This is a genomic window from Enterobacter cloacae complex sp. S3 (genome assembly GCF_014930495.1).
GTDB lineage: Bacteria > Pseudomonadota > Gammaproteobacteria > Enterobacterales > Enterobacteriaceae > Enterobacter > Enterobacter asburiae_B.
This window is the reverse complement of the sequence record NZ_JADBRD010000009.1, coordinates 95,839-285,573: the sequence shown is the minus strand read 5'-3', so window position 1 is coordinate 285,573 and position 189,735 is coordinate 95,839. Positions and strand designations below refer to the sequence as shown.

The following is a 189,735-nucleotide window of genomic DNA, read 5'->3' as shown; positions in this document are numbered from 1 at the left end:
TGGTATTCCTTATACTTAAAAAGTACCCGGCCACTAAGTCCTCGTGAAACTCAGTGGCCAGGAGGTCAAAGACCTACGAAACACCAGGGATATATCCATTCATGATTATCTAATATTTATAGTTTCGGGTACAGAGCGTAAGAAGCACTTAGCCGATAAAATATTAAAAAACGATAATCATAAAATAATTACAATTAAAGTATTGCCCCTTAAGTATTTAAGGGGTAATATTTCCTTTTTCTATTTTTTCTCCTATTATCTCTGTTCTTAATGCTGTGCTACTCTTGCAGAAGCATGCTAAACGGAGAACCAAAATGGCCGACTGGAATCCCTCTCTTTATCTGCAGTACGGCGCGGAAAGAACGCGTCCTGCCGCTGAACTGCTCGCCAGAATTCCTCTGGATGAGGTCTCCACCATCGCTGATTTAGGCTGCGGGCCGGGAAACAGCACCGCGCTGTTGAAGCATCGCTGGCCTTCGGCACGCGTTACCGGGGTCGACAACTCCCCTGCAATGCTCGAGGAAGCAAGAGCCGCATTGCCTGACTGCCATTTTGTTGAGGCCGATATCCGCCAGTACAAGCCTGGCCAACCGCTGAACCTGATTTATGCCAATGCTTCGCTGCAATGGGTTCCTGACCATTACGATCTCCTACCTCATCTCGTTTCTTTACTCACGCTTAACGGCGTATTAGCAATCCAGATGCCTGACAACTGGCTTGAACCTACTCATGTGGCGATGCGCGAAGTGGCGCTGGAACAAGACTACCCTGACCGCGGCCGCGAACCTCTCCCGGGTGTGCATGCCTACTACGATATCTTGTCCGAGGCGGGCTGTGACGTGGATATCTGGCGGACAACCTATTTCCACAAAATGAGCTCACACCAGGCCATAATTGACTGGGTAAGCGCCACCGGCTTGCGCCCGTGGCTCCAGGAACTTAACGAGAGCGAGCAGAAACGTTTCCTGAAACGCTACCATGAACTGCTGGAAGAGCAGTATCCGCTCCAGGAAAATGGGCAGATACTGCTCGCTTTTCCGCGGCTGTTTATCGTGGCGCAACGCCAGCCCTGACGGGTTATGACCGGGCTTCTTTCAGCAGCTGCTGAATGACCTTTTCCTGCTGCGCATAATCTCCTTCGCCAAAGGCGGTATAGCGTAGCTGGCCTTTGGCATCGAAATAGTAATGCGCTGGCCAGTACTGGTTCCCGAAAGCGTTCCAGATTTGATAGTTATTATCCGTCACCACCCGGTACGGCAGCTGCCATTTATTTACCGCGTTTTTCACCGAGGCGAGCGGTTTTTCCCAGGGATATTCCGGCGTGTGAACCCCAATCACGACCAGCCCCTGCGACTGATACTTCGTGGCCCAGTCCCGCACGTGCGGGAGCGTATGCTGGCAGTTAATGCAATCCCAGGTCCAGAAATCAATCAACACCACCTTCCCTCGCAGGGATTCAGACGTGACAGGGTCACCGTTTATCCACCCTGTTCCCCCGCTTAATGAAGGCAGCTGGCTGCTGGGCTCTGTCATCACGACCGGCTGGAGCTTCACCGGCGCGGCTGTGGGTTTCGCCAGCGTCAGGAGTGTTGTCTCCAGACGGTCCGCAACGCCGTTTGCTCCTGTCAGAAGCGAAGTCATTCCCGTCGCGTTGAATACGACAGCCGCCAGCATCGCTACGCCCGCCCCCTGCCGCAGCCTTTCCATCAGCGCCGATTTTGCTCTTAGCGGCGCCATCAGCGTGCGCCCGCCGAAAACGAGCAGGCTTAACATCAGCGCGCATCCGCTGCCATAGGCCGCCAGCAGCGCGCCCGTCGCTATGGCCGAGTGGCCCGCGATATTAATGCTGAAAATGGCGCCCAGTATGGGACCGGCGCAGGGAGACCAGAGCAGCCCCACCGCAAGCCCGGCCAGAAAAGCCGATGCCATACCGCGCGTTTGCCCGCTTCGGGTGTTCAGGACATTTCCCGCGCTGACGGCCGGACCCGCAATACGCTGGGCGAATGACGGAAAAATTAAGGCCAGCGCGGCCGTGGCCAGAATAACGAGAGCGATCCAGCGCCCGACGATGGTTGCCTCTGCGATCCACTCGCTGGCGACGGTGACGGCCATCGCCACCAGGGTGAACATCACGATCATCCCCGCCAGCAGGGCCAGAATATGTCGTCGCTGTCCCTGAAAACCGGCGAAAAGGAGTGGAATAACCGGGAGCGTACATGGACTGAGCAGGCTTATCATCCCGCCCAGAAAAGCGATTACCAGAAACATAGACACCTCACAATACAAGTCCTGCGACGCTGCAGTGAGGCTATTTCATCGTGCGGATGTGTTCAGGATATGTGTAAAAACGCAGGTTTTGTCTGGCTCTGTATCACCCGGGCCGGGAGATACAAAGCCGTACAATTAACGGCGCGGTAGCGTAATGGAGACATCCAGTCCGCCTCCGGCCCGGTTCGTCAGGTTGAGCTTTCCGTCCAGCTGAGCGGTGAGCTGCGCGGCAATCGCCAGTCCGAGTCCTGTTCCGCCGGTATCGCGGTTGCGCGATGTTTCCACCCGGTAAAACGGCTGTAATACCGCCTCAAGCTCGTCATCGGGTATTCCCGGTCCGCCGTCAGTGATATGAATCACCACCTCTTCGGAAGACGAATTATCAATGGCAATAACGGCATACCCACCGAACTTAAGGGCGTTATCCAGCAGGTTGGTCATCACCCGACGAAGCGCCTGCGGACGCGTAACGATCGGCAAGCGGGTATCGTTTGCCTGAAGCTGCACGTTTTTACCGATGTCCTGATAATCGCAGGCGATGCTGTTGACCCAGGCGTTCAGCTCCAGCTTCAGCGGGGTCTCTTCCAGGGATTCTGATGACCGGGCATACGCTATACCCTCGCGAACAAGACGCGTCATGCTATCGAGATCGTTCAGGAGCTTGTCGCGAAGTTCAGGTTCCCCTGCCATCTCAACGCGCAGCTTCATGCGGGTAATCGGCGTCTGAAGATCGTGAGAAATGGACGCCAGGATCTGCGCGCGCTCCCGGAGATAAGACTGAATGCGCGCCTGCATCGCGTTGAAGGCATGCGCTGCACGCTTCACCTCAAGCGGCCCTTTCTCCGTCATCGGCGTGCTGGCCGCCGGATCCAGCGAATCCACCGCGCGGGTAAATTGTGAAAAAGGCCGCACCACCTGCCGCACGGCAATCCAGCCGCACGCAGCCAGCAACAGCAGCTGCAGGATCAGCACTACGGGCAGCCAGCTGGCGACCGGCGGCATGCGTGGGATCAGGTCAATGGTCAGCGGCGCGCCGTCGCGTAACGTCAGATGCGCCTGGATGTGTGAAACGGCACCGGGAACGGCGGTGAAGCTGAGCGGGTACTGTGACGCAAGCGTCGCTTTTAAGGTTCGGATGGCGTCCTGCGAACGCTTATCCGTCGGCGCGTTGCCGGGCTCTCCCGGTCCCAGTATATAGCGGTAGTTGCCCCGTTCAAGCCTCGGCAGCCAGGCCGCGCGTTCGCTGGCCGGTAAGCGGTCTAAAATGGCGACGCTGGTTGCGACGTCGTTTTCCAGATTACCGAGCATCACCGTTCTGGCGCTGTGCATTCGTTCAATCATGACCAGCGTCAGGCTCAGGGCGTTGGCCAGCAGCAGGCCGGACAGCACGACGAGCAGCAAGCGGGCCAGCAGCGAGCGTGGCCAGAGCGTCATTCGTTAGCCTCTTTGATGGTCACCGGCATGGTAAAAACGTAGCCCTCGCTGCGCACGGTCTTGATATAGGCGGGCGTGCGGGCGTCTTCGTTCAGGCGCTGACGAACCCGGCTAACCAGCAGGTCGATAGAACGTTCAAACAGCTCGGCGTCTCGCCCCTGCGTCAGGTTGAGCAGCTGATCGCGGGTCAGCACACGCTGAGGATGGTCAAGGAAAACGCGCAGCAGGCGATACTCCGCCCCGCTGAGCGCGACGATCACCCCTTCCGGATCGATTAAGTGACGGGCAACGGTATCGAGCTGCCATTCACCGAACATCACCAGCCGCCCGGCTTCTGTCACCTGCAAATTGGGCGGCATCGTGCGAAAACGCCGTAAAATCGCTTTGATACGCGCCAGCAGTTCGCGGGCGACAAACGGCTTCACCACGTAGTCATCCGCGCCCATCTCCAGACCCAGGATCCTGTCCGTCTCCTCGTTGCGGGCCGTCAGCATCAGGATGGGCAGATCTTTATATTTCCCGACGCGTAGCTCTCGACATAACGTAAGCCCGTCGTCGCCGGGCATCATGACATCCAGCACAACCAGGTCGATATGCTGTTTATCCAGCACGACGCGCATCTCTTTGCCGTTGGCCGCGCCCGTCGCGCGATAGCCAGACTTAACGAGATAATCGACAATCAGTTCACGAATATCCCTGTCGTCATCGACGACAAGGATATGATCAATATGCTCCACCGAAATCTCCAGACCGAAGGGTAACGTACTGAAAATAGCACATTTCAGAGCTTGTCCGCGTCAACGACGGCCTTGACGAAATCCTGCGGATCTTCCTGAGGCGGATTGTGCCCCACGGTTGCCCCGAAGGTGCGGTGCTCATATTTACCGGTAAATTTACCCGCGTAGGCCTGCGGTGCTGGATGCGGCGCACCGTTGTTCCCACCTTCGATGGTGATCGTTGGAACGGTGATATTCGGCAGCGTAGCGAGTTTTTGCTCGTAGCTATCGTATTTGCGCTCGCCTTTTTCCAGCCCTAAACGCCAGCGATAGTTGCTGAGCGTCACCGCGACGTGATCCGGGTTATCGAGGGATTTGGCGCTGGCGTTGAAGACAGCATCGCTAAATTTCCAGTCAGGCGAGGCCTGAGACCAGATCAAACGGGCGAAGTCATGCGTGTTTTTGGCATAGCCTTCAGCACCGCGCGCGGTAGCGAAATAGAACTGATACCACCACTGCTGTTCCGCTTTTGGCGGCAGCGGCTGTTTGCCAATCTGCTGGCTGCTGATGAGATACCCGCTCACCGACACCAGTGACTTAACGCGCTCTGGCCACAGCGCCGCAACGATATCCGCCGTACGAGCGCCCCAGTCATATCCTGCAAATACCGCCTGCTTAATATTCAGGGCATCCATCAGGTTCACAATATCTTTCGCCATGGCTGAAGGCTGGCCGTTGCGCGGCGTTTTGGGTGACAGGAAGCGCGTGGTGCCGTAGCCGCGCAGAGAAGGCACAATCACCCGATAGCCTTTTGCCGCCAGCGCGGGGGCGACGTCGGCGTAGCTGTGAATATCGTAAGGCCAGCCGTGCAGTAAAATAACCGGCTGGCCGTTTTTCGGGCCGATGTCGACATAACCGACATTCAGATCGCCGGCGTTAATTTGCTGTGGATGATCAAAGGCTGCCGCGAAATTTGTGCCGGTGACTTCAGCCTGACAGGACATCACGGTGCCAAGAGAAACGGTCAGTGCGAGAGTTGAGTACGCGAGTTTGCTAAACATGTTGGTATCTCCGGTTGAGTACAGTTCACGGGGATATAACAACACGGCAATGTATAGCGGATATGTGCGAAAGCGGGTTTATTGCAAGCCTGTGTATGTACCAGCGATGCAGATACAGTGTGATACAAACCCAGGCCTTGTCGCCTTAAAGGGTGATGCGATAGCGGACGTAATCGTCGGCTTGACCGTATTTGTCATAAAGTTTTCGCGCCGGGTTATTCTCCCGGGTGACCCAGTACAGTTTTGACCACCCTTCGCGCTTGCCTTCCTCAATCAGAGCATCAATGAGCGCCTTACCGGCTCCCGCCCCGCGTTCGTCGGCATCAACAAACAGATCTTCCAGGTAGCAAACGGGGGCCGTTGACCAGGTTCCTTCGTGCAGAATGCACATCGCGAAACCGATGACCTTTTCATCCGTTTCTACCACGCGGCAAAACATCGAGGAATGCGCTGAGAGCGCCCTTTCCCATGTCGATGCGGTGACGGATTCCTCGAGGTAACAGTCATAAAAATGGGTATAGCCATCCCACAGCGGTCGCCATTGGGAATAATCGTCTTCACGTAGAGGTCTTACCGTGACAGCCATGTGTTCCTCACATTACAAGTCGATCGCCATTTCAAAACAGCGTAAATCAGCCCCTGCCATACGCGAGTGATGATAGTTTTCGCGCAGCGTGACAAACCCCAGCTTCTGATAAAACGACTGGGCATTAGGGGTTGCATCCAGCCTCAGGCGGGTTATCCCCCGGCTACGGGCTTCATTTTTGAGCGCCTCGATAATTCGGGTCGCCATGCCTTTACCGAAGGCCGCGGGCAAGGTGAATATCGCCTCCAGACAGTGGGTATCCAGATCCAGATAGCCGGTCGCCGCAACGTCGCCCGTTTCATCTTCCACCACGTAAAAAGGGTATTCAATGACCATCTGCCGATAGTGTTCGGGCATGAGATCCGGCGTCCAGCGCGCAATGACGTCGGCGTCGTAACTGGTTTTACAGCCGTGACGAATCGCCTGATTGCGAATATTCCAGAGTATTTCGGCTTCCTGTGGCTTAGCTTTTCGTAAAGTCATAACCCCTCTTTAACGGCTTTTTAGTCGCATTTCCCGTGCCAGTCTGGCAAGACGCTGAGTACGACAATAGAGCGTAAACAGCACAAAGCCGCTGCTGTTCATCACCACCCGACAAAATAACAGTGCGAAGGATGCGATGACCAGCGGCCAAAGGCCTCCGTCATGCGAAAGCAGGATATGTAAAACCTGAACGAGGGTCGTTATCAGCAGAATGATGAACAACGCCCTAAACCCCAACAATCCCGACGTCTTCCCACGAGCCAGGAGTACGCTTATCACAATGAGCGCGCCTGTCATCGTCAATGATGGTACGAAAAAGCTCAATGCATGATGTAAAGGTGATAACCCCTGCAACGCGCTGAGAAAAGGCAGAAGGTTTAACGCAAACGCCACTAAAAACAGAGGTAACAGCACCGCTACCGGATAAGGATTTTGACGCGGAAGCTCGCTGAGAGGACGCGAAAAATACCGTTCCAGCTCTGGCGTGGAATAATTCAAGAGACGGGTATCACGCTGACCAATAGCCTCCTCTATCTCTTTACCATGCTGCAGGAGATCCTGGAAAACCCGTCCGGTTAAAAAACTCAAAAACTTCATCAGAATACCGCCAGTGACTGAATGGTACCGATAATGTATTTACCGGTCTGTGGTAAATTACTGGGCGCTGCAATAACGCCACTCACAGCACTCCCGGCCAATGCTGCGGCACTTGTAACCACTTGCCCAAGTTGTCGAGTGAGCTCTACCTGAACAGGCCCGGTTGGAAATCGTTTCGGATAAAGACCAGCGCGTATAAGTGCCTTAATTTCCTTGTTGCTTATACCGGGGTTTTGCGCGCGAATTATCAATTCGGTCAAACGAGCGCGATCCTGACGAGGATAACTTTTTAACCACTCAGTGGCTTTCAAGGAAGATATAGATTTCATTGCACGCCAGGTGGTAACTGCTTCTTTTAGCGCCCCTCCTGCACTTGCTAACGAAATTACATCCAGTGAAGTTGAGGTGGCGACGTACCATTCTTGCGTATCGAGCCAGGCAACATTACCGCCACCGTTTTCAACCAAATCATAGATACGATAAAGGCCGTTAACGCATTGCAACCCGGTCGCAAGGGTTCCTGCGTAGCCAATCGCTACCAAAACACCACTTCCTCCTGCAGTAAGGGGGGTTGCCGCCGTGCCGGCAAGCATCACACCTCCAGTGATGATCATCGCCCCACATGATAGTACCGTCGATGCAAGTTCAGTTCCCATAGATGTAGATGCCACAGCATCAGTCAAGGATTTACCTACGCTAGAGGCGGATGGTTGTGAGTTCGCTTTAGTTACAATTACGTGAGTTACGATACCACTTTGACCATTGGGATGACGCTGACCAGAGCGAACCAGATAGCGTTGAGCACCATCAGAATAAATGATCCCGGCCTGAGCGAATTCGCGATTACAGTCCATTGCGGAACCCAGTGCTTTGAAATCGAAATCTGCAGCTCCAAAGCCTGCTATGCGCGCATAATCATATCCCGGTAGATTTTTCTCAGGATTCATTCCAGGCAAAACCATACATTACTCCTTATGTGGATGGGTAAGTTAACCCAACTAATCTGACGGTAATCGAGCGCTATGCAGAGCAAAATTTTGGTAGTAAATAAGTTTCAACGCAACTAAATAGAATGTGGTAGAAGTGAAAATACCAGAACACAAACAAAAGAATAACGCTTAAATATGGAGATCCGCGGATGACGATACCGACGCTCACGACAGAACGCTTATTGCTAAAACCGCTGGTTGCCGAAGATGCGGCCCAGATACAAAAGCGTTATCCGCGCTGGGAGATCGTCCGCTATATGGTCTCTTCCGTGCCCTGGCCCTACCCGGATAACGGCGCGGAAAACTATGTCAACAACGTGGCGCTGCCGGATATGGCAAAAGGGATCGCCTGGTTCTGGAGCATCCGTCGTCGCGAGGTGCCGGATGAGTTGATGGGTATTATCTGTTTGTATGACGTCGAAGATAACAACCGTGGATTCTGGTTGGCCCCGGAGTTTCAGGGCCAGGGATACATGCGCGAGGCCAGCATTGCCGCGACGGATTACTGGTTCAATACGCTAAACAAACCCGTATTACGCGCCCCGAAAGCCACCGCCAACAGCCGCTCCCGGCGTATTTCAGACAGTAGCGGCATGCGGCTTATCAGGACGGAAAAGAAAGCCTACGTCAGCGGCATGCTGGATTCCGAACTGTGGGAGATCACCCGCGACGAGTGGAACGCCCGTCAGGTCAGCTGATAATACTTATCCGGCATCAGCCTTTCAGGAATGTTCTCTTCATCGTTCATCTGCAGCAGATCGCGTTCCATCATGTTGCAGATGGCGTCCAGCGGCAGATCGTTATCTTCTGTGCCGAACGGGTCTTCCAGCTCTTCCGCCAGGGTGTCCAGCGAGATAAAGGTGTAGGAGATCAGCGCCGAGACAAACGGCGTCATGTAGTGCAGATCTACAACCAGCGCGAACGGCAGCATGATGCAGAACAGATAGACCGTGCGGTGCAAAATCAGCGTATAGGCAAACGGCACCGGCGTAGTCGCAATGCGCTCGCAGCCGGAGAGGACGATGGACATATCGTTCAGACGGTTGTTCAGGCTGTGGAACAGGATGTCTGAAAGCTGCCCGTTACGCCGCCGCACGGCCAGCCACTCCCCCATAATCAGTAAAATGCGGTTCGCCGGCGAGTTGGCGCTCATCACGTGACGTAAATCGTCCGGAGCAAGATAGCGAGAGAGCTGTTCGGCGTTCAGGTCCCGGCGGAGGGTCATGCGCAGGCAGTTGGCAAAAGCTATCTGCAGGCGGACAAATTCCCCCAGGTGCTTATCGTCAGGCAAGGTGTTTTTCACCTCGCGAAACAGCGAGCGTGCCGCTATCATCAACTGCCCCCAAAGCAGGCGAGCCTCAACGTAGCGCGAATAACAGGCGTTGTTTCTGAAACCGAGAAAGATAGCGATCGCCACGCCGAGAATGCTAAATGGCGCCACGGTAAATTTGATGCCCAGCGAGGTATACCACGGCAGCATCAGGATAACGGCGATTGAAAGCAGGAAGTTCAGCAGCAGTCGGGTGTAAATTTTGGGAAGTACCGAGCCGTGCCAGACAAAAATCAGTTGTAGCCAGTGCTGTTTAGGACGAACAATCATAGTGAGTTTCAGGAAGGAAAAGAGCGTGGCTATTAAACGTGATCTCCCTCACGGTTGCAAGCATGTTAACGGGACATTGAATTTTATGACCTGCTTAGCGATAACCGCACGGTGCTGCATGCGGTTTTAAAAAAAGAGCATATAGTATGTTGTGACTAAAATAAGGTGTAATTAAACCCGGCCGAAGCCGGGTAACGTCATTAGCAAAGGGGGTTCACCGCTGCGCGCATTCCCTTCAGGAGAATGGCGTCAAGATCCAGGGTCACCTGGTCGACAAGCCCGGTGATCTGCGTGAGATCCTGTTCCCAGTGCTCGCTCACGCTCAGTACGGACTGCACCAGCTCACGGGTGCTCAACTGCTGGTCGCGATGCTGTGCCCACAGCTGCTGATAACGTTCCAGCCAGAATGCATCATCCTGCACCGGATAGTTCTCCCCGTTACGTTCCCCGCGATAAAACGCTATCAGTGCAGCCAGCGCGAACGTCAGACGTGCAGGCAATTGTCCGCTTGCGTTCTGCCCTGCCAGCAGCTGCGGCAGGATGCGGGTGCGGTATTTGGTCATACCGTTAAGCGCGATGGAAAGCAGCTGGTGTCTGATGTAAGGGTTGCGAAAACGCCCTGTTACCGCGCTGGCAAAAGATTCCAGCTCGTCACGCGGCAGATCGAGAACCGGAATGATCTCCTGATAAATCGCTTTTTCGACAAACGCGCAGATCTCGGCATCATTCATCGCCTCGCCTACCGTCTCTAACCCAGCCTGGAATGCCACCGGCACCAGCGCCGTATGCGCGCCGTTCAGGATAGCGACTTTGCGCTCTTTGTAGGGCCTGATGTCGTCGACAATCAGCACATTCAACGGGTATTTATCCAGACGAAGTTCCTGCGCAAGAGATGCCGGCCCCTGGATAACAAACAGATAGAAATGTTCAGCCGTATCCAGGAAACCATCGTGATAACCCAGCTCAGCCTCCAGCGTGGCCGCTTCGTCGCGCGGGTAACCGGTCACGATACGGTCAACCAGCGTCGAGCAGAAGCTGTTTGCCTCGTTAAGCCACTGGGTAAAGGCGGCAGGCAGCGCCCACTCCCGGGCATAGCGCAGGACAAGTTCACGCAGCGCATCACCATTGTAGTCAATTAGCTCGCACGGAATGATGATCCAGCCTTTATCCGCTGCACCGTTGAAGTGGCTATAACGCTCAAACAGCAGTCGCGTCAGCTTCGCCGGGTAGCTCACCGCAGGGGCATCGGCGAATCGGTCACCCGCGTTGTAGCTGATACCCGCTTCGGTGGTGTTCGAGAAAACAAAGCGCATGTCCGGATTGTGCGCCAGTTTCAGGAACGCATCATACTGGCCGTAGACGTCGATCTCCCGGTTAACCGAGCGGATAAGACGGCTCTCACTCACCGCTTTACCCTGCCCGTTCAGGCCGCGAATGATCGTGGTATAGAGACCATCCTGAGTGTTCAGCGACGGCGGGAAGTCGCTCTGAATAGGACGGACGATAACCACACCGGCGTTAAGATCGGTATGTTCATTTAGCAGGTCAATTTGCCAGTCGACAAACGCACGCAGGAAGTTGCCTTCGCCAAACTGAATAATGCGTTCCGGGTATTGAGCTCCGGGAAAATCACGACGGTTGAGCGTGTTCACAAGAGGGTTCCTTTTATGATTAGTCATACAACCTGATAAGATTGGTACGATAACTTATCAAAACTTAACGACCAGAAACCCTGTTTTGATCAATCCACGGCGTAGTTGTACAAAATAATCATAAGAACTTATAGAACACGGACGTGGCCGTCATGGCGCCGTCCGGCATCAGGGCATAGCGCGGGATCTCCCCCACCTTTTGCCAGCCGGCACGCTGGTAGAACGTCTCGGCGCCGCTGCCGGTGGAGGTATCGAGCACCAGAACCGAAATATCTCTGGCCCGGGCCTCCGCTTCAAGCGCTTCCATCAAGGCCATCGCGGCACCTTTGCGGCGCGCTTTCTCGTGAACCAGCAGCTTCGCCACATCGGCGCGATGTGGCTGGTTTTCCGGCTGGTCGACGATCAGCTGCACCGTACCGATGACGCCGTCCTGCGGGTCGACACAGGCCAGCACCAGACGCTCGTTGCGCCCTACGCTTTCAGCGATGCCGCGCCAGAACGAACGAGCCTTATCCAGACTAAAGGGAAGCATAAAGCTGACGGATGCCCCGCCGTTCACACAGTTTTCGAGGATCCCGGCCAGCGCATCAAGATGGGTGAGAATGTCGTCTCGGGTGAGGTTTTTGATTTGCAGTGAGGTATTCATTGTTTTTCCTTACGTTGAATACCGTCACTGTGCATTTAACATCTTCTTAACGCAAACGGATCGGACATACGCTTTTGTTATGTTACCGGGAGCGCTGTCGCTGCTCTTTCATGGCATACATCTTTTCATCGGCCTCTTTTAACCACTGCTGCAGGTTGTTGCCGTTATGATCGAATTCACTGAGCCCCCACGAGAAATGGAGAGACCAGGGATGTAGCTTGCGGGCGTTATAGTTTTCTACCTGCTCGGCAAGATACTGCATGGCAATCCATGCGCCCTGCTCATCCGTATCCGCGAACAGCACGGCGAACTCGTCCCCGCCAAAACGCACCAGCAGATCCGCTTCGCGGAAAGAGGCGCGCATCAGCTGCGCCATCGCTTTCAGCGCCTTATCCCCCTCTTCATGCCCGAAGCGATCGTTAATTTCCTTAAAGCGATCCAAATCCAGCCAGCCGAGCGTGAGCGGCTCAGCGCGACGCCGGGCAACGGAAAGCGTGAACCGCACGAGCTGATTAAAGCCCCGACGGTTGAATAACCCGGTTAATTCATCCGTGGTCGCCGCGCTGATGGCAGCAAATTCGTCTTCCGCCAGCGCGCCAAGGTCCCCCAGCACGGCGAGGTCGGCGGCAGAAAACTCGCGGGGAGCGTAATCAATCAGGCACAGCGAGCCAACGCTTGCGCCGTCGCGCAGGCGCAGCGGGAAGCCCGCGTAAAACCGCACGCGAGGCTCACCGGCCACCAGCGGGTTATCCGCAAAGCGATCGTCCTGAAGCATATCCCCCACCACCAGCGGCGCTTCGGTGAGGATCGTATGCCCGCAAAATGAGATATTGCGCGGAACGCTGCCCGGCGCCTGACCGTCGGCCGACTTCACGATCAGCGAATGCTCATCAATGAGATTGACCATCGCCAGCGGCACCTGGAAGAAGCGTTTTGCCAGACGCGTTAAGCGGTCAAACGCCGGGGAACTGTCGATCTCAAGCAGACCTGATTCTCGTAGCGAGTTGAGTCTGTCTGTTTCATTTTCAGGGGTTGCAGGTGCTTTCATAATGTCTCCTGACGTAAAGCGTTACTAAAAGCGTAGCTTAAACAGAGACATTGTCAGTGTTCTGACATCCTGTTAAGCCGCTTACTATTCACGTCAATGCCTTATGACGATTAACGCAGCTATGTTTCACTCCCGGAGGGCGCGGCAATCTGCTCGTCCGCCACCCGGGCGCTGGTACGGTTTCGACCCGCTTTTTTGGAACGATAGAGATGATCGTCCGCTTCGGCCATGAGCTTGTTGAAGACCTCGGTCAACTGCCAGGACTCAGCCTTTCCGCTGCCGAGGCCAATGCTGACCGTCAGATAGAGCGTCTGGTGACGCCATGTAAAAGGATGGCCGGCAACGGTGGATCGGATACGTTCAGCCAGTTCAAAACCGTGCTGCGCGTCGCCTGAATTGACCACCACGGCGAACTCCTCTCCGCCCATGCGCGCCACCATGCCGTCTTCGCCGACGACCTGCTGAACCTGTCGGGCAAACGACGCCAGCACGCGGTCTCCGCACTCGTGGCCGTAGTTATCATTAATGCTTTTGAAATAATCAATATCCAGCAGCATGACGGTCAGAAAACGCGTGTGCCGGTACGTCTCTTCATGCTTTAACGCCTCATAAAGCCCGGAACGCGAGTAGACGTGCGTTAAAAAGTCATAATCCGCCCTCAGTGAAACCTGGCGGATCAGGGAATTAATCGCCGCCATGCTGACGGATACCATCACCGGGCAGATCGCCATCGTGGCGATCCCCAGCCGGGCTGAAAACATCATTGGCGTCGTAAACGGCGTCGCCACGGCGATATTAATAATCGAGTTGGCGACCAGAATGATTTCAGTGGCACCCGTGATAAACGTCAGCAGACAGGTGGCGGGCAGCGAGTAGCGAACCGCACACCAGATAAGCGCAGGCAGAGGAAACGAGAGGCTCCCCGCTCCGCCAATCACCACCGACGCGATCACCGAGACGATCAGCGCAATTACCGGCAGCAGCTGCTCCAGACGGAGCCTGAGTTTACGCCCGGGCATACGCAACGTGAGCATACAGGGCACAACAAGCACGCCGGTTGAGAACTGCTCGCTAAACCAGTCGGCAAATAGCGGCCAGAAGGTATGACTGTCAATCCCGACCGACCCTACCGCGCCGAGCAAGGCGCAAAGCAGCGCGGCAATCAGACAGTAGTTAAACAGGCGTAGCGCGTTAAGCGGATCGGGGGGTTTCTTCATCAGCCGCTTGTCGCGCTGAACCAGCACGGCGACGACGACGATAAAGATCATGTTTGACAGGTTGATCAACACGGAGGCCATACCCCAGTTGGTCGTAACCGCGTCGTACAACAGCATCGCGACATAACATACCGCGTAATAATGCAGGCAATTCAGGTAAACATAGCGGGCGAATATCCCTGCCATGACGCCATTCAGCGGCCAGAACAGCGACAGGGCCTCAACGAGCCGTAATTCCGCGCCCACAAAATAGAATAAGGTGGTGAGGATGAAGATCGTCGCTGCATTTCGCAGCGGCGTATCAACCTGGAACGGCCTGAAAGCGGTAAGAGCAGAACGCATTAAATATCATTCCATATGAAAGCTTATGGCAATTATTGCGGTCGTCAGCATGATCGGGACTAACTTGGGATGCATCTATAACACAAATACCACGGGAGCATAACTCGTCAAATTTAGGCGTTCATCTGCAGCACCAGCCAGTGGTGGATGACGCTGACGATATAATTTTGTTGCGGCGCCGTGAGCGTTACGCCCTGCGGAATATTATGCCATTTTGCCAGACAGCCCCGACAACAGGTAGCGGTGGCATGCTGGGCGATAAACACCGGGTGACCGCGCATGGGCGTCTGCTTACCGTCGTTTGCGGGGTGCGCGGGCACAAGGCGCTTTTCGACAAAATCCGCGGCGTGCCGATCAATGGTTTCGGGGCCTTTGTCCCAGCAGTACTGTCGTTCCTTATCGCCTAAGCGAAAGCGCGAACGAAATGTCGATCGCGCCAGGCGGGAAAAGAGAGGATCCAGATCGGACATCAGTATACGGAACGTCCCAGGCGCTGGGTCAGTTTCTCCAGAACCGCCACGCCGGCAAGGGAATTTCCCGTTTCATCCAGTTCCGGGCTCCAGACGGCTATCGCCATTTCATGCGGCACAATCGCCACGACCCCGCCGCCAACGCCCGATTTAGCCGGAAGCCCAACGCGCCAGGCAAACTCGCCGGCGTTTTGATACATCCCGCTGGTGGCCATCAGCGCGTTAACCTGCCGGGCCTGAAGCGGAGAAACCACCTCCTGATCGAGATGCGGCGCGTGCCCCTGGTGCGCAAGGAACAGGAACGTCTGGGCCAGCTCAACGCAGCTCATTTTCAGGGCGCAGTAATGGAAGTAGTTTTGCAGCACGGTCGCCACGTCGTTGTGGAAATTACCGAAGGATTTCATCAGCCACGCGATAGCCGCGTTACGGGCGGAGTGTTCAAACTCCGAGCGTGCCACCACCGCATCATAGGCAATATCGTCAACGCCCGAGAGCTGGCGAACAATCTCCAGCATTCGCTGGCGCGGTGCGCTGAGGCGACTTTGCAGCATATCGCAGACCACCAGCGCCCCGGCATTGATAAAGGGATTTCGCGGTTTACCCTGTTCAATCTCGAGCTGAAGCAGCGAGTTAAAAGGCTGGCCGGAAGGATCTTTACCGACACGCTGCCAGATCTCTTCTTCTTCATACTGGCGCATCGCCGCAACCAGACTCAGCACTTTCGAAATGGACTGAATGGAAAAACGCTCAGCCGCATCGCCTGCCTGGTATCGCTGTCCGTCAATGGTACAGATAGCAATCCCCAGCTTATTCCCGCTCACCGAGGCAAGGGCCGGAATATAGTCGGCAACCTTCCCCTTTCCAATTAACGGACGAACCTGCGCCAGAATCTCGTCCAACATCTCATTATGGATGACCGCAGCCACACTTTGCTCCTTGCCCTCAGGCTAAAACGGGCTGCGAGTATAACAGAGGCTTATGTATTGCGTCAGGCGCTAAGACGAAAACGCGAAACGGCCTGCAATAAAAGATCGGATTGCTTTTGCAGCCGCTCAGAGGCATCCGAGGCGTCAGAGACCAGCAGGTCCGTCTGCCGGGAGACCTGATTCAGCGCCTGAAGCTGGCGCGTCATCTGGTGAATACTGTCTCCCTGGCTGAGCGTGGCGGTTGAGATCTCATTAAGCAAACTGCTCAAATTGCCCACCAGACCGGTGACCTGCTGCAGATTTTCTTCCATCAGGTTAACGGCGCGGGAACCGTCTTCAATGCCCTGCAGCGAGCGGTTGATCAGCTCCTGAATGGTCTGCGTCGAGTGGCTGCTTTTTCTGGCCAAAAGCCCGACTTCCCGGGCGACGACGGCAAAGCCGCGCCCCTGGTTTCCGGCATGGGCCGCCTCGATGGCGGCATTCAGCGCCAGGATGTTGGTCTGAAACGCCACGCTGTCGATCATCGCCACGATCCCGCGCATCTCAGAAGATCGGTCGACGATCGCCTGCATGGACGCATTCACGGTAGACATCATCCGGTCGCCGCCCACGGCGGCCTGACGCGCTTCATCGGCCCGCGAGCTGGCGAGCCTGGCATAGCCGGTATTCCCTTCCACATGGCTTTCCAGCGCCGCGATATGCGCCGTCACATCCTCAAGCTCTTTCGCCTGGCGCGCTGACTGCTGATACAGCTTCTGGTTACCCTGCGCAAGGGAGTCAATGTTCTCCACCATCGTCGCGGTGGCATGGCTGACCTGCGTCACCAGCTGCTGCAGACCGTGCTGCATCGTCGCAATACTGTCGCTAAGCTGACCTATCTCCCGGTTGAAGCGCATGACGTTCGGCGGCGTGCCGGAGAGATCCCCTGCCGCCAGCCGGTTAATATGCGCAATCAACCGACGCAGCGGCGTAATCACCCATCTGGACATGCCGAACCAGACGACAACCGCGATGGCGAGCAGCAGCACCGGCGCAAACAGGAACAACGTTTGCAGGCCGGAGAGCTGCGCCATTAAGCTCTGACGCCCCTGCATGGCCTGCTTCTCGCTTGCCTGCTGATAGCGCGCATAGTTGTCGTTAAAATCAGACTGAAACGCCTGAGCCGGTACGGCAAAAAACGCGTCGATGGTGTTGGTCTTAATCAGACCTTCAGCCTGCTCGTTGATCGCCCCGTAGAAAAGCTGATAGCTGTTCACCAGGGCATCGTCTTTCGGCGGATTCAGCGCCAGCCAGGCCTTCCACGCCTGCTGAGAAACCGCCAGCGCCTTTTGCGCATCATCCATCAGGCTGTGCCAGCTCCCGTCGGAGCCGGTCTCTTTATCCTGCATAAACCAGACGCCGGAGCGGTTAAGCAGGTCGCTTGCCGCCAGCAGGGAAACGCGGGCCAGATCCAGCTTGCTCTGCTGCTGCCAGGCCAGAAGGTTTTGCTGCTCGTTGCGCTGGGCGTCGTTCAGGGAGGCGTTAAGCAGGAATGAGGAGGAGAGCTGCAGCGCGGAGAAAAGGCCAATAATGCAAAAGATACCCGTCAGCAGGCCAAAGTGACGAGGGGTGAGACGCTGCGCAATACGGCGAAAAATTTGCGTTAGGTTCATAATTATCTTCATTAACAATGCGTTAGACGCGAGCGAGTCTACGAAATGAAAATGACAGAACCATTGCAGATAAATGACAACGGCCCTCGTGATGAGGGCCGTAATCACAGGCGGGAGATAAATTACACCCGATCCTTCCACACCGTCTGCACGTTGCAGAACTCGTGCAAACCAAAGTGGGAAAGCTCCCGGCCAAAGCCGCTTTTCTTCACGCCGCCGAAGGCCACGCGCGCGTCGCTGGCGCTAAAGCCGTTGATAAACACCCCGCCGCACTCCAGTTCGCGGGAGAATTTATCCGCAAGCGCTGCGTCAGCGGTAAAGACGGTGGCGGACAGGCCAAAGTCGCTGTCGTTGGCAAGCGTCAGGGCGTGCTCCGCGTCTTTTGCTACCGTAACGGCCGCGACCGGACCAAACAGTTCCTGGCGGAACGCCGTCATCGAAGGGGTGACGTTGGTCAGCACGGTTGGCGCGTAGTAATTGCCCTCTCCGCTGATTTTCTCTCCGCCCAGCAGCAGCGTTGCCCCTTCGGCCAGGGTGGCCTGCACCTGCTGATGCAGCTCATCGCGCAGGTCAAAACGCGCCATCGGGCCAATAAAGTTCTCTTCCCGATCCGGTGCGCCCAGCTTCAGCGCAGAAACGGCCTCGACAAAACGCCGGGTAAAGGTCTCTGCGATACCCTCCTCGACGATAAAACGTTTGGCCGCCGCGCACACCTGTCCGGTATTCTGGTAGCGACCCGCCACCGCCGCCTTCACGGCTAGATCCAGATCGGCATCGTTAAGGACGATAAACGGGTCGGAGCCACCCAGCTCAAGAACGCATTTTTTCAGCGCGGCTCCTGCCTGCGCGCCAATGGCCGCACCGGCACGCACGCTGCCGGTGACGGTCACCGCCGCAATACGGCGATCGTTAATCGCCTGGCTTACGCCGTCATTGGTGGCGTTCACCCAGCCGAATACGCCTTCAGGGAAACCGGCATCCGCAAAGATCTGCCCAATAAGATCCGCAGAACCTAGCACGTTTGGCGCATGTTTCAGCAGATAGCTGTTACCTGCCAGCAGGATCGGCACCGCGCCGCGCAGCACCTGCCAGAGCGGGAAATTCCAGGGCATTACCGCGAGAATCGGGCCCAGAGGACGGTATTCAATAACCGCGTTGTGGTTTTCCACCAGCGTAGGCTCCGCACGCAGCATCGCCGGGCCGTGCCCGGCATACCAGTCGCACAGAGCTGCGGATTTTGCCACTTCCGCCCGCGCCTGCAGGATGGGTTTCCCCATTTCACGGGAGATCGTCTGCGCCATCTCTTCCGCGCGGTTTCGCAGCGCGGCGCCGAGATCCAGGAGCTTCTGCGCCCGTTGGGACACGCTTTCGCGTCGCCACTGGCGATACCCCGCGTCAGACTGAGCAATCGCGCGGTCAACCTCTTCCGGTGTCGCCCAGGGATACGCAGCGAGGGTTTCTCCCGTTGCCGGGTTAACGGACAGGGCATGTGTAGCAGATGAATATTTCATGATGTTCTCCACGCATTTCGGTTGATTCATTGTGGCTCACTCTGCTATTTCTTAAAAATGAATAATACTAACCACCTTATTCACGAAACGAGAATGCCATGGACTTAACCCAGCTTGAAATGTTTAACGCCGTCGCGCTGACGGGCAGCATCACCCAGGCGGCGCAGAAGGTGCATCGCGTGCCGTCTAACCTGACGACCCGCATCCGCCAGCTGGAAGCCGATCTTGGCGTCGAGCTGTTTATTCGTGAGAACCAGCGTTTGCGCTTATCCCCCGCCGGACATAACTTCCTGCGCTACAGCAGGCAGATCCTCGCCCTGGTGGATGAGGCGCGCATGGTCGTCGCGGGTGATGAGCCGCAGGGGCTATTTGCCCTCGGCGCGCTGGAAAGCACCGCCGCGGTGCGCATTCCCGAAACGCTGGCGCAGTTTAACCAGCGCTATCCGCGCATCCAGTTTGCCCTTTCTACCGGGCCATCCGGGACGATGATTGATGGCGTACTGGAGGGAACCCTCAGCGCCGCCTTTGTCGACGGGCCGCTGTCGCACCCGGAGCTGGAGGGCATGCCGGTCTACCGGGAAGAGATGATGCTGGTCACGCCTGCCGGGCACGCGGAGGTCGCCCGCGCCACGCAGGTCAGCGGCAGCGACGTTTACGCCTTTCGCGCGAACTGCTCGTACCGTCGACATCTGGAAAGCTGGTTTCATGCGGACAGAGCCACCCCCGGCCGCATTCATGAGATGGAGTCCTATCACGGCATGCTTGCCTGCGTCATTGCGGGCGCGGGCATCGCGCTGATGCCGCGCTCGATGCTGGAGAGTATGCCGGGACATCATCAGGTTGAAGCCTGGCCGCTGGCGGAAAACTGGCGCTGGCTTACAACCTGGCTGGTGTGGCGGCGCGGAGCGATGACCCGCCAGCTGGAAGCCTTTATAGCGCTGCTAAACGAACGTCTTCAACCAGCGCCTTCTCCATAAACAGGCTGAGCGGATCGTCAGCGTACGGGGCAAACGCCGGACGCAAATCGTACCCGCACTGCTCGTACAGGCGAACCGCGGCGCGCTGTTTGATGCCCGTCTCCAGCCTTACCGTGTGGCAATGGCGGCTCAGGGCCTCATCTTCCAGGGCGGCCAGCAGCGTCTCGCCGAGATGCTGCCCGCGATGGGCCGGATCGATATAGACCCGCTTCATCTCCCCCGTTCCGTCGCCGTTGAGCACGATGGCTCCGCAGCCTACGGCGTGCAGCTGCTGGTCACGAATGACCATCAGGATCAGCGAGGCTTCAGGCAGCGCAGCGAGGTCGAGCAGATGGTTGCTTTCGGCGGGATAGAGTTCGCTCTGGTAGCGGTCAAGCGCCGCGATCAGCGTGAGAATGTCCGGATGACGTGCAGATTCAGAGGTAATGGAATACATGGCAGGCTCCTTGCTGTTTTTATATCAACATAGCTCAGGCCTGCCGGGGTGGTTCATAGTATTAACTTATAGCGCGTCACTCAGCTAGCGCAGGAAGATTCGCCCTTTCAGGTACAGCGTAGCCTGGCCGCCAATCAGCACGCGGTCGCCCTTCAGCTCGCAGCGCAGATCCCCGCCACGGTATGACACCTGGCGGGCATTGAGTGACATTTTGCCCAGCTTTTCGCTCCAGTAAGGGATCAGCATGCTGTGGGCGGATCCGGTGACCGGATCTTCCGGCACCCCTTCGCCAGGGCAGAAGAAGCGGCTGACGAAGTCATATTCTTCTCCCGGCGCCGTCACGCAGACCATTTTATCCAGCGGAAGCATGGCCCCAATATCCGGCGTTAACGCTTCCACCTGCTGCTGGCTCTCCAGCACCACCATGTAATCGCGTCCGACGCGCACCTCTTTCGCCTCCGTGATGCCCAGCGCGCTAAACAGCACCTCAGGTGGGTTTTCGACGACTTCCGTCGTCCACGCGGGGAAGTTCAGCGTCAGCCAGTCGCCGCTGCGCTTGACGGTCAGCTCGCCCACGAAGCGCGTGGTGAAGGTGATTTCGGTATGCGGATAATCAAGGTATTCGAAAATGACGTGCGATGCGGCAAGCGTAGCGTGACCGCACAGGTTAATTTCATCCAGCGTGGTGAACCAGCGCAGCTCAAACCCGCCGTCGGTGCGCACGAAAAAGGCGGTCTCAGACTGGTTATGCTGTTGCGCCATTTTGAGCAGCGTTTCGTCCGGCAGCCACTCTTCCAGAGGACATACCGCTGCGGCGTTGCCGCCAAAGGTTTTATCGCTGAAGGCATCCACCAGATAAAAATCAATTTCCTGCATTGTCTCTTCCTCTCTTGTTATGGGTTTTTAGCGCAGAAAAACTGTGCCTTTCAGATAAAGCGTGGCCTGCCCGCTCATCAGCACGCGCGAACCTTTCAGCTCACAGCGCACATCGCCGCCGCGCGCTGAAACCTGACGGGCAAACATCGTGGTTTTGCCCAGCTTTTCGCTCCAGTATGGGATCAACATGGTGTGCGCGGAGCCGGTGACCGGGTCTTCCGGGACGGAAACGCCCGGTGAGAAAAAGCGGCTGACAAAATCATATTCCCCCTCACCGCGCGCCGTAACGCTCACCTTATGCTCGCCCGGCGTCATCGCCGAGAAGCGTGGCGCAAGCGCTTCAACCTGCTGGCGATTTTCCAGAACGATCAGCCATGCGCGCCCTTTACGGGCTTCAACGTAGCGGTTAATACCCAGCGCCGAGAGCATCTCCGGCGGGGGTGTCTCTTCATGGGTTGGACATGCCGGGAAGTCCAGCGTCATCCACTCCCCCTCCCGGCTGACGGTGAGGCGGCCAGAGGCGGTTTCAAAGTGGATCCGCGAATCCGGGTAATCCAGCTCGGTAAACAGCACGTGCGCGGCCGCAAGCGTAGCGTGGCCGCAGAGATTGACTTCGGTGAGCGTGGTAAACCAGCGTAGCTCAATGCCCCCTTTACTGCAGACGAAAAAAGCCGTTTCCGACTGATTATGCTGCTGCGCCATTTTCAGCAAGGTCTCATCGGGTAACCATTCCTTGAGCGGGCAAACGGCGGCCGGATTGCCGCCAAACGAGGTGTCGCTGAACGCATCTACCAGATAAAAATCAATCTCCTGCATTGTCTTACCGCCTGTTTTTATTGTGTTGTTCTTTTATATTCAATGAAAACGGCGTTCCCGGCTACCGCTTTCATAAGGTAAATATTGAGATCTGCGTCACATAATGGTTGAGTTTTCGCCGTTCGACGTTTTAAGATCGTCTCCTCTTCTTTTCAGCAACGAATCTCCGACATCCCTATGACAACGAACACAGTTTCCCGCAGGGTTGCGTGGCTACGCGTGGTCACGCTGGCCATCGCCGCGTTTATTTTTAACACCACAGAATTTGTTCCGGTTGGGCTGTTGTCTGACATCGCTGAAAGTTTCCAGATGGAAACGGCGCAGGTGGGCATTATGTTGACCATCTACGCCTGGGTTGTGGCGCTGATGTCCTTGCCGTTTATGCTGCTGACCAGCCAGATGGAGCGGCGCAGGCTGCTGATCGGCCTGTTTGTGCTGTTCATCGCCAGCCATGTTCTGTCGTTTATGGCGTGGAATTTTACGGTGCTGGTCATTAGCCGAATCGGCATTGCCTTTGCCCATGCGGTGTTCTGGTCGATCACCGCGTCGCTGGCTATTCGACTCGCGCCAGCGGGTAAACGCGCCCAGGCGCTGAGCCTGATTGCCACCGGTACCGCACTGGCGATGGTGCTGGGTCTGCCGATTGGCCGCATCGTAGGGCAATACTTCGGCTGGCGTACGACGTTCTTCGCCATTGGTATGGGCGCGCTGGTTACGCTGGTATGCCTGATTAAGCTGCTCCCCGCGCTGCCGAGCGAGCATTCCGGCTCGCTGAAAAGCCTGCCGCTGCTGATGCGTCGCCCGGCGCTGCTGGGTATCTACCTGCTTACCGTCATTGTGGTGACGGCCCATTACACGGCGTACAGCTACATTGAACCCTTTGTGCAGGTGGTGGCGGGCTTTAGCGCCAACTTTGCCACCGTCCTGCTGTTGATCCTCGGCGGAGCGGGCATTATTGGCAGCGTGCTGTTCGGTAAGCTGGGTAACCGGCATGCGTCAACGCTGGTGAGCTGCGCTATCGGTCTGCTGCTGGCCTGCCTGCTGCTGCTGATGCCTGCCGCAGGCAGTGAAAGCCATCTGGCGATCCTCAGCCTGTTCTGGGGCGTGGCGATCATGATTATTGGTCTGGGCATGCAGGTGAAGGTCCTGGCCCTGGCGCCGGATGCAACGGACGTCGCCATGTCGCTGTTCTCAGGGATTTTCAATCTGGGGATTGGCGCGGGCGCGCTGGTGGGAAATCAGGTAATACTGCACGTATCGATGTCGGCGATTGGCTATCTGGGCGCCATTCCGGCCCTGGTGGCGCTGGTCTGGTCAGTGCTCATCTTCCGTAAATGGCCGGTGGCGCTGGAGGAACAGGGTCAGCACGGGTAAGCCTTCTTGCCGGGTGGCGGCTTCGCCTTACCCGGCAATCACATCAATGATAGGTCTTAATAATTTCCAGCACGCCGTTAATAATAAACTGCACGCCCATACAGACCAGCAGGAAGCCCATCAGACGGGAAATCGCCTCGATACCGCCCTTGCCTACCCAGCGCATAATGGCCCCAGAACTGCGCAGCGACGCCCACACGATAACCCCGATAATCGCAAAAATCAGCGGTGGCGCAACCGTCAGCACCCAGTCCGGGAAGGTTGCGCTGTCACGCACCGTTGATGCGGAGCTGATGATCATCGCGATGGTACCCGGCCCCGCCGTGCTCGGCATGGCAATCGGCACAAAGGCGATATTCGCACTCGGCTCGGTTTCCAGCTCTTCCGATTTACTGGTCGCTTCCGGCGACTCATGCGCTTTTTGCGCCGGGAACAGCATGCGGAAACCGATAAAGGCCACAATCAGCCCCCCGGCGATACGCAGGCCGGGGATGGAAATCCCGAAGGTGTTCATCACCACCTGTCCGGCATAGTAAGCCACCATCATGATGGCAAACACATACACCGAGGCCATCATCGACTGATGGTTGCGCTCGGCGCTGTTCATATTCCCTGCCAGACCGAGGAACAGCGCCACCGTCGTTAACGGGTTAGCCAACGGCAGCAAGACCACCAGCCCAAGGCTGATTGCTTTTATTAAATCCAACATAGTGCGTTGTTGTCCTTATCCATATTTAACACAGCAATTATAGGGTGAAAGTGTGACATTGAGCCATGGGTGCAACGCAACGATTATTTCCGTCCTGGAAAGATAACTGACAGTTATCTATATGATTTGAAAGACCTCAAAAAAAGTTCATGAAACGTTTTAGCAATTCGTGGCATCGGCTGACTCATTCAGTTGACTTATACTTGCCTGAGCAATAATATCTGCCGTGACTAACTACTTGCCAGGGCAACCATTGTGAAAAGCACCAGTGATATCTTTAACGACGTTGTTCCGCTGGGTCGTCTTATTCATATGGTAAATCAGAAAAAAGATCGCCTGCTCAACGACTATCTGTCACCGCTGGATATCACCGCAACACAGTTCAAAGTGCTGTGTTCCATTCGCTGCGAAGTGTGTATTACACCGGTTGAGCTTAAAAAGGTGCTCTCTGTCGATCTGGGCGCGTTAACCCGCATGCTGGATCGTCTCGTCTGCAAAGGATGGATAGAACGAAGCCCTAACCCGAATGACAAACGCGGCGTACTGGTGAAGCTGACCAGCGATGGCGCGGCCATGTGCGAGCAATGTCATCAATTAGTAGGACAAACACTGCATCAGGAACTAACAAAAAACTTAACGGCAGATGAAGTGGCAACCCTTGAGCTTCTGCTCAAAAAAATACTGCCGTAAACAGAAAAAGAGGTATGACGATGTCCAGACGCAATACTGACGCTATCACCATTCATAGCATTTTGGACTGGATCGAAGATAACCTGGAATCGCCGCTCTCCCTTGAAAAAGTGTCAGAGCGTTCAGGTTACTCCAAATGGCACCTGCAACGGATGTTCAAAAAAGAGACCGGTCATTCATTAGGCCAATACATTCGCAGCCGCAAGCTGACGGAAATTGCCCAGAAACTGAAAGAAAGCAATGAGCCGATCCTTTATCTGGCGGAGCGTTACGGATTTGAATCGCAACAAACCCTGACGCGTACGTTCAAGAACTATTTTGACGTGCCGCCTCATAAGTACCGAATCACCAGCGTGCCGGGCGAATCCCGATACCTGTATCCGTTAAAACACTGTAGTTAATCATCGCCTGTAAAGACGTAACCGAGGAAATCATGAAAGTTACCGCCTCCGCCGCCCTCGCCTTGCTGGTGCTGTTCTCCAGCCAGACCTTCGCGGAGCAAACCCCTCGTGCAACGCAGCAAAATAATCCTGATACGATGATTTTGCCGTCAGCACATGACCAGTCGCCTTATGATTTTAACCATATGGGTGCTGGTAGCGACAAATCCGACGAATTAGGCGTGCCTTATTATAATCAGCACGGCCTCTGATTCGTTTTTGCCCCGCAGACGCGGGGCTTTTTTTATGCCTTTTCGCTTACCCGCGTCGCCCGACGAACCCGCAGACCAAACACGTTAATGTACAGCCCGGCCATGATCAGCACGGCGCCAAACAGCTGCAGCGCGCTCAGCGTTTCATCCAGCAAGAGTGCCGCACTGGCAAGCCCCACCACCGGCACCAGCAGGGATAACGGCGCCACGCGCCAGGTTTCATAACGCCCCAGCAGCGATCCCCAAATCCCGTAGCCCACAATGGTGGCGACAAAGGCCAGATAGACAAGAGACAGGATTGTGGTCAGATCGATTTCGACCAGACTGTTCAGCATTACATCCGGACCATCCAGAATAAACGACGCCGCCAGAAACGGGATTATCGGGATCAGCGCGCTCCAGACAACCAGGGACATCACCGCCGGGCGCGCCTCGTGCTGCATAATCAGCTTGTTGAAGATATTCCCGCAGGCCCAGCTCAGCCCCGCCGCCAGCGTCAGCATAAAGCCGAGCAGCGCCACATCCTGGCCGTTCAGGCTGGCTTCAATAAGCACCAGCACGCCAAATACCGCCAGCGTAATGCCCGCCAGCTGTTTTCCCTGTAAACGTTCGCCAAACACGAAGGCGCCGAGAATGATGGTAAAGAACGCCTGCGCCTGCAGCACCAGCGAGGCCAGACCGGCCGGCATCCCGAACTTGATGGCGCAGAAGAGAAACGCGAACTGGCCAAAGCTGATGGTCAGGCCATAGCCCAGCAGCAGCTTTAACGGGATCTTCGGACGGGCGACGAAAAAGAGCGCCGGGAACGCGACCAGCAAAAAACGTAAACCGGCCAGCATCAGCGGCGGCATGTTGTGCAACCCCAGCTTGATGACCACAAAATTGAGCCCCCATACTACGACCACCAGCAACGCCAGCAGCCCGTCTTTACGCGTCATACCCTGCCCCTGAATTATTAATTATTTGTTAACAGTTCAAGGTAACAGAAAAAAGCGCGCGGCGAGAAGATCATTAATTATGGCAGTCAGGCGAAGCACTTACGGATAAATTAGGTGCTATACAAGCCCCTTATGTCATGGTAATCCTGTTAACACACGTCTAAAAAAAGCATAAGCAACTGTCGGGCAGGAATATGAAACCATCTCTCAGGCGCTCAACCGCAGCGCTGCTGGCGTCGTCATTGTTATTAACCATCGGTCGGGGAGCAACGCTGCCGTTCATGACCATTTATCTCACGCGCGTCTACAGCATGAGCGTCGAGAATATTGGTTATGCCCTGACGATTGCGCTGACAATCGGCGTGGTGTTCAGCCTGGGATTTGGCATTCTGGCCGATAAGTTTGATAAAAAGCGCTACATGCTGATTGCGATCGTGGCTTTTATCGCGGGGTTTGTCGCGATCCCGCTGGTCGATAACGTCACGCTGGTGGTGCTGTTCTTTGCGCTGATCAACTGCGCCTATTCCGTCTTTTCAACGGTGCTGAAGGCCTGGTTCTCCGACGTGCTCACCGCAAGCCAGAAAGCGCGCGTCTTCTCGCTTAACTACAGCTTTCTGAACATTGGCTGGACGATCGGGCCGCCGATTGGCACCCTGCTGGTGATGTACAGCCTGCAGCTGCCGTTCTGGCTGGCGGCCTTCTGCGCGGCGCTGCCGCTCGGATTCATCCATTTCTTCGTGCAGAGAAGCGTTGCGCTGGATACCGCCGAGGAGAAAATGCCCTGGCAGCCGTCGGTACTGCTGAAAGACCGCGCGCTGTTCTGGTATACGCTCTCTGGCCTGCTGGCGTCATACGTCGGCGGATCGTTCGCGACCTGCATTTCGCAATACGTTCTGGCCGCGCATGCAGACAGTAATTTCGCCGAAAAGGTGGTCGCCGTGGTATTGCCCGTCAACGCCGCCGTGGTGGTGACGCTGCAATATGCGCTGGGCCGCAAGATCTCTGCCAGCAATATTCGTCCGCTGATGACCCTCGCCACCCTGTTTTTTATCGTGGGGCTGGGGGGATTTATGGTCTCTGGAGAAAACCTGGTCTACTGGGGCATCGCTGCCGCCATCTTTACCCTGGGTGAGATTATCTATGCACCGGGCGAATACATGCTGATCGACAACATTGCCCCGCCGGGAATGAAGGCAAGCTATTTCTCCGCTCAGGCGCTGGGCTGGCTCGGCGCGGCGGCAAACCCGATGATCACCGGTATTATCCTGACCAACCTGCCGCACTGGTCGCTATTTGTCATCATGATGGTCGCCATCGTCATGGCGTGGCTGATGATTTTGCGTGGGATGAGCGTGAAGGCGTGGTGTGAAACGCCCAACGTGGCGTAGCGCTTCCAGGCCGGATGAGGCGTAGCCGCCACCCGGCAATAAAGCATCAGTGGTGCAGCATTTCCTCTACCACCTGCTCTTTGTACATCTCATTCGGATAATAGGTCGGCCAGTTATCCATCTCTTTCAGCAGCGCCTCGTGGGAGGTGTTGCCCATGAAAATATGGAAATGGGAAGAGGCCTTCGGGGCGATGGTGTGGTCGCTGAACTGAACAAACTTCGGAGCCTTGCTGCCGGCATCCTTACACTCAAACAGGTAGCGAACGCCTTTTTTGCCCGATGCGTAGGTCAGTATTTTGTAGCCGCTGTAATCATACTGACAGCGGCTGACCGCTTTGCCCTTATGAAATTCCATCACGTTATTTTCGATGCCGATAGCATCCACGTCCGTCGCATAGCCCTTGCGGTAGTACGCTTTCACCTCGTCAAAGGTTTTGCTTTTGTCTTTCTGCGCTTTCTGTTTAAACACCGGATCCAGCGAACCGTCCAGCAGGAACGGATAGACCGACTGCCAGGTCCCGTCCCAGTCAGACAGCGCTCTGTCCTTCACGTCCTTATCCTCAAACACGCCGTTCGCCGCCCTCTGTTCCGCTTCGGACATCTGATGGCCGTGCGAGTGAGCAAACAGCTGGCCGCTGACCAGCAGCGCCCCCAGAGTCATGGCAAATTTCCCAAAATGTGCAGCCAACATAACACCCTCATTCCGTTTTATAAGAATGCGGATGTTATATTATAACATTTTAAATCGCAACCAATCCGCGAACGCCCTCCTGCTCCATGTTTTCACCCCGGCCGCGCTGGATAATGGTGCCGCGCGACATCAGCAGATAGCTGTCGGCCAGCTCGGCGGCAAAGTCGTAAAACTGTTCGACCAGCAGGATCGCCATGTCGCCTCGGTTCGCCAGGGTGCGGATCACCTGTCCAATCTCTTTAATCACCGATGGCTGTATGCCTTCGGTCGGCTCATCGAGAATCAACAGCTGCGGACGGCTCGCCAGCGCGCGACCAATCGCCAGCTGCTGCTGCTGTCCACCGGAGAGATCGCCCCCGCGACGATGCCTCATCTCTTTAAGCACCGGAAACAGCTGCCAGATCTCATCCGGAATCTGCTTCGCCTCGCGGGCGGAAAAACGCGACAGCCCGAGCAGAAGATTCTCTTCCACGGTCAGGCGCGGGAAAATCTCGCGGCCCTGCGGGACGTACGCCACGCCAGAGTGCACCCGCTGGTGCGGCCTGCTGTGGGTGATCTTTTTACCCTGCCAGATGACCTCCCCGGTTTTCGCCGGGATCAGCCCCATCAGACACTTCAGCAGCGTGGTTTTCCCGACGCCGTTGCGCCCCAGCAGGCAGGTGACTTCTCCGGTGACGGCCTCAAAACTCACGCCGCGCAGGATATGGCTGCCGCCGTAATACTGATTCAGTTCGTTAACCTGTAACATCATCGCTCCTTAGCGCCCCAGATAGACCTCAATCACCTGCTCGTTAGCCTGCACCTCGCGAAGCGAGCCTTCCGCCAGCACGCGTCCCTGATGCAGCACCGTGACGTGGTCGGCGATGGTCTCAACAAAGCCCATATCGTGCTCCACCACCATCAGGGAGTGCTTACCCGCCAGCGTTTTGAACAGCTCGGCGGTGTATTCGGTTTCCGCGTCGGTCATCCCGGCGGCCGGTTCATCCAGCAGCAGCAGGTGCGGGTCCTGTACCAGAAGCATACCGATTTCCAGAAACTGTTTTTGCCCGTGCGAAAGCAGCCCGGCGCGGCGGTCGCGCTCGCTGCTAAGGCGCAGCAAAACCAGCATCTCATCGATGCGGTCGCGCTGTTCACCGTTGAGTTTTGCCCGCAGGCTCGCCCAGACGGATTTATCGGTTTTCATGGCGATCTCCAGGTTTTCCCACACCGTCAGCGCTTCAAAAACCGTGGGCTTCTGGAATTTACGCCCGATCCCCTGGCGGGCAATGGCCGCAGGCTCCAGCGTGGTCAGGTCGATGGACTGATCGTAAATCGCCCTCCCGCTCTTTGGCCGAGTTTTACCTGTGATAACGTCCATCAGCGTCGTTTTACCGGCGCCGTTAGGGCCAATCACGCAGCGCAGCTCGCCCACGCCGATATTCAGCGACAGATCGGTCAGGGCCTGAAAGCCGTCAAAATTGACGTTAATGGCCTCAAGCTGCAGCACCGGGTCGGTCTGTTCACGGTAACGATCGCCGGGCAACTGGCGGGTGAATAACCTTTCGGCTGGCTGCATTATTTCTCTCCCTTTCGAAACAGACCGTAGACGCCGCGCGGTAAAAACAGCGTGACGGCGATGAAAATCAGCCCCAGAAACAGCTGCCAGTATTCCGGCATCGCGACGGTGAAGAAGCTCTTCGCCCCGTTCACCAGCGCCGCGCCAATCACCGGACCGACCAGCGTGCCGCGCCCGCCCAGCGCCACCCAGATTGCCGCTTCTATTGAGTTCGTCGGCGACATTTCACCGGGGTTGATAATGCCCACCTGCGGGACGTACAGCGCCCCCGCCAGGCCGCACAGCACGGCGGAGAGCGTCCATACCAGCAGCTTGAACCCGCGCGGATCGTAGCCGCAAAACGTCAGGCGGTTTTCGGCGTCGCGAACGGCGGTCAGGATGCGGCCAAACTTGCTCTTCGCCAGCGCAAATCCGGTGCCTAACGCCAGAAGCAGCAACAGCACGGTCGCCAGAAACAGCGCGATGCGGGTGGTCGTTTCAGTTACCGAAAACCCGAGCAGCGTGGTGAAGCCGGTAAAGCCGTTATTGCCGCCAAAACCGGTTTCGTTGCGAAAGAACAGCAGCATCCCGGCATAGGTCAGCGCCTGGGTCATAATCGAGAAATAGACCCCTTTGATCTTTGAGCGGAAGGCGAACCACCCGAACACCAGCGCCAGCAGGCCCGGCACCATCACAATCAGCACCAGCGCCCAGGCAAAATGCTGGGTTCCCCACCAGAACCACGGCAGTTCGCTCCAGGAGAGAAACGACATAAACGCGGGAAGACCGTCACCCGCAGCCTGACGCATCAGGTACATGCCCATCCCGTAGCCGCCCAGGGCGAAGAAGATGCCGTGCCCAAGAGAGAGCATCCCGGCGTAGCCCCACACCAGATCCAGCGCCACCGCAACGATGGCATAGCAGAGGATCTTGCCAATCAGCGTCAGCATCCAGGTCGACAGTGCCAGCGGATGCGTCGCAGGCAGTAAGGCGAAAAACGGTAATATCAGCAGACACACCACCAGCAGGCTGCCTGCAAGTTGCGTTGTGCGCGGCGCTTTGCGCGCCAGCGTTAAGGTCAGCGGCTGGCTCATCAGTCAATCACCCTCCCTTTCAGCGCAAACAGCCCCTGAGGGCGTTTTTGAATAAACAGCACGATCGCCACCAGAATCACGATCTTGCCCAGCACCGCCCCCATCTGCGGTTCAAGAATTTTATTGAAAATACCCAGACCAAACGCCGCGGCCACGCTGCCTGCCAGCTGGCCTACGCCACCGAGCACGACCACGAGGAAAGAGTCGATGATGTAGCCCTGACCCAGCTCCGGCCCGACGTTACCGAGCTGCGATAGCGCCACGCCGCCTAACCCGGCAATTCCTGAGCCAAGCCCAAACGCCAGCATATCGACGCGGCCTGTCGGTACCCCGCAGCAGGCGGCCATGCTGCGGTTCTGCGTCACCGCACGCACGTTGAGCCCCAGACGGGTTTTATTCAGAATGAGCCAGGTAAAGAACAGCACCAGCAGCACGAAGCCCAGCACCACGATGCGGTTCCACGGCAGCGTCAGGTTGGCAAAAACCTGCACTCCGCCGGACAGCCATGCCGGGTTGGCCACCTCCAGGTTCTGGGCGCCAAAGGTCATGCGCACTAGCTGGATGAGCATCAGGCTGATCCCCCACGTTGCCAGCAGCGTTTCCAGCGGACGACCGTACAGATGGCGGATCACGGTGCGCTCCAGCACCATCCCGATGCCCGCCGTCAGGCAGAACGCGACCGGAAGCGCGATAACGGGATAGAGCGCCAGCCACTGTGGCGCAAGCCCGGCCATCGCCTGCTGCACAATCCAGGTGGCATACGCCCCCAGCATCAGCATCTCACCGTGCGCCATATTGATGACGCCCAGCAGGCCGTAGGTGATGGCAAGCCCCAGCGCCGCCAGCAGCAGCACCGACCCCAGAGAGAGCCCCATGAACGCCTGGCCCAGCAGATCGCCCCACATCAGTCGATGCTGGATCTGGCTCAGACTCTCCTGCGCGGCGGCGCGCACCCCGGCATCCGGCTCTGTCTGTGCCTGGGTAAACGGGGTAAGTCTGGACTCCACGTCCGGATCGTCGGACTGCCCTAATAACTCGACGGCCTTGCGGCGCACCTCTGCCTGCGGGCTGGCTAGCTGGAGGTTCGCCACCCCCAGTAAAAGCGCCTGACGTGCCACCGCGTCCGTTTCATCGTTTACCCGTTTTTCCAGAAAAGCGAGCATTCCGGGCTGGGCATCCCGCTGAAGCTGACGAGCCGCCGCCCGCCTTTCTGTGACACTGTCACTCACCAGCTGATGCGTAGCGATAGCCGTGGCGGCCAGCACGCGCAGCCGGTTGGTCAGACGAACGGCTTTGGCTGCCCCTTCGGTCGACTTAGCGTCACCGAGCGAAACCATTTGACCGTTGCGCTGCGCAAAGGCGTGCTTTTGACTGTCGGTATACAGGTTTTCTTTTTGCAGTGCCTGCAGCAGCGGCAGCCTCGCGGCGTCCGGCGCGGCGGCCCACTGCGTCAACAGTTCCGCCTGCTGGCTGCGGCTGGCGGCAACAAAACGATCGGCATCCGATGCCTGCGCCATCCCTGGCAGCAGTCCGGAAAGCCATACAAGAGCGATGAACATGCGCATGGCGTTCATGACGTTTCTCCCTGGTGATGGCTTAGTTGCTGGCGGTTTTCATCGGCTGGTCGGGCTTTTTATCGTTACCGGCGATGAACGGGCTCCACGGCTGGGCGCGTACCGGCTGTTCCGTCTGCCACACCACGTTGAACTGACCGTTGCCTTCGATTTCGCCGATCATGACCGGCTTATGCAGATGGTGGTTGGTGGCATCCATGGTGAGCGTAAAGCCTGACGGCGCCTTAAAGGACTGGCCGGCCATCGCCGCACGCACTTTATCCACGTCGGTTGTGCCTGCTTTTTCCACCGCCTGCGCCCACATATGGATCCCCACGTAGGTCGCTTCCATCGGGTCGTTGGTCACCACGGTATCGGCGTTCGGCAGCTTGTGCGCCTTCGCATAGGCTTTGTAATCCGCCACGAAGGCCTGGTTGGTCGGGTTATCCACGGATTCAAAGTAGTTCCACGCCGCGAGGTTGCCGACCAGCGGTTTGGTGTCGATCCCGCGCAGCTCTTCTTCTCCCACGGAGAACGCCACCACCGGCACGTCGGTCGCCTTCAGCCCCTGGTTAGCCAGCTCTTTGTAGAACGGTACGTTGGAATCGCCGTTGATGGTCGACACCACGGCGGTTTTGCCGCCCGCGGAGAATTTCTTGATGTTAGCGACAATGGTCTGGTAGTCGCTATGGCCGAACGGGGTGTAAACCTCCTCAATGTCCTTATCCTCCACCCCTTTCGAATGCAGGAACGCGCGCAGGATCTTGTTGGTGGTGCGCGGGTAAACATAGTCCGTACCCAGCAGGAAGAAGCGCTTCGCCGCGCCGCCGTCTTCGCTCATCAGGTATTCCACCGCCGGAATGGCCTGCTGGTTCGGCGCCGCGCCGGTATAGAAGACGTTTGGCGACATCTCTTCGCCTTCATACTGCACCGGATAAAACAGCAGACCGTTCAGCTCCTCGAAGACCGGCAGCACGGATTTGCGCGATACCGACGTCCAGCAGCCGAATACCACCGCCACTTTATCCTGACTTAACAGCTGGCGCGCCTTCTCGGCAAACAGCGGCCAGTTTGAGGCGGGATCCACCACCACCGGCTCCAGTTTTTTACCCAGCACGCCGCCTTTGGCGTTGATCTCGTCGATGGTCATCAGCGCGACGTCTTTCAGCGGCGTTTCGGAGATGGCCATGGTGCCGGAAAGAGAATGCATGATCCCCACTTTGATGGTATCGGCCGCCTGCACGCCAAAACTCATTCCCATCGTCACGACGGACGCGGATAACGCAAAGGCTTTTAATAAGGTACGACGCTGCATATTTTCACTCCTGAAAAAGAACGCTGTGCGAAAACGTCCGTTACGGCGTGGACGCGGAAAAAAATGTGTCAGCGAAGCAGGAGCAAAAAGGATGCCAGAATGGAGGAAGCGCTATTTCAGGAAGGGGAACGCAGGATGTAAAGAGAACGTCTCAGAATGGCACAGCGCTGCACTTTTATAATGCAGCGCTGTGGATGAGGCTTTACCAGACTTCGCTGGCGATCTGCGTGACCAGACGGACTTTGTCCCACTGCTGGGATTCGCTCAGGCTGTTGCCCTCTTCGGTAGAGGCAAAGCCGCACTGCGGGCTGAGGCAAATTTGCTCTTTTGCCACGTATTTCGCCGCCTCTTCCAGACGAGCTTTAATCCCCTCCGGGTTCTCCAGCTCGCCGTTTTTCGTGGTGATCAGGCCCAGCACCACCTGCTGCTTGCCCGGGCGAATGAAGCGCAATGGCGCGAAATCCCCGCTGCGGTCGTTGTCGTATTCAAGGAAGAACGCGTCAACGTTGACCGTCCCGAACAGCACTTCCGCCACCGGCTCATAGCCGCCTTCGGAAATCCAGGTTGAACGGAAGTTACCGCGGCAGACGTGCAGGCCGATGGTCAGATCGTCCGGCTTGCCTTCCAGCGCCTTGTTCAGTACACGGGCATAGATGCGTGCCAGCTCATCGGCATCGTCACCACGCTCGCGGATCTGACGGCGCTGATCGTCCGAACAGAGATAGGCCCAGACGGTGTCGTCCAGCTGCAGGTAACGGCAGCCCGCGTCGTAAAATGCGCGGATGGCGTCGCGCCAGGTGGTCGCCAGATCGTCGAAATAGTCATTCAGATCCGGGTAGACCGTCGCATCGATGTCTTTACGCCCGCCGCGGAAATGGAGCACGCTTGGGCTGGGAATGGTCATCTTCGGCTGAGCATTGCCGCTGATGCTTTTCAGGTAGCGGAAATCTTCGAGCATCGGATGGTCGCCAAAGCCCAGCTTGCCGGTCACGCGCACGCCGTGGGCTTTGGTTTGTACCCCGTTGAACTGAATGCCCTGCTGCGAATCGTAACGCTCAACGCCCTGCAGACCGTCGAAGAAGTCGAAGTGCCACCAGGCACGGCGAAATTCACCGTCGGTGACCACATGCAGGCCGCACGCACACTGCTGCTCAACGACGTGGCGAATGGCATCATCCTCTACCGCGCGAAGCTGTCCGGCGTCAATTTCGCCGCTGGCGAACTTCAGGCGAGCCTCTTTGATGGCATCCGGGCGTAAAAAACTGCCGACTACATCGGCGCGGTACGGGGCGTGCTGTCGTTGCATGGAAATCTCCTCAGTCTGCTGGCGATAATTGCCAGCAGTGATAATTCATTATTTGAAGTTTTAGACTTCTGGATGTCTAAATGTCCAAAAAAGATGTCATACCTGTTCTGTTCCGGCAAACGAGAAAATTTCACGGCTGTTGAAAAAAATTCATCTTCACAGGGCGACGGCGGTTTCGCTGCTGGCAAAGGCGAACTTTTCATCCTCCCAGCCGGTGATCCCCCCGAGCATGATTTTGACCGGCAGCCCGAGGCGCGCCAGCTTCAGCGCGGCTCTGTCCGCGCCGTTACAGTGCGGCCCTGCGCAGTAAACGACGAACAGCGTGCCTTCAGGCCATTGGGCCATGCGCTCGGCGGTCATCTGGCTCCGCGGCAGGTGCAGTGCGCCAGGCACGTGACGGCGGGCAAACTGCTCCGGGCTGCCCACCACGTGCAGCAACACGAAGTCCTGCTCATTATTTGCGATGGCGTGGTGCACATCCGCACAGTCGGTTTCAACGCTCAGGCGGCGCAGAAAATGGGTAACGGATTCCTGCGGCTCGGCAGCCGGAAATTCAGTAACATAGCTCATGATTCTTCCTCATCTTTGGCGTTTGTGTTAACACTACTCTATCCACAAATTCAGCCCGTGAATGCGTTCGCTTATGCCAGAAAACAGCAAAAAGATGACAAACTTAAGACAAATTGCCCGCCCGCAGGTGGTCGTGCTGGCGTATGACGGTCTGTGTACCTTTGAGTTTGGCGTAGCGGTGGAGATCTTCGGCCTGCCGCGTCCCGAGCTTGGCGATGAATGGTATCGTTTTGCGGTGGCGAGCGTGGACAGCGGTGAACTTCGGGCAACTGGCGGGATCCGCATCGTTACCGATGGTGATTTAAGCCTGCTTGCGTCTGCGGACCTGATTGTGGTTCCCGGCTGGCGGGGGCTGGATTCGCCGGTTCCGGACGCGCTCTGCGAGGCACTACGCCAGGCCAGCGCGCGAGGATGCCGGCTGCTCTCCATCTGTTCGGGGGTATTTGTGCTGGCCGCTACGGGGCTGCTGAACGGCCGCGAAGCCACAACCCACTGGCGCTACATCGACGCGCTTAAAGCCCGTTATCCAGACATCGACGTGGTTGAGGATGTGCTCTACCAGGACGAAGGCGATATTCTGACGTCCGCGGGCAGCGCGGCGGGAATCGATCTCTGTCTGCACGTTGTGCGGCGGGATTATGGCATGGAAACCGCCAACAGCGTGGCGCGTCGGCTGGTCATTCCCCCTCACCGGGATGGTTCACAGCCACAACAGCTGAGCCGCCCGGTAGCCCAGCTGCGGGAAAGCCAGCGTCTCGGCCAGCTGTTTGACTTTCTGCACACGCATCTTATCGAGGCGCACAGCGTCGACTCCCTGGCGCGTCGGGTCGGAATGAGCCAGCGCACCTTCCTTCGTCGCTTCGAGGCGGCAACGGGGACGACGCCCGCACGCTGGTTAATCAATGAACGCCTGCTGAGAGCAAAAGATTATCTGGAAAGCAGCCGGTTGAGCATCGACAGCATCGCTGAACAGACCGGGTTTGGTCAGGCGTCGACACTGCGTCATCATTTTCGCCAGCAGTTCGCGCTTTCCCCGGCTCAGTATCGCAAACAATTTTCACGTCCGGGTACTGCCCGCTAACGGTTGAGGGTTCCCCACAAAATAATGCCTGCACGGACGCCCCCCTCTCCCTTGAGGGAGAGGGCTGGGGTGAGGGGAAACATACGGCTCTGGTGGTCATTCCGTTCACTTTATGTTCCTTGCTATTCTTTAACGACATAACCTGTGAACGTGCCAGGGTGGCTCNNCTCCCGGCGGTAAATCGCCGCTTCGCGGTGCCCTCAGCTTATTCCTTCAGGCTATCGGGTCGGGCATGAGCCTGCATCCCTGCAGGCCACGCCCTCTCGGCGCATCCCTGCGCCTCGCCCCGGCCTTATGGAAACGCTTCGGCGATTTACAGCCGGACCAGGGCATCGCTGTAAGTCTGTCATTATTCTGAAGACAGTCTTATTGCTTCAGAATACACGTTTACAAAGGGGCCCCTCTCCGCTAAGAGGAAGATTCATTTTTTAATTTTCGTAATACGGAGCACCTGATGGTCACTACACACGTTTTTATCGCGGTTAGTCTTGATGGCTACATCGCCCGACAGAATGACGATATCGACTGGCTGCTGCAGCGCGACGATCCCACAGAAGATCATGGCTATGAGGCGTTCATCGCGGACAAAGAGTGGATCGTGATGGGCCGGGGTAGCTATGAAAAGGTACTGACCTTTGACGCATGGCCTTACGATCGGCCCGTGCTGGTACTCTCCCGACAGCTGGCCGGTACGCCCGTGCCGGAGGCGCTGAAGGGAAAAGTGCAGTTCTCTTGCCGCACGCCAAAGGAGGTGCTGGACGATCTCGCTGCGCAGAACGTTCATCGGGTCTATCTCGATGGCGGACAGGTGATCCAGTCATTCCTGCGCGAAGGACTGGTGGCCGATATGGTGATCACGACCGTTCCTGTCCTGCTCGGAGCGGGAAAACCGCTGTTCGGAACCCTTCCTCAGGATATTGATTTAACGCTTGTATCAAGCCGCAGTTTCCCTTCGGGTCTGGTGCAGTCACATTATCGGCTGAGGCCATAAAACCATCGCGACGGCCTGCGCAAAAAAAAACCGCCAATAACTGGCGGTAAATGCTTGCATGGATAGATTTGTGTTTTGGTCTCTACGTCCCGACACTCCGTGGCCGGGCTGCGGATCCCTTACAACCTAACACCTGTTGTCTTAACGAACGCTAAACAACCTTATTAACCTGCATGAGTATTGATCTGCAAATAACGCATAAGCCCCTGCTCAGCGCTCTGTTTTGCGTCGTCATTAAGGGCTTCAAGATAAAAGGAACGGGCGACACCATAAGGTGCTTTTTCAGAGGGATACACCGCAAACTGGAATGTTTTTCCTCTTGCCTGATGAGTACAATCTAATTCCCAGCGCCGATCGTTTATTTTTTTGCTGGAGCAGGCAACGCCACCATAATCGCTGGTTAAATAGGAACCCACGCGAATTTCCGCAGAACGAATATATTCTGGTTCGTCATTACCTGCATAACGAATCCCTGCAGCGGCCACAACAGCAACCGCCAGAAGCGCAAGCGCTATTATTTTTTTCATTTAGAAATGACCTGTTCCTTAGCCAGAGACTAACTATTATATAAGGTTTATCCTTAATGCAAATATCTAATTGAGGTCCAGAAATGATACTTTACAAAGCGTCATGGTTTTTTTAGGAAATATCTTAGCCGTAATTCCGAACCCACATTATTTGACATTTTCTTTTCGCTAATTTTAATTTTTGAATAATAACCCTAAAAAATAATCGACATGATTATCCCGCATTCTTTTTCAGCGGTGAATCCATGATTAAAAAAGGGTTATCTTTCGTCATGCTTATCTGTGCGCTGTTTTCCGGCCAGCTTATGGCCGGGCACAAAGGACACGAATATTTATTGGTCAAGAATGTGGCGCATCAGCTTCGTCATGAAGCCGACAGCGATGAGTTGCGAAGCGCTGCGGAAGAGTCGGCGGAGGGTTTGCGCGAGCACCACCTGTGGCAGAAGTCGCGCAAACCGGACACGCACGTTCGGTAATTAGCTGCCCTTGCGTTTCGGCAGCGTTTTCATCAGATCGTCCGGACTGACGGACGCCACGATACTGCCGGGCTGCGGCATTTTGAAGATGTGGTTTTTCATCTTACCAATCACATGCATTTCGCAAGGACGGCAGTCGAACTTGAGGGTCAGAACCTCATCGCCGTTTACCAGCTGCATGGGGGTGGCCTTCCAGCTCTTAATGTTCCCTTTCGCCTGCTTAGGACACAGGTTAAACGCAAAGCGCAGGCAGTGCTTGGTGATCATCACCGGCACATCGCCCTTCTCTTCATGCGCTTCATAGGCTGCGTCGATCAGCTGCACGCCGTGGCGATGATAGAATTCACGCGCCTTATGGTTATAGACGTTGGCGAGGAAGGATAAATGGGTGTCCGGGTAGACTGGCGCAGGTACGGTTTCCGCTTTACGGCTTCCGCGCGGATACTGCGCCAGGCGCGCGGCATCCAGCATCTCTGCCGTTTCGCGGCGGAACTGGTTAAGCAGGCTGTTCGGCACGAACAGCGCGTCCGGCAGAGCCACGTCGATCGCACGCGCGTAGTAGATCGTCTGGCCCAGCTTCGCCACGCCATCCTTCAGGCTGTTAAGCGCTTTTTCGGCATTGTTTGCCACCTCGAAATGACCATCGAGCGTATGCGTCACGCTGATGCCATCTTCGCAGGTCATGGTCAGAATCAGCTGCTCTTCCCAGCCGCCCAGCTCAATATCCACGGCGATACGGCGTTCGCTGGAGGTTTTAAGCAGCGCCTGCTGCCAGTTATGATCGAGATTACGGTTAAGCGCCGCGTTCGGCCGCGCCTTGTAGAGATCGGCGGGCATTTCATTCGGCCAGACGCGGTAGCGGTTCTCGCCGGTTTTCTCGACCGTATTGGCACGGAAGCCTACGACCTCACGCTTAATCATCACGTTAAGGCCATCTCCGTTCGCCAGCGGTTCCGTCACTTCGACATCAAGGTGATCTTTCGCCACTTTCAGCACTTCGCCCACCGGTAAACCGATAAACTTCGGTGAGTCAAACGCGCCGATATCCCCTTTACGGGCATTCACAAAATAGTCCGTGCTGCCGCGGTGGAACGTTTTGTCCGTCGACGGAATAAAGAAATGTTCGGTGCGACCGGCCGACGCGCGCGCCAGGTCGCCGCGATCGTCGATGATGGCGTCCAGCATCTGGCGATAGTGCGCGGTGATGTTCTTCACGTAGCTCATATCTTTGTAGCGCCCTTCAATCTTGAAGGAACGCACGCCCGCGTCGATCAGCGCGCCCAGGTTGGCCGTCTGATCGTTATCCTTCATGGAGAGCAGGTGTTTTTCGAACGCCACGACGCGGCCCTGATCGTCTTTCAGGGTATACGGCAGGCGGCAGGCCTGAGAACAGTCGCCGCGGTTGGCGCTGCGGCCCGTCTGCGCGTGGGAAATATTGCACTGACCGGAGTAAGCCACGCACAGCGCGCCGTGGATAAAGAATTCGATCGTCGCGTCTGTCGCCTGGTGAATATCGCGGATCTGATTCAGGTTCAGCTCGCGCGCCAGAACGATCTGCGAAAAGCCGACGTCGGAGAGAAACTTGGCCTTCTCGACCGTGCGGATATCGCACTGGGTACTGGCATGCAGTTCAATGGGCGGAATATCCAGCTCCAGAACGCCCATATCCTGAACGATCAGGGCATCAATGCCGGCCTGGTAGAGATCGGTAATCAGACGTTGTGCAGGCTCCAGCTCATCATCATGAAGAATGGTGTTCAGGGTCACGAACACTTTCGCCCCGAAACGGTGGGCGAACGGCACCAGTTCAGCAATATCGCTCAGGCTGTTGCTGGCGTTATGGCGGGCACCGAAGCCCGGGCCGCCAATGTAGACGGCATCAGCGCCGTGAAGGATCGCTTCACGGGCAATGGCGGCGTCGCGGGCCGGGCTTAAAAGTTCAAGATGATGGGATTGCAGGCGCATACTTCGTCGTTATCCGTTATGGTCAAAATGGCGGCTATTGTAGTCAGAAGTATGCGTCAGCGAAACAGTTTTGCGTAGCGTCAGCGGGGATAATGAATCAGGGAGTGAAAATGCACCGTCCGGTCGCTGCTGTTGCGGTAGGCGTGCGGTTTATCGCCGGCGAAACGGACGCCCGAATCGGCAGAAATCGTCTGCCACGTGTCGTCAATCTTCATCTCCAGCTCGCCGCTGACCACCACCACATGTTCAATCACCCCGGCCTCATGCGGCGTGGATTCACTCAGCGCGCCGGGTGCCAGCGTGATGGAGAAATAATCAAACCCGAGCGTCTCGTCCCACGGAAAGAGCGGTTTGACCACCATCGCCTGCTGCTGCGGGTCAAACACCGCCTGCCGGTCCGCCGCTGGCGTGATGAACGCGGAAAACGGCACGTTCAGCCCGGTGGCAATTTTCCACAGCGTCGACACCGTCGGGCTGGATTCATTGCGCTCGATTTGCCCCAGCATCGCTTTTGACACGCCGGTCTCGTCCGCGAGCTTCGACAAACTCCAGCCGCGCGCCTGGCGCAGCGTTTTCAGCGTTGTTGCAAGGTGTAGTGTGATGTCCATAGTCCCTCCTGATGGCGATCAGCATACCACTTGTACGCTATAGCGCACAGTGTTACCTTATATCGGACGTTATAACGCACAACGGAGTTTTCATGCGCCCTTCCTCTCACTTTGTTCCAGTCGCCCTTGCTGGATTTGTCGCCGTGCTGGTCGGTTACGCCAGCTCGGCCGCCATCATCTGGCAGGCTGCCGCGGCGGCTGGTGCCAGCGCACAGCAGATCGCAGGCTGGATGACCGCGCTGGGGATCGGGATGGGGGTCAGCACGCTGGCGCTTTCCTGGTGGTACAAAGCGCCGGTGCTGACCGCCTGGTCAACGCCCGGCGCGGCGCTGCTCGCCACCAGCCTGCACGGCGTAACGCTGCCGGAAACGATCGGCGTGTTCATCTTTGCTAACGCGCTCATTTTACTTTGCGGCATCACCGGGCTCTTCGCCCGTCTGATGAGGCTGATCCCCCATTCGCTTGCTGCCGCCATGCTGGCAGGCGTGTTGCTGCAGTTTGGCCTGCACGCGTTTGCGCACCTTGAGGGGCACTTTCTGCTGTGCGGCAGCATGATTGCGGCGTGGCTGATAGCAAAAGCGCTGGCACCGCGCTACGCCATCGTGGTCACGCTGCTGGTCGGCGGTATCGTGGCATGGGCGGGCGGTGACGTTGTCACTGACAAGGTTACCCTATCTCTGGTAATGCCTGAATTTATTGCGCCTACGTTCACCTTCACCAGCCTGGTGAGTATTGGCGTGCCCTTCTTCCTGGTGACTATGGCCTCACAAAACGCGCCGGGGTTCGCCACGATGAAAGCCTCCGGTTATCCGCTGGCGGTCTCGCCGCTTATCATCTTTACGGGAGCGCTGGCGCTGCTGTTATCCCCTTTTGGCGTCTTTTCTATCTGTATCGCGGCCATTACTGCCGCCATTTGTCAAAGCCCGGATGCGCATCCGGATGCCGGTAAACGCTGGCTGGCGGCCATCGCAGCCGGAGGATTTTATCTGCTGGCGGGGATTTTCGGCGGCTCGATTACCGGGCTGATGGCCGCTCTGCCGCTCAGCTGGATCCAGACGCTCGCCGGTCTGGCACTGCTGGGCACCATTAGCGGGAGTTTATATCAGGCACTGAGCCACGAGGCGGAGCGCGACGCGGCCATCGTCACGTTCCTGATGACCGCGAGCGGCGTCACGATCCTCGGCATCGGTTCGGCATTCTGGGGGCTGGTGCTGGGCGGCGTGTGCTATGCCCTGTTTTCACGCGCTCGCCGCGCGTAGCTGCGAAGGCGTCATGCCCGTCGCGCTGCGAAAGCGGTTGCTGAAGTGGCTGGCGGAGTTAAACCCGCAGGCAAGCGCGATGTCCGTTAGCGGCGTCGCCGTGTTCTGCACCAGCGCCTTCGCTTTTTCCATTCGCCTCTGCATCACGTACTGATGCGGCGCCAGCCCCGTCGACTGGCGGAACATGCGGGCAAAATGGTATTCGCTGAGGGTGGCCTGCGCCGCCAGTTCAGCCAGCGTCAGGGGTTGCCCGAGGTTCTCTTCGATAAAGGCCAGCACGTTGCGCAGTACGAATGGCGATAGCCCGCCGGTGACGACCGGCAGCTTCCACTGAACGTTAGAGTAGTTTTGCAGCAGATGGGTCAGGAGCAGCGTAGAGGCCGTGCTCAGGGTGAGCTGGTTGGCGTGCTGCTGCCAGTCGCAGCCGAGCAAAAACTGGCGATACAGCGCGGTGATCTTCGGATCGCTACCAAAAATGCGCTCGTCCAGCGTCAGCGAAAGCGGGCGCTTGTCCCAGATCTTTTCCCCCACGTCGCGCAGGTGTTCATCGGTGCAGTAGAGATGCACAAACGACAGGTCATCACGGATATCCCACGTCGATTCGCTCTCTTTTGGCATCAAGCAGAAACGGTCCGGCCCCCCGCCGTTCTTCCAGCCGCCCGGCGTTTTTTGGTAGCTTTCGTAGCCGTCCGCCACGTACAGGCTCAGGGTATGGTGGTTACTTTTTACCGTTATCGTATCGTGCTTGTTGTACCACGCTGCCAGCTGAATGCCCGAATTCAGCGAGACGGTTTCCCGCAGGACCGCATTCTGTTGGCAAAGCGTTTCAAAGGTATCGTAAGCGTGAGACATGACCGTAAGCGCGTGATTGACTGGAATATCAGTCTAAGAAGAGTTGTCTCCCGTTGCCAGCCCCCGGGAAAGAAAAAAGCGCAAGATTTTGCAAGTCGACCGCAAGCCGGTGAAAGCCCCTGACCGATCTCAGCGGCATACTGCGGGCTTCCGTGGTTTGAGAAGAGAAAAATATGAACGCATTATTATACGGGCTGGTGGTGGTCATCTGGGGAACCACCTGGATTGCGATTTTCCTGCAGCAGGGTCCCGTAGCGGCGCCGGTCTCTATTTTCTGGCGTTTCGCCGTCGCCAGCCTCACGATGATGGTGGTATTAATCGCCCTGCGCCGCCTGCGCAAGCTGGCGCTGCGGGATCACCTTTTTTGTATGCTCCAGGGATGCTGCGTTTTCTGCTTTAACTTCTGGTGTTTTTACGCCGCAGCCTCGCACATCAACACCGGGCTGGAATCGGTGATCTTCTCCATGGCCGTACTCTATAACGCCATTAACAGCTTTATCTTCTTCGGGCAGCGCCCGCCCGCGCGTTTCTGGACGGCGGCGGCACTGGGCCTGACTGGGATCGTCACCCTCTTCTGGGACGATCTGCTGGCCAGCGGCTGGAGCGCGTCGCTCCTGACCGGAATTGGCCTCTCCGCGCTCGGCACCTACGGCTTCTCGCTGGGCAACATGATCAGCATGCGTCACCAGCGCAGAGGCCTTGAAACCATGACCACCAACGCCTGGGCGATGCTCTACGGTACGCTGGTAATGGGCTGCATTGCCCTGGTCAGAGGCGACAGCTTCGCGCCAGAGTGGACCATCAGCTACATTGGCGCGCTGCTCTATCTGGCCGTGTTTGGTTCGGTGATTGCCTTTGGCGCCTACTTCACGCTGGTGGGACGTATCGGTCCGGGCAAAGCGGCCTACAGTACGCTGCTCTTCCCGCTGGTGGCGCTGACGATCTCAACGGTGTATGAAGGCTACGTCTGGCATATCAACGGTATCGTGGGGTTATTGCTGATTCTGGGGGGAAATATGGTGATGTTTACCAAACCAGAAACCTGGTTCAGACGCTTACGAATGGCGTAAATAAAAAGGCCTGCATTAAGCAGGCCGTTTTATTTTATTTCGCGGTCTTTTTCACATCAAACATGGTGGCGTCCGTCGCCATGTCATCAACTACCTGCTTCAGCGTCGCAAAGGTCATCGGCGTACTTTCGTTGTTCAGATCTTTACCTTCGCCTTTACGCACCACCTTCATGACCGGTTTGTTGGTGGCCGCATCGATCAGTTCGCCTTCAAAGAAGAGATGCGTATCCATGGTGCGATGCCCGGTTGCCATCTGCGTACCGGCTACCACCAGCGCGACCGGCACCACTTCATAGAACTGCAGACCTTCTTTCTGCGAACTCACCCCGGTAATTGCACCGCGGAAAATCAGGCTGTGTTTACCCGGCGTGGTCACGACTGGCTTACGGGTACCAATAGCGGTTTTCATTTTGTTATTGGTGTAATTCAGCAGCTCATCAAGCGTTTTTTGACCAATTTGAGTGGTCGGTTTAGGCGCAGGATAATAAGTAATCGGCGTCCAGAGAATACTGTCGTAATTAGCTTCGTTATAAGAAGGATCAACCCAACGCAGCGTTGGTTTACCCGTCGCAGACGTCGTCTGCTGCAAGCCTGAATAGTCTTTCAAAAAGCCAGAATATTGTTCGGGAGCCGCGACTTTTGAAGAACAGCCCGCCAACGCCAACAGACCAGTAAGCACTGCAACTTTAAAAAAAGTTTGAGTACGCATGATAGTTTTCCATGTTATCTGCAAGTATGCATTTGAAGTTATAGCAAAAGACCGACGGGTTTGTTGTGACAAAAAATGATGCGGGGAGCACAAATTGCGAAAAGACTGCCCGCAAGCGTGCCGGGCAGTGAAAAATTACTGATTTATATCCATTTGCCAGAACAGATGTTTGCCAAACGGGTCAATTTCATAGCCCGTCACCTCCTTGCGCACCGGTTCGAAAATGGTTGAATGCGCAATCATCACCGCCGGCATTTGATCATGCATCATTTGCTGAGCCTCTTTATACAACGCCACGCGTTTATCGCGATCGGTGGTTGATTTTGCTTCCGCAATAATTTTATCGAAGGGCTTATAGCACCATTTCGCCGAATTTGAGCCACCGTTTGCCGAGGTACAGGTAAATAGCGGACCAAAGAAGTTGTCGGGATCGCCCGTTGCGGTCGTCCAGCCCATCAGCGCGGCCTGGTGTTCCCCGCCCTTCACGCGCTTAAGGTATTCGCCCCACTCATAGGTGACGATTTTGGTCTGTACGCCGATTTTCGCCCAGTCGGCCTGAATCATCTCCGCCATGCGTTTCGCATTCGGATTGTACGGACGCTGCACCGGCATCGCCCACAGGTCGACGCTCACGCCGTTGGCAAAACCGGCCTCTTTCAGCAGCGCTTTCGCCTTTTGAGGATCGTAATCGTAATCCTTAAGCTCGCTGTCTGCGCTCCAGACGCCCGGCGGCAGCAGGTTCTTTGCTGCAGTGCCGGTGCCGTGGAAAACCGCATCAATAATGGCCGGCTTATTGATGGCCATCGCCAGCGCCTGACGGACTTTTACGTTATCCAGCGGCGGCTTTTGGGTATTGAACGCCAGAAAGCCGGTATTCAGTCCGGCTTTGCTCATCAGGTTGATGTCTTTGTTCGCCTTCATGCGCGGCAGGTCCGCCGGGTTCGGGAACGGCATCACCTGACACTCGTTCTTCTCAATTTTGGCAAACCGCACGGAGGCATCCGGGGTGATGCTAAACACCAGCCGATCCAGCTTCGATTTCCCCTGCCAGTAGTCGTCGAACGCCGTAAACAGGATCCGCGAATCCTTCTGATACTGCGCCAGCTTAAACGGCCCGGTGCCTATAGGCTCCATATCCACCTTCTCCGGCGTGCCCGCTTTGAGCATCGCGTCGGCATATTCCGCGGACAGGATAGAGGCAAAATACCATGCCAGATCGGCGACAAACGGCGCTTCCGGGTGCGCCAGGGTAAAGCGCACGGTGTGGTCATCAACTTTATCAATGCCGGTAATCAGGCTGCCAAACTCCAGACTTTCGAAGTTGGAATAGCTGCCGTTAGAGACGTTGTGATACGGATGATTCACGTCTTTCTGGCGCATAAACGAGAAAATCACGTCGTCGGCGTTAAAGTCGCGGGTCGGCGTGAAGGATTTATTGCTCTGGAATTTGACGCCCTTACGCAGATGGAAGGTGTAAACCTTGCCGTCGTCGCTCACCTCCCAGCGCTCCGCCAGGCTTGGCACCAGCTCCGTGGTGCCGGGTTTGAAATCAACCAGCCGGTTATAGACCGGCACGGCGCTGGCGTCCACGCTGGTTCCCGAGGTGTATAGCTGAGGATTAAAGTTTTCCGGCGATCCTTCGGAGCAATACACCAGCGTTTTCGCGGCGACGGTGGAACTGACCGTGAGTACAGCAAGCGCCAGCGTTATAGTTGTGAGTTTGCTTTTCATCATTTATTCCTGTTTTTTTAATTCGACGGCTAATTAATTCTTTTGCCATTTCATAAATAACATTAAAGTGATGTGGCAAACACCTGAAAAATAAATAAGGAATAAATCACTATGGGCTCGCCGCTTTCCAGACAATTAACGCACCGTTTTTTCCGCTATCTCGCGATCACCAGCCAGAGCGACCCCAAAGTCAAAACCCTGCCCTCAACGCCGGGCCAGCACGACATGGCGCGGGAGCTGGCGCAGGAGCTGGCACAGCTGGGGTTAGACGATATTGTGATTGATGAATTCGCCACGGTAACGGCGGTCAAAAAAGGCAACGTGCCCGGCGCGCCGCGCATCGGCTTTATTACCCATATAGATACCGTGGACGTGGGATTATCACCGGATATTCATCCACAAATATTAACCTTTACCGGTGAAGATCTCTGCCTGAATAAAGAGAAAGACATCTGGCTGCGGGTTAACGAGCACCCTGAAATTCTGGCGTATCCGAATGAGGAGATTATTTTCAGTGACGGAACCAGCGTATTGGGCGCGGATAATAAATCGGCGGTCACGGTGGTCATGACGGTGCTGGAAAACCTGACGGCGGAACATCAGCACGGGGATATCGTCGTGGCGTTTGTGCCTGACGAAGAGATCGGCCTGAACGGTGCAAAAGCGCTGGACCTTAAGCGCTTTGACGTGGACTTCGCCTGGACCATCGACTGCTGCGAGCTGGGAGAAATTGTCTACGAGAACTTTAATGCGGCAGCCGCTGAAATCCGCTTTACCGGCGTAACGGCGCACCCGATGTCCGCCAAAGGCGTGCTGGTGAATCCCCTGCTGATGGCGACTGACTACATCAACCATTTTGACCGCCAGCAAACGCCGGAGTGCACCGAGGGGCGTGAGGGCTATATCTGGTTTAACGGCATTCAGGCCGGGCAAAACGAGGCCATTCTTAAGGCCAATATCCGCGACTTTGACAAGGACAACTTTGCCGCCCGCAAGCAGCAGATTGCCGACGTAGCCGCGCTGGTTGCCGCCCAGTATCCAACGGCCAGGGTGGACTATCGCATTGAAGATACCTACAGCAATATCAGCAATGCGATTGGTGAAGACAGGCGCGCCATCGATCTGATGTTCGAGGCAATGGAATCACTCGGCATCACGCCGAAGCCGACGCCCATGCGCGGCGGTACCGACGGCGCGGCGCTCTCGGCAAAAGGGCTGCTCACGCCGAACTTCTTCACCGGCGCGCATAACTTCCACTCGAAGTTTGAATTCCTGCCGCTGTCGTCGTTCGAGGCGTCTTACAACACCGCCCTGCAGATCTGCCTGCTTGCTGCCCGCTAAGCGGGCTTGCGCGCCAGCATCGTGGCAAAGCGCAGCTTGATGCGGTTGCCGTTTTCGTCGGTGCGGTGCAGTTCGCCAACGTCTTCGTTGTATTTGAGCAACTCCCAGCCTTCGTAGTAGTTGCTCAGCTCACCGCTTTTGAACGCAAACGGGAAGCCGACGGTGCACGGGTAATCCGCCGTATCCATCGCGGCAACAATCAGGTTGTAGCCGCCGGGCCTGGTGCAGCGCTGCATGTTGGCGATAAGTCCCGGGATGGTTTTTGACTCCAGGAACATCAGCACCACGGTGGAGAGAATGAAATCGTACTCGCCGTCAAAACTGAGGTTGTTGAGATCTTTAATCGCCGTGTGGAGGTTATCGATCCCTTCTTCCGCCTTAATGCGCTCGATATTCTCGATGCTCATCGGGTTCTTGTCCCATGCGGTCACCTCGTAACCGTTGGCCGCCAGATAAAGGCTGTTGCGGCCGTTGCCGCAGCCCAGATCCAGCGTTTTGCCCGGTTTAATCTGTGCCGCACTGAACAGCACCTCTGAATGGGTGCGGGTTAAGCCATATTTCTCTGTGAAGTAATTCTCATCAACGGTCATTATTTTTTCCTGAGCCTGCATAAGTTTAAAGTGCATCCTGAATGCCATTTTAAGGCGTTTACCGTCTGGTTTCCAGCCGCTCGAAAACCGAAAAATTTGCTACGTTTAGTTGAGACGCTTATCAGAGACCAAAAGATGAAAAAATATCGCCTTAGCGACGAAACCCGCCTCTGGCAATGGAAAAACGGCGAAACTACCCGCTCCGTCACGCTGCGGCAGATTATCGCGACAGTGGATTTTAACGACGTGACGGTCGGCACGAAAGGCGGCTGGGTTGACGATGAGCGCGCCCTCGCGCAGGACGGCGACTGTTGGATCTACGACGAAAACAGCGTGGTGTTCGCCGGTGCCGTCGTGTCCGGCAACGCGCGACTTACCCTGCCGTGCATCGTTAGCCACGATTCGCATATCAGCGGCAGCTGCTGGCTGGACGGCGCGGAGGTCAGCCACGGGGCGCGCATAAGTGACAACGTCACCATTCAGCACTCCTGCGTGCGGGGCGAATGCCATCTCTACGGCGATGCCCGCGTTCTGCACAACAGCGTTATCATCGCCGCCAAAGGTCTGACGCCGGACCATGACCAGATCCTGAAAATCTACGATAAGGCGACCGTCAGCCAGTCGCGCATTGTGCACCAGGCGCAAATCTACGGCGAGGCGATGGTGAATTTTGCCTTTGTTGAGCACCGCGCCGAAATATTCGACAACGCTATCCTCGAAGGTAACGACTTAAATAACGTCTGGGTCTGCGACTGCGCAAAGGTCTATGGCAACGCCCGCGTGATTGCCGGTTATGACGACGATGCTATTCCGACGGTGCGCTACAGCTCTCAGATTGCGGAGAATGCCGTGGTGGAAGGAAACTGCGTCATCAAGCACCACGTTCTGATTGGCGGTCAGGCATGGCTGCGCGGCGGGCCGATCATGCTGGACGATAAGGTGGTGATCCAGGGACGCGCGAGGATCAGCGGGGATGTGCTCATCGAGCACCGGGTTGAAATCACCGATGATGCGGTCATCGAAGCGTTTGCCGGGGAGAGCATTCACCTGCGCGGCGAAAAGGTGATTAACGGCGACCAGCGCATCACCCGCACCCCGCTGCTGGGAGCGTTATAGGGCGTAGATCTTCCCGTAGATATTCACATCGTCAAAGCGGCCATTCAGGTATTCCGCTTCCCGCAGGCATCCTTCCAGCGTAAAACCGTTACGCACGGCAACGCTGTTGCTGTGCTGATTCGCCACCCGACATTTGATCACAAAACGGCGGATCTCCCCGCGTTCGACGTAGTAGCGCATAAACGCCTGCAGTGACCGGGAGAGAATGCCCTGCCCCTGATGGCTTTCATCCAGCCAGTAGCCGATGTACCCGGCTTTGTTGGCTGGTTCAATCGTATTGAACGACAGCACGCCGACCAGTTCATCACTCTTGAATATCAAAAACATTTTGGCGTAGCCGCGCTGGTGCAGCATCTGGTTACTTTGCACGTTGCGGCGGGTATCGTCCTCGCTGCCCACGTGCTGCGCCCAGTCAAAGGCGGTTTGCAGAAAGGTTTTGTTTTTGACGACGAGATTATGCAGATCGGCGGCGTAGCGCTCTTCGACGGCGCGAAGCTCGAGAGCGTCAGATACCGGGATAATTTCGGATTTTGCTGCGGTCATTGCACCTCACCCTAACCCTCTCCCAAAGGGAGAGGGAATCGATCGTTAACGCATTATCCGGTCGTCAACGTAGTTACGTTTATCCGGCGCTGGCGGGAAATACTGGTACAGCCAGGTTTCACTGATGGCATCGCCCTGGCAGCGCAGGAACAGGCGCATATCCACCGGCTCCGTCGAATCCGAGGTTGGGTACCAGTCAAACAGGATGCGATAGCCGTCAAACGGCTCAACGTAGAGGATCTCAACCTGCTTCGCTTCACCGCTGGAGAGCGTAATCACCGGCTCGATGCCTTTTGGCGCAGCGGCCTTGAGGTCGCCACCGACGAAGTCGATAGCAAAGCGACGGGCCCACACTTTCGGGTAATTTTCGCCCGGTGCCCAGCCTTCCGGGAAGCCGCCCATGCCGGTACGGGTGGCGAAGACGTTGGCCAGCGGAGAACGCACCGGCGGCATTGCGCTCCAGTACAGACGATATTTAAAGTCCAGCTCGTCGCCCGCCTTCACCGCTTTTTCCGGCTGCCAGAAGCAGACCACGTTATCCAGCGTTTCGCCGGTGGTCGGGATCTCCATCAGGCCAACCGCGCCTTTACCCCAGTCGTTACGCGGTTCAACCCACAGGCTCGGGCGTTTGTTATACCAGCCCATCACGTCCTGATAGTGCGAGAAATCGCGGTCGAGCTGCAGCAGGCCGAACCCTTTCGGGTTTTTGTCCATATAGGCGTTAAACTGCAGCTTCTGCGGGTTGTTCAGCGGACGACAGATCCACTCCCCGTTGCCGCGCCACATTGCCAGGCGGTCGGAGTCATGAATTTGCGGGTGAATGGTGTCACACATGCGGCGTTCGTTATTGCCGCAGCTGAACATGCTGGTCATCGGCGCGATGCCGAGCTGCTTGATGTCCTTCCGCGCATAGAGATGGTTTTCCACCTCCATAATCACCTGGCTCTTCTCGCAGTGGATCACGAATTTATAGGCACCGGTGATGCTCGGGCTGTCCAGCAGCGTGTAGACGGTAAAAGTCGTGTCGCCGGGCTTGACGGTTTCAAACCAGAAGGCGGTAAAGTCCGGGAACTCTTCCGGCGTGTCGGTAAAGGTGTCTACCGCCAGACCGCGCGCGGAAAGGCCGTACTGGTAGGTGTCATCTACCGCGCGGAAATAGCTCGCGCCCAGGAAAGAGACAATATCGCGACGCGCCAGCTCAGGCGCCTTAAAGGCGCGGAAGCCCGCAAAGCCGAGATCGCTTTGCCCTTCCAGCTGTTTGGTATCCACACCCGTTTCACCGTAGCTGAACAGCTCCGGACGGAAGTGGATCTCGCGCGCCATAGAGGTTGACTGGTCCAGCGAGAACATCCGCACGCGGCGACGGAACCCCATCCCCATATGGAAGAACTGCACGTCCAGCTGACGCCCTTCAATGTTATTCCACAGTGACTGTTTTTCATCGTAGCGGATGGCGTTATACGCCTGCGGCGTCATGGTTGCCAGCGTGTCCGGCAGCGGACGCGGCGCGCCACCCCACGGGGTTTTCGCCAGGTCATGCGCCATGGATTGCAGTACGGAGAAGTCAAAACGACGGCTCTGGCCGTCAGCAATGTCAGAGTCGGCAGCGTATGCCGCTTTGGAAAACAGGGAAGCAAGGCCAGATGTGCCGCTCAGGGCTGCCACTGCCAGCGAGCCTTTTAGAAAACGTCTGCGATTCATGCCTGGAAAAACGTCCTTATGGTCGTGTGAATGTGTTTCGCGCTCGGCGAAATGACGGCAAGAAAGAACGCACAGCCTAAACAAAAATGGTTAAGAATCCAATTGTTGGCCGGTGATTATATGAACAAAGTGAGAAATATTTTCTGTCGACCAGAACGGCCCGAAAGTGGTGTAAAAAACAGTAAATACACAAAATCATTCATGCTGGATCAAGGCGGCAAGTCTGAGAATCCCCAGGAGCTTACTTAAGTAAGTGACTGGGGTGAACAGACGTAGCCAACGCAGAGGCAGCTTGAAGGATGAAGTGTATTAAAAATGCCCCGGCGCGACATCGTTCGCCGGGGCTAATGAGGCGGTTATTTTACGCTGACATCGATACCCGGGAAGTACTTATCAGCGAGTTTAGCGATCGTGCCGTCGGCACGTACTTTATCGATCGCGGCATCAAGCTGCTTTTTGGTGGCCTCGTCGCCCTTACGCAACCCAAAACCGATCCCACTGCCGAGGATAGTGTCGTCAGACACCGGTTTGCCGATGAAGCCAAACCCTTTCCCCTGCGGCTTGCTGAGGAAACCTGCCTGCCCGGCCGCGGACATGACCAGCGAGGCGTCGATACGGCCATTCAGCAGATCGCCCCAGGCCATATTCTGATCTTTATAAGACACCACGGTGACACCCTGCTTTTCCCAGTGCTCTTTGGCATAGGTTTCCTGGATGGATCCCTGCAGTACACCAATGGTTTTGCCCTTCAGCCCTTCTGGGGTAGCCTCAACCGCCGTGCCGGCCTTGCCGACCAGCTGCGACGGAATACGGTAGATCGGTTGGGTAAAATCAATGCTCTTGCGGCGCTGCTCGGTGATGTTCATCGCCGAGTTGATGGCGTCAAATTTCTTCGCCACCAGGCCCGGGATCAGCGCATCAAAGGAGGTTTCAACCCAGCTGCACTTCAGCGCTGCCGCTTTGCAGATGGCATTCCCCAGCTCAACGTCAAACCCTTCCAGTTCGCCCGCCGCATTGCGGCTCTCAAACGGCGGATATTCCGCTTCCAGACCGTAACGCAGCTCGGTGGCCGCGAAGGAAGAAAAAGTACACAGCAATCCCATGCCGACAACTAACGCGCGTAATTTCATCTACAACTCCTCAGCGTGGTTTAACCCGACACAGGGCCTGGGCACCTGCCCGTAACGTCGCCTCATCTTTCGCAAAAGAGAGACGAATCAATTTATTATCCGTACCGTCCGCATAAAACGCCGACAGCGGAATGGTGGCAACGCCGTACTCAACGATCAGCCGTTTCACCAGCTCGCTGTCGCGCTCGTCGCTGAACTGGCTGTAGTCCGCCAGCATGAAGAACGATCCGGCGCTCGGCAGCAGCGTAAACGGCGAATCGGCCAGCAGGCTGTGCAGCAGATCGCGCTTGCGCTGGTAAAACGCCGACAGCGACAGCCAGGTTTGCGGGTCGACCATATGCTCAGCAAACGCGTGCTGCATTGGCGTATCGGCAGAAAACATTAAAAATTGATGCACTTTACAAATCTCTTCCATCAGTACCGCCGGTGCAACACAGTAACCCACGCGCCACCCGGTGACGTGATAGGTTTTTCCGAAAGAGGAAATAATCACGCTGCGCTCCGCCAGCTGCGGGTGCGTGGCCATCCCGTGATGCGGCTCGCCGTCAAAAACGACGTGTTCGTACACTTCGTCAGACAAAATAATGATGTCGGTATTGCGCGTCAGCGCCGCCAGCTGCTGCAGGTCACTGGCGGAGAAGACCTGACCGCTCGGGTTGTGCGGCGTGTTGATGATGATCATGCGCGTGCGCGGGGTGATCGCAGCGCGAACCTCATCCCAGTTGACGGCAAAATCCGGCACGGTGAGCTTGATGGCAATCGGGGTTGCCCCCTGCAGACGGACAATCGGCGCATAGCTGTCAAAGGACGGCTCAAAGTAGATCACCTCATCGCCAGGGTGCACCAGCCCGCTAATCGCCGAATAGAGCCCTTCGCTGGCGCTGGCGGTCACCAGCACCTCGCTGGCAGGGTCGTACTGCGTGCCGTAGAGCGTGGCAATTTTATCGGCAATACGTTCCTTGAGCGGCTGCAGACCGGTCATCGATGCGTACTGGTTATGCCCTGCCTCCATTGCGCGGGTGACGCCCGCAATCAGCTTCGGGTCGCAGGAAAAATTCGGTGCGCCCTGAGAAAGGTTAATCGCGTTATGCTGCGCCGAGAGCTGGCCGATAACGGTAAAAATGGTGGTTCCCACATCCGGCAGTTTGGAGCGCGTTTGCACTGGCGTTCGTAAAGTCATCCTCTTTCCCTTCTCATGGACATTGCATAACTATTCAAACAACATCTGTGCTGTCGGGACAATCGAATTGTTGTCATAATAGCCATGAGAAAAATGCATAGCTGAGGTGTTTTCTATGTCACGCCGTTCGCTCCCCCTTAATGCCATCGACGCATTTTTAGTCACCGCGCGTCACCTCAATCTTACCCATGCCGCGGCGGAACTGTGTCTGACGCAGGGGGCCGTGAGCCGTAAGATTGCCTCCCTTGAGGCGTGGTTTGGCTTTCCGCTTTTTGAACGCCACGCGCGCGGGCTGCGCCTCTCACCGCAGGGCAGCGCCCTGCTTCCGGAGCTGCAGTCCGCTTTCGAGCAGCTGCTGTCCGTGGCCGACCAGGCCCGCAGCCAGCACACCGTGATCCGTCTGAAGGCCCCCACCTGCGCCATGCGCTGGCTGGTGCCGCGCCTGCTGGAGGTGGAGCGCGAGCATCCGGATCTGCAGATCGCGCTGACCACCACCACCGATCACAACGTCAATTTCAAAACCGAATCTTACGACGCGGCCATTGTGTTCGGCACGCACATGAGCGCAGGCGATTTGCTGTTCGAAGAGGCGCTCACGCCGGTGTTCAGCCCGGTGCGGGCGGGTGCTGCGCTGGGTTCGCTGACGTTTCTGCACCCGACAAGGGACAAGACAGACTGGTCGCTGTGGCTGACGAAACAGGAAGGTCCGGGCTTTGCCATGCATAAAAATCAACACTTCGATACGATGGATCTCGCCATTACGGCCGCCATTCAGGGGCTCGGCGTCGCCATCGCCGACGAAACGCTGGTGGCAGAAGATATTCATGCGGGAAGGCTGGTACGGCCCTATGAGACAAGCATAAAAACCGGCGCAAGCTACCGGCTGGTGCTGCGCGAAACGCCAGGTGAGGAAAATGGACTGGCGGCGTTTCGCGCCTGTTTGCTTAATCGAGGCTAACGTGGTGCTTCATCACCCGCTTGAAGAGGCTCATGCGGGCGCGCATAAAGCGGTTTTCAAGCCTGAAATCTGCATGTTTATTCACGCCAATGCGTAACAAAACGTCCCGCCCTTTACGGCACGCGGGCCAGTGCGTCGGCCCGGGCAGGATCTCGCGACGACCCGCGTCACGCGCAAAACTCACCCAGTAATCCGCCACCTGGGCAGCAAACTGCAGATCTCGCTCATTGACGTACTGACGTGAAGGCTCTACCTGACCGAGCGTATCGAAGACGTAGGGAACTTCGTTGCCGTGCCAGGCGCCGTTGATGTACGTGCCATGTTCCGCCTCTGCGACATAGTCAAACCAGTAACGCCAGCACAATCCGCCGACGCGCTGCTGGGCCTGCATCACCACGTAGCCCATCGTGGTAAACGCCATGTCGCGACACACCTGCCTGCCCAGCTCTTCATCGCCCTTCACGCCCGGGTAGAGCAGCTTAATCAGCCCCAGCCCGAAGCGGCGCTCCCGGCGAAGCTTCTGGATTTGTCCGGCGAGATCGATGCCAAACACCGCCATCACGCTGGCTTCATCGCTGTTGGAGCCAATCATCACCGGCACCGGATGCTGACGGGCGGCGAAAAAGACGTCAAGCATGGCTTCCGGCAGAACACAGTCTCCTGCGATAGGCGCCGGAGCGACGTTCAGCGGCGCGGTGAGCGGCCAGAACGCCTCGGGCGGAATGGCGCGCAGCTGCCCGGCGGTCGCATTTTCCAGCCCGAAATGGGCGGCCAGCGCTTCCCCTTTTTGCAGCGCCTGCTCGCGCGGCGTGTCCGGTAAGGTGTATCCGCTTTGCACAATCGCCTTGTGGAACAATCCTGCTGCCAGCGGAGAGGCCAGCAGCGAGAGCACGCTCCGCGCGCCAGCGGATTCGCCAAACAGGGTCACATTGGCGGGATCGCCGCCAAACCCGGCGATGTTATCCCGCACCCATTCGAGCGCGGCGATCTGATCCAGCAGGGCAAAATTATGCACCACGCGCCCTTCCTCACCTTCCAGCGCGGGATGGGCGAAAAAGCCGAGATGGCCGAGACGGTAGTTGATCGTGACCACAACCACGCCGCGCGTGGCCAGCGCTTTGCCGTTATACGGCGGCAGGCCTCCGGCACCAATCGTAAACCCGCCTCCGTGCAGCCAGACCATAACCGGAAGCGGCTCGGCCCGCTCTGCGGGAGACCAGACGTTAAGGTAGAGGCAATCTTCGGAAAACTGGCCCGGATCGCCGCCGCCGAGCTCCTGACAATACTCGCTGCTTTGCCAGCTTGAGGGCGAGAAGGCCGTGGCCTCGCGCAGCCCATCCCAGCGTTCAGGCGGCCGGGGCGAGCGCCAGCGCCACTCCCCCACGGGCGGCGCGGCGTAGGGAATACCGCACCAGACGTGGACGTTTTCATCGGTTAAACCAGACAGTGCGCCCTGGCGCGTTTCAACCACAGGGGCGGAAGGATTTTGCATAACGACCTTATTGTTTCCATCACACCCCTGCAGAGTAACGATTTCAGAGCAAACCGCAACGCTGTTTGCTGCGCGTTTCAGCCTCCTGATAGAGCGTAAACTCGTCATACACCGGGCATCCCAGCGCGTCTTCAAACGCATCGCGGCTGGCGTTACCGTGGCTGCGGGCCTGGGTTTCGTTCCCGAGATTGGACTGGAAAATCCCCGCGGCGCTGACCGGGAGGAAATCTTCGTAGGTGATCGGCTGGGCAACCACCCATCCGCGCTCGATCAGCGGCTGCGGATCGTCGCCCGGACGAAACGCATGCCGATGCGCTTCCCCGGCTGGCGTCAGGCGGTAGCGGAAATAAGCCAGCTCCTGACGGCGCATGAGCATTTCGCTGTCCGGGAAGGCGCTAAAGATCTCCCGCAGATGCAGCTGATGGGTCAGGTTATCTTTACCGGTACCGGCCTGGGCGAGAAGGCTATCGTACAGTTCACGGCCTTTCGGGGTCAGCGCCACGCCGCGCTGTTCAATCTCACCGAAGCGCGCGGTGTGGGTGCCTTTATGTTCACCGGCAAACAGCACCGGCTCTTCCAGCGCCTTGAAGCTGGTTTGACGCAATAAGACGGGCACCTCGCGACGCGGCGGCCCTTCGATCAGAATTTTTGGCTCGATACCGTACTTCGGCATCAGCTCCTGCACCCGGTCAATGTCCAGCGTGCGCGGCGTGAGGTGGTTAATGTGGCAGCCCGGGAAGCAGACCACGTCGGCAATCAGACGGTGCTCGTTGTGCAGCGCCAGATAGGTTTCCTGATCGACCGTCGCATGGCGGTGCCAGCGGAAGGTTTCTAACGCTTCCTGCACAAATTCGTGCGCCTGTGCGTCAGTAAACTGCCCTTCCGACTCGTGGAGGTCGATCAGTTCCAGGCAGCGCGGGGTGAAGATGTTGCGGTGAGACAGGATCTCCGCGGCCCGCTCGCGCAGCGCGACGTTTTCAATCAGCTCAAGACGCAGCAGCGAGGTAAAGATACGAAACGGATTACGGCACAGCGCCGCATCCTCTATCGGACGAAACGCCGTTGAGTGGACGGGCACCCCCGCCTGAGAGAGATCGTAATAGCTGACCGGGTACATACCCATAATGGCAAACATACGGCGCAGGGTTGAAAGCTCCTGTGCCGTGCCCACGCGGATCGCCCCGTGACGCTCCACGTTCAGGCGTGCAAGCTCATCGGCGTTAGCCAGTTGTTCATGTAATAGTGGATTATTTTCCAGAACCGCCAGGTTTACGTCCGCAACCAGTTCAAGCAAGGTGCCGTACTGCGGAACTTCCTGCTGGTACATCGCCGACATAGCCTGCGAAAAGTGTTCCCGAATGTCATCAGCCGTGATGGTGTTCGCCATGATGTCATGCCTCCAGTGAATATTACCTGGAGTGTAGAGAAACCCGTTCCTTCCGGGGGGAAGAATTTCTGAATTGTGATCTTAAGACGACAGTGGTCAAACCGTGTGCTATCAGGCCCCTGAACAGCGCCGAACGGAACCGCCCTTTCAGCCTGAACGCTTTTATCCAGGATTTTCCTTATAATTATTTAGGGTTCCGCTTTCTATCTATAAAGGAGTATTTTTTGGCTCTCTTCTGAATGCAAATTAACCAATTCGAGTACGCCATTATTTTTATCCTCTTCTTTCAAATTTTTAGCTCGAAGTTAGGATTAATCTGAATGGTTGTTTACAAGTCCTTCCTGTCTATCCATATTTCTCTTTTAAGCGAAGCGCAAATTTACAAATATTTAAAAATAACGCAACCGCAAATAGCAAAACGCATTTGACGGATGACGCACAGCGACTAGAGTTATTACTCGAACGACGAGTGATACGGAATATTTTCGTATCGTACTGACATAACCAATATATGACTATGAGGTTTAATATGGCAGAGCATCGTGGTGGTTCCGGTAATTTCGCTGAAGACCGTGAAAAAGCATCAGAAGCTGGACGTAAAGGTGGCCAGCATAGCGGTGGGAACTTTAAAAACGATCCGCAACGCGCTTCTGAAGCGGGTAAGAAAGGAGGACAGAACAGTCACGGCGGAGGCCGTAAATCTGATAACTCCTGATCTTATTTAATACTCTTTTAATAAAACCAGAGAGCATGCTGCGGGCTGAAAAGCTCGCAGTACCCTTTCTTTATTTTACCGGAGCGTAATTATTATGAATATGAAAAGCGTCGAGGATGTCTTTATTCATCTTCTCTCGGATACCTACAGCGCAGAAAAGCAGCTTACCCGTGCGTTAAGCAAACTTGCCCGCGCCGCCTCCAGCGAGAAGCTGAGCGCCGCTTTTACCGCACACCTTGAGGAGACGCAGGGTCAGATCGAACGTATCGACCAGATCGTCGAGCAGGAAGACGGTATCAAGCTTAAGCGCATGAAGTGCGTGGCAATGGAAGGCTTAATTGAAGAAGCCAACGAAGTCATCGAAAGCACGGAAAAAAATGAAGTACGTGATGCCGCACTTATTGCCGCCGCGCAAAAAGTCGAGCATTACGAAATTGCCAGCTACGGTACCCTTGCCACACTAGCTGAACAACTGGGCTATAAAAAAGCCGTTAAGCTTCTTGCCGAAACGCTGGAAGAAGAAAAAGAGACCGACCTTAAACTCACCGACCTGGCCGTAGGAAATATTAACCAAAAAGCGCAGAAATGACGCAATAATACAGGTTAAATAAAATGAGCATCAGTCCCATGACAATTAAACGGTGCCATTTAGCGGCAGCCATAATATGGTTCACTCTCGCCATCCCTTCCGTAATATGGTGGAAGAACAGCGTGCTATGGGTCATTATCATCAGCATTTACGCCAATATTGTCGGCCATTTATCTGGCTACAGTGCCGCGCGTGCCGATCAGGCTGCTGAAAGTGAGACCAAATAAGCGAACCCCTAATGAGGATACAATGATGAATCACGTAGAACACTACCATGACTGGCTACGCGATGCCCATGCGATGGAAAAGCAAGCCGAATCTATGCTGGAATCCATGGCCAGCCGTATCGATAATTATCCTGATGTTCGCGCCCGAATTGTGCAGCATATTAATGAGACAAAACGGCAAATTACATTGCTGGAAGAAATCCTCGACCGTAATGATATTTCTCGTTCGGTTTTAAAAGATTCGATGAGCAAAATGGCGGCGCTCGGCCAGTCCATCGGCGGCATGTTCCCGTCTGATGAGATCGTGAAGGGTTCGATCAGCGGCTATGTTTTCGAACAGTTTGAAATAGCCTGTTATACCTCCCTGCTCGCTGCGGCGAAGAAAGCAGGCGACACGGCCTCGGTACCTGCCATCGAGACGATTCTGGCGGAAGAACGCGAAATGGCCGACTGGCTGATTCGCCATATTCCGCAGACCACGGAACAGTTCCTGCTGCGTTCAGACGCATCGGGCGTCGAAGCAAAAAAATAATCAGGGAGAATCGCCATGTTCCGACACGTCAAACAGCTGCAATACACGGTTCGCGTTGCCGAACCGAACCCAGGCCTCGCCAACCTTTTACTGGAACAGTTCGGTGGGCCTCAGGGCGAACTGGCTGCCGCCTGCCGGTACTTTACGCAAGGATTGAGCGATGACGATCCGGGCCGTAAAGATATGCTGATGGATATCGCCACCGAGGAGCTAAGCCACCTCGAAATCATCGGTACCCTGGTCGGCATGCTGAATAAAGGTGCCAAAGGCGCGCTGGCTGAAGGGGTGGAAAACGAGGCCGAGCTGTATCGCTCCATGACCGAAAACGGCAATGACAGCCACATCACCTCCCTGCTCTACGGTGGCGGCACCCCGCTCACTAACTCGGCGGGCGTGCCCTGGACGGCGGCCTACGTCGACACCATCGGCGAACCGACGGCGGACCTGCGCTCAAACGTGGCAGCAGAGGCCAGAGCGAAAATCATCTATGAACGGCTGATCAACGTGACCGACGATCCCGGCGTAAAGGATGCCCTGGCGTTTCTGATGACGCGCGAGGCGGCGCATCAGCTCTCCTTTGAGAAGGCGCTGCAGTCCATCCGTAATAATTTCCCACCGGGAAAATTACCGCCAATCGAGGAATTCACCAACAAGTACTACAATATGTCTGAAGGTGGAGAGGTTCGCGGAAGCTGGAACAGCGATAAACATTTCGATTACGTTGAGTCCCCCCAGCCTGCGGTTGACGGCGGTGATGGCAGCGCAAGCGTCACGCTCACGACCGAACAGGCAACCCTGGTCAAGGCGATGTCTGCCCGCACGAAGTCCGATCCACATTCTGACCCGCTGACCGGTGCCGAGCTGGGTGCCGGTAAGACTAAACCGTAATCGGTTTTGCCGGGCAGCCATAAACTGCCCGGCAATTCTCGTGCCCCATCGTTTCAGAGGTACGGACCATGTTCGAACTCGACGCGTTCCATCTGGCCAGAATTCAGTTCGCTTTTACCGTCTCGTTTCATATCCTTTTTCCTGCGATCACCATCGGCCTCGCCAGCTATCTGGTGGTGCTGGAGGGCATGTGGCTGCGCACCAAAAACGACGTCTGGCGATCGTTGTACCATTTCTGGCTCAAGATATTTGCCGTTAACTTCGGGATGGGTGTCGTTTCCGGCCTGGTCATGGCGTACCAGTTTGGCACCAACTGGAGCGGGTTCTCACAGTTCGCGGGCAGTATTACCGGCCCTCTTCTGACCTATGAAGTCTTAACCGCCTTCTTCCTTGAAGCCGGTTTCCTTGGCGTCATGATGTTCGGCTGGAATAAGGTCGGCCCGGGCCTGCACTTCTTTTCAACCTGCATGGTGGCGCTCGGCACGCTGATGTCGACCTTCTGGATCCTCGCGTCCAACAGCTGGATGCATACGCCGCAGGGCTTCACTATCGAGAACGGACAGGTTATTCCGCAGGACTGGCTGGCGATCGTCTTTAATCCCTCCTTCCCTTATCGCCTGATTCATATGGCTATCGCCGCGTTTCTGAGCAGCGCGCTGTTTGTTGGCGCGTCGGGCGCATGGCACCTGCTGCGCGGTAACGATACCCCCGCCGTCCGCACCATGTTTTCCATGGCGATGTGGATGGCGCTGCTGGTCGCACCCATCCAGGCGGTCGTGGGCGATATGCACGGCCTGAACACGCTTGAGCACCAGCCGGCTAAAATTGCCGCCATTGAGGGGCACTGGGAAAATCCGCCGGGCGAGGCCACCCCACTGCTGCTGTTTGGCCTGCCGGATATGGAGGAGGAGCGCACCAAATACGGTCTGGAGATCCCCGCGCTTGGCAGCCTTATCCTGACCCACAGTCTGGATAAGCAGGTCCCGGCGCTGAAGGATTTTCCGAAAGAAGATCGCCCTAATTCGACCATCGTCTTCTGGTCGTTCCGCGTCATGGTCGGGATGGGGCTGCTGATGATTACCCTCGGGCTGATTAGCGTCTGGCTGCGCTATCGTCATCGACTTTTCCACTCTCGCCCGTTCCACTGGTTTGCCCTCTGCATGGGGCCTGCCGGGCTGCTGGCGCTGCTCGCCGGCTGGGTCACCACCGAGGTGGGCCGTCAGCCGTGGGTGGTCTACGGCTATCTGCGCACCATCGACGCGGTATCGCTGCACAGCACCCTGCAGATGAGCATCAGCCTGCTGGCGTTCTTCGTCGTCTACTCGTCGGTGTTTGGGGTGGGCTATGTTTACCTCATCCGGCTGATTAAGAAAGGACCGCAGCCTGTCGATACGCTGACGTCAAACACCTCGGGCACACCCGCCCGTCCGCTGTCTGCCGCTGAGTCTGTTCCTGAACAGGAGAGAAACTGATGGGCGTCGATATCTCAGTTATCTGGTTTGCCATCATCGTCTTTGCCACGCTGATGTACATCATCATGGATGGCTTTGATTTGGGCATCGGCCTGCTGTTTAACTTCGTGGGCGATGCGAAGGAGCGCGATGTGATGGTCAACAGCGTGGCGCCGGTCTGGGACGGCAACGAGACCTGGCTGGTGCTCGGCGGCGCGGGCCTGTTCGGCGCGTTTCCGCTGGCCTATGCGGTGATTATTGATGCGCTCACCATTCCTCTCACCGCGATGCTGATCGGCCTCATCTTCCGCGGCGTCGCCTTTGAGTTCCGCTTCAAAGCCACGCCGTCGCACCGCAAATTCTGGGATTACTCCTTTGCCGGCGGCTCTCTGCTCGCCACCTTCAGCCAGGGCGTGGTGGTGGGCGCCGTGATTAACGGCTTCGACGTTGAGGGGCGGCGTTTCGTCGGCTCCGCGCTTGACTGGCTCACCCCCTTTAACCTCTTCTGCGGTATCGGGCTGGTTGTGGCCTACACGCTGCTGGGCACCACCTGGCTCATCATGAAAAGTGAAGGCGCGCTGCAGGCCCGCATGCGCGAGCTGACCCGCCACGTGCTGCTGGCGCTGGTCGTGGTGATTGCGGTAGTGAGCATCTGGACGCCGCTCGGCTGGCAGTACGTAGCCGACCGCTGGTTTACCCTGCCCAACTTCTTCTGGTTCCTGCCGGTGCCTCTGCTGGTTGCGCTTTTCAGCGTGCTGATCTGGCGCCTGACCCGCAACCCGGCCAGCCACGCTCGCCCCTTCCTGCTGACGCTGGGGCTTATTTTCCTCGGGTTTAGCGGGCTCGGCATCAGCCTCTGGCCGAACATTATTCCGCCGCGCATCACCCTGTGGGAAGCCGCGGCCCCGCCTGCCAGCCAGCTGTTTATGCTGGTAGGCACGTTGCTGATTATCCCGGTGATCCTGGTGTACACCGCCTGGAGCTACTACGTCTTCCGGGGCAAAGTGTCTGATACTGAAGGCTATCACTGAGGAACGCTATGACCGACTGGCATACACGAGCCATTATTTATCAGATTGATACCGCGCTATTTTATGATTTGAACGGCGATGGCTGCGGGGACATCGCCGGGATCGCGGCCAAGCTGCGCTATATACGCCGCATGGGGGCGACGGTCATCTGGATCACCCCGTTTTACCTCACGCCCTTTCTCGATGAAGGCTACGACGTCAGCGACCACCTCCAGGTGGATCCCCGCTTCGGAAAGCTGGCCGATATCATCGCCTTTATCGAGCAGGCCCGCGAGCTGGGCATGCAGGTCATTATTGAGCTACTGATCCAGCACACGTCGGACGCGCATCCCTGGTTCCAGCAGGCCCGCCGCAACCCGGCGTCACCCTATCGTGATTATTACCTCTGGTCGGATAACGACGAGGACGATACGCCCCCCATGTTTCCAGGCGTGGAAGAGAGCATCTGGACCTGGGACGACGAGGCGGGACAATACTACCGGCACATGTTCTATCGCCACGAGCCGGATCTGAACCTCACCTCGCCCGCGGTGCTTAAAGAGATTGAAAACATCATCCTCTTCTGGCTCAAGCTGGGCGTGTCGGGATTTCGCCTCGATGCCGCGTCCCACCTCACCACCCAGGCGGGAAACGGTGATGAAAAAAAGGGTCTGTGGATCCTCGAACATATGCGGCGTCTTATCGAAGAGCGCAATCCGGACGCGATCCTGCTGGGCGAAGTTGACGTAGACGTTGAGGCCTATAAAGACTACTTCGGCAATAACGACCGTCTGAATCTGGTGCTCAATTTCTGGCTCAACAAGTATTTCTACGTCAGCCTGGCCCGCAAAAGCGCCCGCCCGCTGCGCAATGCGGTGAAGAAGATGATCGTCCCGCCTGACTCCTGCTGTTTTGCCAACTGGCTGCGCAATCACGACGAGCTGGATCTGGAAGGCATCAGTCAGAAAGACAAACAGTTTGTCCTCGATACCTTCGCCCCTGATGAGGAGATGAACGTCTATCAGCGCGGGATCCGCCGCCGCCTGGCGCCGATGCTCAACGGCGATCGGAAGCGGCTGGCGTTCTGCCACGCGGTGCTGTTTTCCCTGCCGGGTGTCCCGGTGATGCGCTACGGCGACGAGATAGGCATGGGTGACGACCTGGATCTGGAGGAGCGCTACGCCGTCCGCACCCCGATGCAGTGGGCAGGATCGCAAGGAGGTGGTTTCTCTGCAGCTGACCCGGAAAAGTTTATCGCGCCGATTATCGACCATGGCCCTTACCGCTATCAGAAAGTCAACGTCGCCGATTCGCTGCTTCACCACAACTCGCTCCTGCACCGGATCATCGATATTGCCACTACCCGCTCGGAGTTCCCCGAAATTGCCGTTGCGCCCTTTCGCATTATCACAATCGATGATGACGCGGTGCTGGGGCTTTATTACGAGACCGACGAGCGCAGCATCCTGACCTTCGTCAACTTCAGCGACCAGCCGGTGCAGTTCACCGCCAAAGGGATCCGCAACGCCACCTGGACCGCCTGTCTCGAGGACAAGCGCTACGATGACGCGCTGATTTGCGGTAAAACCGTTCAGCTCAGCCTTGGCGGCTACGGCTATCGCTGGTTCTGGACGCACCGTAGCGCGCTGCGCTGACTACGGTTTCCGGCGAGTTATCAGACGCGTCAGCACTATTCCCGCCACCGCGAGGGCGCCAAGGGCCACTTTCCCCGGCATGCCGGAGGTGACGGACGGCGCGCGGGTTTTCGCCTCGTCAGTAAAACGGCCATGGATTTTATGCAGATCGTTAACCGGCTGGTCGAGGTAGTCCCGGCGATCCGGCGCGTTGAGATCGTCGGTCATCTGGCCTTCCCACGCCTTTTTCACCATCAGCCGGTCAAGAAAACCGGGGAAGAAAAATTGCCCGACGATGGACTGGATGGTGCTGCTGCCAACCCACAGCTCGCGCACCGGCTTTTGCGCCACCCTGAAGATGGCGCTGGCGGCCACCTCAGGCTCAAAGACCGGCGGCACCGGGCGCATCGCCCAGGCGAACTTGTTCCTCGCCCATTCGAACTGCGGGGTATTGAGCCCCGGCATCTGGACCATCGAAAGCTGAACCCGGCTGTTCTCATGCATCAGCTCGGTACGCACCGCATCGGTGAACCCGCGGATCGCCGCTTTTGCCCCGCAGTAGGCTGACTGCAGCGGAATGGAACGGTAGGCCAGCGCGGAGCCCACCTGGATAATCACCCCCCTGTCGCGCGGAACCATAAGTTCGAGCGCGGCGCGAGTGCCGTTCACGTAGCCGAGGTAGGTCACGTCAGTCACGCGCCGAAATTCGTCCGGCGTAAGGGTTCGGAACGGTGCCAGAACGGCCCCCATGGCGTTGTTCACCCAGACATCAATCGCGCCGAGGCGATACTCAATTTCCTTAGCGGCATCCACCACCGCCTGGCTGTCGGCGACGTCCGCCTGCACGGCGTGGGCATTAACGCCAAAGCGCCGTAGCTCCTCCTGGGTAGAGTGCAGGCTGGCTTCATCGCGGGCGATGAGCCCCACGTCGTAACCCGCCTTTGCAAAATGCAGCGCCGTGGCTTTTCCCACGCCCGCCGTCCCGCCGGTAATCACTATGACAGCCATAGAACCTCCACCTGAGTTTATCCGTTATTCCCGTCCGACAAGGTTGTCACCAGTTCAGCCAGCGAGTAATGCACCGCTTTTTCGACCACATCCTGACAGTCACCGGAGAAAAGCACGGTGCGGGTCTTCGTCTCGCCGCGTATGTTCCACGCGAAGCAGACCGTCCCCGCCGCCGTGCCGTCGTCGCCCCCTTCCGGACCCGCGTAGCCGCTGATGGCGATGCTGATATCGGCCTGGGCGATGTCGCGGATACTGGCGGCCATTTCGGTTACCGTCTGCTCGCTCACGGCCGTAAACCGCTCAAGCGTCTCAGGACGCACGCCGAGGATCCGCGCTTTAGCTTCATCGCTGAACACGACCAGCCCAACATCATAAAATTCGGCGGTGTTTTCCTCTGCGCAAAGCGCCACCGAGAGTTTTCCGCCCGTGCAGGACTCCGCGGTGGTTAAGCGAAGCCCGAGATCGGTTAATTTGCTCGCCAGCTTTTTCGTCAGTTCACCCACGGTATTATTGCTGTCGTGAAAAAGATTGCTCATCTTGCCGCCTCTTATTTCTCGAAAGGAATGATTGAAATATGCCCATTGCGCTCAAGTATGGCATATTTAATGTCGCTTATTTCCGTAATGCCATTATTTTGGCGCGCTGACACCAGAATATCATCACAGGACACGTCAACTTTTTTCAGTTTATCGGCTAACGGCACGCCGTTCTCCACCAGAATAACAGGCGTGCCATCCAGAATATTCTCCACCGGAGAAAAATACTTCTTCATTAGTCCGAAAATAATATCTACTACCACCAGCGTGGTAATGGTAATCATCGCGCCGGTGACGGAAAAATCCTGTCCGAGAAGCGCCTGCTGCGTGGCTTCACTAATTATCAGGAGCAGAATGAGATCGAAGCTGGTCATCTGCAGCAGCGCGCGACGCCCGGCCACTTTAAATACCACCACCAGAAACAGATAAATAGCCAGCGCGCGAAAGACCATATCCATATCAGCCTCCTACGGATAAATAAATTGCCAGATGTTAATTTCCGGCTCGCTGTTGACGCGGATGACGGTTTTCCATTTACCGGCTCTGGAAGGTGTCGTGAAGAGTAACACGGAGAAGCTGTCTGTTTTTTTCAGGTTGTTATAGACAAAATAGAGAGTCTTCCCGCGGCTGAACATAGCGTCCGGCTGCGGCCAGACGCTGCCGGGCTCATACGCATCGCTGCTCTCGCTGGTCATGCTGAGGACATACTTCCCCTCGCTCTGCACCGGAAACGCGAGCGCCATCCGGGTCTCTGTCTCCCGTCGTCCAAAGCGTTCATAGTCTATGGTCAATGATTTAGCGGAATTCGTTTTAACCGTGTCGCTGACCATTCCGCTGGAAAACAGACCGGCAATCGCCGCGACGATAACACCCAGCAGAACAATAAATCCCACCTGACGAAACGCGTATTCAAACGTCAGCAAACGGTAACTCTCATCTATCCCGGGTAACTTTTCATTTTCACGCTTCATGGTCATCGTCACCGTTTCGCTTATTATCCGATAATTTTGATTTCTAACGCGAATGTTTTTAGGACTTATCACATTTGCCACATAAAGGAATAGCAACAATACTTAATAAGTCAAGACACGCAAAATGAAGGATATCGGATGAAATTATCACTTATTTCCGCTTTATTGATATTTCTGGTTCCGGCCGCATGGGCAGATAATAACGGGGGTTTACAAAAAGGCGAAGCACCACCGCCTCCCCACGCGCTTGATAGCGGATATCGCGGAACCGACGACGCGCGTATTATGACCATCAAGCAGGCAAAAGAATTGCACGATGGTGCGACAATTTCATTACGCGGTAATCTTATTGACGGTAGCGGCGATAAGTTTGTATTTCAGGATAAAACCGGAAAAATCGACGTTATTATTCCCCAGGCAGTCTTCGACGGCAGAACGGTAAAACCCGACCAGATGATCAGTATCAACGGTTCGCTTGATAAAAAATCATCTCCTGCCGTCGTCCGTGTAGATCGTTTGCAGAAATAATTCAGCGAAGCGTTAACGCTGCAGTTATCCATCAAATCTCACCCCTTGGCTTAAGGAGTCAGCTATGAGTGATACTAAACAACGTACGAACGCTTACCCGCAGCCCCCGTTCCCGGAACAGCCGCAAACGCCGCCGGGACTGGCATCCGAAATGCAGCCCGTACCCGACCACGGGGAACAAAGCTATAAAGGGCATGGCCGCCTTGCCGGCAAAAAAGCGCTGATTACCGGCGGAGACTCCGGCATTGGTCGCGCGGTCGCTATCGCCTATGCGCGTGAAGGCGCTGACGTTGCCATTAACTACCTGCCCGAAGAGGAAAAAGACGCCGCTGAGGTCATCGAGCTGATCGAAGCGGAAGGCCGCAAGGCCATCGCGTTGCCGGGTGACGTCCGGGACGAAACCTTCTGTCAGAATCTGGTCGAAGAAGCCGTGTCGAAACTGGGCGGGCTGGACATTCTGGTCAACAACGCCGGCCGTCAGCAGTTCCGTGAATCGCTTGAGGAACTGACCACGGAAGATTTTGACGCAACGTTTAAAACCAACGTTTACGCTCCGTTCTGGATCACCAAGGCGGCCCTGCGCCACCTGAAAGCGTCGTCCGTTATCATTAATACCTCCTCCGTTCAGGCGGTGAAGCCCAGCCCCGTGCTGCTGGACTATGCCCAGACGAAAGCCTGTCTGGCGGTGTTTACCAAATCCTTAGCCAAGCAGCTGGGTCCGAAAGGCATTCGCGTCAACGCGGTTGCTCCTGGCCCTTACTGGACGGTTCTTCAGTCCAGCGGCGGGCAGCCGATGGAAAAAGTGAAGGAGTTCGGTGGCGACACCCCGCTGGGACGTCCGGGCCAGCCCGTCGAGATTGCCCCGCTGTACGTCACGCTGGCCTCGGATGAATGTTCATTTACGTCCGGCCAGGTGTGGTGCTCCGATGGCGGCGACGGCGTGATCTAAACCGGTAGACGATACCCCTCCGCAGTGAGCAATAAACGAACAAGGATGTTCGCTTTTATTCCCCCGCCAAAAAACATGTTGTAACTCAAACAGATCAAATGTTAAAAATATTTTGCTATCAGGTTATCAAAATTAAACAACTTAACTTGTCACCCGCATCGCTCTGTTTTTAACATCGCCTATGGAAAAAAATGGTCTGTTCAGTCAGCGCATACGCTTGCGCCATTTGCATACATTTGTGGCCGTCGCTCAACAGGGAACGCTGGGGCGTGCGGCTGAAACTCTCAACCTGAGCCAGCCTGCGCTCTCAAAAACCCTCAACGAGCTGGAACAGCTGACCGGCGCCCGTCTTTTTGACCGCGGCCGGCTGGGGGCGCAGCTTACCATCGTGGGCGAACAGTTCCTCACGCACGCCGTTAAAGTGCTGGATGCGCTCAATACCGCAGGCCAGTCCCTGCACCGAAAAGAAGAGCAATCCAGTGAGGTGGTGCGCGTGGGCGCTCTGCCTACCGCGGCGCTGGGCATTCTTCCGCCCGTTATCGGCCATTTCCACAAGCAGCAGCGGCATACCACGATTCAGGTCGCCACCATGAATAACACCATGCTGCTCGCGGGGCTGAAATCCGGCGAACTGGATCTCGGGATCGGTCGCATGTCCGACCCTGAGCTGATGGGCGGCCTCAACTATGAACTGCTGTTCCTGGAGTCTCTGAAGCTGGTGGTTCGTCCCGATCACCCCCTGCTGCAGGACACGGTCACGTTAAGCCGCGTGATGGAGTGGCCGGTAGTGGTCTGCCCAAAAGGGACCGTTCCCCGCCAGACCGCCGAAACCTTGCTGCAAATGCAGGGGTGTACGCTGCCCTCAGGATGTATCGAAACGCTGTCGGCCTCGCTTTCGCGCCAGCTTACGCTGGATTATGACTACGTCTGGTTCGTCCCCTCCGGCGCGGTGAAAGATGATTTACGTCAGGGAACGCTGATCGCCCTGCCGATTACCTCCCCCGGCCCCGGTGAACCTATCGGCATTTTGACCCGCGTAGACACGCCGCTTTCAACGGGCGCGCAGACGCTGCTGAGCGCTATCCGTAAATCAATGCCGGTCTGACAACTTTCGCCCTCCTCATCCTAACCCTCTCCCCAACGGGGCGAGGGTTCACCAGCCATTTTTCCACCCGAAGCGATAAATATTGCCTCAGGAAAATGAAGAACTTACAGCGACGCTCTGGTCCGGCTGTAAATCGCCGAAGCGTTTCCGCAAGGCCGGGGCGAGGCGCAGGGATGCGCCGAGAGGGCGTGGCCTGCAGGGATGCAGGCTCATGCCCGACCCGATAGCCTGAAGGAATAAGCTGAGGACAAAATTGCCGGGAGCAATTTTGGACAGCGCCTGCGCTGGCCCTGAAAGGGTGAGCCCCAGGGATGGGGCGAGCAATCCGCGAAGCGGCGATTTACCGCCGGGAGCCCGGGTTGCCAGGGCGGTGGCGATTGAGCCGCCCAGGCACGTTCACAGGCCATGTCGTTACAGAGTAGCAAGAAACATAAAGTGAACGGAATGACCACCACAGCCGTATGTTCCCCCTCACCCCAGCCCTCTCCCTCAAGGGAGAGGGGCCGTCTGCGCCCTAATCAATTAATGCGAAATCATTCATTAACAATTGCGTAAAACAATTTAACAGTTTTATCATAGCGACGAATTCACCAAATGGTTCGTAAATAATTTTACAACTCCGAATTCACCCGTATTAATCATTCTTCCCTCCGCATTTATTACCCAACTGGTACACACCCAGCACGACGGGGGGATCTTAAGGAGACAGAAATGGCATTTGGCAGCGCGCCACGTGGGATACCGCGTATCCTGCAGTGGCTCCTTGCCGGACTGATGTTGCTCATCGGTCTGGCAGTCGGCGGGCTGGGCTTTAAGCTCGTCACCGTAGGCGGAAGTGGATACTTCCTGATAATGGGCGCGGTGATGGTGATTGCCGCGATCCTGATTTTCCTCAATCGCAGCAGCGGGATCGTGCTTTACGCCATCGCCTTTATTGCCTCGCTGTTCTGGGCGGTAGGCGATGCGGGCTGGGATTTCTGGCCGCTCTTCTCTCGCCTGTTTACCTTTGCCGTACTGGCCTTCCTCTGCGCCATCGTCTGGCCTTTCCTGCGCGCGGCAAACCACAGCGTTGCGAACAAGGCTCCCGCTTTTGGCGTCGCGGCCGTGCTCGCGGTGGCGATGCTGGTCAGCCTGGGCTGGATGTTTAAGCCGCAGACCCTCGTGGCAGCGAACGAGCCCGTTCCGGTGAAACCCGTCGCCCCCGGCGAGCAGCAAAAGAACTGGGCGCACTGGGGTAATACCACCCACGGCGACCGTTTCGCCGCGCTGGACCAGATTAACAAGCAAAACGTCCGCGATCTGAAAGTCGCGTGGGTTGCGCACACAGGCGATATTCCGCAGAGCAACGGCTCCGGCGCGGAAGATCAGAACACGCCATTGCAGATTGGCGACACGCTGTACGTCTGTACCCCGTACAGTAAAGTGCTGGCGCTGGACGTGGATTCCGGCAAAGAAAAATGGCGCTACGATTCCAAAGCCACGGCGCCTAACTGGCAGCGCTGCCGCGGTCTGGGCTATTTTGAAGACCATTCCAGCGTGACAACGTCACAGGCAGAGACACCGCCTGCGGCATGCCCTCGCCGCCTGTTCCTGCCGACCACCGACGCCCGCCTGATTGCCATCAACGCGGATACCGGCAAGGTCTGCGAAGACTTCGGTGACCATGGCACCGTGGATCTGAGCGTCGGCATGGGCGAGATCAAGCCCGGGTATTATCAGCAGACCTCCACGCCGCTGGTCGCCGGGAATGTCGTTGTCGTCGGCGGTCGCGTCGCGGATAACTACTCCACCGGCGAACCGCCGGGCGTGGTGCGCGCCTACGACGTTCACACCGGTAAACTGGCGTGGGCGTGGGATCCGGGTAATCCGAACCTGACCGGCCTGCCGCCGGAAGGCCAGACCTACACGCGCGGCACGCCGAACGTCTGGTCAGCAATGTCCTACGACGCTAAGCTGAACCTGATCTACCTGCCAACCGGCAACGCCACCCCGGACTTCTGGGCGGGCGAACGTACCGCGCTGGACGATAAATACAGTTCCTCCATCGTCGCCGTCGACGCGACCACCGGTCAGGTGCGCTGGCATTTCCAGACAACCCACCACGACCTGTGGGACTTTGACCTGCCTTCCCAGCCGCTGCTGTACGACCTGCCCGACGGTAAGGGCGGTACCACGCCCGTGCTGGTGCAGACCAGCAAGCAGGGCATGATCTTCATGCTTAACCGCGAAACCGGCAAGCCGGTGGCGAAGGTAGAAGAACGTCCTGTCCCTGCGGGTAACGTTGAAGGTGAACGCTACTCTCCGACCCAGCCGTATTCCGTTGGCATGCCGATGATTGGCAACCAGACGCTGACCGAATCCGACATGTGGGGGGCGACGCCTGTTGACCTGCTGCTGTGCCGCATTCAGTTTAAAGAGATGCGTCATCAGGGCGTCTTCACCCCGCCGGGTCTCGACCGTTCCCTGCAGTTCCCTGGCTCACTCGGCGGGATGAACTGGGGGAGCGTCTCCGTTGACCCGAACAACAGCCTGATGTTCGTCAACGATATGCGCCTGGGCCTGGCAAACTACATGGTGCCGCGCGCTAACGTGGCGAAAAACGCCAGCGGCATCGAGATGGGCATCGTACCGATGGACGGCACGCCGTTCGGCGCGATGCGCGAACGCTTCCTGTCGCCGCTGGGCATTCCGTGCCAGAAGCCGCCGTTTGGCACCATGTCGGCCGTTGACCTGAAAACCGGCAAGCTGGTGTGGCAGGTGCCTGTTGGCACGGTGGAAGATACCGGGCCGCTGGGCATTCGTATGCACATGCCAATCCCAATCGGCATGCCGACGCTGGGCGCGTCACTCTCTACCCAGTCCGGCCTGCTGTTCTTCGCCGGCACGCAGGATTTCTACCTGCGCGCGTTTGATACCGCCACCGGGAAAGAGATCTGGAAAGACCGTCTGCCGGTCGGCAGCCAGTCCGGCCCGATGACCTACGTGTCGCCGAAAACCGGTAAGCAGTACATCATCATCAACGCCGGGGGCGCCCGACAGTCGCCGGATCGCGGGGATTACGTTATCGCGTACGCGTTACCCGATAAGCAATAAGATGTGAAAAAGGGACCGAAAGGTCCCTTTTTTTTGCCCGGTGGCGACTCAGAACGTCTCCCAGTTATCCCCGGAAACCGTCGCCGCCGGACGCAACGGCGCGTTCTTCGATACTGGCGCAGACATCACCGCGCGGCCCGGCTTTGTACTGCTCAGACGAAACGCCCCAACCGCCTCGGTCAGACGCGCGCCCTGTTCTTCCAGAGACGCGGCGGCCGCAGAGGCTTCTTCCACCAGCGAGGCGTTCTGCTGGGTCACTTTATCCATCTCAGAAATCGCCTGGCTCACCTGCACGATACCGCGGCTCTGCTCATCGGACGCGGCGGCAATCTCCAGCATGATGTCGGTCACGCGTTTAACCGCTTCGACGATTTCATTCATGGTGTTACCGGCAGCCACAACCTCACCGGAGCCCTGGTCGATCAGCGAGACCGATTCGTTAATCAGGCTTTCGATCTCTTTTGCGGCATTCGCACTGCGGCTTGCAAGGGTTCGGACTTCGCTTGCCACCACGGCAAAACCGCGCCCCTGCTCGCCCGCCCGCGCCGCTTCTACCGCCGCGTTAAGCGCCAGGATATTGGTCTGGAACGCAATGCTGTTGATGACGGCGGTGATCTCGGAGATTTTTTTCGAACTGGTGGAGATATTGCCCATGGTTTTGACCACGCCTGAGACCATCTGGCCGCCGCGGCTGGCTTTCCCGGAGGCATCTTCCGCAAGCTTGCTGGCATGATGGGCGTTATCGGCGTTCTGTTTGACCGTCGCGGTCAGCTGTTCCATGCTTGCGGCGGTTTGCTCAATGGCCGCAGCCTGCTGTTCGGTACGCGAAGAGAGATCGGTGTTACCGGCGGAAATCTCGCTCGTGCCACGGTAGATCTCCTCCGCCCCCTGACGTACGGTGCCTACGGTGTTTTCAAGCGAGTGCTGCATGGTTTGCAGATCGCGCGTCAGGCGGCCAATTTCGCTGCGCCCGGCCACGTCGTCCGGCATCGTCAGGTCGCCTTTGGCGATATTCTCGATACGTTTCGCTGCACGCTGCAACGGATTAATGACCGTGCGGCGGAGCACGACAAAGGTCATCGCCGTCAGCACCAGCGCAAGCGCAAACGCGCCCACCATAAACATCAGGCCCAGCTGCGTACGGCTGTGCGCCTGCGCCGTCAGCGCATTGGCACGCTCGGTGCGGATCTTAATCGCCTTCAGCAGCACGGCGTTGTAAGCGTCATCCAGCGGACGCGCCGTTTCGTTTTCGTGGTTGATAATCGCTTCGAACATGCCGTTTTTGGCGAATTTCACCATCGGCTGCATGCCCGCAATATAGGCGTCGTACCGCGCCTTGAGATCCTCATCCAGCGCTGCACCCTCAGCGGTACGCACGGCACGATTCATATAGGCGGTAAAGCTCTCCTGGGACTGCTTAATGCGCGTTTCCGCCTCGCTGATGTTCTGCTTCATCGCATCCATCTCCGCGATACGGCTTGCCGCACCGGCGTGGATCAGATTAATACGCGCGGTACGCAGATGGTTTGAGCTGTTCGATAGCCCCATACGCACCTGAATTTCGGACGTGACATCCTGCTGATCGTTATCGGCCTGCAGCAGGAAATACCCCGCCAGACCCGAGCTCAAGGCGAACAGAAGAATAATGCCACCGAGAATGGAGGAAAACAGCGGAACCAGCCTGATGTGATGCAAGAAGCTCAGCTTGCGCTGCGCCTGCATCGAAGTAGTGTTGTCCATGACCGTCGACTCTCTTGTAGGTAAGATGCGTAAAAACATGCGTGTTAAATAGTCATCGGCACGGTGGGGATTTAGATTACGGCTAAAAACGCCGCACTGGTCACACTTTAGAGAAGATTATTAAAGAAACGCCAGCGGTGAAAAACCGCCGGCAGAAGAGTTACTTGTCGCCGAAATGAATGACGGTACGGATGGATTTTCCTTCGTGCATCAGATCGAACGCGTCGTTGATCTGCTCCAGCGGCAAGCGGTGGGTAATGAACGGATCGAGCTGAATCTTGCCGACCATAGCATCTTCAACCATACCCGGAAGCTGGGTACGGCCCTTCACGCCGCCAAACGCGGAACCGCGCCATACGCGACCGGTGACCAGCTGGAACGGACGGGTTTTAATCTCCTGGCCCGCGCCGGCCACGCCAATGATGATGCTCTCGCCCCAGCCTTTGTGGCAGCATTCGAGTGCGGAACGCATCACGTTCACGTTGCCGATACATTCGAAGCTGAAGTCAACGCCGCCGTCGGTCATCTCAACGATGACGTCCTGAATCGGTTTTTCGTGATCTTTCGGGTTCACGAAATCGGTCGCGCCCATTTCACCCGCCAGCCTGAATTTCTCCGGGTTGGTGTCGACCGCGATGATACGCCCGGCCTTCGCCTGCACCGCGCCCTGAATCACCGCCAGACCAATGCCGCCGAGACCGAACACCGCCACGGTGTCGCCCTCTTTGACTTTTGCCGTGTTATGCACCGCGCCAATACCGGTGGTCACGCCGCAGCCCAGCAGGCAGACTTTATCCAGCGGCGCCTGCGGGTTCACCTTCGCCAGGGAAATTTCCGCGCAAACGGTGTACTCGCTGAAGGTGCTGGTGCCCATGTAGTGGTAAACAGGCTCGCCGTTATAGGAGAAACGGGTGGTACCGTCCGGCATCAGCCCTTTCCCCTGAGTGGCGCGAACCGCCTGGCAGAGGTTGGTTTTACCGGATTTACAGAACTTACACTCGCCGCATTCCGCGGTGTACAGAGGGATAACGTGATCGCCAGGCTTCAGGCTGGTCACTCCCTCGCCCACTTCCACCACAATCCCGCCGCCTTCATGACCCAGCACCGCCGGGAAGACGCCTTCCGGATCGTCACCGGAGAGCGTAAACGCATCGGTATGGCACACGCCGGTATGGGTGATTTTGATCAGCACTTCGCCTTTCTTCGGCGGTGCCACGTCGATTTCAACGATTTTCAGCGGCTGGCCGGGACCAAATGCAACTGCAGCGCGAGATTTCATCATGTCTTCCCTTTTTGTCAGGTGTGTGGGTTTATTTTAGATAAGAGCGCAGCAAATGGCCGACTTCCGCCATGCGTACGGCTCGCTGATCCGGCGTGGTTTCCCCCGTCACCAGCTCATCTTTGAGGTGAATTTCAACCATTTCGCCCATCAGGCCATTGGCAGCCCCGCGCACGGCGGCGATTTGCTGCAGGATGGCCAGACAGGGGTCGCCCGACTCCAGCGCGCGTTCAAGGGCATCAACCTGACCCCGAATGCGGCGGACGCGAGTAAGAATACGTTTTTTATCTTCGGGTGAATGCGGCATACGCCCTCCTGATACTATAGGGGGGTATTGTACCTATTTTATCCTTAAGATGTAAACACTCTGTTTTTTATGGTTAATACGCACTTCGGTAACGTTACGTATTACTCCGGCAGCGCTATCCCTGAAATCTCGGTACAAATATCGATGAGACGATCCTGCAATACAACGTCGTGCGCCTGCGGATTAGCCGTCATGCGCTTCATGTGGTAGAAATATTTCCCCGTTACGTCAGCCGCAGAATCACGGCTGGCGGCAAGCCAGGCCTGGGTCAGGTGCGCCTGGTCCATATCGTCCGGGGCATGCGGCCCCCCCATATTTGTCGGCACCCAGCCAGGCTCGAGGCTGTTACTACGCACATCACGCCAGCGACGCGCCAGAGCAAAAGCCAGCATAGCGTCGTGCAATTTGCTCTCCGCATAGGCGTCTGAGCCATTCCAGCGACGTTTGCGCCAGAGAATATCATCCAGGTTTGCCCGGGCATGATGATGCATACCCGAACTCAGATAGACGAGGCGCTGTGGACGTTCAATCAACGCGGTGAGGATGTAAGCCGAGAGCGTGTTGATCGCGAAAACATGCGGCAGCCCGTCGCGGGTCAGGCGATACGCTTCATTGTAGCCAACGGCAGCATTGTGGATGACGGCATCGAAGCGTCCCAGGGCGTTGACACGTAATGCCGTTTGCCTGGCACCTTCCATTGTCTCCAGGTCACCGACAACGACGGCTTCAGCCTGCGGTAAGGCGCGTTGGGCATCTTCTGCACGGTTCGCATTACGCGCGTGCAACACAACCTGATGTACTTGTTGAACCAGCAGTTCGGCTGCCATCAGACCCAGGCCTGTGGACGAACCGGAGATGAAAATGCGTGACATATAATTTCTCCAGATTAGTAAACCGACAGCAAGCGCTGCCGGCTCGGATGTTAATTCAGGATTGCTGTATGCGAGACGCGCTCGCAATCAGCGCACCCAGCAGCGCACAGACCGCACCAGACAGATATACAGCGGCATAACTAAACTGACCGGCGATCAGGCCAGCTACCGGCCCGGCGATTCCATAAGCGACATCCAGAAATGCAACGAACGCGCCCATTGCGCTGCCGCGGTTGGCTTGTGGAACACGTCTTAAGGCTTCGACGCCCAATGCGGGGAAAACCAGCGCACAGCCCAGTCCGGTAACCAGCGCACCTGCAAGTGCCATCCATTCGTTTGAACCCAACCACAGCATTGCCTGGCCTAGCGCTTCAACCACCAGTGACCAAACTGCAACGCGATAGCCGCCCATTTGGTCTGGCAGATGCCCCAGGGCGAGGCGAACGAAAATAAAACCCAGACCAAACGCAGTCATCACCAGGCCGGCGTTCTGCCAGTGATGTGCCGCAAAGTACAGCGAGGCAAAAGCGGTTAGTCCTGACAACCCCACGCCCTGCAGCATTAATCCCAGCCCTTCGCGCCAGATGCGCCCTACTACGCGATGGAATGGCAGTCGCGGACCTCCAGGCGATATATATGATGGGGTACAAAATGCAACCAGAGCGGCCAACATCGGTGCAGCGATACAGGCAATCATCGCCATTGCGAGGCTGTAATGCTGATATAACGCCATGCCAGCAGGAGCACCAATCGACAGCGCCGCGAACATCGCGATGCCGGTCCAGGACATGGACATACCGGTGCGCTGAGGGCCAACTGAAGCAATTGCCCAGGAGACACATCCCGTCACGAACTGACTTTCGCCAAAACCGGCCATCAGACGACCTGCGATAACAATGCAAAGGGTTGCAGCAGGCGATAAATCCGTTACCGAAGCCACCAGATACAGCGCCCCTGCTATCGCTGAAAGGATTGCTCCTTGGAGAGCAGAACGTTTACCGCCCTGCTGGTCTGTAACCCGTCCGGCATAGCCGCGGGTCAGGACGGTGGCCAGAAACTGGATGCCGATCGCCAGTCCCACCACGAGGTTGCTGAAGCCGAGATGGCCATGGATGAACAATGGAATCACCGGCAGCGGCAGTCCGACTGCCAGATAGCCAAAGAAAAGTGCGGCAATAACGCCCGTTGCCGGGCGGGGAAGCAGGACGCGCGGGGTGTTATCCTCCGCGAACCGCTTAATGGCGAGGGCTCCCATGTCATTATCCTTTATGAAATATGATTAAGAGGGTTGAACGGCCCGGTGTATCAGGCCGCTCTGTCATCAGGATGCTTTAAAAAGATCGATGTGATAGCAGCTGGCGTTGAGCAGGTAATCACGAGAAACGGTTATCTCTGTACTGAGCGCCGCCAGATCGATATCCACCAACTTGCCCGCACGTTTACGAAGCTGGCCGGCCACCATCACGGTATCCACATCAGACCGCTCTATCGCCTGCACGACGGTACCAATGACGTTGGTTACCGGGAAAACAGCGGCTCCGCTGGTGCGAACCATGATAATGTCGGCCTGCTTGCCTGGCGTAAGGGTGCCAATCTGGTCCTCCAAACCGGCCGCACGCGCGCCATTAACCGTTGCCGCTTTCAGGACGTCCTCGGCCGTGATGGGAGACGGCACATTGTCCTCACCACGGAAGCGACGGTAGCGCATAGCCGATCGCTGTTGCCCGAACAGAGCATGCATTTCCCCGAACATATCGCTGCCAAAGGCAGTATCAAGGTCAATGCCCAGTGCCGGGGTCAAGCCGCGATCGACAGCCTGCTGGTAGGCAAAACTTTCATCGTCGAAGCCAAATAGCGCATCCGACCGTGGATTGACCGTGATGTTCACTCCTGAATCGGCCAGGAGCTTCCACGTATCCTGAGGAACCCTTGAACAGTGGTTGAAGATGTTATGTGTGCCCAGTACGCCCGGCGTGGCAAACTCAGGGCCGAGATTGGCGAGATCGCCGATGAATTCGGTCAGAATGCGCATGTCGAGTTTGCGCGCGACCTTCCACCAGTCAAGATTGAGCTGACCAAACAGACCAACGTGCACCAGGCTGTCATTTGTATTCCAGCTTCGCGACAGCCGCTCCAAATCCGCAGGCAAATGCGCCGACGAAGCTTCTTTATCCATTGCTGCACCGACCATATGTAACGCACGGATGCCGCTTTCCTTTAGAGCATCTAATGCTGCATCAGTATGCTCGGGGCTGCGCGAGTTGTGGCAGGCATCAATGATGGTAGTAATACCAGCGTCCAGTGAGGCAAGTGCCGTGAGCCTGGTACTCAGGTACATGTCCAGAGGACGATAATGTTTGCCCAGTTTCTCTGCGACCACATCAATGTAAGCAAAAAGATCGTCGACATTTGGCATCATGCGGCGCATCACGCCAAGCCACATATGGTGGTGAGCATCCACCAGGCCGGGCATTACAATATGGTCAGTTGCATCGATCACCTGGGCATCATCCGCCTGCAGATCCGGACCCACTGCTGCGATACGGTCGCCATGGACGAGAACATCGCCCACGGAGAGGTTGGGAATATCGGCATCCAGAGTAAGGATGATGCCGCCTTTAAAAAGAGTGCGCGTCGTTGTCATTTCGTATTCCTCAGGGTTAAGTGATGCCGTTCGTTGCGAGGTTTGCCCAGCCGGAGACAGGTAAAATAGCGCCCGGCAACGAATTGGCTGACACAATAGGTTGCGCACCATTTTTGATAAAGGTAGTTTTATGCAAATTATATTTGAATAAATTCAAAGGTGAGTCTCTATGAGTTTTGACGGAAGGCTTCTGTCAGGATTGAGCGTGTTGGCCGCAGTTGTCGAGGCGGGTAGTTTCAGTCGCGCTGGCGAGGTGCTGGGACTGTCCGCTTCTGGCGTGAGCAGATCGATAGATCGTCTTGAAGAGAGGCTCGGAGTGCGCTTGCTAAACCGTACGACGCGTACGATGAACCTGACGAACGAAGGCCGGGCTTTGTATGAGCGCGCCTCGCCACACCTTGAAGGTATTGAAGTTGCGGCAAGCTACGTATCCGGTGCCGCCATTGCTGTACGAGGATCATTACGGGTCAGCGTTAATCCAATCTTCGCTCGTTATATTTTGGCCCCGAAACTGCCTCTTTTGCGCGAACGTCACCCGGAACTGGAACTTACAGTAGTGCAGCAGCCTGACGTGGGGGATCTTGTGACGGAGGGTATAGATGTTGCGGTGCGTTTCGGGCCGCAACTCCCCTCAACTATTTCTTCGAAATTGCTCTTTCAAACGCGCGTACTCACTGTGGCATCACCGGCATATCTGAAACGGCATGGTAGACCTGCGCATCCTGAAGAACTAGTCACGCATGAGTGTATTCAGTATATCGATCCTCGCCGCGGGAAACCGTTTGAGTGGGAATTCCGTCGCGATCGCGAAGTACTGGCTATTGATACTCACGGTCATTTGACGACAACCGATGTAGATCTGATGGTGCAATCCTGCGTAAGTGGTGTTGGTATTGCCCAGGTACTTTCACTCAGCGTCACGCAATTGATCGCTGACGGAATGCTGGTCGAACTTTTTCCGGAATGGCCAGGCGAAACCTATCCGCTGTATATCACGCGGCCATCTCGTCGACTGCCCCCCGCTGCTGTCGAAGCCTTTATGGAATTTTGCGCTGAAATTTGCGCAAATCATGAAGCGAACTGAAAAAAACTATCAGCTGTTGGACGTACTTTAGCGACGAGCAGCTGATAGCCTCAGCGATACTCACGAAATTTGTCTGTTCACAAACATGACCCCATTCATTTATTCCTTATTCGATATTATTTACTCTGCCTCAACATGTACGCTGATATTCAGCCGTTTTGCTTCCATGGATATCATTTTTTGGGCAAGAACCATATTGCCGCCATGTACTTGATCTATTAAGTGTTGAACAAGAGTCATCATCAAATAATCCTTATTAGCCGGATAAAATTCGGTCATATCAATCCCGCTATCCTGCAGCTGCTGGTGCGTAGATCTCTCTGTTTCAGCAACTATTTCGGCTACTCTGGCCTGCATCTTGTCGATTTGCTCAAATACAATACGGTTTATGATTTCGATTTGTTCTGGCTTTAAGTCCTTTTCCATCATTACCTCTCATAAAATTTTGTAGCTTAGAAAATTTGGATTATGACAAACCTAATATAAGTATAGGAAGTGAGTCTTCATTCATCATTCAGCAGTATCATAGGTACGACGGAACGATTAATGCCGCACAATGATATACCGCCAGTCTACCCTCTCCATAATCAGCAAGATCGGTCAGGATTTTGGCCGTTCGGTGAGGCAAAGTAGGTCATCAGGAGGATGCAATGAACGATGCAATCAAAACGGCTTACCGCGAGCGCTTCACGACGGTGTGCGACTATATCGCCCAACATCTCGATGAACCGCTTACGCTGGAGTTGCTCAGCGCGTTAGCCTGCTGTTCGCCTTATCATTTTCACCGGCAGTTCCTGGCGTTTAGCGGCCAGCCTTTGTATCGCTATATTCAGTGGTTGCGCCTGCGTCATGCGTCCTGGCGACTGGCGTTTAATCCTCAGGATAAGGTGATTGATATTGCGCTCGATGCCGGGTTCCAGAGCCCTGAATCGTTCAGTCGCGCCTTCAGAAACGCGTTTGGAAAAAGCCCGCGTCAGTTTCGGCAGCAGCCGGACTGGCTGAACTGGCACCAGCGCGTACCGAAAATGACCTTCCAGGAGCAAAAAACGATGGAAATTAAAATTGTTGATTTCCCACAGATCCAAGTGGCAATGCTGCAGCACCGTGGTAGCCCGGATCGGGTTAATGACAGCGCGGCGAAATTTATTGCATGGCGTAAAACCACGGGCTTATCGCCAGTACACGAAAGCAGCACGTTTGGCATTGCCTGGGATGACCCGGCAACCACACCCGCAGACGCCTTTCGTTTCGATATCTGCGGCAGTATCTCTGAAGCGATACCAGAAAATGAATTCGGGGTTTGCAGTGGCGAAATCGACGGCGGACGTTACGCTGTTGGCCGTCACACGGGGTCTCTGGATACCATTTCCGCCACGGTGTGGGCGATGTTTCGCGACTGGCTACCGGCCAGCGGCGAAACGCTGCGCGATGCCCCGGTATTTTTCCACTACCTCAACTTTATTCACGAAGTGCCGGAACATGCGCTGCAAACCGATATCTACCTGCCGTTAAAGTGACTATCTCTTATTGACCGCCATTTCTGCCGGGCGGCACAGCGCTTGCCCGGCCTACGGTTCCCTGTCAGCCTGCGCCAGCGTTTGCAGCTCATCCTTAAGCCAGCGCGTTGCGCCCCGCTGGCCGCTGCGTTTATGCGAGTAAATTTTCACTTCAAACGTGCGTATCGAAAACGGTAAAGGAAAAATCCTCAGGTCCGCTGCCGCAGCCAGCTTCTCAGCGGCAAAACGGGGGATTGCCATCAGCAGGTCGCTTTCGGCAACGATAAACGGCGCGCTCAGCATCGACGGCGTTTTGATCGCGATTTGTCGGGTATAGCCCAGTTGTTCCAGCCGCACGTCCAGAACGCCCTGCTTCTCATTCCATGGCGTCACCACCAGATGACGGGCCGCGAGATAATCCTCCAGCGTCAGACGCGTCCGGCGCGCGTTGCCGATGACCACATACTCATCTTCAAACCAGTCGATCTCTTCCAGCTCCGGGTGCCGGATATCATCCTGAGTGCTGAAACCCAGCGCGAGATCCACTTCGCCCGCCAGCAGTTCCGTCAGCGCCGGGCTGTGCGGCAGATAGCGCAATTCGAAACGCAAACCCGGGGCAGCAAGCTGCAGTTTGTGCATCAGCGCCGGGAAAATGCACAGCGCGGTAAAGTCCGTAATCCCAATTTGTAAGCTTTCGGTACTGCTGGCCGGGTCAAACTCCGGCTGCGGGGTCAGCTCATGATTGAGGAACGACAATGCGGAAGCAATGGAAGGCGCAAGCTGAGAGGCATACACGCTGGGGGACATGCGATGCCCTTCCCGAAAAAAGAGCGGGTCATTAAGGGTGATGCGCAAACGCGACAGCGCATGGCTCAGTGCCGATGTGCTCATCGCCAGCTCATCAGCGGCCAGCCGAACGGAACGATGGCGGTAAATCGCGTCGAAAACGGGCAGCAGGTTTAAATCAAGACGCCTCAGTACCGGATGCATAATATTCATCTTTTGTTGATTTCATTGCACTTAATTCTTCGGACAATACTCCGTATGCTTAACGCCATCAATCGAAACACAGGCTAAAACACAGGGAAAATAATGAGCATCACCATTCGTCAGGCCCGCCCCGAAGATGCGGCGGCGATATACGCCATGATCTACGAGCTGGCGGTGTATGAAAAAGCGCCGGAAGAAGTGGTTACCACGCCGGAGGAGATCCGCGAAACGCTCTTTGGCGCAGGCACAAAAACCGAAGCGTTGATCGCGGAGTGTGAAGGCAAGACTGCCGGCTATGCCGTGTTCTTCACCAGCTATTCGACCTGGCTCGGACGCAACGGGATTTACATGGAAGACCTGTACGTATCCCCGGAGTATCGCGGTAAAGGCGCGGGAAGAGCGCTGCTGAAACATATCGCGCAGCTCGCGGTAAAACGGCAGTGCGGCCGCCTTGAATGGAGCGTGCTGGACTGGAACCAGCCCGCGATTGATTTTTACCTGAGCATAGGCGCGCTGCCGCAGTCCGAATGGGTTCGCTATCGTCTTGATGGCGACGCGCTGCTGAAATTTGCCGAATAACGACACGTGGTACCCGAGATGATCCCGCCCCGCGGGGTCGCTCTGTCCTGCCTTGATCCCGTCTCAACAGATGATGAATTTATGCTACCCTTCCATAAATTTCATAAACATATTGCAGAACGCCATGACGACAGCCCCTTTTATCCGACCACAACTTTCCCTGCCAGACGGTGCCGACAGGCTGCTGTTGCACTCCTGCTGCGCCCCCTGCTCGGGTGAAGTGATGGAGGCTATCCAGGCTTCGGGGATTGACTACACGATTTTCTTCTACAACCCCAATATCCATCCACAAAAGGAATACCTCATTCGGAAGGAGGAGAATATTCGCTTTGCGGAAAAACACGGCGTGCCGTTTGTTGATGCCGATTACGACACCGATAACTGGTTTGAGCGTGCAAAAGGCATGGAATGGGAACCCGAGCGCGGCGTCCGCTGCACCATGTGCTTCGATATGCGTTTCGAGCGTACGGCGCTCTATGCGGCAGAAAATGGATTCCGCGTCATCAGCAGCTCGCTGGGGATCTCCCGCTGGAAAAACATGCAGCAGATAAATGACTGCGGCCAGCGTGCTGCCGCGCGCTATCCGGGTATGGTTTACTGGGACTATAACTGGCGTAAACAGGGCGGCTCCTCTCGCATGATTGAGATCAGCAAGCGGGAGCAGTTTTACCAGCAGGAATACTGCGGGTGCGTTTATTCGCTCAGGGACAGTAACCTGCATCGTAAGTCTCAGGGCCGCCCGCTGATTCGCATAGGGAAACTGTATTACGGTCAGGATGACAATGAAAAATAACGGGCTCCCGGTATAGAGATATATCCGAAAACAGCCCTGACGTGTACCGAATTTAGCCTAACGTCTCCCACATCCACAAAGAGCGGCTATCCTTTAATAATCAACAAAAGGAGGCAAAAATGTCTGATTTCGGTACTGATAAAAACACCCAGTTTGCTGAAGATAAAGCTAAAAATAAATTTGACGAGCTTACAGGTTCAGCGCAGCAGCAGTTTGGTGAATTCGTTGATTCACCAAAGCATCAGGTAAAAGGTGCGGCCAGAAAATATGCCGCGCAGGCCAGCGATGCCGTTTCCGACGTCACTGAAGCTGTCAGAAATAACCCCCTCACCGGCCTCGTCGCAGCGGGTGCGGTCGGTATTGTTCTCGGCCTTCTGCTGGGTCGAAAATAATAAAAGGCCCTTCGGGGCTTTATTTTTCTTAGCTAAACATTCTGACCATGCGGTCTAACTCCTCCTCTTTCACGGCACGCGATAAATAATACCCCTGAAAGTTTTTGACGCCCAGCGCGACTAATTTTTCAAACTTTTCTTCACTATCAACCCCCTCGGCAATACAGTCCGTTCCGGTCATGTCGCTATAAATCTGTAGCGCTTTAATCAGGTTATAGTCATTGTCGTTTGCCACAAAATGCTCAACGATGTCGCGATCCAGCTTGAGTCCATCAAAATGCACCTGCCGCACCGGGAACATGGTTTGATGGTTAGAGAAGCAGTCATCCAGAAACAATCGACACCCCGTATTACGCAAGTGCCGCATGGTTTCAGGGATCCTTTTGTCCTTCGTCACGTCAATATCTTCAGCAAATTCAAATACCAGCTTTTCGGCCCACTGCGGCTTGAGCAGCATGTCGATAGCTTTCTTTGCCATATCAGGCAATGCATTTCCGGAAGCCAGACGAGGCGGAATATTCACAGAAAAATAGTATTTTCCATTATACTTATTAATCCCTGACACGGCGGCATGGATGACTAACGCCGTTATTTTCAACCATATTTCATGATTTGAAATATCCGTGAGAAAACTGGCCGGCTTGACAATTTTACCGTTTTTATTCCAGCGGATCAGTATCTCAAAGCCTACGCCCTTTTTGTCACGATCGGTAATGATCTGATAAGCGGGGAAGATCTCTTTTTTATATAATGCATTAAAAATTTCTGATTCTTCATCCGTAAAATCCGTATTTTGGTTCCGCCGCTTGATACGTCTTTCCGCGCTGAAATTGTGCGAATCGTTTAGCCACCGCTTAATTAAGCGTAATTTCAGCACGCCTTCCTTACGGTGGGTATAAACCGTTTTATTAGAAAGCCCCATTTCGTCGCACATTTCTTTTACGGACATGCCGCGGTAGAAATTTAATAAAACGTCAATTTCTCTTTTTGTTAGCCACTTTACGGTTTCTTGCGAAGAATTATCCTTGTAGCGATCGCGTAATACGTACGAACGATCTTTAAAAACATGATGGTGTGTATGAATACAGGTTATGACATCTGAAACGCGGGCCAGTCGAATCAATGATAATTGATAGCTATTATTTAAAAGCGTGCCCAGGGTGCGATATAGCCAGCCATCCGGCAGGTCGCCATACAGGGTGACGCGTCGAATAACGGGAAGTGCATTGAGTACGGACGCCAGTCTCTTCAGGCTCTCCAGGAGACTGACGATACCTTTTCCGAGAAACACCACAATATGAGCATTCTGATTTATAAGGATATTTTCAAGATCCTGTTGGGATACCTCATCCCCGTCAAAGTGAATATGCGAAGCCTGTATTCCGTACTGGTTAAGGATCAGACGATATCCCTGGAACGTAAAACCGCAGGCGGAGATGACAAATTTATGTTCATCGCACGCCTCATTTCTGAGAGAAATTGTGTGGGTCATAAACTGCTCCTGGGCACTGAGGCACCATTTCCATTTGTGAATACGTAAAATTTAACGCACCTGTTATAAACATTAATTTTACAGTACAGCCTCAGGGTAAGAAACAGTTATCCGCTGAACTCACAGGAACATCTTTGCGTTAATCACCGTCGTTTAAATATACTTTTCTTTGCAAATAACAACGGCAAATATCTTATTCTCAGGGTATAATGAAAATTCCGAAAAAGAAGAGTGGACACTTCATCTATCGGCTCATTCAAATACGAGAAAAATGCTATGGATAATCACATCTCATCCAGGGCCTTGCTACATCGAAGGGATGTTATAAAGAACAATCCGCGATTCGGTGAGGCAATATTAGAGCACTACACAATTAATGACACCATCTACAAAAAACAACCTTTGTTCTACAAGACAATGCTGCAGGAATCACGGTTTAACATTATCCTCTCCATGTGTTGTTTTATTTTTGGAAATCAGGCCGAGTCAGTTTCAGAGATTAAAGAGTTATGCTCTCGCTATAAAATAGCCAGCCCCAACAGCGTGATTGCGATCATTACGATACTGAGAACCACCGGGCGCATCAGGACCTGGCGCTGCACGGATGACCGACGCAAAACGAGAATCGCGCCAACCGAAAAAGGCTTGAATGAACTTAAGCGTTATATGTCCGGCGCTTTTTTGCCCGTCAGCATTCTTTATCCGGCATTTAATATTAATGTTAACCTGCTGGATAATGATATTTTGAGAAACAACTTTTTCCGCCGCGCGGCTGAATATCTTTTTCGGGGATTAACGTTCAGAAAGGTGTTGCCTGAGGTGGGATTATTTATCGATAAAGATGGCGGCCGTATGATTATGCTTTATATCTATCTGCAGGCCATGAAAAATAAATCCGCTCACGGTGCGGTCATTGACTATTCAGCCAGCACGCTCGCAAAGGAATTTTTTGTTTCGCGCATCCACGTCAACCGAATTGTCAAGTCGGCACAAGAGGCGGGTTATCTTAAAGATCGTGGTGATGGTCGGATGTCGATATACCCGGCGTTTATCGACCTTGTCGAAAATTATGCCGGTTTATATTTTGCGTATGTTACGCATTACATCAACGTTGTGCCTAAAGAGCGACGCCACGCTCACAACGTGACGTCAACCGTATAATCCAGCAGGCGTTCGGAGTTCCGAACGCCATTTCCCTATCGTTCCCGCAGCGCCTCTTTTGCCTTGTTCAGCGGTTTCAACAGATAATCCAGAATGGTTTTGCTGCCGGTTTTAATATCAACGGTGGCAATCATGCCCGGAAAGACCGGAAATTCCTGACCCTGCTTATTGGTCAGATGGTTACTGTCGGTACGGATATAGACGCGATAGTAATAGACATCCCTTTTCACCTCATCCTGCAGGGTGTCCGGCGAAATCATCGTCACTTCCCCTTCCAGCCCGCCGTAAATGGAGTAGTCATAGGCCGTAATTTTCACCAGCGCTTTCTGGCCGGGATGAATAAACGCCACATCGCGCGGCGAGATTTTCGCTTCGACCACCATCTGATCGTCAAGCGGGACAAGGCTCATTAGCTTGCCGTTCGGCGGGATAACGCCTCCCACGGTCGTGACGTCAATATCCTTCACGATCCCGCGAACCGGGGCATTGAAGGTCAGTCGGGTCAGGGAGTCCTCACGCCCTTTCATCACCGAACGCTGGGCCTCAATCTCCGCATTGGCTTTCGCCAGCTCCTCACGGGCGCGAACGTAATACTGGTTTTTCATCTCGGTGATTTTATTCTCAAGCTCATTTTTTTGACGCTCAAGACGTAACACCTCAACCTTGCTGGCCGCCCCCTGGGTCACCAGTGGACGAGTTAACGACAGCTCGCGCTGCACCAGCTCGGCGCCCTGACGCAAGCCGGCCAGCCCTTTTTCGAGACTTTCACGACGGGACTGGTAGAGCGCCGTTTCCTGTTTGACCAGCTCAACGTCGTCATCCAGCTCCTCCGGAAACGCGAGCCCCGTGTCGTTCACCTCGGCCTTCAGGCGCGCAGCGGTTGCCAGCGCCGCATTCAGGCGAGACTCGCTCTCCAGCACGCTCGACTCGGTTTTTGTCCGGTCAAGCTGCGCGAGCTTCTGCCCGCGTTCCACGATATCGCCTTCGCGCACCATCAGGCTGTGGATGATGCCGCCTTCCAGAGACTGGATGACCTGCTCATGCGAAGACGGTATGACCTTGCCACTGCCGGTCGTCACTTCATCCAGATGGAACAGGCTTGCCCAGGCGATAAACACCGCCAGCAGCGCGAACAGGGACCATGCCACCAGCGACGAGCGCGGCAGGCGCGGCTCCTTCAGTCGGCTATTGAAACGAGAGAAATCATTCATGCCGCGCCCTCCTCGACAACCGCCGCTGGCTTCATGGTCACGGTGCGCTGCGCGGCTTTCTGCGGCGCCATACCGTGCTGGTGCAGGATCGCATCGCGCGGGCCGTCCATCACCACCTTGCCGTTTTCCAGCACGATGATGCGGTCGACCAGGTCCAGGATCGGCAGGCGATGCGTCGCCACGACCAGCGTCCGGCGTTTACCCAGCCATTTGTGAAGATGCTGAATAAACTGCTTCTCGCTCATTTCGTCCAGCCAGGCCGTAGGCTCATCCAGCAGCAGGATAGTCGGCGAGGTAATCAGGGCTCGCGCCAGCAGCAGCGCCTGACGCTGTCCGCCGGAGAGGCCAGCCCCGCCCTCGTTGATGATGTAGTTCAGCCCCATTTTCTGCTTGCGCACAAACTCCAGCGCGCCGCTGTTGACCAGCGCCTGATGAATCTCATCGTCGGTGGCTAACGGGTTCCCCATCAGGATGTTGTCCCGCACGGAGCCAAAGAACAGCCGGGCCTGCTGGCTGAGCAGCTGCATGTCGCGGCGCAGGTCGGCCGGGTCCAGATGATTGAGGGCGATATCGTCGAGCAGGATGCTGCCCTGCTGCGGCTCCTGCATGCCCGCCAGCAGCTGCAGCAGCGTGCTTTTACCGGAGCCGTTGCGCCCAAGCACCGCCACGCGCTCTCCGGCGCGGATCTGCAGCTTGCCGATATTGAGCACGGTGAGTTTTTCTTCCTCGTCGTAATAAAACCCGACGTCCTCAAGCGCATAGTCGCCGCGCAGGTGGGCTTTATGCACCTTCTTGCCGTGCTGCGGATCGTCAATCGGGCGCTGCATCAGGTCGTCCAGCCCCTTGCGGGCCACTTTTGCCGACTGCCAGCGCGACAGCACGCCTGAGATCTGCGACAGCGGCGCGATGGTGCGCGACGCCAGAATCGAGGTTCCCACCAGCGCACCGGTAGTCATGTCGCCGCTGATGACCAGGTAACAGCCCACCAGCAGCACCACCGCGTAGACGATGGACTGCACCTCCTGAGTCCAGGTCAGCAGTAACCCCGTCAGCCAGCGCTGCTTCATGCCGACGCTGGCGGCAACGTCGTTGGTGTTATTCCACTGGTTCTGGAAACGCTGCTCGGCGCGCATCAGCTTGATGTCTTCAATGCCCTGCACCGCTTCCACCAGCGTGGCGTTACGGATGGCGGATTCACGCATCCCTTCGCTGGAGAGTTTCCCCAGCGGGCGCTGCACCAGCAGGCCGGGGATGAGCAGCAGCGGCACGGCGAGCAGGACCACCAGCACCAGCGGCCCGCCAATCATCCACAGAATAAAGACGAACAGCAGGAAGAACGGCAGGTCGGAAATCGCCGCAATGGTGGTCGAGGTAATGAGCTCGCGCACCGACTCCAGCTCGCGGATCTGGGCGATAAAGGATCCGGTTGATTTGGAGCGCGCGCCGTTTTTAATCCGCAGCGCGTGGGCAAACACGCGTTCAGAGATGCGCAGGTCGGCGCGTTTCCCCACCACGTCAGAAATATGCACGCGCAGCATGCGCATGATGAATTCGAACACGATGGCGATCATCACGCCGCCAAACAGCACCCACAGCGTGGCTTCCGACTGCGATGGCACCACCCTGTCGTACACCTGCATGGAGAAGACCATGCCGGAGAGCGCCAGCACGTTGGCCACCAGCGCCACCAGCATAATGTCGCTATAGCGTCGCCAGTCCTTCAGCGCCAGCTGCCAGAACCAGTTTTTCTCATAGGGTTTGATGTAGTCGTCCACGCGGGCATCCGGCGTGGATTCGAGCGGGCGCAACACCATCAGCCCCTTTAACCGCGCCCCGAGTTCGTCACGCGTCAGCGTCGTCTCCAGCCCCGCGTCGCCGCTAAACTGCAGGCTGACGTTGCCTTCGCTGTCCATGCGGTTAATGACCGCGATTTGTCCGCCGGTGAATTCCGCCAGCAGCGGCAGGCGCCACGGATCGAGGGATACCGCTTCAGCCGCCACCATACGCATCCCCAGCCCAAGCTGGCGCGCCATCTCCTCCAGCACCAGCTGGCGCGGAGACTGGCTTTCATGGTTAATCGTGACCCGAACATGCTCCGCCGAAAAGTCCAGCCGGTAGTGTTTCGCGATGATGAGCATGCCCTGCAGCCAGGGTTCGTACTGTGGATGTGTCTTCATAATGCTACGTCCTGTCCAGAGCGGTAATTTCGCACTGAAATGATACCTTTACGGAATGATTAAAAATCGAACGCTTTCTAAACGAGCCCGCAAAATAATCATGTGAAATATAGGGTTATGGCTATTCATGTAAAGAAACGCAAAAGGCCGCGGGGATCGCTCCCCGCGGCGTTGTTTTACGCAATTAACAGCTGATGGTTCGCCAGCAGCGTCGCCAGATCCGTCTGCACGCCGTTCAGGGTCACCAGCGTGGTTGGCGAGAACTGACCGCCGGTACCGTCCAGGTCAACCTGGATCTCGGTATTGCTGCCGTTCTGCACCACGCGGATATAATCGCTGATATTGCCCGCGCTGCTGTCCAGGGTGGCGACGCCGTTCACGTAGCTCGCCGAGCCCGTGCCGGTATAGCCGCTGCCGGAGAGCAGATCGCGCAGATCAATGCGATCCGTGTCCGCGGTCCCTTCCCAGGTGCCGATCGTAAAGCCGTTCACCACGTCGTGGCCGTTACCGCCCGTTGCATCCGAGGCGTTGATCAGCTTGTAGAGCAACGTATCGTGACCGCCGCTGCCGATGTTGAAGGTGTCGTTCCCGCCGCGGCCTTCGAACTGGTTATCACCGCTGTTGCCGGTAATGACATCGTCGAAGTCCGAGCCGTTGATCCCCTCAATGTTGAGCAGTCGTGACGTTCCGAACCCGGTGTCCTGCGCGGTAGAAAGGCGCAAATCAACGGTCACGCCGGAGGTCGCATTGCGGTAATCCACCACGTCCATCCCGCCGGTGTTGCTCCAGGTGTCGTAGTCGGAATGGGTATTCCAGCCGCCGGAGCCGTTGTAGGTATAGGTGCCGTTCTCTGCGATAAAGGTGTCGTTATACCCGGTCCCGGTGATGGTCCCGCTGTGTCCGCCGGTGGCGGCTTCGGCCGTCAGGACGTAGCCCTCTTTGCCGTTGCCCGCCTCCAGACCGCTCCAGGTGACGTTATCCGACACGCCGTTGGTGATCTTCAGGATTTCGGCCGAATAGGTTTCATTCGGATCCAGACCGTAGAAGCTCACCAGCGCAGAGGTATCGTTCGACCCGATACCTGACTGGGCGTTGATGATCTGCGAGGCCACCAGCACGCCCGCGGCGTTGTACAGATTAACCGTGTTGCCGTAGTAGGCGTTGATGCCCTCGCTGTCGACAATGTGCAGGTGCATCGCGGTGCCGTCAGCAATGGTTTTGCTGTTTTGCACCAGCACCACCTTGCCGTTCTGCTGAGAGACCAGCAGATCCTGCGCACCGTCCCAGTTGTAGTCCACCGCCGCCACGCCGGTCGCGTAGGCAATTCCGGACGCCAGCTGGCTGGAGGTCCAGGTGGAACCGTAACCGTTGTTGGTGAACAGGGTCGCCGTCTGCGAGCCGCCGTAGGTGCTGAGCTTGATGATGTCCATCTGCCCGTCACCGTTCCAGTCCACCGCCACCGACAGATACCCCGCCGTGGCGTTAGAGGCTTCCACCGCGCTCTTGGTGGCAGAGAGCTTCCCGGTACCGTCGTTGTAGTAGATCACCCCGCCGTTGTTGTTGTAGCTGCTGCCCAGGTACAGATCCATGTAGCCATCGCCGTTGAAGTCCGCCCACGTCATGGACGCCGCCGTGGTGGTATTCGAGGCGTTTGCCACAAACACGTTGGTCAGGTTCTGACCGATAGAGAGCGTGCCGTTACCGTTGTTGTTGATCACGGTTAACGAGTACGCGCCGCTGCGGTTGGTGTGCTGAACGATATCCACCGTGCCGTCGTTGTTCAGGTCGACGCCGGAGATTTCACGCCCGGAATCGAACTGGCCGTAGAAACCGCCTTCGCCACCGGTGCCGTCCGGCGACAGAACGCCGTTGTTGTTCACCAGGTAGGTCAGTGAGTCCATGCCGGCATCACCGTACGCCAGATCCAGATAGCCATCGCCGGTTTTGTCGTAGGCAATCACGCCGCCGTACCAGATGGTGGTGCCCATCGCCAGCTGGCTGGCGTTATAGGTGCTGCCATCGTAGGTCCACATCACCTGCGTTGACCCGGCGTAGGTATTTTCCGTCGCGAAGATATCCTGCGTGCCGTTACGGTCAAAGTCGGCGGCGGTCTGGCTCACCACGTAATAGCCGCGGGTGTTGGTCAGCGCATTTCCGGCATAGGTCGAGCTATCGCTGCTGGAGTATGACTGGCCGTTAGCAATGATATTCCACAGACCGCTGCTGTTCATGCCGAGGGTCATGGTGGAGTTGTTGCTGTTCCCCGCCGTGGTTGCCCAGTCGGTATTCACCGAGGTGGTATCAATCACCAGGCTGCCGGTCGCCGTACCGGTGGTATTACCGTTCCCCGCGCTGCTCTTCACCTGCGCCGTCACGCTGTAGCTCGACACGCTCAGCGCATCGCCGTCCGGGATCTGCAGATACCAGGTGTTGTGATCCGGATCGACCACCACCGCACCGCCGGTCTGGGAGGTGTAGGTTTTTCCGTTTACCGTTACCACCAGGTATTCACCGTTCACCAGGTCAGCGGAGACGGTACCGCTGACGATCGGCGTGGTGTCCGACGTGGTCTGCGCGGTAATCGCCGCCGTGGTGGTCGGGATGCTGGTATCAACGTTCAGCACAAAGCCGTCGGATTCCGTGTAGTTACCGGCCCTGTCGGTGACGCGCACAATGTAGGTGTGGTTGCCGTCGCTGAGGCCGTTGTCCTGGAAGGACCAGCTTGCGCTGCCGTTCATGGTCACCTGGCCGAGCAGGACTCCGTCACGATAGAGCTGCACAATTTCACCGTCGTCCGGGGCGCGGTTAAGCGTGCCGTTGATCAGCGGCGAGTTATCGTCCGTTGCCACCGCGCTGCCAAAGGTCCCCTGACGCTCGCCTTCGCCGTCGGTATAGCTCACTACCGTGCCTACGGTGGTTGGCGGCGTGGTGTCTACCGTCACCACCTGAGAGGCGATGGAGCCGACGTTGCCCGCCTGGTCGATAATCCGCACCTGGTAGGTGTAGTCCCCGTCAGGCAGATCGCGGGTATCGGTGTAGCTCCAGCGCTGGTTGGTGACCGTGGCGTCTGACCAGGTGTTCCCGCCGTCCAGGCTGATCTGTACGCGCTCGTCGTTTGCCAGCGCGCTGCCCAGCGAACCGTTGATGGTCAGCGTGGTGTCCATGGTGATGAAATCACTCCCGGACTGGCCGGTATCTTCGCTGATGCTGTCGATGGTGATGCCGTACTGCGGCGCCTGCGTATCCACCGTCACCGCCTGCGAGGTGGTTGCCCCGACATTCCCCGCCTGGTCGACGACCCGCACCTGGTAGTTATGGCTGCCGTCGGTCAGGGTACGCGTGTCGCTGTAGCTCCACTGCGTACCGCTGACGGTGGCGTACACCCAGGTGCTGCCGCCGTCCATGCTCACCTGCACGAATTCACCCGCGCCAAGCTCTGCGCCGAGCGTTCCGTGCAGCGTGTACGAGGTCGAACTGGTCAGGAAGTCGTTATTGTCGAAGCCGGTATCCACGGTAATGTTATCCACGGTCACCGTAATCGCCGCATCCGGGGCGACCGTATCGACGGTCACCTGCTGATGGGCGCTGGCCCCCACGTTGCCCGCCGCATCCACCACGCGAACGTAGTAGTCATAGGTCTGGTTACCCAGCGTGCGGCTATCGACGTAGTACCAGCTGTTGCCGGTGACAATCACGTTCTGCCAGGTGACGCCGCCGTCGATGCTGATCTGGGCATATTCGCCGTCGGCCAGCGTCGCGCCGAGCGAGCCGTGCAGCGTCAGGGACGTATCGTTGGTGATAAAGTCGCTGCCGCTCAGGCCGGTATCGTCGCTGATGCTGTCGATGGCGATGGTTTTGCTGGCGTCCGGCGCAACCGTATCAATGGTCACCACCTGGCTGGCGGTGGCGCTGATATTGCCCGCGTCGTCAATCACGCGCAGCTGGTAGTTATAATCCCCGTCGGCCAGCGTGCGGCCATCGACATAGGTCCAGCTCAGGCCGCTGACGCTGACGTCTGTCCAGGTAACGCCGCCGTCGAGGCTGATCTGCGCGTGGTCGCCGCTGCCCAGCGCCGCGCCGAGCGTCCCTTTCAGGCTGATCTGGCTGTCGCTGGTGATAAAGTCGCTGCCGGACAGACCCGTATCCTGGGTGATGGAATCCACAGTAATGGTCGTCGCCGCAGGCTTCGTCTGATCGATAACCACGTCCTGGCTGTCCGTCGCCCCCACGTTGCCCGCGTTATCGATAACGCGCACCTGATACTGATACGTACCGTCCGTCAGGGTGCGGCCATCGGAGTAGCGCCAGGTGGTGCCGGTCACGGTCAGGTCAATCCAGGTGGTGCCGCCGTCAAGGCTGATCTGCGCCTTCTCGTTATTGCCGAGCTGCGCGGTCAGCGAGCCGTTGACCACCACCTGGCTATCGTTGGTGATGAAATCACTCGCGCTCAGGCCGGTGTCGTTTTGCAGCGAATCAATGCTGATGCCCATCGACGGCGCGGTGAGATCCACGGTCACGGTGTGGTTATCGCTGCCGCTGTTGCCGATGGTGTTGCTGACCTGCGCGTTAATGACGTACGAACCGCCGTCCGCCAGCGCGGCCACGTCTGCGCTGCCCACCGTATAGCTCCAGCTGCCGTCATTCTGGACGGTCGCCGTGTAGGTTTTACCGTTCAGCGTGATGGTCACCGTCTGGCCCGCCGGGGCGTCGGTGGTGCCGCTGACGACCAGCGGCGTGCCGTGCTCGGCGGCGTTGACGATATCGTCCTGCGCAAAAGTGTTGATGGTGATGGTTGGGACATCGCCGTTCAGCGTCACGTCGTGCGTCGCGCTGCCCGGGTTGCCCGCCCTGTCGCTTACCGAAGCGGTGATGGTGTAATCCCCGTCGCTCAGGCCGAGGAAATCACGGCCCGGCACGAAGACCGACCACGAACCGTCCGCCCCGACGGTCGCCTGATAGCTGTGCCCGTTGAAGGAGACGGTCACCGTCTGGCCCTGTTCCGCCGTGGTGGTGCCGCTGATGGTCTGGCCCGCCAGCTGCTCCGCGTTGTTGACGATATCGTCATCGGCCACGGTGCTGATGGTCACGGTTGGCGCGACGGTATCGACCGTTAAGGTGTGCGTGGTCTGGCCGTTATTACCCGCTTTATCGTTGACCGAGGCGGTCACCGTCAGCGCGCCCTGGCTCAGCGCGGCCAGATCGGCTGCCGGAACATCCAGCGTCCACGTCCCGTCGTTCGCGACGGTGGCAGTGTAGGTTTTGCCGCCCAGCGTCACGGTGACGGTCTGACCCGCCTCCGCGCTGGAAGATCCGTGCACGGTCAGCGGCTGCTGCGCTTCAAGCGCGTTCAGCATGTCGTCACCCGACAGCGTCGCAATGCTCACGACCGGCGCGGTGGTATCCACGCTGATGCCGTGCGTCGCCGACGCGCTGTTGCCCGCGCTGTCCTGTGCCGAGACGGACACCTGGTAGCTCGCGCCATCGGCCAGGGCGCCCACGTCGGCGGCAGGTACGGTGGTCGTCCAGCTGCCGTCGCTCTGGATGGTGGCCGTATAGCTCTTGCCGTTCAGCGTCACGGTGACCTGCGTCCCGCTGGCGAACTGGGCGCTGGAGCCGTTAATCACAAGTGGCGAACCGGCTTCAGCCGCGTTGATGACGTCATCGCCGCTGAGGGTATTGATGGTCAGCGCCACGGAGGCCGTGTTCACTACCACGTCGTGGGTCTGGGTGCTGCTGTTGCCCGCGCTGTCGGTAATCGTCGCGCTGAGGGTCACGGTGCCGTCGGTCAGCGCGGAAATCACGCTGGCCGGCACGCCCACGCTCCAGTTACCGCTGGCGTCAACGGTGGTGGTGTACTGGTTCGAACCGATGGTGATGACCAGCTTATCGCCGACGCTCGCGCCGGTTGCCGTGCCGCTGACGATCTGCGCCTGCCCGTGCTCCACGCTGTTGATGACGTCATCGCCCGCGACGGCGTTAAAGCTGACGGTCGGCGGCGTGGTATCAAGCGTAATCGCTTTGCCCGCGCTGCCCGGGTTACCCGCGGCGTCGCTCACGCTGACCTGCACGGTGTAGCCGTTATCCGCCAGTGCGGACAGGTCTGTGCCCGGCACGTTCACGCTCCAGATGCCGCCCTGCTGCACCTGCGCGGTATAGCTCTTCCCGCCCAGCGTCACGGTGACCGTCTGACCGACTTCCGCCGTGGTGGTGCCGGAAATGGCCACGCCCGCAGCCGCTTCGCTGGCGTTAATCACGTTATCGCCTGCGACCGTATCGATGCTCACGGCTGGCGCGGTGGCGTCCACGCTGTACTCGCGGCCCGCCGAGGCGCTGTTGCCGTGCGCGTTGGTGACGCTCACCTGCACGCCGGCATCGCCGTCCTTCAGGCCCGCGAGATCCGCAGACGGCACGGTGGCCGTCCAGTTACCGTCGGCATCGACTTTCGCGGTGTACGTCTTGCCGCCGAAGGTGATGGTAACGGTCTGGTTTTCCTCCACGTTCGAGGTGCTGCCGGACAGCACCAGATCCGCGCCTTTCTCCGCCGCGTTAATCACGTCGTCGGTGGCAATCGCATCGATGCTGATAGCCACCGCTGACAGATCGACGGTCACGTCATGGCTGATGGTCACCGGGTTGCCCGCCGCGCTCTGGCCTGCAACGGTCACGGTGACCGTGCCCGCAGCCAGGGCCCCGACGTCCGCCGCCGGGATCGCCGCGCTCCATGTGCCGTCTGCCAGCACGGAGGCCGCATAGGTTTTGCCGTTGACGGTCACGGTGAGCGTGGTGCCTGCCGCCAGCCCGTCGCTGGAGCCGGTAACGATCAGGTTCTGCCCGTGCTCGATGCTGTTGATCACATCGTCGCCCGCCACGGTATCAATGCGCAGACCCGGCAGGCTGGCGTCGATAGTGATATCGCGCTCGCCCGCGCCGGTATTGCCGTGGCCGTTGGTGACGGATGCTGACACCGTCAGGTCACCGTTGCCCAGCGCCGTCAGGACGGATTCCGGCACGTTCACGGACCAGGTCAGATCGCTCTGCACCGTTGCGGTGTAGCTGTTGCCGCCAATGGTGACGGTGACAGTATTGCCCGCTTCCGCGTTCGCTACCTTACCGCTGATGGTCTGACCCGCGGCCACTTCCGCCGCGTTGATGACGTTATCGCCCGCCACGGTATTGATGGTGACGGTCGGCAGCGCGGTGTCCACCAGCAGGGTCGCCGTATTACTGACGCTGTTGCCCACGCCGTTGGTTGCAGTCGCGCTCAGGGTGTAATTCGCTTCGCCCAGACCCGCCAGATCCGCTGCCGGAACGGTCAGGCTCCAGGTGCCGTCCGCCGCCGTCGTGGCCGCGTAGTTTTTGCCGTTGAGGGTTACGGTCACCACGGTGCCTTCCGCGAGGTTGGCGCTGGTGCCGCTGACGCTCAGGTCCTGACCTTTCTCCACCGCGTTCAGCACGTTGTCGCCGCTGATGGCGTTGAACGCCACGGACGGCAGGCCGGTATCGACGGTCACGTTATGGCTGCCGGTGCCGGTGTTGCCCGCCGCGTCGGTGACTGACGCAGTGACGGTCACGGTGCCGTCGCTGAGGCCGGAAATCACGCTGGCCGGTACGCCCACGCTCCAGTTCCCCGCCGCGTCCAGCACGGTGGTGTAAGTCTGGCCGCCAATCGTGACGGTGACCTTATCGCCCGCTGCCGCGCCGGTGGCGGTGCCGCTGATGATGTGCGCCTGGCTGTGTTCTGCGAGGTTAATGACGTCATCGCCCGCCACGGTGTTGATGGTCACCGCAGGCACGGTCACGTCCACCGTCAGATTGCGATCCGCCGACGCCGGGTTGCCCGCCTTGTCGCTGACGCTCGCCGTCACGGTGACGCTGCCGTCGCCGAGCGATGCCAGATCCGCCGCCGGAACGTTCAGCGTCCAGCTGCCGTCCGCGCCTGCGGTTGTGGTGTAGTCTTTGCCATTCAGCGTCACGGTCACGGTCTGGCCCGCTTCGGCGCTGGTGGTGCCGGATACGGTCAGATCGGACTGCGCTTCTGCGGCATTCAGAATATCGTCAGCCGCCAGGGTATGAATGGTCACGGACGGCGCGGTCGCATCCACGCTGTACTCGCGCCCCGCCGAGGCGCTGTTGCCGTTCACGTTGGTGACGCTCACCTGCACGCTGGCGTCACCGTCCCTGAGGTGTACCAGGTCCGCAGAGGGTACGGTGTAGGTCCAGTTACCGCTGTCGTCCACGGTAGTTGTGTAGATTTTGCCGTTCAGGCTGATGGTCACGGTCTGCCCGGCTTCCACGTGGGTGGTCGCACCGGACAGCACCAGATCCGCGCCCTTCTCTGCCGCGTTAATTACGTCGTCGGTGGCGATGGCGTTGATGCTGATGGCAACGGTCGCCAGATCTACCGTCACGTCGTGGCTGATGGTAATCGGGTTGCCCGCAGAGCTGTCGCCGGTCACGCTGATTTTGACGGTGCCTTCCTGCCACGCGCTCACGTCGGTGGACGGGATCGCCGCGCTCCAGGTGCCGTCCGCCAGTACGGTCGCCGCATAGGTTTTACCGTTGACGGTGACGGTCAGCGCCGTGCCTGCCGCCAGCCCGTCGCTGGAGCCGGTGACGATCAGGTTCTGCGCGTGTTCGATGGTGTTGACCACGTCATCACCCGCGACGGTGTCGACGCGCAGGCCCGGCAGGTTAGCGTCGATAGCGATTTCGCGCTCGCCGGTGCCGGTATTGCCGTGGCCGTTGGTGACGGTCGCCGTTACGCTCAGGCTGCCGTTGCCCAGCGCGGTCAGCACGTCAGACGGCACGTTCACGGACCAGGTGAGGTCGTTCTGCACCGTTGCGGTGTAGCTGTTGCCGCCGATAGTCACGGTTACCGTGTTGCCCGCTTCGGCGTTCGCCACGGTACCGCTCAGGGTCTGGCCTGCCGCCACTTCCGCCGCGTTGATGACGTTGTCGCCCGCCACGGTGTTGATGGTGACGGTTGGCAGCGCGGTGTCCACCAGCAGGTTCGCGGTGTTGCTCACGCTGTTGCCCACGCCGTTGGTGGCGGTCGCGTTCAGGGTATAGTTGGCCTGACCCAGACCGGCCAGATCCGCTGCCGGAACGGTCAGGCTCCAGGTGCCGTCTGCCGCGGTCGTCGCTGTATAGTTTTTGCCGTTGAGGGTCACGGTCACCACGGTGCCTTCCGCGAGGTTGGCGCTGGTGCCGCTGACGCTCAGATCCTGACCTTTTTCAACGGCGTTCAGTACGTTGTCATCGCTGATGGCGTTGAAGGCCACCGATGGCAGACCGGTATCGACGGTCACGTTATGCGTGCCGGTGCCGGTGTTGCCCGCCGCGTCGGTGACTGACGCCGTTACGGTTACGGTGCCGTCGCTGAGGCCGGAAATCACGCTGGCCGGTACGCCCACGCTCCAGTTCCCCGCCGCGTCCAGCACGGTGGTGTAGGTCTGGCCGCCGATGGTGACGGTCACCTTATCGCCCGCTGCCGCGCCGGTGGCGGTGCCGCTGATGATTTGCGCCTGGCCGTGTTCTGCGAGGTTAATGACATCGTCGCCCGCAACGGTATTGATGGTCACCGCAGGCGCGGTGATATCTACCGTCAGGTTGTGATCCACGGACGCCGGGTTACCCGCTTTATCGCTGACCGATGCGGTGACGGTCACGCTGCCGTCGGTTAATCCAGCCAGATCCGCCGCCGGGACGTTCAGCGTCCAGCTGCCGTCTGCGCTGACGGTTGTGGTGTAGTCTTTGCCGTTCAGCGATACGGTCACGGTCTGGCCCGCTTCGGCGGTGGTGGTGCCGGATACGGTCAGATCGGACTGCGCTTCAGCGGCGTTCAGAATATCGTCGGTCGCCAGGGTATTAATGGTCACGGACGGCGCGGTCGCATCCACGCTGTACTCGCGGCCCGCCGAGGCGCTGTTGCCGTTGACGTTGGTGACGCTCACCTGCACGCTGGCGTCGCCGTCTTTCAGGCCCGCCAGATCCGCAGACGGCACGGTAGCTGTCCATTTGCCGTCGGCGTCCACCGTGGCGGTGTAGTTCTTGCCGCCAAAGGTAATGGTAACGGTCTGGTTTGCTTCCACGTTCGAGGTGGTGCCGGAGAGCACCAGATCCGCGCCCTTCTCGGCCGCGTTAATCACGTCGTCGGTGGCGATGGCATCAATGCTGATGGCAACGCTCGCCAGATCCACCGTCACATCGTGGCTGATGGAGACCGGGTTACCGGCGCTGCTCTGGCCCGATACGGTCACGGTAACCGTGCCTGCGGCCAGCGCACCCACGTCCGCCGCCGGGATCGCCGCGCTCCAGGTGCCGTCCGCCAGCACGGTCGCCGGGTAGGTTTTGCCGTTGACGGTCACGGTCAGCGCCGCGCCAGCCGCCAGCCCGTCGCTGGAGCCGGTGATAATCAGATTCTGCCCGTGTTCGATGCTGTTGATCACGTCGTCACCCGCCACGGTATCCACGCGCAGGCCCGGCAGGTTAGCGTCTATCACGATTTCGCGCTCGCCCGTTCCGCTATTGCCCACGCCGTTCGTGACGCTGGCCGACACCGTTAAATCGCCGTTGCCCAGCGCGGTCAGCACGGATTCCGGCACGTTAACGGACCAGGTGAGATCGCTCTGCACCGTGGCGGTGTAGCTGTTGCCGCCAATGGTCACGGTCACGGTGTTGCCCGCTTCGGCATTCACCACCTTACCGCTGATGGTCTGCCCGGCTGCCAGCTCCGCCGCGTTAATGACGTCGTCACCTGCAATGGTGTTGACGATCACGCCCGGCAGAACGGATTCCACGTTCACGGTGTGCGACGCGCTGGTATTGTTGCCGACGCTGTCCGTTGCTGAGGCGGTGACGGTATAAAGCGCCTCGCCCAGCTGACCAACCTCGTTCGCCGGAACGGTAGTCGTCCATTTTCCGTTATCGTCCACCTGCGCGCTGTACGCTTTGCCGTTCAGCATCACGGTCACCACCGCGCCTGCCGCCAGGCCGGAAGCCGTACCGGAGATCGTCAGATCCTGGGTTTTCTCGGCGTTGTTGATCGCATCGTCACCGGAAACGGTGTCAATGGTCAGCACCGGCGCGGTCAGGTTCACCTCTACGCCGTGCGTGGCGCTGTTGCTGTTGCCCGCTTTATCGGTCAGCGCCGCGGTGATGGTGTAATCCCCTGCGGCCAGGGCGGTAACGTCCGCCGCAGGCACGCCCACGCTCCAGTTGCCTGAGGCATCCAGGGTGGCGGTGTACGATTTGCCGTTGAGGGTGACGGTGACCACATCGCCCGCCGCCGCACCGGTCACGGAACCCGTGACAATCAGTGCCTGCGCATGCTCGGCGCTGTTGATCACGTCGTCGTCAGAAACGGTGTGGATGGTCAGCTGCGGGACGGTGGTATCGACCAGCACGTCGCGATCCGCTGAGGCCGGGTTGCCCGCCTTATCAGACACGGCGGCGCTGATGGTGTAGTTGCCGTCGGTAATACCGCTCAGATCCGCGGACGGCACGGTCACGCTCCAGCTGCCGTTTGCCTGCACGGTGGTGGTGTAGTCCAGGCCGTTCAGCGTCACGGTGACGGTCTGGCCCGCTTCGGCGTTGGTCACGCCGTTAACGACCAGATCCTGCTGCGCTTCGGCCGCATTGATGATGTTGTTGTCGCTGACGATCTCGATAGACACCGTCGGCGCGGTGGCGTCCACGCTGTACTCGCGGCCTGCCGACGCGCTGTTGCCGTTAACGTTGGTGACGCTCACCTGCACGCTGGCATCGCCGTCTTTCAGGCTGCCCAAATCAGCGGACGGTACGGTCGCCGTCCAGTTGCCGTCGGCATCGACCGTCGCGGTGTACGACTTGCCGCCGAAGGTAATGGTGACGGTCTGGTTTTCTTCCACGTTGGAGGTCGAGCCGGACAGCACCAGGTCCGCGCCTTTCTCAGCCGCGTTGATTACGTCGTCCGAGGCAATCGGGTTAATGCTGATGGCGACTGCCGCCAGATCCACCTTCACGTCGTGGCTGATGGAAACCGGATTGCCCGCCGCGCTCTGGCCTTCCACGGTCACGGCAATCGTGCCCGCATTCAGCGCGCTGACGTCTGCCGCCGGAATGGCCGCCGTCCAGGTGCCGTCCGCCAGCACGGTTGCGGCGTAGGTTTTGCCGTTGACGGTCACCGTTAACGCCGCGCCCGTTGCCAGGCCTTCGCTGGAGCCGGTGATAATCAGGTTTTGAGCGTGCTCAATGCTGTTGATGACATCGTCGCCCGCCACGGTATCCACGCGCAGGCCAGGCAGGTTAGCATCTATAACGATTTCGCGCTCGCCGGTTCCGGTGTTGCCGTGGCCGTTGGTGACGCTGGCTGACACGGTCAGATCGCCGTTACCGATGGCGGTTAAGACCGTGGACGGCACGTTGACCGACCAGCTCAGATCGTCCTGAACCATCGCGGTGTACGTATTGCCGCCAATTGAAATCGTGACAGTGTCACCGCTCGCCGCGCCGCTCACTTTGCCGCTCAGGGTCTGCCCGGCAGCCACTTCCGCTGCGTTAATGACATCGTCCGTGGCGACAGGGTTGATGGTGACCTGCGGCAGCGCGCTGTCGACGAGCACGCTGTGGCCGGTGCTCGCGCTGTTGCCCGCCGCGTCGGTTACGCTCGCCGTCACCACGTAGCTCGCTTCGCCCAGCGCGGAGACGTTTGCCGCCGGAACGGTGATGCTCCAGCTGCCGCTGGCGTCGGTGGTGGCCGTATAGCTGATACCGTTCAGGGTCACCGTAATGGTGGTTCCGTCCGGCTGGTTGCTGGTGCCGGACACCAGCAGATCCTGGCCTTTCTCGGTCGCGTTGATCACGTCGTCAGCCGCCAGGGTATTGATGGCAACCACCGGCGCGGTCAGGGAAACGTCAAACTCGTGCGTAGCGGCGGTGCTGTTACCGGCTTTATCGGTGAGTGTCGCGGAGATCGTCTGTTCGCCGTTAACCAGCGCGCCCACGTCCGCCGCCGGAACGCCCACGCTCCAGCTGCCGGACGCGTCCAGCATGGCGGTGTAGTCTTTGCCGTTCAGGGTCACGGTAATCACGTCACCCGCCTGCGCGCCCGTGACCTTACCGGAGACAATCAGCGCCTGGCCGTGCTCGGCAATATTCACGACGTCGTCGCCCGCGACGATGTTGAACGAAATCTGCGGTACGGTGGTGTCGACCAGCACCGAGGAGCCCGCGCTGGCCGGGTTGCCTGCCTTATCGGACACGGTCGCCGTGACCGCCGCGCTGCCGTCGGCGATGCCTGCCATATCCGCAGCCGGAACGTCGAGCGTCCAGCTGCCGTCCGCCTGCACCTGCGCGGTGTACTGATTGCCGTTGAAGGTCACGGTGACCGTCTGGCCCGCTTCGGCAGTAGAGGTGCCGCTCAGGGCCAGATTCTGCGCCGCCTCTGCCGCGTTCAGCATATTGTCATGGCTGATGGTGTTGATGGTCACCGTCGGCGCGGTAGTGTCGACGCTGAATTCCTGCGCCGAAGACGCCGCGTTGCCGTTCACGTTGGTGACGGTTACCTGCACGCTGGCGTCACCGTCTTTCAGGCCGCTCAAATCGGCTGCCGGAACGGTCCAGGTCCAGTCGCCGTTAGCATCCACCGTCGTGGTATAGGTTTTACCCGCAAAGGTAATAGTCACGGTCTGGCCCGCTTCCACGCTGGAGGTGGTGCCGGAAAGCAGCAGATCCTGGCCTTTTTCCGCCGCGTTGAGCACGTTATCGTCGGTCACGCTGCTGATGGTGATGGCGACAGGCGCGAGATCGACGTCCACAACGGTGCCGATAGTCACCGGGTTGCCGGAAGCATCCTGCGCGCTTGCCTTGATATCCAGCGAACCGTCCGCCCACTGGGAGACATCGGCCGCCGGTACCGCCGCCTGCCAGGTGCCGTCCGCCAGTACCGTTGCGGAATAATCTTTGCCGTTGATGGTCACGGTCACGGCGCTGCCCGCCGCCAGATCGGTGCTGGTACCGGATACAATCAGGTTCTGAGCGTGTTCAATCACGTTAATTACGTCGTCACCCGCCACGGTATCAATACGCAGTCCCGGGAGCTGGGCGTCGATGGTGAAGTCGTGAGAAGAAGAGCCGGTATTGCCGTGCGCGTTGGTCACGCTGGCGGATACGGTGAGGTCGCCGTTGCCGAGCGCGGTTAACTGGCTCTCGCTTAACGGCAGGCTCCAGGTCAGATCGTCCTGCACGGTAGCTGTGTACGTCTGGCCGCCAAGGATAATGGTGACAGTGTCACCTGAAGCCGCGTTCGTCACCTTACCGGTCAGGGTTTGCCCTGCCGCCACTTCCGCTGCGTTAACGATATTGTCGCCCGCCAGCGTGTCGATCGTTACTATCGGCAGGGAGCTGTCCACCAGCACATCGTGCGAGGTTGAGGCGCTATTGCCTGCGCTATCCGTGACGCTCGCCGTCACGGTGTAATGGGCTTCTCCCAGCGCGCTTACGGCGGAGGCTGGTACGGTCACGCTCCAGTTACCGCTGGCGTCAGCGGTGGCGGTGTACTGAATGCCGTTCAGGGTCACCGTAATGGTCGTGCCTTCCGGCTGGTTGCTGGTGCCGGAGAGCAGCAGATCTTCGCCCTTCTCGGTCGCGTTGATCACGTCGTCCGCCGCCAGCGTGTTGATACCGATGACAGGCGTCACGGTATTCACCACCACATCCAGCGAACTGCTTCCGGTGTTGCCGGACCTGTCGGTCACGGAGACGTCGATGGTCCAGGTGCCGTCAGTCAGTCCCTGCACGACGGACGCCGGCAGGCCAAGGCTCCAGTTCCCCGCCGCATCCACCACGGTGGTGTAATCGACGCTGTTAATGGTGATGGTGACCAGGTCGCCCGCGGCCGCACCGGTGACGGAGCCGCTCAGGATCTGCGCCTGTGAATGGGCGAGCTGGTTAACGGTGTTGGTGTCGGTGACAAAGTCGTTAATGGTCACCTGCGGTACGGTTGCGTCCACCAGACCCACGCGGTCCGCGCTGCTGGCGTTACCCGCCACGTCGCTGACGGTGGCCGTCACGGTCACAATGCCGTCGTTAAGGTCACCCACGTCAGCCGCAGGCACGCTCAGCTGCCACGTACCGTCCGCCTGAACCGTGGTCTGATACGTTTTGCCGTTCAGCGTCACGGTGACCGTCTGGCCAGGTTCCGCACTGCTGCTGCCGCTTAACAGTAAATCCTGCTGCGCTTCAGCGGCATTGATGATGTTGTCGGCGGTCAGGTTATCGAGCGTAATCGCCGGAGGCTGCGTATCCACCGTGACCACGCGCGCGGCGTCCGCGCTGTTGCCGCTGACGTTAGTGACGCTGACGCTCACCTGCGCGCGCCCGTCGATCAGGGTTTCCATAGCGCTGGCGGGTACGGTCAGGCTCCAGGAGCCATCCTGCTGCACCTGCGCGGTGAAGGTCTGGTCGGCGAATTTCACCACCACGGTCTGCCCCGCCTCCACGCCCTGCGTCTGGCCGGAAAGGGTTAAATCACCGCCTTTTTCTGCCGCATTCAGCAGGTCATCGCCGGAGACGGTATCAATGGTGACCGCCACGGCGTTCAGATCGAGTTCAATCGGGTGTTCAGCCGCAACGGGATTGCCCCAGGCATCTACCGCGCTGACGCTAACCGTCATGCCGCCCGCCGTCCAGGCCTGCAGGTCCGCCGCCGGAACGCCGATCTGCCAGCTGCCGCTGGCGTTAACCGCGGTGACGTACTCCACATTGTTGATGGTGACGACAATCTGCGTGCCCGCGGCCAGATGGGTGCTGGAGCCGGTGACGCTCAGATCCTGCTGCTGTTCGATGGCGTTGATCACGTCATCGCCGGAAATGGTGTTCACGCGCAGGCCCGGCAGCTCCGCGTTGATATTGATATCACGCTCGCCGGTGCCGGTATTGCCGTGCCCGTTGGTGACGGACGCGGTGAAGGTTAAATCCCCGTCGCCGAACGCCTGAAGATCCGCTGACGGGATTTTCACGCTCCAGGTCAGGTCGCTGCCAACCGTTGCGGTGTAGCTCTTGCCGCCTGCGGTGATGGAGACGGTATCGCCCGCCGCCGCGCCGGTGACGCGACCGCTGAGGGTTTGATCGACGCCCGCTTCGGCGTTATTGACCAGGTTGTCGCCCGCAAACGTATTGATAATGACCTGCGGAAGAACGGTATCCACCAGCAGATTCGCCTCGGCAGAACCGCTGTTACCCACGCTGTCGGTCCCGCTGACGCTGACGGTATAAAGCGTGTTCGCCAGATTCAGGACGTCGGAAACCGGCACCTGGACAGCCCAGATACCATTTTCGACGGTGGCCTGATAGCTGACGTTGTTCAGCGTCACGGTGACGGTGGAGCCGTCCGGCAGGTTGCTGGTGCCGGTCAGGCTCAGCGGCTGCATCGCCTCCTGGGCATTCAGGACGTTATCCTGGCTGATGGCGTCAATCGTAAATTCCGGCGGGTGTCCGCTCAGCGTAATGCCGTGCGTGGCGCTGCCGGTGTTGCCTGCCGCGTCAGTGACGGAAACCGAAAGCGTGTGGTTGCCTTCACCCAGCGCGCCCAGCACGGACGCCGGAACGCCCACGCTCCAGCTGCCGTCCGCCAGCACCACGCCGGTGAAGGTCTGGCCGCCAAGCGTCACGGTGACCACATCGCCCGCGGCGGCACCGCTCGCCAGGCCGGAAATAATGTGCGCCTGGCCCTGCTCGCTGATATTGAGGATATCGTCGCCCGCCACGGTATGGATGGTGACGATCGGCGCGGCGGTATCCACCGTGAAATCTGCCGTCACGGACGAGCCGTTGCCCGCTTTGTCGCTCACGTTAACCGTCAGGGTGTGATTACCCTCACTCAGCGCCTGCACGTCGTTCACATCAAGCGTGACGGACCAGGTGCCGTCGCTGCCCACCGTGGCGTTATAGTTTTTACCGTTCAGCGTGACCGTGACGATCTGACCGGCTTCCGCATTCGTTTTACCGGTCAGGGTCAGCGGCTGGCTGTGCTCAGCCGCATTAATGATGTTGTCCTGCGCGAGAGTATCGACAGAGAGGGTTGGCGCGGTGGTATCCACCCCAATCGTCTGGCTTCCGCTGACGGTGTTACCCGCCGCGTCTTTACCGCTCACGTTGACCGTCCAGGTACCGTCGCCCAGCGCCTGCGCGTCCGCTGCAGGCACGTTAACACTCCACGCGCCGTCTGCCCCGACTTCAGTCGCGTAGGTTTTGCCGTTCAGCGTCACGGTGAGTGCGGTACCCTGCGCCAGGTTTTTGCTGGCACCGGAAAGCGTAAAGCCCGCGGATTGCTCGCTGGCGTTCAGCACGTTATCGCCCGCCGTGGTGGCCAGCGTAATGGCGGCATCGGCGGTAGAGACCGTCACGGTGATACTGCCCGCAGAGGTGGTTTTACTGCCGTCGATCTGCACGACGGACCAGGTGTGTTCCCCGTCCGTCTGGGTCGGTAATATTACCGTCCAGGTGCCGTCTTTACCGACCATGGCGCTGGCAATGGTGCTGCCGCTGCTGTCTTTGATCTGGATGGTCGCGCCCGGCTGGCCGGTGCCGCTAAAGGTTGGGTTGCTGTCGTCCGTGATCTCGTTTGCGCTCAGCACGCCCTGCTTGTCACCCGCTTTATCCGACAGCAAGAAGGTCGGCGTCGCGCTTTCAACGTCTTTTGTATTATCAATGACTTTTGTTTTAGTTTCGCCGTCACCGCCGTTTGCCAGCAGTGCCCCGATGGCACCGCCGCCTAACGCAGCCCCCGCAATCCAGCCCCACGGCGCGTCGCTTAAAACACTTTCCTGCTCGAGGAAAGGTTGAATGCTGCTAATCGGTGTGGCCTGCGCGGTTAACTCGGTCACCGCAGCGCCTGACGCTTCCCCGGCATCGGCAAAAGAAATATGCGTCAGTTCCTGACGGTCGTTGAACACCAGCTCTGACTGATTATGCGTTTCTGGATCTTCGACAAAATAGTTATTGCAGCGAATAACGCTGCCATCTTTCATATAAATGAGGAGGTCTTTACCCTGGCGGACATAACGCACCACATCCTGAGCAGAGCCCTGGATTTCAATCACGCTCGGCGACGAAATAGAGACCGACAGATTTCCTTCGCCGGTTAATTTCGTTTTCTCCGCCGTTTTGCGAATGATGACATCAACAACTTTCATGTTACTCATATTCTTCTCCTTGCAGGTGTACGGATTCCTGTGGATATGTCCACCAGACGGATGTAGCTATCCCTGGGAAAAAACACCCATTATTTTCAGTCTTACTTTGCGCAACACTGCGCGTCTTTTATTAACTCAAGTCGGGTAATTTTGCGGCAGCGTTTTTCTCTATTCCAATAAGCGGCATTAAATTATCAACCGCGGAAGCATAATTAATTGCCGAACTCCAGCCGTCATACTCGGCGATTATTTTCGCTGAGGTGGCCTGCCAGACATCCTGCTCAACGCTGAGCAGATCGTTAATGCTCCGCTTGCTCAGGGTGTATTCATTTTTATAAACATCGCGGGCCCGCAGCGCATTTTCCAGCTGTTGCTTCCCCGCCTCCATTCGTCCCCGTGCGCCGGTCCAGTCAGCCTGCGCGACGGAGGCCTTTTGCAGGACATCGAAACGCGCCTGATCGACCTGAGAGGAGGCCATGGCCCGTGCGCCTTCCGCCTGTCGAACGCGCGCGGAAACCGCGCCCCCCTGATACAGCGGCGCGTCGATATTGAGCTGTATCTGGTCGTCCCAGTAGGAACGGTTGTCCGATTCATAACGGGTGCGCCCCCCCTTCAGGCTTAACGTCGGCCAGTGCTGGGACTTCGCCGTTTCCACGCCATACTGAGCCGAACGTTCCATGTTCTGCGCGGCCATCACCGCCGGTATCAGGGAATAATCGATGCGGTTGAGCGAGTCCGGCTCCACGGCAAGATTCGCGGGCACCGGCGAATAGGCCTCTGCCTGCATCCCGGTTAATACCGCAAGCCTGGCGCGCGCGCTGTTTAAGGCGGCGCGATACTGCGCGACCGTCGCCTGCATGCCGGCAATGCGCGTGCGGGTCTGAAGCTCATCGGAGGTCGAACTCACGCCCGCGTCTGCGCGCAGCTTTGCCAGCTGCTCGACGTTCTTGAGCGCCTGCACGTTATCTTTTGCCGCCTGCAGCAGATCGGAATAGCGTTTGACCTCGACATAGCTCAGCGCCGTTTTTTCCGCCACGTCAGAAAGCGTGCCCATCAGCTGATAGCGGTAGCTATCGCGCTGGGCGGAGGACTGGCTGATGCTGTTATTGGTCTTGCCAAAATCGTACAGCAACTGCGTCAGGCTCAGCCCCCAGGCGGCTGAATTCTTCAGCGACCCGCTGGAATCGGTGGTCTGGCTGTGCCCTGTACTCCCGTTCAACGATATTTGCGGCATCCAGCCGCTGCGCGCTTCATCTATTTGTGCCTGGCCAATACCTAATTGCGCGGCCTGCTGGCTAATTGACGGATCGCGATCGATCGCAAAAAGAATACTTTCTTTTAAGGTTGTGGTTGCCACCGGGGCAATACCCACCTGATTACTATTGGCGAAAGCCGTATTTATGGCTAATGAAATGAATGCCAGTGCTGCTGTAAATCGGCGTAACATAGGCTTTCGTAATATCGTCATGTTATCTCCCTGACTCTGAGTGATACTCAAGCAAATACCCAAAAAGAGGTACAGATAATTAGACAAATATCTTATTTAGCTACCTTGCTGAATTTCAGGTAATACTCCCCATACCCATTTCCATCGGAGATGAGATCTGCCCGCATCTTATTTCAATTAAGAATTTACTTATTTCTTAAACTGGTTAGCAGCATAACAAAATGTGTTATACCCCACTACAGCCACAATGTTAATGTGGTGTTACAAGCAAGAAAAAATATGGGGTTTCTGGACAAAACTCTAAAAGTATCCTTTCAGATGAAACATATAAACTCTCTGTTATCTAAGGAAAATTCTTAATTCCCTCCGTGCACATTTTTGCGTTAATTTCAGCGCGAGTCAGACACAAAGATTTTCAAAGAAGTGTCAGTTTACGTAGCCAAAGGGATATATTTAAAATTAAAAACTATTAAAAAACTAATTAAAGCAATTAAAACCTGCATAATTTCAATTAAACAGCACTTAACACCACGCAATGGCGTTACGCTGGTTACATAACCCAAATCGTTAAATAAAACATAACAATAACATCGTGATTAACATTCAAAACGGCTTCCTTATACCTGCTTAATAAAATTTTAATAATCACCCATCTGAATCATCACGCCGCTGCACATCGTCCTGAGGACATTCCCCTTCTCTCTGCGTCAAAATGCTGTATTATGCAAACTATTGCGACATTTTGCAGGAATGTACCCCATGCACAAAACCGCTCGTCAACGCTACGTCCTGGATATCCTCAGCGAGCAAGGCCAGGCAAGCATCACCGACCTGGCTGAAAAGCTGCAGGTTTCGGCGGATACCATCCGTCGGGATCTGACCGACCTGGAAAACCAGGGCCTTGCGCAGAAGAACCACGGCGGCGCCATCGCGCTCAACCTCTCCGCCATGAACCGTCAGGGACGCAATACGCTGCTGCCGGAGACCAAACAGCGCCTGGGTAAACAGGTCGCACAGCAGGTTCCACCGGGCTCCACCCTGTTTCTGGATGCCGGAAGCACGGTGATGGCCGTCGCCACCTTTCTTCAGGGGCCGCTCACCGTTATTACCCCCTCGCTGGATATCGCCCAGCATTTTAGCGACCGGGAAGATATTGAGCTGATCCTGCTCGGCGGGAAATGGGACCACAAGCAGCGACTGTTTGCCGGCAGCGCCACGCTGTCCTTGCTGTCCCGTTATCGGGCAGATATCGCCATTCTTGGGGCGTGCGCCATTCATGCCGAACTCGGTTTGAGCGCCGGTAAAGAAGCGGATGCCGAGGTTAAACGCGCGATGCTGGACGCAAGCCACGCGCACTGGATTGTCGCCGACCACCTGAAAATTAACCGCTGCGAGCCGTATCTGGTTTCCGGGTTATCCAGCATTCAACAACTCTTTTTAGATCGTCCCTGGCCTGAGCTTGGGGACCATAGCGCACTGCAGGTTACGGTGTGCGCCAATTAACGTGGAGAAGGTCATGAGTAAAGTTCAAACAATCAACATTGCGCTGATCGGGTATGGATTTGTCGGTAAAACCTTCCATGCCCCGCTGATCCAGTCGGTGGACGGGATTAAGCTGGCCGTGGTCTCTTCTCGTGATGAAGAGAAGGTTAAACGCGATCTGCCGGACGTACAGGTGGTGGCGACACCGGAAGAGGCTATTCAGCATCCTGATATCGATCTGGTGGTGATTGCCTCCCCCAACGCCACGCACGCCCCGCTGGCGACGCTGGCCCTGAACTCGGGGAAACACGTGGTCGTGGACAAGCCTTTTACCCTCGATATGCAGGAAGCCCGCGACCTCATTGCGCTGGCGGATGAAAAGCAGCTGCTGCTCTCCGTCTTCCACAACCGCCGCTGGGACAGCGATTTCCTCGGCATTAAGCAGATTATTGAGCAAGGCACGCTCGGCAAGGTTAAACACCTGGAATCGCACATCGACCGCTTCCGCCCGGAAGTGCGCGTGCGCTGGCGCGAGCAGAACGTCCCCGGGAGCGGTCTGTGGTTTGATCTGGGCCCTCACCTGATTGACCAGACGCTACAGCTCTTTGGACTGCCGGAGTCGGTTCAGGGGAATATCGCGACGCTGCGCGACGGCGCAGAAATTAACGACTGGGCGCACGTGGTCTTAAACTACCCGGAGCATAAGGTCATTCTGCACGCCAGCATGCTGGTTGCTGGCGGTACGGCGCGCTTTACCGTCCACGGGGACAAGGGCAGCGTGGTGAAAGCCAGAATCGACCAGCAGGAAGCGCAGCTGCTCGCAGGGGTGACCCCCGGCAGTGAAACCTGGGGCGAAGACGGCGACAGCATGGTGTTCTTTGGGGCCGACGGCGCACCGCAGACGATCCCAACCCCGAAAGGCGATCAGCGCCAGTATTACGTCAACGTACGTGATGCGCTGCTCGGGAAAATCACCAATCCTGTCCACCCTGTTGAGGCACTGGCGGTCATGGCCGTGCTGGAAGCGGCGGTGAAGTCGTCGGAGACGGGGTCAACGCAGGCGCTGGCGTTAACTGCCGAAGAGCGTGCGCTGCTGGGTTAAAAAAACAAGCCGGGTGGCGCTGCGCTTACCCGGCAAGCGTTAAAGACTACGAACGCTTTTTCGGCATCATGCGCAGAAGAGTATTATCTTTCCAGAAATAGTGATGCATCAGCGCCGCCGCCGCGTGCAGGCCAATCACAAAGTAGCCCAGGTTCGCCAGCGTCTCGTGCCACTCTTTCAACATATCAACCAGGTCGAAATTGGACTCCGCCGCATGCGGCATCGCCAGGCCGAAAGCAAACCAGTCGCTGCCCCGGTTGTACATCATCACAATGCCAATCAGCGGCAGCGCAATAAACAGCAGATACACCACCAGATGCCCAAGGTGGGACATCCCCGTCACCATCGCTTTTGGCTTCGGCTGAATCGGTGGCGCGCGGAATTTCAGGCGAACCAGCAGACGCGTCACCATCAGCACCAGGATACTGATACCGCACGAGACGTGGATCATATTGATCGCTGGACGCGCGGTGCGCGGGAAGAAACCTTTGAACTCCATGGCGCAGTAGGCGACGATGATTAACAGAAACACCAGCCAGTGGATGCCGATTTGCAGGCTTGTATATTTAGTGCGCATGTGATTTCCCGATTAAAAACAGTTATCGCGCCAACATAATCTCCTTTCCTTAAAAATTCATTAACTTTTCTGTATGGTTTTTCAAATACTTCCTCCCGCATGAAGCATCTTCAATTGCCGCCCTGCCCGTGATGGTCTAAGCCTGGATGAGTTCAAACTGTCGCATCGACACGTTTACAGGAGAACACCATGAGTAAAATTGGCATTAACGGCTTTGGACGCATTGGGCGCCTTGTACTGCGTCGCCTTCTTGAAACCCAGGACAGCAATACCGTCGTCGCCATCAACGACCTCACCTCACCGAAAGTGCTGGCCTACCTGCTCAGGCATGATTCCAACTACGGTGGCTTCCCGTGGAGCGTCGATTTCACCGAGGATGCGCTGATTGTGGACGGAAAAACCATTGCGGTGTACGCCGAAAAAGAGGCGAAGCACATTCCGTGGAAAGCCGCAGGCGTGGATATCGTCGTGGAGTGCACCGGCTTTTATACCTCTGAAGAGAAATCACGGGCGCACCTGGACGCCGGGGCGAAGAAAGTGCTGATCTCTGCGCCTGCGGGTGAGATGAAAACCATCGTCTACAGCGTGAATGACGACACCATTGACGCCAGTGACACCATTATTTCCGTCGCATCCTGCACCACCAACTGCCTCGCCCCGCTGGCAAAAGCCCTGAACGATGCGTTTGAAATAAAAGTGGGCACCATGACCACCATCCATGCCTATACCGGTACGCAGGCGCTGGTGGATGGCCCGCGCGGGAAAGACCTTCGCGCCTCGCGGGCGGCGGCAGAGAATATCATTCCCCACACCACCGGTGCGGCAAAGGCCATCGGTCTGGTGATCCCTGCGCTCAGCGGCAAGCTGAAGGGCCACGCGCAGCGCGTGCCGGTAAAAACGGGTTCGGTCACCGAGCTGGTCGCGATTCTGGGCAAGAAAGTCACCGTTGAGGAGATCAACGCCGCGCTGAAAAAGGCGACGCAGGGCAATAAATCGTTCGGGTATACCGACGAAGAGATTGTGTCGTCCGATGTGATTGGCTCGCATTATGGTTCGGTGTTTGACGCCACGCAGACGGAGGTGTCAGAAGCGGGAGAGCTGCAGCTGGTGAAAGCGGTAGCCTGGTATGACAACGAGTACGGTTTCGTGACGCAGCTGGTGCGGACGCTGGATAAGTTTGCGGCGCTGTGATTCTATGCCTTTATTCAGGGCTAATATGAGCAGTGAAGCATCCCCTCTCCCTGTGGGAGAGGGTTAGGGTGAGGGGAACATACGGGTGTGGTGGTCATTCCGTTCACTTTATGTTCCTTGCTACTCTTTAACGACATAACCGGTGAACGTGCCAGGGTGGCTCAATCGCCGCCACCCTGGCAACCCGGGCTCCCGGCGATATACAGCCGGACCAGGACATTGCTGTAAGCCAAAGGTTATTCTGAAGCGGTTGTTATCGCTTCTGATTACACCCTTAAATCGAGCGCCTGGACAACGCATCCGCGAGAACCGGGTCCTGCTGTAACTGTTCCCATGCGGCAATCACAGCATCCGGGAATTCAACGTGCGCGATAAAATCCCGCCCGGCCGGACCATAGCCGTTAACGTCATCATACAAACGCGGCAGCTCCCCCAGAACCAGTGACAGGTAGCGGTCAACGGGCCACAGTCCGCTATTGCCCGCGCTAAACTCCACGCCCTCTTTGCCATTGTGCAGCGTTGGCGTAAACCCGGGATGGCTTATCCACTGCGGTGACACGGGCTCATCCCGACAAACGCGGGCAAACGTCGCCATCGTACGGCGCTGCATCGTCGGGTCCTGCACCACCAGCACCCGCCCGGTCGCTCGCTGATGCTGTTTCAGCATGTTCCAGCTAAAACGCGCGTTCTCACCGCAGTTGGTGGATTGATCCTCAATCCACCGGCGCGTCTCGGGGATCTGCCAGAACTCCCGCGCAATGTCGGCAAGAATGCTCGCTTCCGCCCGCCCTTCGACGGGCAAGGTGTGATAACGCGGATGACTGCCGATAGCGGCATATAAAAACGCGGTTGAATGACCAATACCGCCGCTAATCAGGAGCGGGATGTCTCTCTGCGTGGCAATACGGCAGGCCGCCTCAATGGTCGGGATCACCGCGTTTCCTGCCAGGATCACCGCATCGACGTCCGGGGGCTGGCGGCTGTCGCTCAGGTCGTCCTGCGCCAGCCATTCACCGACAGTATTGATGGCCGCCAGCGTGGCATCCGGCAGGATGGGAAAATGGGGCTGTTCCATGATGAACTCCTTCTCTCTATCCCTTCAGGGTAGCGACTTCAGGTTCTCAACACAACGGCGACATCGGGCCGCTCTTTTTCCTTAAACTTCCCTTCTACATTTGATTAACATGCGTAAATCATATTCACTTGAATTATCATTTGCGGCAGACGTAGAATCGCTAGCCCGCTAATTATTCAATTATTTCTAAGGTAAACGACGTTATGCGCCTGCCCGAACGCGACCCTTATGCTCCTCGCGAGTGGCAGCCACATGAGAAACCCGCCCTGCTGGGTTCGCCTTCCACACCCGAGCACAGTACGCCAAAACGCATTGCCTACGGCGTCGTTGGCCTGCTGGTGTGCCTGACGGGGGCGCTGGGAAATGCGGTGGTGACCGCCAACCTGCAAAACCTGCAGGGGACCTTTGGGGCCTGGTCGACCGAGATCGCCTGGCTGCCCGCGGTCTACGTCATGACCAACATCTCTATCAACCTGCTGCTGGTCAAGTTCCGCCAGCAGTACGGTCTGCGCGCCTTCACGGAAGGTTTTCTGGTGCTGTACGTGCTGGTGACCTTTTTCCACCTGTTCGTTAACGATCTCAGCTCGGCGCTGATGGTGCGCGCCGCGCACGGGATGGTGGCCGCCGCGCTCAGCTCGCTGGGGATTTACTACCAGATCCAGGCCTGGCCTGCGAAGCACCGCCTGAAGGCGCTCACCATCGGGATTACCGGGTCATCACTCGCTATTCCTCTGGCCCGCCTGTTTTCCACCGAACTGCTGCAGCTGGACGAATGGCGCGGGCTCTATTTCTTCGAGCTCGGGCTGGCGCTGATCTCCCTGGCCTGCGTGATAGCCTTAAAACTGCCCCCGGGCGACAGGCGCAAGGTTTTTGAGAAAAAAGACTTCATCACCTTCTTTTTAATGGCCCCCGGAATGGCCCTGCTCTGCGCCGTGCTCTCGTTGGGCCGCCTTGACTGGTGGTTCGAGGCGCCGTGGATCGGCTGGTCGCTGGCGCTGTCGCTTGTATTAATTGTGGCCGCCATCGTCTTTGAACATAACCGCGCCAACCCGCTGCTGAACACCCGCTGGCTGTCGAGCGGCAGCATCGTCCGTCTGGGGCTAATCATGCTGCTGATCCGTATCGTGCTGGCAGAGCAAAACACCGGGGTCATCGGCTGGCTGCAGTACGTGGGGTTACAGAACGAGCAGATGACCCACCTGGCGTGGTCCATTTTCGCCGGGATCGTCTGCGGGATTGTCACCAGTTGCCTCACGATTAAGCCGACCAAACTGGCGTGGCCGATTATCACCTCCCTGGCGCTGATGATTGTTGCCTCGCTGCTGGACAGCCAGTCCAACAACCTGACCCGGCCGGATCAGCTGATGCTAAGCCAGTTTCTGCTGGGCTTCGGCAGCGCCTTCTTCCTGGCGCCCGCCATGCTGGCTGCCATTGGCGGGGTGATCGCCGACCCTCGCAACCTGGTCAGCTTCTCGGTGATGTTCGGCATGAGTCAGAACCTCGGCGGCCTGCTGGGCTCCGCGATCCTCGGAACCTTCCAGACCTGGCGCGAGAAGTACCACTCCAGCCTGCTGGCGGACCAGCTCACCACGCTCAATCCGCTGGTCAACGAGCGTATCCAGCTTTACACCCAGATGTACCGGAGCCTGATTGGCGACAGTTCGCTGCTGGGAACGCAGGCGATCACGCAGCTGCAAACGGTGACGACGCTTGAGGCGAATATTCTGGCTTACAACGATACTTATCTGCTGACGGCGGGCATCGCTGCCGCCACGCTGGTCTGGATTTTATGGCGCTTGCTGCGCCTGCGCATCACTTCCCGTATGGCGCTTAAGAACGCCACCGGCAACAAATAATTGAAATATTTCTGGAGAGTTTATGAGTCAGCAGGATGCCGCCAAAGAGCAGGCCAACACCCGCAAAAATGTGCGCATTGTTTCCGTTTTCACCGCCGCCGCCATCGGTATTGTCGGCGTGCTGGTGATCCTTTATGCGTGGCAGCTTCCGCCGTTCACCCGCCACGCGCAGTTTACCGACAACGCCTACGTGCGCGGTCAGACGACGTTTATCAGCCCCCAGGTGAATGGCTATATCACCGAGGTGAAGGTTCAGGACTTTGTGCAGGTTAAAAAAGGCGACCTGCTGCTGCAGATTGATGACCGTATCTATCGTCAGCGCGTGCATCAGGCCGAGGCACAGCTGGCGATGAAAATTGCCGCGCTTAATAACAACCTGCAGCAGCGTAAAAGCGCCGAAGCGACGATCGCCAAAAACGACGCGGCGCTGAAAAATGCCCGCGCCCAGAGCCTGAAAACCCAGGCGGATTTAAAGCGGGTGAAGGATTTGACGGCGGACGGCTCGCTTTCCATTCGCGAGCGCGACGCGGCGCTGGCCAGCGCGGCCCAGGGCAGCGCCGACATCGAGCAGGCCAAAGCCTTGCTTGAGATGTCGCGTCAGGATCTGCAGACGGTAATTGTGAACCGCGGCGCGCTGGAGGCGGATGTCGAAAACGCCAAAGCGGCGCTGGAGCTGGCGCAGATAGACCTGCAAAACACCCGCATCATCGCCCCGCGCGACGGCCAGCTCGGCCAGATTGCCGTGCGTCTCGGGGCGTACGTGACCGCCGGGACCCACCTCACCACGCTGGTTCCGCCGCAGCACTGGGTGATCGCCAATATCAAAGAGACGCAGCTCGCGGAGCTGCGCGTCGGCCAGCCGGTAAAATTCACCGTCGATGCGCTGAACGACAAAGCCTATCAGGGCCGCGTGGAGAGCATCTCGCCGGCAACCGGGGTTGAATTCAGCGCCATCACGCCTGACAACGCCACCGGCAACTTTGTCAAAATCGCCCAGCGTATTCCGGTGCGCATCGAGGTGCTCGGCAAGCCTGAGGAGACCGCCCTGCTGCGTCCGGGCATGTCGGTGCAGGTGACCATTGATACGCGGGAGGGCAAACAATGACCCTTCGCCCGATAGCCGGTCTGGTGCTGGCGGTGACGCTGGCCGGATGCCAGTCCGTCGACGTAAAACCGGCGCAGCCAACGCTGCAAATCCCCGCCCAGTGGCGTGCTGACGCCGGTCCTGCCAGCCCGGCGGAGCAGCTCTGGTGGCGCAATTTTCATGACAACTACCTCAACCGCTACGTGGATCGGGCGCTAAAGAACAACAGCGACGTGCTGATCGCCCGCGAACGGATTAACGAGTATCAGGCGCGGGTCTTTGCGGCCGACGGCAGCCTGTTTCCGTCACTTGACGCGGGCGTAACGGGGACGCGCGCCCGTTCGCAATCCGCCGCGACCGGGCTGCCGGTCTACGGCACGCTGTACAGAGGCAGCCTGACGGCGAGCTATGACGTTGATATCTGGGGCGTCAACCGCAGCACGGCCGGTGCCGCCGAAGCCTCGCTGGCGGCGCAAAAAGCCGCCGCTGCCGCCGCGGATTTGACCGTCGCATCCTCCGTTGCGTCCGGGTATGTCACCCTGCTCTCGCTTGACGAACAGCTGCGGGTGACCGAATCCACGCTGAAATCGCGCGAAGAGGCATTTAACCTCGCGAAACGTCAGTTTGAGACGGGCTACAGCTCGCGTCTGGAGCTGATGCAGTCGGATTCCGAACTCCGCTCAACGCGAGCGCAGGTTCCCGTACTGCAGCATCAGATTGCACAGCAGGAGAACGCCCTGAGCCTGCTGCTGGGAAGTAATCCCGGCGCGGTAGCGCGCAGCGAAAGCTTTGAGACGCTAACGCCGCTGACCCTGCCGTCACAGCTGCCTTCTACGCTCCTGAACCGTCGCCCGGATATCGTTCAGGCCGAACGCCAGCTGGTTGCGGCCGACGCCTCGCTTGCCGCGTCGCGCGCGAGCCTGCTGCCGTCGATCAACCTGACCGCGACCGGATCGGTCCAGGATCGTACCCTTTCAGGCCTGCTGGACAACCCGCTTCAGCTCTGGAGCGTCGGGGGCAGTATTCTCGCCCCGCTGCTGAACCGCCAGGCGCTGAATGCGCAGGTGGATATTTCCCAGTCCCAGCGTAACCAGGCGCTGTACGCCTATGAAAAAACCGTGCGCAACGCGTTTGCCGAAGTGAACAACAGCCTCGATGCTATTACGCGCTATCAGGAACAGCTGACGGAGCTGCATGCCCAGCAGGAGGTGGCGCAGGAGACGCTGCGCATTGCGCAGAACCGCAATCGCAACGGCTACTCCTCCTATCTGGACGTGCTGGACGCGCAGCGCACGCTGTACTCGGTTCAGACCAGCGTGGTGCAGGTGAAAAATAACCTGCTGCTGGCGCAAATCGATTTGTACAGGGCGCTGGGCGGCGGCTGGAAGAGCGCGTGAACCGCCTTGCGCGCTGGTGCCCTCACCCCGACCCTCTCCCACAGGGAGAGGGAGAAAAATCCAGGGAGTCAATCTATGCATCAACAATGGTCTGCAGTAGATAATTACATGATTTCTTCGCTGATCCCTGACGATGACGTGCTGAGTCAGGTACTGGAAAACAACAAACGCGCCGGGCTACCCGAACACGACGTTGCGGCCAATCAGGGGCAACTGCTGGCGCTGTTCGTGCGCATGACCCAGGCAAGACGCATCCTTGAGATTGGTACGCTGGGCGCCTATAGCTCAATCTGGATGGCGCGCGCCCTGCCGCCGGACGGAAAGCTGATTACGCTCGAGGCTGACCCGACGCATGCCGATGTGGCCCGCCAGAATATTCACCTCGCGGGGCTGAACGATCGCATTGAACTGATTGAAGGCCCGGCGCTGAGCTCACTGGAGAATTTCGGTGACGTTCCGCCGTTCGACCTGATCTTTATTGATGCCGATAAGCCAAACAATCCCGGCTATCTGGAGTGGGCGCTGCACTATTCACGTCCCGGCACGATAATCATTGGCGATAACGTGGTGCGCGACGGCGAAGTGATTAACGGGCAAAGCGACGACGCGCGCGTGCTGGGGGTGCGGCGTTTTATCGAAATGATTGGGGATAACCCGCGCCTGACCGCCACCGCGCTGCAAACGGTGGGGGTTAAGGGATGGGATGGGTTTACGCTGGCAATCGTGAACGGGTGAAAATTGTGCGGCCTGATGCCCTCACCCCGACCCTCTCCCACAGGGAGAGGGAGAAAACCGGGCAAGGATTTTAAGCGGAAATCTGCTCCATCGCCTGCAGAATACGTTTATCCGAAATCGGATACGGCGTACCGAGCTGCTGGGCAAAGAAGCTGACGCGCAGCTCCTCGATCATCCAGCGGATCGCCTGCACGTCTTCATCGTCGCGGCGCGCCGGCGGCAGCTTGTTTAGCCACTGCTGCCACGCCTGCTGCACGCTCTCCACTTTCAGCATCTGCGCGCGATCGCGGTGCGGGTCGATAGCCATTTTTTCCAGACGTTTTTCAATCGCCTGCAGATAGCGCAGCATATCGCCCAGACGCTTAAAGCCGTTGCCGGTGACGAAGCCGCGATAGACCAGCCCCGCCATCTGCGCCTTCACGTCCGACAGCCCCAGCGCCATGGTCATATCCACGCGCCCCTTCAGGCGCTTGTTGATATTGAACACGGCGGTGAGGATCTGCTCGACCTGTTTGGCTATCTCCACCACGGTGTCGTTCAGCTCTGCGCGCACCTTTTCATGAAGCTGAGCAAAGCCCTCTTCCGTCCAGACCGGACCGCCCGCCTCGTGGATCAGCTTGTCCACGCCGCAGGAGATGCAGTCGTCAATCAGATCCAGCACCTTGCCGTACGGGTTAAAGTACAGCCCGAGCTTAGCCTTGTTCGGCAGCTTCTCGTGCAGATACTTGATCGGCGACGGGATGTTGAGCAGCAGCAGGCGACGCAGCCCGCGCCACATCATCTGCTGCTGTTCCTGCGGATTATCAAACAGCTTGATCGCCACGCTGTCGCGCTCGTCCACCAGCGCCGGCCAGGCTTTGACCTTATAGTTACCGCGCTTCTGTTCGTAGCTTTCCGGAAGCTGACCAAAGCTCCAGATGTGCAGCCCGCTCTGCTCGATACCGTCGTCCGCCACCGCAGAAAGCGTCTCCTGAACTTTCCCTTTCAGCGACTCTTTCAGCTCGCTCAGCGAACGTCCTTCCAGCAGCTTTTTGTTTTTATCATCCACCACGCGGAAGCTGATTTTCAGGTGATCGGGCACCTGATCCCAGTTCCAGTCTTCGCGGTCGATGGTGGTGCCGGTCATGCGTCGGAACTCGCGCTCGAGCGCGTCCAGCAGCGGCAGCTCCAGCGGCGTGACGCGGCCTAAAAACGCTTCCGCATAGTTTGGCGCAGGCACAAAGTTGCGGCGCACCGGTTTCGGCAGGGATTTGATCAGCGCAATCACCAGCTCGCGGCGCAGGCCGGGAATTTGCCATTCAAAACCGCCCTCATCGACCTGGTTTAGCAGCGGCAGCGGAATATGAACGGTCACGCCGTCCGCGTCGGCACCCGGTTCAAACTGATACGTCAGACGCAGCTTGAGGTTGCCCTGATGCCAGAAGTTCGGGTAGTCGAGCTTGCTGACCGACTCCGCCCCCTCTTTAATCAGCATGCTCTTTTCAAAGTTGAGCAGGTCCGGCGTCTCTTTGCTGGCCTTCTTCCACCAGCTGTCGAAGTGGCGGGCGGAGATAACATCGTGGCTGATGCGCTGGTCGTAAAACTCAAACAGCGCCTCGTCGTCCACCAGAATGTCGCGGCGGCGGGACTTGTGCTCAAGCTCCTCCACTTCCGCGCGCAGCTTCAGGTTTTCGCGGAAGAAGGCGTGGCGCGTCTGCCAGTCACCCTCCACCAGCGCGTGACGGATAAACAGCTCGCGGCTGAGCGCCGGGTCAATCTGGCTGTAGTTGACCTTACGCGCGGCGACCACCGGCAGGCCGTAAACGGTCACCTTCTCGGTCGCCATCACCGCGCCCTGCGCGCGCTCCCAGTGCGGTTCGCTGTACGAGCGTTTCAGCAGGTGCTGCGCCACCGGCTCCACCCATTCCGGATCGATACGCGCGGCAATGCGCCCCCACAGGCGGCTGGTTTCCACCAGCTCGGCGACCATGGTCCATTTCGGCGGCTTCTTGAACAGGCCGGAACCGGGGAAGATGGAGAAACGGGCGTTGCGCGCGCCGGTATATTCCTGCTTTTCGGCGTCCTTCATCCCAATGTGGGACAGCAGGCCGGTCAGCAGCGCGATATGAATCTCGCGGTACTCCGCAGGCTCGCTGTTGACCGGAATGCCCAGCTCTTTCACCACCTGGCGCAGCTGGGTGTAGATATCCTGCCACTCGCGCACGCGCAGGTAGTTGAGGAAATCCACGCGGCACTGGCGGCGGAACTGGTTCGAGGAGAGCGCTTTCTGCTGCTCGCCGAGATAGTTCCACAGGTTCACGAAGGCGAGGAAGTCGGACTCTTTGTCGTGGAAGCGACGGTGCTTTTCGTCAGACGCCTGCTGCTTGTCCATCGGACGCTCGCGCGGATCCTGAATGGAGAGCGCCGAGGTAATGATCATCGCCTCGCGCACGCAGCCGTGCTTTTGCGCTTCCAGCACCATACGGGCCAGGCGCGGATCCACCGGCAGCTGGCTGAGCTGGCGGCCCAGCGGCGTTAGCTTGTAGACCGTCGCCTGCTCGTCGGTGGTAATGGCGCCGAGCTCTTCCAGCAGACGCACGCCGTCCTGAATGTTGCGTTTATCCGGCGCTTCGACGAACGGGAACGCCGCGATGTCGCCCAGCCCCAGCGCGGTCATCTGCAGGATAACGGACGCCAGGTTGGTGCGGAGAATTTCCGGGTCGGTAAACTCCGGACGCGACAGGAAATCATCTTCCGAATAGAGACGAATACAGATCCCTTCCGACACGCGGCCGCAGCGGCCCTTACGCTGGTTCGCGGACGCCTGGGAGACCGGCTCAATCGGCAGCCGCTGAACCTTCGTGCGGTAGCTGTAGCGGCTGATGCGCGCCGTGCCCGGGTCGATAACGTATTTAATCCCCGGCACGGTCAGCGAGGTTTCCGCCACGTTGGTCGCCAGAACGATGCGTCGCCCGCCGTGCGGCTGGAACACGCGGTTCTGCTCGCTGTTTGACAGGCGCGCGTAAAGCGGCAGGATCTCCGTGTGGCGCAGGTCGCGCTTGCTGAGCGCATCGGCGGTATCGCGGATTTCGCGCTCGCCGCTCATGAAGATCAGGATGTCGCCCGCGCTTTCGTTGCCCAGCTCGTCAACGGCGTCGAAGATAGCCTGCAGCTGGTCGCGCTCGGTATCGTCCGCCTCTTCCACAATCGGGCGATAGCGCACTTCCACCGGATACGTGCGTCCTGACACCTCGATAATCGGCGCATTGTTGAAATGCTTTGAGAAGCGCTCAGGGTCGATGGTCGCGGAGGTGATGATGATTTTCAGATCCGGGCGACGCGGCAGCAGCTCTTTCAGGTAGCCGAGCAGGAAGTCGATGTTCAGGCTGCGCTCGTGCGCTTCGTCAATGATAATGGTGTCGTACTGCATCAGCAGGCGATCCTGCTGGATTTCCGCCAGCAGAATACCGTCGGTCATCAGCTTGACCATGGTGTTATCGCTAACGTGGTCGCTGAATCGCACCTTGTAACCGATGCAGCCGCCCGGCTCCGTCTGCAGCTCTTCGGCAATACGGTTCGCCACGGTGCGTGCCGCCAGTCGACGCGGCTGGGTGTGGCCTATCAGCCCTTTTAGCCCGCGTCCCAGCTCCATACAGATTTTCGGCAGCTGGGTGGTTTTCCCCGAGCCGGTTTCCCCCGCAACAATCACCACCTGGTGGTCGCGGACGGCCTCAAGGATGTCCTGTTTTTTCTGGCTGACGGGCAGGTTTTCCGGGTAGGTAATTGCCGGACGTGCGGCTTCGCGCAGCACAACTTTCCCTGCCGCCTGTTCAATCTCTTTCGCCATCTCCTGGTAAATGGCCTGTTGTGCATCAGGATTTTTAACCTTCTTCACGCCGTGCAGACGGCGGGCAAAGCGCTGTTTATCGCGCAGCATCAGAGAATCAAGCTGTTGCAGGAGCATCGGGAAGGTTAATTTTTGTTGTTCTGTCATAGCGTTAAAGGGCAGTACACGCCCTGATAAACTCTCTTTTTAATGATTGCTATAGAGTACCACATCGACGCCTTTCGCGCCTTATTCAAAAAATTCGAACATAGGCTTCGATATATTGCGCTATCTCTGTGGCAGGATTGTGAATAGAGTGTCAACAAGCAACGGGGCAACCCCCTTCAATCAAATGCAACAACAGGAATCACCCATGAGCAAAGTATTAGTTTTGAAATCCAGTATTCTGGCAGGGTACTCTCAGTCTGGTCAGCTGTCTGATTACTTCGTTGAACAGTGGCGTGAACAGCATTCCGCTGACGAAATCACCGTGCGTGACCTGGCTGCAAACCCAATTCCTGTGCTGGACGGCGAGCTGGTTGGCGCGCTGCGCCCAAGCGATGCACCGCTGTCTCCACGTCAGCAGGAAGCCCTGGCCCTGTCCGACGAGCTGATTGCCGAGCTGCAGGCGCACGACGTTATCGTCATCAACGCCCCAATGTACAACTTCAACATCCCTACCCAGCTGAAGAACTACTTCGACCTGGTGGCGCGCGCTGGCGTAACCTTCCGTTACACCGAGAACGGCCCTGAAGGTCTGGTGAAAGGTAAACGTGCGATCGTACTGACCAGCCGTGGCGGTATCCATAAAGACACCCCAACCGACCTGGTTGCACCGTACCTGAGCCTGTTCCTGGGCTTCATCGGCATCACCGACGTGAACTTCGTGTTCGCTGAAGGTATCGCTTACGGTCCGGAAGTGGCGACCAAAGCGCAGACCGATGCGAAAGCCGCCATCGACAGCCTGGTAGCAGCCTAAGATTTTGCCCTCTCACCGCCTGGTGGGAGGGTTTTTCTTTTCCCCCGCATTTCGTTATCATCCGCTCCCACTCTCCAGCCGGGCGGCCTGATGTCTGCGATTATTGATTCTTTTATAGCCCCACCGTGTCACGACGACATTCAGATCCTCTGGCAGGATGAACATCTGCTGCTGATCGATAAGCCTTCCGGTCTGCTCAGCCTCTCGGGCAAAAACCCGCAAAACCTTGATTCTGTCCATTATCGTCTGGTCCAGACGTTCCCCGGCTGCACGCTGGTACACCGTCTGGATTTCGGCACGTCCGGGCTGATGGTGGTTGCGCGCAATAAGGCCATCAACGCGGCGCTGTGCCAGCAGTTCAGCCAGCGCAGCGTGGAGAAGGTCTACAGCGCCCTGCTTTGCGGCCATGTGGAAAACGACGAGGGAATAATAGACGCGCCAATTGCCAAAGACCCGGCGCTGTTCCCGCTGATGTCGATTTGCGCCATCAACGGAAAACCCGCCCGCTCCCGCTATCGGGTGGTGGAACGGTTTTATCAGGGTACGGGACTGCCGTTAACGCGGGTGATACTTACGCCGGAGACCGGGCGAACCCATCAGCTGCGTATTCACTGTCAGCAGCTGGGGCACCCGATTCTGGGCTGCGATCTGTATGGCGGTCTTGAAGCGCCGGGGGCTGAGAAAACGCCCCGGCTGATGCTGCATGCAAGCGAACTGAATTTTATTCATCCCGTGAGCGGAGAGCCGGTTAACGCCCGTCACGCCGCCCCGTTCTGAAGGCGGTTTACCACATCAAATCGTCAGGGATTTTGAAGTCCGCGTACGGATCGTCTTCGTCCTGCTCTTCCTGACTTAGCGCGCTGTTTAACACGATGCTGTCGGCATCGCGCTGGGCAATTTTATCGGCCACCACCGCCGGAATAATCGCGTATTCACAGTCGCCGCTGGCGTTGATGACCAGACGGGCAATCGCCAGACGGCCGTTAATCAGCTGAGCCTGGGTTTGCTTGTCGACCTCGATTTTTTTGATCAGATTGCCGTCGGTGAAGTTAAAGGTGATGTTACCTTTCGCCACGGTGATGCGGTTCATCTCAATCAGCTGCTTCACCTGTGCCTTAAACTCTTTCGCCAGCACGGCCTGCTTCTGCTGTTCGCTCAGCAGCTTGTCGCGCTCGATCTGCGCTTTCTTGTTCTCTTCTACCGCTTCCCGGGCCTCACGCGCCTGAACGCGTGATTTCTTTGCCGTGCGCTGCACTTTTGCCGCTTTTTTGCTGCTGACCAGGCCCGCTTTCAGCATCTGCTCTTGTAAGGTGAGTTTTGTCATGATCGTTTCTAAACCGGTTGGAAATTTTGGGGATTATAGCGGGAATTGCGGAGCGTGTGCCAGAGAAGTAGGCATGGCGCTTTGTCGCCTGAGCTTTGTTTATTATTTATTCAGCGTTTACTAACGTTACAGCCGCAAGAGTGATTAAAAATTGTCAGGTCATTTTCTTAAAAAAAATCAGCAACTCATAAATATGATGTGAGTTGAATATCTGTACCGGCTTCAGGCGTAGGCTGCTTTTCTCTTATTAAAAGAGTAAGGAGAAAATATGGCCTTAAAAGGAACAATGCTGCTTAACGATGCTGACTATGCGCCTTTTAACCTGCACGGCGTTGGTGTGTTTATGGCCCATTCCGGGCAGGGAATTTACAGAAACAATGGATTATGTGGTGCTGTTAAAGGCTCAGGTCCAATTCCCCCTGGGAAATACTGGATTGTTGACAGAGGGACTGGAGGTTTCTTTTCAGGTTTAAAAGCGAAGGTTCAGGATCGGTGGAACAAGGTTAGATCCGGGGCAGAATTTGGCCGCGATGAGTGGTTTGCTTTATACAAGGATGACTGGGGTATCGATGATGGCACCTGGATTGATAACGTCTATCGGGGTTTGTTTCGGCTGCATCCGGGTACGCTATCTGAGGGATGTATCACGATTGCCCATGATTCTGATTACGCATTGATCCGCAATGCTCTGATGAGTACGGAACTTATTCAGGTTCCCTGTATGCGTTCACTGATGGCACGCGGCTGGGTTGAGGTGATTGAAAGTGGCTACACCAACACTTGTCCGTAAATGGGGCATCAGGCTATTCAAAACGGTTTGGTTTCTATGCATCAGCATTATAGTAGGCCGCATATTGGGACCCGCTGAACGCTATCTTGATCATGATGTGGCCTCATCTATATGTGATTTTATTTATGGCGACGTGAATGCTGAAACAATATATGACACATATACCAATATCGATATTTTAATCGTACTGACCCTCGCCACGGTTATTTATCGCTTAACAACACTGCTACTCAAGAAAATAAGGAAATAAAGAATGCCAATTCCTCCCTACATGTGGCTAAAAGACGATGGTGGAGCAGATATTAAAGGTTCCGTTGATGTTCAGGACCGTGAAGGTAGCATTGAAATCATAGGGCTGAGTCATGGCCTTAACCTACCGGTAGACAGCGCTAACGGCAAGATCACCGGCACGCGTCAACACTCATCCATGCGGATTGAAAAGGAAGTTGATAGCTCCACGCCGTATCTCTATAAAGCAGCCTCTACCGGTCAGGCGCTTAAAAGCGCTGAAATCAAGTTCTATCATATCAATGATGCCGGACAGGAAGTCTGTTATTACACCGTCTTGATGGAGAACGTAAAGGTTACGGGTGTTAACTGCAGCGTGCCGAACGTGAAGATCGCTGCCAACAATAAAATGAACCATGTTGAAAGCGTAAGTCTCCAGTACGAAAAAATCACCTGGCGCATTGTCGACGGCAACATGATGCACAGTGACGCCTGGAACGAACGTCCTACAGCATAACGCTAAGGGGCGCGATGCCCCTTACTCTTCCTATCCCAGCATGTGCGCGCAACACTGTTCATGAACTTCGCTCATGTTGCATTGAAATTAAGTCACTTCCCCTGCGCCGCGGGCTCAGGCATAAATTATGCATCGGTAACTTCTTAGCAACATGAACTTAGGATGCATAACCACAATGAGCAAAGCTTTCACATATACCCTTAAGCGCAGTTGCTTCGATGAGAATTACAACCCGTCAGAAAATACGCGTACGACCACCAACTTTGCGAACCTGGCGCGCGGGGAAAAACGTCAGGAAAACCTGCGCAATACGCTGGTGATGATCAACAACCGCTTTAACGCCCTGGCGCGCTGGGATAACCCAAACGCCGATCGCTACGCGGTTGAGCTGGAAATCATCTCTGTCGACTTGAACATTGGCGCGGAAAAACCGTTCCCGGCCATTGAGATATTGCAAACCACGATTGTCGACAAAAAAAATAACCTGCGTATCCCTGGCATCGTCGGGAATAACTTCTCTTCTTACGTGCGGGATTATGATTTCAGCGTGCGCCTGCTGGAACACAACAAGAACCAGCAGCACTTCAGCATTCCGGAAAAGTTTGGCGAACTGCACGGCAATATTTTCCGCCACTTTGTCAATTCGCCGGAATACAAAGAGAACTTCAGCAAGGGTCCGGTGATCTGCCTGAGCGTCTCCAGCAAAGACACCTATCGCCGCAACGGTAACCAGCACCCTGTGCTGGGCGTTGAGTATCAGCCGGATGGCGAGTCGCTGACGGAACAGTACTTCGCGAAGATGGGGCTGCAGGTTCGCTATTTCATGCCGGAAAACAGCGTGGCGCCTTTCGCGTTCTTTTTTACAGGGGATTTGCTGAGTGACTACACCGATCTGGAGCTGATTGCCACCATCAGCACGATGGAGACGTTCCAGAAAATCTATCGCCCGGAAATTTATAACGCAAACTCGGCGGCGGGACTGTGCTACCGACCGGATCTGAACCAGCAGGATCACTCCTTAACCAAAATTGTTTATGACCGGGAAGAGCGTAGCCGACTGGCGATTGAACAGGGTCGCTTTACCGAAGCGTACTTTATTAAGCCTTACCAACACATTCTTGAGCAGTGGTCTGATAACTACACGCTTTAATTCATCAAAAAAGGTCTTTTATTATGAAAACATTGCTCCCGACTTCTACGGCTGGCAGCCTGCCTAAGCCGACCTGGCTTGCACAACCTGAAACGCTGTGGTCACCCTGGAAATTACAGGATCAGGAACTCCTGGCGGGTAAACAGGACGCGCTGCGCCTGTCTCTGGATGAGCAGATCCGCGCGGGTATCGATATCGTCAGCGACGGAGAACAGACCCGCCAGCACTTCGTCACCACCTTTATTGAACACCTGAGCGGCGTGGATTTTGAAAATCGCCAGACGGTGCGCATTCGTAACCGCTACGACGCCAGCGTGCCGACCGTGGTTTCAGCCGTTGCGCGTCAGAAGCCGGTATTCGTGGACGATGCGAAGTACCTGCGTCAGCTCACGGACAAGCCGATCAAATGGGCCCTGCCCGGGCCGATGACCATGATCGACACCCTTTACGACGCGCACTATAAAAGCCGCGAAAAGCTGGCCTGGGAATTCGCCAAAATCCTCAATCAGGAAGCGCGTGAGTTAGAGGCCGCGGGCGTGGATATTATCCAGTTTGATGAACCGGCATTTAACGTCTTTTTTGACGAGGTGAACGACTGGGGTATCGCCGCGCTGGAGCGCGCCATTGAAGGGCTGAAGTGCGAAACCGCGGTACACATCTGCTACGGCTACGGCATCAAAGCCAATACCGACTGGAAAAAGACGCTCGGCTCAGAGTGGCGCCAGTACGAAGAGGCCTTCCCTAAGCTGCAGACCTCTAATATCGACATTATCTCCCTGGAGTGCCACAACTCCCGCGTGCCGATGGATCTGCTGGAGCTGATCCGCGGTAAAAAGGTGATGGTCGGCGCGATTGATGTGGCAACCAACGCCGTTGAAACGCCGGAGGAAGTCGCCGATACGCTGCGTAAAGCGCTGCAGTTCGTCGATGCCGACAAGCTTTACCCGTCAACCAACTGCGGCATGGCCCCGCTTTCACGGCAGGTGGCTAACGGCAAGCTGAAAGCGCTCAGCGCCGGCGCAGAGATTATCCGCAAGGAGCTCGGCGCGTAATCCCTTACGTTTGCCAGTAGAGCGGCGTACCGAAAAACGCCACGTAATAATCAATCACCGCCCTGACGTTCAGGGGCGGATGACGTGCGTTAGGATAGATCGCCGCAATATTGAGTTGCTCCGTGTTGATGGCGCACGCCATTTCCGGCAAAAGGGCGACCAGCTCCCCCCGCTTCAACCTGTCGCCAATCAGCCAGTCCGGAAACAGGACGATCCCCATCCCACCCAGCGCGGCAATGAGCAGCGACTCCGCATTATTGGACGTCATTAGCGGCGCGACGGGATAATGCACCCAATTCTCCCCTTTGCGACGTACGAGCCAGCGGTTAGGCCCGGACGAACCGCGATAGACCAGACATTTGTGCTGGCTCAGCTCGGCCGGATCGGTCGGGACGCCGTGTTGACGCAGATACGCGGGCGACGCGGCGAGGTGGTAGCGCTGCTGCCCAAAAACACGGGCGTGGAACGTCGAATCCGTCAGCGTGCCGATGCGGAAGATGAGATCGGCGGCATCCCGGTGCGGGTCGATAAAGTCATCGGTCAGCGTCAGCTCTATGGTTAACCGTGGATAACGCTCGGCCAGACCTGCCAGTCCGGGCGCAACGTGTCTTTGTCCAAAAAATACCGGCCCATTTATGCGGACCGTGCCGGAGGGTTCGGTCGAACGTTCATCCAGCTCACGACGCGCCTCTTCGAAGTTATCGACCATCGCCCGGGCATAGCGGATAAACAAATGCCCGCTTTCCGTGGGGATCACCGCACGGGTATTGCGATAGAACAGCTGCTGGCCGAGCGCGTCCTCAAGCTGATGAACAATGCGCGACACCTGCGAGGCGGATATTCCCTCTCGTCGCGCGACGACGGAAAAGTTCTGCGTTTCATAGACGGCAATAAACAGCAGCAGTGAGCGAAGGTTCATGCTTCCGGCATCTGACATTAATGCATTTCCTGCAAAGGTGTTTCCTGCATTATGGCATTTTTCTCACGGGTCTACCGACGTAATCTTCTTCTCCTGAAAACGGAGGAAGCGTAATGCAGTTTGTTTTGATTTTACTGGTGATTGCCGGCGGGATGGGCCTCTCCGTCGAGGCGGGGCTACTGGGGCCATTAGGGGGAGAAGTGGGCGATTTATGGGCGACGTTCAGCATTTTTGGCGTCGGCGCCGCGCTGACGTTTCTGCTGATGCTGTTTTTCAGCCCGCGTAACAGCCCGTCGTTTTTCGCCCAGCCCGGCTGGCAGCTGCTCGGCGGCGTGCTTGGCCCTGTTTACGTGGTCATTCTGACGATCGCCACGCCGACCATCGGCATCGCTCTGACGATGATTGGCATTCTGGCTGGTCAGGTTTTTAAAAGCCTGATCATTGACCACTTTGGCCTGCTGGGTACGCCGCACAGGAAGATAAACGCAAAACGTATCGTGGCGCTGGTTTTTATTATTGCGGCACTGGTTCTGGTCGCGCAGGGGTGATGATATGACGCTGATAATGATTCTTCTGGCCGTCTGCGGCGGCGCAACGCTGAGCATTCAGGCCGCGATTAACGGGCAGCTCGGCAGCAATGTCGGGGTATTTAAAAGCGCGTTTCTGACGTTTTCCGTCGGCGCGCTGGTAACCGCCCTGCTCATTTTCTTCTTTGAACCGAAGCAGGCGGTCACGCTGCTGGACGTGCCGAAATGGCAGCTCCTCGGGGCGATGTTCGGCGTGCCTTACATTGTGATCATGGTCGTGGCGGTGCAGCGCATCGGCACCGCCGTCGCCACGGTGGCGGTGATATTCGGCCAGCTCGCCATGAGTATGTTGATTGATAACTTTGGCTGGCTGGGCAATCCCGCCATTCCGTTTTCACCGAGCCGTCTGGGGGCAATTGTCTGCCTGGGGATTGCGCTTGTTTTCATTTACTCGGGCAGTAAAGCCCGCTCAGCGAGCACGGACATCCCCTCGCCCCTTCGGGGAGAGGGTTAGGGTGAGGGGAACATACCGCAGTGATGGTCATTCCGGTCACTTTACGTTCCCTGCGACTTTGTAAAGAAAAGCGTCACCGTGGCGACGGTGACGCCCAGCTTCTTCATCTCGGTTTTGTTAAACAGATGCGTCTCATCCTGCAAATACATCCAGTCGTCGAAGTTCAGTAGCCAGGTGCTGCCGTTGGCCTTCACGTTCATGCTGTAATGCCAGTTAAAGGCGTTGCCTGCAGCCTGCCCCGTGGCAACCCCTTCAATATCCCCTGCCGTTCCCTCGTAGCGGTCGTTCCCCACGCGCCGGATGTGCCAGACCCGCTGCTGCTTCTCGCCATCGTCGTAGACGAAGTGCTCGTTGAGCGTCAGCGTATCGCCGATAACGTCTCCGGCAATCTCAACGTGGAAACGGCGGATCTGCTTGCCGCTGCGATCCTGCACCATCCCCCACGCTTCGGTTTTGCCCTGGAAGTAGTGAAAGATATCAAGCCGCGGCTGCTGCTGGCGATACTCGGCCACCTCAGTGCTACAGCCCGCCAGCAGCATTGTGAATGCCAGCGCCATCATCAGGATACGTTTCATTTTTGGCCTCCGATTAACTGCTGACGCAGCTCAGGATATTGCGTGCGGGGATCGAGCCAGATGGCCAGAAAACGGGTGCTGAACGCTTCCGACTGGCGCGGTCCGAGTGGAATAAAGGATGTTTGCGCCGCTGACGCGCGATACCAGAACTGCCCCTGCTTTTCGTTGAGAACAAACGCCAGCTGTGAGCCCGGGCGGACATCCGGCCAAAGGGACTGGAGCATCCGCAGCCAGGCTTCGCTTTGCGGTTCCTGGGCCAGTATCCCCTGCGCCTGCCACTGGTCGCGGGTCGCCTCAACCAGTTCATCGCGATCGATGTCGCGCGCATAGGTAATAATGAGCGCCTGATCCTGGTCCCGGCTGTAACGGCCGTCCGGGGTGCGCAGCTGGGAGGTGTAGACGGTGAAAGGTCCCCAGGTGAGCGTGGCGTCACCCACCTTCCGCCAGGCAAGCCAGTCGGCGGCCTGGGCGACAGGAACAATCAGCGTCAGCCAAAGCAGCAAAACCACAGATCTCATTTTTGTCTCCCCATCAGCAGGTGGAAAAACAGCATCAGTACCAGCCAGCCCGGCGCCATCCAGCTCACGACGATAAAGGTCGGCTCCAGAAACGTGATGCCCCCCAGCCGCTCGCCGAACAGGTAGGCCACCGGCCCGCCCACGGCGGCCAGCAGGGTCAGCAGCCAGCCGGGTAGCGTGGTGGTGCGCGTCAGCTGCGTCCAGACCGTGGCGAACATCAGCCATAGTGCCACCATCCATAACGGCATCAGGGACTCGCCCGTAAAGGCAATCAGCCCGGTCAGGGCCCAGAGTGCATCCAGCAAACTGCCCGCCGCGGCCAGCCCAATGGCGTAAAAACGGTAAGCAGGCGGCAAGAGCAGGCACGCCAGGATCGCCAGCGCAAGCCAGATAATCAGGCCCTGTTCGCGAAAGAGCACCACCAGCGCCCAGTAGAGATCGAACGCGACGGCGAGCAGGAAGACCTGAAGGTAACGTCTCATACGCGCTCGGCGGTCAGCTGCACCACACTGATGGTGCGAGCGTTAAACCCGGCTTCGCAGTAGCCAAAGTAGTACAGCCACATGCGGCGGAACCGTTCATCGAAGCCGAGCTTTTCGATCTCCTGCCAGGCATGGACAAACCGCTGCCGCCAGTGGGCCAGCGTGCGGGCGTAGTCGGGGCCCATGTCGAAAAGATTGCGCACCACGAAATCGGTGTGGCGCGTCATCAGCTCGTTCATCGCGGTGATGCTCGGCAGGAAGCCGCCGGGAAAAATGTAGCGCTGGATAAAATCGACGCTTTTGCTGTAGTCGCGATAGCGCTGGTCCTGAATGGTAATGGCCTGAATCGCCATCCGTCCTCCGGGGCGCAGCCGCGCCTGGCAGGTGCGGAAAAACGTGGGCAGATAGCGTTGCCCGACGGCTTCAATCATCTCAATTGAGACCAGCTTGTCGTACTGTCCGGTGAGGTCGCGATAGTCGCAGAGCAGTACCTCAACGCGATCCTGCAACCCCGCGCGGGCGATCCGCTCTGTCGCCCAGCTATATTGCTCCTGCGACAGCGTGGTGGTCGTCACCCGACAGCCGTAATGACGCGCCGCGTATTCCGCCATCGCGCCCCAGCCGGTGCCAATTTCCAGCAGGTGGTCACCCGGGCTTAGCGCCAGCTGGTCACACAGGCGCGCCATTTTGGCCCGCTGAGCCGCCGTCAGATCCTGCTCGTCAGCGGTAAATAGCGCGCTGGAATAGAGCAGCTCTTGATCCAGAAAATGGGCGTAAAAGGTATTGCCCAGATCGTAATGGGCGGCAATATTTTCGCGCGCCTGCATGCGGGAGTTACGCCGCGTCCAGTGGCGTATCCGCTCCAGCGGCCTGCCGAGCAGACGGAACCCGTTTTCCAGACGGCCAAGCACCTCGCCGTTGAGCGCGAGCAGCTCCAGAAGCGGCGTAAGGTGCGCAGTTTCCCATTCGCCGTCCATCCAGGCTTCTGCTGCAGCAAGGCTCCCGCCTGTTAACACGCGCCAGTAGACGCCGGGCGTGAGGATCTGCACGTCGGCGTGCAGCGCGAAGGATGTCTCGCCAAAATGGAAGGTCTGCGCCCCTTCACGCAGCGTGAGCGAGCCGCCGCGGATACCGCTTAACAGACGAAACAGCAGCCATCGTGCGATGCGGACGTTGCGCGGAATATCGGGTTCTAACGCAAAGACGGGATCGGTCATGAGCGTTCACTCCTGCTGACGGGATGGTTATACAGCGGCACGCGCTTGAGCCACAGGCGCAGCGCCTGCCAGTAAATGGCAAAAACGGTTTTCAGGGTCATGAGCGGAATGCGCAGCAACAGCGAGCGCAGCGCGGGGCGCGTCAAAGGCTCCCGGCGCAGCGCCAGCGTGGCGTCAAAGACCTTCGCTTCCTGATGATTTTCAATGTGCATATGCAGGGTGTTATCCGGGTCGTTAAAGCGCCAGTGGTAGATCATGTCCATCGGGTTGAAGGGGGAAACGTGAAACGCTTTTTCCGTCGGCTTCGCATCCTGTCCGTTGACGGCATAGTAATGACGTTCATTCCACGGCGTGTTGCGGACCTCCGCCAGCACCCAGCGCAGCGTTCCCTTCCCGTCGTAGCAGTAGTAAAAGTTGACCGGATTGAAATGAAAGCCGAAATAGCGCAGCTGCGTCAGGAGCATCACCCGCCCGTCCGGACGTTCCCCGGTCAGGCTCTCCAGCCTGCTGAGCACGTTCTCTTTAAGCGGCGTGCCGAGCGGATAGTCCGCGTCGTGGAACGAGGCGCCGGCAAAGCGATTGCGCCGCACGCCGACTGACGGCAGCAGCGGCAGTTCATCGAGATCCAGCCAGGCCATAAAGACGCTGTAGCTGAATTCATGGGTTTTCGGCTGAAGGCGGCGGTGGCGTAATACGCCGTGGTAGAGGCAGCTGTTCATCTCAGTTCCCCTCTCCGGCCGCTATCGCATTGACCACGTCCAGCGCGCTGCGCACGCCATCTTCATGAAAGCCGTTGTACCACCAGGCACCGCAGTACCAGCTCCGGTTATGACCGTTGATCTCGCCGCGCCGCGCCTGCGCCCGCCAGCTTTGCGGGTTAAACAGCGGATGTTCATAGACAAAGCGTTGCAGAACGAAGCGTTCATCCACCGGCGCGTCCGGGTTGAGGGTAACGCAGAATAGCGGACTGCCCGCAGGCAGCCCCTGCAGGATGTTCATGTTGTAGGTGACGCAGGCGCTGGCCTGCTCGTGAGCGCTCAGGCGGTAGTTCCAGCTGGCCCACGCGCGCCGCCGCTCCGGCAGCCAGCGCGGATCGCTGTGTAAAACGACCTCGTTGCGCTGCCAGCCGATATCGCCCAGCACCTCGCGCTCTGCGGGCGTCGGGTCATCAAGCATCGCCAGAACGCTGGCGGAGTGGCAGGCAAAAATCACCCGATCGAAGGTATGGCTGCCGTTTTCAAGCTGAAGCGTAACCCCGTGCTCGTGGCGGCTCACCCGCTGCACCGGAGAATTGAGATGCAGATTCAGACGGTCGCCCAGCTTGTCGAGCATGGCGCGGATATACTCCCGCGAGCCGCCCGGCACCACGTACCACTGCGGGCGCTGGGTGATATCCAGCAGCCCGTGGTTCTGGAAGAAACGTAAGAAAAGCGGCAGCGGGAAACGCTTCATCTCCTGCAGCGACGAGGACCAGATGGCGGCCCCCATCGGCAGAATGTAGTGGCGCGCAAAAAACGGCGTGAAGCCGTGCTGTTCCAGAAACGTTTGCAGCGTGGCGTTCGGGTCCACCTCCCCGTCCAGCGCCTGTTTCGCCAGACGATTGAAGCGGACGATCTCCCCGAGCAGCCGCCAGAATGCCGGATTCACAAGGTTTCGGCGCTGGGCAAACAGCGACGTCAGGGTGTGTCCGTTGTACTCCAGCCCCGTCGCCGGGTTGTGCACCGAAAAGCTCATCTGCGTTTTTTGCCCGCTGATGCCCAGCTCGCTGAGCAGGCCCATAAAGCGCGGATAGGTGCGATCGTTGTAAACGATAAACCCGGTATCGATCGCGTAGGTACCCTGTGGCGTTGAGACGTCAACCGTTGCGGTATGGCCGCCGGGCGTGGCGCCCGCTTCAAACAGGGTCACCTGATGGTGCCCAGCCAGGCGCCAGGCGCAGGTCAGCCCGGCGATGCCGCTGCCGATAATCGCAATGTTCATGAACGCACCATCCTGCGCAGCAGCGCGCGCTGAAGAAACGCAGGCAGCCCGGAGAGCAACCGCAAAATAAAGCCGAACCCGTCAGGAAACGCGATATGCATTTTCCCTGCCGCCAGCCCGGTACGGATCGCCTTGACCGCCTCGTCGACGCTCACCCTGCCCGGCATGGCAAAGTCGTTTTTGCGCGTCAGCGGCGTATCAACAAAGCCCGGCGAGACCACCGTGACGGCAATTCCTTTTGGCTCCCAGTCCAGGCGCAAACTCTCGGCAAACCAGCTCAGGGCCGCTTTGGACGCGCCGTAGGCCTCTGCCCGTGGGAAAGGCAGCCAGTGGGCCATGGAACTCACCAGCACCACGCGGTTGCCAGCCGTCAGCTGGGGCTGCAGCGCGTCAAGACAGTTCACCGGGCCGAGGAAATTTGTCGCCATAACCCGCTCCACCAGCGCCGCATCCACCACGCCTCCATCCAGATATTCGCAGGTACCGGCGCAGAGAATAATCAGATCGGCGTAGCTGCCGGTCAGCGCCTGGCGACAGGCATCCCTGTCTGTCATATCGAACAGGCGAACGGTGAGATTGGGGCAGGTCTGATGCAGCGCTTCGAGGCGCGCCGTATCGCGTCCGCAGGCAATCACGTGGTAGCCGTCTGCGGCAAAGGATTTCGCCAGCCCGGCGCCAATGCCCGAGCTTGCTCCGGTGATCAGCACCGTTTTCATGATTTGACCCTCCGCTTCACGCCGCGTACCGCCCAGCCCAGCAGAGGAAGGTGTTCGTAGATCATCTCTCCCGCATCGTAGTAGTCGCGCTGGTGCGTGATGAGATCGTTTTGCGTATCCACCACCGAACACCCCGGCAGTTCGAGCGGCTCTCCCCCGGCAATGCGCGGATGCGACCAGTGCATTACCCAGGTCACAGCAAACCGGTTCCCGCTGCACAGCGGCGTATCGATGGTAAAACGGCAATGGTCGACGTTGGCCAGCAGATGGGTGAAATAGCGCTGAAGCGCGAAAATCCCGTCATGCTCGCCAAACGGATCGATAAGCGTGGCATTCGAATGGTAAAGCCCCACCAGCGCGGACGGCGGCTGGCTATCCAGTGCGGCGTAGTACTCAACAAACCGACTCACGACAGAGGGCAAAGTGCTCATGGGTCACATCCTGGCTGTAAACAACGTGGCGTAATCGCATACTTAAAACTTACACAATTAACGTTATTTGTCCAAGTTTGTGGTGATTTATTTTTTATTTTAGATATATGTCAATGACTTATAGATAGGCAAAAGAGTGGGTTTTGTAGCCCGGGTAAGGCGTAGCCGCCACCCGGCTTTAACTTTCAGGATATCCTTAAGGCAAACTCACCGGTCTTCTTCCAGGCTTATCCTTTTTATTCATAAGGATGCCCGCATGAAACGTTTCTTTCTCTCCCTTTTCTCCAGCCCGGAATCCTTACTGCAGGTGATGAGCCAGCAGGAAATCATAGAAGCCGTCGAAGATGGCGATCGCATCATTATCGACCAGGACGGGAACGCCTCGGTGAACTACAAAAGCAACGAGGTACGGCAGGATTTTCTGCGTCACGTCAACATGCTGAAGAGGGCCTGATATGGGAACGGCGATATTTATGGTGCTGATGGTATGCGGGTACTGGTACACCAGCCGCGACCTGTCGACACGCTTTAAAATCAAGCGCTCCTTTGGCTGGGACGTCTATTTTCTTGTGGCGCTGTACGGCTGTATTTTCGTTCTGCAGGGCGTGATTGCCACCGGTCTGCTCTGGCTGCTCCTGCTCGCTCTTTCTGCAGCCAACAACGCTTTTCACTTTGCCTCGCCGAAATATACCGACTGGCAAATCGACTTTATGAACTGGAGCTTTTTAGGCATTCAGGCGCCGGTGGTCGTGATGCTGGCGTTTGCCATCCTGTTTTGCCTCTACCGCTCTAACTGGGCAGGCAGCGCCAGGCTGGACGGCGAAAGCCGGAAAAAGCTCTACAAACGTCTGGCGCAGTCGAGCGGTATTGAACAGCTGCTGTATCAGTGTATGGAGCAAGGGGAACTGGCGCAGGTCACGCTGCGGTCGAGGCGGATTTACGTCGGCATGATCCACACCGCGACGCTGGAATATGAAAAAACGGCCAATATCGTGCTGATCCCGATGTTAAGCGGGTACAGAGATGCGAAGACGATGAACTTTCGCATCGAGAATAACTACAGCAAGTGGTATGCGGAGCATGACATCACGCTCGACTCCGAGCCCCGCAGCGCCATGTCATTCCGGAAGGTGATTTTACTCAATCAGATTGAGAGCCTCTCGCTGTTCGATCCCGCCAGCGCCAGCGCGCTATCGCTGGCACAGCGCGACGAGAGCTCTCGCCCTAAAGAGACATCCCCATAATTCTGAGAATGCTCTGCTGTGAAGCGGTTTCGAAAAGGACGTTCTTAACGCAGAGCATGCCCTGCTTCTGGTAGAACCGGTACGCTCCCGCGTTCTGCTCAAGCACTTCCAGCCAGAGATAGTCTTTCGCCCTGCTCCGGGCCATGTCGGTGATGCTGTTGAACATCACCTGGCCATAGTTCTTGCCGGTCTCGGCGGGATCGAGGTAGAGCTTGTTGAGGAGAACGCCCTTCATGTCCGTTTCCGGGAGAAGGGCTTCCCAGGTCACTTTCATAAATCCCACTGGCCGAACGGTCTCGGCAACATACCAGGAAACAGCGTTATCTTTCAGGCTCTGTTCAAGTACGGAAAGCGCGTACTCGCCGTCCAGAAAATCCTTCATCTCTGCGTCTGACACCCACAGATGCTGAAAATGGGCGGGATAGATTCGGTATCCCAGCTCGCTTAATAGCGCGGCATCGGCACGGGTGGCCTGTCGAATTCGAAGCGTCATGGAAAGTCTCCCTGGTAATCACCCGTGTTGGGCATTTTGGTAGAGATCCCAGCGGTTGCCGTAAATATCTTCAAACACCACTACCGTACCGTACTCTTCCTCACGAGGCTCTTCACAGAAATGAACGCCTTTGTCTTTCATGGCACGGTAATCGCGCCAAAAATCGTCCGTCTGGAGGAAGAGGAAAACTCTGCCGCCGCATTGATTGCCGATAAAGCTTTCCTGCCTCTCGTTAGAAGCGCGAGCCAGCAAAATATTGCAGTCACTTTCCGGGTTGGGTGAGACGACCACCCAGCGTTTACCCGGTTGAGGCGTATCCTCTACGAGGGTAAACCCTAGCTTGTCGGTGTAGTATTCAATGGCGCGATCGTAGTCATCAACCACAATAGCCACGCAGCCGAGGCATCGCTTCTGTGTTCTCATTTTTCGTTTCCTTTGCATGAATGGATACGGGCACGCTATCCCATTGCAGCGTGCTGGCCGCCGGGTTTACTGGCTTGCGTAAGCCTCGCGCTTTTCTGCCCATTTCAGCATGGCATCAAGCGCCGGACATAATGCCTGCCCCCAATCGGTGAGGCGATACTCCACTTTCGGTGGCACTTGCGGGTAGACCATCCGCGAAACGATACCATCGGATTCAAGTTGCCTGAGCTGCTGCGCCAGCATCTTCTGGGAAATACCGGGGATCAGTTTTTCGAAATCTGAGTAGCGCTGCACTTTTCCGTCGAAAAGATGAAAAAGAATAATTAATTTCCAGCGGCCTTCCAGCAGCCGTAACACTTGCTCCACGCCGCTCGCGGCAGATTCCGGACTATATAACTTACTCATAATTCAGTAGCTCACTTTTTCGTGCGTACTTGTCAATTTCTCAGTCTATGTTGAATATACCTGTACTGTAAATAACGGGAGTGCAAGGTCATGTCATTAGATATTGATTTTAAAGGCAAACGCGTGCTTGTTACCGCTGGCACGAAAGGGCTCGGAAAAGCGGTCGTCGGACTTTTAAAACAGCTCGGTGCAACGGTATTCACCACTGCGCGCCACGAGCCGGACGTAGATGTCGCAGATACTTTCGTCGCCGCTGACCTTACGACGGTCGCTGGATGTGCCGCTGTCGCATCTGCGGTTCAGGAGCAGATGGGAGGCGTCGACGTGATTATCCATGTTGCGGGCGGTTCAACCTCACCCGGTGGCGGTTTTGCTGCGCTTGGCGAAGAAGAGTGGCAGCAGGAGCTCAATCTTAATTTGTTGCCTGCAGTACGCTTAGATCGCGCCCTGCTTCCCGGAATGCTCGCGCAGGGAAATGGGGTGATTATTCACGTGACGTCTATTCAGCGCGAGCTGCCGTTACCGGAATCAACAACGGGTTATGCGGCGGCTAAAGCAGCCCTCTCAACCTACAGTAAAAGCCTTTCAAAGGAAGTCTCACCGAAGGGCGTTCGGGTGGTGCGCGTTGCACCCGGCTGGATCGAAACTGAAGCGGCGGTTGCACTGGCGGAGAGGCTGGCAAAGCAGGCAGGTACAGACTACGAAGGCGGCAAGCAGATCATTATGAAGGCGCTAGGTGGAATACCGCTCGGACGCCCTGCCAGACCGATAGAGGTGGCCAACCTCATCGTCTTCCTCGCTTCATCGCATGCTGCGAGTATCACCGGTACTGAATTTGTGATTGATGGCGGCACCATTCCCACAGTGTAACGCGGGTGCTTAATCGGCTCGGTGCGAGAGTTGATTAAGCACCGGGGAATATCACCGATCGGACAGTTTCTCCAGGCCCTTTTTTAACGCATGTCTTACCGTTTCTGAATCCATACCCATCTGTGCATGAATAATTGCGCCGTCAATGAGCAGCATGATTTCATTGACGACGCGCTCATCAGCACTCTTCGTCAGCAAGGCAATAATTTTCTTTGTTTCTGATTTATGACTGCGGCATATCTCTTTTATTTCGTTTTCAATATCTTCCGATTTCGCCTCTGCGCTGGCGTTAATAAACGCGCAGCCGTGGAACTCGGGCGAAATAAACCATTCGTAAAGCGTTGCGGATATCGCATCAGCAGGTATTTCGCCTTGATCGAGATGTCGACGCAGCGTGGTCTCAAACCAGTTAATCCATATTTCATGCCGGTAGTTCAAATAGGCAAGAATAAGCAAGCTTTTACTCGGGAAATGGCGATAGAACGTCACCTTGGTCACTTTAGACGCTTTAATCAGCGTATCCACCCCCGTCGCCCTGAAGCCCGTGGAATAAAACAGATCGTGCGCCGTGAGTAATATCTTATCTCTGACGCTGATTTTAGTATCGTTGTCTGCGGGTTCTGTTTTCACTTTTGGGTAGCCTCTAAAATAATGTTGACAGCGTTATTTTACAGGCATAGATTACCGCAAGTAGACAGACCTGTCTACATAATATAACACTGAGGTAATCGCCATGAACACACGTCCTCCTTTACCGCCCTTCACTCGTGAAAGCGCCATCGAAAAAGTCAGACTGGCAGAAGATGGCTGGAACAGCCGCGACCCGGCGAAAGTTGCGCTTGCCTATACGCTGGATACCCAATGGCGTAACCGCGCAGAGTTCGCCACCAACCGTGAAGAAGCCCAGGCGTTTCTGGAGCGGAAATGGAAAAAAGAGCTGGACTATCGTCTGATTAAAGAGCTCTGGGCATTTACGGAGAACCGGATCGCGGTGCGCTATGCCTATGAATGGCATGATGATTCCGGCAACTGGTTCCGCTCTTACGGCAATGAAAACTGGGAGTTTGAGCCGGACGGACTGATGAAGCGCCGCTTTGCCTGCGTAAACGATATGCCAATCAAAGCCTCTGAGCGTCTGTTCCACTGGCCGCTGGGCAGACGTCCGGACGATCACCCTTCGCTGAGCGATCTTGGCTTATAGGATTTTTGCATCACTCCGGGCCGCCCCGGAGTGATGAATTTACAGCGCGCCCAGCTGTTTCATCAGCGTCAGGTTGTCCTCAATATGCCAGTTAGCCACAATTTTACCGTCACCAATCTCATAAATATCCGTGGCGATAAAATCTATTTTCTGCCCCTGTCCTTTCAGCTTGCCAAATGTTCCGGTGAACGTGCCGTGAAAATGTAAATGCGAAACCACGCGATCGCCTGAAATAATCATTTGCTCAACGTCACAGCGCAAATCAGGCACGGCCGCGCGAAACGCGCGGGACGCTAAAATAGCGCCTTCCGGCCCCTGCTTACGCCCTTCCGGAGGCGTTTTATCAATAAAACCTGCCGCCAGGGCATCACGCGCCAGGTTTTCATTACCCGTGTTCCAGAACGAGGCATATTCTCTGGCAACGGCTTCACTCGCCTTTAATTGCGCCTGCGGCAGGCTGTTGTCCACTATAAGCTGTTTCGGCTGAAGCCATTCCCCCTGCGCGGAAATCGCATTGCCCGACAGACCTGCAAAAATAATCACCGCTACAGCCGAATGAAAATACGTCGTATATTTCATGATATCTCTCAATAGAGTATTACATTACCCGCAGTCGATTTCCTGCGGTTCAAATCAGAGAGGGTCAGTTAATTAACGCCCCGCCTTCAATATCAATGACCGACCCGGTGACAAAGGGATTATCAATGGCGAAAAGATATCCTTGCGCCACGTCCTCCGCCCTTCCCCAGGCTTTGGCTGGCAGGGTTTCCGCCGCGCCAGCGAGCATTTTTTCCCGCGCGGCGGCGTCCATGCCCGCATACGCTTCCGTGTCGGTCAGCCCCGGACTCACGACGTTGACGCGCAGCGGTGAAAGCTCTTTCGCCAGCACTTTTGTCGCGGCCTCGATGGCGGCATTCATCGTCGTTTTAACAATGGCGCCCGCCACGGTGCGACGCGCCACGAACCCGCTGGTGAACGTCAGCGTACCGCCGGGGGCGATGTTCCCGCAGAGATAGCGGGCGACATTGATGCTTCCCCAGAATTTTGTATCAAAAGCCAGCCTTGCCGCGCGGAGATCCAGCCCGGAAAGAAGCCCTCCCGGTGCCTGTGAACCCGCCGTAACGACGATATTATTGACCTCACCCAGCGTTTCACCGAGTGCGACAAGCTCTGCCTCACGGCTGATATCCAGCACGAGGGTATGAACAGACGCGGCGTGGGCGCTCAGCCGTTGCCGCGCAGCGTCCAGCTTCGCGCCGTCGCGGCCCGCGAGAATAATCTCCTCGCCGCGCCCGGCAAGCAGGCTGCCCACGGCGAAACCGATGCCGGAAGCGCCACCGATAATTAAGGTTTTACGGGTCATAACGTTTTCTCCTGCAGGGTGTAAATGGGGTAATCGGTATATCCCGTCGCGGTGCCGCCAAACAGCGTGGCGGGATCGCGCACCTGAGCCAGAGGCAGCTGGTGCGCCAGCCGGTGGGGTAAATCCGGGTTGGCAATAAACGGCCGTCCGAAGGCAATCAAATCGGCATAGCCGGCAGCGAGGATCTTTTCCGCTTTTTCAAGGTCATAGTTCCCCGCGACGATAAGGGTTCCGCTAAATGTCTCGCGTAGCGATTGTCGGAACGGCTCAGGCACCTGCGGCGCATCGTCCCAGTCGGCTTCCGCCAGGTGGATGAACGCAATCCCTTCTTGTTCACACCAGGCCGCGAGAGCGAGTATGGCTTCCGTCACCTGCGGATCGTTCATCCCGCGCTGGGTAATAAACGGGGAAAGGCGAATGCCCGTACGCTCGCGGCCAATGGCCTCGGCAATGGCGCTTAGCACCTCCTGAGCAAAGCGGATCCGGTTCGCCAGCGTGCCGCCGTACTCGTCCGTGCGTTTGTTGGAGGTTTGACGAAGAAACTGGTCGATCAGATAGCCGTTTCCGCCGTGAACCTCCACGCCGTCAAACCCGGCCTGAACGGCATTCAGTGCCGCCTGACGATAGTCCGCGATGATGCTGTGAATGTCCTTGCGCGAGAGGGTTCTCGGCTGCGGACAGTCAACCATTTGGCCTTCCCCCTTTTCATTCACCACCCACACCTGCGCGTCCGGCGCCAGTGCTGACGGGGCGACGGGCTGACCATCCTGATGAAAGCTGGCGTGCGACATTCGCCCGACGTGCCAGAGCTGCGAAAAAATCACCCCGCCCGCCTGATGCACGGCGCCCGTGGTGAGCTGCCATCCTGAAACCTGCTCAGGCGAATGGATGCCGGGCGTCCAGGAGTATCCCTGGCCCTGAGGCGAAATCTGCGTGGCTTCCGTGATGATTAATCCGGCGCTGGCCCGCTGCCGGTAATACTCCGCCATCAGCGCCGAGGGAATATTTCCCGGCTGAAGGGAGCGCGCGCGGGTCATCGGCGCCATGACGATACGGTTTTTCAGGTCCTGCTGACCCAGCCTGTAGCGTTCAAAAAGTGAGGTACGTTGCATGTTTTCATCCCTTATGGTTTAGATGAAATCACTTTACAGTCGGCATCTGATTTTGATAATTACGCTAAAATAAGATGCACTTTTCGGAATACATGAATAATGGGTAAACTCGAAGACATGGCGTTACTGGTGGAAGTTGCCGAGGCTGGCGGTCTTTCTGCCGCCGGGCGACGCCTGTCGCTTTCCCCCGCCACCATGACGGCCAGGCTGAAGGCGATTGAGGAGCGTTACCAGACGCGCCTGTTTCACCGCTCAACGCGATCCATCACGCTGACCCGCGCCGGGGAAGAGTTTTACCATGCCGCGCTGCGCGTGCTGGAAGAGGTGCATCACGCCGAGTCGTTACTGACGCAAAAGGAAGGCGTGCTCAGCGGCAACATTCGCCTTTCTGCGCCCTCGGACTTTGGCAGACAGTATCTCAGCCCCGCCGTCGTGGAATTCTCCCGACGCCATCCCGACGTTAAATTTTTCATCTCGTTAAGAGAACACGTTGAGGATCTGGTCGCTAACCGGCTGGATATGAGCGTGCGTTTTGGCAACCTGCCGGACAGCAGCCTTGTCGTCAGAAACATCCGCCCGAACCATCGGGTGCTGGTCGCCTCCGGGGAGTATCTTAACGAACGCGGAATTCCCTCCACGTTTGCCGATTTAGCTCAGCACCGGTGCCTGGCGCTTGAGTCTCAGGGCGTGGTGATGAACGAATGGCGCTTTGAAAAAGATGGCGAGGAAAGCGTCGTTCGCATAGAGCCAGCCATGGTGTGCGACGACGGGGCTTTGCTTCGTCAGTGGGCACTCAGCGGGGCTGGCATTGCGGGGAAATCGTGGTGGGACGTCAAAGACGATGTTGAAACCGGAAGGCTCACGGTACTGTTTGCCGACAGCTTCACCGGCTTTAGCCGATACGATCGCAAAGATGTCGGCCTGCAGCTTGTTTACCCCCAGCGCAAACTGCAGCCGCTTCAGGTCACGGCGTTTAGCCAGTTTTTTCTCGACTGGCTAAAAAAGCAGTAAAATTAAATCGCGTCAGGCATCTGCGGTTAATTTCTCGCCAAAATAAGAGATGGCGCGCATTTCGGTGACAACCTCAGGACTACTCTGTGTGCGGTTTTCAGGAGGTACAAAATATGAAAAAGCTTCTGATCTGTTGTTTGTTTGGTAATACCGCAAACTCTCTCGCCAAAAAAATGCAGTCTCTGGCAGAACGCGAAGGCTATCCGCTGATGATTAGCGCTGTTGGGCTGGATAACTTCGCCAGCGTCGCTCCCGCTTTCGATGGTTTCCTCATCGCGCCGCACATTCAGTACAAACTCGATGAGATAAAAGAAACGGTGGGCAATACGCGTTCAATCGCCATTATTGAGAGCCTGCCCTATGCCTCTCTCGACGCGAGGAAAGTATTGAATTTCGTGAAGGAGCAGATGCCTGAACTGGCTGCATGACAGATAAGGCCGCATCGGTTTTGCGGCCTCCTCTCACCCGGCGTTCAAAACGTGTCGACACAAGGCTGGCCGACCTTATTAAGGGCGTTTTTCAACCTGGCTCTGAGTTCAATTAACGCCGCTTCTTTCTCTTCAAGCTGCTGCAGCTTGTGGCGCAGAGACGCCTGTTTTTGCTCAGCGGTAAATTTGTCGTCAACCCAGACAGCCAAAACCTCTGAAATTTCGGCTAAGGTAAAACCCAGCATTTTGGCATGCTTGATCATGTTTAAACGCTGTAAATCGACGGCGGAATAGACTTTGTAGTTATTGCTGCGATTGGGCTGCGAGATATTCTCTAATAGCCCCTGTCGCTCATAGTAACGCACCGTCTCTTTCGACAATCCCGTTTTCGCACACAGTTCACCAATTCGCATCGCGTCGCCCTCACCTTGTAAAAATCACGCTTGACCGTGTACCTAAGTGCACGGTTTATGCTGTGCAGCATACATTAGGGAAACGGGATTAAACATATGAATTCTTTTGATTATACCGGAAAAACAGCGCTGATTACCGGAGCGTCGTCAGGCATAGGCCGTGATTTTGCCCGGCAGCTCGCCGCCCGCGGCGTGGCCTTGATCCTGGTCGCCCGCAGCGAGCCAAAGCTGCAGGCGCTTGCCGTAGAGTTAGTCAGAAAGCACGGCGTCTCAATCACGATTATCGTGCAGGATTTAGTGAAGCCGGAAGCCATTCCGCACATTGTGGAACGGCTTGAAACCTTAAGACGCGTCCCCGACATTCTGATCAATTGCGCCGGCTTCGCCACCTACGGGCCATTCGAAAAGCTGTCCATCGACAGGCAGCGTGATGAGATAAACGTAAACTGCATGGCCCCCGTGGAGCTGACTCACGCCTTGCTGCCGGGAATGCTGCAGCAGGGCTCCGGGGTAATTATTAACGTTGCCTCAACGGCCGCGATGCAACCGGATCCCTATATGGCGATTTATGGCGCAACCAAAGCCTTCCTGCTCTCGTTTTCGAACGCGTTGTGGGGAGAGTATCGCTCCAGGGGCATTCGCGTCCTGGCGCTTTGCCCCGGCGCAACGGATACGGCCTTTTTTGATGTGGTGAATGCTGAGGAAGCCTCGGTCGGTAAACGAATGCCCGCTGACAAGGTGGTCACCCTGGCGTTGAAGGCCGTTGAGAGCAACCGTAACTACCTGATTACCGGATGCGGTAACTGGCTTCTGGGGCAGCTACACCGGTTCGTGACGCGCAGGCGTCTGGTGCTCATCGTTGAAAAAATATTGCGTCCACGCTCGGCCTAAGCAAAAACAGTCCTGTTCAGCGCAAGGGAGTTGCGCTGAAATCCTCGCTTATCGCAGGCAGATAGATGCCATAGTGCACGAAAAACAGTGATACACTTACCGCACCTGGTTGATCGTCCCGTCTGAACGGCGCATGATGAATGACGGTAACCAAATCTCAAAATGGTCACTCGTTGTTAATCGTAGCCCGTCACGCTAAGCTTAAATAATGACTAAAAATATGAATCCCCCATCATCACGTGGTCCCCTTGACCACGCTGTCAGAGAGCAAATCGTCGAAGCGGCTTTTGAGCACTTCGGCCACTACGGCTATGAAAAAACCACCGTCGCCGAACTGGCTAAATCCATCGGTTTTTCAAAGGCCTACATTTATAAGTTTTTCGATTCCAAACAGGCTATTGGCGAGGTGATCTGCGCTAACCGCCTGGAGCTGATCATGGCGGCAGTGCTTTCCGCCATCGAGGATGCGCCGTCAGCAAGCGAAAAATTACGCCGCCTTTTCAAAGCGCTCACCGAGGCGGGAAGCGAGCTGTTTTTCCACGACCGTAAGCTATACGACATCGCCGCCGTCGCCGCGCAGGAGCAGTGGCCTTCCACGCAAAAGTACAGTGAAAGCCTGATGAAGCTGATTGAAAGCATCATTATTGAAGGCAGGCAGGCCGGCGAGTTTGAAAGAAAAACGCCGCTGGATGAAGTCACCTGTGCCGTCTACATGGTGATGTGCCCTTACATTAATCCCGTTCAGCTACAGTACAACCTCGAAATGGCCCCCACCGCGGCGGTGCTTCTCTCTTCACTGATTTTAAGAAGCCTGGCCCCCTAATTTGTGACCATTGACAATTTTGGTCACTAGTCAGAGAATGCGGATACCGTCCTGTTACGTCAAAAAGGTTTCCCATGCTCAGGCTCTCTTCAGCCCGCGTTGCCGTTTGTCTCCTGCCGTTTGCCCTGGTGGCTTGCGGTGATATTTCAGCGAGTGACGATCCGCGCACCAAGCCACCGCTCGTCAGATCCGCCTCCGTCGAGCTAGCGAACAATAGCGCCCGCGCCTTCACGGGCGTGGTGGTCGCAAGAACGCAAAGCGATTTAGGTTTCAGGGTTCAGGGAAAAATCCTTGAGCGGCTGGTCGATACGGGGCAGACCGTCAAACAGGGCCAGCCCCTGCTGCGCCTGGATCCGGTTGACCTGAAGTTACAGGCTCAGGCGCAGCAGCGCGCGGTGGATGCGGCCCAGGCGCGCGCGCGCAAAGCCACCAGCGATGAGGCGCGCTATCGTGGACTTGTGGCGTCCGGCGCCGTGTCTGCCTCGGAATATGACCAGATCAAAGCGGCGGCCGATACGGCCAGGGCCGATCTCAGCGCCGCCCGGGCGCAGGCCAGCGTGGCGCAAAACGCCACGGGCTATGCCGTGCTGCTGGCGGATTCAGACGGCGTGGTCATGGAGACGCTCGCCGAGCCGGGCCAGGTCGTCAGTGCCGGACAGGTGGCGATCAGGCTCGCCAGAGCCGGGCAGCGTGAAGCGCTCGTCCAGCTTCCGGAAACGCTGCGCCCTGCCGTCGGCAGCGAAGCGCAGGCCACGCTGTATGGCAATGAAAAACATCCTGTCACCGCAACGCTGCGCCTGCTGTCTGATTCGGCCGATGCCGCGACCCGCACGTATGAAGCCCGCTACGTGCTGGATGGCCTGCTGGCGAACGCGCCGCTGGGGGCGACCGTCACGCTGAACGTTCAGGACAATAAAGCGGAAGGTCAGGTCATGCAGGTCCCGCTGGCTTCACTCTATGATGCAGGAAAAGGTCCCGGCGTCTGGCGTATTTCCGCCCAGCCGGCAAAGGTCGCATGGACGCCCGTCAGGGTGCTGAGCGTGGGTGAAGATGCGGCGCAGATCACGGGCGGCGTGAAGCCCGGTGAGAAGATTGTTGCGTTAGGCGCCCATCTTCTGCACGAAGGTGAGGTCGTCAGGCTTGCTAAGCAGCGCAATGCCGCCCTGGCGGAGAACACGCCATGAGCGGAAGCCGCTTCAACCTGTCGGCGCTGGCCGTCCGCGAACGTTCCATCACGCTGTTTCTGATCGTTCTGGTCACGATTGCCGGAATTTACGCCTTCTTTGGGCTCGGGCGCGCGGAAGATCCGCCCTTCACGGTAAAGCAAATGACGGTGATAACCGTCTGGCCGGGCGCGACCGCGCAGGAGATCCAGGATCAGGTCGCCGAGCCGCTGGAAAAGCGCCTGCAGGAACTCAAATGGTATGACCGTACCGAAACCTATACCCGTCCCGGCATGGCGTTTATCACGTTGTCATTGCAGGACAAGACCCCGCCAGCCGAAGTGCAGGAGGAGTTCTATCAGGCGCGGAAGAAGCTCGGAGATGAATCGCAGCGTCTTCCGGCGGGCGTCATCGGCCCGATGATCAATGACGAATTCTCGGATGTCACCTTTGCCCTCTTTGCCCTGAAAGCGAAAGGCGAACCGCAGCGGCTGCTGGTACGCGATGCCGAAGGCCTGCGCCAGCAGCTCCTGCACGTTCCCGGCGTGAAGAAAGTGAACATTATCGGCGAACAGGCCGAGCGGATTTACATCTCCTTCTCCCACGACCGTCTGGCGACGATAGGGCTCTCACCCCAGGACATTTTCAACGCCCTCAACAGCCAGAACGCTTTAGCCGCGGCGGGCTCCATTGAGACCCGAGGCGCGCAGATTTTTATCCGCCTGGACGGCGCGTTCGATGAACTGCAGAAAATCCGCGATACGCCTTTTGTGGCTCAGGGCAAAACGCTCAAGCTGTCCGATGTGGCAACGGTTGAGCGAGGCTACGAAGATCCCCCGACGATGCTGATACGCAATCAGCATGAGCCCGCCCTTCTGCTGGGCATCGTGATGCGTGAAGGCTGGAACGGTCTGGCGCTGGGGAAAGCGCTGGATGCGGAAACGGCAAAAATAAATGATAGCCTGCCGCTGGGCATGTCCCTGACCAAAGTTACCGACCAGTCCGTGAATATTCGCTCGTCGGTCGATGAGTTCATGATCAAATTCTTCGTCGCCCTGCTTGTGGTCATGGTGGTGTGTTTTGTCAGCATGGGCTGGCGCGTGGGTGTTGTCGTTGCGGCGGCGGTACCGCTGACGCTGGCGGTCGTTTTCGTGGTGATGGAAGCCGCGGGGATAAACTTTGACCGCGTTACGCTGGGCTCCCTGATCCTCGCCCTCGGCCTGCTGGTTGATGATGCCATTATCGCCATCGAAATGATGGTGGTAAAAATGGAGGAAGGTTACGACAGAATCAAAGCCTCGGCCTTCGCCTGGAGCCATACCGCCGCGCCCATGCTGGCCGGTACCCTGGTGACGGCCATTGGCTTTATGCCGAATGGTTTTGCCCAGTCGACCGCAGGGGAATACACCAGCAATATGTTCTGGATCGTCGGCCTCGCCCTGATTGCCTCGTGGTTTGTCGCGGTGGTGTTCACGCCCTATCTTGGGGTGAAGATCCTGCCGGCGATCCCGAAAGTCGAAGGGGGTCAGGCCGCCATCTATAACACGCCTCGCTATAACCGTTTTCGCCAGCTGCTGGCCCGCGTTATCGCCAGAAAATGGCGGGTGGCCGGGTTGGTGGTCGCCATTTTCATCCTGGCCGTGCTCGGCATGGGGCTGGTTAAAAAACAATTCTTCCCGACCTCCGATCGCCCGGAAGTGCTGGTTGAGGTGCAGATGCCCTACGGTACCTCGATTGAGCAAACCAGCGCCGCAACCGCAAAAATCGAAGCGTGGCTGGGCCAGCAGCCCGAAGCCAAAATTGTCACGGCCTATATTGGTCAGGGGTCACCCCGTTTTTATCTGGCGATGGCGCCTGAACTGCCCGACCCGTCTTTTGCGAAAATCGTGATCCTGACGGACAGCGAGACGTCGCGCGAGGCGCTCAAGCTCCGGCTGAGGGACGCTGTCGCCAACGGCCTTGCCCCCGAAGCGCGCGTGCGGGTAACGCAGCTGGTGTTTGGCCCGTACTCGCCCTTCCCGGTTGCCTGGCGCGTGTCGGGGCCGGATGTCGAACAGGTGCATGACATCGCTGACCGGGTGAAAGCCGTGCTTCAGGCGAGCCCGATGATGAGAACCGTCAACACCGACTGGGGGTCGCGCGTTCCCGTATTGCATTTCACCCTCGATCAAAACCGCCTGCAGGCGACCGGCTTAACCTCCAGTGCCGTTGCCGATCAGCTTCAGTTTCTGCTCTCAGGCGTGCCCGTCACCTCCGTGCGGGAGGATATTCGCTCGGTAGAGGTTATTGGCCGCGCGGCGGGAGACATACGTCTCGATCCGGCAAAAATCGAGGGTTTCACCCTTGTCGGCAATGCGGGACAGCGCGTTCCGCTGTCTCAAATCGGCAAGATTGAGATCGGTATGGAAGATCCGATCCTTCGCCGCCGCGATCGCACCCCGACGATTACCGTGCGGGGCGACATCGCTAACCATCTTCAGCCACCGGATGTGTCGGTCGCCATCATGAAGCAGCTCAATCCGATTGTTGATGCGCTGCCGGCCGGATACCGAATAGACATGGCGGGTTCGATTGAGGAATCAGGTAAAGCCACGCAGGCCATGATCCCGCTGTTCCCTATCATGATTGCCCTGACGCTGCTGATCATCATTTTGCAGGTGCGCTCAATCTCGGCGATGGTGATGGTGTTCTTAACCGCGCCGCTGGGGCTGATTGGCGTAGTGCCCGTGCTGTTGATTTTCAATCAGCCGTTTGGCATCAACGCGCTGGTCGGCTTGATCGCCCTTTCCGGCATTCTGATGCGCAATACGCTGATCCTGATCGGTCAAATCGATCATAACCAGAAGGAGGGCCTCGAGCCGTTCCAGGCGGTGGTTGAAGCGACGGTCCAGCGCGCGCGCCCGGTCTTGCTGACCGCCATGGCCGCCGTGCTGGCGTTTATTCCCCTGACGCATTCGGTGTTCTGGGGCACGCTGGCCTACACGCTGATAGGCGGAACGCTGGGCGGGACGATCGTCACGCTCGTCTTCCTGCCCGCGATGTATGCGATCTGGTTCCGGATCCGACCATCGGAACAACGCGTGCAGCACCGAACAGAAAACGTGTAAACTACCATGAGTAGATAACACTTCTGAGGAAAGCATGGTTGTTAAGCGCTTAAGAAAAGAGGACCGCCGCGTGCAGCTGCTGGAGGTTGCGCGCGGAATCGTTCGTCAGCAAGGCACGGAGGCGCTGACCCTTGGCTACCTGGCCGAACGCGCCAACGTGACCAAGCCTATCCCCTACGACCACTTTGGCGATCGTGAAGGGCTGCTGATGGCGCTGTACCAGGATTATAGCGACCGGCAGCTGGCGAAGTTCCGCGAGACGCTGGCGGTCGACAGCAAAACGCTGGAGAAGACGATCCGCTTTTTCAGCGCCGCCTATATCGACTGCGCCATTAGTGCCGGACCTGAAACCGGGCCAATTGCCGCAGCGCTGTCCGGATCCCACGCGCTGCAGACGTTTCGTGAGGCATGCGTGGCCGAATGCGCCGACTGCCTGCGTACCGCGCTTTCCCCGTTCGTTGCGCTGAAAGGCGTTCAGGGAGAAGCGGTACTGACGGCCATCATTGGCGCGGCGGACGCGCTCAGCACCGCCGCGGGCAACGGCGTGCTCGCCCGGAACGTGGCGGAAGATACGCTCAGCGGCGCCATGACCGGCGTGCTGGAGACCTACGTGAATAGCACAAAATGATCGCTGGGGGCGGATTGACACCTAAGTTACCAATAGTAATATAGGCGTCAGTTCTCACCCATTCGAGGTCGCTATGTCTGCTACAAATGCCATTAATAACGCACTGATCGTGACGGCTCATCCTGTCGACAATTCGTTATCCCATTCGCTGGCAGCCCGTATTGCCGGAAAATTACGCGAGCAGGGTACGCAGGTTGAGATCGCCGATCTGCATGCTGAAGGGTTTAATCCGGCGATGACCCGCGCCGATCTCGATTTGTATCACGGCGATACGAGCGCCCTTCCCGACGATATTCTGCGCGAGCAGCAGCGCGTCGAGCGAGCGGATATGCTGGTGTTTGTCTTCCCCGTGTACTGGTGGTCGGTCCCCGCGCTGTTGAAAGGCTGGTTCGATCGCGTATTAACCCTGAACTGGGCGTATAAGGTGGCCGACGATGGCCGGATTGTGGGCAGCTTACGCGACGTTCCCGTCCGCCTGATTGCCACAGGCGGCAGCGATCTCACCGGATTCGACAAACACGGCTATTCGACGGCGATTCAGACGCAGATAATCGAAGGCGTGTTTGGCTTCTGCGGGTTGAAGAACGTTAAGCTCGATATCCTTTACCAGGCAGACACGGCGACGCCTGAGCAGGTAGAGGATTTCCTGCAGGGGCTAGAGAGCCTTAAATAATCCCGGCTATCCAGTCACAGCAAAGGCGCGCCTCCTTCGCCAGAAGGAAGCGCGTGTCTCGTTATCACCTACCACCGTCAGGGGCGATCTTTTAATCCTGCTGGCTAACCGGAACTCTCTTTCCAGCGATTATTCAAAAAATAACGAGAAAAGGCCAATCGCCATCACTACGCTCATAATCACCTGAATCAGAATAATAAAAAAAGCGACCCCACCCAAGACTGTGATTTTTCGACGCAGAATGAAAGTAATGCCGGAAAGTACAGCACTGAACAGAATGGCTTTAAGGATATAGGAAAGCGGAACCATTGCCGGGTGACCGGTATGCACTCCAGCAAGCCCAATGAGACCCAGCAGAAAACCTCCGCAGAATCCCCATCCCCAGAAAGTCATCGGTAAGCTCATCTGCCCCGCGACTAATCTTTTCAACATACGCACATCCTTTTTGTGATTATTTTTATCAAAATTCACCGGTTTACAGGGTAAAACCCCCGTCACCCACCTGCGCCTGGGCGTACCATTTCATCAGCTCCGCGCAACCGGGCGCGTTCTCAGCCGGTGACCATTGGGCGGTATCGTGCTCCGGAACAGGCTGATAGCCGCCGTGTTTTACCTCGAAAATGACGCCGCCTTTATCCAGCGACAGCACGGCATGCCAGGTACCGGCATCCATCTCCAGCACTTTGCAGTCTTCACCTAACACCACGCGCTGGGTCACGTTACCGCCGTCATCAAAATTCAACACCAGAAAGCGACCGCTCAGAGCCGTCAGCAGTTCAAACGTGTGCGGGTGGCGATGAGGGCGAACATAGGTCCCAGGCTCCATCGCGATAGCCAGGCGCTGCACCGGGTCGCTCAGCTCGGGATGTAAATTGCGGTGCGCGCGTAAGCGAGGAGAATTGGCAGCCTGCTCGCTTTGTTGCTGCAGGTCACTGAACGTAATTTGTTTCATATACACCTTTGTGAATGGAGTCAGCGGACGGCAACCCTTTAGCCGCACGACGTTATACCATTCTGGACGGTCGATGAGCGATGGCATTTGTGAAACAAATCGCTGCAGCGTGAGGATGCGCGCGATCGCCCCCAAAGCGCAACGTTGAGTAAAACTCACATTGATTCCCACTATTTATCGTTTTTAAAAAGTGACGCACCTGAAATACCATCCATTCACCCCTGGGATAGAAAAATAAATAATACTAAGCCTGTATGGAGCACCTATGACACTCGATGTTTTATTCCCTGTATTGAATATTATCTCGCCTCATAAATATAGCCCTGATGCAAATGTGCATGAGCTGATAACGTTACTTTCAGCAGAAAAGGAAAGCTCAGAAGCGCTATCGCCCTTCATCCATCGACTGCATCTTTTGGCTTTCGCCCAAAGCAATCCGGGTAACGCCGAAGAGTTGCTCTCAGCGCATTTACCAAAAGAGGATGGGATCCTTCCGCTGCTGGACTTTGCGGACTGGCCAAAGGTGCGTTACGCCGCGTCAGGCGAAGCTGAAACGCGTGAATCGCAGGAGTATTTCCGTGACATGACCTCGGCTGCCAATCTGTTACGCACGGCGCTGATCGACGCCGAGCGAGCAAAGGGAACGCCTGCGCTTTATATTCTGGATAAATTACTCAACCTGAACAGCGCCCTGCCGGAGCGATATAAACAGATGGCGAATATTCCCTACGCATAAATACGTTCAATCTGCGGAATATCCCTCAATAAATATTCCGCTATTTACTAAACCCGCTTTTCGTTGTAATCAAGACAGACGATATCCAACGAAGGCAGCACCGGCGCATTAAGGTTAAGCCACGCCAGCAACCGTTCAATACTCTGTCTTCTGAGCGAATTTTTCGGCCAGACGAGGTAGTAGCCATCGCCGGTTGCGATAGCTTCCCTGAAGGGCAGCGCGAGCAGGCCGCTTTTCAGCGCGTCGAGCGTGAGGCGGAGGTCGGCCATCGCCACGCCATGACCGTGCATGGCGGCCAGGCTTCCCTGCTCCAGGGTGTCGAACACGATTCCACGACTCACGTCGAGCCCTGGGAATGACCCGGTTCTTTTCAGCCATCGCTTCCAGTCCCGTCTGTCCGGAGAGGGATGGATAAGATCGCACTCTGGGAGCTGATGCCGGGCAGACTCAAGCAGCGACGGGGTACAAACCGGAATGAGCCATTCACTGAAGAGCAGCCGGCTTTCCGTAGACTCGCCGAAATAGCCATTACCGAGCAGGATCGCACAATCGTAGGGCTCACGGCTGAAGTCAACGGTGTCGAAGTCCATCCAGACGCTGGCAATTTCAATTTTTGGCTTCGCGTGGTTCTCGCGAAAGGATTTAAGCACATTCAGCAGCCACCGCATCGTCAGGGTGCTGGGGGCTTTGAGGCGCAGAAGGTGGTTTTCGCTTCTGAATGCGCGACAGGCCCACTCAATATTCGAGAAACTTTCGCTGAGCTGTCCGGCCAGAATACGTCCGGCATCACTGACCTCCACTCGCGGCCCCTGGCGTTTAAAGAGCTCACAGTCGAACCACTGTTCAAGCGTCCGGACATGCCTGCTGACCGCGCCCGGCGTGATATTCAGTGCTTCAGCCGCTTTGCTGAAGGAGTTCAGCCGCGCGGCAACTTCAAAAGCGCGCAGCGCATACAGTGGTGGTAAAGACATACATTCCCTTTCTGTGAGGTTTAGCTATGCAGTTTTTGTATTATCGGCACTCGGTGACTTGTCGCTCAGGTCCTCAGACGGGAACGTCATCAGCAGCTCCCTGAGCAGGGACTCAAGCTGCGCGCGCTGCGCGTCAGATAAGTTGCTCAGCAGCGCATTTTGCGTTTGTGTATGGACGATCAGCGCCTGTTCGATGCGCTCCTGCCCGTGCGGTGTCAGGCTTACGAGGGTGCTGCGCTTGTCATCCGGATCGGCAATTCGCCTGATAAGCCCAAGCTGTTCGAGATGGCTGAGCCGGTTTGTCATCGCCCCTGAGGTTACCAACAGCGATTTATAGAGCTGCGTGGGGGAAAGGCAGTACGGCTCACCGGCGCGACGCAGCGTGGCGAGCACGTCAAACTCGCCCTCGCGAAAGCCAAACTGCGCCATCGCCTGCGCCCATTCTTTTCCCAGATGCTTCATCAGCCGGAGCATTCGGCCAAAAATTTTCATCGACGAGGCGTCCAGCTCCGGCATGGCGCGGCTCCACTGGCCGACAACGAAGTCTACGTGATCTTGCATTTTCACCCCTGATGGCGTGCGAATTTATCCTGTTGTGCGGTACATCTTACGCAAAAACATATTTTATCTTAACGTTAAGATAAATGCTCGTGCGATTTGCCCGGGCCATTCACAACCGAAAAGGACTCCATGTTGAAACGCACGTCGCCTTTACTCTTCGCCGTTATCGCTTTTATCGTCGGGCTGAACCTGCGCCCCATTCTGGCTTCTGTCGGACCGCTGTTTTCCGTGCTGCAGCGCGAAGCAGGGCTGACCGCTACGCAATTCAGCCTGCTAACCACCCTGCCGGTCGCGATGATGGGGCTTGCCGCCCTGTGTGGCCCCTGGCTTTTAGCCCGAGTCGGCGCCGTACGGGGAATTATGTTTGGGCTCTTTATCCTGCTTGCGGCCTGTTTGCTGCGCGGTTTTAGCGCCTCACCGGAGAGTCTTATGGGCACCGCGCTACTGGGCGGGGCCAGCATAGGCACGATCCAGGCGTTAATGCCTGCCCTGATTAAAAAGGAATATACGCAAACGTCCAGCACGGTAATGTCGCTTTTCAGCACGGGCATTATGGCCGGTGCGGCAGTCGCCGCCGCCAGCGCCGAGCCGTTGTTTTCATGGCTGACGCTGAAGCCCGCGCTGGCAATGGCCGGGCTGTTAGCGCTGCTTGCGCTGATACTGTGGTTAACCCTGGTTAAGCATCCTCAAGGGGAAAAAACAGCACGCGAAACCGTTACGCTCTCGTCCTCCCGGACAGCGTTACTGCTGCTCTTTTTCGGCGTGGGAACGGGCGCCTACACGCTGGTATTGGCCTGGCTGCCCCCGCTCTATATTCAGGCGGGATGGTCCGCACGCAGCAGCGGCTACATGCTGGCCTGGCTGACGTTAACCGAGGTTGTCGCCGGGTTTGCCGTCTCCGCGCTGATCGGTAAATTCCCCGATCGTCGCGTGCCGCTGATCGCCGTATTGCTGTTGCTGCTGGCAGGATTACTGTGTCTGGTCTTTGCGCCGGGTACGACGCCGGTATTATCCACGTTGCTGCTTGGTACCGGGATCGGCGCCCTCTTCCCGCTGTCGCTCATCGTCACGTTCGATCATGCGCGAACGCCCGCACAGGCCGGGAAGTTGCTGTCTAAAGTTCAGGGAGGCGGATACACGATCGCCGCGCTTATGCCGTTAATTGCGGGGATCGTTCGCGACAGTTCGGTCTCGCTGACCAGCGCATGGCTGATCATGAGTGCGGGAGTCGTGCTGCTGATCGTTATCGCGCTAAATTTTAATCCCGTCGTGGACGTGCAGGCACGGTGAACGCGATACCAGTTTTGAGAGTCGTATTTCCGCCGATCGTAAGATAAATTCAGGGTGAATTTCACCTCATTCAGGAGTGGATATGTCGCAGACGTTACCGGAAATTGATGTCTTGTTCGTCGCCGGGTTCGGGCCCATTTCGCGGGATACGGAGTCCAGCACCGCGTTTTATGTCCAGACACTCGGCCTTCCGCTTAAGCCGATGGAGGGGAATACCGATTATCTGCTCACTGAAGAGGGCCAGCTGGAAGGCGTGAAGCATTTCGCCGTCTGGCCGCTCGCACAGGCGGCAACGTCCTGTTTTGGAGAAGAACAGTGGCCAGTTGAGCACCCGATACCGCAGGGATGGGTTGAGTATGAGGTACAGGATTTGGACTCGGCTACACGCGTTCTGAGCGAAAAAGGCTATCGGATGCTGGTGGCTAACCGCACGGAACCGTGGGGGCAAACCGTCACTCGCCTGCTCAGCCCGGAAGGCTTGCTTACCGGGCTGACGATTACGCCGTGGCTGCGGGGATAATGGGGTTTTGGAAAGCAGCATTGTGGTGGGAAACGCCTGCTTTGAGCGAACAGTGGGCGCACCCTTATGCTATTTTCACCAACGGTGTGAGTCTTTTTCTGTTAAGTTGAATGACGATGAAAACACATTCAGTCCTAACCTATTCAATGATTATTATCACCTGTCTGACTCAGGTGGGATAACGTTCGCCATTTTCCCGCCGGTAAGGCGGGCCTTACCGGTAACAATCCAGTGAGGTAAGAATGGACACAAATGCAGTAACGACGCCTGAAAAACCTGTCTTGCACTTGTTATGTGGAAAAATTGCATCAGGAAAATCCACATTGTCAGCAAAATTAGGATCATCACCTGGGACTGTAATTGTCAGCGAGGATCGCTGGCTGGCTGCCCTCTTTACCAATGAAATGCAATCCATATCTGATTATGTGCAGTATTCATTAAGACTAAGAAATGCCATGAAGCCTCATCTGGTGTCACTACTCAACGCTGGTTTATCAGTGGTTCTTGATTTCCCGGCAAACACACAAACAAATCGTGAATGGATGATGAGCATTATTAAGGAGTCAGGTGCCAGTAATCAGCTGCACTATCTGAAAGTTTCTGATGAAGTATGTAAATCCCGCTTGCGCGCCCGTAATGCAGAAGGCGTGCATGAATTTTCTGCCTCAGATCAACAATTTGACATCATAACGCGCTATTTCGAAGAGCCAACGGCTGATGAAGGGTTTGATATTATCGAATACAGCTAAATTTACCTTCCTGCACAAAAGCCGCCAGTTGGCGGCTTCATTATTTTCCATCTCATACGGTTATAAACGGTACTACAGCGAACTAAAAGTCCGCTCCTGGCACAAAGCGGACATCGGGTATTCCGGAAGTGCCCGACTCATGGTTAATTCCATTCACCAAAACTCTCACCTCCCCAAAGCCTCCACAATCGCCCTTTCCATTTTCTCTGGCGTGGTCACCGGAGCAAAACGCTTGAGTGGTTTACCGTCGCGGCCGATCAGAAACTTAGTAAAGTTCCACTTGATCCGCCCTCCCAGCACGCCGGGCAATTCGTTTTTCAGATAACGAAACAGCGGGTGCGCTGCGTTACCGTTAACTTCTACCTTCTCAAACATCGGGAAGCTCACGCCGTAGTTGATGTAACAGGTTTTCGAGATTTCGTCGGCGCCGCCGGGTTCCTGTTTACCGAACTGGTTGCAGGGGAAGCCCAGCACCACTAGTCCTTGATCGGCGTATTTCTTGTATAGCGCTTCAAGGCCCGCATATTGCGGCGTAAAGCCACACTGACTGGCGGTATTGACGACCAAAACCACCTTTCCCGCATAGTCGGCCATTGAGATAAGGCGGCCATCCAGGCGGGTGGCGGTAAGTTGATAAAAGCGAGTCATACTGAAATCCCTCAAGGCTGGCCGAAAAGTCACGGTGACCATCAACAGGGCCGCCGCCGTTTAGAAAGTTTACATTCAGGCAGGCTATTTGTGATACATTCCTGGCGCGCCAATGACCACCACACTCGCTATCAGGTATGCAGAACATAACAAAAAAAATTCGCTGGCTTCTGCTTACTCTCCCACTCCTCAGCGGTTGTGGCACGCTCTCACAGATGTCCTCCCCGGAAGGTACTCAGGAACTTCTCACCCATGATTCGCTGGATGGCGACGTTGACAGCGTGGTGCGTCACTATATGGCGCAAAAATCCGTTCCCGGGATGACGGTCGCGGTGATCCATAATCACGGCTCGCCGCAGTTTTACACCTGGGGCGTAACCGATGCGGTCAATCGCTATCCGGTCAGGCCCGACACCCTGTTTGCGCTCGGCTCGCTCAGCAAAGGGATCACGGCGGAAGTGGTGGCTTGTCTGGTCAATGAAGGGCAACTGAACTGGTACGATAACCTGGCGACATTGCTTCCGCCGGGGACGCCGCTTAGCGCGGATGCACAAAAAATCACCCTGCTCGAACTGGTAACCCACACCTCCGGCCTGCCGCGTCAGAATATGGATGTTCCGATGCTTGGAAAATTTATCGGCTATTTAAGCACGGGCGAAAATTTCTATAGCGAGCTGGACAGCGATAACGTGCTGCGTTACCTCGCCGACTGGCGGGCGCCAAAGAATAAAGTGCCGCAATATTCCAATACCGGCTACGCCCTGATCGGCTATATCCTGAAGCACAAAACCGGCGAAGATATCCAGAGTTTAGCCTCGCGCTATATTTTCCGTCCGCTGCAAATGGCTAACAGCAGCTTTATTCCCCAGCAGCTCAAAGGCTACCCGCAGCGTGCGCTCGGCCACGCGGGCGATCAGCCTAAATTCATCCCGCGCGGGCAGCTCACCCCGGACTGGCATTTTTCCAACAACATGGTGGCGGCAGCGAGCTTGTACAGCAACGCCGAAGATCTGGCGGCCTATGCCCGCTATCACGTCTCGACAACCCACAGTCCCCTGCTGGACAATGTCTTTGCCGAAGTGAGAAATACCGATATTCAACGTCCCGACGGGGTACAGGGTATTGCCTGGACCACCGACTTTATCGGTCTGGAAAAAATCACCTATCAGGTCGGCTATATCGGCGGTTACTCCAGCTTTATCGGCTATGACAAAGAAAAAGGCAATGCGGTGGTGGTGCTGCAAAATACCTTTAACTGGAGTAATTACATCGGCATCGCGCTGTTGATGGATATGGCGAAAAAAGACGGTCTGAGCCCTACACCGCCGACTTCGGCCTTAAGTTCTCATCAAACGCCAGTCGTTTCCGGTCAGGCTCAACTTCTCGCAGCGGCTCCACCTGGTGCATAGTTAGCTTGCAGCGCTCCACCAGCACCTGATACTCCCGCGTGCCCTGCTGCTTCCACGCCAGCTCCTGTTCGCTCAGCTCGCGAATCGCTTTGGCCGGGCTGCCGATGATCAAATGGTTGGCGGGCATCTCCGCTTTCGCCTTCACGAACGCCGCCGCGCCGACGATGCTGTTTTCACCGATGACCGCGCCGTCCATCACCACCGCGTTCATGCCCACCAGCGCATTACGGCGGATCACGCAGCCGTGGAGAATGGCGCTGTGGCCGATATGCCCGTCCTCTTCCACCACCGTGTCCTGCTCCGGGAAGCCGTGCATCACGCAGTTGTCCTGAATGTTGGCACCGTCTTTCACCACGATACGGCCAAAATCACCGCGCAGGCTGGCGTTAGGACCGACGTAAACGCCTTTGCCCAGAATCACGTCGCCAATCAGCACCGCCGTCGGGTGAACATAGCTCTCGTCCGGCACGACCGGCGTCAGACCGTCAATTTGATAAACTGGCATCTTCACTCCTTATGCGCTTGTAAGACCACCAAAGCGTTGATAGTAGAGCGTGCCGGGCACGGGCAGCTCGCCCACGGAGGTTTCGCCCTTCTCGCTGACAAACGCCAGCGCCCCCGGCGCGACACGCTGATAGATGTTAATGCAGAGCTGTCGGGCGCTTTGCCCCGCCCAGTGCGCGGGCAGCAACTCTTCCGGCAGCAGCGGATCTTTCAGCACCACGCGACGATAAAAGTGAATCAGCAGCAGCTGGATCTGGAAACAGCGTTCCGGCGTCAGCTCCTCCGGCGCGGCCTCTTTCAACAGCGGCAGCAGCGGGCGGAATGAATCGATGAACGTCTCGTACATCGCGTTTTGCTCGGTTAACTGCCAGCACTCCTCCACCCGCGAACGCAGCGCGGCGCGGGAGAGCGCCAGCGGCGAGTGGGCTTCAAAGAAAATCACGTTTTCCGCCACGCCGGCATCGTGTAGCAGAGACTGCACGTCCGCCAGATGCTGCGACGGCGAGGCCATCAGGCTCGGCGCCAGCGTGCCAAACCCCTGCCAGATCAGCTGTTTTTTGACGTCGGCAAGGGTGGTTTTATCCAGACCTTCGGAGAGCAGCAACAGCCATTTGCCGTCCCATGCGGGCAGTTCCGCGCGGTAAATCTTATTCTCCGCGCGACGCGTCAGGCGAAGCCCCTTATCGCTCAGGCGGTAAAAGCTGCGACGTCCGATGCGGGAAACGTCCAGCCAGCCCTCTTTGTTGAGGCGAAACAGCGCGGTGCGCACGAAGCGCTCGCCAAACCCCATGCCTTCCAGCAGGGCGGCCAGGCTACCGAGCCAAATCTCACCGCCGCGATGGGAAAGCGCGTCACCGTATAACGAGGAGATAAGCGAGGTCCCGCTGACGGGAACGGAGCTGACCGCGTGCTGGATAAAGGCGTCGAGTTTATTCATGTGATTCATTCTGTTGTTATTTTTTTCCTGGATGAATCATAGCATACGATTCTGGGGTGTACCCTCACCCTAACCCTCTCCCAAAGGGAGAGGGAACTGTTTACACCCTCTCCCTTTGGGAGAGGGCCGGGGTGAGGGAAAACTTAGCCGTTGGCCGCAGCTTTACGCAAGTCAAACACCCGACAGGCTTTGCCCTCTGAGCGCGGGATGCTGCCGCAGTTAACAATCATTACGTCGGTGGAAATCCCCACCATCGACTTAATGCGGTGGCGAAGCTGGTGGCACACCTGGCAACGCTGCTCATGGGTCAGCGTGAGGCTACTCTCTTTCAGCTCGACCTTCACGGAAAGTGAATCAAGATGCCCGCGACGGTTCACCTCCAGCTGATAGTGCGGAGAAAGGTGTTCGAACTTGACGATCTCCTCTTCCAGCTGCGACGGGAAGACGTTGACGCCGCGGATGATCAGCATATCGTCACTGCGCCCGCTGATGCGGTCCATGCGGCGCATGCTGCGCGCGGTGGCCGGGAGCAGGCGCGTCAGGTCGCGGGTGCGGTAGCGGATCACCGGCAGCGCCTCTTTGGTCAGCGTGGTGAACAGCAGTTCGCCCTGCTGGCCGTCATCCAGCGGCGTGCCGTCGTTCGGGTTGACGATCTCCGGGTAGAAGTGATCTTCCCAGATGGTCGGGCCGTCGACGGTTTCGATACACTCCATCGCCACGCCCGGCCCCATCACCTCGGAGAGGCCATAAATGTCCAGCGCCGTAATGCCTAAGCGTTTTTCAATTTCGCGCCGCATGGCCTGCGTCCACGGCTCGGCGCCGAAGACGCCCACGCGCAGGGAACAGCCGCTGGCATCGCCGCCCATCTGGCGCTCCAGCTCCTCAAACAGGTTGAGGCAGTAGGAAGGCGTTACCATGATCATATCCGGCTGGAAATCACGGATCAGCTGCGCCTGTTTCTCCGTCTGGCCGCCGGACATCGGGATCACCGTCGCGCCTAAACGCTCGGCGCCATAGTGCGCCCCCAGCCCGCCGGTAAACAGGCCGTAGCCATACGCCACGTGAATTTTATCCTTCGCGCTGCCGCCCGCCGCGCGCAGGGAGCGGGCTACCAGATTGGCCCAGTTGTCGATGTCGGCCTGCGTGTAGCCGACAACGGTCGGTTTGCCGGTGGTGCCGGATGACGCGTGAATACGCACCACCTGCTCCATCGGCACGGCAAAGGTATCGAACGGATAGTTATCCCGCAGGTCCTGCTTGGTGGTGCACGGGAATTTGCGGATATCCGCCAGCTCGTTGAAATCGTCAGGGTGAACGCCCGCCGCGTCAAACTTGCGTTTGTACATCGGCACGTTGTTGTAGGCGTGATGCAGCGTCCATTTCAGACGCTCGGTCTGCAGCGCCTGTAGCTCGTCAAGGGAGGCCGTTTCAATCGGATCAAGCTTTGTTGTATTTGTCATTGTAGGGTACTCACATTGTTTTTATGCTCAAACACGCTCAAGGATCATGGCAATGCCCTGACCCACACCGATGCACATCGTACACAGCGCGTAGCGCCCGCCGCGTCGGTGCAGTTCGTTGCTCGCGGCCAGCGCCAGTCTGGCACCGCTCATGCCCAGCGGGTGGCCCAGCGCAATCGCGCCACCGTTCGGGTTGACGTGCGCGGCATCATCCGGCAGGCCTAACTGACGCAGCACGCCCAGCGCCTGCGAGGCGAAAGCTTCGTTAAGCTCGACAACGTCCATATCGTTAATGCTGAGTCCGGCGCGTTCCAGCACCTTGCGGGTCGCAGGGACCGGGCCGAGCCCCATCAGACGAGGCTCCACGCCCGCCGTCGCCATCGCCACGATCCGCGTGCGCGGGACCAATCCCTGCGCCAGCGCCATCTTCTCGCTGGCGACGATCAGCGCCGCAGCGCCGTCGTTGACGCCGGAGGCATTCCCCGCCGTAACCACCCCGTTCTTACGAAACGGCGTTTTTAGCCCGGCGAGCTGTTCGAGCGTGGTGTCCGCGCGCGGGTGTTCATCCACGCAGAACTCCGTGACCGCCCCTTTTTTGCCCGGCACCGGTACCGGCACGATCTCCTGCGCCAGAATGCCGTTCTGCTGCGCCTGCGCGGTACGCTGCTGGCTGCGCAGCGCGAACGCGTCCTGATCGGCACGGCTGATATTTAACAATTCAGCTACATTCTCTGCCGTTTCCGGCATACTGTCAGTTCCGAATTGCTGATGCATGAGCGGATTCACAAATCGCCAGCCGATGGTGGTATCAAAGATTTCCGCCTGACGCTGAAACGCGGCGGTGGCTTTGCCCATCACAAACGGCGCGCGCGACATCGACTCCACGCCGCCCGCAATCAGCAGCTCGCCATCGCCCGCCTTAATGGCGCGGGCAGCAAACCCAATCGCGTCCAGACCCGACCCGCACAGGCGGTTGATGGTGGTTCCGGACACCGTCTGCGGCAGCCCGGCCAGCAGGGACGACATGCGCGCCACGTTGCGGTTATCTTCCCCCGCCTGGTTGGCGCAGCCGAAAATCACATCGTCGATCCGCCCGAGGTCGAGCTGGGGATGGCGGGCCAGCAGCGCGCGCAGCGGCACGGCACCGAGATCGTCGGTCCGGACTGCGGCAAGCGCGCCGCCGTAGCGCCCCACCGGGGTTCGAACGCCATCACAAATAAATGCCTCACGCATCTGCCTCTCCTGTCACGCTGCCGCCGATGCGGTGAGATTTCCCGCGAAAAAGGGCGACGGTTTTCTGTTGTTGGTTCTGGATTTCAATGTCATACACGCCGGTCAGCTTGCCCTGATGCATCACCCGCGCGGTGGCGGTGAGCGTGTCCCCGGCAAAGCCCGGACGCAGAAAATCAATCGAGCAGCCTGAGGCTACCGCCGCCAGCCCCTGGCTGTTGCAGGCGTAGGCAAAGGCGGTGTCTGCCAGCGAAAAAAGCTGTCCGCCGTGGCAGGTTTGGTGGCCGTTAAGCATCTGCGGGGTGATGGTCATGGTCACCACCGCGTAGCCCTCGTCCATGTCGACAATGTCCATCCCCATCGCCTGCGCGCAGGCGTCCCGTTCGTACATCGCGCGGGCGTTATGCCAGGCGTTATGACTCATAGCTACTCTCCAGAAGCGCGCGCTGGCGCAGCAGGGAACAGGGGCGATAGCGCTCTTCGCCGTAATGACGCTGCAGGTTCTCCAGCAGCGTCAGCAGGCGCTGCCAGCCCAGACGCTCGCCCCAGGCGATCGGCCCGCTCGGGTAGTTCACGCCCAGGCGCATGGCGGTATCGATGTCCTTCTCGCTGGCGACCCCTTTTTGCAGGGCATCCAGCGCTTCGTTGGCAATCATCGCCAGCGTGCGCCAGACCAGCAGGCCGGGATAATCGGCAATTTGCACCACCCGGTTACCCTGCTGTTGCAGGTAGCGGATGGCCTTTTGCGTCGCGGTGTGCGGGTTGCTGGCGGCCGCCGCAATCACCGCTACGTCGCGCTCAATGCGGTCCACCACCACCACCGGGCCGTTGAGCCGCAGCGCCAGCGCCTGAGCGGTTTCGCCCTGCGTTTCGATCAGGTACACATCATCAATTTCGGTGACACCGTCACGTCTTCTTTCCACGCGCATCGGGCTATAGCTGTCGTTCACGGCCGGCACCCACTGCACGTCGGGTTTGTCACCCTGCCAGTCGTAGACGCCCTTCCCGCTCTTTTTGCCCAGCCTTCCTGCCAGCACCAGCTCCTGCTGCACCAGCGAAGGCAGAAAACGACGCTCCTGCCAGAAGGCGTTAAATACCGAGCAGGTCACCGCGAAATTCACGTCCTGACCAATCATGTCGGTCAGCTCCAGCGGCCCCATCGGGAAACCGCCGCCGTCGCGCAGGGCGGCATCAATCACCTCCGGCGGCGCGACCTGCTCTTCCAGCGCGCGCCAGGCTTCGGAATAAAACGGACGCGCGACGCGGTTGACGATGAACCCCGGCGTTGACTGGCAGCGAACGGGCTGTTTGCCCCAGTTCAGCGCCAGCTCGCACAGCGCGTCGGCCACTTCCGGAGAGGTCGCCAGCCCGCTGACCACCTCCACCAGCTTCATCACCGGCGCCGGGTTGAAGAAATGCAGTCCGGCGACCCGCTCCGGGTGGTGGACGTCCGCCGCAATCGCCGTAACGGAGATGGATGAGGTATTGCTGGTCAGCACCGTTTGCGGCGGGCAGATCTCAGCCAACTGAGCAAACAGCGCCTTTTTCACCTCCAGACGCTCGGAGGCCGCTTCTATAATCAGATCGGCCGCGGCGAGCGCCTCGATATCGGTGACCGGAAGCAGCCGGGCGAGGATCTGGCTCCCGGCATCGGCGGAGAGTTTTCCGCGCGTCACCCGGGAGGCCAGACGCTGGCGGATCCCGTCGATGGCCCGCGATATCGCGTCGCTGGAGATGTCGTAGATCAGCACCTGATGCCCATGGCTGGCCGCGACTTCGGCAATCCCTGCGCCCATCGTGCCGCTGCCAATCACGGCGACAGTCCGTATGTTCAGCATCTTATTTCCCCGTAAAGTTCGGCGCGCGCTTCGCCAGGAAGGCGCTGACGCCCTCGCGGTAGTCGTCGCTGCGCCCGGCCAGGCGCTGGTAGTCGCGCTCCAGATCGAGCTGGGCGTCCAGGGTGTTGGTTTCCGCGGCATTGATCGCCTGCTTGATCAGCCCCAGCCCGAAGGTCGGTTGAGACGCAAAGTGCAGCGCCATCTGCTGCGCCGTAGCGGAGAGCTGTTCGTCATCCACCACCTGCCAGATCATTCCCCAGGCCTGCGCCTGTTCGGCGCTGAGCTTGTCGCCGAGCAGCGCCAGCCCCATAGCGCGGGCGCGTCCGGCCACGCGCGGCAGCAGCCAGGTGCCGCCGCAGTCCGGCACCAGGCCGAGCTTGCTGAAGGCCATCACGAAGTTGGCGGAACGCGCGGCGATCACCATATCGCACCCCAGCGCCAGCGTCGCACCCGCCCCCGCTGCTACGCCGTTAACCGCGCAAATCACCGGTTTCGGCAGCTTTGCCAGGCGGCGCACCAGCGGGTTATAGAAGGTTTCAACGGACATCCCCAGATCCGGCGCCGGGCCGCTGGGGTCGACGTTGCGGTCGTTCAGATCCTGACCGGCGCAAAAGCCGCGACCCGCCCCGGTGATCAGCAGGCAGCGAACGGTGTCATCACGCTCGGCCTGTTTCAGGCACTCGGCAAGCTGCTGGTGCATCACGTCGTTAAAGCTGTTCAGACGCTCCGGACGGTTCAGCGTAATGGTCATTACGCCCTGCTCAACATGACTGAGAATACATTCCACAATTAGCGTCCTTTAAAGTCGGGGGTGCGTTTTTGTAAGAAGGCGTCGATGCCCTCCCGGCGATCCTCGGTGGCAGAAAGCAGCGTAAACAGCTGACGCTCCTGCGCGAGTCCGGCCTGGAGCGGCACCTCCTGAGACTGGCGCAGCGCCTGTTTCGCCGCCTGCAGCGCCAGCGGAGAGTGGCGCGCCATCAGCGCCGCCTGCTTCAGGGCATACTCCAGCGTCAGCGCTGCCGGGAAAACGTCGCTCACCAGCCCGGCGCTCAGCGCCTGCTGCGCGGAAATACTCTCGCCGGTCAGCACCATTTTGCTGGCAAGGGATTTACCGACGCTGCGGATAAGACGCTGGGTGCCGCCCGCGCCGGGCATAATGCCCAGCGTAATTTCCGGCAGGCCGAAACGGGCGTTATCGCCAGCAATGACTACGTCGCACAGCAGCGCCAGCTCGCAGCCTGCGCCCAGCGCGAAGCCGTTCACGGCGGCAATCAGCGGTTTAGGAAAAGCGTTGATGCGCGCCCACAGCTGCGGGCGGATATCGTTCAGCGTGGCGGGCAGGTCTTTCTCCGCCATTTCGTTGAGATCGGCCCCGGCGGCAAAGCAGCGCTCGCTGCCGTAAATCACGCAGACGGCGATGTCGGCATCTGCTGCGGCGTCCTCAAGCTGCTCGGCAATCTGGGTTAACAGCGCGTTATTGAGGGCGTTGCGCGCCGCCGGACGGTTTAGCGTCAGCTGCTGCACGCGGCCATGACGGGTAACAATCAGTTCGCTCATGCCATCCCCTTCGCGTCGAAGTCGACAATCACGTCGGCGGTTAACGGCAGCGACTGGCAGCTCAGCACGTATCCGGCGGCCAGCTCGTCCGGCTCCAGGCTGTAGTTGGTCGCCATGTCCACCTTCCCACGCAGCACTTTGCATTTACAGGTGGCGCACACGCCGCCCTTGCAGGCATACGGGAGATCCGCCCCCTGACGCAGGGCGGCATCCAGGATGCTTTCATCGTCCGCCGTCAGGGTGATTTCGCGGTCGCGCCCGTCCTGGCGCACGGTCACTTTCTGTCCTTCCGCCTGGACATGCACCGCGCGTTTAGCGGTGGTTCCCGGGGTGTTAAAGCGCTCAAGGTGAATGGATTTGTCCGGCATCCCCAGCGCCTTCAGCGTCGCTTCCGCGTCGTCCATCATCGCCGACGGGCCGCAGATAAACGCCTCGTCGTACTGGCGGAAGTTGATCAGGGTTTTCGCCAGCGCCTGCAGCTTTTCCCCGTCGATGCGGCCAAAGAGCAGATCGCTGTCCAGCCGCTCCTGGCTGAAGATGGAGACCAGCTGCAGCCGCTGCGTGTACTTGTCCTTCAGGTCCGCCAGCGCCTGGCGGAACATCATGCTCTGGCTGCTGCGGTTGCCGTAGATCAGGGTGAAGTGGCTCTTGGGTTCGGTCGCAAGCGTCGCGGAGATAATCGCCAGCATCGGGGTGATCCCGGAGCCTGCCGCAATCGCCAGATAGTGGCCTTCGCGTTCAGCCCGCGGCTGGTAGCCAAACTGCCCCTGAGGCACCATCACCTCCAGCGCCATACCCGCTTTGATCTCATCCCGGGCATAGCGGGAAAAGCGCCCGCCGTCGATGGCTTTGACCGCCACGCTGATTTCGCCCGGGGCGGTACTCCGGCAGATGGAGTAGCAGCGGCGCAGCTCGTCCCCGCCAAGCTTCGTTTTTAACGTCAGGTGCTGGCCGGGGCGGAAGCGGTAGGCGTCCTGCAACGCCTGCGGCACCGCGAACGTGATGGTCACCGCGTCGCGGGTTTCGGGTTCCACTTTTGCCACTGTTAATGAATGAAACGTTGTCATGGCAGCCTCAAATGCATTTGAAATAGTCGAAGGGCTCGCGGCAGGTGTTGCAGCGGTAGAGCGCTTTGCAGGCCGTCGAACCAAATTCACTGATAAGCGCGGTGTCGGTGCTGGCGCAGCGCGGGCAGCTCACCTCCACAGGCGCGTGCGCGTGGCAGCTATGCCCCACGGGCGGGCTGATGCCGTACGCCCGCAGGCGCTCGCGCGCGTCGGCGGTCATCCAGTCGGTGGTCCAGGCGGGCTCAAGCTGGAGCACAATATGCACCGGGGTAAGGCCGTTCGCGGTCATCGCGTCGCGGATCGCCCCCAGCAGGTGCTCCGTTGCCGGGCAGCCCGAGTAGGTTGGCGTGAAGCCAATGACCCAGCCTTCCCCCTGCGCCTTCACGCTGCGCACCATGCCTAAATCGGTGATGGTTAATACCGGCACTTCCGGATCGGGGATCTGGCTTAACAGCGACCAGATCTGCGGGATTTGCGCGGGCGCGATGTCGACGAGGCGTTGCATAGCGTTCTCCTTTACCACTGCTGACCGGGATACGCGCGCTGGAGGTACTGCATTTCCGCCAGCATCGGGCCCAGATGTTCGGTATGCAGCCCCCTCTTGCCCCCGGTGCGGTACGCCACCTCTGCGGGAACCTGCAGGCAGGCTTCATTAAGACCGGCAAAGACTTCGCTTTCCCACGGCTGGCGCAGGACGCGCGGGTCAACCGCCACGCCGGCGTCAATCAGGGCCAGCTCGACGTCATCGGCTTCAAACAGCTCCGCCGTAAAACGCCACAGATTGTCGATGGCCTGCTGCATTTTTTGCGCGGACGTTTCGGTCCCGTCGCCCAGACGCACCAGCCAGCCGCGGCTGAAGCGCAGGTGGTAGCGCGCCTCTTTAATCGCTTTGGCGGCGATGGCCGCAAGCTGGCCGTCGCTGCTTTGAGTCAGCCGTTCGTACAGCGCCACGTTCCAGGCATCCATCAGGTACTGTCGGGCAATGGTGTCGGCGAAGCTGCCGTTCGGCTGCTCCACCAGCAGGACGTTGCGGAACTGGCGCTCGTCGCGGCCAAACGCCAGCGTGTCTTCATCGCCCTGGCCTTCCCGCTCCGCGGCATAGGTCAGGAAATTGCGCGCCTGGCCCAGCAGGTCGAGACCGATATTGGCGAGCGCGAGGTCAATTTCCAGCTCCGGCGCGTGGCCGCACCAGGCGCCGAGACGCTGGGAGAGCACCAGACCGTTATCGCCCAGACGCAGGGCATAGGCAGTCACTGAATTCATTCTTTGCCTCACATATGCTCGATGCCGTCGGGGATGGTGTAGAACGTCGGATGGCGGTAAACCTTGCTTTCCGCCGGGTCGAAGAACTCACCGCTCTCTTCCGGCTGGGAGGCGACAATCTCGCTCGCCTTAACCACCCAGACAGAACACCCTTCGCTGCGACGGGTGTAGGCATCACGCGCATTTTCCAGCGCCATGCGATCGTCGGCGGCATGCAGACTGCCCACGTGACGGTGGGATAACCCTTGTTTGCTACGTACGAACACTTCGTACAGCGGCCAGTAGACGTTGCTCATCGTGATTCCTCTTAAGCCACTTTGCGGGCGTGTTGTTTTTCCGCGTGCGCCAGTGCGGCTTCGCGCACCCACGCCCCCTCTTCCCAGGCTTTACGTTTGGCGGCCAGGCGCTCGTGGTTGCAGATGCCGCGCCCGCTAATGACCTCGTCAAACTCCTGCCAGTCGATCTCGCCGAAGCGGTAATGACCGCTCTCTTCATCCAGACGCAGGTCGGGATCCGGCACCGTCATGCCCAGCATCTCCACCTGCGGCACCGTGTTGTCGACAAAGCGCTGGCGAAGTTCGTCATTGCCGAAGCGTTTGATTTTCCACGCCAGGCTGCGGGCGCTGTTCGGCGAGTTGTCGTCGTTTGGCCCGAACATCATCAGCGCTGGCCACCAGAAGCGGTTGATGGCGTCCTGCAGCATCTGACGCTGGGCCTCGCTGCCCTGCGCCAGCGCCATGCAGGCCTCAAAGCCCTGGCGCTGGTGGAAGCTCTCTTCTTTACAGATTTTCACCATCGCGCGGGCATACGGACCGTAAGAGGTCCGGCACAGCGCCACCTGGTTGACGATAGCGGCGCCGTCCACCAGCCAGCCGATCACACCGATATCGGCCCAGCTCAGGGTCGGATAGTTGAAGATGGAGGAGTATTTCATCCTGCCGTCGAGCATTTTCTGGTAGATGTCTTCCCGCGCGCAGCCCAGCGTTTCCGCCGCGCTGTAGAGGTAGAGCCCGTGCCCGGCTTCGTCCTGCACTTTCGCCAGCAGGATCGCTTTTCGGCGCAGCGTCGGCGCGCGGGCGATCCAGTTCCCTTCCGGCAGCATGCCGACAATTTCGGAGTGCGCATGCTGACCAATCTGGCGGATCAACGTCTTACGGTAGGCGTCAGGCATCCAGTCCTGAGGCTCAATCGCCGTCTCCTGCGCTATGCGCTGCTCAAACCGTTGTTCTTGCGTCACGTCATCACCTTTATGATTCGTTAGTTTGCAAATTAAGGCGTAATGTTGAATCACTTTGTTTTTTAGAAGTTACACATAGGTTAAATATAACCCCAAGAATTGTTTCCTGGTTTTGTGATGCTGCTCGCAAGGCTTTTGCATCAGGCCTTTCAGAAAGCGTCTTCAGGCGATGCGATTCATCCAGCCAGATCACAACGTTAACAATTCATTAAAAACTCAGCTTGATTTTTATGATTCACGATCAAACTATTAATGAGTAAATTACGTAACATTTGGAGATAAGCGATGCAGCAGTTAGCCAGCTTCTTATCCGGTACCTGGCAGTCTGGCCGGGGCCGCGAGCGCACTATTCATCACGCCATCAGTGGCGAAGCCCTGTGGAGCGTGACCAGCGAAGGGCTGGACATGGCGGCCGCCCGTCGCTATGCGATTGAGCGCGGCGGGGAAGCGCTTCACGAGATGACCTTTATCGAACGTGCGGCCATGCTGAAGGCGGTGGCAAAGCACCTGCTGAGCGAGAAAGAGACGTTTTATGCCCTGTCGGCCCAGACCGGGGCGACGAAGGCGGACAGCTGGGTGGATATTGAAGGCGGCATCGGCACCCTCTTCACTTACGCCAGCCTGGGCAGCCGCGAGCTGCCGGATGACACCCTGTGGCCGGAAGACGAGTTAATCCCCCTGTCGAAAGAAGGCGGCTTTGCGGCGCGCCACGTCCTCACCTCCAAATCCGGCGTGGCGGTGCACATCAACGCCTTTAACTTCCCCTGCTGGGGGATGCTGGAAAAGCTGGCGCCGACCTGGCTTGCCGGCATGCCCGCCATCATCAAACCCGCTACCGCGACCGCACAGGTGACGCAGGCGATGGTGAAATCCATCGTCGACAGCGGGCTGGTGCCGGACGGCGCCATCAGCCTGATCTGCGGCGGCGCGGGGGATCTGCTCGACCAGCTCGACAGCCAGGACGTCGTGACCTTTACCGGCTCCGCCAGCACCGGGCAAAGCCTGCGCGTGCACCCGAATATCGTGGCGAATTCGATTCCGTTCACCATGGAGGCCGACTCCCTGAACTGCTGCGTGCTGGGGGAAGACGTTACGCCAGACCAGCCGGAGTTTGCCCTGTTCATCCGGGAAGTGGTCCGCGAGATGACCGCCAAAGCCGGGCAAAAATGTACGGCCATTCGCCGGATTATCGTCCCGCAAAACCAGATTGACGCGGTGAGCCAGGCGCTGATTGCCCGCCTGGAAAAAGTGGTGGTGGGCGACCCGGCGCAGGAAGGGGTGAAGATGGGTGCGCTGGTCAACGCCGAACAGCGCGCGGACGTGCAGGAGAAAGTGGATCAGCTGATCGCTGCAGGCTGCCAGATCCGTCTGGGCGGCAAAGCAGATTTGCAGGCCGCGGGGGCGTTCTTCCCGCCGACCCTGCTGTTCTGCCCGCAGCCGGATGAAACCCCGGCGGTGCACTCCACCGAAGCCTTCGGCCCGGTTGCGACGCTGATGCCGTATCGCAACGCACGCCACGCGATGCAGCTTGCCCGCGCGGGCGGCGGCAGCCTGGCCGGTACGCTGGTCACCGCCGATTCGGCGATTGCCCGCCAGTTTATTGCCGGCGCGGCGCGCGCCCACGGGCGTATTCAGATCCTAAACGAGGAATCATCCAAAGAGTCTACCGGCCACGGCTCCCCGCTGCCTCAGCTGGTGCACGGGGGCCCGGGCCGCGCGGGCGGCGGCGAAGAGCTGGGCGGCCTGCGCGCGGTGAAGCACTACCTGCAGCGCACCGCGATTCAGGGCAGCCCGACGATGCTGGCCGCCATTGGCAAACAGTGGGTGCGTGGCGCAGCGGTGCAGGAAGACCGCGTGCATCCGTTCCGCAAATACTTCGAGGAGCTACAGCCGGGCGACAGCCTGCTGACGCCGCGCCGCACCCTCACGGAAGCGGATATCGTGAACTTTGCCTGCCTGAGCGGGGACCACTTCTACGCCCATATGGACAAGATCGGTGCGGCGGAGTCGATCTTCGGCGAGCGCGTGGTGCACGGCTACTTCCTGATCTCCGCCGCGGCGGGACTGTTTGTTGATGCGGGCGTCGGGCCGGTTATTGCCAACTACGGCATGGAAAACCTGCGCTTTATCGAGCCGGTTAAGCCGGGCGATACCATTCAGGTGCGTCTGACCTGCAAACGTAAAACGCTGAAGAAACAGCGTACCGCCGAGGAAAAACCAACCGGCGTGGTGGAATGGGCGGTTGAGATCTTCAACCAGCACCAGCAGGCCGTGGCGCTCTACTCCATCCTGACGCTGGTGGCGCGCCAGCAGGGCGATTTCAGCTAACGCCCCTCACCCTGACCCTCTCCCCAAAGGGGAGAGGGGATTGTTCTGCACGCGCATGTGATTTATCCCCGCTCTTTTTTTAACCTGGCAAAACTGGCAAATAACCTGGCAGATGCAGGCAAACGCTTTTCTCATAGGCCTGTCAGGATAAGGCTGTCACAACACAATAAACACAACAAGATGAGGTCTACGATGGGAAGCAATTCTTCTTTTTCTGCCCGTAGAACGGCGCTGGCCATGGCCGTTGCGCTGTGTTGCGCCTGGCAATCCCCTGTTTTCGCCCACGGCAGTGAGGCGCATATGGTCCCGATGGACAAAACGCTGCAGGACTTTGGCGCGGACGTTCAGTGGGATGATTACGCACAGATGTTCACCGTTGCGAAAGACGGTGCCTTTGTGAAGGTCAAACCGGGCGCTAAAACCGCCATCGTCAACGGTAAAACCCTCAGGCTTGAGGTGCCGGTGGTGATGAAAGGCAAGAAAGCCTTTATTTCCGATACCTTCATCAACGACGTTTTCCAGTCCGGCCTTGACCAGACCTTCCAGGTTGAAAAACGCCCTCACCCGTTAAACGCGCTAACGGCGGACGAAATTAAGCAGGCCGTTAAGATTGTGAAAGCCTCGGCGGACTTTAAGCCGAATACCCGCTTTACCCAGATCGCCCTGGCAGAGCCTGAGAAAGCCAAAGTGTGGGACTTTGTGCTTAACGGTACGGCAGTGGATGCCCCGCGTCAGGCGAAGATCGTCATGCTCGATGGCAAGCACGTTATCGAAAGCGTGGTGGACCTGAAGGATAAAAAAATCCTGCGCTGGGAACCGGTAAAAGACGCGCACGGCATGGTGCTGCTGGATGATTTCACCGCGGTTCAGCAGATCATCAACGAAAGTACCGAGTTCGCCGAGGTGCTTAAAAAACACGGCATCACCGACCCGAAAAAAGTGATTACCACGCCGCTGACCGTCGGCTATTTCGACGGTAAAGACGGCCTGAAGCAGGAAGATCGCCTGCTGAAGGTGGTGAGCTATCTGGACGTGGGCGACGGCAACTACTGGGCGCACCCGATTGAAAACCTGGTCGCGGTTGTCGATCTTGAGCAGAAAAAGATCCAGAAGATTGAAGAAGGCGCCGTTGTTCCGGTTCCCATGACCCCGCGTCCCTATGATGGCCGCGACCGCATGGAGACGCCGAAAAAACCGCTCAACATCACTGAGCCGGAAGGCAAGAACTACACCATCACCGGGGATATGGTGCACTGGCAGAACTGGGATTTCCACCTGAGCCTGGACTCCCGCGTCGGCCCGATGATTTCAACCGTCACCTATAACGACAACGGCAAAAAGCGCCAGGTGATGTATCAGGGGTCACTCGGCGGCATGATCGTCCCTTATGGCGATCCGGACGTGGGCTGGTACTTTAAAGCCTACCTCGACTCCGGCGACTACGGTATGGGCACCCTGACCTCACCGCTGGTGCGCGGTAAAGACGTGCCGTCCAACGCCGTGATGCTCAATGAAACTATCCCGGATTACACCGGCGCGCCGATGGAGATCCCGCGCGCGATCGCCATTTTCGAACGCTACGCGGGGCCGGAATACAAACATCAGGAGATGGGCCAGCCGAACGTCAGCACCGAGCGCCGCGAGCTGGTGGTGCGCTGGGTGAGTACCGTGGGCAACTACGATTACATCTTCGACTGGGTGTTCCATGAAAATGGCACCATCGGCATTGATGCCGGCGCAACGGGTATCGAAGCGGTGAAAGGCGTTCAGGCGAAAACCATGCACGACGCCACCGCCAAAGACGACACCAAATACGGCACGCTGATCGACCATAACATTGTGGGCACCACGCACCAGCACATCTACAACTTCCGTCTCGATATGGACGTGGACGGCATCAACAACAAGCTGGTGGCGATGGATCCAGAAGTGAAGCCGAATACCGCCGGGGGCCCGCGCACCAGCACCATGCAGATCAATCAGTATGATATTGATACCGAGCAGCAGGCGGCGCAGAAATTCGACCCGGGCACCATTCGGCTGCTGAGCAACACCAGTAAAGAGAACCGCATGGGCAACCCGGTCTCGTACCAGATTATCCCTTACGCGGGCGGTACGCACCCGGTGGCGACCGGCGCGAAATTTGCCCCGGACGAGTGGATTTATCATCGCCTGAGCTTTATGGACAAACAGCTGTGGGTTACCCGTTACCATCCGGATGAACTCTACCCTGAAGGGAAATTCCCGAACCGCTCCATTCACGACACGGGCCTGGGACAGTACAGCAAGGATAACGAGTCGCTCAACGATCGGGATGACGTGGTCTGGATGACCACCGGCACCACCCACGTCGCCCGCGCGGAAGAGTGGCCGATCATGCCGACGGAATGGGTACATACCCTGCTTAAGCCGTGGAACTTCTTCGACGAGACGCCAACGCTAGGGAAAAAGAAAGAGGAACAGAAATAAATAACGCACCGGGCGCAATGCCCGGTTTTTCATCTATTTACTTGCTGAATAGCTCTCCCCGATTATAGTTATTTCTACCTCGTTTATTCCTATTGCATTTCTTGAACCACTTTCAGCCAGGACACGAAGTTTCCACGAACGACGTAATACATCACTGAGAGGTTTAGGATGAAATTCAATTTGATCGTCAGGAGTCTTGCTCTGGCTGGACTTGTTATTTCCGTCAGTTCCGCGTATGCCGCAGACGCCCCGAAGGATGCCACGACTGCAACGCAACAAGCCAATAACGCCCTGTTTAATCAGCTTCCTTTCTCCGACAACACCGATTTTACGAACGCCCATAAAGGCTTTATTGCACCGATTCCTCAGGAAATTATCAAAGGGGAACAAGGGAATGTCATCTGGGATCCACAGCAATATTCATTTATTAAAGAAGGCGATAAAGCACCGGACTCCGTTAATCCCAGCTTATGGCGTCAATCTCAGCTGATTAATATTAGCGGCCTGTTTGAAGTGACCGATGGCGTATATCAGATCCGAAATCTTGACCTGTCAAATATGACCATCATTGAAGGGAAAGAAGGTATTACCGTGGTTGACCCGCTGGTGTCGGCAGAAACGGCGAAGGTCGGGATGGATCTCTATTTTAAAAATCGCGGCAAGAAGCCTGTCGTCGCCATTATTTATACCCACAGCCACGTTGACCACTATGGCGGCGTGCGCGGCGTGGTGGATGAAGCCGACGTGAAGTCCGGCAAAGTGAAGGTCTACGCGCCAGCCGGGTTTATGGAAGCGGCCGTTGCCGAGAATATCATGGCGGGCAACGTGATGAGCCGCCGCGCCAGCTATATGTATGGCAACCTGCTGAAGCCCGATGCCAAGGGCCAGGTGGGCGCGGGCCTGGGTACGACCACCTCCGCCGGAACGGTGACGCTGATTGCCCCGACCAATATCATTGAGAAAGACGGGCAGAAAGAGGTTATCGACGGCCTGACCTATGATTTTATGCTCGCACCGGGATCCGAAGCGCCATCGGAAATGCTCTGGTATATCGAAGAGAAAAAACTGATTGAATCCGCTGAGGACGTGACCCATACCCTGCACAACACCTACTCGCTGCGCGGGGCCAAAATCCGCGAGCCGCTGCCGTGGTCGAAGTACATCAACCAGGCGATTGTGCGCTGGGGTGACAAAGCTGAAATCATTATGGCGCAGCACCACTGGCCGACCTGGGGCAATGAAAACGTGGTCAAGCTGCTGAAAAGCCAGCGCGATCTCTATCGTTACATCAACGACCAGACGCTGCGTATGGCCAACGAAGGGTTGACGCGCGACGAAATCGCCGCGAACTTCAAGCTCCCGGATTCACTGGCGCATACCTGGGCCAACCGCGGCTATTACGGTTCGGTGAGCCATGACGTAAAAGCCACCTATGTGCTGTATCTGGGCTGGTTTGACGGCAACCCGGCGACGCTGGATGAACTGCCGCCAGAAGAAGGCGCGAAGAAATTCGTGGAGTATATGGGCGGCGCGGATGCCATCCTGAGCAAGGCGAAAACCGACTTCGACCAGGGGAACTACCGCTGGGTGGCGCAGGTAGTGAGCAAAGTGGTCTTTGCCGATCCGAACAACCAGGCGGCGCGCAACCTGGAAGCGGATGCGCTGGAACAGCTTGGCTATCAGGCTGAATCCGGCCCGTGGCGTAACTTCTACCTGACCGGCGCGCAGGAATTGCGTAACGGCGTGGTGAAAGGGCCAACGCCGAATACCGCCAGCCCGGATACGGTGCGCGCGATGACGCCGGAGATGTTCTTTGACTATCTGGCTGTCCATATCAACGGACAAAAAGCGGGTGACGCCAAATCGGTGTTTAACATCGATCTGGGCAGCGATGGCGGGAAGTACAAACTCGAGCTGGAAAACGGCGTGCTGAACCACACGGCGAACGCGGAAGCAAAAGAGGCGGACGCGACGCTGACGCTTAACCGTGACACCCTGAATAAAATCATCCTCAAGGAGGTGACGCTGAAACAGGCTCAGGACAGCGGAAATATTAAAATTACTGGCGACAGCGCGAAACTTGATGCCATGCTTAGCTATATGGACAAGTTTGATTTCTGGTTTAACATTGTGACACCGTAACGGTGCACGCAAAAGGGCGGTTCGTCCGCCCTTTCCTGCTTCACGTGTTAGCCAGAAAGGGTAAAAAGCGTCAATGGAAAAAAGAAAAAAACCGACACTTGAACGGGCAACCTGGCCAACGCGCCATGCTATGGTTATGCACGGGCTGGCGATGAACCTGCCGTGGCTGGCCTTCGTGAATATCAGCTTCGCGGTGATGATTCTGCTGCGACACGTTTTGCTTAATACCAGCGATCCCCTGTATCCCCATTCGCCGCAGCTGACGAGAATAGTTGATGCCTCCATGCTCGGCATTATCATCCTCTCCGCCGCGCTGATCCTGATGGCCTGGCGGCGCATCGCCGGCATCAGCGTGGTGTTGTTTATCTGCAGCGCCATCTGGTCGGTCTCCTGCTTCTGGTTTATCACCCAGCTGCTGCTCCCGCACGTCTGGCCGCTGTGCGTCATTTTATTACTCGCCGGCTTAACGGCGCTCTATTTTTATCCTGAAGGGCTACTCGCCTTTGTGCTCCCGCTCTGGATCACCCTGCCGGTAGCAAGCTGGATACGGAACGATGGCCTCAACCTTCACTTCATTGTTATCTGGAGCGTCTTTACGCTGATCCTGATTTGCGGACGTTTCATCCTGCTGAGCTGGTTTGACGAGGCCTGGCGACGTAACCAGCAAAATCAGCTATTGATCTCCAGGCTGGATGCGCTGGCGCATCAGGATCCATTAACCAAAACCGCCAATCGCCGGAAAATGGAAGTGGTGCTGGAGAGCGCGGTTGAGCAGAAAAAAACCTTCTCGGTGATTATGCTGGATATCGACTATTTCAAACGCTACAACGACACCTACGGGCACCAGGCGGGTGACGACTGCCTGACCCGCGTGGCGCGGGTGCTAAAGCAGTCGGTGCGCACGCCTGACGATGTGGTGTCACGCTACGGCGGCGAGGAGTTCGTGGTGATCCTGTTTAACTGTCCGGAAAACATCGCGGAAAAGGTGGCCTTACGCATTCAGGACGGCCTGCGTACAGAAGCTATACCGCACAGTGCGTCAACCGTTAGCGATCGTGTCACCGTGAGCATGGGGATTGCGAGCATGGCGGAGGGGTTAGCAGGCACCGAGATCATCGCCCGCGCCGATGCGGCGCTGTATCGGGCGAAAGAGGCCGGGCGGGATCGGTGGTCGCTGTAAACATGTCGGGTGGCGGCTACGCCTTACCCGACCTACAAAATTCGCCCGGTGCAGCCTGATGCCCTCACCCTGACCCTCTCCCACGGGAGAGGGAACAAACACAAAAAAGGCAACCTCCAGGTTGCCTTTTGCTTTTACTAGTAGCGCACGCACACCGATTTGGTTTCACACCAGCCGTCCAGCCAGTCCGGACCAAAGTCACGCCCGGTGCCGGACTGCTTCATGCCGCCGAACGGCAGGTTGGCGTCAATCAGCGTATGGCTGTTCACCCAGACGGTGCCCGCCTGCAGCCGGTCGGTGTACTCCAGCGCCTTGCTGATATTCTGCGTCCAGACGCTGGCCGTCAGGCCATACTCGCTGTCGTTTGCCAGCTGGAGCGCCTCTTCCCCGTCGGCGACGCGTACGAGGTTGACCACCGGGCCAAACACCTCTTCGCGGGTCAGGCGCAGTGAGGCATCCGGGTTCACCACCAGCGTAGGCGAAACGTAATAGCCTTTGCCTTCCGGCCCTCGGTTACCGACGATCAGCTCCGCGTTGCGCGACTTCGCTTCATCAAGGAAGGTCTGCACCTTGTCGCAGTGCGCGCGCGACACCAGCGGGTTGATAAACGCCTCCGGCGACATGCCCGGCCCGACGCTCAGGGATTTCACCGCCTGCTCAAACCCGCTGACCAGCGTGTCAAACAGCGGCGCTTCAATATAGATGCGCGAGCTCGCCGCGCACACCTGCCCCTGGTTCAGGAAGCTGCCGGTCATCAGGCCTTCGATCACCCACGCCGGGTCTGCGTCTTTTAGTACGATGGCCGGGTTTTTCCCGCCCAGCTCCAGAGTCACCCCGGTTAGCGTGTCCGCTGCCGCGCGGGCGATTTGCTTGCCCGTCGCCGTTGAGCCGGTAAAGCTCACTTTTGCAATATGCGGATGCGAGGTCAGCGCTGCGCCACACACCGCGCCGCTCCCGGTCACCACGTTGAACACTCCGTCCGGAATGCCCGCTTCGCTTGCCAGTTCCGCCACGCGCAGCATGGTTAGCGGCGTGGTCTCTGACGGCTTGATGACAATAGAGCAGCCCGCGGCCAGCGCAGGCATCACTTTCCACATCCCGATCATCAGCGGGAAGTTCCAGGGCACAATCCCGGCCACCACGCCAACCGGCTCCTTACGCGTCCACGCCTGATAGCGGGCGCCCTGCGGCAGCGGGATGGAAAGGTCGAGGGTCTTACCCGAAATTTTGGTGGTCAGTCCGGCGGTATAGCGCATCCAGTTCAGGGTGCAGCCGACTTCAAACATGCGGGAAATATTAATGGATTTGCCCTGCTCCAGCGTTTCAAGCTGGGCCAGCTCCTCGCTGTGCTGTTCGACCAGATCGGCGAAATGAAGCAGGATCCGCTCGCGCTCCGCCGGCAGTTTTCCGGCCCAGCTGCGGGCGACAAACGCGCGCCAGCCGGACATGACGGCACGATCAACGTCATCGACGCTGGCATCGGCAGTCGAGGCAATGACCTCGCCCGTGGCCGGGTTGAAGACGTTCAGCCGTTTTTCACTGTCCGACGCGGCCTGACGCCCCTCAATCCACAGGCCATGCTGTCGGTCTAAAAATTGTTGTACGGCAGGCTGAATGGCCACCTGTGATTCAGACATAGGATACTCCTTCGTTATTCTTCGCAGGGTGTCCATCCAGTCTAAGTGGGGTTTTGCGTTCTCGCTTTTGTCTCTGTGACATTCGCTTTGCCACCTGTGACAGGCTCCGCAAATCGCGATAATTGCCGCTTATATCGCTGTTACCGGTGAGTGTTCTTTCCTATAGTCAGCCTCATAGCTCTGACAAAATGCAACACAAATGCAACAATGCGAAAACGTTGACGGTGCAGTGAGAGAAACGATGGCGTGTGCAAGCGAGCAGGAACAGTATCAGCAGTGGCTGGCGCAAATTAACCAGGTTTGCGGGCGTTTTAACGCGCAGCCCACCGGGGGAAAATTCTTCGGCGAGCTGGAGACCAGCTATGCGCGCAGCCTGAAGCTCAGCACCGTGACCGCAGGCGGCGTCAACCTGTTCCGCTCCCGTCAGGAGATCGCTCAGAGTAATGATGCCTGGTTCTATACCGTGTTCCAGCTCGAAGGCAGCGCGGAAATTGAGCAGGATGACCGTCGCGCGCTGCTCAGAACCGGTGATATCACGCTGATTGACGCGTCACGTCCCTGCTCGATCAACTGGCGGGAAAAATCCCGCCAGATTTCGCTGCTGGTTCCCCGTCAGATTATTGAGCAGCAGTGTCGTTTCCAGGAGATAAGCTGCGCGACCGCCCTTTCCCGCACCTTGCCCACGGTACAGCTGAGCCATCGCCTGCTGATGGAGAGCATGAGCAATGCCGACCTGAGTGACCGGGAGAGCGAAGCGGCGCTCGAAGCGATGATCTGCCTGCTGCGCCCCGCGTTCCAGCAGCGTGAAATCATTCAGCCGCGCAAGGAGCGCCAGTTCCAGCATGTGGTGGCGCTGATTGACGACCATATTCAGTCTGAATCGCTGCGCCCGGAATGGATTGCCGCCGAGAGCGGCATGTCCGTGCGCAGCCTTTACCGCATGTTTGCCGAGAAGGGGCTGGTGGTGGCGCAGTACATCAAAAACCGTCGTCTGGATCTCTGCGCGCAGGCACTGCAATCTACCGGCGATGACGAAAAGCTGGCGGGCATTGGCTACAGCTGGGGTTTTACCGACCATAGCCATTTTTCAACGGCGTTTAAGCAGCGTTTTGGCGTCTCGCCGGGTGAATACCGCAGGCGCTACCGCTAACTACTTTTTGAGCCATTTTCCGTTAATGCCCTTCACGTATTCGCCCGGCTGCGCGCGGGCAACCAGTTTCTGACCGGCCATTTTAGCCACTTCATCGACCGGCAAATTATTGCTGTCAGCCAGCTTCTGGTAGTTTTCCGTGCGCGCCGCATTGATACGATTGACCAGCGCCAGCGTTTCCGCGTCCTGTTGAATCGGGGCAAGATAGCCGCTGAGGGTTTCCCCCACGCGCCCCTGCGCCCGGGCATCGTTTAAGGTCAGCGCTGCCGCCTGCACGTTCATCCCCAGCGCCAGTAAAATGAGAGCTAATCGTTTCATGGCATCCTCAGAACAGATCGCTGCGCGATTTCAGCAGGGTTTCAACGTCTTTATCGACCTTAATATGGATCTCATGTTCGATTTTGACATTCATATTAATTGTAATCGGCTCCTTTGGCGCAGCGACTTCAATGCGCGGCGTACAGCCGGTCAGTAGCGCGGCAACGGCAACGGTGAGCACACCAGCCATCTTTTTCATTGTTGTTCCTCACTTTCCTTGCCAGTCGAACTGCGGGGAGCAGGTATCGCCGCATGTTGCTCAAACCAGGTTTGCAGGTTGTCCCCAAAGCGCAGGCTGCGCCAGAGGGTAAAGACATTCTCATCATGGGTATAGTTCAGGTTGACGGAGCTGCTTTTGCCATCCACCCGGCTGGTCCCCTTGATGGTCGCCTGCATGGTTAATTCACCCAGATTATCTAAATTGATTCTCGTCCACGAACGCGAAATTTCCATATAGCGGAGCCAGTTAATCGCGGCGCCCGCCACCATATTATCTTTCACGATGGCGTCTGCCGTATCTTTGTCGATGCGCAGCGTCATTGGCCCCGGGTTGGTCAGCCAGCCATCTTTAATGATCCATTTTTCATTGTCCAGCCAGAACGGCAGCGCCCCGCTCACCGGCCCTGACAGGGCAAACTGTTTCGGATTAACGGCGCTAATCAGCTCGCTCGAAGAGATATTGTCCACGCGCAGCAGGGCCGGATCGTGCTGAGGCATCCGCAGCTGCTGCATGGTGATCTTCCCGCCGAGGGTTTCCACCTTCACGTTGGTGAGGAGCAGCGGATTGTCCTCCGTCCACGGATAATCCCCCTGTAGATCGGCGGTAATGTTGCGCGCGGTCACCAGGTTTTCCACTTCGCCAATGCGCAACGTGACCGGACCGCGCGTGCCGAGAGACCAGGTACCCTCGCTGAAGCGGAACGGCAGCACAAAATCGACGCCGTTAATCTGGTTATCCGGCATCCAGGCGCTGCCGGATTTCAGCACGCCGTGCCCGCCGGCCTCAAAGCCCTGATCGGCCGCCGCCGAGAAGGCGACCTGCGCGTAAAGCTCCCCGTCCCGCAGCGTCATTTTCCAGTCCGGCGGGATCAGCGGCTGGAATACGGTGAGCGACTGTTTCGGCCACCAGGCTTGCCCGCGAAGGCGCTCGCCATCCCAGCGTCCGTTCACCTGTACCGGGCCGATTTTGTCAGCATGGAGGTCGCCCTTAAACTGGAAAATGGTCGGGTCGGTGCCGTCGACGCTGAAGGTCAGGACCGAGGGCGGCAACGCGCTGCCGCCGGAGAAACGGGTTTGCCCGGCGTTGAGCGACAGCGCGCCGCTGAAGGCCGGTTTTTCGGGGTCACGCAGCCAACGCACCGGTTGATCCAGCACCAGACGCGGCTTGCTGACCTCCATCGTGCCGTACTGGAGCTTGTCAAAACCGGTGGAGAGCGCCGTCAGCTCAATAAGATTGTCGCGCCACTCGCCTTTCCCGGCGACATCCCAGCGGGCATGCATCGGCGTGAAACCGCCTTTCCCCCAGTAGCGCCACTGCCACAGGCCGTTATCAGGTAAAAAGTCGTTGGCCTGACCGTCCAGATGGAGTTCAAAATCGCCCATCTCGTTTTCATGAGCGCGCAGAATCGCCTGTAAACGACCGTCCACGCCCTTCTGCGTCAGCTTCACGCCCGCCAGCGGCCAGCGGATTTCATCGATATCGAGTGAGTCAATGATGCGCCCGCGCGAGCGGAGCAGCGCGCCCGGCTCAAAGGCCAGCTGCGGTTCATACAGGCTGCCGGTCAGCGTGGCGGGCAATTTGGCGTAAAGAATAAGATCGTTTTGCTTCGCCTCGCCGCTCAGATGCAGGGGCATGTCGCTGTTTTCCATGCTGAGCCTGCCGGGCCCAATGTTCAGTACCGCGTTGCCTTTCCCCGCGTCACCCTGGGTAAGCACATTCAGCCGTCCGGTCAGGGTGGTGTTATCCAGCCCCTGCTGCCAGTTGTCGGCGCGAAGGGATACCCGCCCGCTCAGCGGCATACCCGAGAGATCCCAGTTCCAGCGCCCGTCGCTGATGTTCAGCTGCTGCGCGGTGATCTGCCACGGCAGGTCAAGCAGCGGATCGGGATTATCCCGCGCCATCACCACCAGCTGACCCTGATTGTCTTCCCAGTCCAGATCGGCATCGACCAGAGACGTCAACTGTGGCACGTTAAAGGTCGCGACCGCGTGGCCCTTCACCGGCACGCCATCCGGTACCAGCGGCAAGGTAAACTCGCCCACCAGCTTAATCGGCTGCGGCTGGTCCGGGAGCTGGACATCGAACTGGCTGACCGAGAGCGTCTGACCGCGAAGCGTGCCTTTAATGCTGACCTGCTCGCCTTTATAGGCGATCTCCTGAATGGAGGGCGTCAGCGACGCATGCAGCTCGCCCTGCCACTGCTGCCAGGGCGACAGCGTCAGACGGTGAACCGTGATCCAGGTATTAGGTAATACCGCCTGCCACTGTGCCAGCGTTTTGGGGGCGACCGTTGAGGGCGCAGACTGGGGAATTTTGCTCAGACAGACGGAGTTAAGATCCAGCGCACCGATATCCAGCTTCCAGCGGCTCGGATGTGACAGCGTCACGTTATCGATGCGGGCAATTTCGCAGTCTTCAACCAGATAGCGAAGATCGGGGATCACCAGCGCGTGGCGGGTAAGTTTCGGACTCTCTTCGAAAGCGATGCGCGTCCCGACGGGCAGCCAGATCCCGACGAGCGTCGGTACCCACTGGGCGAGCGTCATCAGCAGCGTCAGCGGCAACAATATGAACATCAGTAAAAGCGCAAGAGCGGCTTTGTATTTACCCTTCATGGGCAGTTAATATCCTGATTTAGCGAAAGATTTAAGCCGGCAGTGCCGACTATTGTCGCATGTTTAGCGGTTGAGTTGAAGTTGACGCCAAGTTAAGAATAGATGCCGTAATAGTAATCGGTAATTTTTTTGCTATGCGTAACCTAAAGAATATAGTTTCGGTTCAATTGGTTACGCATAAGTTCAAGAATAATCGCAGAGCAGATTTGCGACATTAATACCTATTCCGTGGCATTGCCAGCAGGTAAAGCATGGCGAATATCAATGACCCCCAATACACCGAGTCGTACCGCCAGGGATCAAAATCAATATGTAAAAAACCGCTAACAAACTCATAGCCGTTGGCAAAAACGTTAATTTGAATGGCTGCGATGGCTAT

Annotated in this window: 176 protein-coding genes (1 of these 176 only partly in view); 72 read left to right on the top strand and 104 right to left on the bottom strand. The window is 57.5% G+C overall.

Translation table 11 applies throughout. From position 1 onward, the window contains the following. The first annotated feature begins 314 nt into the window (after positions 1-314). Positions 315-1,073 (top strand): trans-aconitate 2-methyltransferase, encoded by a 759-nt coding sequence (gene tam, locus IM317_RS05230; RefSeq protein WP_033145556.1) that lies wholly within the window; start codon positions 315-317, stop codon positions 1,071-1,073. Between the two features lie 4 nt (positions 1,074-1,077). Here tam and IM317_RS05225 read toward each other — a convergent pair whose 3' ends face one another. The 8 genes from IM317_RS05225 to IM317_RS05190 all read right to left on the bottom strand — a co-directional run bounded on the left by IM317_RS05225 (position 1,078) and on the right by IM317_RS05190 (position 8,107). Beyond that, a complete protein-coding gene (locus IM317_RS05225; RefSeq protein WP_033145555.1) occupies positions 1,078-2,268 on the bottom strand; it encodes a cytochrome c biogenesis protein/redoxin in 1,191 nt (396 codons plus the stop codon). 135 nt (positions 2,269-2,403) lie between these two features. Beyond that, a complete protein-coding gene (locus IM317_RS05220) occupies positions 2,404-3,702 on the bottom strand; it encodes an ATP-binding protein (RefSeq protein ID WP_033145554.1) in 1,299 nt (432 codons plus the stop codon). Continuing rightward, complete coding sequence (locus IM317_RS05215; protein WP_033145553.1) at positions 3,699-4,439, bottom strand: response regulator; 741 nt, start codon at positions 4,437-4,439, stop codon at positions 3,699-3,701. Before IM317_RS05215 ends, IM317_RS05220 begins: the two co-directional genes overlap by 4 nt. A gap of 44 nt (positions 4,440-4,483) precedes the next feature. Then, positions 4,484-5,479 (bottom strand): alpha/beta fold hydrolase, encoded by a 996-nt coding sequence (locus tag IM317_RS05210; RefSeq protein ID WP_033145552.1) that lies wholly within the window; start codon positions 5,477-5,479, stop codon positions 4,484-4,486. A gap of 145 nt (positions 5,480-5,624) precedes the next feature. Beyond that, positions 5,625-6,065 carry a GNAT family N-acetyltransferase gene (locus IM317_RS05205; RefSeq protein ID WP_033145551.1) on the bottom strand — a complete coding sequence of 147 codons (441 nt, stop codon included), beginning with the start codon at positions 6,063-6,065 and terminating at the stop codon, positions 5,625-5,627. Positions 6,066-6,077: 12 nt separating this feature from the next. Further along, the gene (locus IM317_RS05200) at positions 6,078-6,548 is read right to left on the bottom strand and encodes a GNAT family N-acetyltransferase (protein ID WP_033145550.1); all 471 of its coding nucleotides are present in this window, start codon (positions 6,546-6,548) and stop codon (positions 6,078-6,080) included. A gap of 9 nt (positions 6,549-6,557) precedes the next feature. Next, on the bottom strand, positions 6,558-7,145 hold the full coding sequence (locus IM317_RS05195; protein ID WP_033145549.1) for a hypothetical protein: 588 nt from the start codon (positions 7,143-7,145) through the stop codon (positions 6,558-6,560). Beyond that, entirely contained in the window at positions 7,145-8,107 is a 963-nt protein-coding gene (locus IM317_RS05190) for a hypothetical protein (protein ID WP_033145548.1), read from the bottom strand. The genes IM317_RS05195 and IM317_RS05190 overlap by 1 nt, the downstream gene beginning before the upstream one ends. A gap of 176 nt (positions 8,108-8,283) precedes the next feature. On the opposite strand from IM317_RS05190, the gene IM317_RS05185 reads away from it, so the two are divergent. Continuing rightward, on the top strand, positions 8,284-8,832 hold the full coding sequence (locus IM317_RS05185) for a GNAT family N-acetyltransferase (RefSeq protein ID WP_033145547.1): 549 nt from the start codon (positions 8,284-8,286) through the stop codon (positions 8,830-8,832). Here IM317_RS05185 and IM317_RS05180 read toward each other — a convergent pair. From IM317_RS05180 to sad, 9 genes are all read right to left on the bottom strand, one after another. Further along, positions 8,820-9,734, bottom strand: a complete 915-nt coding sequence (locus tag IM317_RS05180; RefSeq protein WP_033145546.1) for a bestrophin family protein — start codon at positions 9,732-9,734, stop codon at positions 8,820-8,822. The two genes, IM317_RS05185 and IM317_RS05180, sit on opposite strands and share 13 nt — an antisense overlap. A 200-nt stretch (positions 9,735-9,934) precedes the next feature. Next, positions 9,935-11,386 carry a tagaturonate reductase gene (locus tag IM317_RS05175; protein ID WP_033145545.1) on the bottom strand — a complete coding sequence of 484 codons (1,452 nt, stop codon included), beginning with the start codon at positions 11,384-11,386 and terminating at the stop codon, positions 9,935-9,937. A gap of 118 nt (positions 11,387-11,504) precedes the next feature. Next, on the bottom strand, positions 11,505-12,032 hold the full coding sequence (locus tag IM317_RS05170; RefSeq protein WP_033145544.1) for a GNAT family N-acetyltransferase: 528 nt from the start codon (positions 12,030-12,032) through the stop codon (positions 11,505-11,507). 82 nt (positions 12,033-12,114) lie between these two features. Further along, positions 12,115-13,080, bottom strand: coding sequence for a sensor domain-containing diguanylate cyclase (locus IM317_RS05165; protein ID WP_033145543.1), 966 nt, complete (start codon positions 13,078-13,080; stop codon positions 12,115-12,117). Positions 13,081-13,199: 119 nt separating this feature from the next. After that, on the bottom strand, positions 13,200-14,639 hold the full coding sequence (locus tag IM317_RS05160) for a GGDEF domain-containing protein (protein WP_033145542.1): 1,440 nt from the start codon (positions 14,637-14,639) through the stop codon (positions 13,200-13,202). Between the two features lie 113 nt (positions 14,640-14,752). Then, positions 14,753-15,109: a DUF4186 domain-containing protein gene (locus IM317_RS05155; RefSeq protein ID WP_033145541.1), complete on the bottom strand. Its 357-nt coding sequence runs from the start codon at positions 15,107-15,109 to the stop codon at positions 14,753-14,755. Further along, positions 15,109-16,035, bottom strand: coding sequence for a glutaminase B (glsB, locus tag IM317_RS05150; RefSeq protein WP_033145540.1), 927 nt, complete (start codon positions 16,033-16,035; stop codon positions 15,109-15,111). The genes IM317_RS05155 and glsB overlap by 1 nt, the downstream gene beginning before the upstream one ends. Before the next feature lie 62 nt (positions 16,036-16,097). Then, a complete protein-coding gene (locus IM317_RS05145; RefSeq protein ID WP_033145539.1) occupies positions 16,098-17,687 on the bottom strand; it encodes a methyl-accepting chemotaxis protein in 1,590 nt (529 codons plus the stop codon). 122 nt (positions 17,688-17,809) lie between these two features. Beyond that, positions 17,810-19,198, bottom strand: coding sequence for a succinate-semialdehyde dehydrogenase (gene sad / locus IM317_RS05140; protein ID WP_033145538.1), 1,389 nt, complete (start codon positions 19,196-19,198; stop codon positions 17,810-17,812). 98 nt (positions 19,199-19,296) lie between these two features. On the opposite strand from sad, the gene IM317_RS05135 reads away from it, so the two are divergent. After that, entirely contained in the window at positions 19,297-20,175 is an 879-nt protein-coding gene (locus IM317_RS05135) for a LysR family transcriptional regulator (protein ID WP_033145537.1), read from the top strand. Here IM317_RS05135 and IM317_RS05130 read toward each other — a convergent pair. The 3 genes from IM317_RS05130 to IM317_RS05120 all read right to left on the bottom strand — a co-directional run bounded on the left by IM317_RS05130 (position 20,129) and on the right by IM317_RS05120 (position 22,303). Continuing rightward, the gene (locus IM317_RS05130; protein WP_033145536.1) at positions 20,129-20,611 is read right to left on the bottom strand and encodes a GNAT family N-acetyltransferase; all 483 of its coding nucleotides are present in this window, start codon (positions 20,609-20,611) and stop codon (positions 20,129-20,131) included. The genes IM317_RS05135 and IM317_RS05130 overlap by 47 nt on opposite strands. 84 nt (positions 20,612-20,695) lie before the next feature. After that, on the bottom strand, positions 20,696-21,487 hold the full coding sequence (locus IM317_RS05125; RefSeq protein ID WP_033145535.1) for a PhzF family phenazine biosynthesis protein: 792 nt from the start codon (positions 21,485-21,487) through the stop codon (positions 20,696-20,698). Positions 21,488-21,514: 27 nt separating this feature from the next. Then, positions 21,515-22,303 carry a PhzF family phenazine biosynthesis protein gene (locus IM317_RS05120; protein WP_033145534.1) on the bottom strand — a complete coding sequence of 263 codons (789 nt, stop codon included), beginning with the start codon at positions 22,301-22,303 and terminating at the stop codon, positions 21,515-21,517. A 177-nt stretch (positions 22,304-22,480) separates the two neighbouring features. On the opposite strand from IM317_RS05120, the gene IM317_RS05115 reads away from it, so the two are divergent. Continuing rightward, positions 22,481-23,677: a sugar transporter gene (locus tag IM317_RS05115; protein WP_033145533.1), complete on the top strand. Its 1,197-nt coding sequence runs from the start codon at positions 22,481-22,483 to the stop codon at positions 23,675-23,677. Positions 23,678-23,720: 43 nt separating this feature from the next. Here IM317_RS05115 and IM317_RS05110 read toward each other — a convergent pair whose 3' ends face one another. Continuing rightward, the gene (locus tag IM317_RS05110) at positions 23,721-24,386 is read right to left on the bottom strand and encodes a MarC family NAAT transporter (protein ID WP_023335699.1); all 666 of its coding nucleotides are present in this window, start codon (positions 24,384-24,386) and stop codon (positions 23,721-23,723) included. 255 nt (positions 24,387-24,641) lie between these two features. On the opposite strand from IM317_RS05110, the gene marR reads away from it, so the two are divergent. The 3 genes from marR to marB are packed head-to-tail and all read left to right on the top strand — an operon-like array spanning position 24,642 to position 25,728. Next, positions 24,642-25,076 carry a multiple antibiotic resistance transcriptional regulator MarR gene (gene marR, locus IM317_RS05105; RefSeq protein ID WP_008502236.1) on the top strand — a complete coding sequence of 145 codons (435 nt, stop codon included), beginning with the start codon at positions 24,642-24,644 and terminating at the stop codon, positions 25,074-25,076. Between the two features lie 20 nt (positions 25,077-25,096). Further along, a complete protein-coding gene (gene marA, locus IM317_RS05100; RefSeq protein WP_008502237.1) occupies positions 25,097-25,477 on the top strand; it encodes an MDR efflux pump AcrAB transcriptional activator MarA in 381 nt (126 codons plus the stop codon). Between the two features lie 32 nt (positions 25,478-25,509). Further along, positions 25,510-25,728, top strand: a complete 219-nt coding sequence (gene marB, locus IM317_RS05095) for a multiple antibiotic resistance protein MarB (protein ID WP_029741246.1) — start codon at positions 25,510-25,512, stop codon at positions 25,726-25,728. 32 nt (positions 25,729-25,760) lie between these two features. Here the strand turns inward: marB and eamA are convergent, their stop codons facing one another. Continuing rightward, the gene (eamA, locus tag IM317_RS05090; protein ID WP_033145532.1) at positions 25,761-26,666 is read right to left on the bottom strand and encodes an O-acetylserine/cysteine exporter; all 906 of its coding nucleotides are present in this window, start codon (positions 26,664-26,666) and stop codon (positions 25,761-25,763) included. Between the two features lie 194 nt (positions 26,667-26,860). Here eamA and ydeE point away from each other — a divergent pair, with 194 nt between their 5' ends. Continuing rightward, on the top strand, positions 26,861-28,054 hold the full coding sequence (ydeE, locus tag IM317_RS05085) for an efflux MFS transporter YdeE (RefSeq protein ID WP_033145531.1): 1,194 nt from the start codon (positions 26,861-26,863) through the stop codon (positions 28,052-28,054). Between the two features lie 46 nt (positions 28,055-28,100). On the opposite strand, the gene zinT is transcribed toward ydeE, so the two are convergent. From zinT to IM317_RS05045, 8 genes are all read right to left on the bottom strand, one after another. Further along, on the bottom strand, positions 28,101-28,742 hold the full coding sequence (gene zinT / locus IM317_RS05080; protein WP_033146537.1) for a metal-binding protein ZinT: 642 nt from the start codon (positions 28,740-28,742) through the stop codon (positions 28,101-28,103). A 52-nt stretch (positions 28,743-28,794) separates the two neighbouring features. Continuing rightward, complete coding sequence (urtE, locus tag IM317_RS05075) at positions 28,795-29,493, bottom strand: urea ABC transporter ATP-binding subunit UrtE (RefSeq protein ID WP_033145530.1); 699 nt, start codon at positions 29,491-29,493, stop codon at positions 28,795-28,797. A 9-nt stretch (positions 29,494-29,502) separates the two neighbouring features. Beyond that, positions 29,503-30,300 (bottom strand): urea ABC transporter ATP-binding protein UrtD, encoded by a 798-nt coding sequence (urtD, locus tag IM317_RS05070; RefSeq protein ID WP_033145529.1) that lies wholly within the window; start codon positions 30,298-30,300, stop codon positions 29,503-29,505. Then, positions 30,300-31,373, bottom strand: coding sequence for an urea ABC transporter permease subunit UrtC (gene urtC / locus IM317_RS05065; RefSeq protein WP_033145528.1), 1,074 nt, complete (start codon positions 31,371-31,373; stop codon positions 30,300-30,302). The genes urtD and urtC overlap by 1 nt, the downstream gene beginning before the upstream one ends. Further along, positions 31,373-32,947 carry an urea ABC transporter permease subunit UrtB gene (gene urtB, locus IM317_RS05060; protein ID WP_033145527.1) on the bottom strand — a complete coding sequence of 525 codons (1,575 nt, stop codon included), beginning with the start codon at positions 32,945-32,947 and terminating at the stop codon, positions 31,373-31,375. Before urtB ends, urtC begins: the two co-directional genes overlap by 1 nt. A gap of 22 nt (positions 32,948-32,969) precedes the next feature. Continuing rightward, a complete protein-coding gene (gene urtA / locus IM317_RS05055) occupies positions 32,970-34,241 on the bottom strand; it encodes an urea ABC transporter substrate-binding protein (RefSeq protein WP_033145526.1) in 1,272 nt (423 codons plus the stop codon). A gap of 202 nt (positions 34,242-34,443) precedes the next feature. Then, entirely contained in the window at positions 34,444-35,547 is a 1,104-nt protein-coding gene (locus IM317_RS05050; RefSeq protein ID WP_033145525.1) for a cobalamin-independent methionine synthase II family protein, read from the bottom strand. Positions 35,548-35,703: 156 nt separating this feature from the next. Further along, positions 35,704-36,117, bottom strand: a complete 414-nt coding sequence (locus tag IM317_RS05045; protein WP_033145524.1) for a rhodanese-like domain-containing protein — start codon at positions 36,115-36,117, stop codon at positions 35,704-35,706. Between the two features lie 73 nt (positions 36,118-36,190). Between IM317_RS05045 and ftrA the strand changes: the two genes are divergently transcribed. Beyond that, positions 36,191-37,198 carry a transcriptional regulator FtrA gene (ftrA, locus tag IM317_RS05040; protein WP_033145523.1) on the top strand — a complete coding sequence of 336 codons (1,008 nt, stop codon included), beginning with the start codon at positions 36,191-36,193 and terminating at the stop codon, positions 37,196-37,198. Between the two features lie 454 nt (positions 37,199-37,652). After that, entirely contained in the window at positions 37,653-38,189 is a 537-nt protein-coding gene (locus IM317_RS05035) for a dihydrofolate reductase family protein (RefSeq protein ID WP_033145522.1), read from the top strand. Between the two features lie 164 nt (positions 38,190-38,353). Here IM317_RS05035 and IM317_RS05030 read toward each other — a convergent pair whose 3' ends face one another. Then, on the bottom strand, positions 38,354-38,716 hold the full coding sequence (locus IM317_RS05030) for a hypothetical protein (protein WP_033145521.1): 363 nt from the start codon (positions 38,714-38,716) through the stop codon (positions 38,354-38,356). 245 nt (positions 38,717-38,961) lie between these two features. Between IM317_RS05030 and IM317_RS05025 the strand changes: the two genes are divergently transcribed. Next, entirely contained in the window at positions 38,962-39,192 is a 231-nt protein-coding gene (locus IM317_RS05025) for a DUF2554 family protein (RefSeq protein ID WP_033145520.1), read from the top strand. Here the strand turns inward: IM317_RS05025 and IM317_RS05020 are convergent, their stop codons facing one another. Together IM317_RS05020 and IM317_RS05015 are read right to left on the bottom strand one after the other, a co-directional pair. Next, entirely contained in the window at positions 39,193-41,157 is a 1,965-nt protein-coding gene (locus tag IM317_RS05020; RefSeq protein ID WP_033145519.1) for a U32 family peptidase, read from the bottom strand. Between the two features lie 80 nt (positions 41,158-41,237). Continuing rightward, the gene (locus IM317_RS05015) at positions 41,238-41,765 is read right to left on the bottom strand and encodes a helix-turn-helix domain-containing protein (protein ID WP_033145518.1); all 528 of its coding nucleotides are present in this window, start codon (positions 41,763-41,765) and stop codon (positions 41,238-41,240) included. 92 nt (positions 41,766-41,857) lie between these two features. Between IM317_RS05015 and IM317_RS05010 the strand changes: the two genes are divergently transcribed. Continuing rightward, positions 41,858-43,024, top strand: a complete 1,167-nt coding sequence (locus tag IM317_RS05010; protein WP_033145517.1) for a benzoate/H(+) symporter BenE family transporter — start codon at positions 41,858-41,860, stop codon at positions 43,022-43,024. Here the strand turns inward: IM317_RS05010 and IM317_RS05005 are convergent. After that, the gene (locus IM317_RS05005) at positions 43,004-43,876 is read right to left on the bottom strand and encodes a helix-turn-helix domain-containing protein (RefSeq protein ID WP_033145516.1); all 873 of its coding nucleotides are present in this window, start codon (positions 43,874-43,876) and stop codon (positions 43,004-43,006) included. The two genes, IM317_RS05010 and IM317_RS05005, sit on opposite strands and share 21 nt — an antisense overlap. 173 nt (positions 43,877-44,049) lie before the next feature. Here IM317_RS05005 and IM317_RS05000 point away from each other — a divergent pair, with 173 nt between their 5' ends. Further along, positions 44,050-44,946: a DMT family transporter gene (locus IM317_RS05000; RefSeq protein ID WP_033145515.1), complete on the top strand. Its 897-nt coding sequence runs from the start codon at positions 44,050-44,052 to the stop codon at positions 44,944-44,946. Between the two features lie 34 nt (positions 44,947-44,980). Here the strand turns inward: IM317_RS05000 and IM317_RS04995 are convergent, their stop codons facing one another. Next, positions 44,981-45,655: a DUF3313 domain-containing protein gene (locus IM317_RS04995; protein WP_033145514.1), complete on the bottom strand. Its 675-nt coding sequence runs from the start codon at positions 45,653-45,655 to the stop codon at positions 44,981-44,983. 135 nt (positions 45,656-45,790) lie between these two features. Beyond that, positions 45,791-47,386 carry an ABC transporter substrate-binding protein gene (locus tag IM317_RS04990; RefSeq protein WP_033145513.1) on the bottom strand — a complete coding sequence of 532 codons (1,596 nt, stop codon included), beginning with the start codon at positions 47,384-47,386 and terminating at the stop codon, positions 45,791-45,793. A gap of 111 nt (positions 47,387-47,497) precedes the next feature. On the opposite strand from IM317_RS04990, the gene pepT reads away from it, so the two are divergent. Beyond that, complete coding sequence (gene pepT, locus IM317_RS04985; protein ID WP_033145512.1) at positions 47,498-48,727, top strand: peptidase T; 1,230 nt, start codon at positions 47,498-47,500, stop codon at positions 48,725-48,727. Here pepT and tehB read toward each other — a convergent pair. After that, positions 48,724-49,320 carry a tellurite resistance methyltransferase TehB gene (gene tehB, locus IM317_RS04980; RefSeq protein WP_120785304.1) on the bottom strand — a complete coding sequence of 199 codons (597 nt, stop codon included), beginning with the start codon at positions 49,318-49,320 and terminating at the stop codon, positions 48,724-48,726. The genes pepT and tehB overlap by 4 nt on opposite strands. A 132-nt stretch (positions 49,321-49,452) precedes the next feature. Between tehB and ydcK the strand changes: the two genes are divergently transcribed. Beyond that, positions 49,453-50,433 (top strand): YdcK family protein, encoded by a 981-nt coding sequence (gene ydcK, locus IM317_RS04975; RefSeq protein WP_033145510.1) that lies wholly within the window; start codon positions 49,453-49,455, stop codon positions 50,431-50,433. Here the strand turns inward: ydcK and rimL are convergent. The 4 genes from rimL to IM317_RS04955 form a co-directional block, all read right to left on the bottom strand. Then, complete coding sequence (gene rimL, locus IM317_RS04970) at positions 50,428-50,976, bottom strand: 50S ribosomal protein L7/L12-serine acetyltransferase (RefSeq protein ID WP_033145509.1); 549 nt, start codon at positions 50,974-50,976, stop codon at positions 50,428-50,430. The two genes, ydcK and rimL, sit on opposite strands and share 6 nt — an antisense overlap. 45 nt (positions 50,977-51,021) lie before the next feature. After that, positions 51,022-52,677, bottom strand: a complete 1,656-nt coding sequence (locus tag IM317_RS04965; protein ID WP_033145508.1) for a glucan biosynthesis protein D — start codon at positions 52,675-52,677, stop codon at positions 51,022-51,024. 356 nt (positions 52,678-53,033) lie between these two features. After that, complete coding sequence (locus IM317_RS04960; RefSeq protein ID WP_025756391.1) at positions 53,034-53,807, bottom strand: transporter substrate-binding domain-containing protein; 774 nt, start codon at positions 53,805-53,807, stop codon at positions 53,034-53,036. A gap of 10 nt (positions 53,808-53,817) precedes the next feature. Then, complete coding sequence (locus tag IM317_RS04955) at positions 53,818-54,987, bottom strand: pyridoxal phosphate-dependent aminotransferase (protein ID WP_033145506.1); 1,170 nt, start codon at positions 54,985-54,987, stop codon at positions 53,818-53,820. A gap of 115 nt (positions 54,988-55,102) precedes the next feature. Between IM317_RS04955 and IM317_RS04950 the strand changes: the two genes are divergently transcribed. Continuing rightward, entirely contained in the window at positions 55,103-55,945 is an 843-nt protein-coding gene (locus IM317_RS04950; RefSeq protein ID WP_033145505.1) for a LysR family transcriptional regulator, read from the top strand. On the opposite strand, the gene IM317_RS04945 is transcribed toward IM317_RS04950, so the two are convergent. Then, a complete protein-coding gene (locus IM317_RS04945; RefSeq protein ID WP_049015670.1) occupies positions 55,932-57,437 on the bottom strand; it encodes a carboxylesterase/lipase family protein in 1,506 nt (501 codons plus the stop codon). The two genes, IM317_RS04950 and IM317_RS04945, sit on opposite strands and share 14 nt — an antisense overlap. Positions 57,438-57,480: 43 nt before the next feature. Beyond that, entirely contained in the window at positions 57,481-58,824 is a 1,344-nt protein-coding gene (locus IM317_RS04940) for a VOC family protein (RefSeq protein WP_033145503.1), read from the bottom strand. 529 nt (positions 58,825-59,353) lie between these two features. On the opposite strand from IM317_RS04940, the gene IM317_RS04935 reads away from it, so the two are divergent. From IM317_RS04935 to IM317_RS04900, 8 genes are all read left to right on the top strand, one after another. Then, positions 59,354-59,539, top strand: a complete 186-nt coding sequence (locus IM317_RS04935) for a general stress protein (RefSeq protein ID WP_004150795.1) — start codon at positions 59,354-59,356, stop codon at positions 59,537-59,539. A 94-nt stretch (positions 59,540-59,633) separates the two neighbouring features. Continuing rightward, positions 59,634-60,128, top strand: a complete 495-nt coding sequence (locus IM317_RS04930; RefSeq protein ID WP_008502272.1) for a ferritin-like domain-containing protein — start codon at positions 59,634-59,636, stop codon at positions 60,126-60,128. Positions 60,129-60,151: 23 nt separating this feature from the next. Next, positions 60,152-60,355 (top strand): hypothetical protein, encoded by a 204-nt coding sequence (locus IM317_RS04925; RefSeq protein ID WP_033145502.1) that lies wholly within the window; start codon positions 60,152-60,154, stop codon positions 60,353-60,355. A gap of 25 nt (positions 60,356-60,380) precedes the next feature. After that, positions 60,381-60,887 carry a ferritin-like domain-containing protein gene (locus tag IM317_RS04920; RefSeq protein WP_033145501.1) on the top strand — a complete coding sequence of 169 codons (507 nt, stop codon included), beginning with the start codon at positions 60,381-60,383 and terminating at the stop codon, positions 60,885-60,887. A 15-nt stretch (positions 60,888-60,902) separates the two neighbouring features. Continuing rightward, positions 60,903-61,775, top strand: coding sequence for a manganese catalase family protein (locus IM317_RS04915; RefSeq protein WP_008502274.1), 873 nt, complete (start codon positions 60,903-60,905; stop codon positions 61,773-61,775). A 68-nt stretch (positions 61,776-61,843) separates the two neighbouring features. Continuing rightward, positions 61,844-63,247 (top strand): cytochrome ubiquinol oxidase subunit I, encoded by a 1,404-nt coding sequence (locus IM317_RS04910; RefSeq protein ID WP_033145500.1) that lies wholly within the window; start codon positions 61,844-61,846, stop codon positions 63,245-63,247. Further along, positions 63,247-64,257, top strand: coding sequence for a cytochrome d ubiquinol oxidase subunit II (cydB, locus tag IM317_RS04905; RefSeq protein WP_033145499.1), 1,011 nt, complete (start codon positions 63,247-63,249; stop codon positions 64,255-64,257). The genes IM317_RS04910 and cydB overlap by 1 nt, the downstream gene beginning before the upstream one ends. Before the next feature lie 8 nt (positions 64,258-64,265). After that, a complete protein-coding gene (locus IM317_RS04900; RefSeq protein ID WP_033145498.1) occupies positions 64,266-65,891 on the top strand; it encodes an alpha-amylase family protein in 1,626 nt (541 codons plus the stop codon). Here IM317_RS04900 and IM317_RS04895 read toward each other — a convergent pair whose 3' ends face one another. The 4 genes from IM317_RS04895 to IM317_RS04880 are packed head-to-tail and all read right to left on the bottom strand — an operon-like array spanning position 65,892 to position 68,385. Next, positions 65,892-66,878, bottom strand: coding sequence for an SDR family oxidoreductase (locus tag IM317_RS04895; protein ID WP_033145497.1), 987 nt, complete (start codon positions 66,876-66,878; stop codon positions 65,892-65,894). Between the two features lie 17 nt (positions 66,879-66,895). Then, positions 66,896-67,414, bottom strand: coding sequence for a 2-oxo-tetronate isomerase (locus IM317_RS04890; protein ID WP_032657136.1), 519 nt, complete (start codon positions 67,412-67,414; stop codon positions 66,896-66,898). Positions 67,415-67,425: 11 nt separating this feature from the next. Next, on the bottom strand, positions 67,426-67,872 hold the full coding sequence (locus tag IM317_RS04885) for a DUF421 domain-containing protein (RefSeq protein WP_023311671.1): 447 nt from the start codon (positions 67,870-67,872) through the stop codon (positions 67,426-67,428). A gap of 9 nt (positions 67,873-67,881) precedes the next feature. Continuing rightward, positions 67,882-68,385 carry a hypothetical protein gene (locus IM317_RS04880; RefSeq protein ID WP_033146535.1) on the bottom strand — a complete coding sequence of 168 codons (504 nt, stop codon included), beginning with the start codon at positions 68,383-68,385 and terminating at the stop codon, positions 67,882-67,884. A 138-nt stretch (positions 68,386-68,523) separates the two neighbouring features. On the opposite strand from IM317_RS04880, the gene IM317_RS04875 reads away from it, so the two are divergent. The 4 genes from IM317_RS04875 (at position 68,524) to IM317_RS04860 (ending at position 74,060) form a co-directional block, all read left to right on the top strand. After that, positions 68,524-68,913: a YdeI family stress tolerance OB fold protein gene (locus IM317_RS04875; RefSeq protein ID WP_023311669.1), complete on the top strand. Its 390-nt coding sequence runs from the start codon at positions 68,524-68,526 to the stop codon at positions 68,911-68,913. 64 nt (positions 68,914-68,977) lie between these two features. Continuing rightward, positions 68,978-69,862, top strand: coding sequence for an SDR family oxidoreductase (locus IM317_RS04870; RefSeq protein WP_033145496.1), 885 nt, complete (start codon positions 68,978-68,980; stop codon positions 69,860-69,862). Positions 69,863-70,043: 181 nt separating this feature from the next. Beyond that, on the top strand, positions 70,044-70,967 hold the full coding sequence (locus tag IM317_RS04865) for a LysR substrate-binding domain-containing protein (RefSeq protein WP_193362467.1): 924 nt from the start codon (positions 70,044-70,046) through the stop codon (positions 70,965-70,967). 711 nt (positions 70,968-71,678) lie between these two features. Further along, the gene (locus IM317_RS04860; RefSeq protein ID WP_033145494.1) at positions 71,679-74,060 is read left to right on the top strand and encodes a glucose/quinate/shikimate family membrane-bound PQQ-dependent dehydrogenase; all 2,382 of its coding nucleotides are present in this window, start codon (positions 71,679-71,681) and stop codon (positions 74,058-74,060) included. 48 nt (positions 74,061-74,108) lie between these two features. Here the strand turns inward: IM317_RS04860 and IM317_RS04855 are convergent, their stop codons facing one another. The 6 genes from IM317_RS04855 to IM317_RS04830 all read right to left on the bottom strand — a co-directional run bounded on the left by IM317_RS04855 (position 74,109) and on the right by IM317_RS04830 (position 80,902). Further along, a complete protein-coding gene (locus IM317_RS04855; protein ID WP_033145493.1) occupies positions 74,109-75,800 on the bottom strand; it encodes a methyl-accepting chemotaxis protein in 1,692 nt (563 codons plus the stop codon). A gap of 160 nt (positions 75,801-75,960) precedes the next feature. Continuing rightward, positions 75,961-77,079 carry an S-(hydroxymethyl)glutathione dehydrogenase/class III alcohol dehydrogenase gene (locus tag IM317_RS04850; protein ID WP_033146534.1) on the bottom strand — a complete coding sequence of 373 codons (1,119 nt, stop codon included), beginning with the start codon at positions 77,077-77,079 and terminating at the stop codon, positions 75,961-75,963. A 31-nt stretch (positions 77,080-77,110) separates the two neighbouring features. Continuing rightward, positions 77,111-77,386, bottom strand: coding sequence for a metal/formaldehyde-sensitive transcriptional repressor (locus IM317_RS04845; RefSeq protein WP_003857256.1), 276 nt, complete (start codon positions 77,384-77,386; stop codon positions 77,111-77,113). Positions 77,387-77,487: 101 nt separating this feature from the next. Next, entirely contained in the window at positions 77,488-78,258 is a 771-nt protein-coding gene (locus IM317_RS04840) for an SDR family NAD(P)-dependent oxidoreductase (protein WP_033145492.1), read from the bottom strand. A gap of 55 nt (positions 78,259-78,313) precedes the next feature. Continuing rightward, a complete protein-coding gene (locus IM317_RS04835) occupies positions 78,314-79,513 on the bottom strand; it encodes an arabinose transporter (RefSeq protein WP_080277774.1) in 1,200 nt (399 codons plus the stop codon). Positions 79,514-79,579: 66 nt separating this feature from the next. Next, positions 79,580-80,902, bottom strand: coding sequence for an amidohydrolase family protein (locus IM317_RS04830; protein ID WP_033145491.1), 1,323 nt, complete (start codon positions 80,900-80,902; stop codon positions 79,580-79,582). A gap of 169 nt (positions 80,903-81,071) precedes the next feature. On the opposite strand from IM317_RS04830, the gene IM317_RS04825 reads away from it, so the two are divergent. Beyond that, positions 81,072-81,986, top strand: coding sequence for a LysR family transcriptional regulator (locus IM317_RS04825; protein WP_033145490.1), 915 nt, complete (start codon positions 81,072-81,074; stop codon positions 81,984-81,986). A 120-nt stretch (positions 81,987-82,106) separates the two neighbouring features. On the opposite strand, the gene IM317_RS04820 is transcribed toward IM317_RS04825, so the two are convergent. Further along, positions 82,107-82,412, bottom strand: a complete 306-nt coding sequence (locus IM317_RS04820) for a hypothetical protein (protein ID WP_033145489.1) — start codon at positions 82,410-82,412, stop codon at positions 82,107-82,109. Positions 82,413-82,636: 224 nt separating this feature from the next. Here IM317_RS04820 and IM317_RS04815 point away from each other — a divergent pair, with 224 nt between their 5' ends. Continuing rightward, positions 82,637-83,503: a GyrI-like domain-containing protein gene (locus tag IM317_RS04815; protein ID WP_033145488.1), complete on the top strand. Its 867-nt coding sequence runs from the start codon at positions 82,637-82,639 to the stop codon at positions 83,501-83,503. A gap of 51 nt (positions 83,504-83,554) precedes the next feature. On the opposite strand, the gene IM317_RS04810 is transcribed toward IM317_RS04815, so the two are convergent. After that, entirely contained in the window at positions 83,555-84,481 is a 927-nt protein-coding gene (locus tag IM317_RS04810) for a LysR family transcriptional regulator (protein ID WP_033145487.1), read from the bottom strand. 93 nt (positions 84,482-84,574) lie between these two features. Between IM317_RS04810 and IM317_RS04805 the strand changes: the two genes are divergently transcribed. The 3 genes from IM317_RS04805 (at position 84,575) to IM317_RS04795 (ending at position 86,236) form a co-directional block, all read left to right on the top strand. Then, the gene (locus tag IM317_RS04805) at positions 84,575-85,051 is read left to right on the top strand and encodes a GNAT family N-acetyltransferase (RefSeq protein WP_033145486.1); all 477 of its coding nucleotides are present in this window, start codon (positions 84,575-84,577) and stop codon (positions 85,049-85,051) included. A 124-nt stretch (positions 85,052-85,175) separates the two neighbouring features. Continuing rightward, positions 85,176-85,844, top strand: a complete 669-nt coding sequence (locus IM317_RS04800) for an epoxyqueuosine reductase QueH (RefSeq protein ID WP_045142955.1) — start codon at positions 85,176-85,178, stop codon at positions 85,842-85,844. A 119-nt stretch (positions 85,845-85,963) separates the two neighbouring features. Beyond that, positions 85,964-86,236 (top strand): YqjD family protein, encoded by a 273-nt coding sequence (locus IM317_RS04795; RefSeq protein ID WP_033145484.1) that lies wholly within the window; start codon positions 85,964-85,966, stop codon positions 86,234-86,236. A 28-nt stretch (positions 86,237-86,264) separates the two neighbouring features. Here the strand turns inward: IM317_RS04795 and IM317_RS04790 are convergent, their stop codons facing one another. After that, positions 86,265-87,728 (bottom strand): EAL domain-containing protein, encoded by a 1,464-nt coding sequence (locus IM317_RS04790; protein ID WP_033145483.1) that lies wholly within the window; start codon positions 87,726-87,728, stop codon positions 86,265-86,267. A gap of 276 nt (positions 87,729-88,004) precedes the next feature. On the opposite strand from IM317_RS04790, the gene IM317_RS04785 reads away from it, so the two are divergent. After that, positions 88,005-88,889, top strand: a complete 885-nt coding sequence (locus IM317_RS04785) for a hypothetical protein (protein WP_033145482.1) — start codon at positions 88,005-88,007, stop codon at positions 88,887-88,889. Positions 88,890-88,924: 35 nt separating this feature from the next. Here IM317_RS04785 and IM317_RS04780 read toward each other — a convergent pair whose 3' ends face one another. The 4 genes from IM317_RS04780 to IM317_RS04765 all read right to left on the bottom strand — a co-directional run bounded on the left by IM317_RS04780 (position 88,925) and on the right by IM317_RS04765 (position 111,918). Beyond that, positions 88,925-90,100, bottom strand: a complete 1,176-nt coding sequence (locus IM317_RS04780) for an HlyD family type I secretion periplasmic adaptor subunit (protein ID WP_033145481.1) — start codon at positions 90,098-90,100, stop codon at positions 88,925-88,927. After that, positions 90,097-92,277: a type I secretion system permease/ATPase gene (locus IM317_RS04775; RefSeq protein ID WP_033145480.1), complete on the bottom strand. Its 2,181-nt coding sequence runs from the start codon at positions 92,275-92,277 to the stop codon at positions 90,097-90,099. Before IM317_RS04775 ends, IM317_RS04780 begins: the two co-directional genes overlap by 4 nt. A 176-nt stretch (positions 92,278-92,453) precedes the next feature. Then, entirely contained in the window at positions 92,454-110,459 is an 18,006-nt protein-coding gene (locus IM317_RS04770) for an Ig-like domain-containing protein (RefSeq protein ID WP_060568784.1), read from the bottom strand. A gap of 121 nt (positions 110,460-110,580) precedes the next feature. Then, on the bottom strand, positions 110,581-111,918 hold the full coding sequence (locus IM317_RS04765; protein WP_033145478.1) for a TolC family outer membrane protein: 1,338 nt from the start codon (positions 111,916-111,918) through the stop codon (positions 110,581-110,583). 738 nt (positions 111,919-112,656) lie between these two features. Between IM317_RS04765 and IM317_RS04760 the strand changes: the two genes are divergently transcribed. Together IM317_RS04760 and IM317_RS04755 are read left to right on the top strand one after the other, a co-directional pair. After that, positions 112,657-113,400 (top strand): DeoR/GlpR family DNA-binding transcription regulator, encoded by a 744-nt coding sequence (locus tag IM317_RS04760; RefSeq protein ID WP_033145477.1) that lies wholly within the window; start codon positions 112,657-112,659, stop codon positions 113,398-113,400. Between the two features lie 13 nt (positions 113,401-113,413). Further along, positions 113,414-114,481: an oxidoreductase gene (locus IM317_RS04755; protein ID WP_033145476.1), complete on the top strand. Its 1,068-nt coding sequence runs from the start codon at positions 113,414-113,416 to the stop codon at positions 114,479-114,481. A 46-nt stretch (positions 114,482-114,527) separates the two neighbouring features. On the opposite strand, the gene cybB is transcribed toward IM317_RS04755, so the two are convergent. Beyond that, a complete protein-coding gene (gene cybB / locus IM317_RS04750) occupies positions 114,528-115,058 on the bottom strand; it encodes a cytochrome b561 (protein ID WP_023311642.1) in 531 nt (176 codons plus the stop codon). Between the two features lie 189 nt (positions 115,059-115,247). On the opposite strand from cybB, the gene gap reads away from it, so the two are divergent. Then, positions 115,248-116,249: a type I glyceraldehyde-3-phosphate dehydrogenase gene (gene gap, locus IM317_RS04745; RefSeq protein WP_029740556.1), complete on the top strand. Its 1,002-nt coding sequence runs from the start codon at positions 115,248-115,250 to the stop codon at positions 116,247-116,249. 274 nt (positions 116,250-116,523) lie between these two features. On the opposite strand, the gene IM317_RS04740 is transcribed toward gap, so the two are convergent. Continuing rightward, the gene (locus tag IM317_RS04740; RefSeq protein WP_033145475.1) at positions 116,524-117,324 is read right to left on the bottom strand and encodes a YdcF family protein; all 801 of its coding nucleotides are present in this window, start codon (positions 117,322-117,324) and stop codon (positions 116,524-116,526) included. Positions 117,325-117,527: 203 nt separating this feature from the next. On the opposite strand from IM317_RS04740, the gene IM317_RS04735 reads away from it, so the two are divergent. The 4 genes from IM317_RS04735 (at position 117,528) to IM317_RS04720 (ending at position 122,396) form a co-directional block, all read left to right on the top strand. Beyond that, positions 117,528-119,180, top strand: coding sequence for an MFS transporter (locus IM317_RS04735; RefSeq protein WP_033145474.1), 1,653 nt, complete (start codon positions 117,528-117,530; stop codon positions 119,178-119,180). A 22-nt stretch (positions 119,181-119,202) separates the two neighbouring features. After that, a complete protein-coding gene (locus tag IM317_RS04730) occupies positions 119,203-120,285 on the top strand; it encodes an HlyD family secretion protein (RefSeq protein WP_033145473.1) in 1,083 nt (360 codons plus the stop codon). Next, positions 120,282-121,661, top strand: a complete 1,380-nt coding sequence (locus IM317_RS04725; protein ID WP_033145472.1) for an efflux transporter outer membrane subunit — start codon at positions 120,282-120,284, stop codon at positions 121,659-121,661. The genes IM317_RS04730 and IM317_RS04725 overlap by 4 nt, the downstream gene beginning before the upstream one ends. A 75-nt stretch (positions 121,662-121,736) precedes the next feature. Then, positions 121,737-122,396 (top strand): O-methyltransferase, encoded by a 660-nt coding sequence (locus IM317_RS04720; RefSeq protein ID WP_033145471.1) that lies wholly within the window; start codon positions 121,737-121,739, stop codon positions 122,394-122,396. A gap of 70 nt (positions 122,397-122,466) precedes the next feature. On the opposite strand, the gene hrpA is transcribed toward IM317_RS04720, so the two are convergent. Continuing rightward, entirely contained in the window at positions 122,467-126,369 is a 3,903-nt protein-coding gene (gene hrpA, locus IM317_RS04715) for an ATP-dependent RNA helicase HrpA (RefSeq protein WP_033145470.1), read from the bottom strand. Positions 126,370-126,574: 205 nt separating this feature from the next. On the opposite strand from hrpA, the gene azoR reads away from it, so the two are divergent. Then, positions 126,575-127,180, top strand: coding sequence for an FMN-dependent NADH-azoreductase (gene azoR / locus IM317_RS04710; RefSeq protein ID WP_008502313.1), 606 nt, complete (start codon positions 126,575-126,577; stop codon positions 127,178-127,180). 90 nt (positions 127,181-127,270) lie between these two features. Continuing rightward, complete coding sequence (locus IM317_RS04705) at positions 127,271-127,957, top strand: RluA family pseudouridine synthase (protein ID WP_033145469.1); 687 nt, start codon at positions 127,271-127,273, stop codon at positions 127,955-127,957. A 7-nt stretch (positions 127,958-127,964) separates the two neighbouring features. On the opposite strand, the gene IM317_RS04700 is transcribed toward IM317_RS04705, so the two are convergent. Then, the gene (locus tag IM317_RS04700; RefSeq protein WP_021242569.1) at positions 127,965-128,504 is read right to left on the bottom strand and encodes a DUF2058 domain-containing protein; all 540 of its coding nucleotides are present in this window, start codon (positions 128,502-128,504) and stop codon (positions 127,965-127,967) included. A gap of 268 nt (positions 128,505-128,772) precedes the next feature. On the opposite strand from IM317_RS04700, the gene IM317_RS04695 reads away from it, so the two are divergent. The 5 genes from IM317_RS04695 to IM317_RS04675 all read left to right on the top strand — a co-directional run bounded on the left by IM317_RS04695 (position 128,773) and on the right by IM317_RS04675 (position 132,241). Continuing rightward, complete coding sequence (locus tag IM317_RS04695) at positions 128,773-129,294, top strand: DUF2778 domain-containing protein (protein WP_033145468.1); 522 nt, start codon at positions 128,773-128,775, stop codon at positions 129,292-129,294. Next, entirely contained in the window at positions 129,269-129,544 is a 276-nt protein-coding gene (locus IM317_RS04690; RefSeq protein WP_072196664.1) for a hypothetical protein, read from the top strand. The genes IM317_RS04695 and IM317_RS04690 overlap by 26 nt, the downstream gene beginning before the upstream one ends. A gap of 3 nt (positions 129,545-129,547) precedes the next feature. Continuing rightward, the gene (locus IM317_RS04685) at positions 129,548-130,039 is read left to right on the top strand and encodes a type VI secretion system tube protein TssD (protein WP_033145467.1); all 492 of its coding nucleotides are present in this window, start codon (positions 129,548-129,550) and stop codon (positions 130,037-130,039) included. A gap of 175 nt (positions 130,040-130,214) precedes the next feature. Continuing rightward, positions 130,215-131,189, top strand: coding sequence for a DUF1852 domain-containing protein (locus IM317_RS04680; protein WP_032657287.1), 975 nt, complete (start codon positions 130,215-130,217; stop codon positions 131,187-131,189). A 23-nt stretch (positions 131,190-131,212) separates the two neighbouring features. After that, positions 131,213-132,241, top strand: coding sequence for a methionine synthase (locus IM317_RS04675; protein ID WP_023311627.1), 1,029 nt, complete (start codon positions 131,213-131,215; stop codon positions 132,239-132,241). Positions 132,242-132,245: 4 nt separating this feature from the next. Here IM317_RS04675 and IM317_RS04670 read toward each other — a convergent pair whose 3' ends face one another. Continuing rightward, entirely contained in the window at positions 132,246-133,178 is a 933-nt protein-coding gene (locus tag IM317_RS04670; RefSeq protein ID WP_033145466.1) for a LysR family transcriptional regulator, read from the bottom strand. Between the two features lie 95 nt (positions 133,179-133,273). Here IM317_RS04670 and IM317_RS04665 point away from each other — a divergent pair, with 95 nt between their 5' ends. Together IM317_RS04665 and IM317_RS04660 are read left to right on the top strand one after the other, a co-directional pair. Continuing rightward, positions 133,274-133,708, top strand: coding sequence for a DMT family transporter (locus IM317_RS04665; RefSeq protein WP_032657293.1), 435 nt, complete (start codon positions 133,274-133,276; stop codon positions 133,706-133,708). A gap of 4 nt (positions 133,709-133,712) precedes the next feature. Continuing rightward, entirely contained in the window at positions 133,713-134,201 is a 489-nt protein-coding gene (locus tag IM317_RS04660) for a DMT family transporter (RefSeq protein ID WP_033145465.1), read from the top strand. A 41-nt stretch (positions 134,202-134,242) separates the two neighbouring features. Here IM317_RS04660 and IM317_RS04655 read toward each other — a convergent pair whose 3' ends face one another. From IM317_RS04655 to IM317_RS04620, 8 genes are read right to left on the bottom strand one after another with little or no spacing between them, the layout of a single operon-like run. Beyond that, positions 134,243-134,776, bottom strand: coding sequence for a DUF3833 domain-containing protein (locus IM317_RS04655; RefSeq protein ID WP_033145464.1), 534 nt, complete (start codon positions 134,774-134,776; stop codon positions 134,243-134,245). Then, positions 134,773-135,294, bottom strand: a complete 522-nt coding sequence (locus tag IM317_RS04650; protein ID WP_033145463.1) for a hypothetical protein — start codon at positions 135,292-135,294, stop codon at positions 134,773-134,775. The genes IM317_RS04655 and IM317_RS04650 overlap by 4 nt, the downstream gene beginning before the upstream one ends. Continuing rightward, positions 135,291-135,776, bottom strand: a complete 486-nt coding sequence (locus IM317_RS04645; protein ID WP_032657304.1) for a DUF2878 domain-containing protein — start codon at positions 135,774-135,776, stop codon at positions 135,291-135,293. The genes IM317_RS04650 and IM317_RS04645 overlap by 4 nt, the downstream gene beginning before the upstream one ends. Beyond that, positions 135,773-136,993 (bottom strand): cyclopropane-fatty-acyl-phospholipid synthase family protein, encoded by a 1,221-nt coding sequence (locus tag IM317_RS04640; RefSeq protein ID WP_033145462.1) that lies wholly within the window; start codon positions 136,991-136,993, stop codon positions 135,773-135,775. Before IM317_RS04640 ends, IM317_RS04645 begins: the two co-directional genes overlap by 4 nt. After that, complete coding sequence (locus IM317_RS04635; RefSeq protein ID WP_033145461.1) at positions 136,990-137,712, bottom strand: DUF1365 domain-containing protein; 723 nt, start codon at positions 137,710-137,712, stop codon at positions 136,990-136,992. Before IM317_RS04635 ends, IM317_RS04640 begins: the two co-directional genes overlap by 4 nt. Position 137,713: 1 nt before the next feature. Next, positions 137,714-138,973, bottom strand: a complete 1,260-nt coding sequence (locus tag IM317_RS04630; RefSeq protein ID WP_033145460.1) for an NAD(P)/FAD-dependent oxidoreductase — start codon at positions 138,971-138,973, stop codon at positions 137,714-137,716. Next, positions 138,970-139,689, bottom strand: coding sequence for an SDR family NAD(P)-dependent oxidoreductase (locus IM317_RS04625; RefSeq protein ID WP_033145459.1), 720 nt, complete (start codon positions 139,687-139,689; stop codon positions 138,970-138,972). The genes IM317_RS04630 and IM317_RS04625 overlap by 4 nt, the downstream gene beginning before the upstream one ends. Continuing rightward, positions 139,686-140,120 (bottom strand): nuclear transport factor 2 family protein, encoded by a 435-nt coding sequence (locus IM317_RS04620; RefSeq protein ID WP_033145458.1) that lies wholly within the window; start codon positions 140,118-140,120, stop codon positions 139,686-139,688. The genes IM317_RS04625 and IM317_RS04620 overlap by 4 nt, the downstream gene beginning before the upstream one ends. A 256-nt stretch (positions 140,121-140,376) precedes the next feature. Here IM317_RS04620 and IM317_RS04615 point away from each other — a divergent pair, with 256 nt between their 5' ends. Both IM317_RS04615 and IM317_RS04610 read left to right on the top strand, forming a co-directional pair. Next, on the top strand, positions 140,377-140,574 hold the full coding sequence (locus IM317_RS04615) for a hypothetical protein (protein WP_023311615.1): 198 nt from the start codon (positions 140,377-140,379) through the stop codon (positions 140,572-140,574). 1 nt (position 140,575) lies between these two features. Further along, a complete protein-coding gene (locus tag IM317_RS04610) occupies positions 140,576-141,364 on the top strand; it encodes a hypothetical protein (RefSeq protein ID WP_029740578.1) in 789 nt (262 codons plus the stop codon). Here the strand turns inward: IM317_RS04610 and IM317_RS04605 are convergent. The 3 genes from IM317_RS04605 to IM317_RS04595 all read right to left on the bottom strand — a co-directional run bounded on the left by IM317_RS04605 (position 141,345) and on the right by IM317_RS04595 (position 142,685). Beyond that, on the bottom strand, positions 141,345-141,857 hold the full coding sequence (locus IM317_RS04605) for a GNAT family N-acetyltransferase (RefSeq protein ID WP_033145457.1): 513 nt from the start codon (positions 141,855-141,857) through the stop codon (positions 141,345-141,347). The genes IM317_RS04610 and IM317_RS04605 overlap by 20 nt on opposite strands. 18 nt (positions 141,858-141,875) lie before the next feature. Continuing rightward, positions 141,876-142,280: a VOC family protein gene (locus tag IM317_RS04600; RefSeq protein ID WP_033145456.1), complete on the bottom strand. Its 405-nt coding sequence runs from the start codon at positions 142,278-142,280 to the stop codon at positions 141,876-141,878. Between the two features lie 66 nt (positions 142,281-142,346). After that, the gene (locus IM317_RS04595; protein ID WP_023311611.1) at positions 142,347-142,685 is read right to left on the bottom strand and encodes a helix-turn-helix domain-containing protein; all 339 of its coding nucleotides are present in this window, start codon (positions 142,683-142,685) and stop codon (positions 142,347-142,349) included. Positions 142,686-142,775: 90 nt separating this feature from the next. Between IM317_RS04595 and IM317_RS04590 the strand changes: the two genes are divergently transcribed. After that, positions 142,776-143,555, top strand: coding sequence for an SDR family oxidoreductase (locus tag IM317_RS04590; protein ID WP_033145455.1), 780 nt, complete (start codon positions 142,776-142,778; stop codon positions 143,553-143,555). Between the two features lie 51 nt (positions 143,556-143,606). Here the strand turns inward: IM317_RS04590 and IM317_RS04585 are convergent, their stop codons facing one another. Beyond that, positions 143,607-144,185: a TetR/AcrR family transcriptional regulator gene (locus IM317_RS04585; RefSeq protein ID WP_033145454.1), complete on the bottom strand. Its 579-nt coding sequence runs from the start codon at positions 144,183-144,185 to the stop codon at positions 143,607-143,609. Between the two features lie 103 nt (positions 144,186-144,288). On the opposite strand from IM317_RS04585, the gene IM317_RS04580 reads away from it, so the two are divergent. Beyond that, positions 144,289-144,756: a DUF1348 family protein gene (locus IM317_RS04580; RefSeq protein WP_023311608.1), complete on the top strand. Its 468-nt coding sequence runs from the start codon at positions 144,289-144,291 to the stop codon at positions 144,754-144,756. A gap of 39 nt (positions 144,757-144,795) precedes the next feature. Here the strand turns inward: IM317_RS04580 and IM317_RS04575 are convergent, their stop codons facing one another. From IM317_RS04575 to IM317_RS04565, 3 genes are all read right to left on the bottom strand, one after another. Then, complete coding sequence (locus tag IM317_RS04575) at positions 144,796-145,335, bottom strand: ester cyclase (protein ID WP_033145453.1); 540 nt, start codon at positions 145,333-145,335, stop codon at positions 144,796-144,798. 64 nt (positions 145,336-145,399) lie between these two features. Then, a complete protein-coding gene (locus tag IM317_RS04570) occupies positions 145,400-146,119 on the bottom strand; it encodes an SDR family oxidoreductase (protein WP_033145452.1) in 720 nt (239 codons plus the stop codon). Then, complete coding sequence (locus IM317_RS04565) at positions 146,116-147,231, bottom strand: alkene reductase (protein ID WP_033145451.1); 1,116 nt, start codon at positions 147,229-147,231, stop codon at positions 146,116-146,118. The genes IM317_RS04570 and IM317_RS04565 overlap by 4 nt, the downstream gene beginning before the upstream one ends. Before the next feature lie 99 nt (positions 147,232-147,330). Here IM317_RS04565 and IM317_RS04560 point away from each other — a divergent pair, with 99 nt between their 5' ends. Continuing rightward, positions 147,331-148,242: a LysR family transcriptional regulator gene (locus tag IM317_RS04560; protein WP_193362466.1), complete on the top strand. Its 912-nt coding sequence runs from the start codon at positions 147,331-147,333 to the stop codon at positions 148,240-148,242. A 113-nt stretch (positions 148,243-148,355) separates the two neighbouring features. Next, the gene (locus tag IM317_RS04555) at positions 148,356-148,670 is read left to right on the top strand and encodes a PTS sugar transporter subunit IIB (protein ID WP_033145449.1); all 315 of its coding nucleotides are present in this window, start codon (positions 148,356-148,358) and stop codon (positions 148,668-148,670) included. 44 nt (positions 148,671-148,714) lie between these two features. Here IM317_RS04555 and IM317_RS04550 read toward each other — a convergent pair whose 3' ends face one another. Continuing rightward, positions 148,715-149,083, bottom strand: a complete 369-nt coding sequence (locus IM317_RS04550) for a MerR family transcriptional regulator (protein WP_033145448.1) — start codon at positions 149,081-149,083, stop codon at positions 148,715-148,717. 96 nt (positions 149,084-149,179) lie between these two features. On the opposite strand from IM317_RS04550, the gene IM317_RS04545 reads away from it, so the two are divergent. From IM317_RS04545 to IM317_RS04520, 6 genes are all read left to right on the top strand, one after another. Further along, entirely contained in the window at positions 149,180-149,974 is a 795-nt protein-coding gene (locus tag IM317_RS04545; protein WP_033145447.1) for an SDR family oxidoreductase, read from the top strand. A 208-nt stretch (positions 149,975-150,182) separates the two neighbouring features. Next, positions 150,183-150,797 carry a TetR/AcrR family transcriptional regulator gene (locus IM317_RS04540; RefSeq protein WP_033145446.1) on the top strand — a complete coding sequence of 205 codons (615 nt, stop codon included), beginning with the start codon at positions 150,183-150,185 and terminating at the stop codon, positions 150,795-150,797. A gap of 74 nt (positions 150,798-150,871) precedes the next feature. After that, positions 150,872-151,981, top strand: coding sequence for an efflux RND transporter periplasmic adaptor subunit (locus tag IM317_RS04535; RefSeq protein WP_033145445.1), 1,110 nt, complete (start codon positions 150,872-150,874; stop codon positions 151,979-151,981). Then, entirely contained in the window at positions 151,978-155,067 is a 3,090-nt protein-coding gene (locus tag IM317_RS04530) for an efflux RND transporter permease subunit (protein ID WP_033145444.1), read from the top strand. The genes IM317_RS04535 and IM317_RS04530 overlap by 4 nt, the downstream gene beginning before the upstream one ends. Positions 155,068-155,101: 34 nt before the next feature. Further along, entirely contained in the window at positions 155,102-155,695 is a 594-nt protein-coding gene (locus tag IM317_RS04525; RefSeq protein WP_023335591.1) for a TetR/AcrR family transcriptional regulator, read from the top strand. Positions 155,696-155,768: 73 nt separating this feature from the next. Then, the gene (locus tag IM317_RS04520; protein ID WP_033145443.1) at positions 155,769-156,368 is read left to right on the top strand and encodes an NAD(P)H-dependent oxidoreductase; all 600 of its coding nucleotides are present in this window, start codon (positions 155,769-155,771) and stop codon (positions 156,366-156,368) included. Positions 156,369-156,497: 129 nt separating this feature from the next. Here IM317_RS04520 and IM317_RS04515 read toward each other — a convergent pair whose 3' ends face one another. Then, on the bottom strand, positions 156,498-156,800 hold the full coding sequence (locus tag IM317_RS04515; protein WP_033145442.1) for a hypothetical protein: 303 nt from the start codon (positions 156,798-156,800) through the stop codon (positions 156,498-156,500). A gap of 43 nt (positions 156,801-156,843) precedes the next feature. Beyond that, the gene (locus IM317_RS04510; RefSeq protein ID WP_033145441.1) at positions 156,844-157,320 is read right to left on the bottom strand and encodes a WbuC family cupin fold metalloprotein; all 477 of its coding nucleotides are present in this window, start codon (positions 157,318-157,320) and stop codon (positions 156,844-156,846) included. A 265-nt stretch (positions 157,321-157,585) separates the two neighbouring features. On the opposite strand from IM317_RS04510, the gene IM317_RS04505 reads away from it, so the two are divergent. After that, positions 157,586-158,056, top strand: coding sequence for a hypothetical protein (locus IM317_RS04505; protein WP_033145440.1), 471 nt, complete (start codon positions 157,586-157,588; stop codon positions 158,054-158,056). Positions 158,057-158,103: 47 nt separating this feature from the next. Here IM317_RS04505 and IM317_RS04500 read toward each other — a convergent pair whose 3' ends face one another. Together IM317_RS04500 and IM317_RS04495 are read right to left on the bottom strand one after the other, a co-directional pair. Continuing rightward, positions 158,104-159,027: a LysR substrate-binding domain-containing protein gene (locus IM317_RS04500; protein ID WP_033145439.1), complete on the bottom strand. Its 924-nt coding sequence runs from the start codon at positions 159,025-159,027 to the stop codon at positions 158,104-158,106. A 24-nt stretch (positions 159,028-159,051) separates the two neighbouring features. Continuing rightward, complete coding sequence (locus IM317_RS04495; protein ID WP_033145438.1) at positions 159,052-159,588, bottom strand: MarR family winged helix-turn-helix transcriptional regulator; 537 nt, start codon at positions 159,586-159,588, stop codon at positions 159,052-159,054. A 129-nt stretch (positions 159,589-159,717) separates the two neighbouring features. Here IM317_RS04495 and IM317_RS04490 point away from each other — a divergent pair, with 129 nt between their 5' ends. The 3 genes from IM317_RS04490 (at position 159,718) to IM317_RS04480 (ending at position 162,147) form a co-directional block, all read left to right on the top strand. Further along, the gene (locus IM317_RS04490) at positions 159,718-160,878 is read left to right on the top strand and encodes an MFS transporter (protein ID WP_033145437.1); all 1,161 of its coding nucleotides are present in this window, start codon (positions 159,718-159,720) and stop codon (positions 160,876-160,878) included. An 82-nt stretch (positions 160,879-160,960) separates the two neighbouring features. Continuing rightward, complete coding sequence (locus tag IM317_RS04485; RefSeq protein WP_033145436.1) at positions 160,961-161,398, top strand: VOC family protein; 438 nt, start codon at positions 160,961-160,963, stop codon at positions 161,396-161,398. Between the two features lie 242 nt (positions 161,399-161,640). Further along, entirely contained in the window at positions 161,641-162,147 is a 507-nt protein-coding gene (locus IM317_RS04480; RefSeq protein WP_033145435.1) for an ATP-binding protein, read from the top strand. Between the two features lie 165 nt (positions 162,148-162,312). Here IM317_RS04480 and IM317_RS04475 read toward each other — a convergent pair whose 3' ends face one another. Next, positions 162,313-162,795, bottom strand: a complete 483-nt coding sequence (locus IM317_RS04475) for a glutathione peroxidase (RefSeq protein WP_033145434.1) — start codon at positions 162,793-162,795, stop codon at positions 162,313-162,315. Between the two features lie 137 nt (positions 162,796-162,932). Between IM317_RS04475 and IM317_RS04470 the strand changes: the two genes are divergently transcribed. Continuing rightward, the gene (locus IM317_RS04470; protein WP_033145433.1) at positions 162,933-164,204 is read left to right on the top strand and encodes a serine hydrolase; all 1,272 of its coding nucleotides are present in this window, start codon (positions 162,933-162,935) and stop codon (positions 164,202-164,204) included. Here IM317_RS04470 and paaY read toward each other — a convergent pair. From paaY to paaA, 13 genes are all read right to left on the bottom strand, one after another. Further along, the gene (gene paaY, locus IM317_RS04465) at positions 164,113-164,709 is read right to left on the bottom strand and encodes a phenylacetic acid degradation protein PaaY (protein ID WP_033145432.1); all 597 of its coding nucleotides are present in this window, start codon (positions 164,707-164,709) and stop codon (positions 164,113-164,115) included. The two genes, IM317_RS04470 and paaY, sit on opposite strands and share 92 nt — an antisense overlap. Positions 164,710-164,718: 9 nt before the next feature. Further along, positions 164,719-165,654, bottom strand: a complete 936-nt coding sequence (gene paaX / locus IM317_RS04460) for a phenylacetic acid degradation operon negative regulatory protein PaaX (RefSeq protein WP_033145431.1) — start codon at positions 165,652-165,654, stop codon at positions 164,719-164,721. Between the two features lie 134 nt (positions 165,655-165,788). Continuing rightward, positions 165,789-167,105 carry a phenylacetate--CoA ligase PaaK gene (gene paaK / locus IM317_RS04455; RefSeq protein ID WP_033145430.1) on the bottom strand — a complete coding sequence of 439 codons (1,317 nt, stop codon included), beginning with the start codon at positions 167,103-167,105 and terminating at the stop codon, positions 165,789-165,791. 27 nt (positions 167,106-167,132) lie between these two features. Then, entirely contained in the window at positions 167,133-168,338 is a 1,206-nt protein-coding gene (pcaF, locus tag IM317_RS04450) for a 3-oxoadipyl-CoA thiolase (protein ID WP_033145429.1), read from the bottom strand. Then, a complete protein-coding gene (paaI, locus tag IM317_RS04445; protein ID WP_023335572.1) occupies positions 168,331-168,759 on the bottom strand; it encodes a hydroxyphenylacetyl-CoA thioesterase PaaI in 429 nt (142 codons plus the stop codon). Before paaI ends, pcaF begins: the two co-directional genes overlap by 8 nt. Next, a complete protein-coding gene (paaH, locus tag IM317_RS04440) occupies positions 168,749-170,173 on the bottom strand; it encodes a 3-hydroxyacyl-CoA dehydrogenase PaaH (RefSeq protein ID WP_033145428.1) in 1,425 nt (474 codons plus the stop codon). The genes paaI and paaH overlap by 11 nt, the downstream gene beginning before the upstream one ends. Position 170,174: 1 nt before the next feature. After that, the gene (gene paaG, locus IM317_RS04435) at positions 170,175-170,963 is read right to left on the bottom strand and encodes a 2-(1,2-epoxy-1,2-dihydrophenyl)acetyl-CoA isomerase PaaG (RefSeq protein ID WP_120785303.1); all 789 of its coding nucleotides are present in this window, start codon (positions 170,961-170,963) and stop codon (positions 170,175-170,177) included. Continuing rightward, positions 170,963-171,730 carry a 2,3-dehydroadipyl-CoA hydratase PaaF gene (gene paaF, locus IM317_RS04430; RefSeq protein ID WP_033145426.1) on the bottom strand — a complete coding sequence of 256 codons (768 nt, stop codon included), beginning with the start codon at positions 171,728-171,730 and terminating at the stop codon, positions 170,963-170,965. The genes paaG and paaF overlap by 1 nt, the downstream gene beginning before the upstream one ends. Then, positions 171,727-172,797 carry a 1,2-phenylacetyl-CoA epoxidase subunit PaaE gene (gene paaE, locus IM317_RS04425; protein ID WP_033145425.1) on the bottom strand — a complete coding sequence of 357 codons (1,071 nt, stop codon included), beginning with the start codon at positions 172,795-172,797 and terminating at the stop codon, positions 171,727-171,729. The genes paaF and paaE overlap by 4 nt, the downstream gene beginning before the upstream one ends. 7 nt (positions 172,798-172,804) lie before the next feature. After that, a complete protein-coding gene (paaD, locus tag IM317_RS04420) occupies positions 172,805-173,302 on the bottom strand; it encodes a 1,2-phenylacetyl-CoA epoxidase subunit PaaD (protein ID WP_033145424.1) in 498 nt (165 codons plus the stop codon). Between the two features lie 11 nt (positions 173,303-173,313). After that, complete coding sequence (gene paaC, locus IM317_RS04415) at positions 173,314-174,060, bottom strand: 1,2-phenylacetyl-CoA epoxidase subunit PaaC (RefSeq protein ID WP_033145423.1); 747 nt, start codon at positions 174,058-174,060, stop codon at positions 173,314-173,316. Between the two features lie 8 nt (positions 174,061-174,068). Next, positions 174,069-174,356 carry a 1,2-phenylacetyl-CoA epoxidase subunit PaaB gene (paaB, locus tag IM317_RS04410; protein ID WP_033145422.1) on the bottom strand — a complete coding sequence of 96 codons (288 nt, stop codon included), beginning with the start codon at positions 174,354-174,356 and terminating at the stop codon, positions 174,069-174,071. Between the two features lie 11 nt (positions 174,357-174,367). Further along, positions 174,368-175,297: a 1,2-phenylacetyl-CoA epoxidase subunit PaaA gene (gene paaA, locus IM317_RS04405; protein ID WP_033145421.1), complete on the bottom strand. Its 930-nt coding sequence runs from the start codon at positions 175,295-175,297 to the stop codon at positions 174,368-174,370. Positions 175,298-175,582: 285 nt separating this feature from the next. On the opposite strand from paaA, the gene paaZ reads away from it, so the two are divergent. The 4 genes from paaZ (at position 175,583) to IM317_RS04385 (ending at position 183,416) form a co-directional block, all read left to right on the top strand. Next, complete coding sequence (gene paaZ / locus IM317_RS04400; protein WP_033145420.1) at positions 175,583-177,625, top strand: phenylacetic acid degradation bifunctional protein PaaZ; 2,043 nt, start codon at positions 175,583-175,585, stop codon at positions 177,623-177,625. Between the two features lie 192 nt (positions 177,626-177,817). Continuing rightward, positions 177,818-180,094 (top strand): primary-amine oxidase, encoded by a 2,277-nt coding sequence (gene tynA / locus IM317_RS04395; RefSeq protein WP_033145419.1) that lies wholly within the window; start codon positions 177,818-177,820, stop codon positions 180,092-180,094. A 168-nt stretch (positions 180,095-180,262) separates the two neighbouring features. Then, positions 180,263-182,236: an alkyl/aryl-sulfatase gene (locus IM317_RS04390; protein WP_033145418.1), complete on the top strand. Its 1,974-nt coding sequence runs from the start codon at positions 180,263-180,265 to the stop codon at positions 182,234-182,236. A 73-nt stretch (positions 182,237-182,309) separates the two neighbouring features. Then, positions 182,310-183,416 (top strand): GGDEF domain-containing protein, encoded by a 1,107-nt coding sequence (locus IM317_RS04385; protein WP_033145417.1) that lies wholly within the window; start codon positions 182,310-182,312, stop codon positions 183,414-183,416. A gap of 137 nt (positions 183,417-183,553) precedes the next feature. On the opposite strand, the gene IM317_RS04380 is transcribed toward IM317_RS04385, so the two are convergent. Beyond that, positions 183,554-185,053 (bottom strand): aldehyde dehydrogenase family protein, encoded by a 1,500-nt coding sequence (locus IM317_RS04380; protein ID WP_033145416.1) that lies wholly within the window; start codon positions 185,051-185,053, stop codon positions 183,554-183,556. A 241-nt stretch (positions 185,054-185,294) separates the two neighbouring features. Here IM317_RS04380 and feaR point away from each other — a divergent pair, with 241 nt between their 5' ends. After that, positions 185,295-186,203 carry a transcriptional regulator FeaR gene (feaR, locus tag IM317_RS04375; protein ID WP_033145415.1) on the top strand — a complete coding sequence of 303 codons (909 nt, stop codon included), beginning with the start codon at positions 185,295-185,297 and terminating at the stop codon, positions 186,201-186,203. Here the strand turns inward: feaR and IM317_RS04370 are convergent, their stop codons facing one another. The 4 genes from IM317_RS04370 to IM317_RS04355 all read right to left on the bottom strand — a co-directional run. Then, the gene (locus tag IM317_RS04370; protein WP_028017556.1) at positions 186,204-186,521 is read right to left on the bottom strand and encodes a YdbL family protein; all 318 of its coding nucleotides are present in this window, start codon (positions 186,519-186,521) and stop codon (positions 186,204-186,206) included. It lies immediately after the preceding gene. A gap of 7 nt (positions 186,522-186,528) precedes the next feature. Further along, positions 186,529-186,720, bottom strand: coding sequence for a YnbE family lipoprotein (locus IM317_RS04365; protein WP_014169918.1), 192 nt, complete (start codon positions 186,718-186,720; stop codon positions 186,529-186,531). Further along, entirely contained in the window at positions 186,717-189,356 is a 2,640-nt protein-coding gene (locus IM317_RS04360) for a YdbH family protein (protein WP_033145414.1), read from the bottom strand. The genes IM317_RS04365 and IM317_RS04360 overlap by 4 nt, the downstream gene beginning before the upstream one ends. 214 nt (positions 189,357-189,570) lie before the next feature. Continuing rightward, on the bottom strand, positions 189,571-189,735 hold the 3' portion of the coding sequence (locus tag IM317_RS04355; RefSeq protein ID WP_033145413.1) for a hypothetical protein. It continues 159 nt past the right edge of the window; 165 of the gene's 324 nt are visible here — the last part of the coding sequence; its start codon lies off the right edge, out of view; it ends in the stop codon at positions 189,571-189,573.

What these genes read in the sequence shown, in the direction of transcription:
- IM317_RS04655 (WP_033145464.1), bottom strand. Translation starts at nt 134,776, where the DNA reads ATGAAACGTATCCTGATGATGGCGCTGGCATTCACAATGCTGCTGGCG.
- IM317_RS04640 (WP_033145462.1), bottom strand. Translation starts at nt 136,993, where the DNA reads ATGACCGATCCCGTCTTTGCGTTAGAACCCGATATTCCGCGCAACGTC.
- IM317_RS04390 (WP_033145418.1), top strand. Translation starts at nt 180,263, where the DNA reads ATGAAATTCAATTTGATCGTCAGGAGTCTTGCTCTGGCTGGACTTGTT.
- IM317_RS04480 (WP_033145435.1), top strand. Translation starts at nt 161,641, where the DNA reads ATGGACACAAATGCAGTAACGACGCCTGAAAAACCTGTCTTGCACTTG.
- pcaF (WP_033145429.1), bottom strand. Translation starts at nt 168,338, where the DNA reads ATGCGTGAGGCATTTATTTGTGATGGCGTTCGAACCCCGGTGGGGCGC.
- IM317_RS04730 (WP_033145473.1), top strand. Translation starts at nt 119,203, where the DNA reads ATGAGTCAGCAGGATGCCGCCAAAGAGCAGGCCAACACCCGCAAAAAT.
- IM317_RS04965 (WP_033145508.1), bottom strand. Translation starts at nt 52,677, where the DNA reads ATGAATCGCAGACGTTTTCTAAAAGGCTCGCTGGCAGTGGCAGCCCTG.
- IM317_RS04725 (WP_033145472.1), top strand. Translation starts at nt 120,282, where the DNA reads ATGACCCTTCGCCCGATAGCCGGTCTGGTGCTGGCGGTGACGCTGGCC.
- IM317_RS05185 (WP_033145547.1), top strand. Translation starts at nt 8,284, where the DNA reads ATGACGATACCGACGCTCACGACAGAACGCTTATTGCTAAAACCGCTG.
- IM317_RS05120 (WP_033145534.1), bottom strand. Translation starts at nt 22,303, where the DNA reads ATGCAGGAGATTGATTTTTATCTGGTAGATGCGTTCAGCGACACCTCG.
- IM317_RS04595 (WP_023311611.1), bottom strand. Translation starts at nt 142,685, where the DNA reads ATGAGTAAGTTATATAGTCCGGAATCTGCCGCGAGCGGCGTGGAGCAA.
- IM317_RS05225 (WP_033145555.1), bottom strand. Translation starts at nt 2,268, where the DNA reads ATGTTTCTGGTAATCGCTTTTCTGGGCGGGATGATAAGCCTGCTCAGT.
- IM317_RS04660 (WP_033145465.1), top strand. Translation starts at nt 133,713, where the DNA reads ATGACGCTGATAATGATTCTTCTGGCCGTCTGCGGCGGCGCAACGCTG.
- IM317_RS05050 (WP_033145525.1), bottom strand. Translation starts at nt 35,547, where the DNA reads ATGCAACGACAGCACGCCCCGTACCGCGCCGATGTAGTCGGCAGTTTT.
- IM317_RS04845 (WP_003857256.1), bottom strand. Translation starts at nt 77,386, where the DNA reads ATGCCGCATTCACCCGAAGATAAAAAACGTATTCTTACTCGCGTCCGC.
- IM317_RS04570 (WP_033145452.1), bottom strand. Translation starts at nt 146,119, where the DNA reads ATGACCCGTAAAACCTTAATTATCGGTGGCGCTTCCGGCATCGGTTTC.
- IM317_RS04635 (WP_033145461.1), bottom strand. Translation starts at nt 137,712, where the DNA reads ATGAACAGCTGCCTCTACCACGGCGTATTACGCCACCGCCGCCTTCAG.
- IM317_RS04720 (WP_033145471.1), top strand. Translation starts at nt 121,737, where the DNA reads ATGCATCAACAATGGTCTGCAGTAGATAATTACATGATTTCTTCGCTG.
- IM317_RS04545 (WP_033145447.1), top strand. Translation starts at nt 149,180, where the DNA reads ATGAATTCTTTTGATTATACCGGAAAAACAGCGCTGATTACCGGAGCG.
- IM317_RS04785 (WP_033145482.1), top strand. Translation starts at nt 88,005, where the DNA reads ATGGATAATCACATCTCATCCAGGGCCTTGCTACATCGAAGGGATGTT.
- IM317_RS04665 (WP_032657293.1), top strand. Translation starts at nt 133,274, where the DNA reads ATGCAGTTTGTTTTGATTTTACTGGTGATTGCCGGCGGGATGGGCCTC.
- IM317_RS05220 (WP_033145554.1), bottom strand. Translation starts at nt 3,702, where the DNA reads ATGACGCTCTGGCCACGCTCGCTGCTGGCCCGCTTGCTGCTCGTCGTG.
- IM317_RS05170 (WP_033145544.1), bottom strand. Translation starts at nt 12,032, where the DNA reads ATGAATACCTCACTGCAAATCAAAAACCTCACCCGAGACGACATTCTC.
- IM317_RS04385 (WP_033145417.1), top strand. Translation starts at nt 182,310, where the DNA reads ATGGAAAAAAGAAAAAAACCGACACTTGAACGGGCAACCTGGCCAACG.
- IM317_RS04575 (WP_033145453.1), bottom strand. Translation starts at nt 145,335, where the DNA reads ATGAAATATACGACGTATTTTCATTCGGCTGTAGCGGTGATTATTTTT.
- IM317_RS05205 (WP_033145551.1), bottom strand. Translation starts at nt 6,065, where the DNA reads ATGGCTGTCACGGTAAGACCTCTACGTGAAGACGATTATTCCCAATGG.
- IM317_RS04650 (WP_033145463.1), bottom strand. Translation starts at nt 135,294, where the DNA reads ATGAGATCTGTGGTTTTGCTGCTTTGGCTGACGCTGATTGTTCCTGTC.
- IM317_RS04360 (WP_033145414.1), bottom strand. Translation starts at nt 189,356, where the DNA reads ATGAAGGGTAAATACAAAGCCGCTCTTGCGCTTTTACTGATGTTCATA.
- IM317_RS04855 (WP_033145493.1), bottom strand. Translation starts at nt 75,800, where the DNA reads ATGGACAACACTACTTCGATGCAGGCGCAGCGCAAGCTGAGCTTCTTG.
- IM317_RS05180 (WP_033145546.1), bottom strand. Translation starts at nt 9,734, where the DNA reads ATGATTGTTCGTCCTAAACAGCACTGGCTACAACTGATTTTTGTCTGG.
- cybB (WP_023311642.1), bottom strand. Translation starts at nt 115,058, where the DNA reads ATGCGCACTAAATATACAAGCCTGCAAATCGGCATCCACTGGCTGGTG.
- IM317_RS04890 (WP_032657136.1), bottom strand. Translation starts at nt 67,414, where the DNA reads ATGAGCAATCTTTTTCACGACAGCAATAATACCGTGGGTGAACTGACG.
- IM317_RS04940 (WP_033145503.1), bottom strand. Translation starts at nt 58,824, where the DNA reads ATGGCGAACACCATCACGGCTGATGACATTCGGGAACACTTTTCGCAG.
- IM317_RS04825 (WP_033145490.1), top strand. Translation starts at nt 81,072, where the DNA reads ATGAGTTTTGACGGAAGGCTTCTGTCAGGATTGAGCGTGTTGGCCGCA.
- IM317_RS04830 (WP_033145491.1), bottom strand. Translation starts at nt 80,902, where the DNA reads ATGACAACGACGCGCACTCTTTTTAAAGGCGGCATCATCCTTACTCTG.
- azoR (WP_008502313.1), top strand. Translation starts at nt 126,575, where the DNA reads ATGAGCAAAGTATTAGTTTTGAAATCCAGTATTCTGGCAGGGTACTCT.
- IM317_RS04475 (WP_033145434.1), bottom strand. Translation starts at nt 162,795, where the DNA reads ATGACTCGCTTTTATCAACTTACCGCCACCCGCCTGGATGGCCGCCTT.
- paaY (WP_033145432.1), bottom strand. Translation starts at nt 164,709, where the DNA reads ATGCCAGTTTATCAAATTGACGGTCTGACGCCGGTCGTGCCGGACGAG.
- marA (WP_008502237.1), top strand. Translation starts at nt 25,097, where the DNA reads ATGTCCAGACGCAATACTGACGCTATCACCATTCATAGCATTTTGGAC.
- IM317_RS04695 (WP_033145468.1), top strand. Translation starts at nt 128,773, where the DNA reads ATGGCCTTAAAAGGAACAATGCTGCTTAACGATGCTGACTATGCGCCT.
- urtC (WP_033145528.1), bottom strand. Translation starts at nt 31,373, where the DNA reads ATGAGCCAGCCGCTGACCTTAACGCTGGCGCGCAAAGCGCCGCGCACA.
- paaF (WP_033145426.1), bottom strand. Translation starts at nt 171,730, where the DNA reads ATGAGCGAACTGATTGTTACCCGTCATGGCCGCGTGCAGCAGCTGACG.
- IM317_RS04520 (WP_033145443.1), top strand. Translation starts at nt 155,769, where the DNA reads ATGTCTGCTACAAATGCCATTAATAACGCACTGATCGTGACGGCTCAT.
- IM317_RS04945 (WP_049015670.1), bottom strand. Translation starts at nt 57,437, where the DNA reads ATGCAAAATCCTTCCGCCCCTGTGGTTGAAACGCGCCAGGGCGCACTG.
- IM317_RS04700 (WP_021242569.1), bottom strand. Translation starts at nt 128,504, where the DNA reads ATGACAAAACTCACCTTACAAGAGCAGATGCTGAAAGCGGGCCTGGTC.
- tam (WP_033145556.1), top strand. Translation starts at nt 315, where the DNA reads ATGGCCGACTGGAATCCCTCTCTTTATCTGCAGTACGGCGCGGAAAGA.
- IM317_RS04740 (WP_033145475.1), bottom strand. Translation starts at nt 117,324, where the DNA reads ATGGAACAGCCCCATTTTCCCATCCTGCCGGATGCCACGCTGGCGGCC.
- IM317_RS05020 (WP_033145519.1), bottom strand. Translation starts at nt 41,157, where the DNA reads ATGCGCCTGCAATCCCATCATCTTGAACTTTTAAGCCCGGCCCGCGAC.
- IM317_RS04755 (WP_033145476.1), top strand. Translation starts at nt 113,414, where the DNA reads ATGAGTAAAGTTCAAACAATCAACATTGCGCTGATCGGGTATGGATTT.
- IM317_RS04835 (WP_080277774.1), bottom strand. Translation starts at nt 79,513, where the DNA reads ATGGGAGCCCTCGCCATTAAGCGGTTCGCGGAGGATAACACCCCGCGC.
- IM317_RS04600 (WP_033145456.1), bottom strand. Translation starts at nt 142,280, where the DNA reads ATGAGAACACAGAAGCGATGCCTCGGCTGCGTGGCTATTGTGGTTGAT.
- IM317_RS04590 (WP_033145455.1), top strand. Translation starts at nt 142,776, where the DNA reads ATGTCATTAGATATTGATTTTAAAGGCAAACGCGTGCTTGTTACCGCT.
- IM317_RS04670 (WP_033145466.1), bottom strand. Translation starts at nt 133,178, where the DNA reads ATGTCAGATGCCGGAAGCATGAACCTTCGCTCACTGCTGCTGTTTATT.
- IM317_RS04955 (WP_033145506.1), bottom strand. Translation starts at nt 54,987, where the DNA reads ATGACTTTACGAACGCCAGTGCAAACGCGCTCCAAACTGCCGGATGTG.
- IM317_RS04610 (WP_029740578.1), top strand. Translation starts at nt 140,576, where the DNA reads ATGGGAACGGCGATATTTATGGTGCTGATGGTATGCGGGTACTGGTAC.
- urtA (WP_033145526.1), bottom strand. Translation starts at nt 34,241, where the DNA reads ATGCAGCGTCGTACCTTATTAAAAGCCTTTGCGTTATCCGCGTCCGTC.
- IM317_RS04675 (WP_023311627.1), top strand. Translation starts at nt 131,213, where the DNA reads ATGAAAACATTGCTCCCGACTTCTACGGCTGGCAGCCTGCCTAAGCCG.
- IM317_RS05015 (WP_033145518.1), bottom strand. Translation starts at nt 41,765, where the DNA reads ATGGACATCACACTACACCTTGCAACAACGCTGAAAACGCTGCGCCAG.
- IM317_RS04485 (WP_033145436.1), top strand. Translation starts at nt 160,961, where the DNA reads ATGTCGCAGACGTTACCGGAAATTGATGTCTTGTTCGTCGCCGGGTTC.
- IM317_RS04815 (WP_033145488.1), top strand. Translation starts at nt 82,637, where the DNA reads ATGAACGATGCAATCAAAACGGCTTACCGCGAGCGCTTCACGACGGTG.
- IM317_RS04735 (WP_033145474.1), top strand. Translation starts at nt 117,528, where the DNA reads ATGCGCCTGCCCGAACGCGACCCTTATGCTCCTCGCGAGTGGCAGCCA.
- IM317_RS04530 (WP_033145444.1), top strand. Translation starts at nt 151,978, where the DNA reads ATGAGCGGAAGCCGCTTCAACCTGTCGGCGCTGGCCGTCCGCGAACGT.
- IM317_RS04515 (WP_033145442.1), bottom strand. Translation starts at nt 156,800, where the DNA reads ATGTTGAAAAGATTAGTCGCGGGGCAGATGAGCTTACCGATGACTTTC.
- IM317_RS05110 (WP_023335699.1), bottom strand. Translation starts at nt 24,386, where the DNA reads ATGTTGGATTTAATAAAAGCAATCAGCCTTGGGCTGGTGGTCTTGCTG.
- IM317_RS04915 (WP_008502274.1), top strand. Translation starts at nt 60,903, where the DNA reads ATGTTCCGACACGTCAAACAGCTGCAATACACGGTTCGCGTTGCCGAA.
- IM317_RS04790 (WP_033145483.1), bottom strand. Translation starts at nt 87,728, where the DNA reads ATGACCCACACAATTTCTCTCAGAAATGAGGCGTGCGATGAACATAAA.
- pepT (WP_033145512.1), top strand. Translation starts at nt 47,498, where the DNA reads ATGGGCTCGCCGCTTTCCAGACAATTAACGCACCGTTTTTTCCGCTAT.
- rimL (WP_033145509.1), bottom strand. Translation starts at nt 50,976, where the DNA reads ATGACCGCAGCAAAATCCGAAATTATCCCGGTATCTGACGCTCTCGAG.
- IM317_RS04930 (WP_008502272.1), top strand. Translation starts at nt 59,634, where the DNA reads ATGAATATGAAAAGCGTCGAGGATGTCTTTATTCATCTTCTCTCGGAT.
- IM317_RS05210 (WP_033145552.1), bottom strand. Translation starts at nt 5,479, where the DNA reads ATGTTTAGCAAACTCGCGTACTCAACTCTCGCACTGACCGTTTCTCTT.
- IM317_RS04550 (WP_033145448.1), bottom strand. Translation starts at nt 149,083, where the DNA reads ATGCGAATTGGTGAACTGTGTGCGAAAACGGGATTGTCGAAAGAGACG.
- IM317_RS05190 (WP_033145548.1), bottom strand. Translation starts at nt 8,107, where the DNA reads ATGGTTTTGCCTGGAATGAATCCTGAGAAAAATCTACCGGGATATGAT.
- urtE (WP_033145530.1), bottom strand. Translation starts at nt 29,493, where the DNA reads ATGTTACAGGTTAACGAACTGAATCAGTATTACGGCGGCAGCCATATC.
- IM317_RS04870 (WP_033145496.1), top strand. Translation starts at nt 68,978, where the DNA reads ATGAGTGATACTAAACAACGTACGAACGCTTACCCGCAGCCCCCGTTC.
- paaH (WP_033145428.1), bottom strand. Translation starts at nt 170,173, where the DNA reads ATGCTGAACATACGGACTGTCGCCGTGATTGGCAGCGGCACGATGGGC.
- paaZ (WP_033145420.1), top strand. Translation starts at nt 175,583, where the DNA reads ATGCAGCAGTTAGCCAGCTTCTTATCCGGTACCTGGCAGTCTGGCCGG.
- paaB (WP_033145422.1), bottom strand. Translation starts at nt 174,356, where the DNA reads ATGAGCAACGTCTACTGGCCGCTGTACGAAGTGTTCGTACGTAGCAAA.
- IM317_RS04620 (WP_033145458.1), bottom strand. Translation starts at nt 140,120, where the DNA reads ATGAGCACTTTGCCCTCTGTCGTGAGTCGGTTTGTTGAGTACTACGCC.
- IM317_RS04380 (WP_033145416.1), bottom strand. Translation starts at nt 185,053, where the DNA reads ATGTCTGAATCACAGGTGGCCATTCAGCCTGCCGTACAACAATTTTTA.
- IM317_RS04805 (WP_033145486.1), top strand. Translation starts at nt 84,575, where the DNA reads ATGAGCATCACCATTCGTCAGGCCCGCCCCGAAGATGCGGCGGCGATA.
- IM317_RS04705 (WP_033145469.1), top strand. Translation starts at nt 127,271, where the DNA reads ATGTCTGCGATTATTGATTCTTTTATAGCCCCACCGTGTCACGACGAC.
- IM317_RS05010 (WP_033145517.1), top strand. Translation starts at nt 41,858, where the DNA reads ATGCGCCCTTCCTCTCACTTTGTTCCAGTCGCCCTTGCTGGATTTGTC.
- IM317_RS04780 (WP_033145481.1), bottom strand. Translation starts at nt 90,100, where the DNA reads ATGAATGATTTCTCTCGTTTCAATAGCCGACTGAAGGAGCCGCGCCTG.
- urtB (WP_033145527.1), bottom strand. Translation starts at nt 32,947, where the DNA reads ATGAACGCCATGCGCATGTTCATCGCTCTTGTATGGCTTTCCGGACTG.
- IM317_RS05000 (WP_033145515.1), top strand. Translation starts at nt 44,050, where the DNA reads ATGAACGCATTATTATACGGGCTGGTGGTGGTCATCTGGGGAACCACC.
- IM317_RS04765 (WP_033145478.1), bottom strand. Translation starts at nt 111,918, where the DNA reads ATGACGATATTACGAAAGCCTATGTTACGCCGATTTACAGCAGCACTG.
- IM317_RS04625 (WP_033145459.1), bottom strand. Translation starts at nt 139,689, where the DNA reads ATGAAAACGGTGCTGATCACCGGAGCAAGCTCGGGCATTGGCGCCGGG.
- IM317_RS04775 (WP_033145480.1), bottom strand. Translation starts at nt 92,277, where the DNA reads ATGAAGACACATCCACAGTACGAACCCTGGCTGCAGGGCATGCTCATC.
- eamA (WP_033145532.1), bottom strand. Translation starts at nt 26,666, where the DNA reads ATGACGCGTAAAGACGGGCTGCTGGCGTTGCTGGTGGTCGTAGTATGG.
- ydeE (WP_033145531.1), top strand. Translation starts at nt 26,861, where the DNA reads ATGAAACCATCTCTCAGGCGCTCAACCGCAGCGCTGCTGGCGTCGTCA.
- IM317_RS04885 (WP_023311671.1), bottom strand. Translation starts at nt 67,872, where the DNA reads ATGGATATGGTCTTTCGCGCGCTGGCTATTTATCTGTTTCTGGTGGTG.
- IM317_RS04880 (WP_033146535.1), bottom strand. Translation starts at nt 68,385, where the DNA reads ATGAAGCGTGAAAATGAAAAGTTACCCGGGATAGATGAGAGTTACCGT.
- IM317_RS04615 (WP_023311615.1), top strand. Translation starts at nt 140,377, where the DNA reads ATGAAACGTTTCTTTCTCTCCCTTTTCTCCAGCCCGGAATCCTTACTG.
- IM317_RS04950 (WP_033145505.1), top strand. Translation starts at nt 55,103, where the DNA reads ATGTCACGCCGTTCGCTCCCCCTTAATGCCATCGACGCATTTTTAGTC.
- IM317_RS04900 (WP_033145498.1), top strand. Translation starts at nt 64,266, where the DNA reads ATGACCGACTGGCATACACGAGCCATTATTTATCAGATTGATACCGCG.
- IM317_RS05200 (WP_033145550.1), bottom strand. Translation starts at nt 6,548, where the DNA reads ATGACTTTACGAAAAGCTAAGCCACAGGAAGCCGAAATACTCTGGAAT.
- IM317_RS04760 (WP_033145477.1), top strand. Translation starts at nt 112,657, where the DNA reads ATGCACAAAACCGCTCGTCAACGCTACGTCCTGGATATCCTCAGCGAG.
- IM317_RS05130 (WP_033145536.1), bottom strand. Translation starts at nt 20,611, where the DNA reads ATGTATTCCATTACCTCTGAATCTGCACGTCATCCGGACATTCTCACG.
- IM317_RS04370 (WP_028017556.1), bottom strand. Translation starts at nt 186,521, where the DNA reads ATGAAACGATTAGCTCTCATTTTACTGGCGCTGGGGATGAACGTGCAG.
- IM317_RS04800 (WP_045142955.1), top strand. Translation starts at nt 85,176, where the DNA reads ATGACGACAGCCCCTTTTATCCGACCACAACTTTCCCTGCCAGACGGT.
- IM317_RS04535 (WP_033145445.1), top strand. Translation starts at nt 150,872, where the DNA reads ATGCTCAGGCTCTCTTCAGCCCGCGTTGCCGTTTGTCTCCTGCCGTTT.
- IM317_RS04500 (WP_033145439.1), bottom strand. Translation starts at nt 159,027, where the DNA reads ATGTCTTTACCACCACTGTATGCGCTGCGCGCTTTTGAAGTTGCCGCG.
- IM317_RS05160 (WP_033145542.1), bottom strand. Translation starts at nt 14,639, where the DNA reads ATGCGTTCTGCTCTTACCGCTTTCAGGCCGTTCCAGGTTGATACGCCG.
- IM317_RS04865 (WP_193362467.1), top strand. Translation starts at nt 70,044, where the DNA reads ATGGAAAAAAATGGTCTGTTCAGTCAGCGCATACGCTTGCGCCATTTG.
- IM317_RS04555 (WP_033145449.1), top strand. Translation starts at nt 148,356, where the DNA reads ATGAAAAAGCTTCTGATCTGTTGTTTGTTTGGTAATACCGCAAACTCT.
- IM317_RS04795 (WP_033145484.1), top strand. Translation starts at nt 85,964, where the DNA reads ATGTCTGATTTCGGTACTGATAAAAACACCCAGTTTGCTGAAGATAAA.
- IM317_RS05125 (WP_033145535.1), bottom strand. Translation starts at nt 21,487, where the DNA reads ATGCAGGAAATTGATTTTTATCTGGTGGATGCCTTCAGCGATAAAACC.
- IM317_RS04565 (WP_033145451.1), bottom strand. Translation starts at nt 147,231, where the DNA reads ATGCAACGTACCTCACTTTTTGAACGCTACAGGCTGGGTCAGCAGGAC.
- urtD (WP_033145529.1), bottom strand. Translation starts at nt 30,300, where the DNA reads ATGCAGCCAGCCGAAAGGTTATTCACCCGCCAGTTGCCCGGCGATCGT.
- IM317_RS04680 (WP_032657287.1), top strand. Translation starts at nt 130,215, where the DNA reads ATGAGCAAAGCTTTCACATATACCCTTAAGCGCAGTTGCTTCGATGAG.
- ydcK (WP_033145510.1), top strand. Translation starts at nt 49,453, where the DNA reads ATGAAAAAATATCGCCTTAGCGACGAAACCCGCCTCTGGCAATGGAAA.
- IM317_RS04935 (WP_004150795.1), top strand. Translation starts at nt 59,354, where the DNA reads ATGGCAGAGCATCGTGGTGGTTCCGGTAATTTCGCTGAAGACCGTGAA.
- IM317_RS04630 (WP_033145460.1), bottom strand. Translation starts at nt 138,973, where the DNA reads ATGAACATTGCGATTATCGGCAGCGGCATCGCCGGGCTGACCTGCGCC.
- IM317_RS04685 (WP_033145467.1), top strand. Translation starts at nt 129,548, where the DNA reads ATGCCAATTCCTCCCTACATGTGGCTAAAAGACGATGGTGGAGCAGAT.
- IM317_RS04840 (WP_033145492.1), bottom strand. Translation starts at nt 78,258, where the DNA reads ATGTCACGCATTTTCATCTCCGGTTCGTCCACAGGCCTGGGTCTGATG.
- IM317_RS05115 (WP_033145533.1), top strand. Translation starts at nt 22,481, where the DNA reads ATGACAACGAACACAGTTTCCCGCAGGGTTGCGTGGCTACGCGTGGTC.
- paaI (WP_023335572.1), bottom strand. Translation starts at nt 168,759, where the DNA reads ATGAGTCATAACGCCTGGCATAACGCCCGCGCGATGTACGAACGGGAC.
- IM317_RS04505 (WP_033145440.1), top strand. Translation starts at nt 157,586, where the DNA reads ATGACACTCGATGTTTTATTCCCTGTATTGAATATTATCTCGCCTCAT.
- IM317_RS04895 (WP_033145497.1), bottom strand. Translation starts at nt 66,878, where the DNA reads ATGGCTGTCATAGTGATTACCGGCGGGACGGCGGGCGTGGGAAAAGCC.
- cydB (WP_033145499.1), top strand. Translation starts at nt 63,247, where the DNA reads ATGGGCGTCGATATCTCAGTTATCTGGTTTGCCATCATCGTCTTTGCC.
- IM317_RS05045 (WP_033145524.1), bottom strand. Translation starts at nt 36,117, where the DNA reads ATGAGCTATGTTACTGAATTTCCGGCTGCCGAGCCGCAGGAATCCGTT.
- IM317_RS04810 (WP_033145487.1), bottom strand. Translation starts at nt 84,481, where the DNA reads ATGAATATTATGCATCCGGTACTGAGGCGTCTTGATTTAAACCTGCTG.
- IM317_RS04875 (WP_023311669.1), top strand. Translation starts at nt 68,524, where the DNA reads ATGAAATTATCACTTATTTCCGCTTTATTGATATTTCTGGTTCCGGCC.
- IM317_RS04960 (WP_025756391.1), bottom strand. Translation starts at nt 53,807, where the DNA reads ATGAAATTACGCGCGTTAGTTGTCGGCATGGGATTGCTGTGTACTTTT.
- IM317_RS04770 (WP_060568784.1), bottom strand. Translation starts at nt 110,459, where the DNA reads ATGAGTAACATGAAAGTTGTTGATGTCATCATTCGCAAAACGGCGGAG.
- IM317_RS05030 (WP_033145521.1), bottom strand. Translation starts at nt 38,716, where the DNA reads ATGAAAAAAATAATAGCGCTTGCGCTTCTGGCGGTTGCTGTTGTGGCC.
- IM317_RS05025 (WP_033145520.1), top strand. Translation starts at nt 38,962, where the DNA reads ATGATTAAAAAAGGGTTATCTTTCGTCATGCTTATCTGTGCGCTGTTT.
- IM317_RS04495 (WP_033145438.1), bottom strand. Translation starts at nt 159,588, where the DNA reads ATGCAAGATCACGTAGACTTCGTTGTCGGCCAGTGGAGCCGCGCCATG.
- IM317_RS04645 (WP_032657304.1), bottom strand. Translation starts at nt 135,776, where the DNA reads ATGAGACGTTACCTTCAGGTCTTCCTGCTCGCCGTCGCGTTCGATCTC.
- IM317_RS04510 (WP_033145441.1), bottom strand. Translation starts at nt 157,320, where the DNA reads ATGAAACAAATTACGTTCAGTGACCTGCAGCAACAAAGCGAGCAGGCT.
- paaD (WP_033145424.1), bottom strand. Translation starts at nt 173,302, where the DNA reads ATGCAACGCCTCGTCGACATCGCGCCCGCGCAAATCCCGCAGATCTGG.
- IM317_RS04525 (WP_023335591.1), top strand. Translation starts at nt 155,102, where the DNA reads ATGGTTGTTAAGCGCTTAAGAAAAGAGGACCGCCGCGTGCAGCTGCTG.
- gap (WP_029740556.1), top strand. Translation starts at nt 115,248, where the DNA reads ATGAGTAAAATTGGCATTAACGGCTTTGGACGCATTGGGCGCCTTGTA.
- IM317_RS05145 (WP_033145539.1), bottom strand. Translation starts at nt 17,687, where the DNA reads ATGAACCTAACGCAAATTTTTCGCCGTATTGCGCAGCGTCTCACCCCT.
- paaK (WP_033145430.1), bottom strand. Translation starts at nt 167,105, where the DNA reads ATGACAAATACAACAAAGCTTGATCCGATTGAAACGGCCTCCCTTGAC.
- sad (WP_033145538.1), bottom strand. Translation starts at nt 19,198, where the DNA reads ATGAAATATTCATCTGCTACACATGCCCTGTCCGTTAACCCGGCAACG.
- IM317_RS04990 (WP_033145513.1), bottom strand. Translation starts at nt 47,386, where the DNA reads ATGAAAAGCAAACTCACAACTATAACGCTGGCGCTTGCTGTACTCACG.
- IM317_RS04925 (WP_033145502.1), top strand. Translation starts at nt 60,152, where the DNA reads ATGAGCATCAGTCCCATGACAATTAAACGGTGCCATTTAGCGGCAGCC.
- paaX (WP_033145431.1), bottom strand. Translation starts at nt 165,654, where the DNA reads ATGAATCACATGAATAAACTCGACGCCTTTATCCAGCACGCGGTCAGC.
- IM317_RS04995 (WP_033145514.1), bottom strand. Translation starts at nt 45,655, where the DNA reads ATGCGTACTCAAACTTTTTTTAAAGTTGCAGTGCTTACTGGTCTGTTG.
- IM317_RS04580 (WP_023311608.1), top strand. Translation starts at nt 144,289, where the DNA reads ATGAACACACGTCCTCCTTTACCGCCCTTCACTCGTGAAAGCGCCATC.
- IM317_RS04490 (WP_033145437.1), top strand. Translation starts at nt 159,718, where the DNA reads ATGTTGAAACGCACGTCGCCTTTACTCTTCGCCGTTATCGCTTTTATC.
- IM317_RS05155 (WP_033145541.1), bottom strand. Translation starts at nt 15,109, where the DNA reads ATGTCCGATCTGGATCCTCTCTTTTCCCGCCTGGCGCGATCGACATTT.
- hrpA (WP_033145470.1), bottom strand. Translation starts at nt 126,369, where the DNA reads ATGACAGAACAACAAAAATTAACCTTCCCGATGCTCCTGCAACAGCTT.
- IM317_RS04540 (WP_033145446.1), top strand. Translation starts at nt 150,183, where the DNA reads ATGACTAAAAATATGAATCCCCCATCATCACGTGGTCCCCTTGACCAC.
- IM317_RS04920 (WP_033145501.1), top strand. Translation starts at nt 60,381, where the DNA reads ATGAATCACGTAGAACACTACCATGACTGGCTACGCGATGCCCATGCG.
- paaC (WP_033145423.1), bottom strand. Translation starts at nt 174,060, where the DNA reads ATGAATTCAGTGACTGCCTATGCCCTGCGTCTGGGCGATAACGGTCTG.
- IM317_RS04470 (WP_033145433.1), top strand. Translation starts at nt 162,933, where the DNA reads ATGCAGAACATAACAAAAAAAATTCGCTGGCTTCTGCTTACTCTCCCA.
- feaR (WP_033145415.1), top strand. Translation starts at nt 185,295, where the DNA reads ATGGCGTGTGCAAGCGAGCAGGAACAGTATCAGCAGTGGCTGGCGCAA.
- paaE (WP_033145425.1), bottom strand. Translation starts at nt 172,797, where the DNA reads ATGACAACGTTTCATTCATTAACAGTGGCAAAAGTGGAACCCGAAACC.
- IM317_RS05005 (WP_033145516.1), bottom strand. Translation starts at nt 43,876, where the DNA reads ATGTCTCACGCTTACGATACCTTTGAAACGCTTTGCCAACAGAATGCG.
- IM317_RS04850 (WP_033146534.1), bottom strand. Translation starts at nt 77,079, where the DNA reads ATGAAATCTCGCGCTGCAGTTGCATTTGGTCCCGGCCAGCCGCTGAAA.
- IM317_RS04605 (WP_033145457.1), bottom strand. Translation starts at nt 141,857, where the DNA reads ATGACGCTTCGAATTCGACAGGCCACCCGTGCCGATGCCGCGCTATTA.
- IM317_RS05035 (WP_033145522.1), top strand. Translation starts at nt 37,653, where the DNA reads ATGGTCACTACACACGTTTTTATCGCGGTTAGTCTTGATGGCTACATC.
- marB (WP_029741246.1), top strand. Translation starts at nt 25,510, where the DNA reads ATGAAAGTTACCGCCTCCGCCGCCCTCGCCTTGCTGGTGCTGTTCTCC.
- ftrA (WP_033145523.1), top strand. Translation starts at nt 36,191, where the DNA reads ATGCCAGAAAACAGCAAAAAGATGACAAACTTAAGACAAATTGCCCGC.
- IM317_RS04820 (WP_033145489.1), bottom strand. Translation starts at nt 82,412, where the DNA reads ATGGAAAAGGACTTAAAGCCAGAACAAATCGAAATCATAAACCGTATT.
- IM317_RS05165 (WP_033145543.1), bottom strand. Translation starts at nt 13,080, where the DNA reads ATGAAAGCACCTGCAACCCCTGAAAATGAAACAGACAGACTCAACTCG.
- IM317_RS05135 (WP_033145537.1), top strand. Translation starts at nt 19,297, where the DNA reads ATGGACTTAACCCAGCTTGAAATGTTTAACGCCGTCGCGCTGACGGGC.
- IM317_RS04365 (WP_014169918.1), bottom strand. Translation starts at nt 186,720, where the DNA reads ATGAAAAAGATGGCTGGTGTGCTCACCGTTGCCGTTGCCGCGCTACTG.
- tynA (WP_033145419.1), top strand. Translation starts at nt 177,818, where the DNA reads ATGGGAAGCAATTCTTCTTTTTCTGCCCGTAGAACGGCGCTGGCCATG.
- IM317_RS04860 (WP_033145494.1), top strand. Translation starts at nt 71,679, where the DNA reads ATGGCATTTGGCAGCGCGCCACGTGGGATACCGCGTATCCTGCAGTGG.
- IM317_RS04910 (WP_033145500.1), top strand. Translation starts at nt 61,844, where the DNA reads ATGTTCGAACTCGACGCGTTCCATCTGGCCAGAATTCAGTTCGCTTTT.
- IM317_RS04560 (WP_193362466.1), top strand. Translation starts at nt 147,331, where the DNA reads ATGGGTAAACTCGAAGACATGGCGTTACTGGTGGAAGTTGCCGAGGCT.
- IM317_RS05195 (WP_033145549.1), bottom strand. Translation starts at nt 7,145, where the DNA reads ATGAAGTTTTTGAGTTTTTTAACCGGACGGGTTTTCCAGGATCTCCTG.